Here is a 227,004-nt window from a genome sequence, read left to right on the forward strand (position 1 = left end):
CTGCCTGAGAAACTGAGCCAACCCGACCGCCTCTCTCTTAAAGAGAGTAACCGAGAATCTAGGAAGAAAGAGATGGGGGAGCCGGCCTGGCCGGCGTAATGAGCTTCTGCGCGGACTGCGGGACATTGCCCTGCGCATCCATCATTTCAAACATCAGACAGCATTTCAGCCGCCCGCACACGCCGAGCAGCCGGGGATCTTCCACTTGCAACCCAAGCCCCCTGGCCTGCTTCACGGTCACCGGCTTGACTTCCGTGAGGAAGCTCGCACAGCACAGCACCAGGCCGCAGGTATCGATCCCCCCTAACCGCCGCGCCTCTTCGCGTACGCCGACCTGCCGCATTTCGATCCGCCCGCCGAACCGTCTGGCCAGATCCCGAACGAGCTCGCGGAAATCGATGCGATCGTCGGCCGTATAGACAAATGTGAGTTGCCGTCGCTGCAACGCGCCGAACACTTCCACCAGTTTCAGGCGGAGCTTGAACTCCGCGGCTTTCGTCCGGCAATAGCTGGTCGCTTCGTGGGACAGCCGCTCCAGCCGGGAGATCAGCGCCGCATCTTCCTGATTGGCTTTGCGAAGAATCGGTTTCAAGACACGCATCGGGGGAATGAACGGGGTGCGATAGGGCTCGGCATAGACCACCCCGTACGTCACCTCGCCGTCCACCTCGAGCAGGACCCGGTCGCCGACATGCAGCGGCAGTTCCCCCGCATCGAGCTTCTTCACTTCCCCGCGATCGCGAACCTTGACCTCGGTCAACCTCACCGAGTGGGGATACGTCTTTGAGAGTTCATCCAGAATGGCCTGATCCATGGTGCGGCATAATACACGAAATCCCTCTCAAGGGGAACCAAAAGCCACCCCGGCCCTGCCCTCTCCCCATCACCGGGGAATTCCCCGAAGAGCCCCATAACACGTTGATATGTAAAGAGTGCACAGAAGGACACTCCGCACGATCTTTGTGGTACTGTAGCCGTAGAACAGGAAGGGTGCGCCCCGGACCCTGATTCGGCCAGCAGCAGACCAGACGGGCATCCGCCACCGGATCGGATAGAACAGGTTGTGACGATGCGAATACCGACTCGAGTCGTGCTTCCGTTCGGGTACCGTATTACGGTCCGTCAATTGACGGACGCCGAGATGGACAGGCGGGACAACAATGCCGACGGCATCTGGGACGCCGATAGCAAGACCATTTATATCCGCAAACGTCTCCCCGTCACGCGACGCCGCTACATTCTGGCGCATGAGTTGGGCCATGCCTGGCTGGACTGGCAACACCGGTACTTGGATGAAGGGAAAGCCCGCAGTTAACTCCCGGTTACCGCTGAGCGACACCGGATCTCCGTCATCCCGAGGCCAGCGTGACGATGTGCTGCCACTCGGCCTTCGTCACAGGCTGCACCGATAACCGCGACCCCTTCCGAAGCAGGACCATCCCTTTGAGCAACGGCTCCTCACGGAGTCGGTCCAGTGAAAGCGGCACGGACAATTTCTTCACGAATTGAATATCCACCATGTCCCAGCGGGGTGCGGCAGGCGTGCTGGCGGGATCAAAATGTGCGTGGCCCCGTTCGAACTGCGTCGGATCCGGATAGGCCGTCTTCACCACCCGCGCAATCCCGACGATAGCGGGCGGGTCGGCGTTGCTATGATAAAACAACACCTGATCGCCCGGCTTCATCGCGCGCATAAAATTACGCGCCTGATAGTTCCGCACCCCGTCCCAGCCGGTGGTCCGCTTCGGCGCCAAGGCGAGATCCTCGATAGAAAACACCGACGGCTCAGACTTCATCAACCAATACTGCCGTTCCTGCGACATGCCGCTCATCCTCTCTTGGTCAATCACGTCACGACTGCTATGCTGGAGCTCTCTGCCCGTCGATAAGGAGCTGCCATGGACATGACCCCATTTTTCTTCGGTCTCTACAAGCTCGTCAAGTATGGCGTCTACCCCCTGACGTGGGTCGCCGGTTTTGCCTGCCTCACCCTCATCCTCGCCTGGCTCCCGCCGACTCCGGCGCGCCGACGCCGGCTCCGGCTTGCCTCCACCATGACATGCCTCTTATTGCTCCTGGCCACGGCGCCGGTCATTGCCAAACCCCTGGTGAGCATCCTGGAAGGCTGGCCTCCGGCGCAACCGGCGCGCTCCGAAGCCCCGCTGCAGGCCATCGTGGTGCTCGGCGGCGCGATTTACGACAAAGGTACGCTGCGCCCATCGATTGAGCTGTCTCCGGATTCACGGCTGCGCACCCTCTGCGGGGCCGAGCTTTATCGCCAAGGACTTGCGCCCACCGTCCTGATCACGGGCGGAGATACCAGCCTTTTCGGATCCGGTCCCACTCTTGCCGCCGCGATGAAGGAGTGGGCCATCCGGCTCGGCGTGCCGGAGGCCGCCATCCTCACCGACGATCGCGCCAGAACCACCTACGAGAACGCCCTCGGCGCCAAACGGCTGCTTGGAGATCAGACATCCATCTTGCTCGTGACCTCAGCCGGCCATCTGTGGCGCGCCACCGCCCTGTTTGAAAAACAGGGATTCCGGGTGACCCCTGCCGCCTGTGGATTTCATGCGAAACACCGGGTGGCAGACCTGTGGAACGAGCTCACGCTGTTTGACTTTCTTCCCTCAAGCTGGGCCTTGGAACGAACAACGGAAGTGGCCGGAGAAGCAGTAGGCATGGCCGTATATCGATTGGCTGGGAAACTATAACCCTCTTAGCGCGGCGGGATGAGCCGATGGATCCCGCCGCCGTGATCCAGCACGTAGAGTTCCCCCGCTTCGTCCTGCCCGAACGAGGAAATCCGGAATCCCGTCTTGAGCAAGACAGCAGGACCAGCCACTCCTCCGCCTTCTGCTGATGGTCTGAACACAAACACCTCACCGCTGCAGAAATCGCCGGACACATAGGCGTCCCGAAGCGCAGGGAGCGCGCGGCCGCGATAGACATAGCCGCCGATGATCGAGCAGCGCCCTGCCTCATGGCCATATTCCATGACGGGGAGCACCAACCCCTCCGTCGGGCACGCGACCGCAGGATTATAGCAATGCCCCCCTTCCATCAGGCGCCACCCGTAGTTCCCGCCCTGCGTGACCAGATTCACTTCTTCCCACTTCTTCTGTCCCACATCGGCCACCCACAGGCCCCCGGACTCACGATCGAACGAAAAGCGCCAGGGATTCCGCATCCCCATGGCATAAATCTCAGAACGGCCGCCCCCCTTGGCGAACGGGTTGTCCGCCGGACTCGCATAGGGATCGCCATGATCCACATCGATCCGCAGGATCTTTCCCAGCAGCTCATGGGGGTTTTGCGCGCGATTACCGGGGTCCCCCCAGGCCCCTCCGTCGCCCATTCCAATGTAGAGATACCCGTCCGGTCCGAACGCCACCATCCCGCCATTGTGATTGGACTCGGGCTGCATGACGACGAGAACCACACGTTCCTCGCGAGCGGCCGCATCCGGCGAGCCCCCGCGCCGATACTCCGCCACCACCGTGGCCCCGTCCGGCCGTCGCGTGTAATTCACAAAGAATCGCCCGTTACGGCGGTAGTCGGGATGAAAGGCCAGGCCCAAGAGTCCCCGCTCAGCGTCATCCATCAGCACCCGATCCACCAGGTCCAGAAAGGGAATGGGTGAGAGCGCCCCCTGCTCGACGATCCGGATCCGTCCCGGCTGTTCGAGCACATAGAGCCGGCCCGACCCGTCACCGGCATGGGTCAGAAAGAGGGGTTTCTCCAGGCCTTTCGTCACCAGGGGAGCCAGCGCGACCGGTGCCTCAACGGATGGCGCCGCCATCGAACCGGAAAATGCATGCAATGAACCACACAGCAGCCCGATCAGCGCCAGACCGGCCTTGCTCCTGAGGGGAGATCGATTCATGACTCTGCCTCCCGTTGCGATTGCGCACGGCCCCGTGCCTCAATGAATTCCAGCAAGGCGCGGTAGGTCAGCTCTCTGGTCCTGGCTTTACCGGCCGGATCAGAACCGACATTCGCCTCCACGTACACACGATCCGTCACCTGGGGGCCCGCTTCATTGCAGAGGGTCCACATATCGTGCAGAAATCCCTCCGGCAATCCCACCTGCATGCCTTCCGACTCGATGCGATCATCGAGCAACGCCAAGAGATCCGACAGCGCCTGATCCGGGCGATAGGCGGCGGCCGCAAAACCGAAACGCTCCTGCGCCGCCTGCTCCTGCGCCGCCTGCTCGACCAGATCCCGCATATACTCTTTCAACAATCCGATCACATGCCCCGACAACATAGCGTCCCTTCCTCTGCGGGCATTATCGGGATTCTGGATCCGGGGAGCAAGCCGGGGCCGGCTTGCTCGTTCGTCGTTCGTCTCTCGTCGTTCGCGAGCGACGATTCACGTTTCACGAAGATACGGTCAGCGGTAGCGGACATTTTCCTCATCCTGCTATGATGCCCGATCCAATGAGACCGAGACTCCATGACTGAACGATATGACATCGCCCTGAACACTCCCGCAGGACGACTCACCAGCACCGTCGAGGTCCCGACCGGCCTGGTGCCGGTGTCGGCCATTGTGCCGTTGATGCGACGGCTGGGAGAAGAAGCGCAAGCCCTGGAAGAACAGCAGAGCGTCGAGGCGGGGCGCAGCCTTTCATGCAAGAAAGGCTGCGCCGCCTGCTGCCGCATGCTGGTGCCCGTCTCGGCACCGGAAGCCTTCGCGCTCCGCGACCATGTGCGGACTTTGCCGGAACCGGAGCGCGCACGCCTGACCCAGCGGCTGGCCGTCACACGAACGGCCCTGCTCGCCCACGGACTCTGGAAAAACTTGATCGACATCGGGGAATCGACCAGCCCGCCGGACGACGCCGCGCTGGAGCCGATTAATCGGGCCTATTTTGCACTGCACGTGCCCTGCGCCTTTCTGGAGCAGGAGGTCTGCACGATCTACGAACAGCGGCCGGCCGCCTGCCGCGAACTGCTGGTCACCTCACCGGCCGAGTGGTGCCGGGACCCGGTCACCAACCCGGTCGAAGCCCTGCCGGTTCCGGTGCGGATCGGTCCGGCGCTGAGCCTCCTATGGGCCGAGTTGACCGAGCAACCCCCGAAGCTCATTCCCCTCGCGACGGCGCTCGATTGGGCCGAACGCCACGAGCAAGAAAATCAGCCGCGCTGGCCTGGCACGCAGCTGCTCGACCGCGCCCTCGACAAAGTCTGGCGGTTTCTGAGCCAGGCGTTTCATAGTAAACCTGAAGGGAACGGCTAGGGGCGAGGGGCCGGAGGCAATGGGGGGCTCTTCTTTCCGCCCTCTAGCCTCTCGCCTCGTACCCCTCGCCTCATGGCAACTCACCATACACAGAGAAAGAGGAATAGAAATGCAGAAGCCCGTCATCGCCTGTTTGGACCTGGAAGGAGTGCTCGTGCCGGAAATCTGGATCAACGTCGCGTTGAAGACGGGGATCGAAGAGCTGAAAATCACCACGCGTGAAATGCCGGACTACGACAAGCTGATGAAGCGCCGGCTGGCCATTCTGGACGAGCACAAGTTGACCATTGCCGACATTCAGGACGTCATCGGAAAAATGGGCCCGCTGGAGGGAGCCCCGGAGTTTGTCGCCTGGCTGCGCGAGCGCTGTCAGGTCATCATTCTCTCGGACACGTTCTATCAATTCGCCCTGCCGCTGATGCGGCAGCTGGGCTATCCCACGCTGTTCTGCAATCAGCTTGAAATCAACGGCAGCGGGAAAATTCTCGCCCACCACATGCGGATGCAGAATCAGAAGAAGCATTCCGTCGCCGCCTTCAAGTCGCTGAACTTCTTCACGATGGCGGCGGGAGACGCCTACAACGACACCGCCATGCTCGGCGAAGCCGATGCGGGTTTCTTCTTCAGGCCGCCCGATCACCTGCCGAAAGAGTTTCCGAACTTCCCGGTCACGCAGACCTACAAGGAGCTGGAAGCACGGTTTGCCCAAGCAGGGAATCTGAAGCCCTAGCTGTCAGCTATCAGCCTTCAGCTAAAGAGGAACCGAAAACTGATGCGGGACTTCAGAAAGATCAAAGTCTGGGAAAAGGCACATGAATTAAGCCTGGCTATCTACAGAGCCACGTCGGATGTCCTAAACAGGAACTATTTGGCCTAACGAGTCAGCTGAGACGCGCGGCAGTGTCCATAGCGGCAAATATCGCGGGAGGCTGCGGGAGAAGCGGAGAACCCGAACTGGCTCGGTTTTTAAGAATTGCTCTCGGATCGGCCAGCGAGCTTGAATACCATCTTATTCTTTCAACGGACCTGTGTTAGTTAAACAAATCCACCAGCCAACATCTGACCAAACAGGTAACAGATGTCAAACGTATGCTGACAGCTCTGATTCTGAAGCTGACGGCTGACAGCTAACGGGCTGCACTTCGGCATTCAGCTGTCAGCAATCAGCCAGAAACAACTGGGATTAAGAGCAGTCTCTCCCCAGTCCGGAGCTGAGAGCTGAACGCTGACTGCTGAAAGCTTTCTTATTCCCCCTTCACAATCTCCAGCACCCGGCGGCCGTACCGCTCGACTTTCACCTCGCCGATGCCGGGAATCTCCAGCAGCGCCGCCGTCGTCAGCGGCTTGTGGCTGGCGATGGTGCGCAGGGTCTTATCGTGAAACACCACAAACGGTGCCACACCTTCCTCCTCCGCCAGCGCGGTCCGCAACTGACGCAGCCGTTCATAGAGCCGGGCGTCGCCGGGAGAGGTACGGAGAAGCACCATGGCCTTGGGCCGTTCGCCCGATGGCTTTCTCACGCCCGGCGCAGGCCCTGCTTCTTCCTGCTGCGGTAACGTGATCGTGCCGGTTCCCTTCAGCACCTCCCTGCCGGTACGGGTCAGATCCAATGTCGGATACTCCTGGCCTTCGACCACCAGATGTCCCGAGTCGATCAGGTCTTTGACCAGGCGAGTCACAGCCATTTTGGAGCGATCACGGCAGGTACCGTAGGTCGGGCAGCTCTCTGCGCCGTAGGCTCCCATCGCCTTCGAGCGGCTCCCTCGAAGGATTTCGACGATGCGGCTCACGCCGAACCGCCCCTCGCACCAGGAGACCGTCTCCAGAATCGCCTTCGCGCAGGCCTGGTCATCCGCAAGTGACGCTCGCTCCGGCTGGTGGCCGGTCGCGCACCGGTCACAGAGACCGCAGGGGCCCAGCGCCCGCTCCTCCTCATCGCTGAAGTAATCCAGAATCGCAAGCTGGCGGCAGGTCGATACCGACACATAGGCGAGCATGTCCTGCAGCAGGGTCCTCATGCGATCCGCCCGGTCGGCGCTCGACGGATCTTTCCCCGCCTGCTGAATGAAATACTCCTGCGTGGCCAGGTCCCGTTCGTGAAAGAGCAGGACACAGGCGGCCGGCAGCCCGTCGCGCCCGGCCCGCCCGGCCTCCTGATAATAGGCTTCCACGCTGCCGGGAATATCGAAATGGACCACGAGGCGCACATCCGGTTTGTCGATGCCCATGCCGAAGGCGTTCGTCGCCACCAGAATGCGCAACACGCCGCGGCGAAAGTCGTCATGCACCAGCCGCCGTTCGTCATCGGACAGCCCCGCATGGTAATAGCCGACCGACGGCTGCGACTGCCCCAGCCAGCTCGCCACTTCCTCCACTGTCCGGCGTGTCGCGCAATAGATCAGGATCGTGCCCGTCTCGCAGTCGCGGACCAGGCGCTGCAAGGCCCCCAGCTTGTCGGGCATGGATTGGCAGGAGCGGACCGACAAGGCGAGATTCGTCCGGCGGAATCCCGTCACGAGCTTGAGCGGGTCGCGCAGCGCCAACCGCTCGCACACGTCCGCTTGGACACGCGTCGTGGCGGTGGCGGTCAGCGCCAGGCAGGGAGGCTGATTGAGTTCCCGGCGCAGGCGGCCGATCTTCATATAGTCGGGCCGGAAATCGTGGCCCCATTGGGAGATGCAGTGGGCCTCGTCCACCACCAGCAGCGAAATGAGGCAGGACCGCAAGATACGCAGGAACCCCTCATGCTGCATCCGCTCCGGCGCCACATACAGCAGTTTCAACCGTTGCAGATGTAAAGCTTGCAACACCCGGTCCCGTTCCGACTCGGACAGGCCGGAGTGAAAGGCGGCGGCGGCAATCTGACGCTGCTTCAGACTCTCGACCTGATCCTGCATCAAGGCAATGAGGGGAGACACCACGAGCGTGAGCCCCGGCAGCAGCGTGGCCGGCAGCTGATAGCAGAGCGATTTCCCCTGGCCGGTCGGCATAACCGCCAGCGCATCACGCCGGGCCAGCATCGCCCGAATCACGTCCTGCTGGCCGGGCCGGAACTCCGCAAAGCCAAACTGTTTTTTAAGCTGTCGGGTGAGATCATCCACAGGGAAAGATAGCCAGAAGATGGGAGTTGAGGAACAGGATTAGGAAACAGAGCCCAGACATTCAGTCCGGAGGGGAACCTACTCTTCTTCGACTTTCCGCCAACCTTCCTTCTGCAGACAGCGGTCTATTCGCTGGCGCGTGAGGGATTGATTATCGGCCATCCCCGCAATGCCCGGGTTCGTGGCCATTTTGTTGAGCCAGTCACGCTCACATTTATTATAGTCCGCAGTGAGTTTGTCTTCACTTTTTGTCGGATGCACCCAGCGCGTTGAGGAACAGGATGACCAGACCGCCGCCAACAGGAGAACCAACATCACATGGACCCAACGCATAGAGCCTCCGCCGTTAAAGAAGACGTTCTCTCAGCAAACGAACGATAATGGAGTCTATCCGGCAAGGTCAAGGAATGGAAGCCTCGGACCTGAATAGCTGATCGGCAGGACCGGCCGGACTCAAGATTTCGACCAGGCTTCTTGCAGCTTGGCGACCGCCTGTTCCAACGCCTCGTCGCCGGCAATGCTGCGTAGAATATCCTTGGCATCGGCTTCCGGCGGATAGATCGGCGCGACACGTTGCGACCGGTGAATCACCGGATAGGCGTTCGAGTTGATGGGCACATTCAAACGGTTGAGCCTGGCCCAGGCCCGCCCTTCAGACCGCGCGACCACCTGCCCGCTCGCCGCATCGATCAGCGCCAACTCGGCCAGCGCATAATTAACCGCTTCATAACCGGGCACACCCGGTCGTCCTCCACCCTGTTCGGGATCGCCCGTCACGGGGAGGTACGTCGGCACTTCCGACTCCTCACTGGAAAACAGCGCCACCACCACATGCGTGCAGCCCCGCTCCCGGGCCAGCCCGGCAAGCGCGCCTGGGTCCTGGGGCCGCGATGGCTCGCCCACCGTCAGCACCTGAACCAGACGGATCGGCGTGGCCCTTTCGACTCGTTCACGGACCTGGTGATCGAGAAAGGCCGTGGCCTTCTCGGATAAGGCCGGGGCCGAGCGCTGGGCCGACGTATCGTTGACCAAGAGAAGCCCGGCATTGAACGGACCGCCCTTCCGGTCTGCTTGAAGCGCAACGCCGTCACGCAGTCCTTGACCGGCACTTCCCAAATACCCGTCCATGCGAGAGAGCGGGTGTTGAGCGCACCCGCCCAACACACCTGTGATCAACAACAGCGCAACCGCGAGGAATCTGTGGAACGCCATGGCCAACCTCCAGGAGAAAGACTCAGCAAGAGAATTGTGTGTCATCATCCTCCCTCATCAGCGGGCAGTCAAGATTCCTCACGCGGGAATGGCGCCAGTCGGTGAATTGACGCAACATCCTCGTTGTATCCAGGGGGGCTATCGGGTATCTTAGCGGGATGTTCATGCGCACTGCGTCCTCACCGCTGAAGGCCCTGTTGTTGGGCGCGGTCTTCTGCATGACGGCGGCCTGCAGTCAATTCAATGTCCCGAGACTCTTTACCCCCGCGCCTCCGCAACAGGTCATCCCGGCCTCCGTGACGCTGGTCCTCGATGACTCAGTCAAAACCGCCCTCTTCGAATATACCGCTTGCGCCGACATCGTGATGTGGAAAGGGCATTTGGGAGACAGCCTTGTCCGGGCGTTTCAGGACATGGGGCAAACCCGTTTTACCCACTTCTCGCTTGGTGAGGCCCCCGCTGCGCGACAGACCGCTGAGCCGGGAATATTCCCCGTGAGAGCCACCGTCAAGCTCACCCACAAGTCATTCACGAGCAGAACACGCACCGGTGCGGACGACCGCTACATGGCCCAACTCGACATTCACCTCGTCGCCACATTTTACGATACTCAGGGGCAACCGCTGCCGGACGCGCCTCTCAACTATTCGGAAGCAGTCAGTGTCTTTACCCCGCAATTCGGCGCCAGCAGCCAATGCGCCACCCAGGACCTCGACGAACTCCTGCGAACGGCAGCAGGACAACTGGCGGCGCAATTCCCCTCCTATGTCGAGCAACTGATCGCCAAGCAGCAGAGGCAGACCGAATCAGCCCGGCAAACAGCCACAAACCGCCCGTCTCAGGGTGAGGCCTCCCCGTTGACCGTGAAGGTCACGCTGCTTGACGACAATCAGAACCTCATCCTCGAAAGCAGCGAGAAAGTCAGGGTCCGGATCGACGTCACCAATACCGGCACTGCCCCCACAAACCAGGCGTTCGCCACCTTCTCGGGGACGCCAGCGCTCACCGAGGCCTTTGCCGGCACGCTGACCGCACCGGTCACCATCCCCGCGCTCCAGCCGGGAGAATCCACCAGCGCGATGGTCGTGGGACAGCTTCCGGCACGCTTCGATGGCACCCGGGGTGAGCTGACTGTGACGATCTCCTCCGCTGACACCAAAACCGGCCCCTTGGCCAGCCAAACTCTCGTGGCAACCATGGCCCCGATCGGCGCACCGGCGGCAGCGGCCCCATCGGCCGGGCAGTCGGCACTGTCCTCTGGAGCAATCGGTCAGGGTCAGAACCGCTACGCGGTCGCCGTGGGACTGAGCCTGTATCGCTCTCCCTGGGCCGGCTGGCGGGATGGCCTCTCGTTCGACAGCAAGGGAACCATCTCCCTGATTGCCCAGTCTCTCAACGTGCCGGACAGCCATACCCTGCTGCTGCAGGATGAGCTGGCCTCCCAGGAAGACATCGAAGAAGCGCTGGCTTCCTGGCTCCCCAAGCAGATGGGCAAAGATTCCATCGTCTTCTTCTATTTCAACGGACAGGCCTTGGCGGACCCCAAGACCGGCGAGGTTTATCTCATTCCCTACGACGGTACCCCGGCTTCGTCCCGCTCCCGGCTCATCTCGCTGCGCTGGCTCCAAAGCCGCCTGCAGAAACTGGGCGCCAAGCTGGCTCTCTCCATCATCGAAACGCCACTGGCCACCGGCGCACTGTCGAAAGACGGCAAGCCTAAATCAGTGACACCAAACTGGATTGCCGATCTGGACGGCTCCTCAGGCCAGACCGGTCGACCCTTGATCCAGGTTGCGGGAAATTCAGGCTCGTCACGTCAGCAGAACAGTCTGCTCTCAGGGCTGACCGGCCCGGCCGACCTCGATCACGACGGCATCGTCACCCTCGGCGAATGGCTCCGCTCGCTCAGAGGCAGCGCCGTCACAGTGCCGGCCCTGCCGCCGGCATTGGGCGTGCAGTCGATCCCCCTCAGCCGGGTGAATCAACGATAACCCCCCTCGCCTTTCTTCTGGAGATTTTCTAACCAGGCCGCCACATCGTTCCCCTCCTTCATAAGGAGGGGCGAGGGGAGGTCGAAGATGTCGGCATCCTGATTGGCTCATGCGTGCAAGTGCGGCGATCTGCCGACAGGGACTCTACCCCTCCTTGCCTCCCCTTACAAAGGGGAGGACTGAGAAATACCGGTCGCACTTAACCATCTTTATCACGATCTCCTGGCGTCACAATCGGTTCCCCTCCTTCGTAATGAGAGGTAAGGGGAGATCGAAGCCTTATCTATTTACTTGGCCTGAACTGCCACTTTGCGGTGAAGGACAAAGAAAAACCCCGCCGAGGGGATCGCCCTCGGCGGGGTTTCATGTTCTGACTGAGACGAGAGATCCTCTCGCCCCTAGCCTCATACCTCTTGCCTGCGTCTTAGAAGTTGATTTGCAACTGGGTATAGGCCCAGGTGGAGTTCACTGATGACTGCGGGCCGTTTCCAGATGTGCTGCCGGCCACAGTCTGATCAATTGCCCCACCGCTCCACAGATAGGCGCCGCCGGTCTGCCAGGCCACCTTGTTGCCCTTGAAGAACAGGGTATAGATCAGGTCCAGTTCCTTATAGAGCGAGTTGCTCGTCGCAACACCACTTGCTGCTGGCATAACCGCGCAGCCCTGAGATGCGGTGTACCAACAGTCACCGTTGTTGGCCTTCTGGAACACCCAGTACCGCGCCTCGAGGTGGCTCTGCTGGGTCGGATTCAACTGGAGACTACCGCTGAAGCCCAGCATATTCCGCCAGGCCATCCGGTCGGCATAGCCCATGACGATATGGTTGGTCGGATAGAGGTTCTCGAAGGTGTTGGCGTTGCCGTTGCAGTTACCGCCACGTGCGCAAGCTCCCCCATCGCCATCGCCAGAAGCATAGTTAAACTCCAAGCCGACGCGCGGGTTGGTCGGCACATTCTGCAACGTGATGCCGCCTTCCACCGCCAGGGCCGTGGCATTGATGTGCAACGTGTTCGCCTGGCCAGCAACAGCCATCGATCCGGTCTGCCAATAGCCTTCAAACGTTCCATCAAACATGCCCTGCCGATAGGCGACCCGGCCACCGAGGGTGTGCCGGTTCTGGCCAGGGGCATGAGGAGCCAGCACATTCCCCACACCAGGGGTAACACCGCCTGTTGTTGCGACACCCGTCTTGTTGTTCAGGAACACCCAGAGAGGTTCGATCGCTAACCCAGCGATCGGCTTGAAGGCCAGACGCGTAAAGAGGAGGTCGGCACTATTGCTGCCACCCTGTAAAGGGGTCGTATTATTCGCGGATTGTCCAATTCCTCCCGAGGAGGCTCCAGAAGCAAAACTGTCCTGATCTGACAAGTGCAACCAGCCGCCCCAGACTTCATAGGTGGGCTGGTTATACTGTATGGTGATACCGTCATGCGAGAAAGCCTGATTGTTCCAGTCGAAATGGCCGAACAGACGGTGATTACCCATCACGACGAGCTGACGGCCAGCCTTCAGGCTCAACCCATCAACGCCCAGATTGCGGATCATGATGAAGGCCTGCCGGACGCCGAGGATGCTGCCGTTGACCGCACCCGTCTGGCTCGCGGCGTCGTTCGCGTTAACGGCATTCGAGTTTGCACCACCCCAGGTCTTGGAATACTGCAACTGGGTGAAGAAATCGACGTCCTGCGACGCGGAATAGTTCAAGCCGATCCGCGCCCACTGCTGAACACCCGCATCTGCAGTCTTGTCATTTGCTGACCGCCCCGCAGCACCGCTCGCATTCGCCCCAAAGAACCCGTTATTACGGTACTCCCCTCTGACCCGCATATCGCCGGAAAGCGTGAACTTGCTGATGTCAAACAAGGGGCTCTTGGGCGGATCGAAATTCCAATAGGGAACCAGATCCGGAAAGCTCCGCGGCACCGGCGCACCGTGCCCCGGCTTGTCGATCACCGTCGGGGCTACTGGCGGGTCGGCCAAGGCCTGGCCGATCGGCATCGATCCCATCAGGGCCGCTGCCAGCACCCATTTTGCTGCTTCCTTGCTTCGTCTCATAGCGTTCCTCCTGTGAATTGGATAACAGCCCCTGGTGGCTCCACTCCCTCAGACAGGCTGTCGACTTGCGATCCAACTACCCCCACTATGACGGCACCATTCCGTCGTGCCCGGTGCCCTACCGGAAGGGCCTTCCTGATCCCTCCCGTCCTCTGCTTCCGCCGCCCTGCTGCGATACGTCACTACTACACGACTTCTTTCGTTGTGGCTTGTAAAATCTCGTTTTTCACTCACCCTGGTCCTGTACCGACACTCTCTCTTCATCCGGCTTCACGGCACGAGGCCAGAGGCAGGGGGCTAGAGGTATGAACACCCGCATGGCCGGTAACCGGAGAGTGGGCTCAAGTCGGCTGAGATTGAGTGATCCTCTCACTCAGGCCCCATACCGTCCCATCGCCTCTCGCCACTTACCCCTTGCCTGCCGATCAGGCCTGCCCCGACTCGTTGATCGACTTCTGGCTCTGCTCCGGCTTCTGCCCCGCCGCGTTGATCTCTTCTTCGGCTTCTTTCATGGAGGCCTGGAAGTCCTGCTCGACCATCTTCACTTCCTGCTGAATCATGTTGATCTCAGGCTCAACCGATTTCCGCAGGTCTTCCGCCGTTTCCTTAAATCCTTTGACCGCCTTCCCGACCTGCCGTCCGACCTCCGGCAGTTGCTTCGGCCCGAAGAGCAGAAACGCAATGACGAGAATGATCAGTATTTCGCCGGCTCCGAGTCCAAACATGTATGTCCTGGCAAGAGGCCAGGGGCGAGGGGCCAGGGGCACTGAGCATCCGCACTCTCATGTCCACTAGCCTCTCGCCTCTAGCCCCGTGCCATCCTTCCGTCTTGTTAACCCTGCTTCGTCTGCTCGCTCTGCTGCACCGGTGCGGCCGGAGGCGGCGCGGCCTGCGCCTGGGCCTGTCCGGCAATCTGCGTGGGCGGCGCCTGCGCGGCCGGGGCCTGCTCGCCCGGCGTCACGTCGATGGCGTCGGCCTCATGCACGGTCTTCTTGAATCCCTTGATCGCTTTGCCGAGCCCTTCTCCCAACTGCGGCAATTTACCGGCGCCGAAAATGATCAACACGATGATCAAAATCAGCATGAGCTCCATCCAGCCGAATGAGCCGAACATCTAGTACCTCAATAATAAGCGTGGTGAGTGATCGGTGACGGGCGCTTGGTCCATACGGACCGAGCAACTTTGCGGGAAGAGCAAGACAACTGTCTCTGGCCAAGCCATCAAATCTTGCACGGTACCCTTTCTTGCCCATCCTGCATTGAGATTCAGCGTCCTATACGAAAGATGGGGTAAGTACCTAAATCGCGGGGAAGGCTATAGAAAACTCAATGGCAAGTCAAGGAAAAATATTGGGAATAGCGCGGGACGAGAGGCAAGGGACGCTTGAGCAGCAAGCTGTCGGCGATCCGATACTGAACTGTCCTCCCCTTTGTAAGGGGAGGATAGGTGGGGTAGAGCCTCGCAACCTGCCACGCCGCTCACCAACACGCAAGCCGGTCATGGCCGCCGGAATCCTCGACCTCCCCTGGCCCCTCCTGTGACGAAGGAGGGGGACAGAGTGGCGCGATTGCGCGCTATTTGCAGGTAAAATGGTGGTATTCGATCGGGCTCGGCGGGGCGGTAAGGGCCACATTCACCGTATCGGGATCGTACCCGACCCCTTCCAGATCCGGCGCGGCCGTCGCCAATTCCTCTTCGGTCAGATAGGCCACCGTATCCGGCACGCCGTTCCGCTTCAGCGAGAGGAGCATCCCGTTCAGCGTCTCCCGCTCCTCCTGCGGCATCTTGTCCTGCAAGGGGAAATCGAGCTTTCGGCTGTAGGGGCTTTCATAGGACTCGTTCAGCGCCTTGATGGTCTTCAGCACGAGACGGTCCTGCTCCCAGGACTGCAGCTTCGGCCCCGCCGAAGGATGGGTCGCCAGCAGATCCATGAGGGTGATGACGTTGGTGTTCAACGACCGGCCGACAAACTCCCGCTGGGGTTCGATCGTGATCCTGCCCAGGCCGAGATGTTTCGCGACCGCCTCAACCAGGGCGAAATTGATCATGAAGCTGTACTGCCCGCCGAACTGGCCGTAGCAGGGCTTGTCCGGATCGTTGAGCACTTTCGGATCCGCCGTCCCGGCGTCGAACGCGCTGAACCCCACCGCGTCGGGAGCCAGCAGGCGCTTGGCCTCCTTCAATGTGGCGAAGGCCCCCAGGTTCACGGGGACGAGCACCTGCTCGTCGATGGTCTTGAGAAACTCCGTGATGGTCTTGCGATAGGGCACATCCTTCCACTCGACCTTCCGGAACTCCTTCTCCCAGACCAGGTCGTCGAGAAACGCCGGAAAGGTCTTGAGTCGCTCCACGTCCTTCGCCTCGAACGCCCGGACAAAACCCGACCAATCCTGAATCGTGGCATGCAGCATTTCGCTGAGATTGGGGCGCAGATATTCCTCTTCGATCTCGCCGGCATTCCTGGCCATGAGCTTGGTCGGCAGGTCGTTCCAGAGTTCGCTGCAGATGATCCGATCGACCGAATGGTCCGCCACCCCGGCAATGTGCTCCACGCTCCCCTGCAGCCCCTCGACCCGATCCCGATGCGGGACGAGGTCCGGATGGGCCAAGGCGCCGTCGAGAATCGACTGTTCCCAGTCCACGAGCACATAGCGGACGCGGGGGTAGACCAGGCCGTCTTTATCCAGCGTCTTCAGATGGCTGAGGAAGCAGGCGGCGAGGTTGCCGTTGCCGGGACCGAGTTCGAGCACAATCAGGCGAGGAGCTAGGGATGCGGGGCTAGGGGGCGGAGCATCCTTACTCTCACCTCTCGCCTCACGCCCCTGGCCTCGTGCCTTCTCGCGTTTCGTGACCTGCTCGAAATAATCCGCCGCGAGCGCGTGCGCCAGACGATAGTCGGCGGAGGCGAAGGTCTGATAATAGGTCCTGAGCTTGTCCCCTCTGAGGCGATAGAACAGCGTGTTGATGTGGGCCTGCCACTCATCCAGCGGCTTGTAATCCCCGATCAACTGCGGCAATGCGTCGGCGTCTTGAAGCATGGTTGAACTCGTGTGTGATAGGTGATGCGATTTGCGTGGGCGGAATTGTAGCAGACGCTTGGAAACCGCCGCAATCGGGAGTCTCATCGCTGTCCACCATCTGCGTTCGGCTCTCAGCTCTGCGTCCCCTCCCTTTCGGCACAGTCCCATTTCGTTCCCCTCCTTCGTCAGGAAGGGCCAGGGAAGGTCGAGGAATCAGCCGCTCGACCAGGCCAGGCCGTTCACAAGCCGCACAGCCACCGGTGCTCTCTACCCCTCCGATCCTCCCCTTACCAAGGGGAGGATCGCTCCGTATTGAATCTGAGCCAGCTCATCACGCCCCCTTCAGACTACCCTTGACTCCGCTACGTGAGGGGGTGTACCAACTTTTCATGACCGCCCTGTGCCGCGTCCTCATCGCCGTTTCGCTGGGCACCTCGCCGTGCTGGGCGGATGAACTGCCGCTGACAAAGAATCTCCCCGTTCCCGACTTTCAAAACAAGGCCCAGGATACCAAGCCGTACAACTTCGATGCGCCGCCCGGCGGCATGTTCCGCTCCATTACCATGGCCGAGGGGTTCGAAGAGGAGTTGGGGTTCCGCCGCACGCATGAAATCGTTCCCGTCCAGCCGACGGAACAGTTTCCCACAGGAACGCCGGCGGTCTATATCGTGTTCCACCTGCACCAGCATTACCAGGCCTTCCAGGTCTTCGGCCGCTGTTTCCCCGAGGCTGTGCCCGGCCTTGCGCCCGGCACCATGGTCAGCGAGGACGCCATGTATATGGCGCTTGAGGATGAAACCGGGTACCTGAAGCTCTTCCCTCCCTCGAAGGAATGGACACCCGGCCGCTATAAAGTGGAGATCCATGCGGGGGAGGAAGTCAACGAGATGAGCCTGGTCGGGACGATGCGCTTCACCATCATCAAATAGGCACGAGGCCAGCGGCGATGGGCAAGGGGCCAGTCAGACCGGAACCGGACTCTTAACTCCCATGCCTCTCGCCTCTAGCCCCTCGCCACGTGCCACCCGTCACGAATCTCTACCCTTCGATTGACGCACGGCGCGGCCCGGTATATAAGCAAGCCCGACAGCACCAACGGTGATGGGGTTCACCGGAACCGCCTGCGCCCCGCGTCTCAGGCTGATAACTCCTACGCACCCGTATGGTAGGAGTGTCGTCGATGGCCGCACCGGATCCCGCTTTCCCTCAATACCACATCAAGAACATCGTCGCCGACATCCTCGCCGAATTGGGGCTGCTGATCCGGCTTGAGCGGAAGATGCTCGGCCTGCTCTTCTCCTATGCGGTGGCCATCGGTATGTTTCTGCTCTGTGTTCCGATCGCTGTGCAGGAGCTCGTGAGCACGTTTTCCTTCGCCGTGGAGCCAAGGATGATTTTCACGCTGGCCCTCGTCGTCGGCAGCGCCTTGACCGGGGCCGCCGCCTTCCGGGTCGTGCAGGCCCGCGGAGCCGAGACGCTCCAGCAACGCATCTATGCCAGGATCGCCATCGCCTTCACCGAAACGCTTCCCCGGCTCAAGGAGGATTCGTTTCTGCCCCAGCATGCGCACCGCTTCAAGGAAGCCGACCTGCTGACGCGCGCGCTGGTCGCGATGGTGTCGGACCTGTTCAATGTGGCCGTGGTCGGCACCATCGGCATGTCGATGCTGATTTTTTTCCACCCCTATTTTCTGCTGTACAACGTCAGCCTGGTGGCCGGGTTTGTCGTTCTGCTGACGATCTTCGGCCGCGGGGGGTTCCTCATCACCCTGGAGATGTCGCGCCTCAACTACGAGATCTACCACTGGATGCAGAATATCGCCGCGAATCTGCCCCACCTGCGCGCCGCCGGGCACAGCCCGTTTCTGATGCGGAAGACGGACGCCCTGACACAGGCCTATGTGCGCGTGCGGCAACGGCGCTCCGACCTCCTGACAGGCCGCCAGTACAAGGCCGCGACGCTCTGGCAGGTCGCCGGCCACACCGGCATGATCGCCACCGCCGGCATGCTGGTCGCGCAAGGGCAACTGACCGTCGGCCAGTTCGCCGCCGCCGAACTGCTGGCCGGGCAGCTGCTCCTGAACATGGATACCCTGGCCCGCCGCATGGTCCATATGTTCTTCGCCTTTGTGTCCTTCCGGGAGATGAACGCGTTCTTTGCCCTGCCGCAGGACCAATCCGGCGACAAGATGATCGTCCCGCGCGGGCATTTCGGCCTCGACGGCCTCACTGTCACGGCGCGTAATCTCTCCTTTGCCTACCCGGGATCGGCGCCGCTCTTCGAACACCTCGATCTGGAGGTCGTCTCCGGAGAAAAGATCGCGCTGCTCTGTCGCTCCAACCTGCAGAAAACCGCTCTGGCCAAAGTCCTGGCCGGGCTGCTCCCGCCCTCCGGCGGGGCGGTCCGCTATAACGATATGAACCTGGTCGAAGTCCGCCTCGATTCCATCCATCAGTATCGCGGCCTGATGCTGGATTCCCACCCCACGCTGCTTGAAGGCACGATCGAGGACAATCTGACGCTGGGCCGCGCCGCCATCTCCCATGATGATATCCAGTGGGCGCTCCGGTTCGTGGAACTCGACGACGAGGTCGACCGCCTCCCGGAGGGGCTGGCCACCCACGTCACCGGCCACCAGGACCAGTTCACCTTAAGCCAGACGCTGCGCCTGCTCCTGGCCCGGGCGATTGTCACGCGGCCCCATCTCCTGATCATCGACGGAACCTTGCACAACATGATCCCCACGCTGCGCGACACCATTCTGCGCCGGCTTTGCTCCAAAGACGAACCCTGGTCGGTCATCTTCGCCACCAACGATCCGACGTTCACCTCCCACGTTGAGCGCCGCGTGACGGTCGCCTGATTCTCTTATGGAGGTGCTTGCGTGACCTGGGAAACCGTGGCAATCTGGATCGGCAGACCCCATGAGCCTCGCTCATCTCCGTTCGAATCGGCTTGTCCGTCGCGCTGGTGGACATCTGCGTCGGGATCGCCGGCGGCAACACGCCGGATGTGCGCCCGACGACCTGGATTCTGTCGCCGGCCGGTCCGCCCCGACAGCCCTGGAGTTCACCGCGCTGAGGGAGGTCTGAGCATGTTTCGAAAAATTCTGGTGGGCAATGACGGATCCGCAGGAGCCATGAACGCGCTCAGGACGGCGCTGGCCCTGGCGAAACGCGACGGCGCCGAGTTGCATGAAATCTCCGTGGAGGAACACCTGCCCCGCTACGGCGCGCTGATGGGCGAGCTGGTCGAAGCCAGGCAGGAGGCCCGGAATTTTTTTCACCGGGTTACGCAAGAGGCGGAAGTGATTGCGCAGGCGCAGAACCTGACGCTCATATCCCACGTCGTGCCCGGACACCCCGTGGAAGCCATCACGAAATTCGCCCATGACGGCGGCTTCGATCTCCTGATCGTCGGGTTCACCGGCCACTCCAACATCTTCGGCCGCATTTGGGGAGGCACGTCCCAAAATCTTGTCCGCCTATCCCCCTGCACCGTGCTGGTGGTGAAGTAACGACCTATCGCGCGAGTGGCGGCGAGAAACACTCCTCCTGCAGGCGTTTGACCACCTCCCGTGCATCCGCTAGAATGCCCGCGTGATTGCACGCCGAGCCCATCCGTTCCGGAGCCTTCAGGCACCATGACCTCATCATCCCGTCCATGGGCCTCCGTCGTCATTCCCATCAAGGATGAACGAGACAATCTGACACCGCTGACCGAGCGCGTGATCAAAGTGCTATCGGCCCGCGCGGAATCCCGGCAGGCCCCGTTCGAGCTGGTCTATATCGACGACGGGAGCACCGACGGCAGCGGCGAACTCCTCGACCAGCTGCAACACAATTATCCGATGGTCCGCGTACTGCACTTCGACCGGAACTATGGGCAGTCGTCCGCCTTCGATGCCGGCTTCAAACATTCGACCGGCGACCTGGTCATCACGCTCGACGGAGACCTCCAGAACGATCCGGCCGATATCGACCGCATGCTGCCGCTCATACAACAATTCGACCTCGTCTGCGGCTGGCGCAAAACACGCAACGACAATCTGGTGCGCAAGCTCTCCTCGCGCATCGCGAACAAGGTGCGCAACGCCGTGACCGGGGATCGCGTGCACGACACCGGCTGCTCGTTGAAGATCTTCCGGCGGGCCGTGGTCGAAAAACTGCAACTGTTTACCGGCATGCATCGATTCTTTCCGGCGTTGGCCCTCATGCACGGATTTACCGTGACCGAGATCCCGGTCAGCCACTATCCCCGCGCCCACGGCATCTCGAAATACGGCGTCGGCAACCGCCTCTTCAAGTCGCTCTACGACCTCATCGCCGTGCGCTGGATGCAACAGCGCTGTCTGCGGTATCGACTCCGTGACCAGTGACGGGCCGGCAATAAGAAAGGCGAGGGGCGGGAGGCGAGAGGCGAGGGGTGGGACACAAGGGATTTAAGGATCTGGCTGTCTGGCAGGAAGCAAAGAATCTGGCAGTCTTGATCTATAAGATATCTGATAATGATATGCCGCGCGTGGACTTCGGCCTGCGCGATCAAATCCGGCGCAGTGCGGTGAGCGTGGCGAGCAATCTCGCCGAAGGAGACGAGCGCGATACCGACAAGGAATCGGTCAGATATTTCTTCATCGCCAAAGGGTCCGTCGCTGAACTGCGCACGCAGCTTCAAATCGCACACGAATCGGGCCACCTGAACGGAAGCATCTATGAAACGATCGAGAAAGATTACGCCACGCTGGGGAAAAGAATCGGCAAGCTTATCCAGTCGCGATGCCCGCCCACTCGCCCCTAGCCTCTCGCCCCTGGCCCGTCCATGACCACCACTGAAACCATCTGGATCGCTATCGGATTTCTCGGCCAGGGGCTCTTTTTCGGCCGCTGGATCATTCAATGGCTCGCCTCGGAACGGAGTGCGTCGAGCAAGGTGCCGGTGGCCTTCTGGTACATGAGCCTCATCGGCGGCCTCATCACGCTGGCCTACGCCATCTATCGCAAAGATCCGGTGTTTATCGCCGGACAAAGCATCGGCTCCGTGGTGTATGTCCGCAACTTGATGCTGATCTATCGCCCGAACGAGACCGACAAGGCAAAGGGTGATCGGTGATGAGCGATCTGTCCGAACCGACTCCGGGCTCTTCCCCCATCACTCATCACCCGTCACCTGTCACCTATCCGGTGTCGCTCATCGCCCGTCATGTGCTGCTCTTGCTGGCCCTCTGCGGAGTCCTGTTCTTCTGGAACCTGGGGGCCCTCGGCCTGACCGATCGCGACGAAGGCCGCAATGCCGAGGCCGGCCGGGAGATGCTGGAGACCGGCGACTGGATCAGCCCCACCTTCAACTATCAACCGCGCTACCAAAAACCGGTCCTGGTGTACTGGCTCATGAGCGCCTCCTACAAGCTGTTCGGCGTGAGCGAATTCGCCGCGCGTTTCCCGTCGGCTCTCTTCGGCCTGGGCCTGGTCCTGATGCTCTATCTGTTTCTCGCGCGGCTGCGCGACCCGATCACGGCGCTGCTCGCCGCGCTGATGCTGGCGCTCAACCTGCAGATGATCGCGCTCAACCGCATGGCCCTGACGGACAGCGTGCTGATCTTTTTCACCACGCTCTCCCTCTTCGCGTTCTGGCTGGGATTTCAGACGACGCGGGAACGGCGGCGCTGGCTCTGGATCTGCTACCTCGCGATGGGGCTGGCGACCCTGGCCAAGGGACCGGTGGGATTCCTGGTCCCGCTCATCACCATCACCCTCTACCTGTCCCTGACGAAGCAATGGGGGCGATTCCGGCAGGACGGAAAACCGCTTGCGGGCCTTGCCCTCTGCGCGCTCATCGCCCTGCCCTGGTACGCCATGATGTGGCAGCTTCACGGCAGCGACTATACCGCCGCCGCCCAGGCCAACACAGTCGGCCGGTTTCTCAAGCCGATGGAAGGGCACAGCTTCGGCTTTCTGTTCTATGTGCCGGTACTCCTCCTGGGCTTCTTCCCCTGGAGCGGCTGGCTCCTCTTTGCCTGGTATGACGCCTATAAGAAGTGGCGAGAATTCCGGCGAGAGGCTGGGGGACAAGCAGTTGCTGAGCAGGCCACCCCTGGCCCCTCGCCCCTGGCCCCTCGCCCCCCGGACGCGCCGAGTCTGGAGTGGTTCACCGCCGCCTGGATTGCGGGCACCTTCGTCTTCTTCACCCTGTCATCGACCAGGCTCCCGCATTACATCGGTCCGCTCTTTCCGGCCGCCGCCGTTCTGACGGCTTTGTACTGGTCCCGCTGCGTTGCGGAACCCGCTACCCGGGGCGCCAGAGCCTCCGTCCATGTCGTGATGTGGCTGGGCTTTCTCCTGGCAGGAGCCTTCGCCTGCATCCCCTGGATCTACGACTCAAAGATCGCCGGGAAGCTGGTCAAAGAATTCCCGTTGGCCACGCAAGTCTCCATGGGAAGCGGCCCCTACATCGCCGCGACGATCCTCCTGATCGGCATGGGACTGGTGGGAGCGTTCGGGCTCTCGGAGACACGCCGGCGCGCATCGTTTTGGGCAGCCGGCGGTTCCCTCGCCGGTGTGGTGCTGGTGCTGATGCTCTTCATCCTGCCGGCGGTCAACCGGTACTTTGTTTCACCGCCGCAAGAGCTGGCTTACGCAGCCGGACTGAATCTCGAACCGGGCGAGCAGCTGATCGTCTACGCCTCGACGAGGCCATCCATGGCCTTTTATGCCCGCCGCAAGGTGCTCTTTGTCGGGAAGGGGGAAGAAGAGAAAATGCGCGCGGCGCTGTCGCAGTCCGGCCGCACCATGATCCTCCTGCCTGAGACCTTCGTGGAGAAACTGCCGGGCGACGTGAAAACCTATCAGCCGATCTTGAAGCGCTACGGTTATCTGCTCCTCGCAAGCCAGCCGATGGTGAATATCCCGGAATCGGCCACGCTTCCGCCGCCGCCCTCGACGACGAAAGAGCCGCTCATCTTCGGACATTGAGTATGTGGACAGTGACGGGTGATGCGTGATCAGTGAAGCGGAGACCGGATCCCCCTCTCACGCATCACCGATCACCCATCACAAGGAAAAAGCGCCACGGCCGACTACAAGGACGACCAGGCTCAGCACCACTGCAGCCAGCAGCTCACACTCTCTGACGATGGCGAGGCTCCTCGTGGCTTCGACAGCCTCTTCACTCTGCCCCCCACGGAGCCACAACCCCACACACAGGAAGCCCGCCGCGGCCATCACCAGTGGCGCCGCGGTCATCAGCGAGAGGCCCAGCGCCACAGCCATGAGCCCTGCCTGAGGCGATCGCCGCCAGAGAGATGCCACACCGGGCCACCACGCACGTATACGGCCCCACAAGCCGGTCCCCGCGAGCACTGCGCCGAGCCCCATCAACAGAGAGCTTTCCCATCCCGGCGTCACCGGATGGGTCACCACCCACAGTAGCGCAAAGATCCAGACCGTCCCGATCGCCGCCTGCCGCACTCCCGCTTCAACCGAGGTGCGCCACTCCTTCCAGGGCGCCAGAGCCAGGGCCCCGCTCACGAGGCCGAGGACCGATCCGCCGAACACATCGGTCGTGAAATGCGATCCGCGCAGCACGCGACTCAGCGCCACGAACGCGCCCGCCCCGAAAAACAGCAGACTGCAGCGCGGGAATCGCCGGGCCAGGACCGCCGCCAGGGCAAATGTGGCCGTCGTATGACCGGAGGGAAAGGAGTCAAAGCCGGAAAGCAAGGACGGGGCGATATCCCAGTCGCCCGATGTTGAAAACTTCGGCCGGGGCCGCCCGACAAGGTGTTTGACGGTGTGAACCAAGACCGTCGCAATCCCGTGCGCCCATAACGTTTCAATGCCCGTCTGAATCCCGCGCGACGGGGGATAGGCCCATCCCGCCGCCAACAGAATCGCGCTGACCGTGAGCAACTGCCGCCCGTCGCCGAGCCAGTTCCCGGCATGGCTGACGAACGCCATCCAGGGCACCGTCAGCGTGCCGCCGCCCTCAGGCGTGGTGATCGTGCGAAGATAGCGCGCGACCGGGCCATCGAATTCGAGGAGCCCCCAGAACACGCAGACCAGCGCGGCGCAGATGCAGGCCAGAGACAGAAGGCGCGGGGCTGGAGGCACGGGGCTAGAGGAAAGATGCTGGCGGCTGCTGGCGGCCGTTCTCTGTCCCTCGCCCTTCGCCTCTTGCCCCTCGCCTGACAACGTCACGGCACCCAGTCGGCGAGGAACACGTTGAATTCACCCGGCTGCTTCGCGTTCCGGTCGGAGATCCAGACCAGGCGTTTGCCGTCCGGCGAAAACATCGGGAAGCTGTTGAACTGGCCCTCGAAGGTCAGACGTTCAAGCCCGGCGCCGTCGTCCCCCACAAGATACAAATGAAAGCTGGGACGGCCTCCCTCGCCGCGCGTCTCGACGTTCGAGGAGAAGATGATGCGTTTCCCGTCCGGATGGAAGTAGGGGGAAAAGTTCGAGGCGCCGTTCGACGTGACCTGATGTTTGCCGCTCCCGTCGGCGTTCATGATAAACAGTTCAAGCTGGCCCGGCTCGACGAGCCGCTGTCCCAGCAAGTCCTTATACTTCGCGATCTCCGCGGGATCAGTCGGGTGGGATGCGCGATAGACGATGCGCTTGCTGTCGGGCGAGAAGAACGCCCCCCCGTCATAGCCGACATCGTCGGTGAGCCGCCGATGGCGGGACCCGTCGAGATCCATCGCGTAAATATCCAGATCGCCGTCTCTGACCGACGTCCACACAATGGTTTTCCCGTCCGGCGACACGGTGGCTTCCGCATCATAGCCGGGCGTGTTGGTCAATCGCTGCATTTCCTGACCGTCGATGCGCACGGCGAACAGATCGTAGTTGTCGAGCGCCCACCGGTAGGGCCCGTCCCGCGCCGGCTTGGGGGGACAGTTCGGCCCGCTGAGATGCGTCGAGGAGTACAGCACGCGCCGGTCGCCGGGAAAGAAATAGCCGCAGGTCGTCGCGCCGGACCCGGTGCTGACCAGCCGGACCTGATCGCTCTCCAGATCCATGACATACATCTGGTAGCAACCCAGCCCGATCTCCTCCGGTTTCAGCGTGGCGGCATAGGTGTCTTTCATCCAGTTGTTGGTCGACTGAAAAATCAGCTTGTTGCCGCTGAAGGAAAAATACGCTTCCGCGTTTTGCCGGCCGAACGTCAGCTGCTTGATATTCTTCATATGCCGTTCGGCGCTGACCGGCGCCTTGGCGGCTTCCGCTCCTTTGGCGCGCTCGGCGGCCATCCCGGCCTGCGGCCAGAGCAAGAGCGCCACGACCACTCCTATGACATTGCGATACCGCTTACGGCTGTGCATTGAGTCGAACCTCCTTGATCGTCTGAGGAACCTGCCATACATCGCGCTGCGCCACGACACCGTCGCTAAAGATCACCACGCTGTGCCATCCATAGAAGAACAACAGCCGGGCGACCTTGGCCGCCGCCGCGGGCTGGATCGCGTACAACACCGTCACCACCGAACCGGGGACGCCGGCGCGGTGACAGGACAGCAACACCGCCTTGGCCGGACCGTCATACGTCGCCCCGGCAATCCGAAACCCGGTCGGCTCCAATTTCACCCGGTCCCCGCACGAATCCCCCAGCAGGGATTGGGCCTGAGCCCGGTGCTCCGGTGTCACCACCATGAGGACCGATCCTGACGCAGGCAGCACCGTGGTGTCTACCGGCAGCATGTCGGTCTTGCGTTCCGGGGCAAGCGGCTCTTCCTGCGCCCGGATTCGCGCCACCAGTTCCTGAAACGGCGTGGCGCCGTCGGGAAACAGCGGCAGGAGGGATTTGCGCGGATCGGTCACATACAGGTTCAGCACCGGCGCCAATTGGTCCCGACGAAACCGTTGTAACGTCATCACCTGCGGGTCCAGCGACACCGACAGCGGCATTGAGGGAACCGGAACGTCAACCTCCCCCTGAGACCCGGCCAGCGGCACCAGCAGGGTCTTCACCGAGTCCTGCATCGTCACTTCGACCGGGACCGTCACGCGGAAGGGTTCTCCCTCCTGCCGCACCGCGACATGCAGACGGAAAGCTCCCGGCTGATCCGCCGGCGGCGACGCCGAGGCGTCGACCAGAGACAACTGCGGCGCGCCGGCCCGTTCGACCCATTGCGCAAAGAACCAGCGCAGGTCTTTCCCGCTGACCCGGGCAAACAGGCCTTCGAGATCCTTCCAATCGGCATGCCGGCCGGAATACTCTTGAACCACCTGCTTCACCCCTCGCCAGAACGCGTCATCGCCGATTTCCATGCGCAGCTGATGGAACACCATCGCCGCCTTCTGGTAGCCGATGGCGTTGTCCTTCTCATCGCTCTTCCGCTGAAATTCCGCGACGGGGTAGTCCGATCGGGGCGTCACATACAGGCTGTACCCCTGCGTCATCAAGCGGCGCTGCTCGCGCGCCTGCCGGTCGTCGTGCGCCAGCTCATGCCAGTAATAGTTCGCCAGATAGGTCGTCAGCCCTTCGACCCAGTTGCCGCTCTCGACACGATTCCACACCGAGTTGCCGATCCAGGAATGGACGATCTCATGTCCCAAGGCATAGGGCTGCACATAGTGCCGCTTGATGCTGCCGCTCCCGAGCAGTGTAAAGGACGGCATGCCGAGCCCGCTGGCAAAGAAATTCTCCACCACGGCGAATTGCTCGAACGGATACGGCCCCAGAATCGGCACATAGACATCGAGATATTTCGCTGTCGCTTCCAGATATTCGTCGGCTAGAGCCGCATCTTCAGGAAACAGATAGGTGGCAAGGCTGACCGGCCTCCCCGCCCCGTCTCTCCACTCGCGCTGCTTCACCGCAAACCTGCCGGCCACGAGCGTCAGCGCCTCCGCGATGCCCGACTCCCAGGTCTGCCGCACGACGCAGGCCCCGCCGGAATCTCTCCGCGAACAGTCCTGTCTCGCCCCCCCGCGTCCCTGACTGACTGTGGTCCATCCATCGGGAATCTCGACCGCGAGCGCATAGGACGCCAGCGAACCGGACAGATCGGGATACCACCCGCTTTCACTGCTCAGATAGGTGCCTTCCGGCCCGATATGTCCGGCGGTCTCGCTCGGCGTGACGAATCGGAGGTGGCGCGGCTCGCGCGGCGGATCGTTGATAAGACCCTCATAGCGCCACTCCACCGTCACGTCGCCGGCGGCGGCGGCCGGCAGCGACAACCCGAGCAATTGGAAGCTCGAATCGTCCGGCGCAGGGACCACCCTGAATGGCAGGGGAATAGACCGTTCCCTCTCGACGAGAACGACCTCCATGACCCGTAGCGACTTGGCCAGTGAAAAGACCGGCTGTTGCGCCTGATCGACCTGCAGAACCATCCGATCGGTGGCCGCAAGCCGGTGCCGATCAGGATCGATCGTCACGACAAGATCATGATGGCGGATGCGCGAAGAATTGCCCGCGTCGCCTGCGCGCCCGGCGGAAGCGGGCAGGAGCACAGAGAAGAAACAGAGGATCGTGGTGATGGAACGAACATCCCTTCCGAATGGCATCGGAAGGGTTTTAGCACCCGCGACAGACGAGCACAAGCCGGGTGACGGTGAGGGCCCGGTCAGACCCGACCGGCTTCCCCTCACTATCGGAAAAAGGATTTAACACTCGCGACAGACGAGCACGAGTTGGACGGCGGTCAACAGGCGATCCAGCGCGATGGGCTTCCCCAAAATCTCTTGCGGGCCCAGAGCCCAGGCCTCTTCGAGCATCTCCTCGTTATGGCTCCCGGTCATGATGATGACGCCCCCCGGATATTCCTGTTCCCGGAGCGCCTGCAAGACCTCGAACCCCGACAGACCCGGCAGGATCATATCCAAGATAATCAGATCGGGCGGCGCCTCCTGCACGACGCGCAGCGCCTCGTGGCCATCCTTCACTCCGATCGTCCGATACCCGCGCAAACCCAGAAATTGAATCAGCAAATCCCGCACAAGCGGGTCATCGTCGACGACCAGCACCCATTCGCCCGTATCCGGGTTCGAATGCTGCGCATCGGGAGGAACCGGCGTCGGGTTGGGCCTGACAGGCAACTGCGAAGCCCGATGCACCGCCTCGACCAGAATATCCAGCGAAAGCCCGCGACGGATAAAGTCGGTGACCCGCAGCGAGCGGGCCTGACTCTCCTGCACCTCGGTGGCTCCTCCGCCCAGGATTATCACCGGCGCTGCGGGGTCGATGGCCCGGATTTCCTTGAGCACCGTCAACCCGTCCATCTCGGGCATGCGCAAATCAAGCAGGGTGATACGCGGCGCATGTGTCCGGAACAGATTCAGGCCTTCACGCCCGCTGGTACAGGTCACCACATGATATCCATGCCGCGTCAGCACGGTCTGCAGGAGATCGCAATTCATCTGGTCGTCGTCAACAATCAAAATGGTAATCATGCGGACCCCGCGCCTCCGAATCCAGGGAACAGGCGAAGCTGACGCCTCGCGAACGTATGCCCAACCATAGCACGAGGTCGCCGGGGTGAAAAGAAAATGACCGGTTATGAACGGGGGGCGGGCTGCCCGAATAAGGCGGCGATAAAGGCTTCCTGATTGAAGTCCTGAAGGTCCTCGACCCCTTCGCCGACGCCGATCAGCCGCACCGGAATTTTGAGCTCCTCGGCGATCGCGACGACGATCCCCCCGCGTGCGGTCCCATCGAGCTTGGTGAGGGCCAGGCCCGTCACACCGACCGATTCCTTGAATTGCCGCGCTTGCGCCAGCGCGTTCTGCCCGAGCGTGGCATCCAGGACCAGCAGGGTTTCATGCGGCGCGCCCGGGAGTGCCTGGCCGATCACACGGGTGACTTTCCGCAACTCGTCCATGAGGTTGGATTTGGTGTGCAACCGGCCCGCCGTGTCGATGAGGACCACATCGACCCCGCGCGCCTTTGCGGCCACGATGCCATCGAATGCCACCGCCGCCGGGTCCGCCCCGTGCCGATGCCGGATGACATCCACCCCGACGCGATCCGCCCATACCTGCAGCTGATCGATCGCCGCCGCGCGAAAGGTATCCCCTGCCACCAGCAGGGGACGGCGGCCGCCTTGCACCAATCGTTGCGCCATCTTTGCAATCGTCGTGGTCTTCCCCACTCCGTTCACTCCGACGACCAGCACCACGAACGGCTTCGGCCCCTGCGTAATCAGCTGTTCCAGTGACGGCCCTTGCACCGGAGCCAGCACGCCATAGACCGTCCGGCTCAGCACGTTCTGCAAGGCCTCGGGACTGGCCGCATCCGCCCCCCGCGCCTGCTCGCGCACCTGCGTCATCAGTCGATCCACCACCCGCACGCCCAGATCGGCGCTCAAGAGCGCGGATTCCAGGTCTTCGAGCATCGCGGGATCCGGGGTCCGCCCCAACACCCGGTCGAGCGACTGCCGCACGACGTGACGCGTTTTGCTGAGGCCGTCGCTCAGCCGCTGAAACCATCCCATGATTACCCCGTCTTTCTTCCGCGCCGCCGCGCGGGCCTCGAACCCGGTTCAGGCCTCGTGACCAGCCTGGGAACCGGACCGAGCAACCGCAAAATGTGCCGCTCCCGTCGTTGCATCCTCCGGGCCTCAGGCTCGCTCCGTTCGTGATCGTACCCGCAGAGATGCAACACGCCATGGACCAACAACCAGACAAGCTCCTCATCCAAAGACCGTCCGCCCTCTTTCGCTTGACGGCGGGCCGTCGGAACCGAGATCACCACATCGCCGAGGATGCCCGATGTGAGACGCGGGGCGCCGGGCGCCAGGGCTTCTCGCATGGGAAACGCCAGCACATCGGTGGGACGATCCTTTTTCCGATACTCGCGGTTGAGCCGGCGCATGCGCCGATCCCCGATCAGATCCACGCTGAGCTCCGACGAGGCTTCTCCGACCGCCGCCAGCACCTGCTTGGCCAGGCGCACAAGAGCCGTCCGCCGCACCGCAAGCCGAATCAGGCGCACACGAAGATAGACAGCCATTTAATGGGATTGGCCCGAAGAATCTCGCGGCAGTGAACCGGATGGAGTCCCTTTGCGGGAAGCCGGCACCGGCGACGCACCCTGCGGCCGGGACGATCTGGCGTCGCTGCCGCTCATGGACTGATACCGATCGTAGGCCTTCACAATATCCTGCACCAGGCGATGGCGCACCACGTCCTTCTCGTCGAAGTAGATAAACTCGATGCCGTCGATACCGTGCAAAATTTCTTTCACTTCAATGAGCCCCGACACGCGATCGGCCGGCAAATCCACCTGCGTGATGTCACCGGTGACCACTACCTTCGAGTGGAAGCCCAACCGCGTCAGGAACATCTTCATCTGTTCCGCCGTGGCATTCTGCGCTTCGTCAAGAATCACGAACGAATCGTTGAGGGTCCGCCCCCGCATAAAAGCCAGCGGCGCGATCTCGATGTCGCCACGTTCGATAAGGCGATTGGCCCGCTCCATATCCATCATGTCGAACAACGCATCGTACAGCGGCCGCAGATAGGGATTCACCTTCGCATACATATCGCCCGGCAGAAACCCCAGTTTCTCTCCGGCTTCGACGGCGGGGCGCGCCAGAATGATCCGGCTGACTTCCTTTTTCATCAGGGCGCTGACCGCCATCGCCATCGCCAGGTAGGTCTTGCCCGTTCCGGCCGGTCCGATGGCAATCACGATATCGTGTTGTTCGATGGCTTCAATATAAGCTTTCTGCGCGGGAGACTTCGGCCCGATAAACCGCTTCTTGGTCACAATGGTGGTGGCGCCGGTCAGCACCTCCTTGATGGAGGCATCGGGCGTCTGGCGTAACGCCGTCAGCGCATGGGTCACGTCATCCGGCTGGAGCGCGAGCCCTTCGTTGGTGAGATTTGCGAGTTCGAACAGGATTCGTTCCGCCTGGCGGGTGGCATCCGGCTGACCATCGAGGGTCAGCTCCTCCCCGCGCGCGGAGAGGCGCACGCCGAGCTCATCTTCGATGAGTTTGAGATGGCGGTCGTGGTGACCGAACAATGCGGCAGTATTAGTGCCTTCTCGTAGTTTAAGTTTACGCACGAATGCGGTGTGCTCTCCCTCCTACAGCATCAGTTGAGTTTATTCTATCAGAGGGGAAAAAGGCGAGACAAGCGGCAGTAGGGGCCGGACGGCCCGGGATCAAGCCCCGGCCGGCGCGGCAGGCGCAACCGCCGTGAGATTGAGTTCGAATTCCTGAAAGGCGACCGCCCCCTGGCTGTCCTTTGCCAGGATCCTGACTTTATGCGCCCCCGCCTGGCTCGATGCTGCGGCCCAGGTGACCACTCCCGTTTGTGCATCGATCTGCATTCCAGAAGGCGCCGCCTCCAAGGAAAAGGTAATGGCATCCGACTCGGCATCCGTGGCTTGGACGCGATAATCATAGCGATTGTTGACGATGGCGGTAGCCGGACTCGACACAATCTTCGGGGGAGTGTTCCCGACCGGAATCGCCGCCGATCGAATCGCGACGCCGGTGCTCGCGCCATCGGACGGCACCGCCTCGACAACCAGGGTATCCCCGCGGACAAACCCCGCCGTTTCGAACTCGGGGTCATCGCCTTCGTGAATCAACTTGCCGTTCCTCCACCACCGATACAGGGCATGGATGGTATCGCCGTCGACATCCGACAGGTTGGCCCGAACCTGTACCCGCATCCCCGGGAATACGGACGGGGGATCGATTTCCAGCGCCGCTACGACCGGCGGTGAATTCGCGACAACCACCTGCTCGCTGGTCATCGAAGCCCCTTCGACGATCCCGTCATGCGGCCACGCCTGCACCGTGACCCGATCGCCACGCTTGAGCAGCGCCGCCGGCAACTGCTCACCCTCCTGCCCGGCTACCGCGTCTCCGTTGATGGTCCACTGGTAGCGGAACCGGAGAGGATTCCGGTCAACGTCCTGCGCCTCGGCATGGGCACTCACAGGACCGGTTAAGGTCAGCGGCACCGGCTGGATCGTGACCGTGCGAATGACTGGAGGATGGTTTCCCGGTGAAGCCACAACCGGCATGCTATCGGGGGAACTACGCTGGCACCCGCTCAAGAGGACCACCCCTAACAGGGAAACGCCCGCGGCCCCTGAAAGGCAGTGCACGGCACGAGGCCTCAAGCCTCGTGCCCGCAGGACGCCCTTTGAAACCTGCCCCCCTGTCATATCAATCCCGTTGATTGATCCACGAGACATATTCGCTCTTGGCAGACAAGCCGTTGAAGGCCACATTGGTCACTTTCGAATCGCTCGTCTGAATGAAGCCTGATGCCCCTCCGGCCCCTAAGTGAACGGCCACCTTGGAGGCCACACCTTCACCCAGGGAGACGCTCCGTATCGCGTTCCCTGCCGCGTCCACTCCAAAGAGCGGTTCCAGCGGAGGTCCTCCGGTCTTGTAGTAAAGACCGTACAGATTACTCTCTCCTGCCGCGACACAAATGTCGTTGGTCGGGATAAAGGTCGGAAACAGCACAACCCCTGCAAGTACGCTCGGCGGAACAATCGACCGTTCTTTCGATGTCGGAAGCGTGGTCACCCATCCATCCATCGCCTTTACGAGATCAATCAAGCTCGTATAGGTAGTGGTCCCGGCAACCCCGATCACTTGATCAGACCCTGGCGCGCAGGAGATGCAGATTTGCACGCTTGAGACATCCAGAAGATTACTCTCAAGACAATTCACCGTTGTCGATTGCGTGCACCCGCCGGGCCGCATGACGGAATCTTTGAGCCCGACGAGATACTGGGTATCCGCGTTCGTTTTATCCGCCACGCTCAGGAAGCGCCCCGTGCCGAAAAATACCCAGGTTTCTCCCCTATCATCGACGGTGATCGCCGGACTCGCCGTGACGGGTCCGAGATAGGTCCACCCCGACTGCAAGCTGAACGTGTCCAGCAGTTCCGTGGGGACCCGGTCTGAACCGGAGGCAATACCCCAGGTCGATGGCGAGCAAGGAGCAGTACTGCAAGTCCCCATCGTCAGGCGATACATCTTGCCCGTCCAACTCCCGATGCCGCTTGACGATGGATCGATCGTCCGACCGACATAGACCACGTCGTCGCGATAATCGAGCTCGCGGTCATAGGTGACGGGATCGGCCATAAAGGAAGACCAGGACCCCACCGGCATCCTGGTCACCGTCGGCGCCGTGCCGAGCGGAGCTCCCAACTGGACCACAAAGAGTTTGGCCCCCGTGGCCGCGCGCCCATCATACCCGTGCATCCCGGAACCGGCCACCATGAACCACTTCGCATTCACGTTGCTCGTCTTATCATCCGCGGAAGGATTCATCCGCACCACCGTCGGGAAGCTGGTCGTCAACCCGAGATCCGATGACGAATAGACCCCCACGACCCTCGGCGTCGCATCCGGATCGGTAACATCCAGGATGTAATATCCGCTGTACACGTAGCGATCCTCTCCGGGATCGGTCGTATCGCCATCGTTGTTGAGATCCATCACGAGGTGAAATGCCGGGCCGCCATTATTGCCGCCCGACGCTGCAGCGCACGCGCCGCAACTTCCACCGAACCGCAGCCCGACGATGGCAATCGTTCCCCACCCCCCCGGATGAATGCAGCCGGTCGCGGTGGGAGTGGCTCCGCCGCCGCACGCCGCCTCCTCCGTAAAAATGGGCACGTCCGTAATCCGCGGCTGCAAATCCACATAGGAAATATGGGTGTAATTCGTCTGCGTATACCAGATGAGTTGCGGCAGCAGCGCGTAGGGAACGAAGCCCCACATCTCCTGACCCACCTCCGGACCGGTGGAGTTGTCGTTCGGACCAGTCGTGTACCACCCATGCTCCTCTTCGCCGGTATTCGGATCGTCGCCCTTGTGGTAATAGCCCCCGTTAAACGCATGGAGCATTCCGTCGTTGGCGCCCACATAGACCGTCTGCCGGCGCTTGGCCCATCGCTTGTAGAAGCCGCTATAACTCATGTCGCCGTGCAACGTATCGTATCGCTCGCGTGGGGCCCCGACGACCGTCGGACTGGAGTTCACCACGTCGCCGAGCTTCCACACTTTCAACGAGCCGTCGACCGTGACTTCCCGGTTCCGCATGCCCGCCACCTGGGTGCCATGGATGTAATTGATGATGTTGGTCGCCGTGAACGTGCCGCTGCTGCCCGCCCGCAAATAGGGCTTGAGCGTCGCGGCATTGGCCGTGCTGAACGCCATCTGTTCGTTGACGTCCACCACGCCGTCATTGTCGAGATCGACCCAGGTCACGAGGTTGCGCGGACTGCTGGCGATATCGCGGTTGGCCAGTTTCTTCCCGGCCTCCCAGATCCCCTGCATTTCCCGCAGACCCACCGTCTCATAGGGCGTCGTACTGTCAGCCAGGCCATCCATGGGAGCCACATCGTGATACCGCTCCACCACAACGTTGCCCGACACCGGATCCTTCTTCGTCACCACGATGTTGTCATCGGCATAAACAAGCCTTCCATCCGGGGCCCCACCGGGACTACGATCCTCCCGCAGATTCCCGAACCCATCGACGAAGAGCCCTTGCACAAACCCGGTCCACTTGATTTCATTCACGCCCTCGAATGTCGAGGGATAAAAGAACGCTTGATAGAGCGAACCTTCTCCCGTCGAAGAGGTGGCGAGCACCGAGATGGAGGTACCGGACGCCGCCTTTTTGAGAATGGCCGCAATCGCCGCATTGATCTGGGCCGCAAGATCGCCGCCCTCGGAGGCATCGTAGAAAGTATCCGGCACACAGTCCCTGTCGAAATCCCATTCCGGGTTGCTGGTGCTGGCGCCGCTTCCGAGATTCGAGGCGGCGGGGTAGGTGCAGGCCTGGGAACCGGTCAGATCGACGGCATTGTCGTTATTGCGGTCCTCGAATCCCCCATACTTGGCCGCGGAGGCCAAGAGGGCGGCCCCGGTGGGGCCACCCATGGCATTGACCGCATAGAACATGGCGTTTTGCGTACCGGACAGGTCGCTCCGCAGATCGTGCGTACGCCCGTAATAGGCCACATCATCCAACCGGTCGCCCGCCGCGCCACTGCTCACGACCCCGATATTCGCCCCGGTAAAGAGATTCCCGAACGGTTGCTGTAAATCCGGCGCAGTGCCGTCGTTCACCCCAATGCCCGGACTGATCATCAGGACAAAACATTTGGCGCAATAGACCATCTGGCCCAAGCTGGCAAAATAATAGGGATCGCCGACCGCCCCGATCCCGCCCGAACTATATCCGGTCGACCAGGACCCGCTGTTGCTGTAACAAGGTCCCTGGCTCTTGCGGAACAGACAGAGCCCCTCATAGAGCGCTTCCGCGAGGGGAGAATTGGCCTCTACCTGTTCGTTGCGGATGTTTGTGACATCCGATGAATTAAAGGCCTCATCATACGAGAACTGAAGACTGCCGCCCTTCCCGGTGTCGGCATTCACAAACATGACACCCACATGCATATTGTCGGTCCGCATGGTTTGGAAGAGGCCCAGCGACCGCTCCTTCTTATAGCAAGCCAGGTGGCCCATATAATCCGGATCGCCTGAAATGCAGCTCGTGGCGGCCCCCGACGCTCCCGGCACATTAGGCTCGGTGGTCAAATCCACCTCCAGCGAATAGCGCATGGCCGGGGCATTATCGAACGGGCTGGCCGTCCCGTTGTCATTGACATACAGGAATCCTTCCCCGACCCCGAAAAAAATCCCGGTATTGACCGTGGCGCCTCCGGCCAGAGTCACCGTGGCCACCGGCAACGATGGCGCACGACCGTTCAAGGTGGCATTGGGAACAAATTTTACATAGCGCCAGCAGGAGTTCGAATTGTTGCTGCAACTGGCAGTGCTGCCATTTTCCCCCGTCTTGCGCTCGCCGTTGAGGTTGTTGGCCGTTCCGTCCGCATTGGCCTGGGCCGGAATGGGTTTCCCTCCCACAAGCACCTGGTAGATCATTTCCTTCTTCCTCTGGGTGAGCCAGTTCAGGAAGTTGCCGTCCCAATAGGATCCACTGCACGTCGCCGACACGGACGTCTTTACCGACCCGTAATTGAAACTGTTGCTGTCGGTCGTGTAGCAACGCAGGGGATCGAACATGCCGTAGTACGATTTGGTCGAGATGAAGAGATCGGCCGGCGAGGTGACATTGGAGGTATTGATCGTGCCTCCACTGGTATCGACCGCCACCAGATCGTCACCGGATTGGCTATCGACCGTCACATTGGCCGCGTACTTGGACGCCGTGGCCGTACCGGTCTTGAATGAGATGGGATATTTGTGATTCGTCCCGCTGTAGGCGGCTTCGAGCGTGAAGTTCCCCATGTCCACGAGAAACAAGATATTCGGCGGCACGGCCTGGCTGAGAAACAACGGGAAATTGGTATAGTCTCCCATGCTCTGTGCTGCCACGCCTACCGGAGCACTCGACAACAACAACCCGAGGGCTGCGGCTGCCCAGAGTCCCGTTCCCCGCACCGCCTTATCTGTATGCTTCATAAGTATCCTCCCGGTAATGCTCGAAGGGCCGGCCGCTACGCCGCGCCTTCATGGGAGCAGAACACTGCGACGTCACCTGACGTCCCTAAATGCGCTGACAGCCCTCATTCTCTAAGCAGGCATAGACGGCGGTCAGCCGGCTCCTCATCCCGGTCGTCACGTTCGTCGCCACGCAATCGATGCGATACATCAGATCAATCCCGCCATTCACGCCGCTATACGGCGCATGATAGCCCGAGTGGCGTTCGGCCCCCATCCCGGGGCGCTGCCTCTTGTAGAGATAATCAATATCCCCGACGACTGAATAGGCCCCCACGGTCTGAACAAGATTCGGCACCGCAGCCGTTACCCCGTCGGGAAACGGAGGACCGATCGGCGTATCAACCGAGTTCGCCCCGACACTTCCGATTTCTGCCTCCAGCTGCGTCTTATTACTCAGCGGAATCGGACCCGGAGGGGTTTGATTGTCGAGCAACGCCGTCGGCACGACGTTGTCGTTCTCCTTGACTTGCTGAATCACTTTCACCCCGGTCTGTATGCAGGCTTCCGCCGCGGCCGACGAGGCCTCCATCGAACTGGCAAACCCTGCCACGCGATTGTCCAGCCCTGTCATCGTGAGCGCGCCGATCCCGAGCACCGTCATCATGAGCATCACCATTAGCACGCTCAGGAGCGCGATCCCCTGTTCATTTCTCGCTTCCCCCGGCCCTGAGACTGCTCGAATAGTCGCCATGTCGTTTCCGCTCCCTACTTTCTGAGATTGCGGAGTTCTACGGTTTTCGTGAGGAGGCGCCGGCGCGTCGATGTGTAGGGCGGCGTCAGCGTGGCATAGTCGCCCGCCACATAGACTCCGTCTGAATGCAGGTGATCGCTTACTTGCAGCGCCGCACTTTGATTCGTTCGCCCGTTGGCTTCGCCGAACCCTTGATCCGCGCTCCGCTGCCGGCCCACCACGGTCACTTGCGCCAACCGGATCTTGTCGGGCGTCATGAGTCCCGTCGCCCACGAGTTGTTCGTCACAAAATCCGCCTGATCGAACCCCGCCGCCCCGCCCTGATTATCGATGACCTGATCCGGAATCCCGCTATTGATGCCCGCAACGCAGCCATCGCAGGCATAGGCGAACTGGATGTCTTCGATTTCATCTGCGATCGACGTGCAGCGGCTCCCCGCGGTCGTGCAGTCCAACACACCCGCCGTCATGCCACCGGCCACGCCGCGCACAAGGCACGGCGAGCGGCCATTACACAATCCCGTCGGATCGGGAGGCGGGATCACCTGATACGTGATGCACTGCAGCAGATACACCGGCGTATTCTTCCTCATTGGCCCTTCGATCTGCGGGCCAACCACGCTAATGGTCAGATTGGTCCCGCCGACCGCTGTGACCGTGCCGGTCAGGGTTCCGTCAATCGAGACCGTCGCCGCCGGCGGCCCTGTGAGGGTTCCGCCTGCCTCTATCGCCATGTCATTGACCGACGTGGCCGATGGCATCGCAATGACTGTCGCCGCCCCCGTGGGGCCGGCATTGATCGCCGTATCGACCTGGAATACCCAGGGTGGATTGGTGGCAGTCCCCACAGGGTTCCCGACCGGAACGATCAGGCTGATGCGGTCCGGCCCGCGATCCGGCCCTGTCACCGTGTGATCCGCCGGCACCACCGCGGACGGACAATTCCCGACCGGCCCGCTCGCCGGGCCATAGCCGGCCAGCCGAAGATCCCGGGCAAGATATTCCATGGCGATGCGGACATTCTGCTGAGTGTCGACCGTCTGTTCGCTCGTGCGCATCGCTTTGTCGGACATCGTCAACATCGCCAATCCCGCTGCCACAACCAGCGCCGCCACCACGACGCCGACCATTAACTCGATCAGCGTCATGCCCTGCTGGTTTGTTTCATTTACTCGATGTCTCACCATGTTGCCCGTCCCCACATTCCGTCTCCTCAGGATTCCGGCGCAATGATCGTCGTCAGGGTGATTCGCTTGAGACGGGCCGCTTTCGATTCCCCGGCCGCTCCGGTCCATGAAATGGTGACGGCAACCGGATACTGGTTCAGCAATGTATCCAGCACACCGACTGGTGCCGGAGGCACTGTGATCACCCCCCGGACATTCGTCAGTCCGGACGCCTGGGGATTCGCCAACAATTGCACCCATTGATTGCAATCGCCCCACGCCATGGGCTGGGTCACCGGACTTTGCGGACATGGCGTCGGGTTGTTGGTATCAATAGCGTACTGGCCGGCATTTCTTCGATTGTTGTGGATCCGCTCGATCATGTCGGCGGCCAGATTGGTGGCTCGCGTGAGTTCCGTGGAATCGACATTGCGGGTCAGTGAGATGCCCTGCATTGCCGCCAGGGCCAAGAGACCGGTCGCGAGAATGGCCATCGCAACCATGCTCTCAACCAACGTGAAGCCTGATTGGCCACACGCCACCGACTCCGCCTCTCTCCTAGGCCTCATCATGATGAAGGACTTCATAAGCACACCGGTGCCGGGCACCAATTCGCGACGCCTCGAGGCGTGATTTTGAGGGCATACTGCACCCCCTTCGTATTGACAAGCGCCAGCTCCTGGTTGGCCGCCACCCCGGGACCTCCCGTCCGCACCCCCATAGAATTGAACGAGACGGTCGTCGTTGCCACCGGCGTCCACCCCGGCGATGGCCCGACATTCAGCGTGACGACTTGCGGCGTATTCATGGTCCGGGTGGTCGAAAGAACCACATTCGTCGCGGCATTGGCGGTTGATATCACCATCGACCCGTTGGCCAGACTCAGCGTCACGGTCACAGGGATATTGCGGCTCATCGCCGTCATGCGCGCCAGAGCCAACTGGTGCTGCACCTCACTGATCGCCTCGCGTAACTGAGTACGCGCGATCCAAGCGGTAAAGTTTGGCGCAGCCAGCGTGCTCGCAATCCCAATGATGGCGACGACGATCATCATTTCCACCAGGGTGAAACCACGTTCTGCAGATTGTCGCCCGACGGTATTGCGGCTGAGTATCTTCACGCTGGCCTCTCGTCCTCCTGTCACACCCATTGCGCCGGAATCCAGACTGAGCAAGGGGCATGCCGGTAGGCGTTCCCTGACGGAAGAAGCTAACTCGTTGTTTTTCTGTCCGGTGAGCTCTGCGTACGATGTGGGCTTCGCACAATCCTCGCACTATCGGACGACAATTTTCGTCGCCCGGTCCGGCTCCAGCTCGGCGCCACTCGCGTCTCGCAGCCCGCCGTTCACTGGACGGGTCCTGGAAACGTACGCCGACTCGTGGATGGGTCAGAAAAAGAACGGGGAGGAATGGAGAAGAACGGACCAGCCCGGGTATTTCGATTCGTTCAGACTCCTCTACACTCCGGGCTGAACCCTTCGTTCATGCCCCTGTCGACGGGAGCGGGATACGCCGACAGATAACGCCTCCCGCCGCTGACAAGGCTATTTCATGGCAACCGAGCGGACTTGCCGATAGGTCGTGACCCCCTGCAGAACTTTTTGAATGCCATGCTGTCTCAACGTGGCCATCCCTTCGCGCATAGCTTGGTCGGCGATCTCAATGGTGCGAGCCTTGGCCTGGATGAGACGCTTGATCTCGTCTGAGCCCATCAGAAGTTCATGCAGCGCCACCCGCCCTTTGAATCCGCTCCGGTTACAGGCCCCGCAGCCGCGCCCTCGATAGAGGGTAAGATCCGACGAGTAGTCTATGCCCAGCCGGCCCCAGCCATTCGCCCCGTAGGCTTGGACCAGTTCGTCATACTCCTGTTGTGTCGGGTGATAGCCTTCTTTGCAGTGGAGACAAATGCGCTTGCACAGTCGCTGTGCGAGAACGCCCAATATCGCATCGGCGAAATTGAAGGCGTCGCAGCCCATCTCCAACAGTCGCGTCACCGTTTCGACCGCGCTGTTGGTGTGCAGCGTACTGAGCACCAGGTGACCGGTCAGCGAGGCTTCAATCGCGATGTCCGCCGTTTCCCGATCCCGCATTTCACCAATCATGATGACGTCCGGATCGGCCCGGAGGAACGCGCGCATGGCCGATGCAAAGGTGAACCCGATCTTGGGATGGACCTGCACCTGACGCAGCCCTTCCTGCGTGATTTCAATGGGGTCTTCCGCCGTCCAGATTTTCCGTTCATCGGTGTTGATGTGTTTCAGCACGGCATGCAAGGTCGTCGTTTTCCCCGCGCCGGTCGGCCCGACACACAGAAACATCCCGTAGGGACGTTCGGCGAGATCCTTGATGTGCCCCAGCACCTGCGGCGCGCACTCCATCGCGTCCAGCGCCATGGTTTCCTTCGTCGTGAGGAGCCGCATCACCACATCTTCGTTTGCGCCGGCCGTCGGCAGGGTGGCCACGCGCAGTTCGAGATCCTGATCTTTGGCCAGCTTGTACCGGATTTTCCCGTCTTGCGGTTTGCGCCGCTCGGCAATATCAAGATGGGCCATGATCTTGAGGCGCGACACGATCGCCCGGCGGTACGCAGCAGGAATCCGCATGAAGGTGAAGCAGGTCCCATCGACGCGGAACCGCACGGCGGTGTCTTTCTGATTCGCATAGGGCTCGATGTGCACATCGGACGCCTGCAACCGATGGGCTTCGGCGATGATGTGGTTCGACAGGCGGACAATGGCGGAATCGTTTTCCGTTATGCCGCAGTCCAGCCCCTCTCCCCCGGGATCGTTCACGGCCTCGCGCGCGAGTTCCCCGAGAATGTCCGTGAGCGTTCCGCGATCGGCCTGACCGGTGGCCAGGAGGAGATACTGCTCGATATCCCGGCGCAGCCCGACGGCATATCGCACCGTGCCACCGGGAAACGCCCGTCGAACATCATATCCCTTGTCCGCATCACGCGGATTGTCTATCAGAATGTCCACAACCGATCCCTCCCGCTTGAGGGGCACCCAGGAATTCTTTCGCAGGTAATCGACACTCAAATTCTTCAAGAGTCCGGACTCGATCACAGCCCGTTCATCATAGGCGACATAGGGGCATTGATGGACCTCGCTGAGCGCCGCTCCCAGTTCAGCCTTGGGTACTCGATACCGGTCGAGCAAGACTGCTTCGAAATCACCCTCGCCTGACAGCAAACTTGCCAGCACGGCTTCTCTATCCGATTCCGCCACCGATCCACGTTGGACGAGTACCTCCAGCAACCGGCCCTCCACGGTTGATTGAACGGGCTTGCACCTGCGCCCAAGGCTCACAACCTGCTCACACACAACCTCGTGGTTCACCTGAGCCCTGAGCATCTGCCTCGTCATCCCCTCACCTGCTTTCTTGTACGCACATTAATATCCGCGCTTCCGGATATCGAGTGGGTCAGGCATCCCGTTGATCAGCCTCTTGTAGCTGGTTCCTTTTTCTCGGCCTCCCCTCTTGTCAGGGGAGGGACGGTGGGGTAGAGAACCTCGACGGCAGCGGGGCGCGGGTGGTTGGCCCACTGATCCATGCCGCCGGTCTCAGCATTCGACCTCCCCTTCCCCCTCCTGACGAAGGAGGGGCCTCCCGGGCATACTGGCGTCACTCCAAACGGGCACCCTGCTCACAGACCCACAAGAAATCCTGACGCACCTTAATATCGAACCAGCCATGTTCCCGGCGCGGGCAACACCACCGGCACCCCCCGCACCAGTCCTTGACTCAGCTCGTGGTTGTACCAGACCTCCAGGGTCGCGCCGGGGGCTGCCACCGCAATCGTGCCTTCAGCCGCCACAGCGCCGAAGACCCGTGCTGACTGATTCAACGTGATATCCCCCGCGGCATAGAGGGCCCCGTTGAGGTGAATCCCCGACAGCTGCACGGGAATGCGGCTGACGCTGCCTTCTTGACCAGTTTGAGGAGGGCTGAGGACGGACAGGGACTGTCCGGTGGACGAAGGGCTCAACACCACATGGCCTTGCACCACGAGAGTCGCTTCCGTGTAGGCGGCACTCAACCTGAGCACTCCAAGGTTATCTGGCCTCGGGGCGGTACGATCCAATGTGTCGACAAAAATGAAGCCCCGTGTATCGCCCACGGAACGGGAACGAAGCCACTCATCCGGCGAGACCCCCTGCCCCGGCTCCACCACGCCGCCCGGATAGAGCAGGCCCTCCCGATCAATGGCGGCGTATGTGCCGTACCGTATGGCAAGCTGCTTCATCTGTTCGTAGCCCCAGCGATCCACGCGCACTCCGGGCGTCGGATTCTGTCCCCCATGCACGTTCAGAGGCAGCACCGGAGAGAGGTTCTCCCCCACAGGCGGCTGCGTGACCTGGACGGTTCCCCCGACCCAGACTTGCAACCACCGATCCTCCCGAAGCGCAGTTTCGCTATAACCTTGTCCCGTTACCGGCGCAGTTGCCGTCAATACCGGCATCTCTTCCAGCCTCCGCAAGACGAGATCACCCCCAACTGCCAGATCGCCCCAATGGACCAAGGCCCCTGCCTCTTTTCCGGTCTCGGACAGGCCCAGATTTCTCCCGACCTGCACCCCGGCCCGCAACGCCGGAAGATCGACTGCCGCCAGCTGCATCGACAGCGCGTACCTCGATGAGGGGCTTTGCGCTGGAGACACCGTGGCTTCCACCGTGCACAACAGCCCGGGCCTGGAAGGGGCATAGACCTTCATGCTGCGAACGGTTCCCAAGTCCTGTAGCGATCGGAAGAGCCCGGACGCCGGATCATTGAGGAGCCGGTCATCCTCGCTCTGCGCCGCATTGAGCACCAGATCCGGATGATCGGCCGTGCCGGCAAACTGGGATCGACCGGCTTGATCGAAGAATGAGGGGCTCCCGATCGCTGTCTGTTGGCGCTTTGCCAGCAACAAGGCCAGCTGAGGCGGACTGGCTTGCGGGCTGTGGAACCAGGCTGTCACCATTTCCATGGCGGCATCGGCCAGCTGTTGTGTCACTGCGGCATCCTTCGCACCGCCGGCATTGAGAGCTTCCTGCCCTGCCAGCTGGAGCAGTCCGGTGCTGAGGAGCGCCAGCAACAAGGTCAGGACAATCACCCCGAACAGTGCGATGCCTTGCTCCTGTACGTGTCTTTTTCCCCACGACGACATGGAATCCCTCCTCTTCTCCTGGTCCTCGCCTACGATCGCACAGTTACTTCACGGACGGCCTTGCCGCGTGAGTCCATCGGTTCGATCTCGATCACCACCCGCGCGACACTGCCCGTGACAGCCGTGACTCGCCCGCGGTCGTCCCAATAGGACAACTGCACCGCGTGAAGATCGCCGATTAACACGCCGGCCCCGCCGTCGATCATCCGCATCAGCCGGAGGCGACCCTCGTCGTCCGCGCGGGTGTAATAGGCCACGCGATTCATCACCTCCACCGATGCGCCGGCCGGAAACGGACCGGTCACAGGTTCGCTCAGCACGAGCTGCAGACGCTGTCCGGTCTGCGCCAGCCGATGAGACTCGCACCCGCCGGCCCCGCAGATGCGCACGCTCTTCCCCTGACCCCACCCCCCTCCATCCTGCACGGGAACGACGGTCTGCCCCGGGGCAACGGTGGCCGTCGTCGTCGTTTCAAGGGCATGAATATTGGCCGAGAATTCCAGCCGGTCCGACGCAGCCGTGGTAATGGCAGTCGCCGAAGCCGTGCGCACCTCCTGCTCCAGCACTTCCAGGCCCGCCCGCATCTCCTGTTGACCGGCCATCGAACGCTGCTGTTGAACCGCCTGCGCATGCACAAGATTCAGCGCCTCCAGACTGCCCGCTAACAGGACCGTTCCCACCGCCGCGGCGATGATCAGTTCGGATAAACAGAGTCCGCGCTGGTCGAACAGCGGGTTCTCTCGTTCTACATTCCCATAACCCTGTTTCATCGCACCCCCACAAACGTCGGATTCGCCCTTACGGTTGCCGCCTGCACGGATGTCCTCTCGCCGAACCCCTCATACGTCGCCGTAGCCCGAACGACGGCGAACCCCGCGGCGCTCAGCGGGCCGGGGCGATCCAATGCCACGGTCCACTCCAGACTCACGCCATCCTGTTCCCACGTTCCGGTGTACGTCCCGTCGCCGGCCGCCGCGTCCCTGCCCTCGCCGTCATCATGCATGGTGACATCCACGATGCCGTCGTGGTTGAGATCGTCCTGAAGCAATGCATTCCATCGCACCGCACGTTTCGCTTCCAGCCGCCCCTGGGCCAGCGCCAGCGCCCTGGTCTTCATCATCCCTTGCTGAGCATGCCGGGAAGAGACCTGTATCGCTCCCATCGTCCCTATCAGGGCAATGCCCGCAATCACCATCGCCACCATCACCTCGATCAGACTCAAACCCCTGTCGCACATCTGCGGCTTCATAGAATCGACACCCGACCGGTCAGACTCACCGTGATGGTTGCGGTCTCCCCCCTGGCATGATGAAGCCGAATTGTCGTGGCCGTCGCTGATCGACCGCTGGGGTGAAATACGAGATCGGACCCGGCGCTCGGCTCATCCATTTCCATACCCCTGTCACGGTACTGAAAAACGTGGTGGAGCACGCGATCCCGCCCCACCTGCGCAAGGATGGCGCGTTGCTCACGCTCAAACACGACATACACACGGTCTCGCCGCGTGATGGCCAACTGCCGGGCCTGCCGGAGTTCGGAAGCGAGCTCCTTCGCAAATAAGTCGGTCTGCATGCGCCTGCTCAAAGCCAGCAGATCGGGAAGAGCAAGCGCGACCACTATCCCGATGACCGCAACGACCGTCATGAGTTCGACGAGGGTGAACCCGTCATCGCCGTTCAGAATGATCGCTCTGCTTGCCGTCCGCATGTGCATGGGAGACGGTCTTATCAAGAGTCATGCCTCCCCATCACGCACCTGCAGCGCCGGCCCACAAGAGGTTCTCTCTGTCAGTGGATCAGCTAAAGCCTTGTGATTGCCTGAAGATGTCAATGGAAGTGTTTTCGGCTACATGCCGGAGCGCATGCACAGCCAAGATGGAGGGGATGCACTCGGAGCGTGCCTGCCAGGATACAAACCGGTGAGATTGGATACAGAGAACGGCGAAACGCGAAGACGGGAACCCGGAGGGTTACCCTGCAAGCAGCCCTTGATACCAGTCGATGAGCGCAGATCCGTAAAACAGTGAGAGGATGGCGCCAAATACCAGAAAGGGTCCGAAGGGGATATAGTCTTCCCGCCTGATGATCTTTGCGGCCAGGAGAGACACCCCGATCACCGATCCCACAAAGGATCCGATCATGATCGTCAGCACGGCCGGCTTCCAGCCCAGGAAGGCGCCGATCATCGCGAGCAGCTTGATATCGCCCCCGCCCATCCCCTCTTTTCCGAAGAGATACGGACTGGCCCAAGCCAACACCCACAAGATCCCGCCCCCGACCAGCAGCCCGATCACCCCGTTCAGCAAGCCCAGCGGCAAGACCGTCCCCGCACTCACCAGCCCCAGCACGATCCCGGGGAACGTCACGGCATTCGGGATAATTTTGTGGGTAAGATCGGTCCCTGCCACGACAAGCAACGCCGAGAAGAGCCCCGCATACACTATCGCTTCCCAACCAGGCCCGAAGAACCAGAGCAGGGCCAGATACCCCAGGGCATTGAGGGCTTCCACCACGGGATACTGAATCGGAATAGAGACGGCACAGGTGCGGCATCGCCCGCGCAGCACGAGATAGCCGATGAGGGGGATATTGTCATACCACGCGATGGGATGGCCGCAGGCAGGGCAATGCGATCCGGGCCATGCAATGGACTCCCGCCGGGGCAATCGATAGATGCAGACGTTGAGAAAACTCCCGATCAACGACCCCCAAAGGCCCGCGATCACATAGAGCTGCCACATCCTGCTACATGGCTCCCGCGTGAAACATCAGAGGCTGATCTCGCAATCTCATCTGCATGGTGGTAATAATCTGATTTCCCTACCTAGTAACCCTACTAGGGCCATAGGGCTTCATTTACTTCACCTGCCCGTCTTCCTATACTGACCCCGCCGAACTTCAGTATACCTGAAGCGACGGCCATGCAAAGGAGAACCGACGATTATGGCAAAGGCCGCCACCAAAACGCGGGTCAGGAAATCCCTGGCCAACCTGGAACCGCCTCCCCGCAAGAAGCGCCCGGAGTCGCTCACTTCGCGCGAGCAGGAAATTCTTGAACTCATCTGGGCCGGCTTTAAGAACAAGGAAATCGGTACCCGGCTGAAGATCAGCGTCAAGACCGTCGAAGCTCACCGCGCCAACATGATGAAAAAGATGCGGGTCTCGAACACCGCGCAGTTGCTGAAGAATGCCATCCAAGGCGGGACACTGAAGATTCGCTAAGTCTTTTGACCCGGCGATGCAGGTAGATTCCGCTGCCGCACTGCCTCAAACAGCGTCACCGCAGCGGATGCCGACACGTTGAGCGATTGTACCCGGCCCTTCATCGGAATGCGGATGCGCTCGTCGCAGTGCTGCAACACTCCCGGACGAATGCCTTTTCCCTCTCCCCCGAACACCAAACCGACCGGGCCTGTCAGATCCACTTCGGTAATAAGCTTTGCGGCCGTGGGCTCGACTCCGTAAATCCAGACCCCCGCCTCCTTGAGCGTTTCCAGCAATCGTGAGGTGTTGGTCACTCTCGCCACGGGAATATAGTCGATGGCGCCCGCAGAAGCCTTGGCCACCACCGACGTCAGTCCGGCGGCGCGCCGCTCCGGGATGAAGACGCCATGCGCGCCGGCTCCCTCCGCAGTCCGCAGCACCGCGCCCAGGTTGTGAGGATCTTCCACACCATCAAGAATCACGAGGAGCGGAGGCTCCAGTTTCTGCGCCGCGCGCGCGAGAATGGCCTCTTCCGATTCATAGGCTTTGGCCGCGGCGTAGGCGATCACTCCCTGATGCTTGCCGCCGGGGACCAGCCGGTCGAACGAGGCCAGCGGCTGGACATGGATCGGAATGTGCCGGGCCCGCGCCATTTGCACGAGATCCCCGAACTGCTTGTCCATCCGGATGACGAGCAGACGCTGCAACGGCCGCGCTTCGGCTCTCAGCGCTTCCCGCACCGCATGGAGACCATAGAGGATCTCCTGGCTGTCATCGTTTCCAGCGGCTGGTGCCATCGGGCTTGTCCTCGATCGTAATTCCCATTGCAGCGAGCTCTTTGCGAATCTCGTCCGCTTTTCTAAAGTCTTTCCGAGCACGTGCGGCATTCCTATCCTGGACCTTTTGGTCGATATCGGTGTCTGAGGGCACCGATTGAGCCATCGCAGCTTCTTCCAAACCTGCTCGCAGCAGATCCGATCCTCTAATATCCTTAATGGGATTGAACTGCCAGGAGTCCAACTGGAACAATCCCAACACCTGGCCGAGCGACCGAAATGCCTCTCTGGCGGTGTTTCGCGCGCCTGTCGAGAAGCCGTCCGCGAGCAGTTTATTCAGATCACTGCGCAGTCCTTGCAACGCGGCAATGGCCACCGGTGTATTGAAGTCATCGTCCATCGCCGATCGAAACGCCGCCTGAGTACGCTCAAGGGAAACCGGCAACCCCGGATCGCCACCCGCGCCGGCAGCCGGTTCCGCAAGTCTGGTAAAGAGATCGTAGAACCCGTTCAACGCCTGCTTCGCTTCACGAATTGCGAGATCTGAAAAATCGAGCGGCCCATGGTAATGAGTGGAGAGTAGAAAATAGCGAAGCATTTCGCCGGTAATCTCTTCCGGCCATTCCGATTTTTCGAAGATCTCCCGGATCGTGAAGAAGTTTCCCAACGACTTGGACATCTTCTCTTGATTGATCTGCACGAAGCCGTTGTGAATCCAGTAGCGCGCGAACTCTTTTCCGGTCGCGCCGCAGGATTGTGCGATTTCATTCTCGTGATGCGGGAAGATCAGATCCATCCCGCCGCCGTGAATATCGAAGGTTTCCCCGAGATGGCGGATCGACATGGCGGAACATTCGATGTGCCAGCCGGGCCGCCCCTGGCTCCACGGGCTCGGCCAAGCCGGCTCGCCGGGCTTGGCACTTTTCCAGAGGGCAAAGTCCATCGGATGCCGCTTTCGCTCATCGACATCCACACGTGCGCCGGCCTGAAGATCGTCCAGTTTCCGCTTGGACAATCGGCCATAGTCCCCGTACTTGGCGACTTCAAAGTAGACATCCCCGTCCACTTGATAAGCCAATCCCTTCGCGATCAAGGTTTCGGTCAACCGAACAATGTCGGCCATGTGCTCGGTCGCTTTCGGTTCGATGGAAGCCGGCCGCACGCCCAGCCTGCCCATGTCGTCATAGTAGGCCTGAATGAATTTGGCCGTGACCTCTTCACAGCTCACACCCTGCTCGTTTGCCCGCTTGATAATTTTGTCATCGACGTCGGTGAAGTTCTTGGCAAACTCCACACGATAGCCGGAGTACTCGAGATAGCGGCGAATGACGTCGAACACGAGCGCGCTCCGCGCATGGCCGATATGGCAATAGTCATACACGGTGACGCCGCAGACATACATGCGGACCGTCTTCGGCGTGAGCGGGACGAACTCTTCTTTTTTCCCGGTCAATGTATTGTAGAGCTTGATCATACAGAAGGCCCCGATTCAGAATTGGCTCCGCGTTTCGGCCAGTGCGACCAGAGAAAGAATCCCAGTACCCCGACCAGGATAACCCCGATCACGATATCGAACCGATGGAAGTACTCGCGCAGATCTTCCCACCGCTCGCCCATCTTCAGACCGATATAGGCCAGCAGATAGCACCAGGGCAACGCCCCGATAAACGTAAAGAGGACGAACCGCGGGAAATTCATCCGCGCGACGCCGGCCGGGAGCGAAATGAACGTGCGCACCACCGGCAACATCCGGCTGAAGAACACCGCCGCCTCGCCGTACCTCTGGAACCAGCGGTCGGCCACATCCAGATCACGATGCGAGACCAACACATACCGGCCATACCGTTCGACGAAGGGACGGCCGCCCCACATCCCGGCGTAATAGGCCGCAATAGATCCCGCAACGTTTCCCAACGCCCCGGCCAGCGTCACGCCAAGCATCGTAAACTGCCCGGTCATGACCAGATAGCCTGAAAACGGCATGATGATCTCGCTGGGGAGCGGAATACAGGCGCTCTCGATGCCCATCGTCAGGAAAATACCGACATAGCCGAACCGGGAGATACAGGCGATGACAAACCGGCTCAACTCGCTGATGATGGCTTCGATGAGACCGGCGATCACCCGCTTACCCCTTTCGCCCAGCCGCGGCGCGCACTCGCTTCTTCGGATCCGCCGGCTTTGCCTGGATCATCGGCACCCAGGCGCGAAACCGATCCAGCACGGCATGGTCCGTACTGTCCAGGCGGATCGGCGTAATGGAGACGCGCCCCTCCTCGATCGCTTCATGGTCGGCATCCCGGCTCCGGCTCCACGAGATGCGCGTGCCCGCAATCCAGTAATACTTGCGCCCGTGCGGGTCGAGCTTCTCGATGATCGGGTTGTCGAAACGCCGCCGGCTCAGGCAGGTCACGCGTACGCCCTTGATCGAACGCTGAGGACGATTCGGCACATTCACGTTCAGCAACGTTTCTTCCGGCAAGCCATGCGCAAGGACCAGACGCACAACCCGCGCGGCATACTCCGCCCCGACGGAAAACCGGAACGAGTCCCGCCCCTCCTGCGACACCGCAATCGACGGAATGCCCAGAATCGTTCCCTCCATGGCCGCAGAGACGGTGCCCGAATACAACACATCGTCTCCGAGATTCACTCCTTTGTTGATTCCCGACACCACCACGGCGGGCGGCTTCGGCATCACTTTGAGCAAGGCCAGGTTGACGCAATCGACCGGAGTGCCGTTGACGGAAAAAGTGCGCGGCGCGAGCCGATGCACACGAAGCGGTTTATGCAGCGTGACGGCGTGCGCCACGGCCGTGCGTTCCCGATCCGGCGCGACGACCCACACCTCGCCCAGCGCAGCCAGCGCCTCGGCCAGAGCCGTCAGACCAGGGGAGTGGATCCCATCGTCATTCGTCACCAGAATGCGCATCGTGATCGAGTCACAAAAAAAGCTGCGCGAGGCAGCTTTTCCCATCCGTGCCGGACTGTCTCTTGGACGGCAGCGAGGCTTCGATGGCCCGGCTGCCGTACGTGCTTCGGTTCGGCTTGTGTAACTGAAAATTGGTCGGGGCGGCGGGATTTGAACCCACGACCACTCGCACCCCAAGCGAGTACGCTACCGGGCTGCGCTACGCCCCGACATGTTCTTATGTGCTGACCGGCCCTATTGTCGCTTGGGAAACCATGGAAAGGCAATGGGAAATGACGGGATCGACTATCGATTGTTCGATTCGAGGATTTTCACGATTGCCTGAAGATCTCCCCTGAGTTTCTTGGCCATTTCCTTCGCACTGAGCGGCCGTGAGGCGGCCCGTCCGCGTCTGACCCAATATCGCTTGACCCCTTCCAGCGTATGCCCTTCCTCGTACAGCATCCGCTTGATTTCGAGCACGGTCTCAATATCCCGTTGAATGTACAGACGCTGGTTGCCTCGGCTTTTCTTGGGTTTGAGAAAGCTGAATTCGGATTCCCAGAATCGAAGGACGTACGCAGGAAGCTTGGTCAGCCGACTGACTTCCCCGATTTTGTAGAAGACCTTGCTCCCCAGCCTGGGTTCAGTCCCCATGACCGGCCCTCACGGTGCGGTCCATGTTGGAGATAGGGTGCCCGTTACGAATTGACGTACTTCTTAAAGACTTGGCTAGGCCGGAACGTAACCACACGCCGCGGGGTAATCCCAATTTCTTCTCCAGTGCGAGGGTTCCGCCCTTTGCGCGATCCCTTGCTCCGAACGACGAAGTTGCCGAATCCTGCGATCTTGACCGAGTCCCCCTTTTGCAGCACACCTTTCAGAAGATTCAACACGAGCTCGACGATATCCGCTGCTTCATTTTTTGAAATACCGACCTGCTTGAAAATCTCGTTCGCGATATCAGCCTTCCTCATGCCACCCCCCTACGCAACCACTGCACATTCCCGTTCACAATTTCCCTCGAAACTGTTCTTCATGTACGGAAAGTTTTGCTTAAGTTACGTGAGGTTATGAAGTCTGTCAAGAATAAATATCAAGATCTTCGGAGGACGGATGGCTAATCTTTCGCTAGGAGCTTGTACTCGATGCTATCGGCCAGCGCCTGCCAGGTGGCTTCCATGATGTTCTCCGACACCCCCACCGTTCCCCATTTGTCCTTGTGGTCGCCGGACTCGATGAGGACGCGCACCTTCGATTCCGTTCCCTTATTGGCGGCCAAGACCCGCACTTTATAGTCGAGCAGCTTGACCTCGCGCAGTTGAGGATAGAATTTCTCCAAAGCCTTGCGCAGCGCATGGTCGAGGGCATTCACAGGACCTGCGCCGACCGCAGCGGTATGCTCGATCACCCCCCCGACTTTGACCATGACCGTTGCCTCGGACAAGGGTGCGCCCGTCTCCTGTTTCTTTTCCACGATGACCCGGTATCCCAGCAACTGGAACGACGGCTTGTGGGTTGCCATCGCTTTGCGCATCAAGAGCTCGAAGGATCCCTCGGCCCCCTCGAACTGGTAGCCCTGATTTTCGTGGTCCTTCAGGGTATCCACCAATTCTTGAAGTTTGGCATGATCCTTCGTGAGTTTGATGCCGTAGGCTTCGAGCTTTTCCAAGAGGCCGCTGCGCCCCGCGTAATCCGAGACGAGCACCCGCTGGCGGTTGCCCACCAGGGCCGGGTCGATATGCTCGTAGGTCGCCGCATTTTTCAGCACCGCATGAATATGGACGCCGCCTTTGTGCGCGAAGGCGGAATCGCCCACATACGGCTGGTGCTTGTTGGGCATATGATTGGCAATCTCCGTCACAAAGCCGGAGACCGTCTTCAGATGACTGAGCCCGTCGTTGAGCGCAGGCCGGCGCATCTTCAATTCGAGATTGGGAATGATCGAACAGAGATTGGCGTTGCCGCATCGCTCCCCGATGCCGTTGATCGTCCCCTGCACCTGCACAATGCCGGTTTCAATCGCGATCAGCGAATTCGCCACCGCCATTTCGCAATCATTGTGCGCATGGATGCCGAGCGGCACCGCACATTCGCGCCGCACCACTTCGCAAATCTCCCGGATTTCCCAGGGCATCGTGCCGCCGTTCGTGTCGCAGAGAATCACCCGTTCGGCGCCGGCTTCAACGGCTTCGCGGACGGTGTTGAGCGCATATTCCGGATTCGTCTTGTACCCGTCAAAGAAGTGTTCGGCATCGTAGAAGACCCGCCGCCCTTTACTCTTGAGATAGGCGATGGAATCACCGATCAATTCGAGGTTCTTGGCAAGCGAAATGCCCAGCGCATCGGTCACGTGCAACGACCAGGTTTTCCCGAACAGCGTGATCGTCTTCGTCTCCGCCGCGAGCAGCGCCTTGAGATTCGGGTCTTTGCTGACTGAATTGCTGGCTTTCCGCGTCGAGCCGAAGGCAATGACGGACGCATGTTTGAACGGGATGGCCTTGATCATCCGGAAGAACTCGATGTCTTTCGGATTCGCCCCCGGCCAGCCGCCTTCGATATAGTGCACGCCGAGTTCGTCCAGCTTCTGCGCGACACGCACCTTATCCTCAGCCGAAAAGCTCACATCTTCGGCCTGCGCCCCATCGCGGAGCGTCGTATCGTAAATTTCCAGGGCGGCGGTTCGCTCGGCGGACAGTCGCGGGACGACGAGCGTCTTCCGTTCGTCTGCCTGACGGGCATTCCGGGCCTGTGGGGATTGTTTAGCCATAGCTTAATACCCTAACAAGAGGCACTGCGATCTGTCGAGACGTGTCACAACGCGGGGCCTTTATTTCGCCGGATGGTCTCCCTGGGAAACCTGATCGAGGCCGAACGCCGAATGGAGCGAACGCATCGCCAACTCAAGGTACTTCTCATCAATGACGCAGGAAATCTTGATCTCCGAGGTGCTGATCATCAGGATGTTGATCCCTTCACGGGACAACACCTCGAACATCTTCGCCGCCACACCGGAATGCGAACGCATCCCTACGCCGATCAGCGACACCTTGGCGATCGCTTCCGTGATCGACACGGACTTGGCTTCAATATCCTTGGCCACGCTTTGAATGATCGGCGTCGCCTTGCGCAAATCCGCGCGGGGAACGGTAAACGAGAGATCGGTCAGCGAATCCTGCCCCATGTTCTGGATGATCATGTCGACATTGACATGGGCCTGCGCCACCGGCCCGAAGATCCGCGCAGCGATGCCCGGCTTGTCAGGGACGCCGACTATCGTAATCTTCGCTTGATTCCGGTCGCCCGTGACACCGGCAACCGCGACCGCTTCCATATCCGCATCTTCACGTGTCACGAGAGTCCCCTTTCCTTCTTTGAAACTCGAATTGACCTCGACCGGGACATTGAACTTCGCCGCGAATTCGACCGACCGGGTCTGCAACACCTTGGCGCCGAGACTGGCCATTTCCAGCATTTCTTCATAGGCAATCTTGTCGATGCGCCTGGCCGCCGGCACCACGTTGGGATCGGCGGTGTAGACGCCGTCCACGTCGGTGAAGATAATGCAGCGATCGGCTTTCAATGCCGCGGCCAGCGCCACGGCGGAGAGATCGGATCCTCCCCGGCCCAGCGTGGTCACATCCGACTGCGCGTTGATCCCCTGAAACCCCGCCACGACGGGAATGATGCCTTGGGCCAGCGCCTCACGCAACCGATCCGCCGTGACGCGGGCAATCCGGGCCTTGGTATGGGCGCTATCGGTGATGATGCCGACCTGCCGTCCTGTGAACGATCGCGCATTGATGCCGCGGCCCCGCAAATCCATCGCCAGGAGCGCAATGGTCACGCGCTCGCCGGTGGAGAGCAGCATGTCCATCTCACGCTCATCCGGCATCGGGGTGGCTTCGTGAGCCAGCTTCACCAGTCGATCCGTCTCGCCACTCATCGCGGACAACACCACCACAACCTGATCGCCCGCGCGATGAGCCTGCGCGACGCGATCCGCCACTCTGTGGATCCGCTCGATGGTGCCCACCGACGTCCCGCCATATTTCTGAACGATCAACGCCACCCAATTACCCCTTGGCAAATAGCTTGGTTGCAAACTTCGTGGCGTCCCGGACCGGAGCCTTGGACGCCTGGGCATCGGCTTCCGTAAAACGCCGCCCCGCTGCGGGTGCGCCGCTGCCGGTGCCCTCGCCGAACGCATAGAACGCCTGCCCCCGCCGGCCTTCACCATGATCGCACAACACGACAAAGCGGTACGGCCCCATTTTCCCCAACCCTTCGAGAAGGGGACCGACCAGCTCGCGGTCAAACTCTTCAATGCCCTGAACATTCGCGTTGAGATCGGTCCCATGCACCACGGCGTCAGCGAGTTCGGCGTGCAGATAGACAAAGTCTTTCCTGGACAATTCCGCCAGCGCCACGGCGGCCCTGGCCTTCAGTCCCCCGTGTTGAAGCGTGGATGGATCAGGCGCCTCCAACCCCGCACAAATCCCGACGCCGCGATACACATCGCTCGACGTGACGACGGAACCGGACACCTGGAATCGCTCGGCGAGGCTGGGCCAGAGCGCGGCACGGCCTTCACCCCAGAGCCATACGCAATTCGCCGGCTTTTTGCCGGCCGCCATCCGCTCCTCATTGACCGGATGATCCCGCAAGATCACATAGGAGGCATCCATCAATTTTTTCAGAATGTCGGCCCCGTCCCCCGTCGGCAGAGAATCGGCGATCGTACGGCCATGCACGAGCTGCGGATCGACACACACAGCCCGAGGCTTCCCGTTTACCCACACCATCACATGACGGTGGCCGGCGCCTGGGTAGAACTGAATCGTCTCGGACCCCAATTGTTCGTTGATGGCCTCAATCAATTCCCGCGCCTCGTCCGTCTCGATCAGCCCGGCGGTCGCATCGTCCATGACGACATGCGGCCCCAATTTCTTGATCTCCGCGCCGACCTGGCCGCCCTCGGGTTTCAACGTCACCATGGTGCAGCGGTAGACCACATCGTGCTCGGTGACCGACACCCCGAGACTCGCCGCCTCGAAAGGGCCGGGTCCTTGATAGTACTTTTTAGGATCATAGCCGAGGATCGCGGTCCCGCTGAGTCCGCTTCCATGGCGGCTCCCGTCGGCGGCGGTCGCCAGAAGGCCCAGTTCACCGATTTGCGCCAGCCGATCGAGGTGCGGCGTGGCGGCAGCCTGCAAAGGAGTCCGCCCGCCCAGCTCTTCGCGGGGCTGATCGGCCATTCCACCGGCATGAAGAATCACATATTTCATAAGTCATCCGACAGGCGTCATGCGTTTAACAAACGGGCGACATCTTCGCGCGTCGCCTTGACAGTCAGCGGCGGTTTGGATATCCCGATGGCCGTATCGGCGTCTTTCAACCCGTGACCGGTCAGCGTACAGACCACCGTCTCCCCTTCCCGCAGCTTTCCCGCGCGGCCCAATTTCGTCACCCCGGCCACCGACGCAGCCGAAGCCGGCTCGCAAAAGACCCCTTCGGTCGCCGCGACCAGCGAATAGGCCTGGAGAATTTCCTCGTCCGTCACCATGTCGATGGCCCCCGACGATTCCTCGACCGCCTTGGACGCGGCGGCCCAGCTCGCCGGGTTCCCGATACGGATCGCCGTGGCAATCGTTTGCGGCTGCTCCACGATGCGACCGAGCACCATGGGAGCAGCGCCCGCGGCCTGGAACCCCATCATGCGCGGAAGCTTGGTCGTCTGATTGGCCCCCCGATACTCTTGATAGCCCTTCCAATAGGCCGTGATGTTGCCGGCGTTGCCGACGGGAAGCACGTGCAGGCCCGGCGCATCGCCCAGCTGATCGCAGACTTCGAAGGCCGCGGTTTTCTGACCTTCGATGCGGAACGGATTGATGGAATTGACGAGCTCGATATGATGGGTGAGGGAAAGATCTTTGACGATCGTGAGCGCTTGATCGAAATTGCCTTCGATCTGGATAACAGTCGCCTGATGCATCATGGCCTGAGACAATTTCCCCAGGGCAATTTTCCCCGCCGGGATCAGGACATAGACGGCCAGACCGGCTCTCGCTCCATAGGCCGCGGCCGAGGCCGAGGTATTGCCGGTGGACGCGCACATGACGGCCCGCGCCCCTTTCTCGACGGCCTTGGAAATGGCCATGGTCATGCCCCGGTCTTTAAATGAACCGGTCGGGTTGGCGCCTTCGAATTTCAGATAGAGATCGACGCCGGGGGCGATGGCCTTGGCCAATCGTGAGGCCTGAATCAACGGCGTATGACCCTCTCCCAGACTGATCACCGGAGTCTTCTCCGTCACCGGGAGAAACTTCCGATATTCCTCAATGATGCCGCGCCAACGAGTCATCTGATCACTCATCCTTCCCTTCCACCCGAATCAGCGTCGCCGGTTCCGACACAAAAGCCTTGCGGTTGATCTCACGGAGCGCCGCCTGAACATCCCGCTCCTGCGCCATATGCGTCTTGATGACCACCGGCACGGTCTGGCCCTCTCGCCGGCCCTGTTGCAACATCGAGGAAATGCTGATTCCGCACCGGCCCAGCTCCCCCGCAATCTGCGCCAACACACCGGGGCGATCCACCACCATGAAGCGCAGATAGTAGAGCGAACTGATTTCCTCGATCGGCTTCATCCGGATCGGCCGGCGCTGGTCCCGCTGGAACGAGGCCGGCGGCACGCGCCCGGCAGCCCCTTTCAACAGATTGCGCCCGATGGCGATCACGTCGCTGACGACGGCGCTGCCGGTCGGCATCGATCCCGCCCCACGGCCATACAACATCACATCCCCCACGGCATCGCCGACCAGCTGAATCGCGTTGTAGACCCCGTCCACCTTGGCGATCGGATCGGCCATCGGCACCATGGTCGGATGGACTCGGGCATCCACTTCCCCATCGACGAGCTTGGCAATGCCCAGCAGCTTGATCGTGTAGCCAAACTCTTTGGCATAGGCAATATCGGTCGGCGTGATGTGCGTGATGCCTTCGGTATAGATATCTTTGACGTTCACCGGCGTGCCGTAGGCTAACCCCACCAGAATAGCCAGCTTGTGCGCCGAATCGATCCCGGCCACGTCAAAGGTCGGATCCGCTTCGGCATAGCCGGCTTGCTGCGCATCCTTGAGGATCGCGTCGAAGCTCTGACCCTCGTGCGTCATCCGGGACAGAATGTAGTTTGACGTGCCGTTGATGATGCCGTAGATCGACTCAATGCGATTCGCCGCCAACCCTTCCGTCAGAGCCCGGATGACCGGAATCCCGCCCCCGACACTGGCCTCGAACCCCAGATCGACGCCCTGGCGGGAGGCGGCCTCGAAAATTTCCTCGCCGTGCAGAGCGAGCAACGCCTTGTTCGCGGTCACGACATGCTTGCCGGCGGCAATGGCCTCGAGGATAACGCGCTTCGCGAAGTCATACCCGCCGACCAGCTCGATCACAATATCGATCGCCGGATCGGTCAGTACCTGCCTGGCATCCGTCGTGAGTACGCCGGCCGGCACAGCGACGCCGCGATCGCGCGTGATATCGAGATCGGCGATCCGGAGCAACTCGACCGGCACGCCGACACGGCGGCTGATCAGCGCCGCGTTCTCGAACAACACCTTGGCAACCCCGGTGCCCACCGTTCCAAACCCGATGAGACCGACTCCGATACGAGACTTCATTCTTCCGATCCTTCGAGCTTCAGAGCCTTCTTAATCCCCCGCACGGCCTGACGCGTCCGGTGCTCATTTTCAACCAGGCCGAACCGCACGTATTCATCGCCCCCTTCACCGAACCCGATGCCGGGGGACACGGCCACCTTGGCCTCGCGCAACAGGAGCTTGGAGAACTCCAAGGACCCGAGATGCCGGTAGGCCTCGGGGATCCGCGCCCAGACAAACATGGTCGCGAGCGGCTTGGGCACCTCCCACCCGATGCGGTTCAACCCGCCGACCAAGACATCCCGCCGTTTCTGATAACGGAGCACCGTCTCTTTGACGCAGTCTTGCGGACCATTGAGCGCGATGACGCTCGCAATCTGAATGGGCTGAAAGATGCCATAGTCGAGATAGCTCTTGATCTTGGCCAAGGCCCCGACCACTTCACGATTGCCGACGCAGAATCCCACCCGCCAGCCCGGCATATTGTAGGCCTTGGACAGGGTATAAAACTCCACCCCGACATCCTTCGCCCCGGGAACCTGCAAAAAGCTCGGCGCCTTATAGCCGTCGAACACCAGATCGGCGTAAGCCAGGTCGTGAATGACGATGACATTGTTTTCTTTTGCAAATGCCACAATCTTCTTGAAGAACCCGATATCGACCACCGCCGTCGTCGGATTATGCGGAAAATTGATCACGAGGATCTTGGGACGCGGGATCGTCTGCCGATACACCCGCTGCAGATCTTCGAAGAAGTCGCTGTCCTGCCGCAATTCAATCCCGCGCACTTCGCCGCCGGCAATGATAAAGCTGTACATATGGATCGGGTAGGTCGGCGTGGGAGTCAGCACGACATCGCCTGGGCCGATCATCGCCAACGCAAGATGGGCGAGCCCTTCCTTGGAGCCGATCGTCACGATCGCTTCCGTCTCCGGATCCAACTCCACATTGTAATTCCGCTTGTACCAGCCACAGATCGCGTGGCGCAGCTTGGTAATGCCGCGTGACGCGGAGTAGCGATGATTCTTGCCCTTGCGCGCCGCTTCGATCAGTTTCTCGACGATATGGGGAGGTGTCGGCTGATCGGGATTACCCATCCCGAAGTCGATCACATCTTCCCCGCGCTGACGCGCTTCCAGCTTGAGAGCCTGAACTTGTGCAAAGACGTAAGGAGGGAGCCGCTTTAACCGATAAAACCCATCGCCCAAACCCATGACAATCCTTTACTGTGAACGGAACCCCACTTCCGGCCGCGCCTCACTCGTCTGAGGGCTCGTCGGCCGTCAAGAAGGGCCTATTCTAATGGAGGGCCTCCGTTGAGTCAATTTGTCTTGTGATTCTGTGGGGTTCCGATCCAAATCCAGATTGAGCCCCTTAAGGGGGTCAACCGGGGCCTGCTGCGCCGCTCAATCTTGCTCCGCCTCGCGCCTTCTGCTAATAATGCCTCGGTTTTCCCCATCACGTACAGGGTGTTCCCCGGTATCCGAACGGTCTCAGGGAGAATTCATGGCCAGGCTGGGCGTCAACATCGACCACGTCGCGACACTTCGCCAGGCCCGAGGCGGAACCGACCCGGATCCGCTGGCCGCCGCCATCCTCGTGGAACTGGCGGGGGCCGACGGCCTCGTCGTCCACTTGCGCGAAGACCGGCGGCACATTCAGGACAAGGACCTGCAGCTCTTGCGGGAAATCGTCCGCACGAAGCTCGATTTGGAAATGGCGGCGGACGAGGCCATGGCGAAGATCGCACTGACGGTCAAGCCGGACCTGGTGACGCTTGTCCCGGAAAAACGGCAGGAACTCACGACAGAAGGCGGCCTCGATGCCGTCGGGCACAAAGACAGGGTCCAGACTATTGTGGCCATGCTGCACGACGGAGGGATCCCGGTCAGCCTGTTTGTCGAACCGGACCTCAATCAGATCAAAGCCGCCCACAAGATCTCGGCGGACTTCATCGAACTCCATACAGGCCGCTATGCCAACGCGACCCGGTCAAAGGAAGCGGATGCCGAGTTTGAAGCCATCACCCAGGCCGCGAAGCTCGCGTATAAATTAGGCATGGGCGTGAACGCGGGCCATGGGTTGAATTACCGCAACGTCAAGCGGCTCACGCATATTCCGGAGATTGTCGAATACAACATCGGGCACAGCATCATCGCCCGTGCCGTCCTCGTCGGCCTCGACCAGGCAGTCAAAGAGATGAAAGCCTTGCTGAGCTAGCCAGCCCGTCGGCGTCGCATTACCCGGGCAGCGGAATCAGGCTATGACGCCACACCAACAGGTCACACCACGCGGATCGCTTCCGACGCCCCCCCGGCTGCGCGGCCACCGTGCCGGCGTTGATCCACAATGATGAAGATTGTCACAGCCGCACAGATGCAATCTCTCGATCGTCGGACGATTGAGGAGGCCGGTGTGCCAGGCACAACCCTGATGGAGCGGGCGGGAACTGGCGTGGTGGCCTGCCTCGAACAACAACTGGGCTCGTTGCGCGGCAAGACCGTCGCGATTCTCTGCGGGAAAGGGAACAACGGAGGCGACGGATTCGTTGTCGGCCGCCTGCTTCACAAACAGCGCGCGAAAGTCCGCATCCTCGCGTTGGCTCCGTTGACAGAATTGAGCCGCGATGCCGCCGCCATGTACCGGCAGCTCGTGCGCGCCGCCGGGAAAACGGCCATCAAACCCTTTGCCTCCGCAAACCAGGCCCGGTCCATCCTTCATGACAGCGACGTCATCGTCGATGCCTTGCTGGGCACCGGACTCTCTTCAGAAGTAACCGGCCGTTACGGTGACGCCATCGATAGCATCAATCAGGCCCGCCGCCTGACCGTCGCGGTCGATCTCCCTTCAGGTATTCACGCCGACACCGGGGTAGTATTGGGGCGGGCGGTAAAAGCCGACCTGACCGTGACCTTCGGCCTGCCGAAGCTGGGCCTGTTCCAGAATCACGGCATCGACCACGCCGGCCGCGTGGAGATCGTCGATATCGGCATTCCACCGGCCTATGTCGATGCCATTGACAGCCGGATCAGCGTGATTACCGCCCCGTTTGTCCGGTCCGTCCTCCCCTCGCGCCGACTCTCCAACCACAAAGGGACCTTCGGCCATGCGGGCATCATCGCCGGCTCAGTCGGAAAGACCGGGGCCGCCGCCATGTGCGCAAAAGCCGCGCTACGAGTAGGAGCCGGGCTGGTAACCGTGGCAATCCCGACAAGCATGAACGCTGTCCTGGAAGCGAAGCTCCTCGAAGCCATGACGATGCCGATGCCGGACACCAAAGCCCATACCTTTGCACGCGCCGCGTGTGATCGCCTGAAGGCCTTTATCACCGCACGAACTGCCGTTGCCATCGGACCGGGGCTCTCGACCCATCCGGAAACGGTGGAGCTGACGCAGGCTCTCATCAAGCAACTCGACCGGCCGGCCGTCCTCGATGCCGATGCGCTGAATGCCCTCGCCGGACGGGCCACCCTGTTGACCGAATGCACGATTCCCCCCATTCTCACGCCGCATCCGGGCGAGATGGCCAGGCTGGAGACGGATGCAACCGTCCAATCCGTCAATGCCGACCGCATCGGCACGGCCACACGCTTTGCCAGAGAACGGGGCGTCTACCTCGTGCTGAAAGGGGCCAGAACCGTCATTGCCAGACCAGATGGCCTGGTGGCGATCTGTCCGACCGGCAACCCCGGTATGGCCACCGCCGGAACCGGTGATGTCCTGACCGGCATGATGGCGGGATTACTCGCCCAGGGCCTGACCTCGTGGGACGCAGCTTGCGCCGCAACGTATCTGCATGGACTCGCCGGCGACCTTGCCGCCGAGGTGAATGGACAAGCCGGCATGATTGCCGGAGATGTGATCGAACAGATTCCCCATGCGCTCAACACTCTTGGTTCGACGTAGCCGCATGTCGATCAGCAGAACGAAGAAGGCCCGCAGGCCTCAGTCCGCGCCTCGTGCGCCGGCCTCAGAGTGGACCCTCGCGCTCTCCTCGCGCGCCGCCACGGAGGCCTTCGGCCGGGCCATCGGACGCGCCCTCGCAGGAGGAGAAACCTTGGCCCTCTCCGGTGAATTGGGCGCCGGCAAGACCGCCCTGGTACGCGGCATCGCCGCCGGCCTCGGTGTGCCGCCAAGCGCGGTGAGCAGCCCGACCTTTGTGCTGATCCATGAATATCAGGGCCGTCTCCCCCTGGTGCATGTGGATCTATACCGGCTTCGCTCCGACGCCGACGCCGAGTCCATCGGTTTAGGCGACTACTTTCAAGGTCACACCGTGACGGCCATCGAATGGGCCGACAAGTTTCCGACGCTGCTCCCTGCAGACCGGCTGGAGATTACGCTGCGGCATAAGAGTCCGACGACGAGAGCAGCGCACCTCCTCGCAGGAGGGCCGCAATCCGCTCGCCTCCTGGAGGAACTCCGACATACCCCTCACCGGGCCCCAACCGTGCCGACGACACAGGCAACACGCACGCACAGCGGAACAGGGAGGCGCCGGCAGCCATGATTCGATTGATTCTCGTCGGCATCCTCCTGCTCCTCTCCCTCGCCTTTTTCCTCCAAAATCAGGAGCAGGAAGTCACCCTCCGCTACTTCTTCGGATTGCTGGAAGCCTCCACGCCGATCTACAAGCCGATCCTCACCGCCTTCGCCGTCGGCTTGCTCGTGTCCGGCATCCTGCTGTTTCCGCCGTGGGTCCGGGGACGGATCGAGCTGCGGCGGAAAACGAAAGCGCTTCAGGAGCTCGAGGTCGATCTTGAACGGGCGCGCCAATCAGTCGAAAAACTGACGGGCCGCGCTGCCTCTCCGCCGCCGACCGAACCGACACAGGACCTCGTCGATGAGTGACCACGATGCCAGCCCGCTCATGCGACAATACCGGGAGATCAAGCGCGGGTACCCGCAGGCCATTCTGTTTTTCCGCGTCGGCGACTTCTATGAAATGTTTTATCAGGACGCGCAGGAGGCCTCGCGCCTCCTCTCCATTGCCCTGACCTCGCGGGACAAAAACAGCCCGGAGCCGGTCCCGCTCTGCGGCGTCCCGTACCATGCCGCCACCGGCTATATCGCCAAGCTGCTCAAAGCCGGACGCACCGTCGCGTTGTGCGAGCAGGTCGAAGACCCGAAACTGGCCAAAGGGCTGGTACGGCGGGAAGTGGTCCGTCTCTACACGCCCGGCACGCTCGTGGAGACGGAGTTTCTCTCGCCGGTCGAGTCGAACTTCCTGGCCGCCGTCTCTGTTGGAACCACCGCCAAACACCAGCCGGTGATCGGCCTCGCCATGCTCGAGGTGTCGACAGGGGAGTTTGTGGTGACCGAGTTTCAAGGCGATCAGGCCTCCTCGCAAGTGCTGGACGAATTGGCCGGGCTGGAGCCTCGCGAGATCCTCTTCAGCCCTTTGCCGGATCGAGAGAATCAGTCGTGGCTCGACCAGATCCGCAACGCCCGGCTCTGCGAGCGCTCGGCAGCTTCGTTCGACCAACAGCGGGCTGCGCGGCTGCTCCAGGACCAATTCCACGTCCACTCCCTGGACGCTTTCGGCTGCCAGGGGCTGACGGCGGGCATCGGGGCGGCAGGCGCGGTGCTGGACTATTTTCGTGAGACGCAACCGACGGCCCCGCTCGATCATATCCGCCGGCCGCGCGTGCGCCGCACAACGGACGCGATGCATCTGGACAGCGTGACGATTCGGAACCTTGAACTCCTCAAGCCGATGGGGGCGCTGGAAGAAGGGCCGGGAGCGAAGCCGGCCACTCTCTTATCGGTGCTCGATCGAACCGTGACGGCAATGGGCAGCCGGCTCTTGCGCCAATGGCTCGTGCGACCCTTGATTCACTGTGACGCCATCAGGGCCAGGCTGGACGCAGTCGGAGAACTCAAAGATTGCATGCAGGCGCGCGTCGCCTTGCGGTCGGCGCTGCGGGACGTCCAGGACATCTCCCGCCTCAGCGGACGGATCGTTCTCGGTGTGGCAGGCCCTCGTGAAATTCTGGCCCTGAAGCAATCGCTCGCGACCTTTCCGGAAATCGCCGCGCAATTGCAGTCACTTTCGAGCCCCCTGCTGGTGGAGGCGCGCTCATCCTGGGACGACGGGCGGGACCTCTACGAACTGATCGAACAGGCGATCCAAGCGGATGCGCCCCTTTCGGTGCGGGAAGGCGGCGTCATTCGCGAGGGCTATCATGCGGAAGTGGACGAGCTCCGGAAGGCCGCCAAGGAAGGCAAGCACTGGATCGCCGCGCTGGAGGCAAAAGAGCGAGAGCGCACCGGCATCGAATCGTTGAAGGTCCGCTACAACCAGGTCTTCGGCTACTACATTGAAATCACCAAGGCGAACCTGGCCCGCGTGCCGGCCGACTTTATCCGCAAACAGACGCTGGTCAACGCCGAGCGGTTCATGACTCCTGAGCTGAAAGGGCTCGAAGAGCGGGTCACCGGCGCCGAGGTGAAACTCCTGGCGCTGGAACAGGACCTGTTTGCCCAACTGCGCATACGGCTGGCGGAACAGGCCAACCGGCTCCAGGAGATGGCGGGCAAGCTGTCCCTGATCGACGTGCTGGCGGGCCTCGCCGAAACCGCCGCGCTCAATCAGTATACAAAACCGGTCATCGACGAAAGCGGTGCCATTGACCTTCGCGGGGGCCGCCACCCCGTGGTCGAGCGGCTGAGCGAAGACATGGCCTTCGTTCCCAACGACACGCAGTTGAATCTGGAATCGCACCGGCTGCTGATCCTCACCGGGCCGAACATGGCGGGAAAAAGCACGTATCTCCGCCAGGTCGCCTTGATCGTGCTGCTCGCCCAGATCGGCAGTTTCGTGCCGGCGGCGGAAGCCAGGATCGGCATCGTGGACCGCATCTTCACCAGGGTCGGAGCTTCGGACAACCTGGCCAGCGGCCACAGCACGTTCATGGTCGAAATGGTGGAGACCGCCACCATTCTCCATAGCGCCACGGTGCGCAGCCTCATTCTGCTGGACGAAATCGGTCGGGGCACCAGCACCTATGACGGACTCAGCATCGCCTGGGCGGTCGCGGAGTATATCCACGACCGGCGGCATCTGGGCGCACGGACCCTCTTCGCCACGCATTACCACGAGATGACGCAGTTGGAGCAGCAACGGGAAGGAATTAGAAATTATCGAGTCGATGTCCGAGAAGTGGACGGGGACGTAGTCTTTCTCCGGAAAATTGTGGCCGGCGGGGCCGACCGCAGCTACGGCATCCACGTGGCCAGGCTGGCAGGTCTCCCGGAATCGGTCATCGGCCGCGCCCGGGATGTGCTGGCCCAACTTGAGCAGCCGGAGGCGACGACGATTCAGCAGACCAAGCCGGCCCAGCACACCACACCGCCGCTCCCGCAACCGCACGCCATCGTCGAAGAAGTCCGGCAGATCGATCTCTTCTCCATGACGCCCCTGGACGCCCTCAATCGCCTCGCCGAGCTCCAGCGGAAAGTCTCGCCCACGGCGAAACAGCCCGGGTCCTGATCACGGCCCTTGATGCCCGGTCCCAGTTAGTCAGATAATACCGGCCTGCGAGGCGTTTCATGGCATACAATGCCAATCGACGACTGCGACTGGCGATCATCGGCCTGGGGATCGCGCTCTTTTGCCTCGACCTCTACCTTCCGCTGGGAATCGGAAACGGCGTCCTCTACGGAGGGCTGGTCATTCTCTCCTTCCTGCTGCCGAATCGCACCGGCCCGTTGATCACAGCCTCCATCTGCTCCGTGCTGACGATGGCCGACGTAGTCCTGAGCCCGACGCTCGACGGCGTGCCGCTCTGGATGGGAGTGACTAACCGCCTGTTCAGCCTCACCGCCATCTGGTTGCCGGTACTCTTTTTCCTTCACCGGCGGAGAGCGGAAGAAACGCTCCGGCGGGCGCACGACGATCTTGAAGCACGGGTACGGACTCGCACACAGGAACTCGCGGCAGTCAACCACGCGCTGGTTGAGGAAATCGCCGATCGGATCGAAACGGAGCAATCGCTCCGAGCCAGCGAGGCCGTGTTGCAAGCCAACCAGCGTGAACTGCAGCAGAGCCGCGAGGATCTCCGCGCTCTGGCCGGGAAGCTGCTCACCGCCCAAGAAGAAGACCGGCGGCGGCTCTCCCGTGACCTGCACGACGATATCAACCAACGGCTCGCCATGCTCTCGATGGATCTACGGCAGGCGGAAAAGGATCCTTCCTCAGACCCACAGGAACTCCGTTCGGTGATTCGTCTCGTATCCGAACGGCTCACGTCGATCTCCGACGACGTGCGACAGATGGCGTATCGCTTCCACCCGTCCATCCTGGACGATTTGGGACTGGTAAAGGCGGTCCGGCGGCTCCTCGACGACTACTCCAATCGCAACAGCATCACAAACACATATGTCCATCAAGACCCCACCACGGTCCTGCCCACGGAATTGGCCATCTGCATCTACCGTGTCGTCCAGGAAAGCCTGAGCAACATTGTCCGCCATGCGCAGGCCTCCCACGTGGAGGTGGAATTGATCTGTGACGACGATCTGGTGTGCCTCTCAGTGCGGGACAACGGCGTGGGATTCAACGCCGCCCGCCTCGCCCACACCGGGACCCATCTCGGACTGCTCAGCATGAAAGAACGCGTGCGCCTCGCCAAAGGACGCCTGGATATCGACTCAACCCCTGGCCAAGGGACTCACATCCGGGTCGAGATTCCGCGCAACAGGGAGGACTTCGATGCATAAACCCAGCATTCTCTTGGCCGACGATCACAACCTCATCATCGAGGGGTTTCGACGAATCCTTGAAGGCGACTACACCCTTGTCGGCACGGCAACGGATGGACGCGCCCTCCTGGAGTCGGCCAAAGCTCTGCAGCCGGACATCATCATTCTAGATGTGTCAATGCCGCTGCTGAACGGCATCGATGCTGCCGAGCAACTCAAACAGTGCTGCCCGCAGGCCAAACTCATTTTTGTCACGATGCATGCCGACACCGAGTACGTCCGTGCCGCATTCGAAGCAGGGGCCTCCGCTTATGTGCTCAAACGCTCGGCGGTGGATGAGCTGGAGCAGGCGATTCGCGCGGTCCTCGCAGGACACTCCTACATCACCCCGCTCATCACAAAAGATCTTCTGGACGTCTTCCTGTCCAAGACCCCGCGGAAGCCTGGCGGCGCGGACGGCCTCACCCTGCGACAACGGGAAGTCTTACAGCTCCTTACCGAAGGCCGCACGGCAAAAGACATCGCGAGCATTTTGAACATCTCCTCCCGGACCGTTGAGTTTCACAAGGGACAGATCATGGAACAACTCAAACTGCAAAGCACCGCGGATCTGATCAAGTATGCAATCTCACATCGAATTGTGACCACGACATAATCACCGCAACCTGCCCAACGTGCCCGGGCCTGGTACAAATTCATCGCCCTATTGCGGAATTTACGAGTTCCCTCGTTTCTCCAAACAGCGTATATCAAGCCGTACTATGCCTGCATGGCTGCCAGGTGGTATTGCGGGGAATCTCCGGAACGAGTCTGACGGTGCGAATTCACCCCGCCCCTGGATGGGACGAACCCTCATCCTGGTCTGCGATGGTTGTGCACGCGTACAAGATGGCCTTTCGGACGCGGCCTCCGAAGCCCAATGGATGGATCAGGTCCTGTATATGAGCGTCCACCGTCTCTCCCCCATAGACGTATGGTGGTGCCACACGACCTGTCAGCAGTGTGGCTGGACGAGGTGAAAGCCCAGAGACAAGGGGCGGGCGAGAACACCAGATCAGTCCCAGGGACAAGAGTGAAAGGGATAGTCGCTTCGGGATCGGCCTCCTCAGCCACTGCCCTTCAACTCACATGGACGACTGATCTGGTCTCTCCTTGCACCACTTAACCAGAAGAGAATGACGCCTTTGAACATGGAGCGCTGAACAACTCGCATGACACATTCTTGTAGAATGTATTCCAACCGTTGAGCAAATCATTTATCAGTCAATTGCATCAACACCACGCGACAAGCTCATCCGAAAGCTCGAGGCTCGTTGGTCATGGGATGATAGACAATATCGACACTCAATGCGGAGGTGAAGAATGTTGCAAGGCCGAAGGTCAACCCTCCTTGGAGCACTACTGATCGGCATCGGAGTCCTGACGGGAGGATGGGGCTGTTCGAGCAAGCAGGTGACCTCCGGATCCGGTGATCAATCCACGACAACCAAAAAAGGAAAAGGCGAGGCGCAGACTGTCCTGCAGGAGCCGATCGCCTCGATCCCAACAGCGTCTCCGGGAGCGGGTGTTCCGGAGCCGGATACCCGACCGGGTCTCGTGACGCCCTCAACCCCGGGAGGCGTATCCGTGCCGAACCAGGGTTCGGCGCCCCCTCCCCCCGCTGCCTCGGCTATTACCCCTGCGTCCTCCTCTCCTGATCTCAAGTCTCCGGGAGATATCTTCTTTGACTTCGACCAATATGAGGTTCCTCGTGATGCGATCCCTGTTTTGGAAAGCAATGGCCTCTTGGTTCGGGATAACCCGGAACAATCCTTTTTAATCGAAGGTCATTGTGACGAGCGCGGAACCCTTGCCTACAATCTGGTGCTTGGCGAGAAGCGGGCTAAGGCGGCAAAACGGTACCTCGAAGGTCTCGGAATATCGGCCTCTCGCATTCAGACAACCAGCTATGGAGAGGTCAAACCCTTTTGCAAAGAGCACAAGAAGGATGCTGGAAGTACAACCGCCGGGCCCATTTCGTTATCCAATAAGTTTCGCGGAAATCCTCTCGTTCGAGGCGAGCCATGCGGAGCGTTTGACCAGACTTGTTCGAGAGGAATTTCCAGAGGCTGGCGGAAGGTCTCAAAATTGATGCATACGGGTTTCGAATAAATGAGTGGCCGGGCTCCGCTATTCGGCATTACCCGATCATCGGCCTGGTGTCCTCTTTCTTGTACCCCTATTCTGTGAACGTGCGACACATTATCATCAGCCTATTTATCTTATCGGCGGGGCTCTGGGGCGGCTACTCGCTCAGCCGGGTGGATGAGGAACTTCGCGTGATCTATGCGGAATACACCCTCGCCACCACCGACCTCGGCCACATCAATGCCAAGCTCATCCGCTATCGAACGTCGGTCCTGCGTGCGATCGAGGCTGATTCGCAAAATGAGTTTTTGAACATCGCGTCAGCCTTGCCTGAGCGACGATCACAGATGGATCAGACCCTCGACCGGTTCATCAAAGCCGCTGATAGTGTGACATCCAGGAAAGGCAAGATCACCGACGAGCTGCGTGAACTGCAGGCGGTCAAAGCACGGCTCGGTGACTACATGGCATCCTCCGAACAAACCATCGGCCTCATTAAAAGGCGCTGGCAAACCACCTCACAGGAAGAAGCAAAACGCTTGCGGGACGCCGCTGAGGAAAATGCCGCGGAACATGGCGGTGCGAAATTCATCGACGTGACACTTGAGCTTGATCTGTTGTTGGAAGTTGTGGCCCAGATTGCGGGCGAGGTGCGGGACGAGGCGGATGGGCAGCTTCGCATGATGAGTGCCATTGTCGTCGGGGTCAGCGGGCTCCTCGTAGGGCTCGTCCTCTTCACAAGCACCAGATCCCCTCGCTCAAAGACCTGAGAAAAGAACAGAAGGAAGAGCCCATCCCTGATTGCCCAATCCTCACGAAACTCAGACTGCTGACAGTCGTTCAGCTGGATTAGGACGGCTTCATCATCACCGGAATCCTTCCCCCACACAGCACCACAAGGCCGACAAAACCATAGGCAGAAAAATGAAAAGGCGGCCACCCCGTGAGGAGTGGCCGCCCTTCGTCACACAGAGACTGGATCAGTGTCCGCCAGGGAGGTTGTACTTCGCCTCCCAGGGGATCAAACCACCAAACGTCTGCCCACCTGGGACCATCACGTCATACTGCATTGGGAGCAGGGCACCATCCGGAGTCTTCGGTGAGGTGTTGAGCTGTTGCACCGCTGCTGCACAACCAGCATCGGTATTCTGATTCTTCCCCACACACTCCTTCAAACGAAGGGCGGAGATGCTGAGCGTCTTGCCAGGAGCACCGGCCACTTCCGGAAGCTTCTTCACGGAAGAAATCACCCGGTGATTCTGCTCGGTTTCCGTGACAACAAACTCAATCAGATCCGTTGTGCTGCCAGGAGGCACTTCCTTCGCAGCTGCCGGTCCTGCATGCGGACGGCCCATCTTTTTCAGCTCTTCCCAGGCAGCCTTGTCGGCATAGAACTTCAAATTCTTTCCTGGGTGAATCTTCTGCCAAAACAAGCCGCTCTCGGCAGCTCCACCGAATACGGAAACGTTGATCCACACGGCTTCATCGTAGGGATCAAGAATGATCACACGACCCTGGATGGTGGTGGGCTTGCTCATGTCTCCCCACTCAAACCGCTCTTGGAATGCTTCGATGGCCAGTGCGCTGGAAGCCATGCCGACTACCAGGGCAACAGCTGCCAGAATGGCTCCGCCTTGCTTCTGAAGCTTCATAATCGAATCCTCCTTCAACAACATGAAAGAATGAAAGCGTGATGAAATCGATTACTTGAGAACCTTGAATCCGGTAATGGTCCGGCCATCCAAGGTCACTTCCATGGCCACGAGTTCCTGCGCGGCCTTGATGATCTGGTCCATCAGCGCCTTGTCCTTCACAGCCAAGCGAACGGTCGTGGCGGCATGGTACCAGCCTGCATAGGCATTATTCTTATCGGTTCCGCCGACAAAGCCCCAGCCGCAGCAGGTCACCAAAGGATCAGGCGGCTTCACATCCATCATGGTAGAAGAACGGCCGGCAGGAGTGCCGGAAGCGGGATCACCGGTATTCCAATACATGATGCCGAACAAGAGCTCCCCATCGGGATTATCCGCCCACTGGGACCACACACGACCCTGAAGCGTCTTGGCGGCTTCACCCTTCAGGGGCTTTCCTCCGACAATGTCGGTGGTCACTCCTCCAACTGGAGCATCGGCGGCTACGGCAAATCCGGCCGGTAGCAAGCCAGCCACTGAGAACACTGCAACGGCGGCTAGAACTAAGACCCTCTTCATACCTAGTCCCTCCTTCATAGAGATGAAACTCACAACCTCTGAACCTTCACTTTGATGACGATAAATTCAGCACAACCGAATAAAAGAGATGCTGCTCGTGAGAAAGTGTCCGGCCACCCCCTTTCAGCTTTCTCTTTCGCAGTTGCTGTTCATTCAAATTGGAGTATCACGAAAACGTGCTGATGTTACTGAAACGGCTCATGGGTGTCAAGGAATTGTTTAAGAAAGATTAAAATTTACAATCCACAGAGAAATGCTAAAGAAAACATGACTGTATACTGCTTCACCATTCGTGAATTTATCACTAGACCGAGGTATCCATTAAAAAATTCTCATCTCATAAGCTGAAGCTGCTTCTGAGAAAGTGGGCCAAGTCCGGTAACGGCGAGTGTCTTTTCATCGAATAAGTCGGCCGCCACTCGACTGACCTGCTTCATGGTCACGGCGTCGATATCGCAAATCATTTGATCGAGCGTTGTATGCACTCCCTTGATCAGTTCGTCCTTGGCCAGCTTATTCATGCGGCTGTGCGAACTCTCGAGACTCAGCATGAGACTCCCCTTCATCTGATCCTTCGTTCGGCGCAGCTCGTCACGCGTGATCCCTTTCACTGCCATCCGCCGGACTTCCCGGCGAATCAGTTCAATGACCCGCTCGACTTCCCTTTGCCTGGTGCCGGCGTACACGGTGACGGTCCCGCCGTCGGAATAGCCTGATAGATAGGAATAGATGGAGTAGGCCAAGCCGCGTTTTTCCCTGACTTCCTGGAATAGACGGGAGCTCACGCTGCCGCCCAACACACTGTTCAACACATAGAGGGCATAGCGGTCCTTATGTCCGGCCGAGATCCCCTTGAGCCCGATGCAGAGATGCACCTGTTCCAGTCGTTTCCGCTGCAAGACAACGCCGCCGTGAATCTCCGGGGCTTGGCGCGCCGGCGCGGCAGCCTTCCCCGTCTGTTTACGGTGACCGAATTCCCGGGCGATAATCTGCTCAAGCCGGCGCTGGTCGAAGCTTCCCGCCACGGCAATCACAATATCCTGCGGCCGATAATGCATGGCCATGTAGTCGAGCAGATCCTGCCGCCGCACGGACCCGATGACCGTTTCCTCGCCCAGAATCGGCCGTCCGAGCGGATGCGCCCCCATGACCTGGCTGGTATGAAGATCCTGCACGAGGTCTTCGGGGTCATCCTGCACCATCCGGATCTCTTCGATCACGACCTGCTTTTCTTTTTCAATTTCCTTTGCGCCGAAGCGCGAGCGGTGGAAGAGATCGGAGAGGAGCGTCAGCGCCTGCACGAGATGCTGATCGAGCACTTTGACATAGAAGGTCGTCGTCTCACGTGTGGTGAACGCGTTCATCTCCCCGCCCAAGGCGTCGATCTCTCGGGAGATGTCCGTGGCCGACCGGGTAGTCGTGCCCTTGAAGAACATATGTTCGATGAAATGCGAGTACCCGGCTTGCGCGGGTTGTTCGTCGCGGGATCCGGCATTCACCCAGATGCCGACCGTGACGGACTTGAGGGTCGGGATCCGCTCGCTGACCAAGCGGATCCCGTTGTCCAGAATGAGTTTGCGATACAAGAGGACTACTCGGCCGCTGGTTCTTTCGCCGGACTCCCGGTCGGAGCGGGCATGGTCTCTTTCCGGCTCAGCCGGATCTTCCCCTGCTTGTCGATCTCCATCACCTTCACCATGATTTGGTCGCCTTCGGCGACCTCGTCCGAGACGGCTTTCACGCGATGGTGCGCCAACTGCGAGATGTGTACCAGCCCGTCGGTCCCCGGCAGCACTTCGACAAACGCGCCGAAATCCATGATCTTCCTGACTGTGCCCATATAGATCTTGCCGACTTCCACTTCCTCGGTCAGACGGCCGATGGTATCCTTGGCCTTTTGGAGCGAGGCTTCATCGGACGACGCAATCGTCACAATGCCTGTGTCTTCGATATTGATCTTGACGCCGCACTCGGCCTGAATGGCCCGAATCGTCTTGCCGCCCTGGCCGATGATGTCCCGGATCTTGTCCTGCTTGACCTTCATCGTGAAAATGCGCGGCGCGAACGCGGAAAGGTTCGTGCGCGGACCGGTCAACGCCTGCGCCATGCAGCTCAGAATGTGGAGGCGTCCGGCGCGAGCCTGCTCCAGCGCCTGCTGCATCAATGCGGTCGTGATCCCGCCGATCTTGATGTCCATCTGCAGCGCCGTCACACCGTTCTTGGTGCCGCAGACCTTGAAGTCCATATCGCCCAGGTGGTCTTCCAGCCCGAGAATATCGGACAGAATGATAACCCCGTCGCCTTCCTTGATCAGCCCCATCGCGATACCGGCCACGGGTTCCTTGATCGGCACACCGGCGTCCATCATTGCCAAGGTGCCGCCGCACACCGTTGCCATGGAGGACGATCCGTTCGACTCCAGAATTTCAGACACGATGCGCAGCGTGTAGGGAAACACGTCCTTGCCCGGAATCACCGGCTTCAAGGCCCGCTCTGCCAGCGCTCCGTGCCCGACTTCACGCCGGCCCGGAGACCGGAGCGGCCGCGCCTCGCCGACGCTGAACGGCGGAAAATTGTAATGCAGCATGAAGGTGCGCGTGTATTCGCCCTCCAGCGCGTCGATGCGCTGCTCGTCGTCCGTCGTCCCCAGCGTGACCACCGCGAGGCTCTGCGTTTCTCCGCGCGTGAAGATGGCGGATCCGTGAGCGCGGGGCAATGCGCCGACTTCGCAGGTAATCGGACGGATGTCCGCCGGTCCCCGCCCGTCCGCACGCGACTGTTTTTCCAGAATCATGTTCCGGACTTCGGTGTATTCCAGTCCGTGGAACACGATCTTGATGTGCCGTTCGCTGGTGGGCACTTCGGGGTTCTTCAGCTTTTCGACCGCCTCGGCCATGACCGCGTCCAACTTCTCCTGACGGGCCGACTTGTTGGGGATCATGATCGCGTCGCGAATGGGCTGCGCGACCAACGCTTTCACCTTGGCGGCCAGCGTCGGATCGATCGACTCCACGACAACTTCCCGTTTCGTCTTGCCGACCATTTTCGCCAGCTCGGAAATCTTGGCGACGATCTTCTTGATCTCGGAATGGGCCAACTCCAGCGCCTCAAGCATGATCGCTTCGGACAGCTCGTTGGCGCCCGCTTCCACCATCATCACAGCATCCGCGGTGCCTGCCACGACCAGATGAAGCTCGCTTTTCTCCAGCGTCTCCAGATCGGGGTTCACGATGAACTGGCCGTTCACCCGACCGATCTTCACGCCGGCAACCGGACCGTTGAAGGGAATATTCGACACCGACAAGGCCGCCGACGCCGCAGTGATGCCGATGACATCCGACGATCCCGTCTTGTCGGCTGAGAGCACCGACGCGATAACCTGCGTTTCAAAGTAATAGCCTTCGGGGAAGAGCGGACGGAGCGGACGATCGATCAAGCGGCTGGTGAGCACTTCCTTCTCGGCCGGCCGGCCTTCACGCTTGAAGTAGCCGCCGGGAATCTTTCCGGCGGCATACGCCTTTTCCTGATAGTCGACGGTGAGGGGAAGAAAATCGATGCCCGGCTTGGCGGTCTGCGCCGCCACCGCCGTCGCCAGCACGACCGTGTCACCGTACGAGGCCCAGATCGAGCCGTCGGCCTGCTTGGCCACCCGGCCGGTTTCAAGCCGCAGCGTGCGACCCGCAATTTCAAGTTCAACAACATGTACCATCTATGGTCTCCTCTGGTTTGGTCCCACAGATGCCCACAGAGATACGCTCGCACGCAAGCGTATGTCCGTGTTCACCTGTGCGACATTCATTTCCGCTGTCGCACGGTCGTGCGACAGCGGTTTCCATCCGTCTCTACCCCGACTACTTGCGAATGCCCAGCCGCTCGATGACCGCCCGATAGCGCGCCTCGTCCACACCGCGCAGATAATCCAGCAACCGGCGGCGCCGCCCCACCAACTGCAACAGACCGCGGCGTGAATGGTGGTCCTTCTTGTGCAGCTTGAAATGCTCGGTCAAATAGGTGATCCGGTTGGTCAGCACGGCAATCTGCACTTCCGGGGATCCGGAATCCGTATCGTGCTGACGGTACTGCTTGATCAATTCGGTCTTTGCTTCTTTCAACAACGCCATGGCTACAACTCCTCCTGCTCCTCTTCAATTGAGTGATTCGACGTCTACCAATACTTTCTGAATCTTAATCGGCCCTTTCGCCTGGGGGTCATAGGTGCCGATCGCCAATAACCGCCCCTGTCCGTCCTTGAGTCTGACCGTGGACGGCTCTGTCACGCCGCTCCATCCGGACGGTGCAATCGGAGCTCCATGGAGAACTCGGGACGCTTCCTGCTCGGTCACCGTACAAAGCGGCAACTGTTCGAGTACACGATCCAGCGACCACAACCGGTTGCCCAACGTGCCGATGGCCAGCTGTGTCGCAATCTGCTCAACCGTCAGCGCCTCGTCGATCGACAAAGCTCCGACGCGGCGACGTTCGAGCGACAACAGATGACCGCCGACACCGAGGGTCTCCCCCATGTCGGCACACAATGTCCGGATATAGGTCCCCTTCGAACAGACGACCCGGAGCGTGATATCCCGTCCATCGACAGCCAGGGCCTCAAGTGCATGGATGACGATGTCCCGCTCGGCCCGCTCGACGGTCTGCCCGGCCCTCGCCGATTTATAGAGCGGCCGCCCGGCCACTTTCACCGCCGAATACATCGGCGGCATTTGCTTTTGCGGGCCGACAAATCGAGCCACTGTGTTTCGCAGAACTTCGGGACCGACTCCGCTCGCCTCCACGCGTTGCAGCACCGTTCCCGTCGCGTCCTGCGTGTCCGTGGTTTCCCCCAGACGCAGAACCGCACGGTATTCCTTGTCCCATCCCACCAAATATTCGGCAATTCGAGTTGCGCGGCCGATCAACAGAGGCAAGACGCCCGTGGCAGCAGGATCCAGCGTCCCGGCATGGCCGACCTTGACGCCGCCTAACAGCCCGCGCACCTTGGCTACCACATCGTGCGAGGTCCAGCCGGCTTCCTTGTTGACGATCAACACGCCGTCGGCAACGCCGGTCTGAGCCGTTATGGGGGTCGAGGGGATCATTGATCCGCTCCTGCCGGCGGACCGGGCAATTCCGATGCGCCGGGAGCACCGGCCTGCTCATCCTCAATATGCAATTCGTCCAACAGTTGTAAGACGCGATCGCCACGCGGACCGGTCATATCCTTCTTGAATACGATTTCCGGCAGATAGCGGAGCGTCAAGCGACGACCCAGTTCGGCTCGCACAAACCCGCTGGCCTTGGACAAGCCGGCAAACACATCGCGTTCGGCCGCATCCTGCTCCATCGTGGTCACGAAAACGTAGGCGATCCGCAAATCCGCCGTCAGCTCGACATCGGTGACCGTCACCGTCCGCACACGCGGATCCTTGATCTTGCGCATCAAGATGTCCGCCACTTCCATTCGAATCTGATCGGCCACCCGGTCGGCCCGCTTGTAGGTCGTCTTGGACATGTTCCATCCGCCGGTTCGTCGCAGGCACTCGGTTGTCCGCATCGCATACACGCGCAGGGTTACAAGAGTTCGCGGTGCGCTCGAACCAATTCAACGGCCGGCACGCCCTTGATGACATTGAGGGCCTGCTCAAGCACCTGCTCCACATGCCCCGCGTCATTGGCCACGCAGGCCATCCCGAGGACCGCCTTCTGCCAGAGATCCTGATCCTCGACTTCGGCCACAGAGAGGTTGAACTTTCCCCGCAAGCGGTCCTTCAAACTATGCAGAACCTGTCGCTTATCTTTGAGCGACTGACTCTCCGGAATAAACAGCTCAACCGTACAGACGCCAACGACCATGCTTACCGGCGTTCAACCCGCGCAATGATCGGCCTAGAGTTTCGCCGCGACCTTATCGATGGCATAGGCTTCGATCACGTCACCGGCCTTCACATCGTTGAAATTCTCGACGCTGAGACCGCACTCATATCCCTGCTGTACTTCGCGCACGTCATCTTTGAATCGGCGCAGCGACCCAAGCTTGCCCTGGTAGACGACCACGTTATCCCGAATGACCCGCACGCCGGCGGCAGCCCGCGAAATGGTACCGTCGACCACATAGGATCCCGCCACCACCCCCGCCTTGGGAATAGTAAACACCTGCCGGACTTCCGCACGGCCGAGCACCCGCTCTTTGAGCGTGGGTTCGAGCAACCCTTCCATGGCCGCCTTGATATCATTGATCGCATCGTAAATGATCGTGTACAAGCGGACATCGACGCCTTGCTGCTCAGCCAGAGACGCCGCCTTCGGCTCAGGACGAACATTGAAGCCGATCACGATGGCACGCGACGCCGCCGCAAGCAGAATGTCGGATTCGGTAATGCCGCCCACGCCATTGTGAATGACTCGCAGCCTGACCGCCGGGGTCGGCAACTTTTCGACCGCCCCCGCCAGCGCTTCGGACGAGCCTTGCACATCAGCCTTGATGACGATCGCCAGTTCCTTGACCGATCCCTCTTGAATCTTGGCAAACAAATCGTCGAGCGAGACCTTCGCCGGCCCGGCCAACTCCGCAGCCCGTTGCTTCCGCGCACGCTCATCCGCGATTTCTCGGGCAACCCGTTCGTCAGACACCACTTGAAACACATCGCCGGCCGAGGGCACACCGGGCAAGCCGTTAACCTCGACGGGAATCGATGGACCGGCCTGCTGCACTTTGACACCCCGGTCATTGAGCAGGGCGCGTACACGGCCGCTGAACGATCCGACGACAAACACGTCGCCGACCTTGAGCGTTCCGCTCTGAACCAGAACGGTGGCCACGGGGCCGCGGCCCCGTTCAAGCTTGGCCTCCACCACCGTGCCCTTGGCCTGGCGGCCGGGATCCGCTTTCAACTCCAGAACTTCGGCCTGCAGGAGAATCATTTCGAGCAGGGTGTCGAGTCCGGTCTTCTGCTTGGCCGAAACCTCCACCATGATCGTGTCACCGCCCCAGGCTTCAGAGATCAGCCCGTGCTCGGACAACGCATTCTTGACTCGATCCGAATTGGCACCCGGCTTGTCGATCTTATTGACCGCCACAATCAGCGGCACGCCCGCCGCCTTCGCGTGATGGATGGCTTCGATCGTCTGCGGCATCACACCATCGTCGGCAGCCACCACCAGAATGACGATATCCGTGACCTTCGCGCCGCGCGCCCGCATGGCCGTAAAGGCTTCGTGGCCCGGCGTATCCAGGAACGTCACCTGCTTTCCGTTGACGGAGACGGTATACGCACCGATATGCTGCGTGATCCCGCCCGCTTCGCCCTCCGCCACGTTCGTTTGCCTGATCGCATCCAGCAATGAGGTCTTGCCGTGGTCCACATGGCCCATGATCGTGACGACCGGGGGACGATGCACCAACTGTTCGTCGCTGACGTCAGCCTGAACGACTTGTTCCAACAGCTCGTCACCGGCCTTCTCAACGGAAATATCGACCTTGATACCGACCTCGTCGGCGATCATGGACGCCGCATCCATATTCATCGGCTGGTTGAAAGTGAGCATCTGGCCCATTTCCATCAACTTCCTGACGATGTCGGCAGGACGCTGGCCGATCAACTCGGCGAATTCCTTGACCGTCGTCCCCGGCAAAACCTTGACGCTCTTCCGACGGGGCTTGGTAATTTCTCCCGGCTGACTATGATGCAAATGCTTGGATCGATCGTCCCGGCGCTGCACCGCAGGAATGGCCCGTAAATCCTCCCACCGCGCGGCATCTTCCCGGAACTTTGCGTCCTGTTCGTCTTTCGGCCGGCCCAGCTTCTTCGCCTTTTTCAGTTTCTCCTTGAGTCCTTCAGCCTCGATGGCCTCGAGGGCCGCACTCTTTTTCTTGGCGGCCGCCGCATCCAGCGCTGTCGCAACGCCCGCCACAGCGACGGCGGGTTTTCCTGCAGCTGGTGCAACCGGGGCCACCGGAGGAGTTGGCGGCTCCGCGAGAATCGTCCCGATCTCTGGCAATTCCGGCAACTCGACCGACGGGCTGGGAGGCGGCTCACTCACAACGGGATGCGCGGCGGGCTCGACCGGCGCAGGGAATGCACTAGCGGCGGCGACACTCTCCGCCTCACTCACCAGAGCGGTCGACACCGCCCCCTCGATCGGCTCATCCTCTTTCTTTTTCTTAATGAGGATTCGCCGCTTATCCGGCTTCGCCGCTTCTTCGCCGTGCGCGGCCTTGACACCAGACCCTTTGGGGGCATGGCTCGCATCGTGATCCGCTATGGATGCCTCGTCACTCCCCGCCTTCCCGCCTGACTTGACCATGCCCTTCGCTTTCGCACCGAGCTTTTCCAGCGCCTTTTGGACGGTGTCCTCGTCAAGAGCACTACTATGGGAGGCAACAGGCACACCCATCTTCTTGAGTTCAGGAATGAGGTCTTTATTCTCCATCCCCAGCTTCTTGGCAAGTTCGTAGACGCGCATAGCTGTCACTGGTTGTGCTCGATTCTAGTTTGTCGTCGTTTCGGTTTCTTCTGCCTTGGCAGCCTGCCGCGCTTCTTCCTGGAGTCGCTGCGCTTCGGCCTCTTCAGCCAGGGCCGCTTTGATCTCTTTATCTCTCTCGACCTTTTCCTTCTCGTACTCGGTCGCGCTGATAATATCGATCTTCCAGCCGGTCAATCGCGCCGCCAGGCGGACATTCTGGCCGTTCTTGCCGATCGCCAGCGACAACTGCGAGTCAGCCACGACGACCAGAGCCGACTTCTTTTCATCATCGATACCGACCTTCTCGATCGTTGCCGGATTGAGGGCTTCGGCGATGAAGACGCGCGGGTCCTGCGTCCAGGTAATGATGTCGATTTTCTCCCCGCGGAGTTCGCGCACAACCGCCTGCACCCGTGACCCCTTGATGCCGACGCAGGCCCCGACCGGATCCACAGCCTTTTCCCGTGACGTGACGGCGATCTTGGTCCGGTCTCCCGGCTCCCGCACCACAGACTTGATCTCAACGATCTTCTCCATGACTTCCGGCACTTCAAGCTCGAACAGCTTCGAGACAAATTGCGGGTGGCTGCGCGTCAGAATGACCTGGACATCTTTCGGTGTCCGGCGGACCTCCAGCAGCATAGCCTTGACCCGGTCGCCGCGCCGGTAGGTCTCCCGGGGAATCTGCTCCTGAATGGGAAGGATCGCCTCGGTCTTCCCGAGATCGACGAGATAATTGCGTCGTTCCATGCCGAGAATGATGCCGTTCACCAGATCGCCCTGGCGGGTCGAATACTCTTTCTGGACCGCTTCCCACTCGGCTTCGCGCACCTTTTGAAAAATCACCTGCTTGGCCGTCTGGGCCGCGATGCGGCCCAGTTCGTCCATTTCAATCAAAGACCCGATTTCGTCTCCTACTTCGGCTTCACTGTCGAATTGTCGCGCTTCCTGAAGAGAAATTTCGGCCTTGGGGTTGCTGACCTGATCGACAATCACCTTCTTCGAAACGACGGAGATCTCTCCCGTCTTGGGATCGATCTCGACCTGAATATTCTCCGCCTGGCCGAATCGCTTCTTGGCCGCCGTTTGAAGAGCCGACTCAATCGCGCCGATCACGCGGGATTTGTCGATGCCCTTCTGGCGTCCAATCTCATCGATGACTGCGATCAATTCTCGATTCATACATTACGCTCCTGCTCGATCCATCCAGCGGAACCTTCCGGGCCCCGGCTACACACTATATTTCGATGACGATCCGGGCCTCCGCAATGGCCTGGCGATCCAGCTTCACGACTTCCGGCGACGCCCCTTTTGACGATACCGTCAACACGACCGATTCTTCGTCCGCCTGCATCAACTCCCCGACGACACGCCATTGGCCGTGAAGGGGCTCCTTCAGCTTGACGCTCACTCGCTTCCCGACCGCACGCTGATAGTCTTGGAGCCGTTTGAAGGGGCGATCGAGCCCGGGTGACGACACTTCAAGCGTATAGGCATGGGGAAACGGGTCAGCCACATCTAACGCGGGCCCCACGGCGACATGGGCTCGCTCACAATCCTTCACGGTCACGCCGCCCGGCTTATCGATAAACACGCGGATGATCGTACGAGGCCCCTGCCCGACACACACGACTTCCACCAATTCCAACCCCAGCGTCCAGAGAATCGGAGAAATGATTTCCGAAAGCCGGTCACTGACCGACCGGGCTCCATGCTCCGGGGTAGTCAACGCGTGTCCTCTGAAATTCACCAATGCATGCGCTCAAACAAAAAAGTGGGCCTGAGCCCACTTCCAGCAGCGCAACCTTAGCATGCCCCCCAGTCCAAAGCAAGGGGGACTACCCTGCCAGGGCCGTCATCCGGGCCGCTAGAGCCCTGGTAACCGGACCGGGAGAGCCGGCCCCGATCGTCCGCCCGTCGACCCGAATCACACCTAACACCTCAACGGTCGTCCCCGTGAGAAAGACCTCGTCGGCTGCATAGAGCGACTCCAGCGACATGAATTGCTCGCGCAACGTGAGGCCCTCTTTTCTGGCGAGCTCCAAGACGACGGTTCGCGTCACTCCCGACAAAATCCGCGGACCTTCCGGAGCGGTCACCACCGTGCCTGCCTGAACGGCCATCACATTACTGACCGCCCCTTCGGTGACAAGACCATCTTTGACGAGAATCGCCTCAAACACGCCGGCCCGTTTCGCCTCTTCCCGCGCCAGCACATTCGCCAACAGATTTAGGCTCTTGATATCACACCGCGCCCAACGTAAGTCGTCACAGGTCTTCGCTGTGACTCCCGTCGCTCGTGTCTGAGCCGGAAAGGGCGGCAACTCGCGGATCGTCATCACCACCGTCGGCGATACATCGACGGGAAAAGCATGGTCCCTCGGAGCCGCTCCCCGGGTAATCTGAATGTAGACCTTCGCTTCAGGAAATCCGGCCTCTTCAATCCCCCGCTGAATCCATTCCCGCCACTGCGCCCTTGAATAGGGCCGGGGCAGGCTCAGTTCGTTGGCGCTCCGGTCAAGCCGATTGAGATGAGCCTCCAGTTCGAAGGGCCGGCCATGATACGTCCGAATCACCTCATAGACGCCATCGCCAAACTGGAACCCACGGTCTTCGATCGAGACCGTCGCCTCTCCCCAGGGAAGAAATCGGCCATTAAGAAACGCAATGTCCGGCACGATGGTCAGCCCTTTCCGTTCTCAGTCACATGGATCTGGAATACCCGGCGCTCTTCGGCGGTAAACTTCCATCCCATACGTTTTTCAAACACAATTTCGTGTGTCCCAGGAAGCACGCTCATAAACTCGAACGTCCGGCGACCGTTGTCAACGGCATTGTTGCCGGCAATACGAAGATACTCATCACCCACCAGCCCCAGCCCCTTGCTGTTGTAACTCGGGACCCATTGTTCCCCTCTGGTTCGGTCCTCCCACAGATGAATGGTGAAGGAACGGCCAAGCGCCGATTCGATCACTCGATGGACACCGATCTCCACAGAACTATGCTGGTCCTGCCCGGCACTATTCATGAAAAATTTCTCACTACCTACGAACCGTTCAAAGCGACTAACTCGATACTCCCCGTGCGCGCTAGGCTTTCCGCCTGGGACCGACAAAAATTTCCGCATTGTCCGTGCGCACTTCATAGCTCCCGACGCAGTACCCGCCGCCGTCAGTCCCCTGCCCGTTGCGGATGTCAAATGCCAGATCGTGCCAGGGGCAGGCCACGACAAACCCCTTCAGCCGACCTTCGTTCAAGGGCCCCCCTTCATGCGGACAGAGGTTGTGAACCGCATAGAACGTGCCGTCGATGTTGAAGAGAGCGATGGCGCGATCGTTGACGGTGACAACCTTCGATTGCCCGGGCGGCACCTCACTCACCGTCGCGACTCGTTGAAACCCTTCCATGCAAACGCCCCCATATCATCATCCCAATACCCGTCTCCTCGCGGGGCCGCCAACCGCCCTACATGCGAAGTACGTACTTCAACTCGTCTCCCTTTGCCACGCCCGAGCGCCGGATAAATCCCGCCTCGGTTTGCAGCACATACCGGGCCGGTTCCGGCGGAGGGCCGAAGAGCGGGCAGGGATCCTTCGGGCAAGGGTCGGCATGCTCGACCATATGCACGACATGGTGGCTTTCATCCACCCAAATCATGTCGATCGGAAACCGGTACTCTTTCGTCCGGACCCGATGCAGGCCGTTCTCTTCGAAGATATAAAGCATGCCGGTATTGGGTGGCAACCCGTCGCGAAACGCCAACCCGAAGAGCAGCTTTTCAGGCGTCTCCGCCACTTCCGCCTCCACCGTAATTCCGCTCGGGAATGTAACGACAATGATGTCGGTGTCTTTCTGCGGAACGAGAAACATCGAGACGCTCATCAAGAGCACCGCCAGCAGGATCATCATGATGATCCGCTTTTTCTTTTGCTCCCGATCACTCCCCTGTGTTACGGCCATGATCTATTCCTTCAGACACTATGCGTATGCGCGCTGGGCCCATTGGCCCATATTTTCAGGCACTCTAGGCCTTCTGACCGGAAGCGGTTCTGTTGACTTGGAAAAGAACCACAGAATAGAATGGCCCCCTACATTGCGCACGCACTATGATCAGGGCGGCGTAAGCTTGTCAACATTGTTTATCTGTCTTTTGTAGTGAGAAGGAGGCGTGGGTCATGGCACTGCTGATTACCGATGAATGTATTTCCTGTGGAGCTTGCCTGCCTGAATGTCCGAACGAGGCAATTTTCGAGACTCGAAGCGATGCCGAAGGAAAAGGCAACCATGTCGGCGACGGGCAGGGAGTCGGCGATAACATCTATGTCATCACGCATGATCGCTGCACGGAATGCGTCGGGCACTTTGACGAACCGCAATGCGCGGCGGTCTGCCCCGTCGACAACTGCTGCATTGCCGACCCGGCCTATCCCGAAACCACCGACGTGCTTCTGGAGAAAGCCAAGACCTTGAATCCGGATAAGGCCATCGACCCAGCCAAGGTCTGGAGCGGCGTTCGGAACTAGCGATTCACTCACAATATGTAAAACACCAAGAGGTCTCCTCTCCGGCACGGAGAGGAGGCCTCTTGTTTTTTCCTGACCTGCCTCTCACATCTCTCGCAAGAATGCACGCCGTACTAGATTTGATCCCGCGTGAGCGATAGACTGAGGTTGTCGCATGCCTCTCGGCCGCGATTCCTTCTTCCGGTGCCCTCATAGCAAGTGAGCCTTTCACTCTCGCTTAGGAGGTGCAATTATGCGTTATCGGTGGAGTCTCCTCGCGGCGTTGCTGTGCGCCCTCGCAAGCCCCAATTTACCTCAGGCCAGCACCGGCGAACTCAGCACGATCATTGAGAGCTTTGTCACCCATCATTTTCCTGATTCCACCAGCCATGTGTGGATTATCAACAGCACGGAGTGGGACGGCGACGAAATGGTGGTCGATGTCCGCACCGTTGTCGTAGAGCGGCAACTCCCGACACCGATCGAGAACCGCTACTTGCTGCTTATCAAGGAAGGTAAGCTCGCTGCCGCTCAGCGTATTCCACTGGAGGACGGAACAGACTGCCAACGCGAAGAAACCTAGCAAGAAAACCGCCCACTACGAAAGAGAAAGGCCCCAGTGGAATTTTCCACTGGGGCCTTTCTCATGTCGAGAGATCAGTAATTAAACTACTTGATCATCAACAGCTTGCCGCCGACATGGGCCGGATGCAGATGGCAGCGGTACGTCAAGACGTTGCCCGCCGCGTAGAACAGATCGCTGGTCGGCACACCGATATACTGAGTTTCGCCCGGCTTGAGCACCAACGTGGTGTTCAATGTCCAGGGGCCAGACTGATTCACGGCAGCCGTGAGCTGGAACCCATGCTCCCCGGTCGAATTGTTCGTCACCTTCAGCAGCACCGGGGCGCCGGGACGGTTCTTAAAATCGATCACCGTCGTCGGAGGATACCAGGTCTTCAGGTTGCCGATTTCAATCGCATAGAATGAGGCATCTACTTCGAGTTCCTTAAACGGCTGCCCCACCACGGATCCCGTTTCCAGATCCCCGACTTCGACACCGCCGGCCTGAAGTGCATGTGCAGCCGAGGCTCCGGCGACGATCATCCCGAGGCCAAAAAGGACCGATAACATCGTCTTACCCATGACCTACCTCCTTAAAAAGAAGAAGAGATGTGATTAGGTTGGTAAAAAACTACCGCCAAGCTCTGGTGGCCTTGACTGCTTCGATGACTTCCGACTTTCACGTCAACAACGTTTGCCAACATCTGCTCCATGACGAGGCGAGTCTTATAGCATAGGGGCCAAAATGGAAGCAAGCGGCTTCTGGCCAACCGCTAGAAGAAAGGCGATCTCGTTCGCCTCCCAGAGAAACCCAAAGGAATAAACACCTTTTCAGCCACTTAGCCCATGGCACCGCATGCTACTAATGGTCTCCCGATGTCTCTTTCCCGATCAGGACATCGTATGGAGCAAAGTCGTCGGTCAATTCAAACCCTCTTGGCCAAGGCGCATCTCGATGGGTGTTCAGCAAGGCGATCGCTTCCTGAGGTAACTGCTGATTGAGTGCCATCTCTATGACTTTCGACGCAAATACATCGTGCTGCCCTCCATCGACCGGACTGCCGGCGAAAAAAATCAGATTCTCCGCTTTGGTCTGATTACTTTTCCACGGCCCCTTTACGGCAAACGTTTCGATCGTGGGGAAGGCCCGCTTCATCGTTTGCACCACCGCTGCCGCCCGAACATTGTCAACGTCTTCTCCGGAAGATGCCAGATTCACCGCTACCACGCCGTCTGGTTTCAAGTGCGCCCGCACCGCCGAAAAGAATTCGGTCGTAGTTAAATGGAACGGGATCATGTGCCGGGCAAAGGCATCAATCCAAATCAGATCATAGGTGTGTTCCGTGGTGTTCAGGAATGCCCGTCCGTCCTTCACCCGCACATGGTGGTTGGCGGGCGGATGATAGTCGAAATATTCCTCCGCCATACGCACGACGGTGGGATCGAACTCGACGATGTCCATCTCAAGATCGGGCCAGTAGTGAGCCAGCCACTTGGCGAGCGACCCGCCGCCATGCCCGAGTATCAGCCCTCGTTGCGGACGTTCAACCAAGGCCAGCGACGCCACCATGAGTTGACTATAGGGAAGAAACAGCGGCAGAGGATCGGCCTTCCACATGACTGCGTGGAACGTCCGATCCAGCACCAGGTACCGGAACAATTGGTCATCGCGGACACGCACCTGCTGATAGGGGCTGTCTTCCTGATACACCGGTGGATTCAATTTCTGGATGGGACGACTCGCAAAAGCGGCCAGCACCGCGGGGATGACCAGGATGAGAGCCTGCACCAATCGACCAACCTTCACTCCCTTCCACAGCCAGAGTGCTCCAAGCATCACCTGTATGGTCCCTAACCAGGCCACGAGAGCCTGGCTCCCGATCCAGGAGAGGAGGAAGAACGCGGTTCCCCACGTTCCGATCAAACTGCCGACCGTGGACAGGGCAATCAAGCGGCCGGTATGGCGACCGAGATGTCCTATATCGGACACGGCTAATCTCAGCATCGCCGGCAAGACCCCGCTGAGCCCAAAGGCGGGCGGCGCCAGGAGCACGGTCGCAGCGAGACAGGGCCCCCATCGAGGGTCCTGAATCCAGGCCTCCACCTGGAACAAGATGGGCTGGCTCGCCCAGGCCACCAGAAACGTCCAAGACCCTGAAAACAGCAGCAACCCGGCAAGCACGGCGCCACCGGGGTATCGATCCGACGCCCACCCTCCAAAGGCATAGCCGCTGCTCATCGCCGCGAGAATCACGCCGATCAAGGCGCCCCACACAAAGAGAGAATTCCCAAAGACCGGAGCGAGCAGGCGGCTCCCAAGGATCTCCAATGCCATGACGACCGCCCCGGTAATGAGCGCCGTCGAGAGCAGCACAACTCGTGAGATAGAAGTGGGTCTTACCTGTGTCATGGGGCGGGCACGACAAGCCAGATTGCACATCGATACGGCAAATGAGAGGCGAGATTCACGACTGGCTCCCCCAGTTCTTGAAATAATGCAGTAAATCTCTCACGGACAGTATGCCGACGACCTCTCCGCCCTCCACGACCGCAAGATGCCGGATACCGGCTTCAGCCATGCGATCGCTGGCATCGTGGGCGGATGCGGCACTATCGATGGTCACCAACGGAGTACTCATAACCGCGCGAACCAACGTCTGGGCCGGGGCCAGCGACTCCGCCAGCACCTTTCGCACGAGATCCGATTCGCTCACGATCCCGAGATCATGACCCTGGTCTCGAACCAGCAATGCGCCGACCTTCGCGGAGGCCATCTGTTTTGCCGCCTCAGCCACCGAGGCGTCGGGGCGGATCGTTTGAATGACCGGCCGCATCATCACTGCAATCGGCCGCTGGATTCCGCCCGACCTGGACACAGGCACCCCTCCTGTCAAATTCGAGGGGGATTCTACTCACCCGATTTTCAAAGAGTCAACGAAGCGACCTTCCCAAAGAGGGAAACCCATCCCGATTACTTCACGCATTTCATTGCTCCCCCTTTCCCTCATTGTTATACTCCCCTGTGTTTTGCACCCTCTCACGTAGGAGACTCGGCTCATGCACATCAGCGTCATCGGAACCGGCTATGTTGGACTCGTCACAGGAGCCTGCTTTGCGGAATTTGGCGTCAACGTCACCTGCATGGATACAGACGCAAAACGAATCGCACAGCTGGAAAAAGGCGAAGTGCCGTTCTTCGAGCCCGGGATCACCGAACTCGTCGCCAAGGGGATCAAGGAAAACCGCCTCACATTCACCACGGACATTGCGCGAGCCGTCGACAAAGCGCTGGTGATCTTTATTGCGGTCGGCACGCCGCCCAAATCGGATGGGTCAGCGGATTTGTCCTACGTCGAGGAAGTGGGACGGGGAATCGCCAAGCACATGACCGGCTACAAAGTGATCGTCACGAAGTCGACGGTGCCGGTGGGAACCGGCGAGAAACTCCGAGAAGTCATCACGGCGCACCAATCGGACCGGTTCCGATTCGATGTTGTGTCGAACCCGGAATTCCTCCGTGAGGGGTCGGCGATCGAGGATTTCATGCGTCCCAATCGCGTGGTCATTGGCGCGGACAGCGAGCAAGCCGTCGCCATCATGAAAGACCTGTATCGCCCCCTCTATCTCATCGAAACGCCGTTTGTCACCACCGACGTGCCGACGGCGGAGATGATCAAGTACGCCTCGAACGCCTTCCTCGCCGTTAAGATTTCCTTCATCAACGAGATGGCCACCGTCTGCGAACGGGTGGGGGCCAACGTGCAGATGGTGGCCAAAGGCATGGGACTGGACCACCGGATCGGCAGCAAATTTCTCCATGCAGGCCCGGGATTCGGCGGATCCTGTTTCCCGAAAGACCTCGCCGCGCTGGTACAGACGGGAGATCGAGTGGGCTATCCCTTCCAGATCGCCGGGGCAGCGGCCAAGGTGAACTACGAACAACACCTGCGTATGGTCACAAAAGTTCGCGAGGCCTGTGGCGGCCTACAGGGCAAGACGCTCGGGGTCCTGGGACTCTCCTTTAAGCCCAATACCAACGATATGCGGGAAGCGCCGTCGCTAACGATTCTGAGCGCCTTGATAAAGGAAGGGGCCACAGTGCGAGGATACGATCCCGTGGCGATGGAAGAAGCAACCAAGCTGATCCCGGGCATGATTCCCTGCAAGGACATGTATGATGTGGCCGAACATGCGGATGGGCTCATCATCATGACCGAATGGAACCAGTTCCGGAACCTGGACTTCGTGCGCCTGAAGCAAGCCATGCGGCAGCCGCTCTTACTTGATCTCCGGAACGTCTACGATTCCGAGCGGGTCACCGGACATGGCTTCCGCCACGTCTCGGTCGGCCGACCGACCAGAGAACCGCGCCCCGCATAAGCGGGATCCGCTGCCCGCCTACGTCAAGCGTGGCAACTCGACCGCGGCCTCGGACTTGGCCTTCGGCTTGTAGCCCATCCGGTCCAGCACCTTCATAATCCTGGTCTTCAAGCGATCGTCGGCATCCGTCAAGGCCGTCGCCAGAGGTTCCACAGCCGGCTTGCCGATCTTCCGGATGATCTCGGTGGCTGACTGCCGGATTTCATCTTCTTCCGACACCAGCAACGGCACCAATGACGACACGGAGACCCCACCCAGCTTGATCAACGAATCGTAGGCCCGCTGCCGGACATCGCCGACTTCGTCGGTGAGCGCATTCACCAGCGGCATCACTGCTCGCTGATCCTTGAGCTCACCCAACACTTCCGCCGCATATTTCCGGTTCAGCCAGTGCGGGTCCTTGAGGTCCAGCAACATCGCGTCGGCTTTCGCCGCATTCGGGTCTTTCGCACGGATCCGGAAGCTCTTCGCGACCCGCTTTCCGCCTTCTTCAACCACGCGAATCGTCGCGCCGTCGCCGACCTTCAGCTTCTTGAGATCCTCGAGCGCTTCCTCCGCCACTTCGAGCACGACGGTCTTGCCGTCGTAAGCCAGCAGCTCGACTTCGACCTGCTTCGCTTCCGGATTGACGGCGACAACCCGCTCGGTGACGAGGTTGAATCCGTCTTTTTTCTCGCCGCCCTTCGGACCGATCTGAATTAACTTCACTGGAGCTTCTTCTGCCATAACGTGTGTCCTTCTTCTGAATGTAGTGAGCGGTTATTGACCCGATTTCCAACCGAGACTCGCCAGCACTCCTTCCACGGTTTCCTGCACCATCGTATTTTCATCTTCGAGCAGCGGCAGGAGCGGTTGAATCGCTTCCTTGGCCCCAAGCCTGGCCAGCGACTCCGCCGCATTCCGGCGCACGAGCCAATCTTCATCCTTTAAAGACTCGATCAAGGGACTGACGCTGCGTTGATCTCCGATTTTACCAAGCGCTTCGGCGGCATGTCGCCGCACCATCCAATTGTTTCCCAAGAGGCCGTCGATCAAGGCCTCGACCGCCCGCACATCGCCGATCTTCTTCAACACCCGGGCGACATCTTCCCGCAGCGTACTGTCTGTCAGCGCGTCAATCAAGCCGGGCACCGCGCGGGGATCGCCGATCCGTTCCAGCGCCCACACCGCGGCGGTCCGCACCGCCCCGTCTTTATCCTTGAGCGCGTTCACAAGCGGCTCCACGCCGCGGGGATCTTTCAGCTTCCCGAGTCCGGATGCCGCCTGCTCGCGAATCGCCCACTCATCGTCCTGCAGCGCATCGAGCAAGGCATCGACCACCGTCGGCCCGATCCGCACCACCGCCGTCGTGGCCGCCTCACGAATAACTACATCCTCGTCCGCCATCAGACCGATCAAGCGGGGCACCGCATCGGGCCCCATCTGTCCCAGGCTCGCGATGGCATGGTCGCGCAACGCTTCGTTCTCGTCGCGCAACGCGGAAATGAGAAGATCGATCCGATCCGACTCCGTCTCGTTACTCATCCTCGTCCTGTCCTTCCTCTCCCGTGACCGGCGTCCCGGCCATGGCTTCCAGTTTGTCGGCGATCAAACCGGCGTTATAGGCCACCAGCCCGTCGCGATCCGTCCTCAGCCGATCGAACAGCTCCTTGTGCGGACGCAAGGCCTCCACATCCTTAATCTTCGCCAACGCCTCCATCGCGTACACGCGGAGCGGACGGATCGGAATCGCCTCAAGATAGAGTTGCATCGGGCGGGCATCGCCGATCAATCCCAGCGCCTTGATCGCCAGCTCCTTCACGCCGGTATCCTTGTCGTGCGCCAGCCGCTTCATCAGGGGTTCCACGGCGCGCACATCGGCGATCTTCCCCAGAAGATCGGCCGCCGCCTCGCGCACAAGCCAATCCTCGTCTTCGAGATATTCGATCAGGATTTCGACGCTCGGCCGGCCGATTCCCAAGAGATTGATGACCGTGGACATCCGTGCTTCTTCACGCTCACTGGCCCCTTCCACATCACGAAGCGCATTAAACGTATCGTCGATCCGCTCGCGGATGGCGCTCAGTTTTTTCAACGTGCCAACCGCGATGTCCCGCACCGCCGGCTGCCCCATCGCGTCGATGAAAGCATCGATGGAGCGGGGATCCAACAGCTGATCCAGCATCAACGCGGCCGTGACCTGCGCCTCCTGATCCGGATGCTTGAGCATCTCACACAGTGGGATCACGGCGGTCGGAATCGCCCCGACCAGATGCGTCATCACGTGCCGGACCTCCCCCTCCTGAGTCTTGAGAAGCAGCGCGACTAGCGCCGAGGCGGTATCCGTATCGAGCACCCCGGCCATGTGCTCCAACGCTGAGGCCCCGGCTTTCCGCACCCCCTCATCTGCATCTTCAAGCAGACCGACGAGCGCGACCCCTGCCTGCGGATCTTTCATCCGAGCCAACATCGCCGCCGCTTCTTTCTTTAGATCGGTCGTCCCTGAGCGGAGCGCCTCAACCAGGGCCTGCACGGCCCGTGGTCCTCCGGCCACACATGCAGCCGTCGCGCGCATCCGGCGCCAGTCCTCTTCATGGACCAGTTCAGAGACTAATGTTTCAATCGTTTCCTTTGACATAGGCTCCAGCAACCGGGACGCTACACTCGCCCGGGCCGCCATCCCGCCAGCGCCAGCGCTTCCTTCACGTGATACCGGATATTTTCATCCCTGGGACCGGTGAGCAGCGGGAGGAGAAAGGGAACCGCTTTGGCCCCGAACTTTCCGAGGGCCGCCGCCGCCTCCGCTCTGGTGAACGTCGGCTCCAATGCCGTCACCAGGCAGGGAATCGAGGAGTCATCGCCGATGATGCCGAGGGCCCGGACCGCCGCGCCCTGCGTAATGACCTCTTCATTCCATTGATCCCCGCACCCCGCGACGGCGCGCGGCGCTTCAAGCGGGCGCGTCCCTTCGACCACCTCAATCAATACCGGAACCGCTCGGCGATCGCCGATCCGTCCGAGCGCTTCGACCGCCAAGGTTCGCAATCCCGGCTCTTTCATCGCCGTGAACAAAAACTCGACGGCCTGGGGATCACCGATCTCGCCGAGCGCCCGCACCGCGTCCTCACGAATCGCCGAATCCTGATCGTTGAATAAAACCGACAACAGCGGTTCCACCGCCTTCTGCGACTTCATTTTCCCTAACGATTCGACGGCATGGAGACGGACCAGCCACTCCGCATGCTGCAGGGTGTCCAGCAGCGCCGGAATCGCCGCTTCACCGATGGCAGCCAGGGCCGTCGCCACTTCCTCTCGCACCGCTTTGACTTTATCTTGCAGCAACGGCAGGAGGGGCGCGATGGCCGAGACCTCTTGCACCCGTCCCAGTGCCTTGGCCGCATGCATGCGCACGATCCAATCATGACTCCGCAACGCGTCCTTCAGCGGATCGAGCACCCGCTGATCCGCAATGGACGCGAGAATCGCCGAAGCCGCCTCCTGCACCGTCAACTCAGGGTCGGATAGACAGGCTCCCAACGCCGGGACCGACGGTTCGCCGATCGCCGTCAGCGCGCCGATTGCCGCTTCGCGGACCGAGCGGTCGCGGTCGCGCAACACCGACACCAGCGGGATGACCGCCCTCGGATCTTTCAGGGTACCAAGGAGACAGGCCGCCTCTTCACGAATGGCCCAGTCCTCATCCTTGAGGGCCGCGATCTGCTCCGCCACCGAATCCGCCACCATGGACCTCCTGGATCGAGCCGACAACCCTAACACACGGTTTTTTACAGGGTCAACGGAGCGTGCCTGGGGGGCGGGGGAATGAGTGAGGATCGAGCAAAAGACCAAAACTCTAGCTGGATTTGGCCACGTCGCCGGAAGGACCGAAGCGCCCTGTATCGCCGAGAGGCCGATCGACACGGAGGTTGTCCGCCTGGCTGGAATCGATGGCCACTTCTTCAGCAGGCGGCGACCACCCGAGTTTTTCCAATGTCTCCAAGACGATCAACCGGAGCGCGTCTTTGGCCGTCAGTCGCACGGAGGCGTAGGACAGCACTCGTTCTCCCTCGGCTTCCACTTCAGACGCCTTGGGATCATAGAGGAAGGCAATCAGCGGCTCGATGGCCGTGTCGCCGATGATCGTCAACGCGGCGGCGGCTTTCTCGCGCAACACCCCGTCCTTGAGCAACATGATGAGATCGGGAATCACGCGCGGATCGCGGAACTGCCCGAGGGCGGTCGCCGCGGCTTCCTTGATAAAGGCATCCTCGCTCACGATACAGCCCGGCGTCGGGGATCCTTCCTGCTTGATCCCTTTCCCCTTGAGCGCGTCGAGAACCGCCGGCAGCGCGCGCGGATCGCCGATCATGCCGAGGGAGGCGATCGCATGCCGCTTGACGGCCCCGTCTTTCATCGCTTCCAGCAGGGCGTCGATGGCCCGAGAATCTCCGATCATGCCCAGGGCAATGGTCGCATCCTCGCGAACCGCACGGTCCGGATCCTTCAGGGTGACGATCAGGGCATCCACCACTTTGGCATCGCGCACCCATGTCCGGCCGATCTGATAGTCGGTCGTCATGCCCCCCAGGGCCCTGGCCGCATGGCACCGCACGACAAAATCTTTATCCTTCAGACTCTCGATCAACGGATCGACGGAGGGCTGGCCGATATAGATCAGCGCCGTCCCGGCCGTTTCCCGCACGATCTTGGAGGAGTCCCGGAACAACTTGATCAACGCCGGCACCGCCTTGGGATCGCCGATTTTGCCCAACGCTTCGGCCGCCGCGCTCTTCACCGCTCCATCACGGTCGCGGCAGGCGACCATTAATGCATCGACCGCCTTCTTGTCGCGCAACTCACCGCAGGTCTTCGCGGCATGCTCCCGCACCCGCCACCGTTCATCCTTGAGCGCCGCAATCATGCGGTCCAGCACTGCCGGTCCCATCTTGGCGGCCGCCTCAACCGCCTGGTTGCGCACTTCCATGATGGCGTCGTTGAACAGCCCGATCAGGGCATCCACCGCCTTAGGGCCGCCGATCTTGGCGGCGGCACAGCCGGCATAGGCGCGCACCGACCAGAAATCGTCGCCACAGGCACTGACCAACGCGTCGATGGACTTCGGATCGGCGAGATCAGCCAGCGCCTTCGCGGCTTCTTCCCGCGTCGCGTCGTCTACGTCTTCAAGGGCTTCTAAGAGGTCATCCAGGGTGTGTGTCATAGTTTAGGGGTTCTGTTCGTAGTACTGATCCCGTTGGCCCCCGTGGGGGTACATTCGCTTGCAACGCACAACCAGAGTCTGAGTCCCACGGCCCTCGATACACTGATCGAGCGACTTCGAAAAGTCGATCGTCCCGTCCAGATTGACCATGAAGGGAAAATCGAACGTGAAACTGATGAATTTGTACTTTCCCGGCTTGAGCAGAAGTTCCCGCGGCTCAGACGTTTTATAGGCGTCTGAGGTTTCAGGATCCAAGGTCCAAATCGTCGGTGTGACGCCAGGGACCTGCCACCAGGATTGCGGCACCAGCTTCGTCGCGTCAATGGTAATCGCATGTTCCTTGAGATGGGCCGGGGGAGGTCCCGCCTGTCCTTCGGACGTCCACAAAGAGGCCGTGAGGCCCAATACGATCACACCCGCGAGGGAAACAACCCGTTGGCGAAGAAATCTGGATGTCATGATCACACGCCTATTTCCTGGAGGAAGCGTCGGCCGGCGCCACTGCCGCCGCTTGAAAAATTTCCTCGACGGCCTTGCTGTCCCACTCTGTGTGCGTTTCGAGGCCGAGGATGCGCATCACCGTCGCCCCTGTGTCGATAATGGACACCGGCTGGTGAATGACCTGACCGCGCTTGATCCCGACACCGGAGGCAATCCAGGGCACGATCGGCGTAGCCGTTGTGGTGGGGGCCTCCCCGTTGAGATCCGTGCCGGGACCGCTGAGGGCCGTCACCACGACCGTCGTCCGATTCGATAGGCCATGTTCCTTGAAGACATCCATGACGGATTTCATGGCCGCATCCACTGCCTGCAGGGCCTGGCGGTACTCTTTCGAATTCCATCCATGCGCGGCACCGGCCCGGCCGGCTTCCGGAAGATGAACAACCAGCAGATGCGGCAGCGAGAGAATCGCATGACCGTAGCCATGCCCGCTCGTGGCTTTCTGGAAATATTGGCGTATGTAAGACACGATCTTGTCCGGATGGCACTCGGGGCGCAGCGCGCCGCAGAGTTGATAGTCGGTATAAGGCTCCGGTCTGGCGAGCTGATAGAGGGACTCGTCCATATAGAAAATGGCGCTGTCCCGGCCGCCGCTCAGATCGAGATAATCGAACATGCTGGGCGAGCGCGGATAGCCGCGGCTGAATTCAAATGCGTTCCACGTAATGCCATGCTTCTCAACAGGCATCCCGGTCACGAGCGACGCCATGGTCGGCAAACGCAACGCCGGGTTGACTCCGGTTGCCGACCAGGTCACGGCCCCCTCCTTGATGAGCTTGCTGAGGACCGGCATCGTCCCGCCCTTCAGCGAGTCCTGCCCGAATCCCTCCAGGACGAACAGAATCACATGCTCGGGAGCCCCCGCCAGCGCCTCAATCGCTTTTGATGCGGCGGCTTCAACCGGAGACACCGCCCCGGAAAGCATCTCGAGCCCGATCAGAGATAGGCAGACAAAGAACGCGAAAAAAAGATGAGCTGGATGACGCATGGACAGATCCAACATTCCTTTCACCCGTCAGGGGATGAGTAACTTAGCACGCGAATTTTCTGGAAGGCAAGCCGGCCGGAATCCCGACCACGCGCTGGCGAAACAGGGGTGCTGGTGCTATGCTGATACGCATCGAGGATCAGAAAATTGCTGTCATCCTGCAAGGCTCTGGTGCGTCATGACTCTGTGAGAGGGGCAAGACGATGCCCGGTCCGCCAGTCCCACAGACAGCCGTCGCGCTTCTCGGTCCCCACCCAACCCGTTCCCCGTGCCTCGCGTCGCTCTTGCTTGCCGCGATGATGCTCTGGGCCCAAGCGGGGCACGCCGAAATTCGAATCGTGAGCGCCCAAGGCGAACATCGGATGGGGGACCGGGATACCCGGGAAGATGCTCTCCGACTCGCCACAGAACAGGCGAAACGGAACGCCTTGGAGCAGGTCGCCACGTACCTGGAAAGCGTCACGGTCGTGGACGGGCTGGACATCACCAGGGACGAAATCCGGACGTACACGGCGGGATTGATCCTCGTCCTCGATCAACAGACCAACACGACTCTCGACGGCGACGCGATCGTCGTCAAGACCGATCTGATCGCGCAGATCGATACGGAAGAAGTAAGTCATGCCATCGCCGCCTTGCGGGAAAACGAGGATGCGCGCCATCAGCTCGTCGCGCTCACACAGGAAAATGAACAGCTTCAGCAGGAACTCGACGCAGCCAATCAAGCCCTCGCGGATGCGACGACGCTCGATCAGGCCCAGCGGGCCACCCAGCACCGGCAGGAAATCCTGGACCGCGTGTAATCCAACGCGATGGTCTCCCAGGCCTGGACCGACTGGGTGCTCGTCCCGCCCGTCCTCTCTCCCTATCCATGGATCGGCCTCGTCCCAACCCATGCGCTGCTGAATGTGGCCCTCGGGCTGTACCCGGCAAGTCCCCACGTTGCCCTCGCCCGACACGTCATCACCAGCAAACACCCGCCGGCCCCCGACACCGTTCAACCGGCCATGCCACGCCACCAGGTCGTTCCGCGCCCCGGCTCACCGGGAGTTCCGCGAACCCTGAATGAAATCATCCATACCGCCCCCGCTGCGCCACCGCAGGCCGGCCAGCAGCCCTCCGGCCACACAGAGTCGCCGACACAGCCATTGATGCGACAACGCCGTTCATGGGGCCAGCCCGGCGACTACCGACAACTTACGTCCCCATCAGGCTCTCAACCTCCGGTCGCACGCCGGCTACCTCCGACCATCAATCAGATTCGTCCGCCTCTCCAGCACCAGGTTCCTCGCGTCCCCTATCAAGTGGCACCCCGGGCCTCCGAAGGCGGCAATCGCGGGGGAGGGGGAGAGCACAGCGGATACGGCAGGGGCCGACGAGGACGATAATGACGACATCCTGCGACAGACTTCTGGTCATTACGTCGCTCTGCGGACTCCTGACAGGAAGTTCCCGGCTCCCAGCACATGCCGCAGAGCCTGGAGAGGTGAGACAGCACGCCGATCAATCCTTCGACCGTCTCTGGCAACAGCCCGAGTCGAAGGGCGACAGACAATCATCGGCGAACACCCCCGCAACCGGGGGAGAAGGAATCGGCGGCTATTCCTCTGAAAAGTACTGGATCGGCAAAGGCCAAGGCGATCTCGCCAAGGGGAAAATCGTCTGCCAACGAGTATCGGAACTCTCCGCCCGGACCGACCTCGCCAAACAAATCCGGGTCATGGTCAAGGAACATATGGTGGACCGCGTCCGGGACCGGAGCGGCCGCGAGCCTGAACAGGACATCGAATTGACCCGGGAGGAAATCGTTCAGGAATACCTGCAGGATGTGAGGATCCTCGATCACCGGATCGACGAAGACAATAAGACCTGCCACGCCACCGCCGTCATGCCGAGAACCTCTTTGCAGCCGAAACCCTAACAGATACTGACAAGACTCCCCCATCCCCTCACCCCTGACGCTTCGCACGATTGCACTTCTGCGCTGACTTGCGGTAAGAACCTCGTCGCCATGCCCAACGAAAACAATTTCCAGCACGATGAACTGTCCAGAAAAAGCCCGGGAGACAGGCTGCGCACCGCCGAATTGACCCCGGGCGCGCTCTCCGAATCGCCAGCCTGGTTTGATGCGATGGCGCAATATGGGGCACAGCTTGCCCAGGCCGGTGTCCGGGCGATCGTCCTGCTCCACGGGTCCATCGTCGGCACCGACGTGTTCGGAATGCAGCGGCTGGATGAAGTCGGGGGACTCAAGCGGGGCTATTCGCGCGGCGTGTCAGGCGTCGATGCGCTGCTCGCCGCCATGCGCGAAGGAGGAAACGGGATCCCGCCATTGTCAGGCGGACTGACCATTCCCCTCTCCCACGACGAGGCTACCAAGAAAGTCCTCGACGCTCAGGTCGGTGATGCAGGAAATTTTACCGCTGCCTACACAGCCTTGTTGGAGCAGGCCCTGAATAAAAACCTCACAACGCCCATTCCCTGTGTGCGCCTATTGTGGTCCTCGGCGCATCATCACGTCGGACGCGCCATCGCAGCCGTCCAGCTGTTGAACGACCTCCGTACCCTCTGCGAACAACACCACCTCGCGGCAGGAAATAGAATTCTCCTCCTCGCGCACGGACAGGCGGGCTTAGTCGCCGCCCTGGCCTCGAATCTGCTGTGCCCCAGCCCGATCACAGGACGACCGAAACTGTTTCATCTCCTCACCACTGCGCCACAGACAGGCCATGCCGACGCCGCATCATTGATTCAGCGCATCGAACCGCTCTTAAACGCTGGAACCCTCTTGAACAGTGCGCATTTGGACATCGTCACGCTCGGGACACCCGTCCGCTATGGGTGGGATCCGTCAGGGATCGGCCGGCTGCTGCACGTCGTCAACCATCGGAACTTGCGCACCGACGGGAAAACCTGGCTCTCAAAAATGGAGCTCCCCCAAGTTACGATGGAAATGCCCATTGCCTGGGGCGGCGACTATGTTCAGGAACTCGCGGTGGCCGGCAGCGATGCCGTCCCGGCAAGCGAGGCGGTCAAAGCGGTCAACAAAGCCGTCTGGGAATTGCTCGAACCCTACGATGGATTTGAACGCTGGCTGGAATGCGCCCGCCGTGCCGTGCGTTTTCCAACCGATGGACAGTGCCTCCTGGCGGACTATAAAGACTGCACCGGCTCAACGAACATTCGCGAGCATTACTACGGCCATGCGGCCTATACCCGCCTCAACGCGATGCTGTTCAACACGGCCGAGATCGTCCGCTCTCTCTATAGCACCCAGTAACATCCCGCTCGCTCTCTGGAGAGCGTTGAACGGAAGGCCACGGCTTTGGGGGAAAACGTTCAAGAAACAGAGGCGGGGTGTTAGTGCGCTTTTGACTTCAGTAGATCCTGAATCTGCTCGCTGGCTTCCTTCACCAGAATCCCCATCTTAGAGTGTGACGGCTCGAAATCGACGGGCCAGTCGTAGTGGCGGAGACGCTCGCTGGCGGTCGGGCCGATCGAGGCGACCACCACCCGCTTCAGCGCCGCTCGAAACGGGTCAATCTTGCCATCCTGTTCCAGCACCTGCATGACATGGTCGATCTGCATCGCATTCGTCATCAACATGACCTGAACGTTCCCCGCAATGACCTGATCGAGCACCTGCCGAAGCGGGGTCAGATCTTCCGGCAACCCCCACTTGTAGACCGGCACGGGGAACACCTCAGCCCCCCGCTTGCGCAGGGCATCCAGGAGATCAGGATTGGAGATGCCATATTCCTGCACGGCCACACGCAGGCCTTTGACCGGCCGATATTCATCCAGCGTCGAGACGACATCCACCCAGGTGTTGGGCTCGGGAACTGTCAGCGTGGGGGTGATCCCGAGGGCCTTGAGCGCCGCCACCGGCTTGGGTCCCCGCGCCACGATGGCAGTTTGCTTCACCCCCACCAGGATCGAGGACATCGGATGGCGCGACCGGAGAATCTCAAAGAGCTCCGTCGTTCCGATGCCGGTCATCAGGATCAGAATATCAACCTGGCCTTCAATGAGACGGATGCCAAAGCGCAGGGCGGTCGGATTGTCCCGGATGGGCAGTTCGCGGAGGGCGGGGGTCACCAGCGGGCGCCCCCCGTAGCGTTCGATGAGCCGGGTCATCTCAGAGGCCATCCGGCTCTCGAACGCGGCAACTGTGATCCCCGAGAAGCCCTTGTCACTCATTGGTAGGCTTATTTCGCCGGCGCGTCCGTCGCGCAGCGGAATCCGGTCGATTCGTTCCGGATCGTGGGATCGCTATCCACACGGGTGAAGATGCGGACGGTGGGCGTCTCGTTCTGCCATCCGGCCCCGCGCAGGACTCGCTTCGTCCCGGACTCGGGACCTTTGGGATTCTTCGCCGGGCTCTTCTCGTAATACTTGCCGTCATACCAGTCGTTGACCCATTCCCAGACGTTGCCGGCCATGTCGTATACCCCGAACGGACTCTTGCCGGCCTCGTAACTGCCGACCGGCATCAAGGTCTTTTCGCCGATCCATTGCTGGTTAAAGTTGAGATGTTTGTTGGTCGGCTCGACGTTGCCCCAGGGGAATCGTCGATCGGCCGTGCCCTTGGCCGCTTTTTCCCACTCGGCTTCGGTCGGCAGCCGCTTGCCCGCCCACTTACAGTAAGCCTCTGCGTCGGCCCAATCCACATTGACGACAGGCCGATCAACGAGCGACTCGCCGATCGTGTCTCCCTGCCAGAGATTGCGGGTGGGGTTCTTCGGATTCTGTGGGATACGATGGCCCGTCGCTTTGACAAACTCGAGATACCGGCCGTTGGTCAGCTCGAACTTATCGATATAGAAGCTGCTCACGAACACATCGTGGCGCGGATATTCATCGCGCCCTCCGTCACGGTCGCCGTGCGGGACGCCCATGGGGAACGAGCCTTCAGGAATCAACACCATCGGGGCGCCATCTTTCCCTTTGACTTCTTTCTCAGGCCCATCGGCGAGCGACAGTGCGGGAATTGCCAGCAGGGACGCCACGGCCATCACAATGCGAAAAGGGACATTCATGACAGGCTACTCCTTTGTTCAACGAACGGATTTGCCATGGTACCACAGCCGTCCCTGATTCCGCAGGGGCTGATTTTCCGTTGACGGCTGGTGTGATGCCTCCCTACTATACGCTCGTCGATCGGAACCCTGGCTAAGGACAAGGCGATCTCCATGGCACTTCCGCAACATCGAGGACTCCGCCATCTGGCGCTGCGCGTCACCGACCTTCCGCGGTCGCGCCGATTTTACGAAGATCTGCTCGGTATGCAGGTGGTCTGGGAACCGGATGCCGACAATGTGTATTTCAGTTCAGGAAGCGATAACCTGGCACTCCACCAAATTCCCCCGGACGAACTGGCCGCCTATCAACCTCCGAAGGGCCAGCTCCTCGATCATGTCGGCGTGATTCTCGACGATCCGCAGGCGGTCGACCGGATGTTCGCCGATCTTGCCCCAAAGATCACCGGACTCGGCGGAACAGTGGTCAAACAGCCGAAGCAGCATCGCGACGGCAGCTACTCGTTTTATTTCTCGGACCCCGACGGCAACGTGATTCAAGCCCTCTACGAACCGACCATCAGCACACTTCGCTGGCAAAGTGAACGGACTACATGAGTCGGATCTGGGACAGCCTGCCCCGCCAGCATTACCTCAGTCTCGCTCCCTGGTGTTGGGTGCAATTGGAAAGCGGAGAAGCGCCCGGTCCGTTTCCCTTCGTGGCCGGCATCGCCCCTGAGGTCGTCGCCGGCCTGCACGAAGCCCACAGTCTACTCTCCAGTTCGATCGATACCGCCATCAGCGATGTGTTTTCGAAGCGCGCGCCGCTGGACGACCCCGATCGGCAGCGGCGGCTGGAAGATGCCTACGCCGAACTGGTGAATTCCCGCCCCTACTTAAAACAGCACATCCGTTGCGGACGGAAGCCGGACGGGACCTTTCAATGGGAGTTTCCAACCGATCCTACCAAGTCGGCGACCGTGACCAACGGCGGCCTCCGGATTTTTCACTCGGTCAAACGGCAGGCGATTCCTATCGGGTTTGACCAACGCCCCCTTGGACCGGTCGTGGGGAAAGTGCTTGGCATGTTGGACGGTACCCATCAAACCGATGCAATCAAAACCGTCGTCATGACCGCGCCGCGCGAGGCGCAACCGGTCCTGACCAGGCTGATTGACTCGCTGCATCAATATGAATGCCTGCTGAGTGTAGCAACACCATCGGTCCGCCAGCGCTGGTTCGACGTGGTGCAGGACCGCGACATGGTGCATCTGGGCCATGCGGCACTGCTCTATCGCCAGCAGAACAATGCCTTGCTCTTCGACCCCTGGCTGCTCCCCTGGTTTGCTGAGTCCTCAATCCCCTCCCTCTGGGGTTCGTTGCTGCCTAAACCGGCGGCCGTATTTCTTACCCACGACCACGACGATCACGTGGACCCGCGAACACTCCTGCATCTGCCCAAAGAAACCCCGATCGTCGTGCCCAGCCGCCGCAATCGCAAGAAGCTGCACTACGACTATCTCGGGCTCTTACGTGAGATGGGCTTCGGGCGGGTGATCGAACTGGCGCATGGTGAACGCTGGGATTTTGACGGCGGCGCGGTAATCTCCGTACCGTTTTACGGCGAGGACCCCTGTGACCTGGAGATGCCGAGAAACTGTTACTTGATCCACGACCGCGGACAGAACGTGCTGGTCCACGCAGACAGCGGCCCGACCAATTCAGGCCGCTCCGCGCTCAAGGACCATGTTATTCAACAGCTCGTCGAACAGTACGGACCGATCGCCCTCGTCCTGGCCTCACAGCAACAACTGCTCGAACTCCGCAGCTATGCCGCCCACGCCTCACTCTCCCATCCAGGGAAATGGCTGGATGTCGGCGAAAATGGCTACCTGACCAACGCCTACCTGGCGGAACTCTGCGCCGCAGCCCAGGCTAAGCTGTTTGTCTCCTATGCGACCGGCGGGGCGGACTGGTATCCGGATCACCTCTCCTTTATGTTCAGCCAGCGCAATCCGGCCAGAACCGCCTTGCTCACGGCTCACTGGGAGCCGCCTGAAACGCTACAACCCCTTCTCGCGCCGCATGATTGCGGGTATCATGGCGCTCGAGCGCTTGATATCTACCGGACTACCGCAGCAGGCGGCGTTGACGTCGTCTCCACCGGCGAGTCGCTGACCCCACTGGCGCTCCACCGCCTGGACCACGGCGATCCGCCCTTCATGAAATCAGGCGGCCGGTCCTAGCAGCATCCATGTTTTCTTCTCGAAGGAGTCTCGTCACATGAGCGGAACGCAATCACCGATTCTGGTCACCGGCGTCGCCGGCTTCATCGGCTTTCACGTCGCACAGCGGTTGCTGGAACGCGGAGACCGGGTCATCGGCCTGGACAACGTCAACGACTACTATGACGTCCGATTGAAAGAGGCGCGGCTGGCCAAACTGGCGAACGCCGACGGCTACCGGTTTCTGAAAATGGAGCTGGCCGACCGGGCGGGGATGAAGGCGCTGTTTGCCGACCATGGCATCAAGCGGGTCGTCCACCTGGCCGCCCAAGCCGGAGTGCGCTACTCACTGATCAATCCGCACGCCTATACGGAAAGCAACATCGAAGGATTCATGAACATTCTGGAGGGATGCCGGCATGCGAAGGTGGAGCACCTCGTCTACGCCTCGTCCAGCTCCGTCTACGGCGGCAATACCCATATGCCCTTCTCCATTCACGACAACGTGGATCATCCGGTCTCGCTCTACGCCGCCAGCAAGAAAGCCAACGAGTTGATGGCCCATTGCTATGCCCATCTGTACCGCCTCCCCTGCACCGGCCTGCGGTTCTTTACGGTCTACGGGCCATGGGGAAGGCCCGACATGGCGTTGTTTATCTTTACGAAAGCAATTCTGGAAGGGAAGCCGATCGAGGTCTTCAATCACGGCAAAATGAAACGGGACTTCACCTACGTGGACGACATCGTCGAAGGAATCATCCGCACCCTCGATCGTCCGGCGACGGCGAATCCCTCGTGGTCAGGCGACAAACCGGACCCCGGAACCAGTTCGGCGCCGGCCCGGGTCTATAACATCGGCAACCATCAGCCGGTGGAGCTGCTGCACTTTATCGACGTGCTGGAACAGGCGCTTGGCAAGAAAGCCGAAAAGAAGCTGATGCCGTTGCAGCCGGGGGATGTGCCTGCCACCTATGCCGATATCGACGACCTGGCCCGGGATGTCGGCTTCAAGCCCGCCACGCCGATCGAAGAAGGCATCCCGCGTTTTGTGAAGTGGTATCGAGAATTCTACCAGGTCTGACGGCGCTGTCAGACAGCGGGCCGCCGATCCGAAGGAGGATTCATCATCATGTCACTCTCTCCCGACGATATCCGCGATCGAGCCGATCGCTACTCTGCCGCCTGGCGCGCCCTTGATCCCACTGCCTGGACTGCCTGTTTTGCGGCCGATGCGGTCAGCCACGAACTCTATGGAGCCACGCCTGCGCAAGGGCATGCCGCTCTCAAGGTCCTCTTCCACACAATCGCCGGCGCTCTACAGAAAGTCACCATCCACGCGCAGGAGACGCACGTCGCCCACAACCGCGCAGCGGTCCTGTTTCATGGACAGGGCATTGGAAGGAATGGGAAGCCCGTCGAGGTTAAGGGGATTGATGTGTTCGAGTTCAACGAAGCGGGACACATCCAGACTTTCTGGGCTTATTGGGATCCCGCAGCCGTCCTCGCGAAGCTGCGGGCCTGAAATCTCAGCCGATCCTACTGGCAACCCACCGGCACAAACCCCGCCCCGAAGATCCGATTCAGCGCGAGATAGCGCGCATTGTCGTAGAACGAATAGCTGGGGCCCCGCTGATTCCGCCCGGTCGGATCGCCGCCGTAGGAGGGATCCGAGCCGAAATAGAAGCCGCCCCGCGTTTTTTCATTCAACCGCACCCATTCCCAGAACATCCCGCAAATATCGCCCCGGCTCCCTGTCGTCGAGGCATACCAGTCTTTGGCCCAATCCGGCACATTCTGCGCTCCACTCAGAGATCCGTACTCCAAAGCGGCCGCGGGATAGGAGGGTGGGTTCGTCCCGCCGATCGTGCGAGGAATCAACGGCATATGATCCAGCGAGGGAACAATGGACAGAGGCTTAAGAACCATGGCCCGACAGCCCGGTTTCTCCTTGTTCGTGTAAACAGACGTCCCGTCGGCTTGCGGACACTCCCAGGTTTCAGACGGCTCCGCCGGCGGCGGGGTATCGGCAAACACCGGATGTACCGTAACCAACGCGAGCATGGCGACCACTGAGAGTACACGACTCAGGCCCATAGAGCACCTCCGGGAGAAGAATGTGACCACACACCGGACATCGCTAAGCGGCCAATCTGCGCGTCGCGACGTGACCTCCTCACCCTACGGAACGCACCGCGCGCAAGTCTATGCCGCTTTGGAGGGGGAAAATGAGACCCGGAGCCGGTTTGCCGAGGTTGGCCTGCACAGGATTGCACCGCAAAAGCCGTCACCAGATGCGCACGAGAAGGTCTTCGGGATCCGCCCCTGCCAGCGAGGGCAGGACCAGATCGGCTTCGTGCAAGTGATCCGCGGAATAGGTTGTCGCCAGCCCGAGCACGAACATTCCGGCGGCGCGTGCGGCGCGAATGCCCGCCTTGGAGTCTTCAATAACGAGACATTCATTGGGCTGCAAGAGGGATAGAGGCGATGCGAGGCCGTTCAGCCGCGTGAGCGTCATGCGATAAATTGAGGGATCAGGTTTACCGGTGGAGCAGTCTTCCGCCGACACAGTCAGCTCGAAATCATGCTGAATGGGCGTCTGATCAAGTGCCCGGTCGATTTGCTCACGCCGGCCGCCTGAGGCAATGGCCAGTCGAGCCTGCCGCTTGGCCGCTTTCACAAACTCAACCACGCCGGGAAACAACGCCGGCTGGTGCGCGGCGGTATGGAGCCGGAACAGCTCCGCCTTCCGTTCCTGGACCTGCCGCATCACGCTCTCGTCGCTGTACCCGTCGCGAGCGGCCAGTAGCAATGCCGTGCAGATCCGCTCGTCCATCCCGAGATATCTGCCGTAGTAGTCTTCTTTCGACAAGCTCAGTCCGAATTCGTCGAGCGCCTGACAGAAGCAGTGCACATGCGGGGTCTCATCATCGGCAATGACCCCGTTGAAATCGAAAATGATGACCCGCAGCATTCGGTCTCCGATCCTTGTGTCGCGCCCACTCTACTCAACCGCCCTCCCCGCGACAAGCAGCTTTACCTTGTTCGATCCAGTCGGCTGGGGTATTCTCCGACGCAGGCTTCTCCATGCCCTTTCGTCTATGACCGACTACGGCGTTCTCAGCAATTTGCTCGTCATCTTCGCGGTTTCGATCGCGGTGGTCTTCGTCTTCCATCAGTTCCGGCTGCCCTCCATCGCCGGATTTCTCGTCGCCGGCGCGCTCATCGGCCCCCACGGATTCCACCTCATCTCCGACACCAGCACTGTCCAAGTCCTCGCCGAAATCGGCGTGGTTCTGCTGCTCTTCACCATCGGCATCGAGTTTTCCTTAGTCCAGTTGGCCTCGTTGAGGAAGCTCCTCTTTATTGCGGCTCCCGTTCAAGTCGGGGGCGTCGTGGCAATTGTCTGGCTGGGGTCCCTGGTTGCCGGACTGCCGTGGCAACAGGGCATCTTCTGGGGGTTCCTCCTCTCGCTCAGCAGCACAGCGATCGTCCTGAAAGCATTGGCCGCCAATGGCGAAACCGATTCGCTCCACGGGCGTGCAACGATCGGGATTCTCGTCTTTCAAGACCTCGCCGTCGTCCCCATGATCCTGCTCGCGCCGATTCTCGCCAGTCCCAGCGAAGGCGCGGCCCTATCTATCTTCCTGACGCTCGGTAAATCAGTCGTGGTCGTCGGCCTCGTGGTAGCCGCCGCCTGGTACATCGTGCCCAAATTGCTTGAGCACATCGTCCGCAGCCGCAGCCGTGAACTCTTCCTCCTCACAGTCATTGTCCTGTGCCTAGGAATCGCCTGGCTGACCTCGCTCGGGGGCCTGTCCCTGGCACTGGGCGCCTTCATCGCCGGGCTCGTCATTTCGGAGTCGGAATACAGCCATCAGGCGATGGCGGAAGTCCTGCCCTTCCGCGACAGTTTCAACAGTCTGTTTTTCGTCTCCATCGGGATTCTGATGGATTGGCGGGTGCTGCTTGAATATCCGGCCATTGTGACCGGCCTTCTGGCCGTCATCTTGGCGCTCAAGTTCGTCACCGGCGCCGGTGCGGTCCTGGCCGTCGCGGTCCCGCCACGGTCGGCAGTGATGACCGGCGTGGCCCTCGCGCAGGTCGGCGAGTTCAGCTTCATTCTGGCGCAAGTCGGACAGGAGAACGGGCTACTCTCCGGCGCCCCCTACCAGGTGTTCCTCGCCGTGTCCGTCTGCTCGATGATCATTACCCCGTTCCTGATGCAATGGTCGCCGCATCTCGCCCGCCGCGCCGAAGCCGTGCAGCGGCTCCGCCGCTGGTTTCCCGGCCGGACGACCGCGCACGTCCTCGAAACGGAAGGACGGCATCTGCGGATTAAAGATCACGTGATCATCGTGGGATACGGACTGAACGGCCGAAACCTGGCAAGGGTGCTCGGAGAAACGGAAGTGCCGTACATCGCATTAGACCTGGACGGCGACACGGTCCGGCGGGAAGCCCAGCATGGCGTGCCGTTGTATTACGGGGATGCAACGAACCCCAACGTGCTCCGGCATGTCAAAATCGAAGACGCGCGGGTCATGGTCGTCGCCATTTCCGACCCCTTCATGGTTCGACGGACGGTGCAAGTCGCGAGGGGACTCAACGCCAGACTGCACATCGTCGTCCGTACCCGGTACCTGCGCGAGCTGGAAGAACTGCACCAACTGGGAGCCGATGACGTGGTCCCGGAGGAGTTCGAGACCTCGATTGAGATCTTCGCCCTGGTGCTGCGGACCTATAACCTGCCCCAGGATTATGTGATGAAGAAGGCCGAACAAGTGCGCCGGGAAGGGTATGCCCTGTTGCGGCGGAGCGAGATGCCCGAATTGGCGCACCATCTTCGGGGAGGCACGCTCAGCGATGTCGAGGTAGAGACCTGCCGAATCGATGAGGACTCCCCCGCCATCGGCAAAACGCTGGCGCAGCTCTCGCTGCGGCCACGAACCGGCGCCTCCGTGATTGCCTGGACGAGGAGCGGCGTGACCGAATCGAACCCGCCAGAGAAAACCAAACTCCTGGCCGGCGATATTATCGTGCTGCTCGGCTCGCGGGATCAGATACGGCGGGCCATCGCCCTCGTCATGCCCACCGGCACACACTAGCGATTTCTAGCTGCGCCAGCGAAGCGTGACCGGCCCCTTGAGCGGATGATCGAGCGGTTGCCCTGTCTGGACGGAAATGAGGTAGGCCGCTTTCAACTTGTGGTACCACTTCGCCTGTTGGTCGGCGTCACCGACGAGGCGGAACGGCGGCTTGTACTTAAGCCCGATCGACTGGCGGTCCATCGCCACCTTATCCTGTGCCAGAAAGCCTTTTGCAAAAGCCTTGAAGATGGATGTGCCGAACGGCAGCCAGCGGAAGACGTTCCAGGCAGCACAGAAATCCATACGGGTTTCGTGCTCCGTAATCGGCGTCATCAAGACCCGGATCGAGACCCATAACGACCCGCACTGGATGAACTCATACCGCTGATTCGGCAGGACGAAGTCGATGGTCGTGGTGAGCTCTCCGCCGGAAAACCACTTCAATAATTGATACGGAGGGCTGTTCTTCGACGGCGCATGGCCGACCATCCGGAACCCGTTGGGGATCGGCTCAAACCTCTTCGCCTTGTCATGCTGGCTGGCGGGCTTGCGCCAGAAACTGCTCTGATGCACGTAGGGTCCGTGCGCCGGGTCCATTAATCCCACCACGCCGTCATCGAGCGTGCTCGACAACATCTGCGAATGCTGAAACATCAGATAGGGTTGCGAGGGAAGGGGATGCCGCATTAACGGAGGAATCGGCCGGTCTGGATACCGGCTGTCCGCCATGTAGACCCAGATATAGCCGTCCTGATCCTGGCAGGGATAGGACGTGACGCAGATCTTCTTGGGGTCGATCGGAGAATCGCTGACCAGGGACGGAATCGCCGCACAGCGTCCGTCCGTCTCAAACTGCCAGCCGTGATAGAAACACTCGACTCGGTCCCCATCCAAGCGCCCAAAGGACAAAGGCATCCCTCGATGGGGGCAAAGGTCGAGCATCGCCGACACACGGCCGTCCTTCGTACGACAGAGGAGTATCGGGGTGCTCAACAGCACCACACCCTTCAACGTCCCTGGAGCGAGATCGGAGCTGGCCGCCGCCGCATACCAGAAGCCTAAAAGAGGAGGACTGCGTAACGGCGTTGTATCCTGTTCCACGTTGGCGGTCATACAATAAGACGGTCCTGAGGATCGTGGGTGATGAAATTGGGACTATAGCCAGCCGCACGGGTGCGGTCAAGTTCGTTGCCTTGACAAGAAAAAGATGCGGAGACTATAGTCGAAACACCTTGATAATAGGGGCGTCGCGCGTGGTGACGCCCTAGTGAGGAGCCCGATGCAAACCACTCAGCTAGAACCTTCCGTCGCTTTAGCCCGGCTGCAAGAGTCGAAACCAGACAAGGTGACGATTGTCCTCTTGAGCGGAGACTTGGACCGGGCCATGGCCGCCTTCATCATTGCCACAGGCGCGGCCGCGATGGGCATGCAAGTCACCGTCTTCTTCACCTTTTGGGGATTGAATACGATTCGCCGGAAGGGCGCCGCCAGTTCAGCCAAGGACTGGCTCCGCCGGATGTTCGGCGTCCTCAACAAGGGGGGAGCCGAAACCCTCCCGCTGTCCCGCTTCCATTTTGGCGGACTCGGCACCAGGATGATGCAGAAAGTCATGAAGCAGAACCGGATGCCCGGAGTACCCGAGTTGATGCAGACGGCACTCGATCTGGGTGTGCGGTTTATCGCCTGCACGACAACGATGGGGCTCATGGGTATTACCAAGGACACCCTGATTGACGGAATCGATCAATTCGCAGGGGTGACGACCTATCTCGCCGAAGCCAAGCAGGGCAGCGTGAATTTGTTTATTTGAAAGGCGAGAGGTACGAGGCCAGAAGCGAGGGGGTTGTCGAATTCTTCCTCTCGCCCATTGCCTCTCGCCACTAGCCAGGAGTGTTATCGATGATGCAGGCAGATGTGACGCTCGATACCCTCGGATACTTTTGCCCGATGCCCATTATTCTCACGTCGAAAAAAATCAAGGAACTTGCCATCGGGCAAGTGCTTGAAGTCGTGTCCGACGACGAAGGCATCAAGAAAGACATGCCGGCCTGGTGTGATACTACAGGGCATCAGATGGTCGGCATGGAAGAAGAACGGGCGACCTCTGGCCTGATCTACAAAGCGTTTGTGAAGAAGACCAAGTAAGGGTGCCACTGCCTCGCACGCGAGGAGAAGGAAAGCCGGAGGGGAGCTTGAACACCCCTTCCGGCTTTTTCGTTTTCACCCCAAATACACCGATGCTCAAGATCATTGAATGCATCCCGAATTTCAGCGACGGTCGCAACCCAGCCATCATCCAGGCGCTGATCGCGGCCGGGCGATCGGTGCCGGGGGTCTGGCTGCTGGGTCACACCAGCGATCCCGATCATCATCGATCCGTGCTGACGTTCGCCGGCAGGCCTGACGCGTTGTGCAACGCGGTGTTTCAGGCCATCCGCATTGCCACGGAACGGATCGATCTTCGCCGCCATGAGGGCGTCCACCCCCGCATCGGGGCAACGGATGTCGTACCCTTTGTTCCTCTCCAAGACGCGACCATGGAAGACTGCGTACAGCTGGCCCGCCGTCTCGGCGAACGCGTGGGAAGAGAACTCCAGATCCCCGTTTTTCTGTATGAGCAGGCCACCAACCATCCGGATCGCACGCGACTGGAATCAATCCGCCGGGGGGGATTACCCGGCCTGAGCGCGCGGCTGGCGGCGGACCGGAACTGGCGCCCGGATTTCGGCCCCTCCCGGCTCCACGAGACGGCGGGAGCCATCGTGATCGGAGCACGGCCGCCGCTCATCGCGTTCAATGTGAATCTCAACACCGCCGATCTCACGATCGCCAAAGCCATCGCCAAGACCGTCAGGCAATCGAGCGGCGGATTGCCGCACGTCAAGGCGATCGGCATACCGCTCGCCGGCCGCGGCATCGTGCAGGTCTCGATGAACATAACGGATTATCGCGTCACGTCGATGGCCACAGCCTTTCTTGCAGTAAAGACCGAAGCAACCAGGACCGGCGTGGGCATCGCCGACAGTGAATTGATCGGCCTCGTTCCGCAAGCGGCACTGGACCAGGCGGCGGCGGCATTCCTCCGGTTCAAACGCTTCGATCCCATGTCCGTTCTTGAAACAAAATTGGCTGCCGCCATGTCAGCTCAATCGCACGCGGATGCCAGCCAGATAGAAGCCTTTCTCCAGGCCGTCGCCGCTGCCACACCGGCGCCTGCGGGCGGAAGCGTAGCCGCGTTGGTAGGAGCCCTGGCCGCCTCCCTGGGCGTCATGGGAGCGCGCTTGGGAAAGGAGCCGGCTGCGGAACAACAACTCGCTGACATGAGCCGACGATTGCAGACACTCATGCAGGAAGATTGTGACGCCTACGAGGTATTCGCGCAGGCGCGGAAACTTCCCGCAGATCACGCAGACCGGTCCGCAATATTGACTGCGGCATTGCAACGGATCACAGAAGTGCCGCTGGAGATTGCCGAACTGGCCTGTGAAGCGGGACGGGCCATCGCATCGTTTCGAACCGGCGTCTCCGCCCCCGTTCAGTCGGACCTGACCGTGGGTATCATCATGGCCGTTGCAGCGGCAGAAGCAGGGCTTCACACCGCCAATACAAACTTGAAATATCAACAAATTCAGCATCTTAAATGCTCGCTCGCACAAAGATGCTCAAAGATCAGCAACTGTCTTGAGGAACTCAAGGGGCTATGCTACACTCCGCCCTCTGTTGCGTAGTTTCACAGAGGTAGACAGGCACGGCCTGAGAAAGTGGAAAGTCGGCACGAGATGGAAATCAAAGTCTTCAATAACAATGTCGAGAAGGCCCTCAAGGTTGCCAAGAAGAAGTTGGCAGGCGAAGGGTTGTTTCGTGAACTGAAGCGCCGCCGGTATTACGAAAAGCCGAGCGTGAGAAAGAAAGCCAAGTTGCGCGAGGCTCAACGGCGCCGTCAGAAGTGGTTGTCCAAGCGGAAGCCTGAGTAGCAGACAGTCTCAGGCTATTTCCGCTCGTACACCTCTCCTCGATCAGCGTTCTCCACGGGCCACGCACGTCGCACCAGATGCGTCAGGACGAGATCCACGCCGCGATCAGGATCGTCAAGCGAGAGATCCGCCAGTGGCAGGAACCGGTCGTCGGAGTCGTGGCGCGTGAGTCCGCCCGCGATCCCTTCCGCATCCTCATCTCCTGCCTCTTGAGCCTCCGCACCAAAGACAAAACCACCGCTGAAGCGAGCGCGCGACTCTTTGCGCTGGCCCACGAGCCGGCATCGATGGTGACACTTCCGCTGAAGACCATCGTATCCGCCATCTATCCCGTCGGATTTTACCGGACCAAAGCGAAGTCAATTCACGCCATCTGCCGCCGTCTGCTCGATGTCTACGGCGGAACGGTGCCCGATTCCATCGAGGAGCTGGTCACTCTGTCGGGAGTCGGAAGAAAGACGGCGAACCTGGTGGTGACAGTCGGCTACGGCAAGCCCGGCATCTGCGTGGATATTCACGTGCACCGGATCAGCAATCGCTGGGGCTACATCAAGACCAAGACGCCGGAACAGAGCGAAGAGGCGCTCCGGCGCAAGCTGCCGAAACAATATTGGATTACCTTCAACGACTTGCTCGTGCCCTACGGGCAGAATCTCTGCCAGCCGGTGTCCCCGTGGTGCAGCAAGTGCAAATTGACGGAATATTGCGATCGGGTGGGAGTGAAAACAAGCCGTTGAACGTGAAGCGTATCTCGTGAATCGTTGCGGGAGCTGATCTGCTTGCGAGATACGAATGACGCTTCACGAGCAACGCATTCAGATGAATAATTTCGTCTCCGCCTCGGCCGTGAGACTCAGGATCGCGGGCAGGCCCAGCACTTCATCGACGTTCTTTTCCACCGCCCCGCTCTCCACACCCATATATTCCAGACCGGCACTGCAGGCGATCAGGCGAAACTTCCCGACGTGCCTGGCGTCCTGAAACATCTCCGAAATCTTCGGCACCTTCTTTTCCTTCAAGAGCCGGGCGACTTCTTCGGCTGACGCGGCATACTCCGGCGGAAAATCGATCTGGTCGATCTTCCCGTCGGCCAGCTTCTTGATCGTCCAGAACAGGAGAATGACGATCACATCCTTGCCCATGGCGGCGGCGGTGAGCCCGAGCGTCGCCACCTGGTGCAGCTTATCGTAGGTCGCATTATGGGCGAAGATGACGAATTTGGGCTTCTTTGACATGGAGGTGCTATTTCTTCTTCGCGCGGGCCTTCACGCTATTAATGTAATCGGTAATCGCCGCGTCCACTTCGACGGCGGCCAATGGACGGTCGTGAGTTTCGCTCTCATCGACCAGATACTTGTCGTGATCTTTCTCCTGCCGGACGATGACCGTATTCTCCGGTGTCACTTCCACCATCAGAAACCACTCACGCGCCCCCTGCGTGATGACCACTTCTTTCCCCAGCCCTTTTTTCGTAATCTCGATCTGGAGATCGTCCGTCTCCGCAGCAAGCACCCGCTCGGGAGTCAGGGCGATCACCATGCCGATACCCGACACAAACAGGCAGCACGGCAGAAGAAACCATCGACTGGTTATAAGAGCACGCAAGACCATAAAGGATTCACTCTCTTTCCGGGAATAGTGCCGTCATTATATGACGCCCTCCGCCGCAGGTAAACCATGCGGCACCTTTGCCCTTCCGGTCCGAACAACCCGCATGCTAGGATTCCCCCCGCATGGATGCCATTCTCGCGACCGTGACACAGTACGTTCCTGTTCAGATCCTCGTCTGGTTGACGGTTGGTTCGCTGATCGGATTCATCGGCACATTGATCGCCATCCCGTTCATCATGGTGCGGCTCCCCTCCGACTACTTCGACACCCGCGTCCCGCGCCATTGGATGAAGGACCATCACCCGGTGCTCCGGCTGATCGGGCTCATCGTCAAGAACGCCGTCGGGGCCATCTTTCTACTGGCGGGCTTTGCCATGTTGTTTCTCCCCGGCCAGGGCATTCTGACTATGCTTATCGGCATTTCGCTGCTGGATTTCCCACGCAAACGTGAGATCGAGGCGAAGATCGTCGGCCAGCCCACCGTGCTGCAGGCCCTGAACGCCATGCGGGCGAAGTTCGAGAAGCCGCCGCTGACCCTTTCGCCAGATCCCTGAGCCGTGATGCCTATGCCTGAGCCCAACCGCAAGACGCTGTACCTCATCGACGGGAGCGCCTACATCTATCGTGCGTTCTTCGCCCTCCCGGCCTTGAACAACTCCAAGGGCTTGCAAACGAACGCCGTCTACGGGTTTACGACCACCCTGCTGAAGATCCTGCGCGAGCGGCAGCCGGACGGGATCGTCGTCGCCTTCGACGAGAAGGGACCGACCCTTCGCCATCAGGAATTCAAAGAATACAAAGCCCAGCGGCCTCCGATGCCGGAAGGCATGAGCGCCCAGATTCCCTACATCCATCGCGTCGTGGAAGCCCTCAACATTCCGGCGGTGAAACAGGCCGGATACGAAGCGGACGATCTCATCGGCACGCTGGCACACCAGGCCGAACGCGCCGGCTATGACGTCGTCATCGTGACCGGCGACAAAGACATGCTGCAGCTCGTCACGCCGCACGTGCGCATCTACGATCCGGTGAAAGACAAATGGTCCGGCGAAGCGGAATGTGTCGCCAAGTTCGGGGTCGAGCCGGCCCGCGTCATCGAGATCATGGGGTTGATGGGCGACGCGACGGACAATATTCCCGGGGTAAAGGGCATCGGCGAGAAGACCGCGCTGAAGCTCATCGCCCAGTTCGGCACCATCGACGAATTGCTCCGGCGTACCGACGAAGTCACGCCGCCCCGCATCAAAGCGATGCTGGTCGAGCAGGCCGACAACGCCAGGCTCAGCCGCAAGCTGGCCACCATCGACATCAACAGCCCCATCGCCTTCGATCCGGAGTCCTTTCATGTGAAGCCGCCGCATCAGGATCAGCTCATCGATCTGCTGCGCGAGCTGGAATTCACCACGCTGCTGAAAACGTTTCAAGCCAACGCCCCGCCCGGTGAGACCAAGCCCGACGAGTCGGAATTGATTCAGGACGAACCCTCAGCCAAGCGCTTCGTCGCCGGGCTGCCCAAAGAGGGCCCCCTGGGCCTGTGCTGCCTGCTCTCCAATGGTCCCAGCGTTCGGGCAGACGTCAAAGGGATTGCCCTCTCGGCTGGCGGAAAGACCGCCTACATCCCGATCGATGTCCATGCCTACATGCGGCCGATCACGACGTTGCTGCACGATCACGCCCACACAAAAATTGTGCATGATCTGAAAGCGACCCTGCTGGCTTTCCATCGCATCGGCATCACGCTCGCGGGCCCCTATCTCGACACCATGGTGGCGGATTACCTGCTCAACCCCAATCGCCGAGACCACAGCCTCGACACCATCGCGATGGAAGCAGTGGGCCATCGATTGGGAACCCACCAGGCCGACGCGAAGGCCCCGCAATCCCTGTTCGACGAAGACACCGGTTCACGTGAAGAGGCCACGGAGCAGGCGGCTGTGCTCGCCAAACTGGCACCGGCCATGACCGAGCGACTGACCGAACAAGGCAGCCTCAAGCTCTTTCAGGATGTTGAAATGCCGCTCGTGCCGGTGCTGGCGGAAATCGAACGCAACGGCTTCCTGCTCGATGTCGCGGGATTGCAGGCCCTGAGCAAGGAACTGGAACATGAACTGGACAAGATGATGGAAACCATCGCGGGCCTGGCGGGCGGCGAGTTCAACATCAATTCGCCGAAACAGCTGGCCGTGGTGCTCTTCGAGAAACTCGGCCTCAAACCGGGCCGCAAAACGAAGACCGGCTACTCGACCAACGAAGACACGCTCACGCAGCTTGCCACACAGCACGACCTGCCCGCGCAGATACTGAACTATCGCAGCCTGAGCAAACTCAAATCGACCTACGTCGATGCCTTGCCCGAATTGGTGAATCCGGAGACCAAACGGCTGCACACCTCGCTGAACCAAACCGTCGCCGCCACCGGCCGGCTCTCTTCGACTGAACCGAATCTGCAAAACATCCCCGTGAAGGGCGACTACGGCCTCCGCATCCGCGAAGCCTTTATCGCGCCCCAGGGCCACACCCTCCTCTGCGCCGACTATAGCCAGATTGAGCCGCGCATTCTCGCGCATCTGTCGCAGGACCCGCGCTTGCTCGAAGTGTTCGAGAAAGGCGAAGACATTCACATGGCGACGGCCATGGACATTTTCCACCTCCCCGCCTCGCAGATCACGCGCGAGATGCGGCGGGCGGCCAAGAGTGTAGTCTTCGGCATCGTCTACGGCATCAGCCCCTTCGGCCTCTCGCAAAACATCGGCGTCCCGCAGGCGGAAGCCAAGAAGTACATCGAGACCTATTTTGAAAAGTATGCCGGCGTGCGGGCCCTGATGGATCGGAATATCGAAGAAGGCAAGACCAAGGGCTACACCACCACGATCCTGGGGCGGCGGCGGCCGATTCCAGAATTGCAGAGCGGTGATCCCGTACAGCGCGGCTTCGGCGAGCGTATGGCAGTAAATAGCCCGATCCAGGGCTCAGCCGCGGACCTGATCAAAGTGGCGATGATCAACGTGAACGAGGCACTGCATCACGAGATGCCACACACCAAGATGATCCTCCAGGTCCACGACGAATTGATCTTTGAAGTGCAGGAAAAGGATTTGGACGAAACCAAGCGGCTGGTAAAACATGAAATGGAGCACGTAGGAAAGCAACTGGGGCTCTCCGTCCCGCTCAAAGTCGATCTCGGCACCGGGCATAATTGGCGCGTGGCGCATCCATAACACTAACCGGAGTGAGGTGAGATATGCAGAACGCACGTCTTTCACTAGCGTGGTTGATCGCGGGCATGAGTCTCAGCGCGCTGGGGTTCCTGCTCCTCATAGGACAGCCGTTCACCGCAAAGGCGCAGGAGCAGAAACAGTTTCAGTACAGAATCGTCGAGGTGCTTCCCGACACCCACAATATGCAAACGAAGCTGAACGAGTTCGGAGCGAGCGGGTGGGAACTGGTGGCCGTCTCGATGGGGAACATGACGGAGCCGAGAATGATCTTTAAGAAGTGAGGCCGACTTAAAATCTAGAGTCAGCCGGTTTCATTGACTCCCTGTCGCAACCGTTTGAGAATCCCTTCACGACGGACAACAATGGACCTGTTTGTCAGGCGTGGACATACAAAAAGCCTTAAAAACAGGGCAACCCACGACCATTTAGTCGGGCATCACATCTGCATTGATGTGTGCAGAGACATCCATCAATGCAACGAGGCCCATAGATGGTGGTGCGGCAACATACCCGGCTCCCTGCATTGTTTTCAGGAACACTGATCTATCAGAACTCGTCACATCCCATCACACAATCAGTAGACCTCTCGCGCAAAGGCTGTCGACTTAAAAGCAACGCCCTTGTCGCCGCCGGCATGAAAGTGGATCTCTTGCTGTACGTTCCCGGAGAGGAGATCCCTCTCCTGATTCAACGGGCCACGGTTCGCTGGTCCGGCAGACACGGCATTGGTATCGAATTTCAGCGCCTTGCCTTTCCTCATCAAGAGCGGCTCAACACCTTCCTCCAGCAGCTTACTATTGCGACTTATAACTGATCGCCCCGGCGCCCCACACCTTTGAACTGCAACGGCAGAGCTCGCGTGTAAACTCGCCCGCTTCAATCCGGATGGTTCGCCGGATGCAGGATACCTTGCCGTTCATTTAAATCCTTTCTGTATGCATTCCGCTTCTGTTCGCTTTCACGTGATAATTCAGAATGATCCGCCGCATTCATTGTGTTGATGCATCCGTTTTCCTGCAACTGCCGTGACGTTGCCGAGTCAGCCACGCTGTATTGCCCGCATTTTTCCTGTTTTTCCTGACGGATATTCGGCATTAACTTTGCTCAACACATAGTCACTATGAAAGTCGTCTGTGCCTGGTGTGAACGGGAAGGGAAAGAGATACTCATTGGCGAAGCCGGACTGTACGACCGGCCAGTGACATCCCATGGCATTTGTGATGATCACGAAAAAGTACTGTTGAAGCAGATCGAGGAGCTAAGGATTAAATAGAGTCCAAGACTTCATAGACGGAGAAATTCTCACCCGAAATCGAGATCCTCGAGCCTGTTAAAACGTGATTACCCCTCCCCCTCTTGGATACTCTCAGCAGGCAACTCCTCATCAAAGTTATAGCTGCGAATCGCGCGCAATCTTGTCATGACCTCATCGCCGTATGGCGTTAGCGTCCAATAAGTTCCAGAGTCTTTGAGGCTTCGCGCCTTTTCACTTTTGGCGATTAGTCCGAGAGCCCGAAATTGGATTTTTACGGTCTGGAAGTCTTCCTTATGGAGCGAGAAGTGGCGAATGTCATACCGTGCTAGCTCTTTGTATTCGCGTAGCTTGGGCAAATTATGTTCTTCCATCATCGCGTCGAGCGCGGATTTGATGGCCTGTTCAGAAGCTTCATTAATCATTAACGGGGCTACTACAGAAAACATCTGATTCCATGTCGGAAGGAAAAAACTGTTCCGTGCGGAGAAATTAATTTCACCTGGACCTCTTACCAAGAATGAGAATCTAAGTTTGTGTGCCTCATCGCCTTGTGCGAGCTCTTCGGACCCTTTTGGCGCGGAGGTTCGCGCTTTAGCCAACTCAGCCTGAAGCTCATCGACACGGCGACGTAACTGCAGCAATTCCATTGTAGCGTCTCGATCAGCCAGTTCATTCGCGCGTACCCAGCCAACTGCCGGAGTAGATCTAACCAGCTGTATCAGGCTGCGACTTACGACAGAACCAAGTTCCTGCGGACTATCCCAATGCTTGCACAGCTTTTTCTCGACTGTAGATCGAAATGTGGCGAGCTTTTCTTTGCCTTCATTTGTTGTTTCAGTCTTTTCGGCGATTATTTTCCCCGGGTGACGATGAATGAATGCAATCGTTGGCTTGTTGATTGATAGGGCGTATCGGTACTCCATTTCGGTGTAGCTTAATCCCTCAGGACCGATGGACCCATAGCGACCTGCAAGAATCAAAATGTAATAGTCACAGTCGTCGATAACCTTCTTGATCAGATTCCATTGAGACTCGTTTGCGGCTGGGAAAAGCTCCATGCCGGCGGGCATGCAGTCAAGCTCAAGAAGCGCGTGCATCACTTCTTGCCGCTCAACCTCGAGATCTTGGAATGTGCTACTTACAAAAACTTGGAATCTTTTTTCCACCGCGATTTCTCCATGTGTACTGGCTAACTAATGTGCATACCGCTGGCATGGTAAGCCAAGACTAACCTTTCCCGCAAACAGCGTGAACTGGTATCGGCCGTTTGCTGCCACATTCGTCAGATCAGGATGGTTGCTGATTTAAATTGAAGGGCAGCGGGCCTTCACTCTGATAGACGGGGTCAAATAGAATCTGTAGAAAGTTCACAGCCGACTGATTTGGCGCAGAACGGGGAAAGCGCCAACCTATCAAACCCTTGTAAAACTGTACTCAAAAGGCCTCTTAACAGCGGGCCCGTCTCAAACGGAAGCACGGTGACAAGAACTCCTGATACTTAGCCGGTTAGCCTTGTACCCCCGTCTGTCCTAATACCCAACCAATCTATATCCCCACTGCGTTTGCCCGGTATACAAGAATTGTCCCTCTTGACAGCCTTCGTCACACAATGTAACATTTTGTGGCATGACAGCCAAACGGTTCAGAGAGGTGCGGATTCGGTTGGGGTACACGCAGGCGAAGCTGGCGGAGGCGCTCCAATTGAGCCGCATGACGATCAGCCGCTATGAGGCGGGTACCTGGGAGGTGCCGCTGGCGGTGGAGATGGCGCTGGATCAACTGGGCACGGCGCAACTGCCGATGCTCGGGATGGTGGCGGCCGGCGCGCCGATCGAGCCGATCACGCAGGCCGAATTGGTATCGGTGCTGCCGCCGCTGCTGCGCCAGGGGGAGACCTTCGCGCTGCGGGTGAAAGGCGAGTCGATGAAAGACGACGGCATTCTCCCAGGCGATCTGGTGGTCGTGCGGAAGCAGAGCACGGCGCGGAACGGCCAGACGGTGGTGGCGCTGGTGAACAACGAAGCGACGATCAAGAAGTATTACCGCACGGAGGGACGGATCGAATTGCATCCGGCGAATGAGGCGATGAAGCCGATTCTCGTGTCGCCTACCGACGAGTTTCGTATTCAAGGCATCGTGGCGGGGGTGATCCGCCACTTTGAATTGTGAGGTGATCGATGGCTACCGCGACACAACCATCCCTCAACTTCCCTTCACAGACTCACCAGGGCGCGCCCGTCATCGGCACGTCGTCGCATCTGCTGGCGGCGCTGCGGAAGAGTGCGCTGCCTACTGATCCGCCGAACGGGCTGGTGGTGCTGTCCGGTCACCCGGCGGTGTATCGATTGGGGACCTGCGCGGCGGTCGATCGCGCCCTGGCCGGTGAGCCGGTGCTCTATCTGGCCGGAGCCAATGTTTTCGATCCGTTCCTGGTCGGGCGGTTGGCAAAAGCCGCCCGTGTCGCCCCGGCGCGGGTGCTGCAGCAGATTCACGTGTCGCGCGCGTTCACCTGCCATCAGATGGTCCGCCTCGTGACGGATTGCCTGCCCTCTGCGTTGCGGACCTATGATGCGCGGGTGGTGGTGCTGTCGGGCCCGCTCGAAACGCTCTACGACCAATCGGTGCCGGAGCAGGAAGCGCTGCGGCTCTTCCGCACGATGCTGGCGGCGCTCCAACGGCTGGTACAGGACAACGTGCAACTGGTCTGTGTGAGCCCGCTCCCGGTGATGGCGCCTGCATCGCGCCGCGGGTTTTTGCCGGCGCTGCGCGCGCAGGCCCATCGGGCGATCGACGTGCATGAGGGCGAGGACGGGATCTGGCTGGATGAACGGAGCGGCGCCGGGACGCGGCGCTGGAATATTCCCCGGGCGGTATGGACCAGGTTATGAACGATGGGCCGCACCCTTGCCACGTTTACCCAATTGGTCCAGCAGGAGATCGACTCCTGGAGCCGCTATCGGCGGGCCTTGCGGCGCGAGGATCAGCAGGCGCTGGATGCCTTGTTTGCCGCCGCCCGCCACCACGCTCCGGCCGGCGCCTATCTGGCGCGCGAGACGCCGTTTGAGGTGATGCTGCTCTCGATGTTGATCGAACAACACAAAGACGTGATGACGTTGCAACAGAAAGTGACGATCCTTGAAGCCCGCTTGCTCGACAACCAGACTCCGGGGGTGGCTTCTTGACGTCTACCCGGCGCAGGACGGCATGGTGGTCTGGCTCCTCGGCGAGGACGGACGTCGTCACCGTCTCCTCGACCCCTTCGTGCCGACCTGCTATCTGGCCGCGCCGGCCACGTTGCTCGAACAGGCCATTCGTTGGCTCAGCCGATTATCCTGCCGCGTCACCACAGGCATCGTCGAACGGTACGAACTAGGCGCCAGCCGGCCCTTGCGCCTGTTGGAAGTCGCCGTCCATTCGCCATCACAGTTCATCACTCTCACTCGCGGCCTGATCCAGACCTTCCCTGACGCGCAATTCTTTCACATCGATGTCTCGTTACCGCAACGCTACTTCTACGACCGCCAGCTCTTTCCCCTGGCCTCTTGCGAGGCCGAGGTCACGAAGGACGATCGGATTCTCACGATCCAGCCGCTGGAATCGCCCTGGGACACCGATTATATTCTCCCGCCACTCACGATCATGGAACTCTCGCCGGAGGGTGGCTCGCCGAATCCAAATCACGGCGGACAGGGTTCGCTCATCGTCCACATAGACGGCGACGAACGGGTCCTGGAAGGTGACAACGCCGACGTCGTGCGCCGCCTGCATCAACTCCTCACGCGGCACGATCCGGATGTGCTCCTTACTGATTGGGGTGACTCCTATCTCCTCCCCCGTTTGATCGCGATGGCCGAACAACTGCGGCTGCCCCTCACGCTCAATCGGGACGACGACCGGCCGATCGGATCGAGAAAAGCCCATTCCTACTTTTCCTATGGCCGCATCGTGTCGCACGCGGGCGCCCGCACCCTGTCGGGACGGCTCCATCTGGATCGCCGCAACTCCTTTGCCCTCGCCGAAACGGGACTCGCCGGCCTGATCGAACAAGCGCGCGTGGCGAAAGTCGATCTGCAACAGATGGCCCGCACGACCACAGGAACCGGCATCACCTCGATGCAGTTGGAAACCGCCTGCCGGGACGGTGTGCTGATTCCCTATCGCAAACAGGAACCGGAAGCCTTCAAATCGGCGCTCGAGTTGCTGCACACGGATCAGGGCGGGTTGGTCTTTGCGCCGATCATCGGCTATCACGAGCAGGTGGGCGAACTCGATTTCTCATCGATGTATCCCTCGATCATGGTGCGCTTCAACGTCTCGCCCGAGACGGTGAATTGCCGGTGCTGCCGCGATGTGCCGGCCACGCGGGTGCCGGAGATCGGCCACCACACCTGCCGCCATCGGCAGGGATTGGTCCCGCGGACCCTGGCGCCGTTGCTCGACAAACGCGCACGTTACAAACGCCTGATGGCAGCGACTTCGAATGTTGCGGCGAGAGCGACGCTCGATCAGCGCCAGACGGCGCTCAAGTGGCTGCTCGTCGTGTCGTTCGGCTATCTCGGCTATAAGAACGCCCGCTTTGGCCGCATCGAAGCGCACGAATCGGTCACGGCCTACAGCCGCGATATTCTACTGCAGGCAAAAGAGATCGCGGAGCGTCGGGGCTACCGCATGCTCCACGCGATCGTCGATTCGCTCTGGCTGGTGAAACCAGGCGCGGGGCGACCCGAGTATGAGACCCTCGCGCAGGTCATCACGGAGGAGACGGGGCTGCCCATCAATGTGGAGGGCATCTACCGCTGGATCGGCTTTCTCCCGTCACGGGTGAATCCGAAGATGCCGGTGCCGAACCAGTTCGTCGGCGTCTTCGAGCATGGGGGGATGAAAGTGCGCGGCATCGAACTCCGTCGGAGCGATGCGCCGCTGCTCGTCAAGCGGGCGCAAGCGGAGATGCTGCGCTGCCTGGGTCAAGCCAGGACGCTGATCGAGTTGCGTGAACAGATTCCTCAGGCCCTGGACATCGTCCGCACCTACCGGCACTATCTCCGCGAGGGGCACGCGACGATTGAAGAACTGGCCATCGCGAAATCCCTCTCGAAAGAGCCGCAGGCCTATCGCCACCAGACCCTCTCGATGATTGCCGCGCAGGAGCTGCTCGCGCGCGGCGTCTCGCTCCAGGCCGGCGACACGATCCACTACATCATTACGGATGCAGCGGCCGCCTGTCCTCCGGATCGCGTTCGAGCGGTGGCAGGACTCGACGGCACCTGGAGCTACGATGCGACCGCCTACGACATATTGCTCCGCAAAGCGGCGCTGGCGGTGCTCAGCCCACTAGGCGTGACGGCCAAGGATTTACAGCAAGACGCGAGTCTGCCGACCACGCGTTCGAGTCCAGAACTGCCGATGGATCTTGATGAGTTAAAAGAATCGAAGAGGCCGAGAAGGCCGGCCCGATGAAACAGGACCGGCCTCCGCAGAAAGATTGATACTTACGGGTTCACGTTCGTCTGCGCCGGCTTGACCTCAGGCGCATCGCCGTCCTTCACATCGCGGGCGCAGCGGACGCCCATCCAGTTCATCGAGGTCTTCGGATCAGTCCCGTTCCGTTGCGAGACGCGCACGCTCGGCGTGCTGTCGATCCATCCGCCGCCACGAAAAGCCTTTTGGGTGCCCGTCTCCGGTCCCTTGGGATTCTTGTCCGGCGCCTTCTTGTAATAGTCCTTGTCATACCAGTCGGCGACCCACTCGGCGACATTGCCGGCCATCTGGAACAGGCCGTAGGGACTCACAGAATTGTCATATTTGAACACGGAGATGATCGGAGGATAGAGCAAGAGCCGCTCCGGACGATCGCGCACCGGACCGGACAGGCCGGTGCGGCCGTAGTTCGCCCGTGACAGGCCGGCCATTTCGTTACCCCAGGGATAAATGCGCGCATCGGCATCGCCCCGCGCCGCCTTTTCCCATTCCGCTTCGGTCGGCAGGCGCTTCCCGGCCCACTTGCAATACTCGTCGGCTTCGTACCAGGTCACATGCATGATGGGATGCGCGACCATCGTCTCCTGAAAATTCCCGCCGTCGAACTTCCAATCGACTTGCGGCGAACGGTTCGTCGCCAGGACGAACTTCAAATACTGGACGGTGGTCACTTCGTACTTATCGATCTCGTAGGCGTCGAGATAGACCGAGCGCTGCGGCATCTCCACCAGATACGCATTCTTATCCGTTTTCTTATCGCTGCCCATCGTGAACGGCCCCGCCGGAATGCGGACCATCTCATCATAAGCCGGCAGCTTCACCCGTTCGGCGGCGAGCTTGCGCCCTTCGGAAGTCCACTCCTGCTTGACGTCCCCGACATCCATCGCCCACACCGCTCCCCCGGCCCCCAACAGCCCTGCGACGACAGCACCGGCCAAGATATTTGCCCTTCGCACGACGACTCCTCCTTGGTGATTACATGCCCTGTTCTTTAGGTTCCGGACCAGGCTCCTTGTTGAATTCTTCCAACGGCTGAAAGTTCAGCGGGAGCTGGAAAAGATAATCCGTCACCGACCGCAATTTCACATGCTGGTATTCCACGATCCAGCTTCCGTCCTTCTTCGCCAGCTTCATCGGGAAATGGATATCCGTCGCCAGCCACTGATAATACACCTCGGTCCGCTCCCCGTGCTTCGTCACGACTTCATACAAAATCGTGGGATGGCCTTCGCGGGTTTCCTGGCCGATTTCCTCCCGCGACACCTCCCCATCCAGTTTTTCGGTCACCATCAAGTCCTGCTCCGCGCTGTAGGGGAGCGTCTTGAAACGCTTCATCCGTGACACGAGCATCCACACCACCTGCTTGTCTTTCCGCACGATGCTGACATTCACCGGGCCCATCGTGTGGTGCTCGATACGCCACATATTGTCGCGGTAATAGATGTTGGCCTTACCCGTGCGGCCGTCGATCTTGGTGATGCGATCGGCGGTAAATTCCAGCGCCCAGGCGGAAACGCCGAGCCCGCTCACATAGGCGATTATCAACGCGGTGACGATTCGAAGCATAGCCGCTCACTGTACCCAATCCGCGGGGTCGATTACTAGATGGCCGGGATCAGATGGAGAGCACGGCGGCCCCTTGGAAGGATCCGGCTTTCAGTGCCTGCAGCGCCTGATTGGCCTGAGCTAGCGGAAAGCGGACGGTGTGGGGCTTGATCGGAATCGCGGCAGCCTCGCGCAGCAGATCGAGTCCATCCTGTCTCGTGTTCGCGGTGACGCTGCGCAGGACGCGTTCGCCAAAGACCTCACGGTCATAATCGAGAGAGGGAATCGGCGACATATGGATGCCGGCCAGCGCCAATGTGCCGCCCCGTTCTAACGCACGCAACGCGGGCGGGACGAGTTCACCTGCCGGCGCGAAGATGATGGAGCCATGCAGCTTCTCGGGCGGCATGTCCTGGACACCCCCGACCCACCGGGCCCCGAGCGTTCGCGCGAGGGCCTGATGCTCGGCCTTGAGTGAACTGACATAGACCTGACAGCCCCAGTGGCGGGCGATCTGAATGGCGATGTGGGCGGAGGCGCCGAAGCCGTAGAGGCCGAGCCGCTGTCCCGGCTTGATCCCGCTCAACCGCAGGGCCCGATAGCCGATGATGCCCGCACAGAGCAGCGGCGCGGCTTCTTCATCCGAAAAGACCGGCGGGACGGGATAGGCAAAACGCGCTGGCACGACCGCATAGTCCGCATAGCCGCCATCCACCTGATAGCCGGTGAAGCGGGCCTGCAAACAAAGATTCTCCCGCCCGCTCGTGCAGAAATCACATGTCCCACAGGTCCCCTGCAGCCAGGCGATCCCGACCCGATCTCCCTCTTTGAAATCCATAACCCCGGCTCCAAGCCCCGCCACCACACCCACCACTTGATGGCCGGGCACCAGCGGCTGTTTCACATCGGCCAACTCGCCTTCGATGACATGCAGGTCCGTGCGGCAGACACCGCAGACATGCACCTTCACGAGCACCTCGCCCGGTCCCGGAACCGGCGCCGGCACGTCCCTGAGCTGCAACGGACCGGTCGAGACATCCCCGGCACGGTCGAGGACCATGGCCTTCATACAAACTCCAACGGATCGTGGTGTGAGAGTCGGCCGGCAGCCTCATGAACCGGGACTGCCGGTTTCGACGGTTGAAAATGACGCGGGAGGGGACCGTTACGGCTTCTTCGCCTTGATGCACTCGATGTCGAGCCGGATCTGCACCTCGTCGCCGACCACCAACCCGCCGCTATCGAGCGTCTTGTTCCAGACCATTCCGAAGTCCTTCCGATTGATCGTGCCCTCGCCGGTAAACCCCGCGCGCGTATTGCCCCAGGGATCTTTCGTTACCCCGTTAAACGTGCCGGCCAAGGTAATTTCTTTCGTCACCCCACGCAGCGTCAGATCGCCGAGCGCCTGGTAGCCCTCGTCCGTCTTCTTATAGCTCTTCAGCTTATAGGTCATGGCGGGGTACTTCTCGACATCGAAAAAGTCCACGTTCCGGAGATGGGCATCGCGCTTCTCGTGGTTGGTATTGACCGACGCGGTATTGATTGTGGCTTCGATCGTCTTGAACCGGTGTGCGTCCGCATCCATTTCCACCACTCCGCTATAGTCCATGAACCGGCCCGCCGTCTTCGAGACGACCATGTGGGCCACGCGAAATTCAATGATGGAATGGTCGGGATCCAGGTCCCAACGCGCCATTTCCGCGCGGGCCCCGACCGGCAGACTCACCGCCAATACCCCGATCAACAGACTGACTCCCCATATCGCTCTGCGACGCATGCGCCCTCCTCCCGAACCGTGATTCAACGACAGGCTGCCCGTTTTCGACGACACGCTCATTTCTTTGACCTGGCGGCACCGCCCTCGGATAGGCCCGACGATTGGATCGTCACCGACTGCACATCACGCCCCGAGGTCTTCGCCCCGGTCCGCATCCGCACATGCACATCGACCGCCTCCGATCCTACATCGCCCGGAAATGCGGGAAACGGCTGGGCCTGCACGACGGCAAGAATCCCCGCTTCATCGACTTCCCGCGCTCCCGATCCCTTTTCGATTTGGATCAGCTGCGCCCGACCGCTCGGATAGAGCCGGAACCGGACCCGCACCGTCTCGCTGGTCGGGGCATGGCGGATATGGCGGACCGTGCGGCTCCAACTGCGGCTGACCAGGGTGCTGATCTGCTGCCAGTAGGCCTGGCCCTGACCCGGCGCCGGCAAGGGCAGCAAATCTTCTTCCGCGACCTGCTCCCCGGCAACCGGCACCACATCAGGCTGTTCCTCTTCCGCCATCAGTTCACCGCCGCCGGTCTTCTCGCCGGCTGGCGCGGGCGTGTCCGCCGCGTCCGGCACCTCGACGGCGCCCAGCGTGACGTAGACCACACGGCTGAGCACCCGCTCGAACTTGCCGTCTCTCAGACGGGCAAATGTGACTTGCACCCGGGCGGCTTTGGGAGGGATCGACAATTTTCCCAGAGGAATCGGTTCCAGCGTCGCCGAGCCCTTCATCACCAGGGGCATGTCATCCGGCTCCAGCGTCACCAGCTGTCGCTCAAACAAGACCGATTCGCAGATGGCCACCAGAGGCGCACTCCCCTGCGCCACCCCGCCGATGGCGAAGGACAGTTCAACCGGCTTCCCGACCTGAATCTCCCCCGAAGGATCGGCGGTCTCCAGGGCGATCTTCACCCATCGTTTCACTGATGTCGCTGAAGAAGCAGAGTCGGGTTCCGGAGCGGCTATGCCTGGGCCGGAAAGAACAGCCAGTTGAAGCGCGCACAGACCCAGAGCACCGGCCGCCAGAGACAGAAGACTGGGCGCGGAGTAGCGCATGGATTCATCCTACTCAGCCCCGCCACCGAGTGCAACCCGTTTTTTCGCCGCCCGTGCGTGCCTCTCTCATGCCGTTCAGTTAGAATGGACGCATGCGCGCGCTCGTGAAAACGACTCCCGCTCCGGGACTGACGGCGATGACCTGTCCGGACCCGACGCCGGGGCCGTACGACGCGATCGTCCGGGTGAAGGCCACCTCCCTCTGCGGGACCGACGCCCATATCTACAATTGGGATCCCTGGGCGCACAGCCGGATTCACCCGCCGCGCATCATCGGCCATGAAATGTGCGGCGAGGTCGTGGAGGTCGGCGCCGACGTGACCCTCGTGAAGGTGGGCGACTACGTCGCAGCCGAATCGCACATTACCTGTGGGCAATGTTTTCAATGCCGCACCGGGCAGGCTCACGTCTGCCGGAACTACCGCATCCTGGGGGTCGATCGCGACGGCTCGTTTGCCGAATACGTCGCGCTGCCTGAAAAGGTGCTCTGGCACACGCCGGCGGCGCTGCCGCCTGAATTCGCCTCCGTCCAGGAACCGCTCGGCAATGCGGTGGACGCCGCGCTGGCCGAAGACCTCACCGGCCACACCGTCCTGATTACCGGCTGCGGCCCGACCGGACTGTTTTCGGCCGCCGTGGCCCGCACGGCAGGCGCCGCCACGATCATCGCCTCCGACGTCAGCGACTACCGTCTCGACCTGGCCAAGCAGGTCGGAGCGGATTACGTGCTGAACGCCAGGACCGAGACTCCCGCCCACATCGCCGCCGCCATTCGCGACATCACCGCGGGAGAGGGCGTGGACGCGGCGCTGGAAATGTCCGGCAATCCCGGCGCTCTGCACGTCGCGTTCGGCGCGGTGAAGAACGGCGGGCGCGTCACGCTGTTCGGCATTCCCACCGGCCCGATCTCGTTCGACCTGGCCAACGAAATCATCTTTAAGGGCATCCGCGTTCACGGCATCACGGGCCGGCACCTCTTCAGCACCTGGTATCGCTTGGCCGGCCTGTTCAAAGCAGGCCTCAATATCAAACCGGTCATTACCCATACGTTCCCGATGAGCGACTATGCGAAAGGGTTCGAGTTGATCAATTCAGGCCAGTGCGGCAAAGTGGTGCTGTTTCCATAAGGATGGGCGAGAGGTGCGCGGCGAGAGGCCAGGGGGCGGAGAACGGACCGGACGGCCCACACCCATATTTGTCACTCTAGCCCCTAGCCCCGCGCCTCTTGCCTAAGAAAGACGATGGCCTACGACTCCCTCAAGAAGGTGCTCACCCAACACCTCGCCGAGATTCGCGCAGCCGGCTTGTATAAACACGAGCGGCAACTGCTGAGCCCCCAAGGCACCGACATTCGCGTCGCGCAAGGCCCGGTCCTGAACCTCTGCGCGAATAACTATCTGGGGCTGGCCAACCACCCGGACATCCGGCAGGCTGCAATTCACGGATTGGAGCAGCACGGATACGGCATGGCGTCGGTGCGGTTCATCTGCGGCACCCAGGACCTGCACCAGCGCCTGGAGCAGGCGATCAGCGCCTTCCTCGGAACCGACAGCACCATTCTCTATAGCTCCTGCTTCGATGCGAACGGCGGGCTGTTCGAAGTGCTGCTCGACGAGCAGGATGCGGTCATCAGCGACGCCTTGAACCATGCCAGCGTGATCGACGGGATTCGCCTCTGCAAGGCCCGGCGGTTCCGCTACGCCCATGCCGACATGGCCGACCTGGAAGCCCGGTTGCAGGAAGCCCGGGCCTGCCGGCTGCGCCTCATCGCGACGGACGGCGTATTCTCGATGGATGGCGATCTGGCCAGGCTGGATCACATCGCGGACCTGGCCGACCGCTACGACGCCGTGGTGATGGTGGACGACAGCCATGCGACCGGCGTGCTGGGTCCGGGCGGCCGCGGAACGCCGGCGCACTTCGGCGTTGCGGATCGTGTCGATATCGTCACCAGCACGCTGGGGAAAAGCCTGGGCGGAGCGGCGGGAGGCTTCACCTCGGGACGAGCCGAAATTGTCGAGCTGCTGCGCCAGCGGTCCCGGCCCTATTTGTTTTCCAACGCACTCCCGCCGGTCATTGCGGCGGCCGCCCTGCAGGCCGTGCAGATGGTCGCGCAAGGCGATGCGCTCCGCGCGCAGTTGCAGGACAACGCCGCCTTCTTCCGGGGGCAGTTGAACGCCCTCGGGTTCCGGCTGGTGCCCGGCACCCATCCGATTATCCCTGTCATGCTGGGTGACGCCACGCTCGCCACGAAGATGGCCGATCGCCTGCTGCAGGAAGGCATCTATGTCGTCGGATTCAGTTATCCCGTGGTACCGAAAGGGCAAGCCCGCATTCGCGTCCAGATGTCGGCGGCGCACACCAGATCCCAACTGGAGAGAGCGGTCGCGGCGTTTGCGAAAGTGGGACGGGAGCTCGGCATCATTGCATGATGCAGGCGAGGGGCGAGCGTGCGGGAGCCATATTGCCCGCGCCCTAGCCCGACCCTCTGACCTTCTGTTCTATTCCTGAATGGCGCGGACGCGCTTTTGGAGATAGCCGTTGCGGACAGCGGTGTAGAGGTCCAGCGTCGCTTCTTCAACTCCTTGGAACTTCTCCAGATTCAGCGAGCGATCATTCACCATTTCAAACGCCCGCGCCCCTAACTGGATCACGGTCGACGTCATGCGATCCGAATGGGCGATGACCGAGGGAATTCCTTCGACTTCAATGATCGGGGCCACCAGCCAGTTCATGGGATTGAGCGCAATATCGCCGAGGAAGCCGGTGAAATCACGGAGGTTGAACGGGGGCAGCAGCGGAAGTACCAGATAGGGACCGGGCGGCACACCATAGAAACCCAGCGTCTGGCCTGTGTCTTCCTCCGGGGTCCTGATGTCCATGTCCTTCGCCACATCGTACAAACCTCCGAACCCGAAGGTCGTGTTCAGAAGAAACCGGCCCATTTCAACACCGGCCCCGTGGAATTTCCCCTGAAAAATATTATTGAAGAACCGTTGAGGGAAGCGCACGTTGTAGAACAGGTTGCTGAAGCCGATCTGCACGGCATTCGGCACGACAAAGTTATAGCCCTTCGCGACCGGCTTCAACACCCATCGATCGACCTGCCGGTTGAACTCGAACATTTTTACATTGAAGGGCTCCCAGGGGTCGTATTCCTCGACCGTCTCCTCCCCGCCCTTGGCGAACGGATCGAACAACTCGTCCGACGGCGTATCTTGGACGGGTGCCTTCGACCCGACAGGTGCGGCGCTCGCCACCAGGATGACCGGAGCCTGAGACTCACCCACACCCGTCGCCGGACCGGGCCCCTGACCCGTGACGCCGGGCCCGCCGGCACAGGCAGCGAGCAACATCGTAGCCAGCACAATTCCAACTCCCCGATTCATTTGTTTCCGATCAACACTCACTCCAGCCTCCTTGAGCACACCTCAGAACGATCTGCATTAAAAACACCCGACCCCGAAGAGCCACGCGGCGCACTGTATCAAAAGTCATCTGCTTCGCCAACGCCAATCGTGATCCGTTCCGACCGCTGACCGCGCTGGGTCACGATGTCCTCCATCTCACATCCTGATCGCCCGCTGGACGAATTCGGCCCACTGGCGGAAGTACGGCGCCCCTCCGACCTGATACGTGTTGTTGTGATCGGCGCCCCGGATTACATACCACTCTTTCGGAGGTTGTGCCGCCTCAAAGACCTGGCGTCCGAGTTCGATCGGAATAATGTCGTCCCGATCGCCGTGAATGATGAGCTTGGGAAGGGAGAGCAGCGGAAGCCGGTCGATCAACCGGAATGAGGCTCCCAGCAGCCAGTGTACCGGCATGCCGCCATAGTAATGTTTGGCGACGGCTTCAATGGAGGGAAAAGACGACTCAAGAATGAGTCCGGCGGCCGGCCTCTGCGCGGCCAGTTCACCCGCCACCGCCGCGCCCAGCGACCGGCCGAACAGGATGAGGCGATCGGGACGAATCATTCGCGTGCGCGTCAGATAATCATAGGCTCCGACGGCATCCTGATACAGCCCCTCTTCGGATGGCTTTCCCTGGCTCCGGCCATAGCCACGGTAGTCGAAGAGGAACACCGACAGCCCCAGCCGGAAGAGCTCACGCAGGTTCTCCAGGCGGTTGATGATCGTCCCGGCGTTGCCATGACACCAGAGGACGACCGGGCGGTCCGCCTGCGCCTCGACATACCAGCCGAAGAGTTTCGTCCCGTCACCGGACTGAAACCACACCTCTTCCAGCGGCAACCCGCTGAGCCCGGCCCAATCCCGGTCTTGCCAGGGCTCCGGATGATAGACGAAGAATTGATCGAGGATACTGATAGCAACCTCAGAGAGCCGAAGCCGTGGCCGCAGTTAGAACGACCATCCCACGCCCGCGGAAATAAGATGCGTCTGCAAATCGAGCTTCACCTTGGAATCGCCGGCCCCGTCGGCGTCCCAACCGTACTTGGTCACGAAATATTTGTACTCGCCGAACAGAAACAGTCGCTTCGTCACAAAGGTCTTCAGGCCTCCCAGGAACTGATAGGCGAAGGCCAGACTGCCCGAACTCCCGCTCAAGGCCGTGCCGCCGCCCTGAATCGACGTATCCATAGAGAAACCCCATCGACGAGCCGGCGCCGACCCCGACATAGGGCTGCAGGGTTTCACCGCGGTACCGCAGCATGAAATTATACATCGTGTTCACGGCAATCAAGCTGCCTTGAGCCTGAGTGGTGCCGGCGCCGGACGTGACGCGCGGAGCCCGCACGCTGCCCCCGAGCCCGAAGGCTTCAACTTCGCCGCCGAGAATCTTGTTGGTAAACCAGGGATAGGCCTCGAACTTCATGCCGGCTCCAAACGTGCCGCGAATGTCGGTACCTTGGATACCTACCCCGCCCACGGTCAGATCCTTATCTCGTGGCAGAAAGGCCATCGCATGACCGCTCAAATAGAGATCGACCTTCCTTTCCGGCTTTTTCTGTGGCGGCGGATCGCCCGACTCCTGGGCAAATCCCGACACAACTGCCGCTGTTGCCAGCACGAGAGCCATGCAGGCCCGAAGCACCAGCTTCTGCATGATCGGCCGCGTCATTTTTCCCGGGAGCCTCCCCGCCGACTCCCCTCAACCGGTTCGGAACCCTGACACGGTAGTACCGGAAACGGATGAAAAAAACCAGCCGGGAACGTTCCTATGGCAATGCCCTCCCCTCGACTTCCCATAGCTAGCCATTGTCGAACCGCTTGGGTATACTTCGCCCCCGCTTTACCATTTCTAAGCGAGGGATTGCGTTGGCACACCATTCGTCTCCCGGTCCGCTCCCAACTCCTCTTTCATGTGATGTGCTTGTCGTCGGCGCAGGCCCGGCGGGATCTACGATCTCGGCCTTGCTGGCCGAACGGGGCTGGAACGTCCACGTGCTGGAAAAAGATCCCCATCCGCGATTCCATATCGGCGAATCGCTGCTGCCGCAATCCCTGCCGATCCTCAAACAATTGGGCGTCCTGCCCGAGGTGGAAAAGATCGGGATCGTGAAGTATGGCGCGGAAATGATCTCGCACCGCTACGGCCGAACCCAGATGTTCTATTTCTCCAAAGCGTTCGATGAATCCCAACCCTATGCGTTTGAAGTCAAACGCTCCGAATTCGACGCCATTCTGCTGAAAAATGCGATCGCCAAAGGCGCGCAGGTTCATGAGGGTGTTCGCGCGGGGCGCGTCGAGTTTCGCCCCGGCACGACCTCTCTCGTGCATGCGCAAGACCGGGGTGGGAAGCCACTCGCCTGGGAGGCCCGGTTCGTCGTCGATGCGAGCGGGCGCGATACATTTCTGTCCGGGCAGCTGGGCGGCAAACAACGCAGCCAGACCCATAATAGCGCGGCCGTCTTCGGTCACTTCGAAGGGGTCGGAAGGCTGCCGGGGAAAGACGAAGGCAACATCACGGCCGCCTGGCTGGATCACGGCTGGTGCTGGATGATCCCGTTCAAAGACGGCACCACCAGCGTCGGCGTGGTCTGCTGGCCGGACTACATTAAGTCGCGCACCACGCCGCTCGATCAATTCTTGCTGGACACGCTACGCCAATCTCCCGTGGTAGCCGAACGTATGCGCCACGCAAAGCTCCTCACGCCGGTCTATGCCGCCGCCAACTTTTCGTACCGGCGTGACACCATGGCGGGCGACGGCTACCTCATAGTCGGAGATGCGTTCGCCTTCATCGACCCGGTCTTCTCCAGCGGCGTCCACCTGGCGCTGAACAGCGCCGTGCAGGGAGCCAACGTCGTCGAGGCCCACCTTCGCCATTCAGCCGATTATGCGCAACGGCTCCGGGAATTCGAACGCATGGTGAGGCGGGGCATCAAGACCTTTTCGTGGTTCATTCATCGCTTTACCCAACCGGCCTTTCAATCGCTGTTCGTCTCGACCAGAAAGCCGCCGAAAATCGAGCGGGCCGTGCTGTCGCTCCTGGCCGGCGACGTGTATGCGCAAAAGCGGGCGCGGTTCCCCCTGTTCCTCTTTAAGGTTTGCTATTACACCGTTTTCGTGTTGAATTGGAAAGAGAATTGGGCGGTCTGCCGGCGCAGAAAATCCGGCACCTCGACAACGGTGACCGAGGTACAGGACTACGCCGTCAAGCAACCGTTCTAGCCGGGCACCAACAGGAGCCGCGTGAGACAGAGCCAGATTCAAACGGCCGTCAATCAAAGCCGCTCTTCCGCGGCCTCCCCGGCCCTGCCGCACTGTGTCTACCTTGACCGGCAACACGCAGCCGCCTGGCTGAACGCCCATCAGGCCAACCCGCTTGCGGTCATCTCGTTTGTCGAGCCGCCGTCCGAGTCATTCGGCTGTCCCGTGATCAGCCTCGACCTCCCGGAACTGACGGAACCCTCTTGCCTTGAAGTCTGGAGCACTACAAGCGCGGTTCATACCTACCGCGACAAGGAATTTTCCGCGGCGGCGAGCAGTGACGTCCTGTTCGGTACGGTGACCGTTGACGAACAGCCGGGCCTCGGGCTCGATGTCCTCACCGATCTGGCGTATCGCCGGATGCTTTCGCTGATGCAGGAACTGGCTTATCCCCACCTCTGGCGAGTCTGGAACTATCTCCCCGATATCAACGGCATTGCCGACGGACTCGAACGCTATCGCCGGTTTTGCCTCGGCCGGCACCGGGCGCTGGCGGATGTCCTGCCCGGCTTTCCCCGTTCACTTCCCGCGGGAACCGCGGTCGGCACCAGATCCGGCCCGCTACAGATCTATTTCCTGGCCGGCACGCTTCCGGCCACGCATCTGGGTAATCCACGGCAGACCCATGCATACGAGTACCCTGAAGACTACGGCCCCCGAAGCCCGTCGTTTGCACGAGCCACCCTCTGCCGCTCCGAATCCCACTCGCAGCTCTTCATTTCCGGAACGGCCAGCGTCGTCGGTCACGCAAGCCGCCATGCGGGGCTCCCGGAAGCCCAGACCGGAGAAACCGTTCAGAACCTCAGAGCCTTGCTGGCCCATACGGAAAGCACCGCCCGACGGCATCTCACCGGAGAACAGAGCCGCGCTCAGTATAAAGTATACGTGCGAAACGCCGCCCACCTGGCTGCCGTTCGCGCAACCCTGCGGGCGGCGCCGCTCGCATCGGATCAGATCCTCTTTCTCCAGGGCGATCTCTGCCGCCAGGAACTGCTGGTCGAAATCGAAGGTGTGATCACCGCATCCTAGCGACAACTCATGAACGCCGGCTATTCCGATAGCAACCCTTCTCCGGTCCTGGCCGCGACCACGGAAGCACCGCCGGCCTCCCGGCACCCTGATGCGCTCCAGCGCCGCGCCCGAAGACCCGAGCCACATACGCACGCGGAGGCAGCGCCGGCCCGTCGCTTCTACTTCACGATCGATTGCGACTGGGTCCCCGGCTCCCAGGTCGGGCTTGAGGCCCTCCTCGATTGTTGTGACCGCTATGGAATCAGAGGCACCATCTTCTTCGCCGGACGATTCGCCGAAGCCTATCCGGATCTCGTCCGAACCTGCCTCCGGCAAGGCCACCAGCTCGGCACCCATGGATGGGCACACGGCGGCCTGGAAGAGGATGAAAACTTCCGCACCGCCCCCTACGAGCAACAGCGCCAATGGATCCGGCGGGCAACGGACGCGGTGGAGAAAGCGGCCGGTGTCCGCCCAGTCGTGTTCCGGGCGCCCAATCTCTGGATCAGCGAGACCACCTTGCGGGTGCTCGAGGAAGAGGGCTATCACTACGACTCGTCCGTTCCGGCCAGGCGCTTCGACATGGGGCTTGGACGGGTCCACTACTTGAAATACTTTGGCGCTCCGCGAGACCCCTATCGCCCCTCACGAAGCAATCTGAATCGCGCCGGCGACAGCACGATTGTGGAAATGCCGCCTTCTTCCTGTCTGTTTCCCCTCAATCTCGCGACCCTGCGCACCGTCGGCCTCTCTCCATTTCAACGAATGGTCCGATGGATCGGGCGAAGGTCGCGCCACCTTGTGTTTTACTGCCATCCGGCGGAGTTCGTCCGCGCCGAGGATCAGCAATTCCCCCCTACAATGTCTAAATGGAATCAAAACGGCATGGGCCCCGAAAACCTGTCGTTGATAGAGGACTTGCTCGCCTTTATTCTCACACTCCGATACATCCCGTCGCGCATGACCGATACCGCCACGCGGCATCTTGACTTGACCCCACCGGGCGTACTAAGAGCAGGCAACTTTCAACCGGACCGCACCTATCGAGAGGAGGAACAACGATGAAACAATGGTTACCTGCGATGCTGGTCGTCGGCCTGGCCGTCGTGATGATGACGGGATGCCGGGGCGGTGGACAGGTCTATGAGGTCAAGGATACCCCGGTGCAGACAGCGACCGGCAAGGCCGCCTCAATGGAAGAGGTGCAGAAAGCCATCATCGGAGCCGGCGCAAAGCTCGGCTGGATCATGGCCGTGGCAAAACCGGGAGAGATCGTCGGGACGCTGAACGTCAGAACCCACACAGCCATTGTCACGATCCCCTTTTCCGAGAAGAACTACAGCATCCTCTACAAGGACAGCACCAATCTGAAGTATGATGCGGATAAACAAACTATCCACCAGAACTACTCAGGCTGGATTCAACGGCTGGACAACGAAATTCGCGCACGCCTGTCCACACTCGGGATGTAGGGCATTGTTTTCTGAGGCCTGACCAGACGTCAGGCCTCAGACCGCTACTTGCCCCTCTTCCCGTTCCCACCTATAGGCTGGGTTCAGAATCTCGACAACGCGATCCGCATGCAGTTTGTTGCCGCAGACCATTGAGCGGTCATGAGGTTCTCTACTGAGTGGTCTGATTCAGCGCACATCGGCGTCTGAGGAGGCGGAGAAGCCCCAGCGGATACATGCCCCGACCAAGCAGTTTCCATCCCACCATTTTGGTAATCCGCAGGATATCGATCACCGGGCGGAAATGACTGGGGCGCGGACCGGAGCGGGGCGCCACGGTCACCTGCACAGTCTGGCTGGCGAACCCTCTCCGGGCCGCCTCGATCAGGATTTCGCTTTCAAAGACGAAGCTGCGTGACTGGTCGTGCGGCAACTCCACCGTCCGGAGCAGCGCGGCAGGATAGAGGCGAAACCCCGATTGGCTGTCCTCAATCATCTGCCCCGCGGCCCAGCCGATCCAGAAATCCGCGATGCGATTCGCGCCGTACCGCCAATACGAGACCTGCCGCTGGTCACGACGGCGCGCCCCGACAAGAAAGACGGCAGGATCCGCCGACGCGCGCGCGAGAAAGAGCGGGATCTCCTCCGGCGCATGTTGTCCGTCGGCGTCGAGCGTGATGACGCCCTGGGCTCCTTGCGCCAGGACATATTGAAACCCCCTCCAGAGACTTCCGGCCTTCCCCAGATTGCGCTCGTTCCTCAATACCGTCACATCGAGCCCGGCAAGAGCCCCGACCGTGTCATCAGTCGAGCCGTCATCCACTACGATCACGTGGAAACATTGCTGTCGCGCGCGCATCGCCACGTCACGGACGGTCGCCGCTTCGTTGTAGGCCGGGATCACCACCCAGTAGTAACCCCTCAATTGTCCATTATGCAGCATATCGCGTCCTGTAAGGCTCATGCAGCGACGGCCGATCTTCCACCCCTAACTCCTTACCACTGATCCCTTACCCCTCGCCTATTCTAGGCCATACCCCCGTTGATGCCGATCACTTGTCCGGTGATATAGCCCGCCGGCTCGGACACAAGAAACGATACCAGCGCGGCGACTTCTTCAGGAGTCCCGACGCGTTTCATCGGGACGATGGCCTCGATCTGTTCGGGCTTGAATGATTGTCGGGTGGCGGGGGACTCGATCAGACCGGGCGCGACGACGTTCACGGTAATACCGCGAGAGGCAAGTTCGATCGCCAGCGATTTGCTGGCCCCGTGCAGACCGGCCTTCGCCGCCGCGTAGTTCGTCTGCCCGCGGTTCCCCGTCACACCGGCCAGCGACGAGATCGACACGATCCGCCCCCAGCGGGTCCCGATCATCGGGAGCAGCAGCGGCTGCGTGACGTTGAAGAATCCATTGAGCGAGAGATCGATGACGCGCCTCCACTGCTCGCCGGTCATGCCGGCCATCGGCGCATCGTCATGACCCCCGGCATTGTTCACAACGACCTGGATCGGTCCTCCCGCGAGCAAGGCCTCCAGCCCGCGCCGCGTGGCGATCCCGTCGGTGACGTCGAACGTCACGGCGGATGCGACGCCGCCGTTTCCACGAATTTTCTCGACGACCTGCCCGGCCGCATCCGGATGCCGGTGGGCATGCACGATGACCGCGAAGCCGGCCGCCGCCAGCTGTTCGGCGATGGCCGAACCGATGGCGCCGCTCCCTCCTGTCACCAGTGCGCGTTTCTGTGTCATGACCGCACGTATTTCAAGAAAATCGAGGCCCGGCCCGTCATCACGGCCCGGCCCTCCGATGAAATGGCAAAATGGTACATAAAACTGTCGCCGCCTTCGAACAGGCGTGAGGCCTCGATCGTGAGAGCCCCGGCCCATTCATCAAGCCGGTCAACCGAACACACGACATCCCTCAGGCCGCCCACATAGCCGATCAACCCGTCGGTGGACCGATCCCGGTTGAGCAGCCCCACATGGACGCCCATCGCCTGCGCGGCATATTCCAACCCCGTCACCGCTTCGAGGCTGGTTCCCTGCCGGAGCGGATTAGCCGGATCGTGATGCGACTGCGTCCGGCATCGAATCGTCGTGGCATCCCACGACTCCACCAGGTCGAGCAATCGCATCGTCCCGGCATGAGGCAGAAACGCGCTCAGTTCTTCTTTCGTCAAAGCCGGCATGGTTCCAGATCCAGCACAACCTGCTGACTCTCCAGCAGACTCAGCGCCACCCGCTGCGAACCGCCGGCGGCAATGGCGCACAACAGCGGCAGGGACCGGGCGGCAGGATTGTCCCGGCGCACGCGCTCCAAAACAGGCTCTTGCAGTCTGCTTGCGCCCCCTTCCCCTGCCTCTTCAAGACGCAGGCTCATGTTCGCAAGAGCAGAGGGGATCGACGGAGCCAAGACGAATGCCACGGCAAAACCTGCGCCGATCGGACGCGCTTCATTGAGAGGAAACGGCACAGCGAGATCATACGCCACCAGCAGCACCGGGCACTGTTCCACACAGACGAAGGCGACGGCTTCCAGCAGACCGGCGGCAAAAGAATCATCGTAGCAGGAGAGCGCCGTCGAGGACTGCTGGCAGGCCGTGGCAATGCCCCAATAGCCGGCCGCGGTGTTGTGCACCGATTGATGGAAGAGGGTGGGCGAAATGATCCGCTCCGGCGTCGCCAGCGTCCGGCAGAGGGCATCGAGCACCCCCATTTCGCCGCCCGAGGACGCGAAGACCGTCGGCACATCCCGGGGATTCAGCCCCGATTGCGCCATCGCTTCCTGCGCAACCTGCACCGCCCACCGGACAGAGTCGCTGCTCCGCCGCCGTTCGTTCGGCGGCAATAGTGCCGCTTCCGGATCGGGCACGGCCGCCGGCATGAAAGGCTCGGCCCCGGCCAGCACCCTGCGGCTCGCCTCCCATCCGGAAAGACCCGGCGCCAGGACCCCGATGCTCTGGATCGCCACCTTCATGGCAGTTTCCCCAACACCAGGCTGCAGTTGTTGCCGCCGAAGCCGAAAATGTTGCTGAGCACGACAGCCAGGGGGCCGGTCTGGTTGTTGCGGAGAATCCGGCTCTTCAAGGACGGATCGACACGCGCACAGTTCAGCGTGCCGGGAATCAGCCCGTGCGTCAGGCACAACGTGGAGATGACGGCTTCGGTGATGCCCGCGGCGCCCAGCGTATGGCCGGTCCAGCCTTTCGTCGAACTGCAGGCCGGCCGCGCGCCGAAAATGCTATAGACCGCCTTGTCTTCGACGGCATCGTTGGCTCTGGTCGCCGTGCCATGCAGATTGATGTACTCGACGTCTTCCGGACGAAGCCCGGCCCGAGCCAGCGAGTCCCGAATCGCCCGAATCGCTCCGGCTCCTTCCGGATGCGGATGCGACATGTGGTACCCGTCGGTGCTTTCGCCATAGCCCAGAAGCGCCACCGCCCCGGGCCGGCCCACCCGTTCGCTGGATTCCAGCAAGGCAAATCCGGCCGCCTCACCGAGCGACAACCCCTCACGATCCTCGTCACAGGGGCGGCAGGGCTTCGTCGAGAGCAACTGGAGGGCCGAAAAGCCGTATAAGGTCGTCAAGCAGAGGCTGTCCACTCCCCCGACGATGGCGGCATCGCAAAGCCCCGTCCGCAGCAGGCGATCAACCGTCGCAAAGACCTTCGCGCTCGACGAACAGGCGGTCGAGACGACCATCGCAGGCCCGCGCAACCCCAGACAGGTCCGTACGAAGTGGCCCAGGGAAAACATATTGTGGGTATACCGATACCGCGACGTGTACCAGGCCGGCAGCGACCCGGCTTGATCCCGCATGTGATAGGCATGCTCCGTCTCGAGAATGCCCGACGTGCTGGTGCCCATAACCACGGCGACGCGGTGGGCGCCGTATCGCTGCTTCGCTTCGGCCACCGCGACCATGAACCCGTCCTGTTGCAGCCCGAGCCAGGCCAGCCGGTTATTGCGACAATCAAACCGCTCCAGATCGTTCTCGAGTGAAAAATCCTCCAGCCCCTCGACCCGGCCGATGTAGGTCTTGAGGGTGACATCCTCAAAATCGCAGGGCCTCAATCCCGAGCGACGGTCCCGCAAGGCCTGCAGTACCGGTCCCACCCCGCGACCGTTGGCCGTCACCAGGGTATAGGCGGTCAGCGTCAAGGGCATCATAGGCCGCATATCAGGCGACATGGGCCTCCGGTTCGGCTAAGAAGCCGGCAAAGAGGAGACAGCACAGGGACCCACAGGCTGCCGTCATACCGATCGCATGCAGCACGGGGATCGCGGAGAACGCCAGCGCTCCGAAGACCAGAATGGTCGTGGTGCTGCAGACCAGCAGTCCGAAGACCGTCCTGCGTCGCTCATCGCCCTGGTCCTCCGCACGGTTGAAGAACAACGCGTAGTCGAGCCCCAACCCGATCACCAGGAGCAAGGTCGCAACATGAAACAGCGACATCGATTCGCCTGACACATTGACGATGCCGACCACGACAATCAGCCCGGCGACGATTGGCACGAGGACGCGCCAGAGTTGCAGAAGGGATTTCAGTCCGATGCCCAGGGCCACCGTGATGGCCAACGCTCCCCACCAAAGCAACTGCACGGTTCGGTCGCGATACTCCATCATCAAGCGGTTCGACTCTGCCTTCAGATCGACGTACGTCACCGCTGTCTCACTCCAGCCGGCCACCGTCGCCGTTAAGCCCTGCCGATCAACGACCCCTCGCAACGGGGCGACCGCCAGCCATCGTCCATGATGTTCCATCATCAGCGCTCCAATCTTGAGTCCCAACGGTGTGCCCTGGAACGAGTCGCGATTGACCGGCGGCTGGGTGCGGGCCGTTTCGACTCCGGCCAGGAAAGGCTCGAACAGACCCGGCGCAAACGGCAACCCTCGCGCCGCTTCGCCGAGCCGCCTCTCCAATACGGCGCGGTCCGGCAGCGCCTGCTGCCGTTGCTGTTGCACCAGCCGGCTTGGGACATACCGCGACACCAGCTCATATCCCGCCAACAAGCCTGCGTCTCGAAGCCCATCCAGCTTCGGCATCACTCGTTCGCTCTGTTGCAACAGGTCCTCCTCCGTCGGTGCCTCGATCACCAGGAGATCCCGCATATCCGGAGCGCCCATTGCGCCGCGCAGTTCCTGATCGAGCTGTTTCCGTTCCTCCGACACCGGACTGATCTTCGCCAGGTCCTCTTCCCACAGAGGCGTATCTGACCATATCAGCCCGATTGTCGCAAGAACGACCGCCATTGGCACCACCCCTTTCGCCCTGGCAAGCTGCCCCAGCATCCCCAACAGATCGGCCCGGATCTCCCGTGGCACGAACCCGGCAGGGATACAGACCGGCAGGACCCATCGAGTGACCAGCGCTGCGGTGCCCAGCCCGACCAGGGCAAAGAGTCCGAGTTGCGCCAGTGCGGGAAATCCCGCGAGGAGCAGCGAGGAAAATCCGATCGCGGTCGTGAGGACACCGAGCCGCATCGTCGGCCAGATCGCCCGCATCGTCGCCGGGGCGGACTCCCTCCGGGTCAAGTGACTGAACAAATGAATGGGGTAATCGTCGGCCACGCCCAACAGCGTAATGCCGAATCCCAGCGTAATGCCATGGACGAACCCGAACCAGCTATTCACGGCGACCATCCCGATCAGAATCCCGCTCGAGAGCGGAATCAGACTCAAGAAGACCAGGGTCAGCGATCGATAGCTGGCGTAGAGAAACAGAAAGACCATGGTGGCGGCCATGGTCGAAAGCCACCAGACTTCGCGTTCGATCGTTCGCTGGATCTCGACCGAAAACACACCGGGACCGCTCATGAGCAACCTGGCTGATGACGCCGCCCCATCGAGCAGACGCTGAAATGCCGCCCGAATGTCCTGTTGAATCGCGTCCTGTGCATCGACGTCGAACCCGGCGGCTGTGGTCTCGACCACCAAGAGGGCTCGATGACGATCGGCCGACATCCAGACTCCGCGATACGTGGCCGGCGCCTCCCACCCGGACCACGACTGAAGGATCCGGAGAAATTCCCCGGTGGGATCGGCCGGAATATAGGCTTTGACCATCGGGGCAAGAGGCGAGCGCAGCTCGTCGAGCCGTTGTTCAAGGGCCGCATGCAACGCCTCAGTCGAAAAGGCCTCGGGCGCCACCGTCCGGCTCAGGAGATAGCGGGCGCGAAACAACAGCTGCTGTTCTTCGGACGACAGCATCTGCATGCCATTGCCCACGAAATCGATCTGCGCGTGTCCCCGCAGCTGTCCGCTCAATGCGGTGCTGAGTCGGGCCAATTCGTCCGGATCCGCCCCTTCGATAGCCAGGAGCAGCATCCGGCCAGCCAGCCCCGACCGCACCTGCGTCAGCAGCAACCGCTGCGTGGCCGAGGTGCCTTCCGGAAGCAGGTCGCCAAGTTCGCTATGGACCGAGAGGCGGGTCGTCGTCAGCCAGAGGGCGCCCGCCATCAGAACCAGCCAGGCAAGGATCGGCCATCGGGCGGCGTTCATTTGGCAGGCCCCCGGCTGAGGGTCATCACCGAACGGTCACCGTCCGGCGAGCGGATCGTAATGGTCGCGATCTGCCCTTCCGACCCCGCCAACGTGAGAGACTCAACCATGGAGCGCCCCGCCGAGTCCCGCGGACGGAGGAGCAGCGCCCACTGCCGGCTGCTCCCCTCGACCGTGGTGTCGTACACCTGTTTCAGCCGGGCCACATCACCCGTGAAGCTGGCCCGAAACGCTTCGACAAAACTGCGCAGGGCCGGATAGTCCTCCAGGGAAATGGTTTTTTTGACGCGCTTCCGCTCGTTCTCATAGGTCACCCGGTCGCCTTCGATCACGTAGCGTTCCCGGTCAGGTTCCAGCACCTCTTTTTCCAGTGTCGACGGAGGCGTGAAGCGGAGCACCCCGCGCACGATCAGCGGCTCGGTCAGCAATGACGAGTAGGTCGCCTCCTCAAACGAGACCGAGGGCTCCCGCCCCTCTTTCAGCAAAGCGACGACCTGCTCGACCGTCCAGCCGTTGCCCATCTGCTCGCCGCGAGACTGCGGGCTCTCGGCAGCGAGAGCGAGCGTTCCGGTGAGCAGCAATACTCCGAGGACAAGGATCTTCCTGCTCCGCAGGATGCTCAAAAAGGCCGTCCGGCAAGGCCGCAGCGAGTGAAGGACCGAGGCGTACCCTCCGGGGTACGTTGCGGGTCTGAACGATGCGAGAACACCGCTGGCCGGCTTTTTCAGCATCCTGCTATGACTTGTCGTTCCAAAACTCATAGAAGTTAAACCAATTGTCCGGCGCGCGCCGGCAGAAGACCTCAAGGTGATCGGCGTACCGTTGCACCCACTGTTGCAGATCACCGGCCCGCTGTTCGCGCGACAACCGCACCCGTTCGCTGAAGAGTTCGAGGTGCACCTCGTATCGGCTTCCTCCCCGGTAGAGCCCGAAAAACAGGACCACCGGGGCACGGACCACATGAGCCAATCGCATTGCCCCCGTCGGGAACCGCGCCTGACCGCCCAGGAAACGACAGACGACCGCCTGATCGTCCCGCATCACACGATCGCCCATGATACCAACGACACCACCCCGATCGAGACACTCCTTCACTTGCAACATCGTCTCCGCCCCGCCGACCTGGATGACCGTGTCCGCCACGGCAGGATTCAGTTCCTGAATCAACCCGCGGATCAAGGGGGCATTCTGCTCATCCATGAGCACGCGGATTTCAATCTGCTCGCGGGAGAGCCCCACGGCCCGCACCGCCTCAAAACTTCCGAGGTGGGATCCCACAAGAATACAGCCGCGGCCTTTCGCCAGTTCCCGGTCGAGCACCTCCAACCCATGCACCTGAATGTCGAACCCATCGAACCGGCCGCCCACGAAATAGACCCGGTCGAGAATCGTTGAGGCAAAGGCATGAAAATGGCGAAAAAGATCGCGCCACCCCGCGGGGCGCCCGAGCGCCCGCGATCGAAATCGCCCGATCGCCCGACGGGCCGGCCCGGCGCTCAGGAGAAAATAGAGGCAGATCGGATAGAGCAGCGCCCTGGCGGCAGGACGGCCCGCTGATCGGGCGACCCACGCCATCAATCGGATCCCGATGCGGCTGCCGCGTTCCTGCTGCCGTTGCCACGCGACGCTCACGCCGGCCCCGCCTGTGTTGAGGCGCCGGACCTGAATTCGATGACCCCGGAGGCAATCGGACGGGCCTGCACGGTGCAAAGAAAGGCCGCGCGACCGGCCTCTTCTTCCTCCACACGAATGGTCACCGCCTCGCCGGGCCTGAGCGGAGTGGAAAACTTCACGACCGGGAACCCCGTCACCGACAGCGGAGCGGTCGAGCCCCGGCGCAGCGTCTCGATCACTTCGCTGAGGAGCACGACGCCCGGCACAACCGGATGACCGGGGAAATGCCCCGCCAGGGAGAGATGCTCATGGCCGATCGACAACACACGCTCATGCACCATGGTCTTGCCTTGCCAGCCATTCCCGGGCCAATTCCTGCAGGGATTCCCGGGGCAATTTGCCGGTCGCATTCCGGGGCAGACTGGGCACAGAGATCAACGGGCGCGGTAAAAACACCGGATCGATATGCGCTCGCAACGCGCGCTGAATCTCTTCGCCAGTCTGTCCCGGTGCCACGACAAACGCCATCAAGCGGGTGACCAGCTCCCCGCTCTCCTCCGGCAGAAAGAAGACGCCATCCTGCACCCCGTCGATAGCCAGCAACTTCTGATTCAAATCGCCGAGCGACACCCGATGGCCGGCCACATTGACCTGGTCCGCCTCCCGGCCATGGATGACGAACAGCCCCTCCGCATCGACGGTGATGCGGTCCGGCACCCGAACCGGCGCCGGAAGATACGCGGCCTGCACCGTCCAGGACCTGTCGGCCTGCACAAGACGGACGCCGTCCAACGGCCGCCATCGATCGCCGTCGATCGTCCTCCGCTCGGCCACGCTCCCGGCTTCGGCAAATCCGAAAATTTCATGCACCTCGGTGTGGAAATGCCGCTCGGCTTCCTCCGCCAGGCCGCGAGCCAGCGGGGCGGTCGCGGACAGGATCAGATGAACCGGCGGCACTCTCACCCCTTCTGTGACGCAGGCGCGGAGATGCAAGGGCGTGGTCACCAGGATCCGCTGTCCCGACACCTCGGCCAGGGCGCTCCGAATGTCGGCCGGAAAGAGCGGTCGCCCCGCGTGCATGACCAACCCATGCATAACCGGCAACATCACCGAGGCTTCCAGCCCGAACATATGTTGATGCGGAACGGTCGCCACTACCGCAGCGCGCTCGCCGGCCTTGATCCCGAGCCTGGCTCCGGTCGCGCAAGCCACGGCCGTGAGCGCTCCCCAGGTCTTCTTATTGGGCATCGGTTGTCCCGTGCTGCCCGAGGTGAACGCGATCGCCACGAGCTGACTCAGCGGGACACGGGGAATCTCCACCGGCCGGGGAGCCCTTCCTCCCCGTGACCGGATCGGGAGGGACTCGATCCCCTCAATGGCTTCGTCGGGATCCGTCAGCGCGTAGCTGTCCGGATAGTCGGCGGCGATGCGGCGGAGGGCCTGAGGAGCGCGGCTTTGGGGGAGCAGCGTCACCTGACGCCGCAGCATCGCGGCGGAAAATCCCACGAGAAACTCGTAGCGGCTGGTGGCAAGATTGAGCACGGCAGGCCGATCGGGCAACGACTCCACGAGGGAGGACACGTCGGCAAGAAACTGTCTCGCGGTGCGAGGCCCGCCCGACTCCCGGGCCAATACGTCGTCAGGATTGTAGGAGCCGATCAAGGGGGTGTCGTGCATAGCCCCACCGGCGGTCACTTCGTGCGGTTCTTCTCGATGGCTTTGGCCAACGCCCGCAGGGAGGAAAAGATCGCTTTGATCTCAGGATCGCTCGACTTCAGTTGATAGCCGTAGGTTTGGGAAATGGCCAGAGAGAGCTCCAAAGCATCAATCGAATCCAGCCCGAGCCCCTCACCGAACAACGACGCCTCCGGCTGTACGGCGGCCGGATCGACCTTGAGCTTGAGCGTCTGGACAATCAACCTGGCCACGTCTTGTTCGAGCGATGAAGAAGCGGACGGTTCCATTATGCATTCCTCGCTCTGATGGCGCGATAGTCTCGCACGAGCCCGTTGAACAGTTCGTGTAATGAGCAATCGGTGAGTCCGACCTCCTGCAGCGCGCCGAGGATCGTCTGCGGCGGCACGCAGTACTCGGTCGTGTCCCACCAGTACTCCATCAGCGTCTTCATGTCCCGGTTGCCGGTCGAGGCCGCGAAGACGATGCCCATCACGGTCTTGATGTAGAACCGCGACAGCGACAGCAGCAGCGGGGACCGCGGCCGGCAGATGTCCAGCAGCAACAGGATCCCTCCGGGCTTCAGCACGCGTCGATACTCGGAAAAGGCGGTCTTGAGGTCGGAGACATGGCGCAGCGCATAGCCCATGCTGAGAAAATCAAAACTTTCATCAGAGAAGGGAAGCTGCTCGCCGATTCCTCGCACCAGACTCCGGCAGGGCCCCTTCTGCGCCTCCCGCAACATCCCGATGCTGGGATCCAAACCGATTACCCGGCCGGTGGGCCCGACCAGTTCACGGGCGCATTGCGAGACCAAGCCCGGCCCGCAGGCGACGTCCAGCACCTGCATTCCCGGCTGAATCCCGGCTTCACGCAGCGCCTTTCGCCGGTACCAGAGACCGGACCCGAATCCGGTCGCTTTGTCGATATTGCGATATTGATAGGCCGTTCGATTGAACAGTTCGTTGAGAAAGGCTTGCCGCTCGTCTTCTTCAGCGTAATACCGGCGCAGCGGGGGGTGCGGGGGCACCGGCACCATGGGAACCCGGGCCACTGGATGTTCACCGGGGCGTTCTATCGTGTAGCTCATAATGGGGCCTCCCGCCACCCCGGACGGGCACTCTTGTAGCAGGACTCTTTCAGGCGGGCAAGGGGGCACCCGCTAAAAGAAGGCTTGAACGGAGAAAACAACGTCATCATCATGGTCCCGGTGATTGTACTCAACCCGCAACGCCCAGTTCTGTGACAGGGTGTAGCGCGACCCCGCGAACCACCGGATGTCTTCGGACTGCTCCCCCAACGCATACCGCAGATAGGACCCCGACAACATCAGCTTCCAACGGTCGGTCAGGTCCGCGAGCATTCCCACGGTCCCGCCGCCGCCGATCCGATGATGCTCGTCGTAGGCGTGGCTATAGTTGGCCTCCGCCTCGGCAAACGCGAAATACACTTCGCGCCTGAACAGACTGGATTCCATGGCGGCTCCGATCCCGCCGCTTGCCACGCCATTGCTACACAGCTCGCATCCGTTGTGCCGGATCGTGTTCATGCCGATATTGAACTTCCAGGAGGGTGCTTGCGAAAGCGCATCGATTGGCGCAAGGGATGTAATATTGATCAGTCCGAAGCGTTCGACACGCGCCTGCGACCGGTCGTGATAATGACGAAGCCCGACCGACACGATCTCTATCTGCGCATCAGGTGTATAGCCAGGCTCGGGATCGAGCAGATCATGGTACGCGGCTCGAAGATTCACCTCCTCGAACGCTCTCTGATTTCTCCACCCGGCCCCGATACCAAACCGGCTGGTCCCGTGGCCGAGGTCCGGCTGCTTTACGTATGGCTGAATTGGCAGATCCGGCGGGGTGACTTTTAGTTCGCTTCGTGCCCTGAGAATGCTCCGGTTTTTCTCCCGATACGGAGCCCCCTCCTCCCCTGCCCCCGCGCTGTGCTGCAGCAAATAGTCAGAGGCGGTCTCCAAGACGAAGGCTTGCCGATCGGATGGAAGCGTTTGGAATCCATCCTCTTTCAACCCCGCGGGGTTCCTGATCAAGCGATCGAGCCACATTCGCTCATCGCCGGTCATTGAGGCACGCTTCCGACGTACGAGCGTACTGCGGGAGGGGCGGGAGATCACCTCTCCGACCAGCCCTGATTCACGCAACCGTCGAACCGTGTCGACCGGAATCGTATAGGCCGGAAATGCGTCAAGGAGATGGGCGGACGGCTCAGCAGCCTCTATCAGGGAAAGGATGTGGTAGGCGCAGTTTTCACCGAAAAAATAATAATCGAAATACGCGTTCCCCAATTCCCAGGTGTGCATCAGGAGACGGGTCACCTGCCGCTCAGTCAGATTCAATCGATATTCCCAAATATCCCGATTGTCGATATCCCGATATTCCTGCACTTTTAAGTAATACGGGATCGTAGAGAAATACCCTGGGTACATCCCAAGCACTCCCTTGAAGACATACTCGATGCCGGTATCCGGCGGAAGTTCCGCCGCGTAGTTGATGGTGTAAGCCAGGATTCTCGTCTGCGGAGTCTGGTCCTTGCCGTCCACGCGAAGAAACGTATGCCCGAACATGGAAGAGGGATTGTTCATGAATCCCGTCGGAAAAATCAGACTGATCGCCTCGGCCTTAAACTCATCGAACCATTGCCTGAACCGTTCACATGGCAGCGGGGGCAACCGCGTGTCGTCAAATTGAAGCCGCTCCTTCAGCCAGTGATATCGGGCGACGAATGCACATTGCGCGGGCTGCTTGGAACGACCGACGAGATCGTCTGAAAAGAACCGGGTCAAGGTCGCAGCCAATTCCTCCCGTGGATGGGTCTTCCCTTGAGCGCCCAGGAAAAACCCGGGATCGTCTTGCATGCTCTCCACTCCACCGAGCCACGTCCGTCGGTAATGAAGCAGCACCTGCCACTCACGCTCGTCGGCAAGGCGTAGAGTCGCGGCGCGATCCTGCAATTCGTTCAAATAAGCCTGATCACCGAGCGAACCGCTGAATCCCTGGGACGGAACAAGACACGAGAGAAGAACGAGAAGGAAGCATAGTGGAAGGGTTCTTAAATCACCGTGGGGTCCCAGTAGTTGTAACCAGAACCCCACGGAGACAACAACTACTCGGCTGAAACTTTGGCCAGCATCGGATGCGTCGCCACCGCTTCGTTGAGCGCCTTCACAAGCGCGACAGGAGAGGCCTCTCCGGCCGCCATCAGCGACGCATACTTCTCTTGAGTCATCGCGAAGAAGGCCGGCTGTTGCGTCGCCGGAATTCCCATGAGCGTCGCCAATGATGCGAGGTGCTCGCCGCGACCCTGGGCCATATCCTGCGAGAGATTCTCGAAGTTCAGCGCGGCAAAGGCATCGACCTTGTGCTCCGCCCAGAACTTACCGTCGTTCGTGCAGTTAGATGTGCCGCTGCTGATTCCGAACGTTTGCGTGCCGAATGAGGCGTTTGTGGTTGCTTCCATCAGCTGGATCCCGATGGTCTTCTGGTGCGGATAGTTCTGAAAGGCCAGATGACCGAGACCACAGCCTGGTCCCGAATCCGGATTTCCTGCCAAAGCCAATCCGGTTTGCGTTGCCATGAACATTCCGACAACCGCTAACATAACAGCTTTTTTCATGAGTCCTCCTCCTTTTTGAATAAGTACCTCTCCCGCCAACGGGAGACTTTCAGTAATATAGTCCAACCCGGAACGGATGTCTCAAGAAAAATCTGATCCCGCCAGTCCTCCGTCACAGACGGCAGCTAGGTATGATTGCCTAAGACCGCTCTCCCTTCAGCTGCTCAACGGCCCATCGCGCCTGCTCCGATCCGACAACATCCGCGACGCGACCATCGCGGCCGATAAACCGCAGACTCCCGTCTTCCGGCGTCTCGGCTGTGACCAGCACATGTCCGCCCAGCTCGCGCAGACGCAGCTGATCTCCGTCATGTTCAATCGTCACCTGCTTCACGACCCGGCCCTGCCGCACGTAGGTCACATGCGCCGACTTCCGATCCTCCGCCCACGTCACGCTCGCCGTGATCTTCCCGAGTTGCACCTCGCGAATACGTCCCTCTTCATCCTGAGTCACTTTGACCGGATTCTGTCCGCTCCAGAACTGGATCGAATTGAAAATGAACGCATCCAGCAGCGCGGAAAACATATAGACGGGGACGACGATCATGCCGAAGAAGACCAACTCCTTCATCCACTTGTCGCTCACTTCGCCGCTCCCTTTGACTCCGCTGTTCCAGTGGTACACGTTGCGCGTCAGGTTGAACGGACCGTAACAGGCCGTGCTGACCGTCATGAAACCGGCCAACACTGCGGATGCAACGATTCTTCTCATGGGCGTGTCTTTCGTCATCTCGCAGCTCCTTTCGAACGTGATTTGAGGTCCTTTGTTGTGCCCGATCCGGCCGAATCCTTCAATCGAATCAATTGCGGCATGATCCGCCCCTCGTGAATGGTCAGCAACCCGACCCCGCGCGGGAGAGAAAACCGCCGGGGCCCGGCGGAACCGGGATTGAAGAGGATCGTGCCGCCATGACGATCGATTGCCGGACGGTGACTATGGCCGAAGATGCAGACATGGGGCTGTGCGTCGTCCAACCATTCACGCGCCTCATCCGTGAGATGTCCCTTCTCAAACAGAATGTGCCGTATGGCGATGATCGCGTCGGCGCGCCGGATGACGCGCACGCGCGGGAATCCGCTCCGCTCAAAGTCATCGACGTTACCCGACACCGCGACAACCGGTGCGATCTGTTGGAGCCGCCGGATGACGTCAGGACCCCCGATGTCGCCGGCGTGGAGAATGGTCGTTACGCCGGAAAAATGCTCGACGAGCGCCGGATCGAAGAGCCCATGCGTATCGGCAATCACGCCGAAACGAGCGAGGCCCTTTGGTTTCACGGCGCCGCGACCGGCTGAACTCCGAGCGAGCTCTGCACCGTCGTCCACTCGAAGGTAAAGGGCTCGGGCGACCGTTTCGGGAGAGCCGCCAGCTCCACCTTGAGGCGCTCGGCGCGGGCGCTGCTCATCGGATGGGTGGAGAGCCACTCCAAGCGCCCGTCGTCTTTCTCCGAAAGTTTCTGGAAGAAGGTAATCATGCCGGCCGGATCGATCTTGGCGCGATAGACCAATTGCAGCCCCGTCAGGTCGGCTTCCGTTTCCTGCGCCCGGTCGAACTTCAGCGTCAGCAACTCGACGCCAACTTGCCGCATCAATCCGATGAGCCCCTGCTGATCCCCGACGATGATCGCGACCACCGCCATCACGCCCATGTTCTTCACAATCCGCTCCAGCCCGTGCCGTTGCAGCACGTGGTTCAGCTCATGGCCCAGGACGCCCGCCACTTCCTCTCCGCTCTCGGCCTTCTTCATCAGGCCGGTGAAGACGACGACATAACCGCCGGGCAGGGCGAAGGCGTTCACGACGTCGCTCTTCACAACCGTCACTTGAAACTTGTAAGGGTTGTTCGGAACCTGCTCTGCCAGCCGCTGCGTGATCTCTTCCACTGCTTTGACGGCGGGCCCCTCTTTTATCACCTCTTGATGGCTGAGGAAATCGCGATAGGCCGCTTCGCCGAGTTTCTGCTCCCACTCCACCGGAATCCGGCTGACCGCCATTTCGACCAGCAGATCGGCCCCGAACCAGAGAGCCAGCGCCACGGCCGCAATCGCTCCGCCGACGGTTCCCCACATGACACGATGCCGGTGACGCACCTGACGCACCCGCTCTGCCGCTTGCTCGAACGGCTGGCTCAGATGATCCGGCGCCGCATCGCGAAAGGCCCGGATCAGATGCGGGTTCTTCAGGTACAGGGTACGCGCCCGCTCAGCCTCGCCCCACTTCAGCACGAGATGATCGTGGTCCAGCCCGCCGGCTGACACCGAGAAGGCCGGAAACGGCACCATCTCCTGTGCGCCCTCTCCACCGTCCCGCTCGAACGTGATGGTCAGTCCATGCCCCTCGACCTGCACGAAACAAGGCGCGCCGCTGGCAGGAAGTTCCTCACCGAAACAAAGGGCGTTAGGAGAAAACTTGGTCATCGTGGGATCAATTGACTTATTAGAGGCAGGGTTCTTATGCGGATGCTCAAAGCGGCGGCCAACAAGGCCGCAGGCGAGAGGCAACCGCAGGCGTACCCTCTGGGGTACGTTGAGGATTGGATCGAGACGAGAACGCAGTTCGCCGCCGTTTTCAGCATCCTCTACTCGGAGACCGGAATGAATTGTCTGATCCACGCGCCGAAGCTGCCAGGATTGCGGCTTTGAATATAGACCACACCGGGCCCGCGGAACCGGCAGACGAGGCCTTCACCTGAGGTGAAGCTCGCCACCCAGCCGGAGGCGGCCTTCTCGATGTTGTACGACGTCGTCGCCGACCAGGCGACCAGATGGCTGTTGTCCACGATGTATTCCTGATCCGGCTTTAACTCGATCTTATGAATCGCCCCGAAACTGTTCAACACCAACGTGCCCTTCCCGCCGATCTTCAGGATGAAAAATCCTTCGCCGCCGAGCAGCCCGCGGCTGAGACTCTGCATCTTGCTCTCGATCGTGATGGAGTCGGCCCCGGCCAGGAAGCCATCCTTCTGGACCATATATTCATTGACGCCGTCGAGTTCCAGGATGACGATTTCGCCCGGCACTGTCGGAGCCAGCAACACTTCACCGGCCCCGCGACTGGCCCGCAACGTCTGGAAGAAGAATTTTTCCCCGGTGAGCAACTTGCGGGACAAGGCCCCCAGAAACCCGCCTTCCATCTTGCTCTCGACATCCACAGTCGGCGACGAGCCCACCATCGCGCCGGACTCGGCCTTGATGTGTTCACCGGACGCCAACTCCACCCGCACCATCGGAAACGCGCCCGGATAGAGAATTTCGCTTTTCATGAATTGCTCTCCTGAGATAAACGCATCGCCCGCAGACAGCCTGCGGGGATTTATTGTGTGCGGTGATTCTGTGGAATACATCCGGCGCTGTCAAGCAACCGCGCAAACCGATCTTCGCGGATCAATGGCAGGACGGACGGGACGGTTTTGTAACGAACGGTCGCGCTGGCGAAGCTGGCGCCGAAAAGCCTCCCGCTCTTCGGGCGACATGTTCTTCCATCGTTGACGCATCTCGTGCCGTTCCTCCGGTGGGAGTGAGCGGAACCACTGGCGGGCATTGCGAATGGCCTCGCGCTTTTCAGGGGGCAGTTCCCGGATTCGCTGGAATCCTCCAGGCAGCCGCTGCTTCCCTTAACGTCCTGAGACACAACCGGTTGACCGTTCCGGCGAGGCCGACCGGGGACATACCATCGAGGAGCAGATGGGAGAGCAGTCAGACTGCGGAACGATGCGATCGGTTATTTGGGCTTCATGGAGGCTGAAGAACCTTTGGCGCTTCCGGACGAGGCCGGATTGAGAGGAATGGACACCACGACGTCCTGCTGTGGATCCGCATCCTGGTCTTTTCCATCATGGCCGACGCTGTAGATCACCCCTCGCGTGAGATTCACCAGCATGGGAATCCCCGTGTAGGGGTCATAGAACCGCTGGCCCGCTTTGGCAATGCGCGTCACCAGATCGCCCTCCTGGGACCCGCGGCGGAGCCAGGCCTGCAGGCTCGCGAGACGCAACCGCGCATCGGCATCGATAACCATCCCGTTATACCGGTCCCAGGACGGGAGCGGCTTGAGTCCCACGATGTTTTCAATCGGGTTAGTCAGATAATCCACGACCGTCGCCGGCGGATTCTTGATATAGGCGGCGCGCTTGGGCATGGCACCGTACCGTCCCTCGCCGGCCGCTTTGGACGACGCGTCGTAATATTCCGCATACTCGTTCAATCGCCGCTGTTTGGGGAGGGGCAGCCACCTGGCCACGGCGACATGCCAGGGTTTGTCGTCGCCGTGATCCTCCTTCAGTTGCGCATCGGTGGCCCGAACGGCCGCCGCCAGCTCACTTTGCATTGGCCAGCGCATGGACGACTCGACCTGATCGAGGGGGCGTAACAGATGCGTCAGGGAAGGAAGCGCCTGGCTGTCGAAATCCGGCTGAGCCAGTAATCCGGAGGCCACCGCGAGATCATCCTGAATCGCCTGGACGGCCAACATCTTCACGGGCAGGGTCTTCGCCTGGGCCAAGGCCGTGCGCCAGGCTTCCATATCCTCCTGAAGCCGGTGGATCCCGTTATCCGTCGGCTGTCCTGGCGCGAATCCCTCCGCCACATACAATCGATGGGTAAAGAGGATGGTTGCGCAGGGCGGCGCCACCGCCTGACCGTAGCCCCGATCCTCAAACGGCATCTTGAGCCACTGCCGATAGCGCCCGATCGACGATTGGGCCTGGTCGATCCATCCTTTCAAACCGTCCGCTTTCGTCTTGAACTGCGCTGCCGGATTGGACGACCGGAACCAGCCCTCCGCCACACTGGCCGTGGCATGGAGCGGCTCCTTTCCTGAACGGCCATCCGTCCCGCCCAGACAGGCTGAAGCCGCTTCGTCCTGGCTCAGACCCGGCTTCCGATCATACCCGGCTTGAATCGGATCAGCCCCGGCATCCGCATCAAACCCGAGCAACAGCAAATAGCCGTTGTTCCTGAAATCGATCGACGAACGTTGCGGGGACGCCGTCAAACTTTGGAACGCCGCACTCGGCTTCTCTTCCATCATGACCCAGGCCCCCCCCACCACTCCGATCGCGATCGCCGCCAATGCGCCGGCCAACACCACCAGCCCGACAAGCGACAGAATCAGGGCGTGAGTGGTCGAAAAACAGGAGCCGATGAAGGCGGACAGGCTGAGCCGGACACGAGCCAGCGTCGCACCGATTCGCGGACGCGGTTTGGCGACGGTCGCCCGTTCCGTCGTGCGCGTGTTCGTCTCACGCCCGGATGATTGGAAGAGCGCATCGACGGCTGACGCCACGGTGGACACCGCCGGCTCCCCGGATTCTCCCGAGGCCGCCGAGGCCGGTCTCGCAGGATGTACTTCTTGCAGATCCACAAACCGGATGGACTCGCCCGTTCTGACCCACTCCTCCTTTTCTTGAAAAGGAACGGACTCCGGCACAACCGAGCCCGCCGCCGCGGGCGCATCCTGCGATGGAAGCGCAGGCTCGATAGCCCCGACCTTCTCGCCCCCTGACACCACAGGAGACAGGGCCGGCTGCTCATCGGCAGTGTCCTTGGCATTCTGTCGGGAAGGCTGCTGAGGTTCGCCGGGTTCTTCAAGAGGGATTGGCGCCGATTCCGCGGCAAGACCTGAGCGTTCTGTCGCCGGAGAGATGGCAACTGGTATAGGCGCCGGGGGAATGTCCGCTGCCTCCGGTGTGGGTTGAGTCGGCTGAATGATGTCCGGTTTCGGAGACGCAACAGCGCCCTCTTTTGCCGCGCCCGAATATTGGCTCACCAGCGCCTGTAATGCCGGAAGGATGTCACGAGTCAGCGCCGGCGGGTTGAGGTCGCCGACGCCGACCGCTTTCTCTCCGCTGCTCGGCGCCGGTTCACTCGCAGCGAGCGGCACCGGAGACGAAGATGTCGCCTTGTCCGGCAAGACAACCGGAACATTTTCGGACTGCACTGACGGCTCAACAGCCCTTGAGGCGGGACGCGACGCCTCAGGTATCTCAGGCTCCTCTGCCGGTGCCGGGGCTAGCGCTTCACTCGATGAAAGACTCCGGAATGTTTCCGGCTCCACCGGGCGCTCGAGGCTGACTGCGGCGGTACTGAATTCCTCGTACGATATAGCCTCCTGCTCCGGAGCCGGGGCTATCGTCCCGCTTGAGGAGACAAACCGGAACTCCTCCGGCTGCACCGGCGGCTCGTGACTGACTGCGGCAAGACCGAATCCCTCGTGCGATACAGCCTCCTGCTCTGGAGACGCAGATGTCGCTTCGCTGGATGAGACACTTCGTAATTCTTCCGGCTGCACCGGCAGTTCAGGACTCACCCCGGCGAGACTGAATCCCTCGTGCGATACAGCAGCATCCTCCGGAGCCGGGGATGTCACCTCGCCTGCGGAGGCAAACCTGAACTCCTCCGGCTGAGCCGGTGAATCGTGACTTGGGACATCCCGTGACTGAGCCTCCTGCGCCGGAGACACGAACGGTGGCTCAACCTCGATCGCCGATTCCACAACTGGCGCGGACGCCGCCAATTCCATCGCTGACTCGCCCGACCGCGATCCGAACCCGACTTCTGGAGACGGATCGACCTGAACCGGCTCACTCGCAACCGCAATCGCCGGAGATGGTGTGGCAATGACCTCCGGATGATCAGGCAATGGAACGGACTCCGGAATTACCTTCGCGACAGCCGAATCCGATACGGAAACGATGGTCGTAGCAGGATCGGGCTCAACCGACTCCGGCAATGGAATGGTGACGGGACTCTCTTCTATCTGCGGGCTGAATATGGAGGATGCCACCGGATCCGGCAGGATCGTGGCAGCCGGCCGGGTGTCAGGGACCGGCTCCTCATGAACAGCTGGTGATACCGCTGGATAGACAGGGGCCGGTAACGGCTCTCCGGGTTGGTACCGATCTACCGGTGCAGCATGATGCCGCTTGGTCTTGGATGATGAGGGACCGTATTTCCAGTTGCTGAAGATCGACTCCCAGGAAGAACCGGTACCCTTGGGCTTCTCTGTCCTCTCCGGTTGAGGCGGATTTTCAGGTGGTGACGGAGAATCGGCAACCGTGGTTGAAACAGGTGCAGCGCCTTCCCCGGCGAAAGGCTCCGAAGCAGGACTCGATCGTTCAGGCGACAGCTCCTGCTGGTCCGTAACCGCGAGATGAGCCGCCTGAAGCGCAATCGACGAAGGTGCCGACAACGATGCTTCGCTACTGACCGGCTCCCGGTGAGAATCCGGGAGAGCGATCAGGGATTCCTGCTCAGGCTCCAACGACGTTGAAGCGGAAAGCGGTTCAACCACCGGGGACGGCGATACATCAACCGGTTGGGCCGGAGAAAGTGTGATCGCGTCACCGGTCGAAACAGATTCCCAACCGGCATGCGATGGGGAGAACAATTCCTGCGGCATATCTGCGCTCAACGCGTCAGACGTGGCCGATGTCGCATCAGGGGTTTTCCAGGCCGGCGCACCCCCGCCTTGCGGCTCCACCTGAACCGCGTCCGACAAGGCAAAAAATGGAGACTCTGTGGCGACTGAACTGTCCGACCTGGTCTCGGTGTCGCTGGACACCTCGGCTTGGGGAATGGTCACCGTGGCATCTTGTATCTGCTCCCACGGCATGGGAGCTGACACCGAGTCAGCGGTCTTCTCTATCTCCTGAGAAGATTCCCGACCTGCGACCTCGTACGACCATGGCACCTCGGACAGGGTCGCCACCGGTGGGTCCGGGTCCGTGACATCCTTCGAGGGTGGTTCGACGTCGCAACCGGCTTCCGCTGGCGGGATGATAACCGTGACCTCTTGCACCTGCTCCCACGGCATAGGGGCGGGAACGGATTCGATCGTCGGATCCGGCTGGAAAGCTCGCGGTCCCTCTTCGACGAGAGAGAGTGGCGCATCCGTCACAGCGGACTCGCTCATTCCGTTACAGGCCGGCTCGTCGGGAGCGGGAGAGGTCGGGTCGGAAGACGCGACCGCCTCGCCGGCCGCTGCAACATCCGTGGCATGACCATCCGGCGAATCATCCGCCCGAAGATCCGCTCCCGGCTCAAGCCCCGCTTCTATCTGGCTTTGTGCGGGCTCAGGCAACGGCACGCTCGATCCGGATTCGCCGAGTACCGGAGAAATCCTGTTTGCCCCTTGGGAGGTGCCGATCCCGCTCAGATCACACTCCAACGACGCGGGCACCGTGCCTTCCCTCTCCGCCAGCGCAGACTCAACAAGGTTCGCCGGAGCTTTGCCCGTCCCGTGACTGCCGGTCTCGAAAGGCTGTTCCGCAGGAGGCAACGATGGAGAGGCCTGCAAGTTCGCGTCATCGGAGTGATCACCGAGTAAAGGAGCGGAAGGAGCTTCGTCCACAACCTGATCCCACGGCATTGCCCCGGAAACCGGCGTGGGCGTCGCTAGCGGATCAGGGGGCGCTTCTGGGGCATCCGTTTCAAGCAGCTCCGTTGAGGGCGGAACCGTCTTGCTGAGTTCGGCATGGGCTGCGGCCGGGCGCACGAGCAGTTCTCCGGATCGCGCATCGAAGAACGACGCCAGCCGAAAGGCAGGGGGACTCGCCGGTGCGATGTCGCGGATCTTGGCATACAACTGCGCGGGCCAATGGGGATTCTCCGCATCAGGGTCATCGAGAAGAATGTCGATGGCCTTGCCGAATTCTTCCGCCGCAGCGAGCTCATCGCCTTTTTCCTGATAGACGATCCCCAGCTTCTCAATGAACGGCACACAGCGGGGACCGGCCACCAGATATTCCTGCAACAAGGATTCGGCCAGCCAGTAGTCCTGGCGTTCCAATGCCTCATTGGCCAGCGCCTCAAATGCCTGCCGGGCGGGCAGGAGGCTTCCAAGGCGAAGGTGCATCGTCGCAAAGAGCCGGCGGGCCTCCATGTTCTGAGGATCGAGCGCCAGCAATTCCTTCAGCACTGCTGAAGATCGCCCATACTTGCCGGCGTTCATCTGGGTGATGGCGTCTTCGAGGAGCTCGGTCTTCTTGCTATAGCCTCTCACCCCCGGCTTGCTGCCAGAGCCTGGTTTTTTCTTGTCGGTTTTGAGCGAAGGTTTCTTTCCCGCACGCACAATAATGTCTCTTGCAGATACGAAAGGGTTATGAGTCTTATCGGTAGCCGCGCCGCACGACTTAATCGGGCTCCTACGCCATCCCGGACAGCGAAACGAACCCCTTCACCATGCAAGCGATGCGCCTCTATCCTCACAGGCCATCGCGCGCTCAACTCGTTGAATACGCGGCACCTTCTTCTCGCTGCCTCCTCTACCTGCCAATCAGGCCTTCCATTTTTGAACAGGTGTGCAGGAAACGCCCACTCTCCTCTCACCAAACCGACCGGATGCTGACGCGCCCATGCCATGACTCGCCCGGCCTTGAACCCTGTGGCCCCGGACCGCCCGGCTGCCGTCCATTTTCAAGCCCCTGAGAGATTCAACATTCAGGAATGCGTCGGGACTTCCGATACAGCATCCGAGGCCGGCAGGCGGTACCTGCACACCTGACATCCTTGCTCTCTCACACAGAATGCGTGTCTTCTTCTGCCGGAAGGCGGGAACCTCTCTCGATGAAACACGTCGTCAGCACTGAAGTCTTGCCTGGCATGGTCTTCACCAGGCATTCCACCAACGTAACCGGCCTCCCGATCGTCTCAGCCGGGCCGCCCTGGACGACAGGATGATCGGACGCCTCAGCCATCAGTGACAGCGTCTACGTGACAGATCAGCGGAAGCCCGACGCCCCGGCAACCGGCCGTTCCGCATAGCCTATAGGCGCCGCATAGGCGCGGTTCGAGATGGAACGATGGCGGAAGGGCTGACCAGGCACAGCACAGCCGCAGCAAATCAGACGCCTTCACCGGCAGGGTTCACAGTCATCCCCCTCATCCGCCGTCACTTGTGAGCCCGGCTCATAGACATACCTCGAGGGATCACAGGCCCCTCTTCGCGGCCCTGCTTTGTGAGGACTTTGCCGCAGCGCAGGCCATGCCGGCCCCCTTCCCATGACGCGTCTCCGGCGAGATGCTGAATCGGCCGGCCCAACCCGATGACAGGCTCCGGCATGAGCACCTTCCGAACCTCCGCCAACAGTCGATGCACATGATCTCCGGACTTAAGCTCGGCATCCTCCAATACCGGCACCGGGAGCCCCGGCGCGCGCACGAGATCGCCGTTCGCCTCATCGAGAAGCCGCCGGGCGAACGCCTGGACCTTCCTGTGTAACGGCGGTGAATTCATCTCGATGCTCACTCTCCTGGTGCTCTCGCTTTATCGGCTGGAATCGGAAAAATCATGCGACCGTCAGCCATTCATGCCAGGCCGGACAGAGGCCCTGTTGCCCGGATCACACCCCGCGGAAATCCGCCCGGCGGTTGTCTCTCTCGATCCCCTATGATAGCTTGCCTAGGAAGCTCGATCTCAACAGCCTGCTAGGTCCAATACGTATCGAGGGAATGTGGCCATTGATCGGTTCCTGACAACGCCTCATCGAATCAGCCGGACGGCAAGCCGGCTCGGTGCGGCCTTCGTGCTGCTCGCCGCGCTCCTGCCGGGACCGGTCTACGCAGAAAGCCCGGGAGGCTCCCCCGGTAAGATCGCGCTCGACTTCAACGAGGTAGATATCCCGGTGTTCGTCCGCTTCATCAGCGAATTGACGGGCAAGAACTTCGTGCTCGACGACACGATCAAGAAACAGAACATCAAGATCTCCGTCTTTTCTCCGACGAAGGTGACCCCGGACCAGGCCTACAGCATGTTCGTGGCCGCACTGGAAGTCAGCCGCCTGGCGGTCGTGACCAAAGGCGGCGTCCATCAAATCGTGCAGATGGGCGAACTGCCTCCCGAACGCGGCGTCTACGTGTACAAGCTCAAGCATGCCAACGCCACTGATCTGGCCGCCGTGCTGACCAACCTGGTCGCCCGCTCGCAAACGGTCGCCCAGACGTCGCCGGGCATGAGACCGCCCATGCGTCCTCTGTCCGAGTTCGAAGCGCCGGTGCAGGTCTTTGCCGACAAGGCGACGAACGCCATCGTGGTCAGCTCCTCCAAGGCGGCCTATACCAGACTCCAATCGGTCATTCGCGATTTGGACACCCGGCGGAAACAGGTCTTTGTGGAGGCGGTCATTCTTGAAGTGCAGGTCGACCGGCTCAAGCAGATCGGCGTCGACCCTGTCCAGGTCCTGGGAGCGGGCAAGTCCGGATCGTTCCAAGGGATCGTCGGCGTCAACCGAGCGCCGGAGGACATTTCCTCGATCGCGCAAATCCTCGCGGGAGCCGCCGTGAGCGGCGGCACGCTCCCCATTCTGGACACCATCAATGTCCGCGCCTTCTTGAACTTTCTCCTGAACCTCACCGACACGAACGTTCTCTCGACGCCTCAAGTCCTGGCGGCCGACAACCAGAAAGCCAAGATTGTCGTCGGCGAAAATCGACCGTTCCCGACCGGTCAGGCGCAAGGCATCACCGGCGGCACATTGGTCACGATCGAACGGAAAGACGTCGGTGTCACATTGGAGCTCACCCCGCAGGTGCTGGAGGACGATCTGGTCCGGTTGGAAATCAAGCAGGAGATCACGGCGATTGCGGAGAATGTGGCCCAGACCATCGGCGCCGGCACCGCGAGCGTCCCCGTCGGCCCCACGACGACGAAACGGTCTATGGAAACCACGGCGATCGCGCATGACCAGCAAACGCTGGTGGTGGGAGGGCTCGTCCGGGATAACTTGACGATCAGCGAAAAAAAGATTCCGCTGCTCGGGGACATTCCCTGGCTCGGCTGGCTCTTTAAGTCCCAGACCCGGACAACCGAGAAGCTCAATCTACTCGTGTTCCTCACGCCTCACCTGGTCCGGGACGAGCACGATGTGGCCGAACTGAATGCGCGCAAAGCGAAGGAACTCAACATCCTCCAGCGCGACAACCGGATTGAAGAACCCACCAGGCTGAAGCAGGACGTCCTTGAGCGACTTGAACGGCCTGCGCCGGCGACGACCACTCCCCTGGAGCCGAAGACCCCATAGCCGGACCAGACACACTCACACATCCCCCATCAGGGGGATAGTACAACAATCCCTCCGCCCGCTAGCATGGCGGCCATGGCACAGATTGAATGGCCCCGGGCGCTGACAGAAAGCGTCCGCTCCTCCGAGCGTTTCCCCATGGCCTGCCCCGTCATTTACGGAGGGGCACCCTTCGTCGGTGAAGGATCGTTGTTGAATCTTTCCCTCACCGGCTGCTCCGTCAAGACCGATCGCACCGTCCTGACAGGCAGTTACATCCGCCTCAACGTGGTCATGCCCGACCACACCTCATCGCTCAGCATTGAACTGGGCAAGGTTCGATGGGTCCGGAACCATGCCTTCGGAGTCGAGTTCATCCGCCTGCCCAGGCTCTCCAACCAACGCCTCGACCGCGTCATCTGGGAACGATTGATCCAGTCGCTTCCGCGCCGGCCCGAGCCGCAATAGCCCCGCCACCAGCGACAGAGCATCCGGCAGACGAAGCCGCCGCGGCAAACGCTGCGAGCAAACACCTCCGGCGGTTTGTCTTCTGCCTGTGTCCGGTGAAGGGGAGCGGCTCTGGTGGTTACGGAAGGATGATGGCCTGCTCGGCGCGGCCGAGACCTGAGTGAAAGGTCACCCTGTCAGGACCGGGCGGTAGCAGGCGCGCGCGTAGAAAAGGTGAGTGCGAAGCAGAAGCAGGGATCGGATTCCGGCGTCAGCGCTGCGGTTGCAGCAGCGGTGTTCTTGTACTGCGAGGCCGGTCCATGCCGCCTAATTCTTGAGATCAATGCCCCCCGGAACCGACGGGACATAATTGGGATCAATCGTCTCCCAGACCCCGTCATGATCCGGGCTCGCCCCCCAGCCCCGCATGTACAGCAGCACCAGCACCGGCTCGGTCTTGAATAGCGTCGTCCCGGTCACTCGACCCACCACCGTCGTGCGCGCCCAGTCCCGATACTTGAGGGGGACTTGCTGCTTCGCCACGATCACCCAGTAAGAGCCGGCTTCGGGACCAGCTGAGTCGATGGGACGATGGGGCATATAATCCTGATCCAGCGGACGGTTCTTGACACGCAACAAGAGGTACTGCTCATCCTCTTCCTCTTCGATGATCGTCCCTCCCAACAACACCACCTTCCCGACGTACGATTCCTGACGGGCGGTCAGCGCGGTGAGCGTCACGCCGGGCTCCGCCATCCAGACATAGCGCCGCGGCACAGCGGAGCAGCCCCCAAGCCAGGCAGTCATGCTCATGGCCAAGACAAGACAGGCAGTCCACCGCTGGATCCTGGCGTAAGGAGTCATAGAGTCGTTTCCCCGGTTGCGTTGTGGGCAACGTTCGCTGCCTGCCATGCTGTCGTCCTCTCGTCCGGCCCAGCCGTGAACATCGTCTCAACCGGTACTTCTGCATCCCGCATGGGCGTTGGGGGAGGGATTCCCGCCGCTCTTATCTGGCCTGCATCGGAGCGTTCACGGCCTGCTGCCCGACGTCAGGATGCTGTTGGTGGACGGCAGCGAGCGTCGCGTCGCGGGCATCCTGCACCGTATAAGTGAAGGGAACTCCCATCGTCACCCGTCGAGGCACCTCAAGAAACAGTCGACCGATATACCGGGTGGTATCGGGAGCGACTGAAAAGGTCAGCCCCAGGTCGCCGCCCATGGCCGACAGCCCTTCGTGGCGAAAGGCCTTGAAGAGATAGGTGCCGGCCGGTAAGCGTGCTACAAAGATCCGCTCCTCCCCCGGCTTCGCATCCAATGCATACGCCGCATACGGATGCGCCCCTTCCCGATCATGTGCGTCGATTCTGACGATTTCAAAATCATAGACAAATCCGGCCGCCTTGCGACCGAACAGCCGATTGAACCAGGAGTCGGGCGGTTCCTGCTCCGCCTGCACGAGGACCGAGCCGATCACCACTCCCCCATCCGGTCCGGCAGGCTCGATCCGTCCACCCGACATGTCGAGTGAAGGCGTCGCGCAGCCGGCAAGGGCAAGCAGCGCCACGAGGCAGACCACCCGGCCAAACAGGTCACATCTCCGGCGCATCGCTGTTTCCGTTTTCCATAATGTTCATGACAGAGCCGACAGCACTCCTGTCATCTTGCCCCCCGGTAGTCACAAGAGACCCTCTCTCAGGACGCTACCGCATCATGGCTGGTCTCTCGTCAAGGCGTCAACTGGAGGGTCACCTGGGTGACATCACGGTCCTGATCGGGGCCGTCGTGTCCATGACCGCAAGCGCCGCGTCGCCGGTCGCAGGAACCTCCCTCCCCGCTCATCGATTCTCGCTGGAATTCAAACGGGAACCGTCAGATACATTTCCCTTACTCTTGTTCATGTGAGCATGAGGGGAAAAAATCCAAAGAAAAGTTTCGCTGAGTCCGTGATTTGGCATGAAACCGCTTAGTCCCCATCTTCTGTGGATAATTCTGTGTGTAACTTCAATTTCAGACGCAGAAGCGCAAGCTCTGCGCGGCGGCAGGACCAAAATGCCTAAAATATAGGCATTGATAGTTTGCGTGGAATACCACAAGATATTGTGGGTTAGCACATTTTTCTATTCTTTTATACACATTCCCAAGAGATTAACGCTTGACAGAAATGATTCACCGCTCCTGATGCAGCTGTTCGAACAGGAAGAATGAAAACTATCCACAGGCTCTGTGGTTTTCCGCCCTGAAGAGGCCTAATTGCCCGCTCAGAAAGGGGATTGGGAGCGGGTCGGCTTCAACGACTTCTCTGTCAAGGGCCACAGGAAAAGTCCTCGCATATCCAAATGGCCCTGGCGTCGATCCGAAGCGCTCTGCTTTCTCCGGTAGACGACAAGTCCGGCCGGCTCCCTGCAGGCCGGAATCGTCGCCGCTCCTTCCACTCCCTCTTGTGACTGCCTGACGAGCGGCCTAGAATCACCGCATGTCTCCTGACCCGGCTCTACCCATCAGACATCGAACCTTTCCGGTCCGGATGATCGCCGGCTGCCTGCTGGCCGCGATGCTGCTCTGGAACCAGCCCGCCTTTGCGCAGCAGGCGCACCAGCACGACCGCATGCCCAACGTGATGGAGTATCTCGACCGGCTCGACCGGCCGGAGCGCGACCAGGAACAGAAGCCAACGCTGGTCGTCGAGGCCTTGGGGCTGAAACCTGGCATGCAGGTGGCGGATCTGGGGGCTGGCTCAGGCTATTTCACCCGCCGCTTCGTGGAGGCCGTCACGGAAACCGGGAAAGTCTACGTCATCGACGTGGAACCGGACGCCCTCAAGTACGTCGAAGAAAGTCTCATCCATCTGCACCGGCCCTACAACGCGGAATTCATCCTGGCCAGGCCGGACAGTCCGAAACTGCCGGTCGAATCAGTGGATCTGCTCTTCATCTGCAATACCTATCACCATCTCGACGAACAGGTGACCTACTTTCGCAACCTGAAGTCCGCCTTCAAACCGGGCGGCCGCATCGCCATCGTGGATTACTATCACGACGAGCGCTCCGGCGAACTCGGGTTTCCCAAGCACCATCTCGTCCCGCGCGACCGTGTGGTGCAGGACCTTGCCGCCGCCGGCTACAAGCTGGTCAAAGAACATACCTTCCTGCCGAAGCAGTACTTTCTGGAATTTACCCTGGAGTGACGATGGGCGAGCGAACGCGCCCGGCCCGGCTAGGGGGCGATCTGGCAGGCGATTTTCCATTCCGTCTCGCCGTCGCTGCCGGGGATCACGCGGGACCACTGCCGGGTGCCTTGCGTGGTAAAGAAGGGGCGCCCCTTCCCCATCTGTTCCGTATAGTATTTCGTCCGGAGTAACCGGCCCTTGCCGGACCGGCAGTCGAACTGTTTCTTCACCGCCATCGAATGGTAGGGCCCTGTGGGAATCTGCCTGGTGACCTTGAAGTCCCTCAGCGTCCAGAGCATGACCCTCTGGCCGGTCGGAGCAATCGTCGCCATGTCCACATAGCCGTCATACTTGTGCGTGCCGCCGGCGCGCACCCATTCCGCCGACGCCGAACCGACGGTGCACAATAGCAGTCCGAACAGCACCAGCATGCCAGACAGACAGAACCCCCGGCGCATGCGGCTCACGGCTCCTCCTCTTCGACTGCATCGAGCGCCCGTTTGATTGCTGCAACGAAGGCCTCCGGCTGCCCCAGCGCCGCCTCCGTGAGTTGAAATTCCGACACCAGCACACCAGCCTTATCGACAATGATCAACCGATAGCCTTCACGCACCGTCCTGCTCCTTTCTCGAAGGGGATCAGCAAGAGCCTACCACAGCGAACCGCGACGCGGCCTGGCACGAGCCCGCGCGCCACGACTTGACGCGGCAGGCAGGCTGCGGCATCTTCCTGTACGACCGATTCACCAGGAGACCTGCCATGGCCGCCACCTCCGTCATGCTGCCGCTCGGCACCCCGGCTCCCGCCTTCCACCTGCGCGACGTCGTCAGCGGAGAGACCCATAACCTCGACTCGTTCTCCGGCAAGAGGGCCCTGCTGGTGATGTTCATCTGCCGCCACTGCCCGTACGTCGTCCACATCGAGCGGGAGCTGGCGAGGCTGGGGCAGGACTATCAGGAAAAGAGCATCGGGATCATCGCCATCAGCAGCAACGATCCTGAGAGCTACCCGGACGACGCCCCGCCGAAACTGAAGGAAATGGCCGGGCGACTCGGCTTCACCTTCCCCTTCTGTTGCGACGAGACACAAGAAGTCGCGAAGGCCTATCGCGCCGCCTGCACGCCGGACTTGTATCTCTTCGATCGAGACCGGCGGCTCGTCTACCGCGGACAGCTCGACGACAGCCGACCCGGCAACGGCAAACCCGTGACAGGCCGCGACCTGCGCGCCGCCATCGAGGCCGTCCTCGCCGGCCAGCCGGTCGAGTCCAACCAGAGGCCCAGCATCGGCTGCAGCATCAAATGGAAACGCGGCAACGAACCGGACTATGCGCGGTAGCGCGTATCGGCGCGATCGAGGCGGGACAGGGTTGGGCTTACCGGGACGGGAACCGGTCACTCTGATCCGATCTCGTAGGTCAACGTGACGGTGGCCTCGACCGTCATCTCACCGGAAAAGACCGGCGGCTCGTTGCCGCCATCCATCGCCATCATCGCCCGTGAGACATGGGAGGCCGGGCGGACCACGTGGCTGGCTTCATTGACGCCCGTCAGCCGGACCAGCTTCACGTGTAAGGCCTCGCTCAAGGCCGTCGCCTTTTCGCGCGCCCTGGCCGCGGCCTGCCTCAACGCGCCGAGCTTCGCCTGCTGTTCGTCACGGAGCGCCCAATGCAGGCCCTGGAAGTGATTCGCCCCGGCCGCCAGCGATTCCTCGATCACCGGGGCCACCTTCTCCGTATTCCGCACCTCCACCGTCACGCTGTTGCTCACCACATAACCGATGATCTCGGGTGGAGCCGGCGGCGCGTCGGCGGGACGCTTGGGCGGCGGCTTGTATTGCGGCGAGACTGTGAAAGACGAGGTCTGGATGCGCTCCTTCTCGATCTGCAACTCCCGCAGCCGCGCCGTCACCTTCTGCATCACCTGGTTGTTTAGCCGCTGCGCCTCCGCGAGCGACTTGCCGGCTGTCTCCATGCCGAACGTCACGAACGCCGTATCAGGCTCAACCGCCAGCCGGCCGCTGCCGGTCACCGTCAACGCCGGCGCCTCCGGCTTGGCCTCATCATGGGCTTGTGACGCGACCGGGAACGCCAGCAACCCCATCAGCAGTGCGACAACGACCATGCGCCTCCCTCCCCTCATGATGATACGACGCGTGCACATGCGGGCCAGCCTACTCCCCGTCGGAGATCAGCGCAAGCAGCAGAGCGGGTAGGTCGTTCAAGAAGAAAGCACTGAAATCTTCGGCAAGACAAGACGTCCAGATGGCGTCAGCCGCCGAGCTTGAGCCAGACGTAGGGTGAGAAGTGATAGGCCGCGAGGACAGCAGCAGGCCGAGCACCGCGCCGAACAGGCATGGCCTGAATGGAGAACAGACCCCGCGCCCCGAACCTGTGCAGCGACAACAGACTCGGGCCGCCTTGTCTGTGCCTCAAAGCGGGCGCGGAGCGTCAGCAAGACTCCATCCTCGCCTGCGCGTACGAAGCCTTCCCTGACGCCCCCGAATCAACGCGCCACTAGCCCACCTTGATCTCGATGGCCTTCGGTTTCGCCTTCTCGGATTTCGGGAGATGCACCTGAAGCATGCCCTCCTTGAAATCGGCGGTCACCTTGCTCCCATCCGCATCCTCCGGAAGCGAGAAGCTGCGCACGAAGCTCCCGTAGGCGCGTTCGACCCGGTGATACTTTCTCCCCTTTTCCTCCTTCTCGAACTTCCGTTCACCGGAAATCGCCAGGACATCATTCTCCACCGTGAGCCGTACATCCTCTTTCTTCATGTCCGGCAGCTCGGCTTTGATGAGATATTCCTTCTCATCCTCCGTGATGTCCACCAGCGGCGACCACTGGGCGACCGTCAGGGCTTCCTTTCCCCCGTTCCCTGTCGCCTCCCGTGTGGCGAACATCGTCGCCAACCGGTGTTCCAATTCATCCCGATCCTTAAACGCATTCCATCGAGTTCTGCTCAGCGGGTCCCAACGTAAAAGCGTGTTCATGGCTTCATTCTCCTCTGGCGATCGACCTGGATATCCATTTCGACCGCCGGTATGTGTGGTTACTGACTCGATGCGCCGGCCAGTTGCCGTTCCGCCTGCAACCAGTCCTCCAAAGCCAGGCCGTCCTGTCGTCCCCGTCGTTCGTACAATTCATAGGCGCGCCGCGCAATCCGGTCTTGCGCCTTCGCACCGTTCGGAGTGGCCTTGGGCGTGCCGGCCGACATGGCCGGCGTTGCGGGTTGTAAAACAGCTTCCTTGATCATCATCCACCTCCTCACGCTGCCGTGTTGTTCATGGTTGACTGAGTGCGCCCCTCTGCCGTCCGTCGAGGCCACCGGCCCTATCGACGGACGGGGAGTGTGCACATTGTCGGCGAAAGACCTTAGGCCTTCTCTTTCACCGTCAGATCGTTCTTCACCGACTTCACGCCGGGAACCTGCCAGACCGTCGAAGACGCCTGGGCACTCGTCATCAGGTCCGCCACCTCGCCGCTCAGCGAGACGACGCCCGCATTCGTCTGCGCGCGAATCCCGGCGTTCTTCAGATGGGCGTCTTTGGCAATCCGCTCGTTGACCCGAGTGGTAATCGCCTCATCCTTGTCGTCCGTCGCCTCGCGTTTGGACGGCGCGACCACCTGCAATTCGTTCTTCACCGTCTTGACGCCGTCGATCCCCTTGGCGATCCCTTCCGCCGCCTGCTTCGCCGCATCGGAATCCACCTTGCCGCGGATGATCACCGAGCCCTGTGCGCTCTCGACGTTGATTTCACTGCCCTTCACCCGGGCATCGGCAAACAGCGCAATCTTCGTCTTCGCCGTCAGCCAGGCATCATTGATCGGCGTCTTCTCGTCGGCCTTGCCGACCGCATGCGCCGACCCGGAGAGGATTGTCCCGCCGAGGACCAAAGCCGTGCAGAGTGTCAATACAGTGCGTGTGTTCATCCTGTTCTCCCTCATTGAAATGTAAACGTGCGTCATACGTCGTCGTGTGTGAATGGTATCCATGCCGTGCGGCTACTTCCCCGCGGGTTTCGGCGCCGACTTCTCGTGCCACTGGTCCGCCCACTTCATCAGCTCACTCTTGTTGTCGCCATACCGTTCCTGCACTTTCCCGAGAAACTTCTCGTAGTTCCCGGCGATCTGCTGCAGATCGTCATCGGTAAACTCGCCCCACTTCTGCTTCAGTTCGCCTTTGAACTGCATCCACTTCCCCTTGAGTTGCTCCGCGTTCATCGCATCCTCCTCCTTGTGTAAAGATTGACCTTCTGGCCAGGCCGTCACGGCGGAAACCGTCGGACCACCTGACAGGTCCCGCTCACGCCACCCGGGCGGGGCCTCCCCTGACGGCATGGATCGCGACCAGCACGATCCCGATCAAGAACAACATCCACGAAATCTGAACCGCGACCGTCGAGACCCCGGCGAGATTCAGCGCGCCGGCCATCAAGCCGACGACCAGAAATACCAGTGCGTAGTACAGCATGGCTCACTCCTCTCTATGGAATGGCGAGTCAATCGAACGGTCCTCTGGAGCAAGGCCGGCGTCCTGGCCGCCTCCATTCGCGAACCATGACACACGACATGCGGCTGTTCAGAGAACCCTCTGGCATCGGGGCAGCGGAGACTGAGGAATCGGTCACGCTGGGAAGAAGCAGGAAGCGCAAGAGATAGGACAGTCAGCGGAGCGTCACACGGGACAACATCACCCTGGGCGCAATCCGTACAGGAGTCAAGCGATATAAATGCAGCCCGGCAGAAATCCCTGGAGCCGGCACGCTGGGGCATACGAGGCGATGCTTCATGCGAGACAGGTTTGGCGTTCGCTGTTCCGCGACATGAGAACGGATCTCGCGCCACAGCGGGCAAGAGCCCGCGCCTTCCCCTTAATAGCGCTTGACTCCCACCCCATATGCGTCTAGCGTAAAAGCATGGCGTTTTGAGCTACGCCGACTGTCCTATCCTTCGCGCATCCCGTTTCCTCCTACATCCCAGCGCGACCGATTCCCTGGTCTCCGCCGCTACTACGCCGGAGTGACTCCCATGTTGATTGTTGCGCCTCGTGACGACCGGAAGCGGCGACCCCTTCCTGCAGGGAGAGGTGCCTCTCCACACGGGTCGAATGAGGCAGGTGCGAACGTTCCCGATGCAGTAACAGGAGGAGAGCTTATGATCACCATGACGCCGCTGGCGGCAGAAAAGATACGGGCACTCATGCAGGAGGAGAAGGACACGATCGGTCTGCGCGTGTACGTGAAGGGTGGTGGCTGTCACGGCTACCAATACGGCATGGCGCTGGAATCCACGACGAGCGAGGACGACACGATCATCCAGGAGGGCGAGGTGTCGGTGATTATGGATTCGCAGAGCGCCCCGCTGCTGGTCGGCTGTGAAGTCGACTATGCGGACACCCTGCAAGGGTCCGGCTTTGCGATCAAGAACCCCCAGGCGAAAACCACGTGCGGCTGCGGCAGTTCATTCAGCGCATAGCATCGTTACGACGTGCCTCAGATTTCTGAACGGCACGACACCGGAGGGCAGACACCATGGCAACGACATCCATCATCGGAACAAAAAATAAAAAGGGACAGGTCTTCACCGATCCCCGGGTCATGATGCGGGAGGCTCCCCGCACCCCGTCATTCTATACGGGCAGTGAAGTCATCAAGGAAGCCATCCGCCGGGCAAGCATCGACGTGATGATCGCCTACCCGATCACGCCGCAGAGCGAAGCCGCGGCCCTGATCGGCGAGCTGTTTGCGGAGGGCTATATCGGCGATTACTTCCGCGGCGAGAGCGAGTTTGCCGTCATGTCGCAGTGCGCCGGCGCCGCCTTCGGCGGAGCCCGTGTGTTCACGACCACCGCCGGGCCCGGCACCATGCGGGCCATGGAAAACTTTCCGATGTGGTCCGGGGCCAGATTGCCGATCCAATGTATCGTCACCTGCCGCGGCATCAATTCCCCGCTCTCGATCCAGCCCGACACCCTGGAAATCGCCTACCTCCTGAATACCGGCATGCTCGTCTGGCATGCGGAAACGGCGCAGGACTTCTACGACTGGATTCTCAAAGGCTACATGGTCTCGGAAGAGCCGGATGTGCATCTCCCCCTGGCCCTCTGTTGCGACGGCTTCTTCGTGACCCATACGAAAGACGTCGTCGACCTGACGCCTGCCGACATGTGCCTGCCGCCCTATGACCCGTACCGGTCGCCGGTACCCTGCATGGATATGGAATGTCCGCCGGTCCGGATGATGCGCGATCCCTTCGTGATGAAGAGCAATTACATCAGCTACGCCACACACGCAAGCTGGCAACAGGAAGTGTGGGCGGCCGCAGAACGGTCGCGCAAACACACGATCGCCTGGCTGGACGGCTTGATCGACGTCGAAAACGGCGACGCCGACACCCTCATCGTCGCCTCGGGCACCGCCGTCTCCCAGGGGCGTGAAGCGATCCGCCTGCTGGCCGATGAAGGGATTCACGTGGGACTCGTGAAGGTCAAGACCCTTCGCCCCTGGCCGGAGGAAGAAATCCGCGACGCCACCAGGCACGCCTCCCACATCATCGTGCCCGAGTTCAATGTCGTCGGATGGATGGCGAAAGAAATCAAAGCGACGATCCCGCGCAGCGAGCGGGTCGTGGCCGGACCGCGCGTCTGCGGGGGCATGACCATGCCGCCGGAGATCATCGTGGAGGAAATCAAGAAAGTGCTGGGCCTGCGTTCCAAGGTGCTGGCCGGACGCGGGAGCTGACGGGACCCCAGATGCAACAGAACAACAGCCCCCCAACGGGGAACACCATACACCTCAGCAGAGCTGAGAGGAGCGCATCATGAGCAAAGCACGCATCGCCATCTCGCCCGATCTGTATGACATCATGCCGTCGGACTATCAGGACCTCGTCAACCATGCCACCTACGGCAAGGAAGACCGGGGGTGGAAAGATATCGGCACCTCCAAGGAACTCATCGAGCAACACTCACTCTGCGCCGGCTGTCCCGAGTCCATGGCGTTTCGCTATATCCTCGCCTCGCTGCCCAATCCCGAGGACACCGTCATGGTCGGCTCGACCGGCTGCACGAGCCTCGTGTTTCCGATGGTAGCCGTGCACAACATTCACTCCCTCTTCGGCAATCAGAATGCCGTCGCCTCGGGGCTCAAGCGGGCGCTGAGTGTGCGCTTCCCGAACCGCATCAAGGATGTGGTGGTACTGGCAGGCGATGGCGCCACCGTGGATATCGGACTGGACATGACGCTCCAGGCCTGGTTCCGGCAGGAGAAGTTCACGACCATCTGCTTCGACAACGAGCTGTACGCCAATACCGGCGGGCAGGAAAGCGGCCTCATGCAAAAGGGGTTCGTGGCCAAGATGGCCCCGGTCGGCAAACTCTTCGACAAAGTGCGCCTCCCGGAGATCGCGCGGGAATCCGGCTGTCACTACATCGTCAACTGCACGGTGAGCAAGCCGTCGCTCGTCGAGAAGGTCGTGCGCAACGCCGTCCTGATCGCCAGAGAAATCGGGCCCACCTACCTCCAGCTCTACACCCCCTGCATCCTGGAGATCGGGAAGAACAGCATGGAAGGGCTGCAGGAAATGCGCGATTCGGAAAAACCGAACGAACGCTTCGCCTACAAGGAATACATCAGCGAGCCCGCCAAGCAGCTGCTGGCCGAGCTTGCCGCCAAGGCCAGGGAAAAGAAAGACGCCGTGAAGCAGTTGGCTCCGCAAGAGGCGTAAACATCAGCCGCGCCATCGCGGTTCACCGGGAGAGAGTGAGGTGTCCGATGAGTCTCAATTATGTGACATTCACACCGGGTTTCGAAGCGTTCATGCCGAAAGAATACCGGGATATGGTCGAGCACGGCCCCTTCGGCAAGAAGACCACCGTGTCGCAGATGGGCAGCTTCAAAGAAATCCTCGAGGAACATCCCATGTGCGCCGGCTGCGCCATGACATTGTTCATCCGGCTGGCGATCATCGCCTTCCCGAATCCCGAAGACACCATCACGGTCGGGACCGCGGGCTGCGGCCGGCTGGCGATCTCACAGGCCGCAATCCCCTTCGTGTACGGCAATTACGGGGACCAGAACGGCGTGGCCAGCGGCTTGTCGCGCGGGCTGCGGATTCGCTTCGGGGATCAGCCGAAGGATGTCGTCGTGATGGCCGGCGACGGGGGCACCGCCGATATCGGCTTCCAGCAGGTGCTGCATTCCTGGTTCCGTAAGGAACGGTTCACGACGATCATGCTGGACAACGAGGTGTACGGCAATACCGGCGGTCAGGAAAGCGGGATGACGACCCGGGGCGCAGTGCTCAAGATGGCCCCGCTCGGCAAGAAGTTCGAAAAGATGGATATGGTCGCCATGGCGAAGATCGCCGGCTGCGCCTATATCGCCACGGTCGTGCCGAACAATCCGCGGCGCGTCGAAAGCTGCATCAAGAAGGCCGTGCTGATCGCCCGCGAAGTCGGTCCGACCTATATTCAGGCCTATACCTCCTGTAATATCGAATATGCGATCCCGACCGACAAGGTCATGGAAGACGCCAAGACTGTCGAAGACGACCGGTACAAGTTCACCGAGTACGTGAGCGACGAGGCCAGAGCCTATCTGGCCGAGCGATACGGCTACAAAGAGTTCATCCAGAAGCCGGCCGCGGCCCTCGCCACGGCCTAAGGACATGGGGGGAAGATTCGGGCGAGGGCCCGCACGCACCGCCAGAATCTTCCACCCGTCAGCCAGCCGACACTGTCGGCGAACAGACCTGGGAGGCATCATGGGAAAGAAGACACCGACAGTCACGCGCGCGCCGCAGTATACCCTGAGCTACGGCATGCGGCTGGATAGGGGCACCGGGCCGGAAGAGGCGCATCCCCACGTCCCGATTGTCCTGCCCGATGGATCGACCGGCAACCTTACCCTGCACGTCATCAACGGGACGCCGGAGGAGATCAAAGCCAAGCTGCTGGCAAGCGTTGACGCGTTTTTCGAGATCTATCCCGAAGCCTGAATACCGCGATTCATGCCCGAATCCCGGAACCGCCGGACAGCATGCACGGCCGCAGGGAGACAGGACCACCATGCAGACCCTTGACATCGACCGACCCGAGATGCCCGATCTTCAGTTCGTCCTGTTGGTGACGGCCCTCTGCACGTCCCAACTGACGCGGCTCAACGTGCCGGAGCCCGTACGCACCACCCTCTTCAACCGGTGCTGGACGCTGCTGAACGAGAGCCCTCCCCCCAACAGGCCCGAGGAGAGAGTGCTGGACTTGCGGCCCTGGACCGAGGTGACGTTGGACGCGATAGTCGAAACCATCCGCCGGGTCCTTACCGAAGCGGGCATCCGGACCCTCGCCTGGGATCATGCCGCCGGCGACCCGCAGCAGATCAGCACTGCGGCAGCGCAACCCCTCATCAACCGGCTCGAACGCTTGTATCCACACCCATCCAAAGCCGGTGCCGCGACCAGTCGAGAAGTGATGGCCGATGTGCTGGATCGCTTGGATGATTCGAGACCGGACGTCCGGCAGGTCATCGATGAGCTGGGACTGCTGTTGGCGGCCTTTCCCCCGGCCTTGCAGGGTCGCGCCGCAACGATCTCGGCAGCGGGCCATGCCCCCGAACTCGCCGACAAGCTGCTCAAGGGAGCCGACGTGATGCGCGACAGTGGAAACATGTATTTGGCCTGGGCCCGCCATTACGCCGGGCTGGCTGAAGGCAAGCCCGACGCGTCTGAAGATGTGGATGATACGGAGTTTGGCACGTAGGAACGGGGTCGGATCCGGGTCCTCGTGCAATGATTCGTGGTGCCCTCGATATGGGTGCTCCTGCGTGCTTGCCGATGCCCGCGTCATCATGCGGGTCTCGTGCTAGACCGCCAAGAAGACCCCGTCGCATTGCCGGGCCGGCGAGAAATCTTTTTCCGTCATCCCGCCTTCATCCTTCGTGGTCAGCGTCACCCTATCGAAACGAGTAGCGGGATCAAGAGCCGCAGGAAGAGCAAACAGCGGCGGCAAGACAAGGCCTACGGGACGATTGGCTTTTACATACTGCGAACATGACAACGGCGCGGCCGTCAGCCGCCGAGCTTGAGCCAGACGTAGGGGGTGAAGTAATAGGCCACGATGGACAGCAGCAGGCCGAGCACCGCGCCGAACAGGCCCGTCACATAGAGCCCGGCGAAGGGGGACAGGAACACGATCAGGATCATCAGCAACGCGATGGACCGATGGCCTTCGTAGAACCTCCGGCGGCGGTCGCCGGTGAGGGAATCGGCAAAGGAGAGATCAGACCGAACAGGCATGACCGGAGTATAGAACAAATCCCGCGTTCAGCGCATGCAGGGCGGGAACAGACCCCGGTACCTTTTCCCGGTCCTGCCTCGCCCCCCTCCCCGACCGCTGCCCGCGCTTATTTCTGCTTCGCCACGATCTGATGTTTGATCCTCTCGTACGCGGCCTCGGGAATCACTTTCTTCTCGACCAGCTCGTCCTTTCGTCGGTAGGGACGATGTTTGATGATCCGGGAGGCGAGCGCGTCACCGATCCCCGGTAATTCCTTCAGTTCATCTTCCGTGGCGCTGTTGATGTCCACGAGTTTATCCGCCCGGTCGCCGGCGTAGCCCACAGAGGGAGCCGCCGTGTGCAGGGCAAACACCGCCATTCCACCGAGGACCATGCTCAATACCGCTACACCCAGCGTCCGCCGCATGAAAGGAAATCTCATAACAACCTCCTTGTTACTGTGCCCTGCCGTTCGCCATTCGCTGTCCTCTGACCGGTTCCGTTCCCGTTCCATTCAGATCCCGTTGCGATAAGCCGGAACTGTTCGAACCCCGCTTCCAGAGACGGTAGCATGGCAGAGTCACCGGGAGCGAGCAACTGCATGGACGAACGACGTGAGCCACAGCGGCCGGTGATCAAGAAGAGCCTCCCGCTCCGTTTCTGGCGCTTCCGGATATCGAGTGAATCAGGCATCCCGCTGATCAGCCTCTTCTAGCTGATACCTTTTTCTCGTCCTCCCCTCGTGTCAGGGGAGGGAAGGTGGGGTAAAGGAGGGGCCACCCGGGCATACCGGCGTCAATCTAAACGGGCACCTTGCTCACAGACCCATACGAAATCCTGAAGCACCATTTTCTTTCTTCCAGCTTGGAGGAATCATCTCAGGCCCGCAACAAAGGCTCCCGCCATTGTTCTTCGGATCCCCTATTCCCGATAGAACAGTCTCCGCAGCCTGGCGATATCGCCTTCTTCCCCGCCGAGCCGGTGCAGCATGCGGTGGCAGTTGGCACAGACCGTGACAAGGTCTTTGGCGGACGACACCACGCTGTCCGCAAGCCGGCTCAGCGGCAGCACATGATGCGCTTCCGCAAAGCCCTTGCCGATGTCGCCATACACTTCTTTGAACGTCATTTCACACACCTGGCACCGGTAGTTGTCCCGCCTGTTACATTGTTCAACCAGCGGGCGGCTCCGTTCGCGGGCCAGGTGCTGGCGCACCGCTTGACGGTCTGCCACACAAGCGAAGTCGTCTTCTTTATCGGCCTCGTTTGACGGTGCCTCCGGCTGCCGGCTCTTGATGACGCGCTCAAATAACCCGGTTGCCCGGCCCACGATGCCCGGCACATTCTCCTGCTTGTCGGGAAGGGCGAAATCATACTGCCCGTAGTAGGCAGAGTCGCTCCCCCCGTCCTGATACTCCTCATACATCGGGCGATCATATTCGCGGGGGTCCAACGGTTGCCTGAGCACAAAGTCCGATCGTGAGCCGGTGGCCGGCCGCATGTCCTTTTCGCTCAACCCTCGCACCGGCCGCAGGGACTCCGGCAGTACGGCGACTCTCTTCCGCAGCTTGTCCGCTTGCGCGGCATAGAAGCCGTACCAAATCCGCCGTCGGCCTTCTCCGGCCCATTCGCAATACCAGATTTCCAATCTTGGTTCTCCCAGCCCCAGCGAGCCCAGTTCAACACGCCACCCTTTGGTGCGGGACTCTTTCAGCGGCAACTCGGTGCGCAGCCGGATCAATCTGCCGAGCCGTCGCGAGAGCTCTTTGTGCAATTCTCCGACAACCAATTTGAAATGTTCCCGATCTTCCGCATCGCTCATCACAATTCTCCTTACACGCCCGCTGTAACAGAAACTGACCGCGCCATCCCCTCGCCGTCGGATTCGGCCCACGGTCATTCATGTGCCTGCTGCCTGCCGTTGAAGCGGCCGCTGATTTCCACCCCGGCCTTCTCCACCCGCTCCTGGCGCGTGAGCGGCGGCAGAGCATAGGCGACGTGAGCCGGCACGTCAAAGAGATCGCTGTTCCCGGCATCGATGATCCGTTGCATTTCGGCCATCTGTCCATGCCCGAAGCCTCTCTCCGCGAGCCCTTGCGGGAGTTTGGCTCGCGTGTCGGGAAGGCGATGTTGGCTACTTGACGACCGGGGACGCGGCGGATTCGACGGCGGCGAGGATTTTGGCGCGGGTTTCATCATCAAACTCATGCCCGTAGAAGCGGAGGAAGAGGCCTCTATGAAATGGTCTCGACCGTGGCCTGCGGGTCGTGCTCCCTGAGGGAGGCTTCCACGAGGGCGCGTACGGTGTCGCGCATGGCACATCCCATGATGAGCCGTTCTTCATCGCTCCGCTGCATGAGCATGACCCGGTAGCGCTGATCCATTTCGGAGGATGTGAGGAACGGCATAAAAGTTCGCCGCCATTGAGCCGATTACCAATTACGGGATGCCGGCCCTTTCCAATTCTGCGGTCACTGCTTTGAGGACATCCAGCTCGTCGCTCACGGACAGATTGCACTCCCATTTTGCTGTAGTTGGCCGCGCAGAATACCCCTTTCCCCGCGAGAAATCATCAGCCCCCTCGAAGGGCGGAAGGAAATGCTGAGCTGGACAACCCGCGAGCTGCCGGCTGATGACGGTACGAACAAGCAGGGTCTATGTCAGCGGGACGGGAGGGATTGGGGGGACTCAGTCTATGAGTCGTCACCGGTTGCTTCGACCGTCGGAGAGGAGTAACGTTTTCTCTATCCCCCACCACAAAGGAGGCTCCCATGAAACGCTTCCGACTCCTCACCTTGACCTGTGCGCTGTTTCTCTCCTGCATTTCTCTCGCGTCGGCGGAACTTCTTGCCCTCTTGAACTATGAGAGCAAGCCGGACCAGCCGGTGCGACGGGAAGGGATCGCGATCATGGACATTGATCCCGATTCGTCGGACTTCGGGAAGATCCTGATGGAGATCCCCCTGCCGCCCGACCTCGTCGCGCACCACATCTTCTTCAACCGCGACCGGAGCAAAGCCTATATCACGGCCTTGGGGAAAAGCATTCTGCATGTCGTGGACCTCACCCGCTTCCCCTACCGGCTCCGCGCGATTGCCGTGCCGGACTGCCTGGTCGGCGAGGATCTCGTGGTCTCGGAAGATAACCGGACCTGGTACCTCACCTGCATGGGCTCCAGTAACGTAATCATGGGTGACGCCGTGAAAGATCAGCCGGTCAAAACGGTCAGCGCGGCTGAGCCGGCCATGGCGACGATTCTGTATCCGCACGGGATTGCGATTCACAACGGCATCGATCGCGTTCTCGTGACCAGCACCGTCAAGCCGGATATGTCCGACGCGGGTGAGTCGGTCACGGTCCTGGAAGCCAGTACCGGGAAAGTGCTCTCGACGCACAAAATCGCGACGCAACCGTCTCCCGCCAAATCCGCTCCCGTCGAAATCATGTTCAGCCCCAATGCTGATCCCCCCGTGGTGCACATCACCAATATGTTGGAAGGGACGCTGTGGGCCGGGGTCTGGGATCCGCAGGGCAAGGCCTTTTCGTTCCATCAGATCGATGACTTCGGTCCACGCCAACAAGGGATGCCGCTGGAAATGCTCTACAACGCGAAAGGGGACCGCTTGTTCGTCACCACGGCCAAGCCGGGATTTGTGAATCTGTATGACAACAGCGATCCGCGACAACCGAAGTTTCTCAAAACGATTCCCGCGGCTGCGGGCGCCCACCATAGCGTCTTATCACCCGATGAACGGTACCTCTTCGTCCAGAACAGCCTGCTTAATCTGGAGGGCATGAGCGACGGGTCCATCACGGTGATCGACCTGAAGAACGACAAAGTCCTGGGGAGCATCGATACCCTGAAAGCGCAAGGGTTCAACCCCAACTGCATCATGCTGCTGCCGAATCATTTTCAGCAGGCCGGTCTGCGCGCAAGCCGATGAAGATAAAGAAGCAGTACTGAGAACTGAGTGCTGGGCATACGGGAGGAGCAAGACCGACGGACACAGAACCGGGACGGCCCAGGGCTATGGGCCGGCCCGGTTCTATGCTATCTCTGCATGACCTCGTCAATCGCCGGCGTCATGGCTTGACCACGAGATGGCCTCGCCGGTTCTGCCGATAACAGGCTTCGGAGCGGTCTCGACAAAACGGGCGCTCTTTCCCGTAGGCCACGGTGGTGACGCGCTCGGGCCTGATCCCCAGCTCCATCAAATAATTGCGGACTGACTTGGCCCGCTTCTCCCCCAACACGAGGTTGTAGGCGGAGCTGCCCCGCTCATCGCAGTGCCCTTCCACGTTCAGACGGACGGCCGAATGCGTGCGCAGCCACTCGGCATCCCGGGAGAGCGCCTGCCGCCCCTCCTCGCTGATGGTCCAGCTATCGTAGCCGAAATAGACATCGCTCAGGCCGGCCGCCGCCGTGGCCGCTTGCTCTGCCCGCATTTCGTCCATCTGCCGCCTCACGGCAGCCGGGTCCGCTTTGGCCACAGCGATGCCGGAGCTCAGCCCTTCTGACGAGGGAAAATCGTTCCCGGGAATATCGGTCACGGACAAGCCGGGCGCCGGCTCGGTCGGCGCCGACGCGGTGGTGGTGCTGCCGCCTGACCGGCCGGATTTCTTCGAGCAGCCAGCAGTCCACAACATCGCGCAACTGATGGTCAGGAGCAAAAGTATTCGAATACCACGATTCATGAGTCCCTCCTTGGTGAAAGCGCGATAGGGTTCCGCTCCTGTGTTCGTCGGATTGCCGCTTCGCCTGCCGCGCAGTGTAGCAAGATGCATGGGACAGGGCAATGCGCGAGGTGAGCCGGATCACGCCGGACGAATGCAGGGGAGCAGGGAAGTGCTGAGTCCTGAGTGCTGAGTTCAGGGGAAAAGAGCGGATAGCCGATGGCTACCGGCTGGTGCGTGAGACGGGAACGGTCTCCGGAGGGACGCGTCCTGCGTCGAGGAGAATGGCGACCAGCATGTCGCTCATGACGTTCACGCCGGAGCGGGCGCGGGCGATGATCCAATCCACCGTCATGATGAGGGGGATCGCCGCGAGGATGACCTGATCCGGCAGACCCGCGGCAGACAGGACGAGCGGCAACACGATCAGCCCGGCCTCCGGAATGCCGGCCACGCCGGCCCCCGCGATGATCGAGGCGAGGACGATCAACACCTGACTCGCCATCGGCAGATCGAAGCCCAGCGCCTGGGCGAGAAAGAGCGCGGCCATCGCTTCATAGAGGGTGATGCCGTCGTTGTTGAGGTTCGTGCCGACACAGGCCGCGAGACGCGAGGACTGCGGCGAGACGTTCATGCGCTCCAGGCAACGGAGGGTGACCGGCACGGTGGCGAGGCTGCTGTTGCAGGACAGGGCGGTCATGATGGCGTCGGCCCCCTGCCCCAGGTAGACCTTCGGCGGCTTCTTCCCCGCCAGCCAGGCGACGAGCGGATAGTACAAAAGCGCATGGACGGCGAGCCCCGCGAGCATGGCGGCGAGGAAGATCCAGAGAACGGAGAAGACGCCGACGCCCGACTTGCCGACGACCTGCGCGACGACGCCGAAGACGGCGAGCGGCACCGCGAGGATGATCCACTCGAGCAACCGCACGAGCCACGCATAGATCCGCTCGACGCCCCGCACGACCACCGCGATGATCCCGCCCGCCTGTCCCGATGCGCCGTGCGCATATCGCAGGATGGCGCCGAGGGCCAGTGCGAGAAGGACGACGCCGATGATGTTGTTGCTGGAAAAGGGCTCCAGGATGGTGCGGGGAATATAGGAGGCGAGGTACTCGATCGGGCTCCGCGCCCCGGCCTGCACGTTCGCGAGCGCGGCCGCCGACGGCTTGGCGCCCGGCACAAAGTGGAGCAACTCGTCGACATGCCCGTACCAGGCCAATCCCGGCTGCCAGGTGTTCATGAGGAGAAGGCCGATCGCCATGGCGACGGAGACATTGACCAGGCAGATCAGGAGCAGCTTGCCCCCCTGACGCAGGGGAATGCTGGTGCGGATGAGCGCGTCCAGGATCGCAAAGAAAATGAGCGGGATGGCCAGCGTCTTGAGGAGCGAGACGACGAGCAGGCCGACTGTGCCCAGCTGCTCGTTGCGCAGACCGCCCAGATAGGGCTCCCGGCCGAAGAGGGCGCCGAGCAACGCACCGCCGGCGACGGCGATGAGCACTTGCATGTAGAGCGGCGGCGAAATCCAGCGTGATGTAGCCTGCATGGTGATCTCTCGTGGGCCACGGGAGCATACCGGTTTCCCCGCGGGAAAACATCAGGGAGGGATTGCTGAGTGCTACGGGGAGGCGCTGAGTCCTGGATGCTGAGTCGGAGGAGGAAAAGAGCGGAAGGGATGAGCGTAGGAGAAAAAGCACGGATGGCGGAGGTTGACAACCGACCGGTCAGCGAAGCGGAAAACCAGGAGTTCCCGGACAAAGAAAGAAGCCACTCTGACCGGAGCAACCGGGAAGAAGAGCCGGCCTGAATGTCAGCCGCGATCCTGGCTGCCGCAATTCCGGCGCCGACGCACTATTTCGTCCGTTCCTGACATTGCGCCTGCCAGTCCTGCCCCGCGCCCCTGGCGCCGACGATCGTGACTTCCTGTCCGGCCAGGACCGTACAGGTGATGGCCAGCGGTGACTGGGATGCCCAGATGACTTGAGGCATTTGCTCCGGCCTGGCGCTCATCGGAGTCGTCGGCCCCCCCAGGACCGATCCGGATCCAACCACGTAGCCGTCCAATTTCGGAGCCAGCTGCTTGGCGGTCAGCTCGAGGCGATGCTCACCCGGCAGCAAGGCGAAATCGGCACAACCGTCCTCAATGTCCTTCCCGTCAATCTTCGTCGTCGTGATCCTCAGCCCGCTCCTTGCGACACATCCGCTGTATATGATCCCGACCTGTTCCTTGGGGAGCGGCGGCCCCTCATACATCTGCCGCGGGCCAGGATTCAGGGCACAGCCGAGGAACAGGAGTTCCGGCAACAGGAGGAAAACCCTGCACCATTGCCTTGCTGCCATGCCGAACGCAGCGGACACAGGCCGTGTCATCATCGATTCACCTGTCGGGCAAAGAGTTTCCCGTTTGGACTGCCAGAGACAGTCCCGGTCAGCGAGGTTCCCACGGAACGATTGCTCCCGAATCATACGGCGAATGCGGCAAGAAAGCACGTCCGGAAGGGGGAAAGGGAAGTGCTGAGGCTGAGTCCGGGGAGGAAAAGAGCGGAGAGCTATGGCTGATCGCGAGCGGGGGGGAAAGAGGTGAACGGTGAAAGCTGAAGAGGAAGATGGTTTGTGCGGTTTATCCGCTCTGTTGTATCCGCTAGAGCGGAAAGGCAACCGGAGGAACCAGAAGAACCAGACAGACCAAATCAACAAGCGAGACGCTCAAGACCGCTAGATTTTGGGAATGCGGAGCGTTTTGCTGATCATCAAGGTTCCGGAGAGGACGAACAGCAAAGACAAGGGATGGAAGTCGCAGGGTCCGACGGACCACAGGCCCCCATAGAGGCGCTCGCCCAGCTGGCCCTGCCAGGCGGCGAAGGCCAGAAGGCCGGTCAGCAGCACGGTCGTGGGAATGGGGGTGCCTTCGAAGTAGGCCACTTTATCTTTGCCTTCGGAGAGGCGTTCGGCCGTGACATTGTACCGGGCGAGCCGGCTGACCCCGCAACAGAGGAAATAGGTCAGCGCGATCCAGTCCCACCCGCCGCTCAACCCGGCGGCAAATCCGAGCGCCGCCGGCGCGACCCCGAAGGAGATGATGTCCGCCAGCGAATCCAACTCGCGCCCCAGCACCGACTGCTGATGCCGCCAGCGGGCGACCCGGCCATCGAGCCAGTCGAAGAGCAGGGCCGCCGGAGCAAAGGCCGTGGCGGCGAAAAAATGGGCCGGCGCCTGGCTGCCCATGTAGCGCATGCTGAAAAAGACCGCCGCGAGGCCGCTGGCGGCATTGCCCAGTGTGAGCACGTCGGCCAGGTGAAATTCGCGGATCATCGAGAAATGTTTCGGCGGAGTGGCAGTCACGGCGGGAAAATCTACGCGGGATTCCGGCAAATGTCCAGGACGGGAAGCCGGTCGTCGCTGAGGCCGGGAGGAAAACCTGGTGACCCGGTCGGCCGGAAGCGGGACAAGGTTAAAACGGGATGCGAATCCCCATCCGGAATTCGTTGGGAGCGAGGTTCTGGCCCAATACGCTGCGGAGACCGGGATCAGCCGGGATGGAACGACCGTTATTGATGGAACGGTCCACGTCTGACGTAAAGCCGCCACCGAAGCCTGCACCAAGGTACGGCATGACGGTGGTCCCGCCGATCCTGTACCGCCCGCTGATGCTGGGAACCTCTTGAATAGTTTGGGATGACAGGCCTGCTCCCGGCGGGAGCGTTGGTGCCTGGTCCGCCGCATCCTTCTTCAGGGGAACCGGTGCTGCCTTGCCGATATGCTCCGGCATCGGCGTGCCGACGGCAGGGGGCTCCTCGCTCATGGCGATTCCCGCCTGGGAAAGCAAGGCCATGCCCACCAGGCCTATGACGGATATGAATGACAGGCGGCGCTTCATCGACCAACGTCCTTTCGGCTCTGCTTCAACATACTAAGTGAAATCCATGAATTCAAGACCCGCGCCAGGCATAATTCTTCGCCTCATCAATAACTTGGGGCATACGGGCTGGCAGATGTCTCGCCTTGTCACCAGGACACTGTGGTAAAAATCACTCCATCGCAGGTCTCGCGACACGCCATGGCCAGCGAGACGGAGGTCCCTGAACCAGCCGGCAACATCCCCGTCCAGGCGCCTGTATGACCGCATTCCTGAAAAATCAGGTGAACCGGACAGACCACCAACTCCTCATGGAGGGAAAGACAATTACCCGTTTGTTCGGAGTAGAATCCTGGCGGTGCGGTTCCCCTGGAGGTCTGGTCAATGTTGGTGACAGAGGAGGCTCAGCGTCGCAATCGGCGGCAGGCGCTGGTGGCGGCGTTCTTGACGGCCTGGGCGGCGGCCTTGTTGGGCTTGGTGTCCCCTGCTCTGTGGCTGCTGCTGGGGCTTGCGCCCTTCGCCTACTGGTGGGTCCGGCGGCGCTGCTTCCGGCGGATGGTTGTGATGCGGCAGCCCTTTCCCGACGAACGGGAAAAGATTCTCCGCGAACGGGTCACCTTCTTCACGGCGCTCGACGAGGCGGGGAAGGCCCGGTTCCGGCAGCTCGTGCAGGTGTTTCTCGACGAGGTGCGGATCACAGGCATTCGCACGGAGGTGGACGAGACGATCCGGGTGCTGGTGGCGGCAAGCGCGGTGATCCCGATCTTCGGCTTTCACGACTGGGAATACCACCGGCTGCGCGAGGTGCTCATCTACCCGGACACCTTCGACGATGCCTATCAGCACACGAGCGAGGCGTCGATCGTGGGAATGGCGGGCCTGCACCATTTGAGCGGAGTGATGATTCTCTCGAAACCGGCGCTCCTGGCGGGATTCTCCCCCGAGCCCGGCACCCACAATGTGGGGGTGCATGAGTTTGCGCACCTGGTCGAGAAAGAAGCCGGCGAATACGGGCTCCCTCCCGAAGTCCCCTGGATGGCGGTCCGCCAGTGGGTGCGGTACGTGGCGCGGGAGCTGACCCACCCCTCGTCCCGTCGCACCCGCATCAGCCCCTACGCCTATACGAACGAGCACGAATTCTTCGCGGTGCTGGCGGAATATTTCTTCACGTCGCCCGAGCGGCTGCAGCGCCGCGATCCCGCCCTGTACGCGCTGCTGCGGGACCTGTTTCACCAGGACACGGGCGCCCTGCTTTCCCTGGTCCCGGGACGCCGCCGGGGGATCGGCCGCAACGCGCCCTGCCCCTGCGGCAGCGGCAGGAAATATAAACATTGTTGTCTTGCAGGAGGCCCGAAGGCTGATGCCTAAGCCGTGAGGGGGCTGGGAAGCGCTGAGTGCCCCGTCCAAGACAAATTACCAACAAGGCGAAATGATCATCACTGATTGTGCGACGACTGAGAAGGCGAGACGTCCGGAGATTTTGGCGATATCGTCCGGGAGCGTGTGGCGCTTGTTCGAATTCATCCCAAAGTATTTGACAACTATGACACCCCCTTGGGTGAGATGGACTGCCGCGATTGACCTTTGTGTCATCCCGTCGTAATGTCCCCGACGCATCGTGTCGGGTGTCGCCGAACTGGTGAGTGGGTGATGAAACACAAACTCTCGGCGCAACGTCTCTTCCTCGCCGGTATGATCGCGGCAGCGGTCCTGTTCGACCTGATCGTCCGATCCCTTTTCCCAAATCACATGTGGGTGAACGTCCCGCTCCATTCCACCGTGGAAGCGTTGGGCGGGTTGGCGGCTGTGCTGATGGGCCTGGTGTTACTCGCGCGGAAAGCGGAGTGGGAAGATGAGAGGCTCCAGGGGGTGGCGAGCGGTTTACTGGGGATGGGGATACTCGAAGGGTTTCACGCGGTCTCCTCTCCCGATCAGGGCTTCGTGCTGTTGCGCAGCGCAGCCAGTCTCCTCGGGGGCGTGGCCTTCTCGTTTGTGTGGCATCCGCCGGGCATGATCGGGAAGCGGACCAGAGATCTGATCCCCTACCTCGTCATAGGCGGGACGGTCGCCTTCGGGATTCTTGCCGTCGCGTTTCCCCAGCAACTGCCCCGATTCAGCCTTCATGACGGATTCGCGCCGATGGCCCTCGCGGTGAACGGTCTCGCCGCCGTCTTGTTCCTTGCCGGCGCGGCGGGGTTTTGGCTCGAGTCCGGACGCACCGGCAGGCCGGAACATCAGCTCCTGGCGACATTGGCGATTTTGTTCGGATTGGCCGAAACGATGTTTCTGTTTTCTGCCCCGTGGGAGAGCGAATGGTGGACGTGGCACTTCGTGCGATTCGCCGCATACGTGCTCGCGCTGACGTATGTGAGCCGCGGCTACGTGCGGATGGTCAGGGACATACGAAACGCGCTGGCTGAGACCAAGCGGTCGGGACGGCGTCTGACCGCGGAATATGCCGTGACCAGGGTCTTGGCCGAGTCGGCGACGCTGAAAGACGCCGGTCAGGCCATCCTCCAGGCTCTCGGTGAGAGCCTCGAATGGGAATTGGGCATGTTCTGGAGCATGGAAGAGCAGAAGCAACGCCTCCGCTTCGTCGACCTGTGGCATGCGCCGCACGTGGAGGCCGCCGAGTTCGTCTACGATAGCCGGGGCCGGACATTTCAACGCGGGGAGGGGCTCATCGGTCGTGTCTGGGCCACCGGCAAGCCGATCTGGATTCCGGATGTCGTCACAGACCCGAATTTTCGCCGGGCGCCGATGGCGGCCAGGGTCTGCCTCCACGGGGCGTTTGCCTTTCCAGTGCGCAAAGGCGAAGAGTTGTATGGCGTCATGGAGTTTTTCAGCCATGAGAGCCGTGAACCGGATCAGGACGTGCTCGACATGGTCGCGGACATCGGGATCAAAGTCGGGCTGTTCGTCGATCGCAAGCGGACGGAAGAAGAACTCCGTCGAACCGAGGCCCGGCTGCTGGAAGAGCAGCGGCTCGCCGAGGTGGCGAGGGTGCTGGGAGACATCGGCCACGATCTGAAAAATATGCTGATGCCCATTGTGACCGGGGCAGGACTCCTTGAAGAAGAACTCAGCGAATGCTTCTCAAAGTTGCCGCAGCCCGCCGTGAGCGCCGCGCAATCCAGTCGGGATCTGACGCAAGAACTCATTGAGATGATCAGACAAGGAGCCCGGCGCATCCACGACCGGGTCAAAGAGATCGCCGATTCCGTCAAGGGCCTGACGCGGCCTCCCCGGTTTGCTCCCTGTCGCATGGCCGATATCGTCTCAAGCGTGTATGCGACGCTCCGGATCCTGGCCGATGAACGCAAAGTGGCGCTCCACGTAGAGGGGCTCGAGACCCTGCCCGTGATTCGCGCCGACGAGAGTCGGCTCTTCAACGCCCTCTACAATCTGGTGAACAACGCGATCCCCGAAGTGCCATCGGGAGGATCGGTCACCGTGAAGGGCGACACGGACAACGCGCGAAAGAACATCGTGCTGTCTGTCGTGGACACGGGAAAGGGGATGTCACCGGAAGTCCGGGACAGTCTCTTCACCTACCAGGCGATCAGCCGCAAAGTGGGTGGAACAGGACTCGGGACGAAGATCGTGAAAGACGTGGTGGATGCCCATGGAGGCAGTATTACAGTTGAAAGCGAACAAGGTGTCGGGACTTCGTTCCATATCACGCTGCCCGTGGAAGGTCCCCCTTCCCGCTCTCCAAGCTCTTCGATGTATCCAGCTGACACCGGTCGCATGACTTCGTGAGCCGGTGCGCCTGTGATGCACATTCCTTAGCTCTAGGCGGTTCAAAACAATCTGAATTTCTCCGGGATTTCTCCGGCGACCTGAGCGGTTCACAATTCACTGTGTGGGGACAGGCAGAGTTGCAGTTGAGTTCATCGTGAGCACCATGCGGAACCGCGCCTTGCCATGGCCTCACCCGCACCGCATATCAGGGATAGACAGACGTCATGAGGATAACTCTAAAAGAAGCATACCTCGCCTCAACCCGTTCGGGAGGCACTCATCAGCCAGAGCCACTCAGCCCAAGCAGGACCGGTCAGGACAAGGGGTGATCGGTGGAGGATCGGCTCGGGACTCAGAACCAAGGACTCAGCACTGCCATGACACCCTACAAGCGGTGCTCATGAAGAGACTCGCGGTACCTTTTCTTCGCTCCGGCCGTTTCCACGCGACAGCGGTACCCTCAAAGGTCGGCGTGCCATTTGGGCTGGCCACGCGAAAGAATCCGGTGATTCGGGCGTTCTATCAGCGCTTGTGTCAGGCCGGAAAGGCAAAGAAGCTGGCATTGACCGCGTGCATGCGGAAGCTGCTCACGATTCTCCATGCAATGCTCAAGAGCAAGACCCCGTGGCGGGCCGCGGCCAGTCAGCCCGCTTGATTTTCAAGACGGTGGCTGCCCCCGACACTGGTTGTCGACGCTATCGCACGATGCGTGGTCTGATTGCTCTCTTCCGATGACCCGTCCGGGCCGATCGAGCCCGGTCCTACATCTGGCCTGGACCAGGTTGGCTCGGAGAGGTCACCGCTTCATCTGCTGCCGTTGTCGTTGATAAAACGCGGCGACTTTGGCGCGGTTGCCGCAGCCTTTCATGCTGCACCAGCGACGGCTGTGGTTTTTGGTGTTGTCATAGAAATAGAGCACGCATTCCGTGTTTTCGCATTTTTTCACCAAGGCGAGCCGGCCGAAACACAAGAGATCGGCGGCCGCTTCGGCCACGGGGGCGAGCAACTGGCCGGGCGTGTGAATGTCCAGCCGCAAACATTTCGTGAATCCCTCCTCGGCTGGCAGGACTTCCGCATAGCCACTCGCCTCACGTAACTGGGCATTAATCGCGTGGAGCGCGGATGGCGTGACCCTTTCACCTCGTGCCAGACCCGCAACGAGCGCACGCAACTCGCGCCGAAACTGTAGGACGTGTTTGAATTCCTTGGCATGTGATGCGCGCTGCCAGTTCGCCGCCAAATCCTCCGCGAGCGGCCGTTCCATCAATTTCACCGCCAGGGCCCAGGCTGCGAGGTCTGCTGGGCCGGTCAGCAGATCCTTCGGGACGCCGTCCTCCACGATCTCGGTGTTCACAAAATCCAGGCTCAGATGGTTGCCCACCACCGGAAACTTGTTGCTGTCTAGCCGTGGCAACATGGTCAGGCCCCTCGTTGGGATTGAGATACTAACCTCTTAACGCTGGGTTGACAAGTTATAGCTTTTCACGTAACCTGCTATATATAGTTTAGAAGGTTAGCAATCGGGCACGCACAAAGGAGGTCCATCATGGAGAAAGTCGCCATCGTGGTGTTATCGGATCCGAAGTCCGGAGGAGAGGAGGCGTTGGGCCGGGTATTTAATGCCCTGGCCACCGCCTACGACTGTAAGCAGCGGAACGTAGCGGTGACGCTGTTGTTTCTTGGGACCGGTACCCGCTGGGCTGCCGAATTGGTCAACCGGGAGCATCCGGCCCACCAACTGTTTACCACGGTGAAAGATACCGTGGCGGGCGTCTCGTGCGGGTGCGCGGATGTGTTCGGCGCGCGCGACGGCGCGGCGACGTGCGGGCTTGATCTGCTCTCCGAGAATAAAGTCCCGGGCACGAGCGGGTTGCCGAGTCTGGCTCGTTTGGCTGGCGAAGGCTACACCGTGCTGACATTCTAGGCGTTCACCCCGTCGGGGGCGATGGCCCCTGACGGAACCGTGTGGGAGGTCAAAATGGCCAGGAGTTTTGCAGAGATCGCATTTACGGAGAGCGTGAAGGCCCGGCAGGAACAGTCAGGGTCGCGACAACAGTATGCCCGGATGAACAGGCTGGCGCGTGGCACGACATTGACCCTTGCCGAGATTGAGTTCATCACAAGGCGGGACAGCTTTTACCTGGCCACGGTCGGCGAGAACGGGTATCCGTACGTGCAGTTTCGTGGTGGGCCGCCGGGGTTCTTGCGCGTCATGGATGCACAAACGCTGGGCTACGCGGACTTTCGGGGCAATCGGCAATATATCACCGTCGGCAATCTCTCTCGGAACGACCGCGCGGCGTTGATCGTGATGGACTATGCGAACCGGTCGCGGCTGAAGCTGTACGCGCGTATCGAGATTGTGGAAGCGAAAGACGGGGCGGAACTGATGGCGCGGTTACGCGTCCCAGGGTATGACGTTCAGCTTGAACGGGCCATGCTGTTGCACGTCGAGGCCTTCGATTGGAATTGCCCGCAACACATTACGCCCCGGTTCACCATGGAAGAAATCCAGTCCATGACCGCGCCGCTGCACGAACACGTCGCCAAGTTAGAGAGGGAGCTGGCGCGGCTCCGACGAATGCCATCAACCTGCGGGGAGCGACAGGCCAATACCGCAGACGACCAGGCGGAATAGACGCGCAGCGGGGTCCAGTACAGGGTCTCCAGTACGGGGTCAGCAACAGTCTTGTCCGGTCCGGGGTCAGGGCTGCAATCACACCGTTCTCAATTCCGCCTGCTTCAACCGGCGGCTGACCGTGGCCGGATTAACGCCCACGTGGTCCGCGATCTCGGCCAGCCGATATCCATATTGCCGGTAGGCCCGATGAATCAGCCGCGCCTCTGAGCTCGCGCAGGCCGGGCGAGAGAGTGGGCGGCGGCGTTTCGATCAGGAGATGATAGTGGTTGTCCATTAGGCAAGAGGCATGGCAGAGCCACCCGTACCGATCGACGACGTGGGCCAGGAGGGCGAGCCGCTGGGAGCGGTCGCGGTCGTCTGCCACGACGGCCAGCCGGGCATTGCCCAGACCGGTGACGTGATACACCGCGCCGGGGAATTCGAGGCGGAGCGGACGGGCCATGGGGCGGCAGTCTACCTCTCACAATGTGGGATTGCGAGACCGGACCCCGTCTTGTTCACGGGATTCAGCGGATTGTCGGTTGCACACCGGCTGGCCGGGAGTGTTGTCTGGACGGTGAACAGAGCCAGCTCACTTGACAAGGCGCGTAGATCCAATGTAATTACAAGGCGTTGACCCATTGGATAGATGAAGGAGAGCGGATGAAGGCGCGCGTCGTACGAATCGGGAATTCGCAAGGCATCCGGATTCCGAAATCCGTCATCGAGCAATGCCACCTGCATGGAGCCGTCGATCTGGAAATCCAACAGGGGCAATTGGTCATTCGCTCGGCAGCCAAACCGCGCGCCGGTTGGGACCAGGCCTTCGAGCAGATGCATCGGCACGGAGAAGACCATCTGCCGGATCAGGAATCCTCCGCCTCATCCATATGGGACCGGAATGAGTGGACATGGTAGTATCCCGCTTCGACGTCTTTCTTATCCGCCTCGATCCCACCCAAGGCCGTGAAATCCGCAAGACCCGGCCCTGCCTCATCATCTCCCCAGACGAAATGAATCTCCACATCGACACAGTCATCATCGCCCCTATGACAACGAAGGGCCGTCCCTATCCCACCCGCGTGCCGGTGCGGTTTAAGGGGAAGTCTGGTCAAATCGTGCTGGATCAGATCAGGACTGTGGACAAGAGCCGGTTGGTCAAGCGTGTGGGAAAGATCGCCGAACTGACCCGCGCCCAGGTCCTCACCCTACTCGCTGAACTCTTCGCCCCATAAACACGACACAATTGATAACAACGCCATCCGGAACTGACTCCGGCTGCCGCTCTCTCTTTCATCACTTCCCGTCACTCCTCAGGCCGTGGGAACTGCCAACGCCGAATGGATTAGGAGCAGGACCGGTCGGGGAAAGAGGCGATCGAGGAAAATCGGCTCGGCACGCAGCACTCCTGGATCGTTCTTCCCACAGTCACCGCGAGCGGTTGAGCGGGGCGAAGGGTGTGCCGGGATTATAGTGGAAGATTGAAATTGGTGTCCGCCATCTTCGAGAGTTCAGACGCCAGATATAGACCATGCTATACTAGGCCATGCTCAAACGGACCCTGAACAAAACCAATCCGTACCTCGCCGACCCGGCCAAGCGTCGTGCCATGTTCCAGATGACCGTCTACACCTCCACGGACATTGAAGGTGTCAAACTCACCTCATCCGACTTAAGTACTGGAATCACAACTTCTCGCCGCATCACGTCCCGTGAATCTGCAAAGTCCTCTCGATCACCGCGGTAAATAGTTTCTCCATCGGTTCGTAATTGCGGTCCAATCCAGCTTGCACCGCTGCAAAGTATTCCTGCCGCTTTCGACCGGAGAGTTTATCAAAGTACAGCGCGGGCAATCCTGCTTATAGCCCCATCAGCACGGCTAACAGGCGCGCCACCCGCCTGTTGCCCTCCCGGAAAGGATGAATTAACACGAGTTCCACATGAACTTCTGCCAGCCCCGCAGCCAGATTCTCCCGAGAGCGACAAGGTGTATACCGCTTGAGCGGACCTTCCTCAACTCGGTCATCAATTTAGGGATCTGCGCAGCTGCAGCAAACGAGAAGGAGTCCTTCTTTACATTGACTTGTCGATACTTCCCCGCCCAGGGATAAATGTCTCCTAACCAGAGTCGGTGGATACGACACAGATCGATGGCGGTAAATCGATGCTCGCGGTCATAGAGACTTGCCAGACTTTCGAGTGCACGGACCTGCTCCCGCCCCTCGACCCGATCCATCTCACGCTTGCTGGTAATATGCAGCAGGTTCCTGAGCACCCGATGGCGAGAACCGGGCTCAAATTGATTCTCGTCAAAATCAGCCGTGTCGTAGCGATCAGTTCGTCTCAAACCCCACCTCGCAACTACACGAAATCATCAGCCAAGGGGCACCTGCCGCAGAATACATCGGGGTGGATCGTTTGGGAAGCGGCTCACTCAGGATTCAGCATTCGTGGATTGTTCTTCCTGCTGTCACCGCGAAGGGTTGGGCGGGGCGAAGGGGATGTTGGGATTATAGCGGTCGGCGGAGTTCAGGGGATTGTCGGGATGGTATTGGTTGACGGGATTGAACGGATTGTCGGGCGCGTAGCGATTCGTTGGATTGACCGGATTGCCGGGATCAAAGCGGTTCGCCGGGTTGAAGGGATTATCCGGCGCAAAGGCCTGCGCGGGATTCAGCGGATTGTCCGGCGCATACTGACTGGCCGGATTGAAGATATTGTAGTCGCGCTCGTACTTCTCGGAGAAGCTTTGCTCAGCAAAGGAGGGAGTGACAACGAGGAGCACGGCAACTAGAACCAGAATCCACATCAAGAGCCTCCGGGCTCAACCGCGACCTGTATATCTCCACTCAGCACCCAGCACTCAACTCTCAGCACTGCCCTAACGCCCTACAAGCGGCGCTCAGGAACAGACCCCCGGTACCTGTTCTGTTCCTCGTTCTGCGTTCTAGCCAAATAGCCGTTCGAGTAGCTCAAAATGTGTGGCAACATCGGCGAGGATGGCTGAGAGCGTGCCGATGCGAAGGGGCGTATGCTGGGGAATCGTGAGATGATGCTCGCCATGCTCGTAGGTGGTGAGTCGAAGGTGACTGCCTGCTTGGCGGGTAATCGAGTAGCCGAGCTTGCGAAGGGCCTGAGCGAGATCGCTCCCGGACGAATCGCGGGGAAGCCTCATACGGCGATCACTTCCTCGCGAACGTGGTGAAGGCGGACGACCTTAGGAGCCTGGCCTTCCTCAAAGTGACAACGAACCGCCTCACGGACTTTCCCTGGCAATTCAGCCAGTGTGTCCGCTTCCGTGAAGATGGACTGCCCGAGCGCGCGCGCGATGTACCCGCCCTCAGGAGCCTCTTCTACCACAAAGATCAATTCACTCATGGGCATCTCTCATCAAGGGGTGTCTTTTGCACATGGTAGTCTCGCACACACCCGATGTCCAGCCGGCAAAGGCTTGTCGCAGGCCGAGCGAGAGAGTGGGCTGCGGCGTTTCGATCAGGAGATGATAGTGGTTGTCCATGAGGCAGTAGGCATGGCAGAGCCACCCGTACCGATCAATCACATGGGCGAGCAGGGTCAGGAACTGCGTGCGATAGCGGTCCTCCGCCACGATGGCCTGCCGGGCATTGCCCCGACCGGTGACGTGGTAGACGGCACCGGGGTATTCGAGGCGAAGCGGACGGGTCATGATGCGGGAGTCTAGCCCTCAGCACGTGCGATTGCAGGACCTAATTCCCTTTTCTTTCGATGGTATTCACTTCCAAACAAAGACTCCCCTTTGATTCGACCCTTATCGGAGGCGAAAGCAACCCGCTTTTTCTCCCCTTTAGAATATTCTTGTTCCTACGGCCCTAACCTCTCGAGCAAGATCTTTCTGAGGTCCGCAGGTCAACAGGACAAAGGTCTGTCCGGGATACTGAACAGTTTGCGCCAGGCGACCCAACAGCTCGTTTCCCTTCACAATCATCCCCTTGGGCTCAGCGACCAGGAAATAGAAACGAAGAGTTGGTGCAGATCGCAGCCTTCTTTGGCAAATCCAGGCCGCATTGAGGTCTTGGATTTGTTGTAGCTGGGCGCGCAGTCGATCGATGGCTTCCCTTTCTAAGACCGGAGGGACCAAGTCTTCCTTGAGAGGCAGAGTTTGGCATTCACATTGAATCTGAGCCTGGACATCAACGTGCCGTTCAGCGCGACGCCTCCACAAATCAGCCAGATTGTCGTCTTGCTTGCGCACCGAATAGCTATAGGCAACGTGGCAAGCAAGTGGCCCTGTATCGGGGTCGAGAGCTGGCTTTTCAAGATATGCCAGCCCGCTCGGATCATCGCGCTGAAGCAGCAGTCTCCCGATGGCCAGGAGTGCCATCGGCTCATGGGGGAACATGGTGTCGTACTTGCGATAGAGCGGTAGCGGATCTGTTGCGGGATCGAGCCCCTCAGTCAATGCAGCGAGATTCCATCGTTCCTCTTTCGTTAAGAGTTCCGGGGGTTTCGCCCGCAAGGATGCTAACTTGGTCCGTGCCCCTCCGACCTGGTCATAGAGGTTCTTCCACGGAGCGGCGTTCTCTTTAACCCACACTTGATCAAAGTCCCGAAGGATCGAGTCCAGCTTCTTTCCGAGCCATTCACGGGCTGCGGTATCGGTAAGCACCCCATTGGCCGTCTGAGGATGTCCCTGAATCGCCTTCACCCGGTCACGCAGCGCGGGATGAACATCTCCATACCCTGTCTCCTGGGCCATGGCTTCTTTGAACACTTCTTCCCAGGCCGACTCAGTAGCGCGAAATCGCTCCAGGCCGCTCACGGGATCTGCTGGAGGGGTCGGCTCATGTTCTGCACGAGCCATCAGTGACTTCCAGTAATAGCGGTCAATCAAGATGGGTTGCATGCTGGAATTCACAAGTGCCGTTGCAACAACATCACGCGATGTGAGCTGCGCGGCGATGGCGTCAGCATGATATTCATTCGTGCGCGCAAGCGCGAAACTGTATGCGTTGAAGTACGGAGCGTACCAATCGAAGAATCCGGCAAGACCTCGGGTAGCCCAATGCTGGGCTTGATTGAACGCCGCCATGATCCTCCACCAGGCTACCCGGACTCGGTAAATCCATGCGGCGAACCACCCATGCTGGCCTGACAAATGACCCATTTCGTGTGCGAGGACAGCCCGCGCCTCTTCGCTCGACAGTCCAAGTAATAGCTGAAGCCCGATGACCAATGTATTTCGCGGCCAGCCAAAGACGCCGAGGCGAGGGATTTGGGCGATGCTGGCATTAAAGTCATTCGTGAGGATGACTCGGTGGATTCTTGGTGCCTTGATCTGTTGACGAAGCGCCTCGACCTCCGCAAACAGCTTGGGATGCTGGTTCGAGTAGAGTTCGTAACCTGGCGGGTCCACCATCCGGACCCACAGCGCCCGTAACATGACATAAGGCAGGATCAGAAATGGGAGGAGGAACTTGAACTTGAGAAGGACCCACCCGATATGTGCGGCAAATACCCCCCAAACCAAGAACGTGCCGATGGCCAGCAACAGAGTCACCATCCCAAATAGGACCACATAGCCGAGAAGCGCCAGTGCCAGCAACTTGACTCGATAGAGACGTGGAGCCAAGGCCATGCCCTGTTCAGCTTGATGAATGAGCAACTCAAACCGCTGACGTCGTTCGGTGGTAGTCATCGTGGTAGAACCCGTAACAGCGTCCGTCATCCTAAAAGTTCTGCCGACGCCCCCACAGCGACATAATGGCCATGCCAAAGAGCGTCCACCAACTAGCAGTCATGGACCAATTGGCAGACATGGCCGCTTCCCTCCTCCAGACTCACGGGACAGACTGAGATAAGGTAAGGCAACAGGTGTGCCAAAGGCAGACGCTCGTAACTACTTCGAATACCTAGGAAGATGTGGGGAACTAGTTGTAGTGATGAATCAGATCGTCAACGCAGAGAATCGGAATCGATTCAATACTCTGAGAGGGGCGAACGATTGAGGCGAATTTGGTGATGTGAAACTCGACCGGGCTAGCTCAGCCCCACCCCTTTCTTTTCCTGCCTTGGATCGGCCTTGATCGTCCGCGACGATGGCCTGCCGGGCATTGCCCCGACTGGTGACGTGGTACACCGCGCCGGGAAATTCCAGTCGCAGCGGACGCACCATGGCACGGGAGTCTAGCCCTCAGCATGTGCGATTGCAGACCTTACCCCGTCTTGTTCCAGGACTCAGGACTCCCCCTACCCCCTACAAGCGGCGCGAAAGAACAGATTCCCGGTACCTTTTTCTCTTTTAGGTCCATGGGTGGATCCAATCCAATCCTACGAGTATCCGATTCGATCCCACTTTCGGATTTCTAAATTGCCTAGATCTCAACTGATCAACCTTACTGCAAGCGCCACCAAAGCCTGCATTTACTTATCCTGACACACGTAAGTTCCAATTACAGAAAGGCTGACGGAATATGGCCCGAGGATTGCGAACTAACCAGATATGGTCAAGAGAATGTACAGGATGTCTCGATCAATAAGAGGACTACACCTCTGCACCCTCAATCGCCTAATAGGTACTCATGTTCTTCCACCAGAAGAATGTTCCCAACAAAGCGTTCTGTGCATCGACCACCATCCAGGATTACAGAGGTCGTCCCGCGGGAGTACGTTTTCTCCAATGCTCTCTGCTATGGCGCAGACACCGGTTGGGCCCTGTAGATGTTGAGCGTGCTCGTTATTCCGGTCAAATACTCCAAGGCCCTTCCGAAGCATATGCTGATCATGGATCTGCAGAAGGCATAGTTTGAATCGAGGCTTCTCAGCGAATTGAATCGGAGGTCGCGAACAACAAGCCGCCCGGTGTGTGTGAGGTTTCCAAAGAAGAGATGTGACGGTTGGCATCGACCCGCTCGAGGCGTAACCGTTTCAGTGAGATGGACCGATGTGGGCAACTGAACTTGGTATATGCCGCCTGTTATGCGGCTATGTGGCGGGACGTCATGGGATCAGAATCTCCAAAGACAGCGGGGCCCTATCCGAACTGCTTACATGAATGCACGGGTATGCGTTTGGAATAGTTTTTCGGGACACGAGGGGGACGCCCAACCATGCCTGAACATTTCACGTGAAGGCTTAGAAGGGAGGGCATCATGGACATCGTCACATGGTTATGGAATGCGCTTAAAACTCTTGAGTCCGTACAAATTTATGTCCTGCTTGTATCTGTTGCGTTGCTCGTGACCGGAATATTGGGTGGCGCTCCGCTTAGGTTGAAGGAGTTCTATGTGGGCCCACTCTCAATATGGGATCGATGGCTTTGTGGGTTCACCGCCGCGATAGTCTTCACTCTCTGGTTCCTCATCCCTAGATCCGTTGAGTCCAACAAGGTGATGTCTGTCCAAGGGCTGGTCATGATGGGGGCCTGGTCCGATGTACAGCCATTAAGCCTGCAAGTGAACCTTGAGCCCGCAAGCAGCTTGAAAACGGCGATAACAGAAGCAGATGGAGTGTTTGAATTCCCGGCTACAGCTGGGCTCACTGAAGGCACGTACAATATATCCATTTCCAGAGATGGACATGAAGTGGTGAATGAACATCAGGTTAGCCTGACACAGGGCGACAGTGTAGTCGTGATGACGAAAGACGGTAAGCCACCGACAGTCCAGGTTGGGGATATCACCAATATCCTTATCAATCGGTACAAGTCTAGTCCAGAGTGGATAGATCGCGTCCAAGTCATTGAGCGAATCACCGCAATGAATGTCCATTCGGTCAATCTAAGAGAGAAGATGACAAAGCTCTTGTCGAGCCAAGAACCCATTGAGCAAGAATTGGGTGCCTTTACTCTTGGACGTTTGTGCGAGCAAGCCACTCGTAACCAGCTAGAACAAATCAAGACTAAGCATCCTGACTGGTTTCTCCGTATCCGTGCCTCATGGAATCTCTCGTGCGACTCTTCACGCAGAGCGCAAGAGCATTTGTATTTACTGGGCATCTTAACCAAATCGGACCCTACCCTCACGAAGGGACACCGGTGGGCAGCCGCCTTCTTTCTGGCTAGAAACCTCGTGAAAAATACCTGCGTGGTCTCAGTGTTAGAAGGGGGGTTGGAGGCAGAGAAAGAAGCGATCAGAGAGATATCACTCATCATGTTGAATCGTCTCACCGAGAAACAATTCTCGGATAAGACGGCTTGGAAATCATGGTGGGCAACGGCAGATCATAGCTCTTATGACTCATGTCCTCCCGTCGGTTGATCGTAGGTTACCTCTATTTGCGTTGCTCTGGGTTTGAGCGATACCAACGTAGGCGGATGAATCGCCTCCAGTTCGATCAGTCGCCGATGACCTTGCCCCATTCGTGACACCCCAGCCAACGAAGTTAACTCCTGTGCTGCCTGGGTCCAGTTCTGATGGTTGTGAATGAACTCGTGCTGCCGGGCATTGCCCCGACTAGTGACGTGGTACACCGCGCCGGGACATTCCAGTCGCAGCGGACGGGCCATGGCACGGGAGTGTATCCCTCAGCATGTGCGATTGCAGACCTGACCCCATCTTGTTCACGGTCTCATCCCGGTCCGAATCACAGCCGCGAGTGAGCGGCTGTCACCGCGAGCGGTTGAGCGGGGCGAAGGGCGTGGTGGGATTGTAGCGGTTGGCGGGGTTCAGGGGATTGTCCGGATGGTACTTGTTGGCGGGATTGAAGGGATTGTCGGGCGCGTAGCGATTCGTCGGGTTGACCGGATTGCCGGGATCAAAACGGTTGACCGGGTTGAAGGGATTATCCGGCGCGAAGGCCTGCGCGGGATTGAGCGGATTGTCCGGCGCATACTTACTGGCCGGATTGAAGATATTGTAATCGCGCTCGTACTTCTCAGAGAAGTTTGGCTCAGCAAAGGAAGGAGTGACAGCGGAGAGCAAGGCAATCAGAACCAGAATCCACATCGAGAGCCTCCAGACTCAATTTTACCAATTCTGAAACTCGGCACTCAGGACTCAGCACTTCCGTGCAGGACTCAGGACTATGAACTCAGCACTTCCCAGGAGCACCCACACTTCTTAGGAACAACCTACTCCCCCGCCTGAAATGCGGCACAACCAATGCTCAAGAAAAGACTCCCGGCCTCTTCTCTCATTTTGCTGTGGCATTTTTCCATGAGGCGTGCTCTTTTTGCGACTGCATCCGTGTCATTCAGGGCATACCAGGCCCCCGGACATTGTGTCATACCGTGCTTCAGAGCCCGACTTATCAGCTACTTCAGCCATCCGTCATTCGTGGTACTTCGCTTGCTACGTAGCTCCTGAGAGAATCAGCGTGACCTACAGGAGTTGCATGCGCTTAAAAGATGGAAACCGCAAAAGGACAGGAGACACTATGACGACACTGGCTTGGATGGTTTTCGTCATCTCCCTGTTGGGGTTCTCAGCACCGTCGGTTGCCGCTCCCCCGGTGCAAGACACGTCACGTCACTTGTATGACCGGGTGATGGAAGAATTTCAGCATGGAGACTATGAAGCAGCACTGGCCGGGTTCAGGTTCTTCATTGCATTACATCGTACATCCGCATTAGCGACGAACGCGCAATATTGGATCGGCGAATGCCAATACAGGCTGGGCCGCTACAAAGAGGCCCTCGACTCCTTCTCCAACGTCGGCTCGTATAACGCGGTGAGTCCTAAACTGGCTGCATCGACGTTCAAGATCGGTCAGACCTATTCAAAGCTCGGCGATTTGACGAAAGCACGCCTGATGTTCAACCGGGTGCTCGACCAGTATCCGGACGGGGCCGAGGCTGAGCTCGCCCGCAAGGCGATCGGTGGCATGACCCCGAAGATTGATTCGAAGCCATCGAGCACTCCGAAGAAGTCTATGACTTCATAAACGAGTGGGGACGCTGCGTGGTGGGCATGAGCATGAGTCGGAACGGCAATTGCTCCAACAACACCCCGGTGGAACGCTTCTTTCGTTCACTGAAGAATGAACTCCGAATAAGTAGCCTGTCACCTTTTGTTCTCCCGCGAGCGGTTGAGCGGAGCGAAGGGGGTGTCGGGATTGTAGCGATTGGAAGGATTCAGGGGATTGTCTGGATGGTATTCATTGACGGGATTGAATGGATTGTCGGGCGCGTAGCGATTCGTTGGATTGACCGGATTGCCGGGATCAAAGCGGTTCGCCGGGTTGAAGGGATTATCCGGCGCGAAGGCCTGCGCGGGATTCAGCGGATTGTCCGGCGCATACTGACTGGCCGGATTGAAGATATTGTAGTCGCGCTCGTACTTCTCAGAGAAGCTTTGTTCGGCAAAGGAGGGAGTGACGACAAGGAGCAAGGCAACCAGAACCAGGATCCACATCGAGAGCCTCCGGGCTCAACCGTGCACGGCTTATCTCTACTCAGCACCCAAGACTAAACTAGCAGCTCTAGTTAGTACCAGGCTACTCCTCCGACTGAAGCACGGCACAAACGGCGCTCAAGGAAAGTCTCCCGGTACATTTCCCTCGTTCAACCGGCAATTTATTTCCCGCTATTCTTCTTATCAAGCTTAGCCTTTTGGCTGAATGCATTCGCTCGTTTCATATTTGCAGACTTCACCTGCTTCTTCAGTTTATCCGTCATGCCCTTAGTCGTTGCCATCAAATCCCCCCTCTGATGCGGAACCAAAGCCTGCTACTGATTGTGATGCCGAAGATGCTCTCTTGAGCGCTTTAAGCATGACCTGAGCTTCCTTGTCAGGTATGTACCTGAATAGCCCCGTATTCCAACGAGGGCCTACAGCCTGAGAATGATATTTCCAATAAAGAGGTGCCTGATGAAAGTTAGCGGCCCTGAGCCTAACTGAGCCAGCGTGCAGAACGTTTCCCCACTCTGGGTGTTGCGTCATATGATCAACGGAGAAGGCACCAATGATGCGTCGCTCCGCTTCGGGCTTATCCGGCTCACGTGAGGTGAGAAATGCAAATTTGCCTTGCTTCCAGTGCTTTACTGGAATGGCTTTACCCATGTTGGCGCCCTGATGATAAATCCCTGCGCCGAACTGCCATCTCGAAAAAGCCATGGCGTCATAGCACGGCCACTCATCAAAGTTGTTTTGGTTGTGGTACTGCCAGTAATCCCCAGCGTTGCCATGCTGATGATAAATTTCCGCGCAAGGACAATCCTGCTGACTGCACCACACTCTTGGATTTTCAACAACGTTGATTTCTCGACCTCGAGAAGTGCATGGGGAGCTGAATGGGCCATGGGTTCCATAAACCCAGGTAACTTTAAAAGCGATGTTCCCATCGGGAGAAGAAGCCATAGATGCCCCTTTCTAGCAATGAGCCCCAGACCGTTACGCAGCCGACTATATCTCCATGTTCCAGAGCTGACTAATTGTCTTAGCCCTCTTCAGTTTTTCAAACGTTGTGAATCTTGGGCTCTGAGGCGCTGTACCCTTACGAGCTTTGTCTAGGGGGATAGGTCGGATTTTCATTTTCTTACCAAGGTACACAATGAACTTGCCAGAGTCTTTGTAGGGTTCAATCCGTTTAATTTCAGCTACGTGCTGAATCTCTTTGATTGGACTTTTCTGGTAAATGGCAAGGTACCTAATTTTCTCCCTGGCCTTTTGAGATAACCTAATTGCCCACCAAGCGTTACTCTTGACATACGCTCGCTGAAATCCGTCATCGAACGCGGCGCAAACTACAGTATCAAAATCTTCATTGCTAACCTTCGAACCCTCGATCTGTTCAACTTCTCCACCCATAGGCTCACATTCATAAATAACACTGGTTCCCAAGAGGAACCGCCTTAACACAACTCGGTCAGGAGGGGTCCGAAAAATCGTCAGAGCTTGATTCAGTTCAGCGTCCTCATCATCTACGGCCACCACCACTCTTATTTCTCCCTTTTCTGTGAGGGAGATCATGAGTTCTTCCAGATTGGCAAATGGTGTCTTCTGGAGCTTAGCTTCAATGGCCTTGCGCAAGCGGCTGTCGCCTTTTATGTGCTTTAGGAGCATATCTCTTGTCCGCGGCCCGGAGGATGCCCCTGCACCCATGAATCGTCCTACTTGCTCAACTATGTGGGAATAAATATCGTGGGCCAGGAGTTCATTCTCGACAAAATATAACGTCGGCGACTTTGGATTGGAAAAGTCGATCAGGAAAGCGTCGGGAATTCCTTTGTGGTACGAATCCTTTAATCCGACACGCTTCTTAATATCTATGTAAATGGCTTCAGGACCAAACAGATACTTGCTGTTTTCGACTACAGCACGCTCAAATTCCGTCTCTGACTCGAAACCAAAAAGCGTAAACTTCTTTCCTGCTGACAATAAGAACGGCATTTAATGCATGGCCCCCATTTGCATCCTTTATGAAGACGTTTCTGCTCCAAACTGAGCAACGAGTCGCGACAAAGTCATATTCTCCGCAATCACGTCATGGGGGATAAGCGCATACTTCCAGGACTTGCCGCCATTGCTGAGGGCGTGGGTGGTCGCGCGGGTACACCAGGTGACGGCAGCCTCTTTCTTGGCGAGCACATCCGGCGAGGTCATCTCGTTTTTGGCTTTGGGCTCAAGCATGTAGATGCAGTCTGCTGTCTCAGCCACAAAGTCCGGCTGGTAGTCGTGCTGCGAGACTCCTTGCTTATAGGAAATCTGGAATTGTCCTGATGCCGGCCGGAACCACTTTTGGGAGTCGCGGTCTAGGATAATGGCCAGCCTCCGCTCGGTGTCAGAGTCAAACTTCTGGACGGAATAGAGGCCGCGCTGAAATCCACCAAAGAGCATCTGTGAGATCCGGCTCCGATCCTCGACGGTCTGACGAAAGTCCTGGACTGCTTCACCATTTCTTGCTGTATAAGCACTGGGCTTCAGGTCAGTGAACCCCTTACTCACTACGACATCGTAACCCGTAGCCTTTTCCCAATGATGCTCCTGCATCTGAGCATGAACGAAAGCCGCGAGCTGTTTCTGATGGTAGATGAGGACGTTCCTCGCATCCTCTTCGGAGAGATAGGAGCGAAGGTGTCTGACCAATTGACCGGCAAGGTTATAGAGCAAATCGGAGTGCTCGTCGTAGCTGATGTCATCAAAATCAACGAGTCCCCGGACTAGATAATCTTCAAGCCGTTGCTCTGGCTGCATCCGTCCACCATAAGTCAAAGTCTCCTGCTCATGGGTCCGAAGGTGCTGGATCAGTAGATCCCGTTCAACCGGCTGATAGTGGATATTTGAACAGTCCAAGGTAAAGGCATGAAAGCCGGTAGTCATCTCACCCCGTGGGACAACGAGAATCCTTGGGATATCGATCGATTGCCGCACGACCAGTTGCGCCGTTTTAGCGACAACCTCCGCGATGCTCGGGACCGCGGCCATGCCCGGTAGGGCCTGCTGACTTGGCGTCACGGATTGTTTCACCTCTTCAACAATCTGTGCCTGAATCTCTGGTTTTAAAAGGTCATTCGAAGACGGCAGATTCTCGTATTTCTGGATGACCTTGTACGCCGCCTGCGCGATCCCTCGCTCGACCTCTCCTGAAAAGATAGGAGTGGCTTGCGGTGGCCCACCAGCAGGACCAGTGAGGGAGGCCCCGTGCAACTGTTCCTCAATCTTTGATTGAGCGACCACTGTTCGCATCTTTTGCAGATCTGTCGCCGGGTCGAGAATTACCTGCGCCAGGCGGATCATGGAGCCGGGCTTGTTGGCTTCATCGATGATTTCCTGGAACCGGTCGTGGGCCACGATGTTCAGGCGGTCCACGGTACTGACCCCAGTCCGCTTGCCATAGGGAAGCCGGAGACCGCGTCCGATAGATTGCTCGATAAGGGTTCTCGCGTTAGCGGCTCGCAGCGGGACAATGGTGTAAAGGTTTGTGACGTCCCACCCTTCCTTCAACATGTTTACGTGAATCACGATCTCAGTGGGCTCGTCCGGGCTTTCGACAGCAAGAAGGCGCTGGACCATCTCGTCTTCTTCTGCACCGGTCTTGCTGGAATCTACCTGAATAACTTTGTCCTTATACCGGCCTTCAAAGAACTGAGGGGACTGAATCATCTGCATCAGCTGCCCTGCGTGCGTCGTCTCGCGGGCAATAATAAGCATGAAGGGTTTCACTACGCGTTGTCCTGTCTGCCTCGCGTAGGTTTCTAGTTCAACTTTTGTGTTCTCGTGAAGACGCACGCCATCTTCCAGCTTGATTTGCTCCAGCTGAGCGGCATTGAACTGGCTAGGGTTGAAATTCTTCTGGGTGACGACGGCCGGTTCTTTGACAAATCCATCGGCCATCGCTTTGGCCAGCGAGTAGTCATAGATCACGTTCTTAAATGGCACTGGGCCTTTGGGGGACTCCACAAACGGAGTAGCCGTGAGCTCCAATCCAAGCACTGGCTTGAGTTCGTTAATGGCCCGCACACCGGCCGACGCCCGATAGCGGTGGGATTCGTCCATGAGCAACACGAGATCGTCGAGACCCGCCAAATACTCGAAGTAACTCTGGCCAATGTACTCAGACAGGCGCTTAATCCGTGGCGCTTTGCCGCCTCGGACTTCCGAGTTGATCTTCGAGATATTGAAGATGTTGATGTGGACCTCTTGCCCAAAGCCAGGCAAGGAGGTAAGACGAGCAGCCACACCAGACTCGTAATTGTCTCCCGTGATGATCGTTGGCGGCTCGGTCGCAAACTCGGCGATCCCGGTAAAGACGTACTTCGGAGTGTTCGGAGTGAAGTCGGCTATCAACTTGTTGTAGATGGTCAGGTTCGGCGCCAGGACAAAGAAGTGGTTAATGCCATGCGCGAGGTGTAAGTAGCTGATGAAGGCACCCATGAGCCGGGTCTTGCCAACGCCCGTGGCCAAGGCAAAGCACAGGGAAGGGAACTCCCGTTCAAAGTCAGTGACGGTCTGATACTCACTCTTGATCGCAGCCAACGCAGCCGCAATGTCCGCTCCCTTCTTAGGAGGCACGATCTCCGTGACGCGATCGAGAATTTCCAATGAGTGCCGTTGCGGCGGGCGCAGGCTGAGGCGGCCGGCTATGGCGTTGACCTGTCGATTCATGATTTCGCCTCTTCGTCGAGCAGTTCCATTTGGCCAGGCGGAATCGGGGCTTTGGGCAAATTCTCGATCTTCAGGCTGTAATCGTCATGGCCCCATTCACAGCGGGTGAGCACGGTCTTGGGAATTTTCTTGATCGTGAGATTGGGATACTTATCGGGCTTGCCTCGGAAAGCAGGGCACAGCACTAGGAGCGACCGTTCTTCGCCGACTTCATCGCTCAATGCCTGTAGCTGGTCGTGGCTCAGGTTCTGAGTTGTGACATAGATGAAATCACGCTCAGTGGAATGTCCCTGCTGCCAATAGATGGAATCACTTGGCGCATAGATGAAACCTTCCAGCTTACAGACCGCCTGAGCCAGCATCGCTGGATTGTAGGCTTTATTGACAACCCAGTTGCCCCACTTGTCTTTCTCAAGCAACGATGGCGCGAGATGGTAGTACCGAAATCCACCGCCACCTTTCCAGCCGACAGCCTCCGTGACGCCACCCTTATCCTCACCATCAATGACTTTCTTGAGCCGCGGGATGATGTGCGTGTCGCAATGCTCGCCCAACTCCACCATGATCCAGCGTCGGCCCATCTTGTGGGCAACAGCTCCAGTTGTGCCGGAGCCAGCGAAGGAATCAAGGATTAGGTCAGCAGGGTTAGTTGCGATGGTAAGTATCCGTTGAATGAGTCGTTCAGGTTTGGGGGTACCAAAGATTTCTTTGCTGTTAAATTCTTTTGCTTCCTTCTTTGCCTCGTCGTTACTGCCAACATCTTCTCTTAGCCAAGTAGTGCGCGCGACAACACCCGATTGAACTTCCGAAAGAAACCGCTTTAGCCGTGGTCCCGCGTTGCCTGTTGGGCCGAACCAAAGCCTATTATCCTTCCTCAATCGTTCAATTTCCCCTGGCGGCCTGCTCCAGCTTCTACCGGTCGGGGGGAAGACCTGCCGCCCTGATGGCGTGGTTATGGCGTAGAAGTCTCTTTCTCTAAACTCTGCACGAGTGAGATTGTCGGGCTGCCAAGGTCCACGCGGGTCATTGTCCGCGTTCTTATACAACTGGTCTTGCTTTTCGGTTCGAGGTAGCAAATTCCACTGCCATTGTTCGATATCTGAAGCCCATACAAGGATGTGATCACAATCGGAGGATATTCCCTTTTCATTGTTCCCTGGCGCGTGCTTCTTTTGCCACGTAATGTCTGCGACAAAGTTATTTCGACCAAATATTTCATCGCATATAACTTTAAAGTAATGCGCTTCATTGTCATCAAGGGTCACCCACAACGATCCCTGCTTGCTCAATAACCGATGTAGTAACTCTAAACGGTCCCGCATCATGCCTAGCCAGACGGAATGTTCAATACCATCGTCGTAATGCTCGAAAGCACTGCCTGTGTTGTAAGGTGGATCGATGTAAATACACTTGATCTTGCCGGCGAATTCCTGTTCTAGCGCTTTGAGTGCAAGCAAGTTGTCACCGAAGATGAGACGATTGTCGAATAAGTCCTGGTCGGTGATCCGGTGCGAGGCGTGATAGGACTTCTCACGGTCTTCCAGCAGAATACGCGGCTCCAGCTTCGGCCGATTCTCTTTCCCAATCCAGGTGAGTTCGAGTTTCTGCTTTCGGTTTGTCATGACCCTTGTTCGTTCGACCATTTTACGATTGAAGTAATGACGGACTGAATTTCTTTGGGAATGGCATCTTTTACCTGCATCTCATCGATCTTCTTGAGAGCCTTGCTCGCCTTGTGTTTAACATCCTTACCTACACCCAACAAGCCCTCAAATGATGATTTGAAATGCTGCACAGGAAAATCTCCTGCAGCCTCACGAACTCTTGCGTTCTCAGCCTCCGCTTCACATATACCGTCTAAATCAAACAAGACGAAAGCCGGTATTGCAAAGGCGTGACAGATCGTTGCGTAATGGGGAATCTTCTCTTTTCCATCGCAACTTATGATTGATAGTTGATCGAACTGTTTCCCTAATACTGCGGCCAACTTGGGCAACCCGTATTTCTCAACCGGTCCCTCCACAAGAAGCACCTTCCGGGCAAAGAAAATATCGCTATCGTTCGAGGTGAACGCTGTTTGATGGTACCCATACTTGGGTATATCGTTGAGGTGTTCAGCAATAGTCTTTGATCCGAGCTTTACCGCGAGTTTCTCCTTCTTGGGATACTGATCCTTCCAGGTCATCCGCGAGATACTTTTCCAGTTCCCCAGGTCAATGAACAAGGGAGAATGAGTGGTCATGATCGTTTGTGCAGATGATTGACTCAGGTGATTGGCAAGTTTCAGTTGTAGTTGGGGGTGAAGGTGAAGTTCCGGTTCATCGATCAACAGAATCAAATCATCTCCGGCGCGTTCACTGACTTGCTCAAGGAGCATGAGAGCGACAAGCATGGAAATCCCAGATCCTGCACCCTCCAAATCTACCTGGTTCGACCCTTCCCGGAATGACAAAAAACCTTTAGCAAAAGGCTGTTCAATGTTGAGCAGAGATATTTCCAATGACTCAAAGCCCTCCCCAAGGAACTCGCTTAACTGCTTTCTCAAAGGGCTAAGAATTTTGCTCTTCTTTGGGTCTTCAACGACATTGATTACGCTTTCGTAGTAAGCATCCCATTTCTCTTTTGCTTGCTCTTGAAACCAATCCTTGCGGTAGCGCCAATTGAGATCCTTGGCGATCTTACTGAAAAGAGAATTGAAGCCCACTTTTGTCTCTCGTTCTCGGTGTCGATCAAAATAGAAGACATTGGGGAACCCTACTAGATCGTTGGCGAGTGAAACGCTATCTCGTCGCAGGTTCATCGGAGTTCCAGACTTTCTCCCAACTGAAAACCCTTGGTCTGTCTCAACAACATATAAAGGCAAATCATCCAATGACATACTCTCTGGGAGGGTAAGTTCGTTGATCTCCTGCTTCTTCTGATAGGTAATCGGAGAACAGAGATGGGAAACAACAAAAGGATCAGAAAAGGCCTTACTGGGCGCTGCCTTCTCACGGCGTTTGACATTTAACTCTACCGATTGAGCAAGAAGGGTCTGGTGAGTATAGCCATCTGGAACTTTGACGGCGAAGGGCTTGTCAAACTCGACCCTGATCTTTATGGCGTCTGCATCGGCATTATTGAAATCCTGCTCATCTAATCGAGATGAAAGATAGTAAGTAGATGTGGCGTAATTTATGGCTTCAAGAATGGCCGTCTTGCCCGATCCGTTTTCGCCAACTAAAACGTGATGGTCGGCGAACTCCAATTCAGTGCTCTTATGAGCTCGAAAGTTTTGTATTTGCACACGAGATATCTTCACTTCAGAGTAAGCCGGTTAACCAGTAGATCATGGTTGGTGACACCGTGCGATGCGTGGTAGGACTTCTCGCGGTCCTCCAGCAGAATCCGTGGCTCCAGCTTCGGCCGATTCTCTTTTCCAATCCAAGTGAGTTCGAGTTTTGTACGGTTGCTGGCCATGTCTAGGATGATGCTCCGGCGTTGGTCACAGGTGCTTTCTTACCCCTGTCTTTGACTGCTTTCGCAAGTGCTCTCACGTCTCTAATATCTTGTCCCAGCTGCTTGGCTGTAGGGACAGATTCATTCTTTATAGAAGAAGCGTCGTGAGAATCTATTGCCTCGCAACACGCTTTATAAAGCCTTTCAATTTCTTTAAGCTCAGCTTCTGTAAAGCCCACTACTTGCTTAAGTCGATCAATGCTGATTCTGTCCCGGTAGCGGTGCAAGACTCCATTAAACACAACGTCCTGAATAATGCGCTCAATGGTGGCACGTAAGCGACTGTATTGCCTTCGCATTCTTGAGCGTTCTTCCTCGTTGGGGTAGGCCGGCCAACTTTGTTCTAATTGCTTGTGCTCCTCTTCCAACTTATTTAGCCGGTCCTTATAGTCCATATGCTCCCAAGGGAGACCTTCAATGACATGGCCCGGGTGGTCGTTTGCCCATTCAAGATGGTGCATTTGGTAGTCAATGTTCTGTTGCTCGATTGCATCAAGCAATTCACACAAAAATACAGTCTCGTGTGTCAGCACAATAACCTGACGCTGCTTAGCTTCATCGACAAGGCGACGCGCCACTCGCAGCCGTCGGTGATGATCAAGCGAGGAAACTGGGTCATCAAACACAATCCCACCACCGTGACCAGCCAAGTGCAATTCGGCTAAGAAAGAGCCAATTGCAATCGCCCTCTGTTCTCCTTCGCTCAGGATTTCATCCAATTTGGTGGTAAGGGGAAGTGCTAACACTAACTTGTGTTTCATCTTCCCTTTCTCAACACGCTCGATGAGCTTGGTCTTTATATGCCCGACTCCCAAAACTTCAAATTCCTTATCGAGTGCTGTCTTCAGTGCGGCTGTGACTGCTTGACTCGCAAATTCCTTTGCTTTATCTGAAATCGCTTTCGTTTTCAGATCATCTTTACACTTAAGCAACGTTGCCTTGACCTTCATTCTACGGATGAGATCTTGCACGGCTTCAGATCGGGGGGACAGACTCACTCGAGCACGAAGTTCAGCACGTTCAGCCTCGAAGGACTTCCTGATATTTTGATCACTCGCATTCTCTAGATCCCCAGACTGATCACGCAATGTCTTGGAAATCTCTCTCAGCCTTGGCCGTGGGTCCAAATCCAATGGGTAAGGGCTATCCCAATTATGTGTATTAAGAGAGCCCCGAAGCCATGTTCTTCGTGCCTCAACCTGCTTCTCAAAAGCCTGGACACTCTGAAGCACGGCCAGATCCAATTGCTTGAGTTCTTCGATAAGCGGTTCATCCAATCCGAAAGCAAGAGAGGCTTTGGCAAGTCTCTGGTCAGCTAACATGCGCTGCTGGCGCTTGTCCGTAGCCACCTTGGCGGTCTCTTGCTTCAGGAAGCCGTCAAAACGTTGCATGCGATTCGCCGCATCTTCGTTCAGCGGCTGCTGGCACAACAGACACTTCGCCCCTGAGCACACATGTGGAAAGGCTTCACTCGGGTAGGCGGAGTCCAGGGAGAAACTACGCGCCGCCTCGAAGAGAGTCTTCCACGCCAGATCACCTGTCCCTGGCAGTAAGGGTTCCCCGGCTCGAAGATTCTCCGCAGCAAGAACTTCAGCCTTAATCGCAGCTTCTGTCTCGCTATCGCATGCTTTGAGCTTCTGGGCTGCCGCTTCATCGACGTAGGGAAGGCTTGAGTCAATGCGAGAAACGAGACCATCGATGCGCTGGGCTGAGAGCAGCAATCCTTTTGCCTTGGCCTTCGGATCATTTTCCGCCAAGGTCTTTTCTAGCTCGTTTAGTCGGTTCGTTTCTGATTTTGTGAGAGTTGCCAGTTTCTTAACCAGCTCGCTATTTGTAGTGTCGCTCAGAGATGCGATTACCTTCCCAACCGATGTGTCTCCTATTAGATCAGCAAAAGGAGCAACGTCCGTGTTTGTCGATTCGATTTCGCTGTTCAATCGGCGCAATAGTTCGGGCAGAACCTTTTGTCCGAGATTTTCTAATATGTCGAGACCATAGGGAAGGTAGGCAACATCCTGCTCGTCCAGGTATTCACGAGCACATCGTCCATCAAACACAGCTATCGTTGAAAGCTCCTCAGGAGCTGGGCTATCGCGTTTCCAGTTAAGCGATTTCTGGACTGTGCCCACCGTAACGTCGAAAATTGCTTCCGGGACTTTCCCACTGGACTGCGGATCACTCGCATCGGCATGGATGGTTTCCGAAACGTCACGCGCACGACAAGCTCGCTTTAGCACACGAGAGTACCCAGACTTTCCTGAACCGTTGCCGCCGTAGATTATTGTGATCCCTTTAGGTCCGAAGGTGAGTTTCTCGCCATCTGCAATTCTATTGACGTTCTTTAACTCTCGAAGGGCATTAAGAACCACAACGCCGGGACCGGCAGACTGTACAGGAAGATGTTCTGCTGCGAGTGGACTTGGCTGGCGATTTTGGGGGTCAGGCAATCCTCGGGCAGACTTGAGCGTTGCATACAAGTCATCAATGTCTTGCGAGCTGCATTCTTGATATTGAAATAAGCGTCGAAGGGCATCGCGCTGCCAAGGCAAGAGGTTTGCGCTAGACCAAACAAGAATATCAGTCAGTAGTGACATAATTGCGCGCTATCCCTCATTACCAATTCGATCATCTGCGTCGGTCGGATGAGAGGCAGGTGGATTCAGAGCAGGTAATTCTAGCCCCTCGATTTCCTGTATCGTCTTTCCTGCAATTCCCTGCAGGTCTCCATACATCCCTGCCGTTGCCTGCATCACCCGATCAATTTGTTCTTCACGCTTGGCCCACTGTTTGATGATGGCCTTCTTCTCTTTATCGAGATCCTCCTGCATAGAGGAGAACGCCTCGACAATTGCCTCGACCCGATGACGGAAGCGAGGTCCGGTCAGATATTGATAGACCATTTCTGTTTTCGTCTGCTGCCCCTCGGACGCTTGGCGGGCTGAAGCGACTTCGATGAGCGTGTGGCGAAGCGTGAGGGCAACTGGAAGTACTGTTTTAGTATGTGTGACCCAGACGTTCTCGACCAACCCGAATGTTTCTATTTCTTTGGGGAGCGATTGGCTCACGATCACGGCAATCTCAGCTTTGGCAGATCGCTGATCTTCACGAAGCTTAGCCAGCCAGCCGTCGCTCCAGTTCTTGGTTCGCTTCGATTCCCAGATGATCGTCCCACATCGTTGTCCGCTCGGCCCGACAACATGCTGTAGCGCATCACCGCCATGCTCTCCTTTGGGGACAGGCTCGATCGTATCCCGTGGAAACTTCGCACGCAGCAGAGCCTCTAGTTCTAATTCCTGAACTTCCCCTTGGAGCTGTTGCGAGCCCTGCTCAGCCTTTCGCTTCAACTCCTCGATCTGCTTCTGCATGGAAGAGATCGTTTGCTCTGCTTCCATGACCTTGAGCTTCAGTCCTTCCTCGGCTTCTTTCTTGGCCTGTTCCCGGGTGGTCGCGAGTCCCTCTTGGACCCGCTTTTCAACTGTCAGCTCCAATTCACGCTTGGCGTCGTCGAGCTCGCGTTGTTTGCGAAGAAGATCGGCTTGGGCTTTCTGCGCCTCGGTCAGTTTGACATTCTGCTGATTGATGACTTCTTGGAGATCGGCAAGGGCCTGCGTCTTTTGGTCAATATCTGTTTGAAGAACCAGCTTCGCTTTCTTCGCTTCTTCAACCGCGATCTTGCCACGCTCCAGCTTGAGCTTTTCTGCCACCTGGTCATCGACTGTCTGCTGTGCTTTGGAAAGCGCTTCTTCCCGCTCGCGCAATGCAGCATCGCGTTTCGCGACATCGGCATCTTTCTGAGCCAGTTGCTTTTGGTATTCGCGGCGTGTGGATTCGATCAATGGAGCGGCGAGAGACTCCGTGAGTTTGATCTCGGTCTTACAGTTGGGACAGATGATGGTGGGTTCGTTCATAGCCGTCCTCGTCCTTACCGTACCTGCCAGCGAACTGAAAATAGCTGCTGGGAGCTTACCTTTTGTTGAAGCTTGCCCTCAATTTCTGAGATGAGCTGACCGCGCCGACGGTCGATCTCGTCTTGGGCATCAAACAACGCTCTGCGGCGCTTTCCTCGCTCGGATTCGATCGCCTTGATCTGCTTTTGACCGGCAAGCTTCTCTTCCAGAGTGAGCGCTGCCACGGCTGCTTTCCGGGCTTCTTTGATCTGCCGGTCGAATTCCTTAATCTCTCGCTCTAAACCCACTTTCAAATCATCGGCCCAGGCATCCAGCTTGTCGGCTTCGATCTCAAAGAATTCGGCATTGCGCTCCGAGATGTGTCGTCGAATGGCGTCCTGACGTTCTTCCGTCCGCTTACTGAGCGTTGGAGGCTCAACAAATGAGCTTGCCGGCTGAGTGACTGTGGCAGGCAGAGAGAACAGGCGGCGAACGGCTTCCTCGTCCAACACCTCGCCACTGTCGGTCACCCCCGTTGAAATGAGGTAGTCTTCGGCTTGATCAAGCGCTTCTACGGTGAACAAAGAGAGGGTCAGGACTCCAGACTTGCCGATAAGCGGCTCCACCACACTGACTTTGCCGTCGTGTTTTCCATACTCAAAGGTCAGTTCTGCCGGGTTGAGCCGGCGGGCCTTTGCTTGCTCCAGCACATGCTCTGCAAGTGGATGCGCCAAGCGATAGAGATGTGCTTCTCCAGTTCGACGAGGTAATTCGTAGAGCCCCAGCGGGATCTCTCCTCTGAATGGACAGGTGTTGAGTCGGAACGAGGTGTCTGAAAGGAAGTCTGCATGATCGCGTAGCTCAAAGCGTGTGAGTTGCATCAGGATGCGCTCATATCGATTGAGATACAGCCGTGAGCTTTCGTCGCTCACACGCAGCTTTTCCCGGACCTCATCATCGAAGTGTTCAAACAGGAGCTGGCGCGCACGAGTCATGGCTTCGTCGATCTGGGTGCCAAGCTCTCCTTGGAGCTGTTCAAACGAGGTCTTGATCTCTTGTGGGGTGCGGCAGCGCTGATAGATGTCGTTAATCCGCTTTTCGAAATCCACCCCGGATTCAATCGCGCCCAGCACTTCGTCGCTCGCCCCAAAGACGCCTTCAAACAACAGGAATTTCTCAGAGAGCAGCCGAAAGACGTGCTGATCGGCTTCGTTGTTCTGATTGAGGAAGTTCACCACGACGACGTCGTGCTTTTGCCCATACCGGTGGCAGCGGCCGATGCGCTGCTCGATCCGCTGGGGGTTCCATGGGAGATCATAGTTCACGACGAGCGAGCAGAACTGAAGGTTGATTCCCTCGGACCCCGCCTCCGTGGCGATCATGATCTGGCCCTGTTCCTTGAAGTAATCCACGATCGCCGAGCGCAGGTCGGCTGAACGTGACCCGGTGATTCGATCCGTTCCTTGATGGCGCTGGAGCCATTCTTGGTAGATCTCTTTCGATCGGGGGTCGTTGTTCGAGCCATTAAAGAGAACGATGTGGTCTTTCCAGGGGCTATCGGCCAGAACTCGGAGAAGATATTCCTGGGTGCGGCGTGATTCAGTAAAGATGATGGCCTTTTGTGCCGCGCCTAATTCTTCTGCTTTGCCAAAGGCAGTGCGCAGCGCGGTGAGGAGCGCTTGGCCTTTCGCATTATGAGTGATCGACACCGCCAGCTTGCGGAAACCTTCGAGATCGTCGATTTCCTGTTGGATGGCTCTGCGGTCCGCCTCGGTGAGCACTTTCGAGGCGGCTTCTTCCTCGTCCCACTCCTCCGCCAGCTCATCGAGTGTCTCAAAGTCCTCCTCCAGGGCTTCCTCAAGTGGGTTTGGCCCATCGGCGAGCCTGAGACGTTCACGGAGGCGCGAGCTCATTGAGTCCAGCGCTCCGGCGATTGCAAACGAAGACGAGGCCAACAGCTTGCGGAGGACGAGCGTCATCAGGGAGCGCTGGCTCGATGGGAGCGCTTGCAGGTTGTCCCGACGGAGATAATCGGACACGAGATGATAGAGCCGATCTTCATTTTCAGCCGGCGTAAAGGGCTGCATCATCGGTAAGCGCTTGGTATAGCGCACATAGGGCAACACCTGACGGCGAAGCGTGCGCTTGCAGAGCGGCTGCAGACGGGCCTTCAGGGTTTCGAATGTGGCTTGATTGTGCAGGTTCGCAAACTGCTCTTTGAAGCTCTTGAGGTCGCCGAAGATGCGGTCGTCCACCACACTGACGAGCCCATACAGTTCGAGCAACGAATTCTGCAGCGGCGTAGCAGTAAGAAGCAGCTTCGGTGCGTCCTTGAGGGCGTGCTTGATGGTGTTGGCAATGACGTTCGTCGGCTTATACACGTTCCGTAAGCGATGGGCTTCGTCGATCACCACGAGGTCCCAGCGCATGAGGCTGATCTCTGCAGCCTTGGTACGGGCAAACTGGTAGGAGCAGATGATGATGTCGTCGCACTCGAACGGCCGGACATGGCCTTGACGGACCATATCATTGTAGGACTTCGTCTCTAGAATGCAGCAGGGCAGGAAGAACTTCTCCAGAAGTTCCTGGTGCCACTGCTTGCGGAGGTTGGATGGAGTAATGACCAGGATGCGTCGCTTTCGCTCCGCCCACTTCTGTGACAGCACGAGTCCGGCTTCGATAGTTTTTCCAAGACCAACTTCGTCTGCCAAGAGGGCGCCTTTTGAGAGAGGCGATCGGAAGGCAAACAACGCGGCTTCGATTTGGTGTGGATTGAGGTCTACCTGCGCATCCACTAAAGCGCTTGCGAGCTTTTCAATGCTGTCTGACGGGCAGCGCTTGGTGAGTTCATGAGCGAAGAATTTGGTGTGGTACGGGGTGATCATCTACCGCGGAAGAATACCCGTTTTCTAATGAGAAATCACCCCGACTTTTGGAGAAGAGATCTTTCGCATTCCGTCACATAGAGCCTTTTCCTGGTAGAACTACCAGCTCCATGAACGCTTCCGGCCACGCACCATCACCTCACTTCCCCCCCTTCAATCCTCAACCCCCTCTTATAAGGATTGTTCGGCGAATCGGGTCGGGACGGACTTCCTGCCCCGTAGGGATTGTGCAGCGACTCCGGTGAGAAGGGCGAGCCGTAGCGGCCGAACTGGTTGCTCGTCGAATCCGGATCGAACGGATTGGCGCTGAGGTTGCCCAGGTCTTCAGCCTGGAGCGAGGCGGAGGGCTAGTCTATCTGGATTGACTCGTCTATCTGGTTGGCCGGATCGGGGAATGTCTGTCTGGTCTATCTTGTCTGATTAGTCTATCTGGTTGGCCGAATCGGAACCCCCACCAGAGAAACCAGAAAGACCAGACAAACTCGAGAGACGATCGACGGAAGACAGGACTCGTGATCGTTAGCGACTGCCTGCCTTGATTTCGTATGTCGGGATCGGCGTTCCTGTCACACGGGCATAAAGGACAGCGGGATCGAGGTCGGCTCCGTTCGGCCAAAAGATGGTGCCCAGGTCCGGATGGACGCTCAGCTCTCGAAATCGATTGAGGTCTTTGAGAGGGGCGAACACGCCCTCAAACCGAAGAATGGTTGCGAGATCGAGCTCACCCACCACTCCGTCTTCAAATCGAAGGCGGACATGATAGCCTTCCAGCGCAGTGGCTTCCACGATATCTTTCAGCATGGCCTTACTCCAGCGGCTTGATCTTCTTGAGCGGGGCTCGCTGTTCCGCGAGCGCCCAGTCGTCTCTCAACTCGCCCTGATGTAGTGCCCCCCACTCGGCAACTAACCCCAACACCCGTGGCGGCAAGTGGCCGTCCAAGAGCATCAGCGAGTCAATTGTCATTATAGCCTTGTGCTCACCATAGCGCACATGAAAATGCGGCGGGGCATGATCATCATAGAACATCGTGATGATGATACCGAAGAAACGACACAACTCAGGCATTCTTCACCTCTCCTTGCCGTTCGTTGCCGCCGCAGCTTACCCCGTTCCTCGCGATAAATCATGCCCCCTCCAGAGAGGCCTCCTCGGAAGTGCTGAGTCATGGGTGCTGGGGGCGAGGTCCTGAGTCCTGAGCGAGACGCGGGGCCATGGAAGACGTTCGATGTGAGGCGTGAAAGGTGAAACGTAAGGGGTGGGAGCGGAGATGGTTGGCCTGGTTTGTCTCGTTCATCTGGTCTGTCTGGTTGGTCGGACTGGAAACCTCACCAGAAAGATCAGATACACTACACGGACTAGAACTTATCTCAACATCATGCTTCCGGCATCTCGACGCTCTGTCTGTTCCCCTCCTTCGTAAGGAGGGATAGGGGAGGTCGAAGCGCTGACCGGCCACCATGGCTATGTTCGGCCCACATGAGCAGGAGTTGCCGGCCGGGACTCTACCCCTCCTAGCCTCTCCTTATAAAGGGGAGGAAGATTGTGAGATAGGTTCTAGACAGACAAGTCCGTGCGCGGCATCCGGCCCTACGCAGCCCGGTGAGTGTTCGGACCCGGCTCCATGACAATATCGAGTCGCCCTCCGCAGGCCAGGACGATTCTCTGCAGGGTGCGGAGTTGGTAGCGATCGTACTCCGCGTTTTCGTACCGGCTGATGGCAGAGGCCATAGTCTTCGCCCGCTGCGCCACTTGTGCCTGAGTGAGTCCCGCCTCCTGGCGCAGCCGGGAGAGCTGCTCGCCGATGGCCAACTTCTGCACTTCCTCGTCAAATCCTTTGCGGAACCTTGGACTTGCCAGTTTGCTCTCCAGCCACCCCTTGCGCGCCCGCGCCGCTTTAGTGGTCATGCTTCACTCTCCCTTCAATCCTCCACCCTCTCCCATAGGGATTGTTCGGCGAATCGGGCCTGATCGGACTTCCTGCTCCAAATTGGTTATTCAGCGAGTCTGGCGAGAAGGGCGAGCCATACCGGCCGAACTGGTTGCTCGTCGAATCGGGATCGAACGGATTGGCGCTCAGCTTGCCGCAGAGGCGAAGGATTCGCGAAGCCTGTGGAGGGGGCAAGGACGTGCTGATCGTTGAGGATGGGAGCCGAGGGATTCTCACGCGTGAGGGAGCGACGGATCGCGCTAGGCGGCTGCGTAGGTCCTCACGTCCACTTGTACTCCCGCGCGGACGGCCTCTTCTGCTGTCTTGAGGAGACTCGCCGTGACCAGTTCTTCAATGTACTCTTCGCCGCAATTCGCACACACCCGTGCCGGTACGCCCTTGATGACGACGGTGGCGTTATCGCGCTCAAGAGTGACTGTCGCTGCCCCCGGATGGGTTTCCCCGGTTTTACAAATCATACAATTCATCGAGATCTCCTCTTCTTGAATTCTCCGCCCCACTCTCCGGCATCCGGCTGATAGACGGTCACGATGATCGTTTCCTGGTCCGGCACATTATCGGCCGCCACCACATGTATGGGGCGAGTCCCGTTCCATCCCAAGATGAGGCGACTGGGAAAGGGCTTGTCTGCCGGATAAGTCGCAATGGTCTCGCCTGCTTCGACCACTCGCTTGACCTCTTCCTGACTAATCTTTCGTTGAAACATCCTTTGAATGGCGTGAACCCGGAAGACCAGACGAAATTGGCTCATGCTCTCGCGCCCCCTGCCAGGCAATCCCGTGTATTTTCGTATGTGGAGTCTAGCGCAACCCCGCGTTGAATGTCATCTCACGGACAGTCTCTTTCTCATCCATCGTCTGCGATCGGGACTCCCCGCTCCTGATTGGTTGTTGAGCGAGTCGGGTGAAAAAGGCGAGCCATACCGGCCGAACTGGTTGCTGGTCGAATCGGGATCGAACACCGACTTATCGACGAAGGAGTTGCCATAGGAACCAGGCTTGCGAAGGGCAAGAATCCATGACGCGACGCCTTCGGCTCTCGTCACGCCTCAGGCCGATTTCAACGCCTTGCCTTGGGTGACGGGGACAAACCGGATTTCCACCCGCTGCTTCAAGGCGGATGCGATCCGATTCAGCATGGCAAGGGAATGTCCTTCATACTCGGCATCCTCCAGCCGACAGATGGCTGAGGCCGTCGTGCCCACCAGCTTGGCCAATTGCCGTTGTGTGAGACCCGCTCGAAGGCGTAGCACGGTCAGCTTCCGTGCCACGCTGTCGTTTGCCCGGGCTTCCTCTAGTCCCCTGACACGCTCGGGCCTCCCCTCGTAGTACCGACGGTAGAGTATCTGGACCGCGTCCGAGGTGGCCGTACGTTTTCGTTTTGCCATGTTCATTCCTCTCGATCGGATTTCACGGCTTCGCCAGCTGTTCCTCAGCCCACTCAACGAGCTTGCGCCGCAATTGGTCCTTCGACGGCAGGTACAACCGATATTCCTTGGCATGGATATTCGCGCCCTTCGGCAGGGTAATGGTGACCAGCGCGTCGTGCTTTTTCTTGCACAGAATGATCCCGACCGTCGGATGTTCGTCTGCGGCCTTCACATACCGGTCGAAATAGTTCACGTACATCTGCATCTGCCCGAGGTCTTGATGGGTCACCTTGCCGATCTTCAAGTCGATCAGCACGTAACAACGCAGCAGTCTGTTATAGAAGACCAGATCGACGAAGAAATGGTCCGTCTCGAAGGTAAAGCGCTTCTGGCGAGCTTCGAAAAGAAACCCCCTTGCCGAGTTCCAACAGGAACTGTTCGAGCTTGTCGATGATCGCCGATTCCAGGTCGGTTTCTGAATAGGCGGCCTTTTCATCGAGCCCGAGAAACTCCAGGACGTACGGTTCTTTCAGCAGGTCTTGCGGCCTTCCGACGATCTGGCCGTGCTGCGCCAACTTGCGGATGCCGCTCTTGTCCCGGCTTAGCGCGAGACGTTCGTAGAGACTGGCGTTGAACTGGCGCTTGAGTTCCGGCAAGGTCCAACTGCTTCGTGACGATTCAATCTCGTAGAACGCGCGTTCGTCCGCGTCGTCGATGCCCAGGAGGAAGACGTACTGGGACCAACCCAGCGGAAATGGTTGAGGGAATTGTGCCGGTGGTCCCGGCACGAAAGGGGTACTCGGTGCCGATTTACCAGACGCGGTCTGGCGTTTTTCGCTGAAGCCGGCCTTCCATTTGCCAGATGTCATCTGGCGAATCTGCGAGCTGCGGTCCCGATACACGAGAAAGAAGTTCCGCATATTTTGGAGGTTCGACCGAGAATACCCTCTCCCGAACTCCTCCGTGAGCCGATCCGCCAATTCACCGAGCACACGCTTTCCATATTCGGCCCTCGCGGCACCCTGCTGTTCATGCTCGACGATACGGCGGCCGATCTCGAAGCTGGTCAAGACTTGGAGAGTATCCACGCTGCGGACGATCGCCCGGCGCGCTGAGAGGATCAGGTCGCGGATATCAGCCAGCAGCTTCTCAACCTGTCCGGTCGCGGCCTTTGCGATGGGAGCCCCCCTCTTCTTACCTGCCATTATCACGTCCTTTCAGTCGGCTGCATTCCGAACAATTCTGGCGCAGGCTACCTCTTTCCGCAGAGAAAATCACCCCGCGTTCAGGTCATGAGGAACACCCTCGCCCACACAACTGAACGAGCCCCCATCAGGGTCTCTACCGGCGCTTTCTTGCCATCACCTCACCTCCCCCCTTCAATCCTCCACCCTTCCCGTAGGGATTATCCGGTGAGTCGGGCCTGAACGGATTCCCCGCGCCTGATTGGTTATTCAACGAGTCAGGCGAAAACGGCGAGCCGTAGCGGCCGAATGTCAGAACAAATGAACCTGAACTCTTCTCTCAGCCGCCCGTCGGTCGCATCGGCTTGGTCATCCACCGGCCTGCTGGGCTGGACGATCCGCCAATTTGCAGAACAGATTCAGGAGCATCATTTCGTCAAGAGACCCTGGAATGGCGCAAGCGATCCGGGGATCGGCCACCACCACCGCCAGACATTGTGCCCGTGAGATCGCCACGTTGATGCGGTTCCGGTCCAAAATGAACGCCAAGCCCCGGGAGCCGTATTCGCCATAACTGGAGCAGAGGGACAGGATGCAGACCGGGGCTTCCTGCCCTTGAAACTTGTCCACGCTCCCCACCCGTGCTCCTTGGGGCAATGCAGCTTGCAGTGCGCGGACCTGCGCGTTGTAGGGGGCGATGAAGAGAAAGTCGTCCAGCGCCAGTGGCCTCGTCTTGCCTTCTTTATCCGTATAACGACGACCAGACAGCTCATCGTAGATCGCCTTGACCCGCTCGACCTCCTCCTCGCTCTGCTGGATGTTCCCATCATGCTCGACCGCGCTGAAGAGGATCCCGCTTTCGCTGGTGATGAGTCCGCTCGCACCGGATGGGACCGCGATCTTCTGCCTGGCACAGTCCGGATGGGACACGAGCCGTTTCTCGTAGATGCTCTCGGAGATGAAGCGGCAGACGGAGGGGTGCATCCGGCGGGACTCGCCGAGGAACAGGCCGTAGCCTGCCGGGACGACCGCATGAAACACCGGCGCATCGGGCAGGCTTGCCGTTGTGTCCTTAAGCGCATATTGCAAGGCGGACAATCCTGCATCGCCAGGATGGGAGCCCTGCACCGGTTGTTCGAGCTGCATCTGGTCGCCGAGGAGCACCAGGTTCTTCGCGCATCGAGCCATGGCCACGGCGTTGGCCAGAGCCACCTGGCCTGCTTCATCGATGAACAGGAAATCGAGTGCCCCTTCCCACTCGGGCCTGGTAAAGAGCCAGGCCGTTCCCCCCACGACGCCTGCTGTATAGGCCCCGCGCGCCTCACTTGTATCTTGGACGTACTGCAGACCAGGGTTAGCAGAAAACAGCGGGCCTTCCGCTTCCCCCCCGACTTTGATTCCCTCCAGATTCCTTCCGGCCTCCCTTGCCGTGTCGCCGCAGGCCAGGAGCAGGTTCACGACGGCCTTGTGGCTGTTGGAGGCGATGCCGATCTTCTTTCCGGCGCCGAGGAGGGAGACGATGACCTGGGAGGCGGTAAAGGTCTTGCCGGTGCCGGGAGGCCCCTGGATGACCAGGCACCCGCCGGCCATGGAACCGGCAACCCGGATGGCGGCCAGGGCCGTGGATTCTCCGTCGAATTGCAGCTGTGTGGCGGGCGGCAGACGGTTGAAGAGCGCAGCCACCGGAGCAGGGAGAGCGTCAGACAAATGCCGCGAAGCCACGTCAGCCAGCGCATCCTGAATGGGTTTCGCCGAGACGTATTCGTCCGGGAGCAGTGACCCTCGCGACGGGAACGCGCCTCCCAGCTTCTCGTTCAGCCCCTTCCTGCCTATCTTGAGCGCCAGCGTCCCGGTAGAAATATCCAACGAAGACAGAGTGAGCTTCGCGTCTAAATTATGCGTGAACATCACTCTGGACTTGTCACCGGCTGCCAGCTTGCATTCCTGTGACGGATCGAACCGGTAGGCTTGCACGAGCGACTGCTTGTCGGGCAATGGAGATCCAATGGCTTGCAGGCCCTCGATGCAGGCAGGATCGTCGCGGAGCACGTCGGCCGTGGCGGCCGCCCGGTCGAACATGCGCCACCACATGGGCTTTTCTTCCCGCCGGTGGAAGTCGATCAGGTTGGCGAGGGCCACCGACAACGCGTCCTGCCGCTTACGGAGCTTGGCCGCTGTGTCCAGTCGAGCCACGATCTCCGGCGGCAATTCCGGTGGCGTCGATGGGGCAGGGACAGCCACAGCCTGGGCCGCAGCGATCTTGTGTTCCCCCGCTGCCTTCCTCAGCCATTGCAGCAACTCCGCCGTGGACTTGCAGTCGTCCTCGTTGTAGTCGCGGATGCCCTTCAGGATGGGGCTCTTGTTCCAATCCTTCGGCTGTCCGCTCTCGATCCAGCGGGCGTACTGCACGATCGAGTCGGCGGCCGTGGCGACCTCCGTGGTGCGCTTCGGCCGGTAAAGCCGCTCCACGGACTTGATGGAATAGCTGTCCTCCCCGATGCGCAGCCCGTGGCGGACGACCTGATAGAGGTCCACAAACACGTTCTTCCGGAGCAGCTCATCCACCTCGTCCTGACGGGTGTCGTGGTAGGTGCTCAACCGCCTCACCGCGCTGACCTCGTAGGCGGCGTAGTGGTAGATGTGCAGGCCCGGATGCTCCTTCCAGCGGGTGACCACCCAGTCCACAAACCCTTCGAAGGCGCGCTTTTCCTCCTCGCGGTCGTGGGCCCACCAATCCATGAAGTCCCATGAACCGGGCTGTCCGTTGCTCGTGCAGACCCCGAACAAATATTCCAACCCGCCTGGCGCCAGGGGGTACCCCTCCATGTCGAAGAAGACGTCCGCCGGATGATCCGGCGGTAGAGCAGCAAGGCCCACCGGTTCGCCGGTCACGCCGGCTTGCGGCAGCAGTTCGTAGCGCGGCGGAGCCTCGGGCCTGGCCAGCCGGTCGAGGCGCGTCTGGCGTTGGAGGCGCGCCTGCCCGACAAGCGTCTCCAGCGAGTCCTGGTCGAGTTTGGGAACCCTCCTGCCTGAGGCTGCGGCCAGATCCTCCACCCTGGCGATCCCCGCCCGCTTGAGCTTCTTGATCTGGCCGACCGTAATGCCGGCCACCAGCACGAGGTGGTCCCGCTCGTGGAAGAACTGCTCCGCATGGGAGGTCCAGCGACCGTGATCGGCGCGCGGCAGCGGCTCCGGACGATCTGCCAGGTTGCCGGTGAAGCCCTCCTGCATGGCCAAAAAGCCGGCCTTGAGGCTGCGATAGTAATGAATGAAATCTTCGACGCGGAACTCGACCTTCTCCCTGGTGCCCAGGATGATCCCGAACTTCTCCGGCATCGGCGAACCGGTCATGTCTGCCAACATGTCGGAATAGCAGCAGAGCTGAACGGCATAGTAGGGCTTGGGGGAGCGGGCGAGCTTCGTGTCCCACACCTGATAACGTCCGGCACCATCCAGCATCAGAAAGTCGGCAAACCCGGCGAATGGCCCGCTTCCTAGCGCCGCCTGATAAATGACGGGGACCTTCGCCCTGATGGCGGCCAAGGTCTGCTCCCGGGCGCCGGCGGGATCGTTTTTGGAGATCTCGATTAGGGCGGCGCCTGACGACTTGAGGTCCTCCAGCACCGCCCGTTCGTGTTCTTCGCCGGTTTGGGCGATCAGTGTTTCATCCTCCGTGGCCTCATCCGGCCTCACCGCGCCGGGATTCTCCAAACGGTACCGGTCCATCCAGGACGAAAACGGCGAGGCCAGATAACGCACAAGATCGCTCGGCGAGTACAACAGTTGTCCTGAGCCATTCTTCTTCATTCGAGCCCCTCAGATTTTGCTCGGCCAGGCCCATCCCCATACCGGGTTCTCACCGCCAACGCAATGATTCGGCGGGGGTGTGAGCATGGCCACGGGTGATGATGTCAGCAAGGGTGATGGTCCAGTTTGCGATCCAAGTCCTGTTGCTCCATCTGTTTACGCATCCGTTGAATGTCCAATTGCTGCTGCCGCTGCCGGAAGTAGTCGAATTGTTGCACAGCCCCGCCCGGCGCCTTGATGTTCCCTTTGGAGTCGTAGAAGGTGCCCGCCCCGACGACCGTGCCGGTCACCACGCTCCCAACGAGCAGGCCCAACACGAACTGTTTCATGTTCCCCTCCTGTCTTGCTTGTGCGTTACCGTCCTTCGATTCTCCAGCCCTTGCCATAGGGGTTGTTCGGTGAGTCATACCGGAACGGGCTCCCGGCGCCGAACTGGTTGTTCAGTGACTCCGGTGAAAAGGGCGAGCCGTACCGGCCGAACCGGTTGCTGGTCGAATCCGGGTCGAACGGATTGGCGCTCAGCTTGCCGCGATAGTTCCCCTGCTGGTCGTAGAGCCTGGGCGCCTCCGTGGCGAAGGGATTGGTGGCCGACCTGTTGCTGAACGGGCTGCCGTAGGGGCTGAAGGGATTGTTGATCCCGTTGGGCGCGAAGGGGCTGCCTTTGCCGAAGGGATTGGCCGTTGAATCGGCATCGAACTGGTTCGCGCTGAGGTTGCCCAGGTCTTCGGCCTGGAGTGCAACTGGGGTCCAGAGCAGCACGAGCACCAACACAACGGTGATCTTCATGGTTCCCTCCTTTCTGTCGGGCCTGTCGTCGCGGGCAGGGACTCCTCTCCTTGTTCCGCCTGGCCGAGGACGGGCTGCAAGATGCGACAGACCGGCTGGGGCCAATGGTTCAGCATGCAGGAAAAAGGGATAGTCAGCAGGACCGCCAAGCCGCTCACGACGAGAAGGATCGCGGCACAGGCGGCGAGCTTCCAGGTGAGTGGGATCTCATCATGCTGTGCGCGGGTCTCGATCAGCCTGTCTCGTTCGGAATACGGCATCGCCTTCTCCTTTCTCACCGGTCAGCTCAACCAGTCAGGCGGTTCCTGATTACCGGACGGCGATGCCGGTGAGGGCGGCCTCTCCTGGGGCGTGAAGGCCTCGGCGGCCGACTCCCCTTCGCCGCGCCGGTAGCGCGCGGTGGCCTCGCTCAGTTGATCGAAGGTGTGATCGACCCTGCGGCGGGAGAAGGAGATGCGGCTCTCGCCCGCGATGCCGAGATCGCCGCCGGCGGCCCACACGTCGTGGTCGGCCCCGAGGTAGAGAAACGCCCAGCCCTGTTTCTCGCGGGACTTGATGAGGTCGAACACCTGCTGCCGGCTGTATTCCTGCGAGGCATTCTCCTCCCCGTCGGTCAGGATGACGCAGAGTTTCCTGGCCTCCGCCGGCGCTTCCTGTCTTGCCAGAGACAAGGTGCGCCCGATGGCGTCATAGAGCGGCGTGCCGTCCTGAGGGCGATAGGTTTCCTCGTCCAGGTCCTGCACGGCTGACAGCGGCAC

225 protein-coding genes, 1 tRNA gene, 5 pseudogenes and 1 riboswitch (1 of these 232 running past the window's edge) are annotated in these 227,004 nt (G+C 60.0%); of the genes and pseudogenes, 73 read left to right on the top strand and 158 right to left on the bottom strand.

Translation table 11 applies throughout. The features are described 5' to 3' along the window. Nucleotides 1–58 precede the first annotated feature (58 nt). On the bottom strand, nt 59–814 hold the full coding sequence (locus ACO9S2_RS05845) for a PSP1 domain-containing protein (RefSeq protein WP_423721010.1): 756 nt from the start codon (nt 812–814) through the stop codon (nt 59–61). Between the two features lie 255 nt (nt 815–1,069). Here ACO9S2_RS05845 and ACO9S2_RS05850 point away from each other — a divergent pair, with 255 nt between their 5' ends. Then, a complete protein-coding gene (locus ACO9S2_RS05850) occupies nt 1,070–1,315 on the top strand; it encodes an ImmA/IrrE family metallo-endopeptidase (RefSeq protein ID WP_423721011.1) in 246 nt (81 codons plus the stop codon). A 34-nt stretch (nt 1,316–1,349) separates the two neighbouring features. Here the strand turns inward: ACO9S2_RS05850 and ACO9S2_RS05855 are convergent, their stop codons facing one another. After that, nucleotides 1,350–1,823 carry an EVE domain-containing protein gene (locus ACO9S2_RS05855; protein WP_423721012.1) on the bottom strand — a complete coding sequence of 158 codons (474 nt, stop codon included), beginning with the start codon at nt 1,821–1,823 and terminating at the stop codon, nt 1,350–1,352. 75 nt (nt 1,824–1,898) lie between these two features. On the opposite strand from ACO9S2_RS05855, the gene ACO9S2_RS05860 reads away from it, so the two are divergent. Then, nucleotides 1,899–2,714, top strand: coding sequence for a YdcF family protein (locus ACO9S2_RS05860; RefSeq protein ID WP_423721013.1), 816 nt, complete (start codon nt 1,899–1,901; stop codon nt 2,712–2,714). A 5-nt stretch (nt 2,715–2,719) separates the two neighbouring features. Here the strand turns inward: ACO9S2_RS05860 and ACO9S2_RS05865 are convergent, their stop codons facing one another. After that, nucleotides 2,720–3,886 (bottom strand): PQQ-dependent sugar dehydrogenase, encoded by a 1,167-nt coding sequence (locus ACO9S2_RS05865; RefSeq protein ID WP_423721014.1) that lies wholly within the window; start codon nt 3,884–3,886, stop codon nt 2,720–2,722. Next, nucleotides 3,883–4,272, bottom strand: coding sequence for a hypothetical protein (locus tag ACO9S2_RS05870; RefSeq protein ID WP_423721015.1), 390 nt, complete (start codon nt 4,270–4,272; stop codon nt 3,883–3,885). The genes ACO9S2_RS05865 and ACO9S2_RS05870 overlap by 4 nt, the downstream gene beginning before the upstream one ends. 189 nt (nt 4,273–4,461) lie before the next feature. Here ACO9S2_RS05870 and ACO9S2_RS05875 point away from each other — a divergent pair, with 189 nt between their 5' ends. The 3 genes from ACO9S2_RS05875 to ACO9S2_RS05885 all read left to right on the top strand — a co-directional run bounded on the left by ACO9S2_RS05875 (nt 4,462) and on the right by ACO9S2_RS05885 (nt 6,282). After that, nucleotides 4,462–5,247 carry a YkgJ family cysteine cluster protein gene (locus ACO9S2_RS05875; protein ID WP_423721016.1) on the top strand — a complete coding sequence of 262 codons (786 nt, stop codon included), beginning with the start codon at nt 4,462–4,464 and terminating at the stop codon, nt 5,245–5,247. A gap of 109 nt (nt 5,248–5,356) precedes the next feature. Then, nucleotides 5,357–5,977, top strand: a complete 621-nt coding sequence (gene thrH / locus ACO9S2_RS05880; protein ID WP_423721017.1) for a bifunctional phosphoserine phosphatase/homoserine phosphotransferase ThrH — start codon at nt 5,357–5,359, stop codon at nt 5,975–5,977. A 170-nt stretch (nt 5,978–6,147) separates the two neighbouring features. Further along, a complete protein-coding gene (locus ACO9S2_RS05885) occupies nt 6,148–6,282 on the top strand; it encodes a four helix bundle protein (RefSeq protein ID WP_423721018.1) in 135 nt (44 codons plus the stop codon). A gap of 209 nt (nt 6,283–6,491) precedes the next feature. Here ACO9S2_RS05885 and ACO9S2_RS05890 read toward each other — a convergent pair whose 3' ends face one another. The 3 genes from ACO9S2_RS05890 to ACO9S2_RS05900 form a co-directional block, all read right to left on the bottom strand. Further along, nucleotides 6,492–8,348, bottom strand: coding sequence for a RecQ family ATP-dependent DNA helicase (locus tag ACO9S2_RS05890; RefSeq protein ID WP_423721019.1), 1,857 nt, complete (start codon nt 8,346–8,348; stop codon nt 6,492–6,494). A 78-nt stretch (nt 8,349–8,426) separates the two neighbouring features. After that, on the bottom strand, nt 8,427–8,681 hold the full coding sequence (locus ACO9S2_RS05895) for a hypothetical protein (protein WP_423721020.1): 255 nt from the start codon (nt 8,679–8,681) through the stop codon (nt 8,427–8,429). A gap of 120 nt (nt 8,682–8,801) precedes the next feature. Further along, nucleotides 8,802–9,560, bottom strand: a complete 759-nt coding sequence (locus ACO9S2_RS05900) for a hypothetical protein (protein WP_423721021.1) — start codon at nt 9,558–9,560, stop codon at nt 8,802–8,804. A gap of 164 nt (nt 9,561–9,724) precedes the next feature. On the opposite strand from ACO9S2_RS05900, the gene ACO9S2_RS05905 reads away from it, so the two are divergent. After that, nucleotides 9,725–11,551: a hypothetical protein gene (locus ACO9S2_RS05905; protein ID WP_423721022.1), complete on the top strand. Its 1,827-nt coding sequence runs from the start codon at nt 9,725–9,727 to the stop codon at nt 11,549–11,551. A gap of 424 nt (nt 11,552–11,975) precedes the next feature. On the opposite strand, the gene ACO9S2_RS05910 is transcribed toward ACO9S2_RS05905, so the two are convergent. From ACO9S2_RS05910 to ACO9S2_RS05925, 4 genes are all read right to left on the bottom strand, one after another. Then, nucleotides 11,976–13,607 carry an alginate export family protein gene (locus ACO9S2_RS05910; RefSeq protein WP_423721023.1) on the bottom strand — a complete coding sequence of 544 codons (1,632 nt, stop codon included), beginning with the start codon at nt 13,605–13,607 and terminating at the stop codon, nt 11,976–11,978. A 425-nt stretch (nt 13,608–14,032) separates the two neighbouring features. After that, on the bottom strand, nt 14,033–14,332 hold the full coding sequence (gene tatA / locus ACO9S2_RS05915; RefSeq protein ID WP_423721024.1) for a twin-arginine translocase TatA/TatE family subunit: 300 nt from the start codon (nt 14,330–14,332) through the stop codon (nt 14,033–14,035). Between the two features lie 107 nt (nt 14,333–14,439). Continuing rightward, the gene (tatA, locus tag ACO9S2_RS05920; protein WP_423721025.1) at nt 14,440–14,721 is read right to left on the bottom strand and encodes a twin-arginine translocase TatA/TatE family subunit; all 282 of its coding nucleotides are present in this window, start codon (nt 14,719–14,721) and stop codon (nt 14,440–14,442) included. A 461-nt stretch (nt 14,722–15,182) separates the two neighbouring features. Beyond that, nucleotides 15,183–16,646, bottom strand: a complete 1,464-nt coding sequence (locus ACO9S2_RS05925) for a hypothetical protein (protein WP_423721026.1) — start codon at nt 16,644–16,646, stop codon at nt 15,183–15,185. 371 nt (nt 16,647–17,017) lie between these two features. On the opposite strand from ACO9S2_RS05925, the gene ACO9S2_RS05930 reads away from it, so the two are divergent. The 7 genes from ACO9S2_RS05930 (at nt 17,018) to ACO9S2_RS05960 (ending at nt 23,596) form a co-directional block, all read left to right on the top strand. Then, nucleotides 17,018–17,557, top strand: a complete 540-nt coding sequence (locus tag ACO9S2_RS05930; protein WP_423721027.1) for a hypothetical protein — start codon at nt 17,018–17,020, stop codon at nt 17,555–17,557. A 159-nt stretch (nt 17,558–17,716) separates the two neighbouring features. After that, a riboswitch (Fluoride riboswitch) is annotated at nt 17,717–17,788 on the top strand. Between the two features lie 20 nt (nt 17,789–17,808). Further along, complete coding sequence (locus tag ACO9S2_RS05935; protein WP_423721028.1) at nt 17,809–19,491, top strand: ATP-binding cassette domain-containing protein; 1,683 nt, start codon at nt 17,809–17,811, stop codon at nt 19,489–19,491. Between the two features lie 231 nt (nt 19,492–19,722). Further along, nucleotides 19,723–20,145 carry a universal stress protein gene (locus ACO9S2_RS05940; RefSeq protein WP_423721029.1) on the top strand — a complete coding sequence of 141 codons (423 nt, stop codon included), beginning with the start codon at nt 19,723–19,725 and terminating at the stop codon, nt 20,143–20,145. Nucleotides 20,146–20,271: 126 nt separating this feature from the next. Continuing rightward, the gene (locus ACO9S2_RS05945; RefSeq protein ID WP_423721030.1) at nt 20,272–21,006 is read left to right on the top strand and encodes a glycosyltransferase family 2 protein; all 735 of its coding nucleotides are present in this window, start codon (nt 20,272–20,274) and stop codon (nt 21,004–21,006) included. 47 nt (nt 21,007–21,053) lie between these two features. Further along, nucleotides 21,054–21,425, top strand: a complete 372-nt coding sequence (locus ACO9S2_RS05950; RefSeq protein ID WP_423721031.1) for a four helix bundle protein — start codon at nt 21,054–21,056, stop codon at nt 21,423–21,425. 21 nt (nt 21,426–21,446) lie between these two features. Further along, on the top strand, nt 21,447–21,737 hold the full coding sequence (locus ACO9S2_RS05955; RefSeq protein ID WP_423721032.1) for a lipid-A-disaccharide synthase N-terminal domain-containing protein: 291 nt from the start codon (nt 21,447–21,449) through the stop codon (nt 21,735–21,737). Further along, nucleotides 21,737–23,596, top strand: a complete 1,860-nt coding sequence (locus tag ACO9S2_RS05960; protein ID WP_423721033.1) for an ArnT family glycosyltransferase — start codon at nt 21,737–21,739, stop codon at nt 23,594–23,596. The genes ACO9S2_RS05955 and ACO9S2_RS05960 overlap by 1 nt, the downstream gene beginning before the upstream one ends. A 78-nt stretch (nt 23,597–23,674) precedes the next feature. Here ACO9S2_RS05960 and ACO9S2_RS05965 read toward each other — a convergent pair whose 3' ends face one another. From ACO9S2_RS05965 to ACO9S2_RS06055, 19 genes are all read right to left on the bottom strand, one after another. After that, complete coding sequence (locus ACO9S2_RS05965) at nt 23,675–24,733, bottom strand: phosphatase PAP2 family protein (RefSeq protein ID WP_423721034.1); 1,059 nt, start codon at nt 24,731–24,733, stop codon at nt 23,675–23,677. A gap of 83 nt (nt 24,734–24,816) precedes the next feature. Further along, the gene (locus ACO9S2_RS05970) at nt 24,817–25,947 is read right to left on the bottom strand and encodes a hypothetical protein (RefSeq protein WP_423721035.1); all 1,131 of its coding nucleotides are present in this window, start codon (nt 25,945–25,947) and stop codon (nt 24,817–24,819) included. Beyond that, nucleotides 25,934–28,138, bottom strand: a complete 2,205-nt coding sequence (locus ACO9S2_RS05975; RefSeq protein ID WP_423721036.1) for a M1 family metallopeptidase — start codon at nt 28,136–28,138, stop codon at nt 25,934–25,936. The genes ACO9S2_RS05970 and ACO9S2_RS05975 overlap by 14 nt, the downstream gene beginning before the upstream one ends. 99 nt (nt 28,139–28,237) lie before the next feature. Continuing rightward, nucleotides 28,238–29,023 (bottom strand): response regulator, encoded by a 786-nt coding sequence (locus tag ACO9S2_RS05980; protein WP_423721037.1) that lies wholly within the window; start codon nt 29,021–29,023, stop codon nt 28,238–28,240. A gap of 104 nt (nt 29,024–29,127) precedes the next feature. After that, nucleotides 29,128–30,063 (bottom strand): signal recognition particle-docking protein FtsY, encoded by a 936-nt coding sequence (ftsY, locus tag ACO9S2_RS05985; protein WP_423721038.1) that lies wholly within the window; start codon nt 30,061–30,063, stop codon nt 29,128–29,130. A 2-nt stretch (nt 30,064–30,065) separates the two neighbouring features. Then, a complete protein-coding gene (gene ybeY / locus ACO9S2_RS05990) occupies nt 30,066–30,581 on the bottom strand; it encodes an rRNA maturation RNase YbeY (protein WP_423721039.1) in 516 nt (171 codons plus the stop codon). Beyond that, on the bottom strand, nt 30,582–31,640 hold the full coding sequence (locus ACO9S2_RS05995; protein WP_423721040.1) for a PhoH family protein: 1,059 nt from the start codon (nt 31,638–31,640) through the stop codon (nt 30,582–30,584). A 99-nt stretch (nt 31,641–31,739) separates the two neighbouring features. Further along, nucleotides 31,740–32,603, bottom strand: a complete 864-nt coding sequence (locus tag ACO9S2_RS06000; RefSeq protein ID WP_423721041.1) for an Ig domain-containing protein — start codon at nt 32,601–32,603, stop codon at nt 31,740–31,742. Between the two features lie 154 nt (nt 32,604–32,757). After that, nucleotides 32,758–37,050 carry a pilus assembly protein gene (locus tag ACO9S2_RS06005; protein ID WP_423721042.1) on the bottom strand — a complete coding sequence of 1,431 codons (4,293 nt, stop codon included), beginning with the start codon at nt 37,048–37,050 and terminating at the stop codon, nt 32,758–32,760. An 85-nt stretch (nt 37,051–37,135) separates the two neighbouring features. Further along, nucleotides 37,136–37,783 (bottom strand): hypothetical protein, encoded by a 648-nt coding sequence (locus tag ACO9S2_RS06010; protein ID WP_423721043.1) that lies wholly within the window; start codon nt 37,781–37,783, stop codon nt 37,136–37,138. A gap of 14 nt (nt 37,784–37,797) precedes the next feature. Continuing rightward, nucleotides 37,798–38,970 (bottom strand): PilW family protein, encoded by a 1,173-nt coding sequence (locus tag ACO9S2_RS06015; protein WP_423721044.1) that lies wholly within the window; start codon nt 38,968–38,970, stop codon nt 37,798–37,800. 26 nt (nt 38,971–38,996) lie between these two features. Then, nucleotides 38,997–39,536: a type IV pilus modification protein PilV gene (pilV, locus tag ACO9S2_RS06020; protein ID WP_423721045.1), complete on the bottom strand. Its 540-nt coding sequence runs from the start codon at nt 39,534–39,536 to the stop codon at nt 38,997–38,999. Further along, on the bottom strand, nt 39,533–40,069 hold the full coding sequence (locus ACO9S2_RS06025; RefSeq protein WP_423721046.1) for a pilus assembly FimT family protein: 537 nt from the start codon (nt 40,067–40,069) through the stop codon (nt 39,533–39,535). Before ACO9S2_RS06025 ends, pilV begins: the two co-directional genes overlap by 4 nt. 423 nt (nt 40,070–40,492) lie before the next feature. Then, nucleotides 40,493–42,316: a GspE/PulE family protein gene (locus tag ACO9S2_RS06030; RefSeq protein WP_423721047.1), complete on the bottom strand. Its 1,824-nt coding sequence runs from the start codon at nt 42,314–42,316 to the stop codon at nt 40,493–40,495. A 311-nt stretch (nt 42,317–42,627) separates the two neighbouring features. Further along, the gene (locus tag ACO9S2_RS06035; RefSeq protein ID WP_423721048.1) at nt 42,628–44,100 is read right to left on the bottom strand and encodes a hypothetical protein; all 1,473 of its coding nucleotides are present in this window, start codon (nt 44,098–44,100) and stop codon (nt 42,628–42,630) included. Nucleotides 44,101–44,129: 29 nt separating this feature from the next. Then, complete coding sequence (locus ACO9S2_RS06040; RefSeq protein ID WP_423721049.1) at nt 44,130–44,870, bottom strand: hypothetical protein; 741 nt, start codon at nt 44,868–44,870, stop codon at nt 44,130–44,132. Further along, entirely contained in the window at nt 44,867–45,337 is a 471-nt protein-coding gene (locus ACO9S2_RS06045; protein ID WP_423721050.1) for a type IV pilus modification PilV family protein, read from the bottom strand. Before ACO9S2_RS06045 ends, ACO9S2_RS06040 begins: the two co-directional genes overlap by 4 nt. 8 nt (nt 45,338–45,345) lie before the next feature. Continuing rightward, nucleotides 45,346–45,813 (bottom strand): GspH/FimT family protein, encoded by a 468-nt coding sequence (locus tag ACO9S2_RS06050; RefSeq protein WP_423721051.1) that lies wholly within the window; start codon nt 45,811–45,813, stop codon nt 45,346–45,348. A 256-nt stretch (nt 45,814–46,069) separates the two neighbouring features. Further along, nucleotides 46,070–46,840 carry a prepilin peptidase gene (locus tag ACO9S2_RS06055; RefSeq protein WP_423721052.1) on the bottom strand — a complete coding sequence of 257 codons (771 nt, stop codon included), beginning with the start codon at nt 46,838–46,840 and terminating at the stop codon, nt 46,070–46,072. A 202-nt stretch (nt 46,841–47,042) separates the two neighbouring features. On the opposite strand from ACO9S2_RS06055, the gene ACO9S2_RS06060 reads away from it, so the two are divergent. Next, the gene (locus tag ACO9S2_RS06060; protein WP_423721053.1) at nt 47,043–47,321 is read left to right on the top strand and encodes a response regulator transcription factor; all 279 of its coding nucleotides are present in this window, start codon (nt 47,043–47,045) and stop codon (nt 47,319–47,321) included. On the opposite strand, the gene rlmB is transcribed toward ACO9S2_RS06060, so the two are convergent. From rlmB to alaC, 13 genes are all read right to left on the bottom strand, one after another. Then, nucleotides 47,318–48,100, bottom strand: a complete 783-nt coding sequence (gene rlmB, locus ACO9S2_RS06065; protein WP_423721054.1) for a 23S rRNA (guanosine(2251)-2'-O)-methyltransferase RlmB — start codon at nt 48,098–48,100, stop codon at nt 47,318–47,320. The genes ACO9S2_RS06060 and rlmB overlap by 4 nt on opposite strands. Then, on the bottom strand, nt 48,075–49,553 hold the full coding sequence (cysS, locus tag ACO9S2_RS06070) for a cysteine--tRNA ligase (protein WP_423721055.1): 1,479 nt from the start codon (nt 49,551–49,553) through the stop codon (nt 48,075–48,077). Before cysS ends, rlmB begins: the two co-directional genes overlap by 26 nt. Beyond that, a complete protein-coding gene (locus ACO9S2_RS06075; RefSeq protein WP_423721056.1) occupies nt 49,550–50,203 on the bottom strand; it encodes a DedA family protein in 654 nt (217 codons plus the stop codon). Before ACO9S2_RS06075 ends, cysS begins: the two co-directional genes overlap by 4 nt. A gap of 4 nt (nt 50,204–50,207) precedes the next feature. Further along, entirely contained in the window at nt 50,208–51,011 is an 804-nt protein-coding gene (surE, locus tag ACO9S2_RS06080) for a 5'/3'-nucleotidase SurE (RefSeq protein WP_423721565.1), read from the bottom strand. Between the two features lie 132 nt (nt 51,012–51,143). Then, a tRNA-Pro gene (locus tag ACO9S2_RS06085) sits at nt 51,144–51,220 on the bottom strand. A gap of 76 nt (nt 51,221–51,296) precedes the next feature. Next, complete coding sequence (locus ACO9S2_RS06090; protein WP_423721057.1) at nt 51,297–51,647, bottom strand: MerR family transcriptional regulator; 351 nt, start codon at nt 51,645–51,647, stop codon at nt 51,297–51,299. A 44-nt stretch (nt 51,648–51,691) separates the two neighbouring features. Then, nucleotides 51,692–51,967: an integration host factor subunit alpha gene (locus tag ACO9S2_RS06095; RefSeq protein ID WP_423721058.1), complete on the bottom strand. Its 276-nt coding sequence runs from the start codon at nt 51,965–51,967 to the stop codon at nt 51,692–51,694. 143 nt (nt 51,968–52,110) lie between these two features. After that, a complete protein-coding gene (gene cimA / locus ACO9S2_RS06100) occupies nt 52,111–53,760 on the bottom strand; it encodes a citramalate synthase (protein ID WP_423721059.1) in 1,650 nt (549 codons plus the stop codon). Between the two features lie 60 nt (nt 53,761–53,820). Next, nucleotides 53,821–55,062 carry an aspartate kinase gene (locus tag ACO9S2_RS06105; RefSeq protein ID WP_423721060.1) on the bottom strand — a complete coding sequence of 414 codons (1,242 nt, stop codon included), beginning with the start codon at nt 55,060–55,062 and terminating at the stop codon, nt 53,821–53,823. A gap of 4 nt (nt 55,063–55,066) precedes the next feature. After that, the gene (apgM, locus tag ACO9S2_RS06110) at nt 55,067–56,278 is read right to left on the bottom strand and encodes a 2,3-bisphosphoglycerate-independent phosphoglycerate mutase (protein WP_423721061.1); all 1,212 of its coding nucleotides are present in this window, start codon (nt 56,276–56,278) and stop codon (nt 55,067–55,069) included. A gap of 17 nt (nt 56,279–56,295) precedes the next feature. Beyond that, on the bottom strand, nt 56,296–57,354 hold the full coding sequence (gene thrC, locus ACO9S2_RS06115) for a threonine synthase (protein WP_423721566.1): 1,059 nt from the start codon (nt 57,352–57,354) through the stop codon (nt 56,296–56,298). A gap of 4 nt (nt 57,355–57,358) precedes the next feature. After that, entirely contained in the window at nt 57,359–58,672 is a 1,314-nt protein-coding gene (locus tag ACO9S2_RS06120; RefSeq protein ID WP_423721062.1) for a homoserine dehydrogenase, read from the bottom strand. Continuing rightward, nucleotides 58,669–59,865: an alanine transaminase gene (gene alaC, locus ACO9S2_RS06125; protein ID WP_423721063.1), complete on the bottom strand. Its 1,197-nt coding sequence runs from the start codon at nt 59,863–59,865 to the stop codon at nt 58,669–58,671. Before alaC ends, ACO9S2_RS06120 begins: the two co-directional genes overlap by 4 nt. A 292-nt stretch (nt 59,866–60,157) precedes the next feature. Here alaC and ACO9S2_RS06130 point away from each other — a divergent pair, with 292 nt between their 5' ends. The 9 genes from ACO9S2_RS06130 (at nt 60,158) to ACO9S2_RS06170 (ending at nt 70,251) form a co-directional block, all read left to right on the top strand. Continuing rightward, nucleotides 60,158–60,871 (top strand): pyridoxine 5'-phosphate synthase, encoded by a 714-nt coding sequence (locus ACO9S2_RS06130; protein WP_423721064.1) that lies wholly within the window; start codon nt 60,158–60,160, stop codon nt 60,869–60,871. Between the two features lie 132 nt (nt 60,872–61,003). After that, the gene (locus ACO9S2_RS06135) at nt 61,004–62,557 is read left to right on the top strand and encodes an NAD(P)H-hydrate dehydratase (protein WP_423721567.1); all 1,554 of its coding nucleotides are present in this window, start codon (nt 61,004–61,006) and stop codon (nt 62,555–62,557) included. A gap of 4 nt (nt 62,558–62,561) precedes the next feature. Beyond that, the gene (gene tsaE / locus ACO9S2_RS06140; RefSeq protein ID WP_423721065.1) at nt 62,562–63,161 is read left to right on the top strand and encodes a tRNA (adenosine(37)-N6)-threonylcarbamoyltransferase complex ATPase subunit type 1 TsaE; all 600 of its coding nucleotides are present in this window, start codon (nt 62,562–62,564) and stop codon (nt 63,159–63,161) included. After that, complete coding sequence (locus ACO9S2_RS06145; protein WP_423721066.1) at nt 63,158–63,502, top strand: LapA family protein; 345 nt, start codon at nt 63,158–63,160, stop codon at nt 63,500–63,502. The genes tsaE and ACO9S2_RS06145 overlap by 4 nt, the downstream gene beginning before the upstream one ends. Continuing rightward, nucleotides 63,495–66,143, top strand: coding sequence for a DNA mismatch repair protein MutS (gene mutS, locus ACO9S2_RS06150; protein WP_423721067.1), 2,649 nt, complete (start codon nt 63,495–63,497; stop codon nt 66,141–66,143). The genes ACO9S2_RS06145 and mutS overlap by 8 nt, the downstream gene beginning before the upstream one ends. Before the next feature lie 59 nt (nt 66,144–66,202). Beyond that, the gene (locus ACO9S2_RS06155) at nt 66,203–67,372 is read left to right on the top strand and encodes an ATP-binding protein (RefSeq protein WP_423721068.1); all 1,170 of its coding nucleotides are present in this window, start codon (nt 66,203–66,205) and stop codon (nt 67,370–67,372) included. Beyond that, the gene (locus ACO9S2_RS06160; protein ID WP_423721069.1) at nt 67,365–68,009 is read left to right on the top strand and encodes a response regulator; all 645 of its coding nucleotides are present in this window, start codon (nt 67,365–67,367) and stop codon (nt 68,007–68,009) included. The genes ACO9S2_RS06155 and ACO9S2_RS06160 overlap by 8 nt, the downstream gene beginning before the upstream one ends. A gap of 971 nt (nt 68,010–68,980) precedes the next feature. Further along, complete coding sequence (locus ACO9S2_RS06165; protein WP_423721070.1) at nt 68,981–69,505, top strand: OmpA family protein; 525 nt, start codon at nt 68,981–68,983, stop codon at nt 69,503–69,505. Between the two features lie 47 nt (nt 69,506–69,552). After that, a complete protein-coding gene (locus ACO9S2_RS06170) occupies nt 69,553–70,251 on the top strand; it encodes an MCP four helix bundle domain-containing protein (protein WP_423721071.1) in 699 nt (232 codons plus the stop codon). Nucleotides 70,252–70,461: 210 nt separating this feature from the next. Here the strand turns inward: ACO9S2_RS06170 and ACO9S2_RS06175 are convergent, their stop codons facing one another. From ACO9S2_RS06175 to ACO9S2_RS06245, 15 genes are all read right to left on the bottom strand, one after another. Further along, entirely contained in the window at nt 70,462–71,133 is a 672-nt protein-coding gene (locus ACO9S2_RS06175; RefSeq protein WP_423721072.1) for a hypothetical protein, read from the bottom strand. Nucleotides 71,134–71,184: 51 nt separating this feature from the next. Next, the gene (locus ACO9S2_RS06180) at nt 71,185–71,691 is read right to left on the bottom strand and encodes a hypothetical protein (RefSeq protein WP_423721073.1); all 507 of its coding nucleotides are present in this window, start codon (nt 71,689–71,691) and stop codon (nt 71,185–71,187) included. A 332-nt stretch (nt 71,692–72,023) separates the two neighbouring features. Further along, nucleotides 72,024–73,277: a M16 family metallopeptidase gene (locus tag ACO9S2_RS06185; RefSeq protein ID WP_423721074.1), complete on the bottom strand. Its 1,254-nt coding sequence runs from the start codon at nt 73,275–73,277 to the stop codon at nt 72,024–72,026. A 5-nt stretch (nt 73,278–73,282) separates the two neighbouring features. Continuing rightward, entirely contained in the window at nt 73,283–75,400 is a 2,118-nt protein-coding gene (gene pnp / locus ACO9S2_RS06190; protein WP_423721075.1) for a polyribonucleotide nucleotidyltransferase, read from the bottom strand. 142 nt (nt 75,401–75,542) lie between these two features. Further along, entirely contained in the window at nt 75,543–75,812 is a 270-nt protein-coding gene (gene rpsO / locus ACO9S2_RS06195) for a 30S ribosomal protein S15 (protein ID WP_121989182.1), read from the bottom strand. Between the two features lie 24 nt (nt 75,813–75,836). Further along, the gene (truB, locus tag ACO9S2_RS06200; RefSeq protein WP_423721076.1) at nt 75,837–76,784 is read right to left on the bottom strand and encodes a tRNA pseudouridine(55) synthase TruB; all 948 of its coding nucleotides are present in this window, start codon (nt 76,782–76,784) and stop codon (nt 75,837–75,839) included. After that, on the bottom strand, nt 76,781–77,197 hold the full coding sequence (gene rbfA, locus ACO9S2_RS06205) for a 30S ribosome-binding factor RbfA (RefSeq protein ID WP_423721077.1): 417 nt from the start codon (nt 77,195–77,197) through the stop codon (nt 76,781–76,783). Before rbfA ends, truB begins: the two co-directional genes overlap by 4 nt. A gap of 59 nt (nt 77,198–77,256) precedes the next feature. Further along, the gene (locus tag ACO9S2_RS06210; RefSeq protein WP_423721078.1) at nt 77,257–77,538 is read right to left on the bottom strand and encodes a DUF503 domain-containing protein; all 282 of its coding nucleotides are present in this window, start codon (nt 77,536–77,538) and stop codon (nt 77,257–77,259) included. A gap of 33 nt (nt 77,539–77,571) precedes the next feature. Then, nucleotides 77,572–80,148 (bottom strand): translation initiation factor IF-2, encoded by a 2,577-nt coding sequence (gene infB, locus ACO9S2_RS06215; protein WP_423721079.1) that lies wholly within the window; start codon nt 80,146–80,148, stop codon nt 77,572–77,574. Between the two features lie 24 nt (nt 80,149–80,172). After that, on the bottom strand, nt 80,173–81,330 hold the full coding sequence (gene nusA / locus ACO9S2_RS06220) for a transcription termination factor NusA (RefSeq protein ID WP_423721080.1): 1,158 nt from the start codon (nt 81,328–81,330) through the stop codon (nt 80,173–80,175). 55 nt (nt 81,331–81,385) lie between these two features. Beyond that, entirely contained in the window at nt 81,386–81,898 is a 513-nt protein-coding gene (rimP, locus tag ACO9S2_RS06225) for a ribosome maturation factor RimP (RefSeq protein ID WP_423721081.1), read from the bottom strand. Nucleotides 81,899–81,986: 88 nt separating this feature from the next. Beyond that, the gene (gene dat / locus ACO9S2_RS06230) at nt 81,987–82,826 is read right to left on the bottom strand and encodes a D-amino-acid transaminase (RefSeq protein ID WP_423721082.1); all 840 of its coding nucleotides are present in this window, start codon (nt 82,824–82,826) and stop codon (nt 81,987–81,989) included. Nucleotides 82,827–82,831: 5 nt separating this feature from the next. After that, entirely contained in the window at nt 82,832–83,176 is a 345-nt protein-coding gene (locus ACO9S2_RS06235; RefSeq protein ID WP_423721083.1) for a protease inhibitor I42 family protein, read from the bottom strand. Between the two features lie 61 nt (nt 83,177–83,237). Beyond that, nucleotides 83,238–83,555, bottom strand: a complete 318-nt coding sequence (locus ACO9S2_RS06240; RefSeq protein ID WP_423721084.1) for a Rieske (2Fe-2S) protein — start codon at nt 83,553–83,555, stop codon at nt 83,238–83,240. 58 nt (nt 83,556–83,613) lie between these two features. Beyond that, the gene (locus tag ACO9S2_RS06245) at nt 83,614–84,108 is read right to left on the bottom strand and encodes a DUF192 domain-containing protein (RefSeq protein WP_423721085.1); all 495 of its coding nucleotides are present in this window, start codon (nt 84,106–84,108) and stop codon (nt 83,614–83,616) included. Between the two features lie 215 nt (nt 84,109–84,323). Here ACO9S2_RS06245 and ACO9S2_RS06250 point away from each other — a divergent pair, with 215 nt between their 5' ends. Together ACO9S2_RS06250 and ACO9S2_RS06255 are read left to right on the top strand one after the other, a co-directional pair. Continuing rightward, complete coding sequence (locus ACO9S2_RS06250) at nt 84,324–84,671, top strand: 4Fe-4S dicluster domain-containing protein (protein WP_423721086.1); 348 nt, start codon at nt 84,324–84,326, stop codon at nt 84,669–84,671. A 232-nt stretch (nt 84,672–84,903) separates the two neighbouring features. After that, nucleotides 84,904–85,233 (top strand): hypothetical protein, encoded by a 330-nt coding sequence (locus tag ACO9S2_RS06255; RefSeq protein WP_423721087.1) that lies wholly within the window; start codon nt 84,904–84,906, stop codon nt 85,231–85,233. 86 nt (nt 85,234–85,319) lie between these two features. On the opposite strand, the gene ACO9S2_RS06260 is transcribed toward ACO9S2_RS06255, so the two are convergent. The 3 genes from ACO9S2_RS06260 to ACO9S2_RS06270 all read right to left on the bottom strand — a co-directional run bounded on the left by ACO9S2_RS06260 (nt 85,320) and on the right by ACO9S2_RS06270 (nt 88,090). Further along, nucleotides 85,320–85,796: a hypothetical protein gene (locus ACO9S2_RS06260; RefSeq protein WP_423721088.1), complete on the bottom strand. Its 477-nt coding sequence runs from the start codon at nt 85,794–85,796 to the stop codon at nt 85,320–85,322. Between the two features lie 280 nt (nt 85,797–86,076). Further along, nucleotides 86,077–87,624 carry a fused MFS/spermidine synthase gene (locus ACO9S2_RS06265; protein ID WP_423721089.1) on the bottom strand — a complete coding sequence of 516 codons (1,548 nt, stop codon included), beginning with the start codon at nt 87,622–87,624 and terminating at the stop codon, nt 86,077–86,079. Nucleotides 87,625–87,679: 55 nt separating this feature from the next. Further along, nucleotides 87,680–88,090, bottom strand: coding sequence for a cyclic nucleotide-binding/CBS domain-containing protein (locus tag ACO9S2_RS06270; protein WP_423721090.1), 411 nt, complete (start codon nt 88,088–88,090; stop codon nt 87,680–87,682). Between the two features lie 181 nt (nt 88,091–88,271). Between ACO9S2_RS06270 and ACO9S2_RS06275 the strand changes: the two genes are divergently transcribed. Continuing rightward, nucleotides 88,272–89,594 (top strand): UDP-glucose dehydrogenase family protein, encoded by a 1,323-nt coding sequence (locus ACO9S2_RS06275; RefSeq protein ID WP_423721091.1) that lies wholly within the window; start codon nt 88,272–88,274, stop codon nt 89,592–89,594. Nucleotides 89,595–89,612: 18 nt separating this feature from the next. On the opposite strand, the gene ACO9S2_RS06280 is transcribed toward ACO9S2_RS06275, so the two are convergent. The 7 genes from ACO9S2_RS06280 to ACO9S2_RS06310 form a co-directional block, all read right to left on the bottom strand. Beyond that, nucleotides 89,613–90,320: a HEAT repeat domain-containing protein gene (locus ACO9S2_RS06280; RefSeq protein ID WP_423721092.1), complete on the bottom strand. Its 708-nt coding sequence runs from the start codon at nt 90,318–90,320 to the stop codon at nt 89,613–89,615. Nucleotides 90,321–90,353: 33 nt separating this feature from the next. Next, a complete protein-coding gene (locus ACO9S2_RS06285; RefSeq protein WP_423721093.1) occupies nt 90,354–91,118 on the bottom strand; it encodes a HEAT repeat domain-containing protein in 765 nt (254 codons plus the stop codon). Further along, the gene (locus tag ACO9S2_RS06290) at nt 91,111–92,211 is read right to left on the bottom strand and encodes a HEAT repeat domain-containing protein (RefSeq protein ID WP_423721094.1); all 1,101 of its coding nucleotides are present in this window, start codon (nt 92,209–92,211) and stop codon (nt 91,111–91,113) included. Before ACO9S2_RS06290 ends, ACO9S2_RS06285 begins: the two co-directional genes overlap by 8 nt. A 20-nt stretch (nt 92,212–92,231) precedes the next feature. Continuing rightward, a complete protein-coding gene (locus ACO9S2_RS06295; RefSeq protein ID WP_423721095.1) occupies nt 92,232–93,317 on the bottom strand; it encodes a HEAT repeat domain-containing protein in 1,086 nt (361 codons plus the stop codon). Between the two features lie 109 nt (nt 93,318–93,426). Continuing rightward, nucleotides 93,427–94,791, bottom strand: coding sequence for a HEAT repeat domain-containing protein (locus ACO9S2_RS06300; RefSeq protein WP_423721096.1), 1,365 nt, complete (start codon nt 94,789–94,791; stop codon nt 93,427–93,429). Between the two features lie 3 nt (nt 94,792–94,794). Continuing rightward, nucleotides 94,795–95,250, bottom strand: coding sequence for a hypothetical protein (locus ACO9S2_RS06305; RefSeq protein WP_423721097.1), 456 nt, complete (start codon nt 95,248–95,250; stop codon nt 94,795–94,797). A 10-nt stretch (nt 95,251–95,260) separates the two neighbouring features. After that, nucleotides 95,261–96,280 carry an alkaline phosphatase family protein gene (locus tag ACO9S2_RS06310; RefSeq protein ID WP_423721098.1) on the bottom strand — a complete coding sequence of 340 codons (1,020 nt, stop codon included), beginning with the start codon at nt 96,278–96,280 and terminating at the stop codon, nt 95,261–95,263. 203 nt (nt 96,281–96,483) lie between these two features. On the opposite strand from ACO9S2_RS06310, the gene ACO9S2_RS06315 reads away from it, so the two are divergent. The 3 genes from ACO9S2_RS06315 (at nt 96,484) to ACO9S2_RS06325 (ending at nt 99,560) form a co-directional block, all read left to right on the top strand. Next, entirely contained in the window at nt 96,484–97,083 is a 600-nt protein-coding gene (locus ACO9S2_RS06315; protein ID WP_423721099.1) for a hypothetical protein, read from the top strand. 584 nt (nt 97,084–97,667) lie between these two features. Beyond that, nucleotides 97,668–98,201, top strand: coding sequence for a hypothetical protein (locus tag ACO9S2_RS06320; protein WP_423721100.1), 534 nt, complete (start codon nt 97,668–97,670; stop codon nt 98,199–98,201). 90 nt (nt 98,202–98,291) lie between these two features. After that, nucleotides 98,292–99,560 carry a hypothetical protein gene (locus tag ACO9S2_RS06325; protein ID WP_423721101.1) on the top strand — a complete coding sequence of 423 codons (1,269 nt, stop codon included), beginning with the start codon at nt 98,292–98,294 and terminating at the stop codon, nt 99,558–99,560. 80 nt (nt 99,561–99,640) lie between these two features. Here ACO9S2_RS06325 and ACO9S2_RS06330 read toward each other — a convergent pair whose 3' ends face one another. Together ACO9S2_RS06330 and ACO9S2_RS06335 are read right to left on the bottom strand one after the other, a co-directional pair. Continuing rightward, complete coding sequence (locus tag ACO9S2_RS06330; RefSeq protein WP_423721103.1) at nt 99,641–100,480, bottom strand: uroporphyrinogen-III synthase; 840 nt, start codon at nt 100,478–100,480, stop codon at nt 99,641–99,643. A gap of 8 nt (nt 100,481–100,488) precedes the next feature. After that, on the bottom strand, nt 100,489–101,319 hold the full coding sequence (locus ACO9S2_RS06335) for a formylglycine-generating enzyme family protein (RefSeq protein WP_423721104.1): 831 nt from the start codon (nt 101,317–101,319) through the stop codon (nt 100,489–100,491). A 153-nt stretch (nt 101,320–101,472) separates the two neighbouring features. On the opposite strand from ACO9S2_RS06335, the gene ACO9S2_RS06340 reads away from it, so the two are divergent. From ACO9S2_RS06340 to ACO9S2_RS06355, 4 genes are read left to right on the top strand one after another with little or no spacing between them, the layout of a single operon-like run. Next, on the top strand, nt 101,473–101,916 hold the full coding sequence (locus ACO9S2_RS06340) for a VOC family protein (protein ID WP_423721105.1): 444 nt from the start codon (nt 101,473–101,475) through the stop codon (nt 101,914–101,916). Next, a complete protein-coding gene (locus tag ACO9S2_RS06345; RefSeq protein WP_423721106.1) occupies nt 101,913–103,544 on the top strand; it encodes an MBL fold metallo-hydrolase in 1,632 nt (543 codons plus the stop codon). The genes ACO9S2_RS06340 and ACO9S2_RS06345 overlap by 4 nt, the downstream gene beginning before the upstream one ends. A 37-nt stretch (nt 103,545–103,581) precedes the next feature. Next, complete coding sequence (locus tag ACO9S2_RS06350) at nt 103,582–104,604, top strand: NAD-dependent epimerase (RefSeq protein ID WP_423721107.1); 1,023 nt, start codon at nt 103,582–103,584, stop codon at nt 104,602–104,604. A 48-nt stretch (nt 104,605–104,652) separates the two neighbouring features. Then, nucleotides 104,653–105,045 carry a nuclear transport factor 2 family protein gene (locus ACO9S2_RS06355; protein WP_423721109.1) on the top strand — a complete coding sequence of 131 codons (393 nt, stop codon included), beginning with the start codon at nt 104,653–104,655 and terminating at the stop codon, nt 105,043–105,045. 14 nt (nt 105,046–105,059) lie between these two features. Here the strand turns inward: ACO9S2_RS06355 and ACO9S2_RS06360 are convergent, their stop codons facing one another. Next, nucleotides 105,060–105,617 (bottom strand): hypothetical protein, encoded by a 558-nt coding sequence (locus tag ACO9S2_RS06360; RefSeq protein WP_423721110.1) that lies wholly within the window; start codon nt 105,615–105,617, stop codon nt 105,060–105,062. Nucleotides 105,618–105,807: 190 nt separating this feature from the next. After that, nucleotides 105,808–106,494 (bottom strand): HAD family hydrolase, encoded by a 687-nt coding sequence (locus tag ACO9S2_RS06365; protein ID WP_423721111.1) that lies wholly within the window; start codon nt 106,492–106,494, stop codon nt 105,808–105,810. A 127-nt stretch (nt 106,495–106,621) separates the two neighbouring features. Here ACO9S2_RS06365 and ACO9S2_RS06370 point away from each other — a divergent pair, with 127 nt between their 5' ends. Then, entirely contained in the window at nt 106,622–108,628 is a 2,007-nt protein-coding gene (locus ACO9S2_RS06370; RefSeq protein WP_423721112.1) for a cation:proton antiporter, read from the top strand. Between the two features lie 6 nt (nt 108,629–108,634). Here ACO9S2_RS06370 and ACO9S2_RS06375 read toward each other — a convergent pair whose 3' ends face one another. After that, on the bottom strand, nt 108,635–109,723 hold the full coding sequence (locus ACO9S2_RS06375) for a Rieske 2Fe-2S domain-containing protein (protein ID WP_423721113.1): 1,089 nt from the start codon (nt 109,721–109,723) through the stop codon (nt 108,635–108,637). A 166-nt stretch (nt 109,724–109,889) separates the two neighbouring features. On the opposite strand from ACO9S2_RS06375, the gene ACO9S2_RS06380 reads away from it, so the two are divergent. The 5 genes from ACO9S2_RS06380 (at nt 109,890) to ACO9S2_RS06400 (ending at nt 113,321) form a co-directional block, all read left to right on the top strand. Then, nucleotides 109,890–110,420 (top strand): DsrE/DsrF/DrsH-like family protein, encoded by a 531-nt coding sequence (locus ACO9S2_RS06380; RefSeq protein ID WP_423721114.1) that lies wholly within the window; start codon nt 109,890–109,892, stop codon nt 110,418–110,420. 89 nt (nt 110,421–110,509) lie between these two features. Further along, the gene (locus ACO9S2_RS06385) at nt 110,510–110,755 is read left to right on the top strand and encodes a sulfurtransferase TusA family protein (protein ID WP_423721116.1); all 246 of its coding nucleotides are present in this window, start codon (nt 110,510–110,512) and stop codon (nt 110,753–110,755) included. Between the two features lie 92 nt (nt 110,756–110,847). After that, complete coding sequence (gene ftcD / locus ACO9S2_RS06390) at nt 110,848–112,338, top strand: glutamate formimidoyltransferase (protein ID WP_423721118.1); 1,491 nt, start codon at nt 110,848–110,850, stop codon at nt 112,336–112,338. Between the two features lie 51 nt (nt 112,339–112,389). Continuing rightward, nucleotides 112,390–112,584 carry a 30S ribosomal protein S21 gene (rpsU, locus tag ACO9S2_RS06395; RefSeq protein ID WP_423721119.1) on the top strand — a complete coding sequence of 65 codons (195 nt, stop codon included), beginning with the start codon at nt 112,390–112,392 and terminating at the stop codon, nt 112,582–112,584. A 77-nt stretch (nt 112,585–112,661) separates the two neighbouring features. After that, nucleotides 112,662–113,321, top strand: a complete 660-nt coding sequence (locus ACO9S2_RS06400; protein ID WP_423721120.1) for an endonuclease III domain-containing protein — start codon at nt 112,662–112,664, stop codon at nt 113,319–113,321. A 78-nt stretch (nt 113,322–113,399) separates the two neighbouring features. Here ACO9S2_RS06400 and ACO9S2_RS06405 read toward each other — a convergent pair whose 3' ends face one another. After that, entirely contained in the window at nt 113,400–113,819 is a 420-nt protein-coding gene (locus tag ACO9S2_RS06405; RefSeq protein WP_423721121.1) for a hypothetical protein, read from the bottom strand. A gap of 7 nt (nt 113,820–113,826) precedes the next feature. After that, a complete protein-coding gene (locus ACO9S2_RS06410) occupies nt 113,827–114,195 on the bottom strand; it encodes a hypothetical protein (RefSeq protein WP_423721122.1) in 369 nt (122 codons plus the stop codon). 122 nt (nt 114,196–114,317) lie between these two features. On the opposite strand from ACO9S2_RS06410, the gene ACO9S2_RS06415 reads away from it, so the two are divergent. The 4 genes from ACO9S2_RS06415 (at nt 114,318) to ACO9S2_RS06430 (ending at nt 118,227) form a co-directional block, all read left to right on the top strand. Further along, the gene (locus tag ACO9S2_RS06415; protein ID WP_423721123.1) at nt 114,318–114,749 is read left to right on the top strand and encodes a PGPGW domain-containing protein; all 432 of its coding nucleotides are present in this window, start codon (nt 114,318–114,320) and stop codon (nt 114,747–114,749) included. A gap of 12 nt (nt 114,750–114,761) precedes the next feature. After that, a complete protein-coding gene (polA, locus tag ACO9S2_RS06420; protein ID WP_423721124.1) occupies nt 114,762–117,413 on the top strand; it encodes a DNA polymerase I in 2,652 nt (883 codons plus the stop codon). A gap of 23 nt (nt 117,414–117,436) precedes the next feature. Continuing rightward, nucleotides 117,437–117,694 carry a hypothetical protein gene (locus ACO9S2_RS06425; RefSeq protein WP_423721125.1) on the top strand — a complete coding sequence of 86 codons (258 nt, stop codon included), beginning with the start codon at nt 117,437–117,439 and terminating at the stop codon, nt 117,692–117,694. A gap of 209 nt (nt 117,695–117,903) precedes the next feature. Continuing rightward, entirely contained in the window at nt 117,904–118,227 is a 324-nt protein-coding gene (locus ACO9S2_RS06430) for a PilZ domain-containing protein (RefSeq protein ID WP_423721126.1), read from the top strand. Nucleotides 118,228–118,289: 62 nt separating this feature from the next. On the opposite strand, the gene ACO9S2_RS06435 is transcribed toward ACO9S2_RS06430, so the two are convergent. Continuing rightward, a complete protein-coding gene (locus tag ACO9S2_RS06435) occupies nt 118,290–118,508 on the bottom strand; it encodes a hypothetical protein (RefSeq protein ID WP_423721127.1) in 219 nt (72 codons plus the stop codon). A gap of 246 nt (nt 118,509–118,754) precedes the next feature. After that, on the bottom strand, nt 118,755–119,834 hold the full coding sequence (locus tag ACO9S2_RS06440; protein ID WP_423721128.1) for a DUF4062 domain-containing protein: 1,080 nt from the start codon (nt 119,832–119,834) through the stop codon (nt 118,755–118,757). Between the two features lie 460 nt (nt 119,835–120,294). On the opposite strand from ACO9S2_RS06440, the gene lexA reads away from it, so the two are divergent. The 4 genes from lexA to ACO9S2_RS06460 are packed head-to-tail and all read left to right on the top strand — an operon-like array spanning nt 120,295 to nt 124,125. Next, a complete protein-coding gene (gene lexA, locus ACO9S2_RS06445) occupies nt 120,295–120,837 on the top strand; it encodes a transcriptional repressor LexA (RefSeq protein WP_423721129.1) in 543 nt (180 codons plus the stop codon). Between the two features lie 8 nt (nt 120,838–120,845). Continuing rightward, complete coding sequence (locus ACO9S2_RS06450) at nt 120,846–121,556, top strand: hypothetical protein (RefSeq protein ID WP_423721130.1); 711 nt, start codon at nt 120,846–120,848, stop codon at nt 121,554–121,556. A gap of 3 nt (nt 121,557–121,559) precedes the next feature. After that, complete coding sequence (locus ACO9S2_RS06455) at nt 121,560–121,850, top strand: hypothetical protein (RefSeq protein ID WP_423721131.1); 291 nt, start codon at nt 121,560–121,562, stop codon at nt 121,848–121,850. Between the two features lie 22 nt (nt 121,851–121,872). After that, the gene (locus ACO9S2_RS06460) at nt 121,873–124,125 is read left to right on the top strand and encodes a DNA polymerase domain-containing protein (RefSeq protein WP_423721132.1); all 2,253 of its coding nucleotides are present in this window, start codon (nt 121,873–121,875) and stop codon (nt 124,123–124,125) included. Nucleotides 124,126–124,157: 32 nt separating this feature from the next. Here ACO9S2_RS06460 and ACO9S2_RS06465 read toward each other — a convergent pair whose 3' ends face one another. The 5 genes from ACO9S2_RS06465 to ACO9S2_RS06485 all read right to left on the bottom strand — a co-directional run bounded on the left by ACO9S2_RS06465 (nt 124,158) and on the right by ACO9S2_RS06485 (nt 128,388). Beyond that, nucleotides 124,158–125,102, bottom strand: coding sequence for a formylglycine-generating enzyme family protein (locus ACO9S2_RS06465; protein WP_423721133.1), 945 nt, complete (start codon nt 125,100–125,102; stop codon nt 124,158–124,160). Between the two features lie 19 nt (nt 125,103–125,121). Continuing rightward, on the bottom strand, nt 125,122–125,712 hold the full coding sequence (locus ACO9S2_RS06470) for a hypothetical protein (RefSeq protein ID WP_423721134.1): 591 nt from the start codon (nt 125,710–125,712) through the stop codon (nt 125,122–125,124). A gap of 49 nt (nt 125,713–125,761) precedes the next feature. Then, nucleotides 125,762–126,760: a zinc-dependent alcohol dehydrogenase family protein gene (locus ACO9S2_RS06475; protein WP_423721135.1), complete on the bottom strand. Its 999-nt coding sequence runs from the start codon at nt 126,758–126,760 to the stop codon at nt 125,762–125,764. A gap of 96 nt (nt 126,761–126,856) precedes the next feature. Continuing rightward, nucleotides 126,857–127,468: a YceI family protein gene (locus ACO9S2_RS06480; RefSeq protein ID WP_423721137.1), complete on the bottom strand. Its 612-nt coding sequence runs from the start codon at nt 127,466–127,468 to the stop codon at nt 126,857–126,859. A gap of 56 nt (nt 127,469–127,524) precedes the next feature. After that, nucleotides 127,525–128,388, bottom strand: a complete 864-nt coding sequence (locus tag ACO9S2_RS06485; RefSeq protein ID WP_423721138.1) for an energy transducer TonB family protein — start codon at nt 128,386–128,388, stop codon at nt 127,525–127,527. Between the two features lie 224 nt (nt 128,389–128,612). Here ACO9S2_RS06485 and tdh point away from each other — a divergent pair, with 224 nt between their 5' ends. Next, complete coding sequence (gene tdh / locus ACO9S2_RS06490) at nt 128,613–129,647, top strand: L-threonine 3-dehydrogenase (protein WP_423721139.1); 1,035 nt, start codon at nt 128,613–128,615, stop codon at nt 129,645–129,647. A 114-nt stretch (nt 129,648–129,761) separates the two neighbouring features. Further along, on the top strand, nt 129,762–130,952 hold the full coding sequence (locus ACO9S2_RS06495; protein ID WP_423721140.1) for a glycine C-acetyltransferase: 1,191 nt from the start codon (nt 129,762–129,764) through the stop codon (nt 130,950–130,952). Between the two features lie 69 nt (nt 130,953–131,021). On the opposite strand, the gene ACO9S2_RS06500 is transcribed toward ACO9S2_RS06495, so the two are convergent. The 3 genes from ACO9S2_RS06500 to ACO9S2_RS06510 form a co-directional block, all read right to left on the bottom strand. Continuing rightward, nucleotides 131,022–131,930 carry an MlaA family lipoprotein gene (locus ACO9S2_RS06500; RefSeq protein WP_423721141.1) on the bottom strand — a complete coding sequence of 303 codons (909 nt, stop codon included), beginning with the start codon at nt 131,928–131,930 and terminating at the stop codon, nt 131,022–131,024. Nucleotides 131,931–132,086: 156 nt separating this feature from the next. Beyond that, nucleotides 132,087–132,773: an alpha/beta hydrolase gene (locus tag ACO9S2_RS06505; RefSeq protein ID WP_423721142.1), complete on the bottom strand. Its 687-nt coding sequence runs from the start codon at nt 132,771–132,773 to the stop codon at nt 132,087–132,089. Between the two features lie 82 nt (nt 132,774–132,855). Beyond that, the gene (locus ACO9S2_RS06510; RefSeq protein WP_423721143.1) at nt 132,856–133,602 is read right to left on the bottom strand and encodes a hypothetical protein; all 747 of its coding nucleotides are present in this window, start codon (nt 133,600–133,602) and stop codon (nt 132,856–132,858) included. A gap of 197 nt (nt 133,603–133,799) precedes the next feature. On the opposite strand from ACO9S2_RS06510, the gene ACO9S2_RS06515 reads away from it, so the two are divergent. The 4 genes from ACO9S2_RS06515 to ACO9S2_RS06530 are packed head-to-tail and all read left to right on the top strand — an operon-like array spanning nt 133,800 to nt 137,677. Then, a complete protein-coding gene (locus ACO9S2_RS06515) occupies nt 133,800–135,155 on the top strand; it encodes an NAD(P)/FAD-dependent oxidoreductase (protein WP_423721144.1) in 1,356 nt (451 codons plus the stop codon). A 21-nt stretch (nt 135,156–135,176) separates the two neighbouring features. Beyond that, nucleotides 135,177–136,223, top strand: a complete 1,047-nt coding sequence (locus ACO9S2_RS06520; protein WP_423721145.1) for a hypothetical protein — start codon at nt 135,177–135,179, stop codon at nt 136,221–136,223. 9 nt (nt 136,224–136,232) lie between these two features. Further along, entirely contained in the window at nt 136,233–137,270 is a 1,038-nt protein-coding gene (locus tag ACO9S2_RS06525) for a polysaccharide deacetylase family protein (RefSeq protein ID WP_423721146.1), read from the top strand. Beyond that, nucleotides 137,267–137,677 carry a hypothetical protein gene (locus ACO9S2_RS06530; RefSeq protein ID WP_423721147.1) on the top strand — a complete coding sequence of 137 codons (411 nt, stop codon included), beginning with the start codon at nt 137,267–137,269 and terminating at the stop codon, nt 137,675–137,677. The genes ACO9S2_RS06525 and ACO9S2_RS06530 overlap by 4 nt, the downstream gene beginning before the upstream one ends. A gap of 151 nt (nt 137,678–137,828) precedes the next feature. On the opposite strand, the gene ACO9S2_RS06535 is transcribed toward ACO9S2_RS06530, so the two are convergent. The 21 genes from ACO9S2_RS06535 to ACO9S2_RS06635 all read right to left on the bottom strand — a co-directional run bounded on the left by ACO9S2_RS06535 (nt 137,829) and on the right by ACO9S2_RS06635 (nt 161,318). Continuing rightward, nucleotides 137,829–138,599 (bottom strand): glycosyltransferase family 2 protein, encoded by a 771-nt coding sequence (locus tag ACO9S2_RS06535; protein WP_423721148.1) that lies wholly within the window; start codon nt 138,597–138,599, stop codon nt 137,829–137,831. An 83-nt stretch (nt 138,600–138,682) separates the two neighbouring features. Next, nucleotides 138,683–139,408 carry a 3-oxoacyl-ACP reductase FabG gene (gene fabG, locus ACO9S2_RS06540; RefSeq protein WP_423721149.1) on the bottom strand — a complete coding sequence of 242 codons (726 nt, stop codon included), beginning with the start codon at nt 139,406–139,408 and terminating at the stop codon, nt 138,683–138,685. Continuing rightward, nucleotides 139,405–139,848, bottom strand: coding sequence for a 3-hydroxylacyl-ACP dehydratase (locus ACO9S2_RS06545; RefSeq protein ID WP_423721150.1), 444 nt, complete (start codon nt 139,846–139,848; stop codon nt 139,405–139,407). The genes fabG and ACO9S2_RS06545 overlap by 4 nt, the downstream gene beginning before the upstream one ends. After that, the gene (locus tag ACO9S2_RS06550) at nt 139,836–140,636 is read right to left on the bottom strand and encodes a beta-ketoacyl synthase chain length factor (protein ID WP_423721152.1); all 801 of its coding nucleotides are present in this window, start codon (nt 140,634–140,636) and stop codon (nt 139,836–139,838) included. The genes ACO9S2_RS06545 and ACO9S2_RS06550 overlap by 13 nt, the downstream gene beginning before the upstream one ends. Then, nucleotides 140,633–141,850, bottom strand: coding sequence for a beta-ketoacyl-[acyl-carrier-protein] synthase family protein (locus ACO9S2_RS06555; protein WP_423721153.1), 1,218 nt, complete (start codon nt 141,848–141,850; stop codon nt 140,633–140,635). Before ACO9S2_RS06555 ends, ACO9S2_RS06550 begins: the two co-directional genes overlap by 4 nt. Next, the gene (locus ACO9S2_RS06560; protein ID WP_423721154.1) at nt 141,840–144,161 is read right to left on the bottom strand and encodes an MMPL family transporter; all 2,322 of its coding nucleotides are present in this window, start codon (nt 144,159–144,161) and stop codon (nt 141,840–141,842) included. The genes ACO9S2_RS06555 and ACO9S2_RS06560 overlap by 11 nt, the downstream gene beginning before the upstream one ends. Further along, nucleotides 144,158–144,784: a LolA-related protein gene (locus ACO9S2_RS06565; protein ID WP_423721155.1), complete on the bottom strand. Its 627-nt coding sequence runs from the start codon at nt 144,782–144,784 to the stop codon at nt 144,158–144,160. The genes ACO9S2_RS06560 and ACO9S2_RS06565 overlap by 4 nt, the downstream gene beginning before the upstream one ends. A 112-nt stretch (nt 144,785–144,896) precedes the next feature. Continuing rightward, nucleotides 144,897–145,793 carry a lipid A biosynthesis acyltransferase gene (locus tag ACO9S2_RS06570; protein ID WP_423721156.1) on the bottom strand — a complete coding sequence of 299 codons (897 nt, stop codon included), beginning with the start codon at nt 145,791–145,793 and terminating at the stop codon, nt 144,897–144,899. Further along, on the bottom strand, nt 145,790–146,116 hold the full coding sequence (locus ACO9S2_RS06575) for a hypothetical protein (RefSeq protein WP_423721157.1): 327 nt from the start codon (nt 146,114–146,116) through the stop codon (nt 145,790–145,792). Before ACO9S2_RS06575 ends, ACO9S2_RS06570 begins: the two co-directional genes overlap by 4 nt. Further along, complete coding sequence (locus tag ACO9S2_RS06580; protein WP_423721158.1) at nt 146,106–147,452, bottom strand: AMP-binding protein; 1,347 nt, start codon at nt 147,450–147,452, stop codon at nt 146,106–146,108. The genes ACO9S2_RS06575 and ACO9S2_RS06580 overlap by 11 nt, the downstream gene beginning before the upstream one ends. A gap of 14 nt (nt 147,453–147,466) precedes the next feature. Beyond that, a complete protein-coding gene (locus ACO9S2_RS06585) occupies nt 147,467–147,739 on the bottom strand; it encodes a phosphopantetheine-binding protein (protein WP_423721159.1) in 273 nt (90 codons plus the stop codon). After that, nucleotides 147,739–148,539 carry a class I SAM-dependent methyltransferase gene (locus tag ACO9S2_RS06590; RefSeq protein WP_423721160.1) on the bottom strand — a complete coding sequence of 267 codons (801 nt, stop codon included), beginning with the start codon at nt 148,537–148,539 and terminating at the stop codon, nt 147,739–147,741. Before ACO9S2_RS06590 ends, ACO9S2_RS06585 begins: the two co-directional genes overlap by 1 nt. Before the next feature lie 72 nt (nt 148,540–148,611). Next, a complete protein-coding gene (locus ACO9S2_RS06595; protein ID WP_423721161.1) occupies nt 148,612–150,432 on the bottom strand; it encodes a DUF4105 domain-containing protein in 1,821 nt (606 codons plus the stop codon). 143 nt (nt 150,433–150,575) lie between these two features. Further along, nucleotides 150,576–151,085, bottom strand: coding sequence for a DUF3015 domain-containing protein (locus tag ACO9S2_RS06600; protein WP_423721163.1), 510 nt, complete (start codon nt 151,083–151,085; stop codon nt 150,576–150,578). 139 nt (nt 151,086–151,224) lie between these two features. Then, nucleotides 151,225–151,815, bottom strand: coding sequence for a DUF3332 family protein (locus ACO9S2_RS06605; RefSeq protein WP_423721164.1), 591 nt, complete (start codon nt 151,813–151,815; stop codon nt 151,225–151,227). Beyond that, the gene (locus ACO9S2_RS06610; protein ID WP_423721165.1) at nt 151,812–152,363 is read right to left on the bottom strand and encodes a metallophosphoesterase family protein; all 552 of its coding nucleotides are present in this window, start codon (nt 152,361–152,363) and stop codon (nt 151,812–151,814) included. The genes ACO9S2_RS06605 and ACO9S2_RS06610 overlap by 4 nt, the downstream gene beginning before the upstream one ends. After that, complete coding sequence (locus ACO9S2_RS06615; RefSeq protein WP_423721166.1) at nt 152,360–153,502, bottom strand: M48 family metallopeptidase; 1,143 nt, start codon at nt 153,500–153,502, stop codon at nt 152,360–152,362. Before ACO9S2_RS06615 ends, ACO9S2_RS06610 begins: the two co-directional genes overlap by 4 nt. A gap of 161 nt (nt 153,503–153,663) precedes the next feature. After that, nucleotides 153,664–154,347 carry a TIGR00266 family protein gene (locus tag ACO9S2_RS06620; protein WP_423721167.1) on the bottom strand — a complete coding sequence of 228 codons (684 nt, stop codon included), beginning with the start codon at nt 154,345–154,347 and terminating at the stop codon, nt 153,664–153,666. Between the two features lie 90 nt (nt 154,348–154,437). Continuing rightward, a complete protein-coding gene (locus ACO9S2_RS06625) occupies nt 154,438–154,686 on the bottom strand; it encodes a DUF3106 domain-containing protein (RefSeq protein WP_423721568.1) in 249 nt (82 codons plus the stop codon). A 119-nt stretch (nt 154,687–154,805) separates the two neighbouring features. Then, a complete protein-coding gene (locus tag ACO9S2_RS06630) occupies nt 154,806–160,154 on the bottom strand; it encodes a hypothetical protein (protein ID WP_423721168.1) in 5,349 nt (1,782 codons plus the stop codon). An 819-nt stretch (nt 160,155–160,973) separates the two neighbouring features. Beyond that, entirely contained in the window at nt 160,974–161,318 is a 345-nt protein-coding gene (locus tag ACO9S2_RS06635; protein ID WP_423721169.1) for a hypothetical protein, read from the bottom strand. Nucleotides 161,319–161,535: 217 nt separating this feature from the next. Between ACO9S2_RS06635 and ACO9S2_RS06640 the strand changes: the two genes are divergently transcribed. Both ACO9S2_RS06640 and ACO9S2_RS06645 read left to right on the top strand, forming a co-directional pair. Further along, nucleotides 161,536–163,101, top strand: coding sequence for a type II secretion system protein GspD (locus ACO9S2_RS06640; RefSeq protein WP_423721170.1), 1,566 nt, complete (start codon nt 161,536–161,538; stop codon nt 163,099–163,101). Nucleotides 163,102–163,176: 75 nt separating this feature from the next. Further along, nucleotides 163,177–163,548, top strand: coding sequence for a PilZ domain-containing protein (locus tag ACO9S2_RS06645; protein WP_423721171.1), 372 nt, complete (start codon nt 163,177–163,179; stop codon nt 163,546–163,548). A 306-nt stretch (nt 163,549–163,854) separates the two neighbouring features. Here ACO9S2_RS06645 and ACO9S2_RS06650 read toward each other — a convergent pair whose 3' ends face one another. Both ACO9S2_RS06650 and ACO9S2_RS06655 read right to left on the bottom strand, forming a co-directional pair. Next, nucleotides 163,855–164,334 carry a Slp family lipoprotein gene (locus tag ACO9S2_RS06650; RefSeq protein ID WP_423721172.1) on the bottom strand — a complete coding sequence of 160 codons (480 nt, stop codon included), beginning with the start codon at nt 164,332–164,334 and terminating at the stop codon, nt 163,855–163,857. Nucleotides 164,335–164,533: 199 nt separating this feature from the next. Then, a complete protein-coding gene (locus tag ACO9S2_RS06655) occupies nt 164,534–165,133 on the bottom strand; it encodes a hypothetical protein (RefSeq protein WP_423721173.1) in 600 nt (199 codons plus the stop codon). A gap of 867 nt (nt 165,134–166,000) precedes the next feature. Between ACO9S2_RS06655 and ACO9S2_RS06660 the strand changes: the two genes are divergently transcribed. Next, nucleotides 166,001–166,711, top strand: a complete 711-nt coding sequence (locus tag ACO9S2_RS06660; RefSeq protein WP_423721174.1) for a class I SAM-dependent methyltransferase — start codon at nt 166,001–166,003, stop codon at nt 166,709–166,711. A 29-nt stretch (nt 166,712–166,740) separates the two neighbouring features. Here the strand turns inward: ACO9S2_RS06660 and ACO9S2_RS06665 are convergent, their stop codons facing one another. Both ACO9S2_RS06665 and ACO9S2_RS06670 read right to left on the bottom strand, forming a co-directional pair. Then, a complete protein-coding gene (locus ACO9S2_RS06665; RefSeq protein WP_423721569.1) occupies nt 166,741–167,151 on the bottom strand; it encodes a surface-adhesin E family protein in 411 nt (136 codons plus the stop codon). Nucleotides 167,152–167,156: 5 nt separating this feature from the next. Continuing rightward, nucleotides 167,157–167,306: a hypothetical protein gene (locus ACO9S2_RS06670; protein WP_423721175.1), complete on the bottom strand. Its 150-nt coding sequence runs from the start codon at nt 167,304–167,306 to the stop codon at nt 167,157–167,159. 146 nt (nt 167,307–167,452) lie between these two features. Between ACO9S2_RS06670 and ACO9S2_RS06675 the strand changes: the two genes are divergently transcribed. After that, on the top strand, nt 167,453–168,031 hold the full coding sequence (locus ACO9S2_RS06675; RefSeq protein ID WP_423721176.1) for a thioredoxin family protein: 579 nt from the start codon (nt 167,453–167,455) through the stop codon (nt 168,029–168,031). 56 nt (nt 168,032–168,087) lie between these two features. On the opposite strand, the gene ACO9S2_RS06680 is transcribed toward ACO9S2_RS06675, so the two are convergent. From ACO9S2_RS06680 to ACO9S2_RS06705, 6 genes are all read right to left on the bottom strand, one after another. Further along, the gene (locus tag ACO9S2_RS06680) at nt 168,088–168,816 is read right to left on the bottom strand and encodes an SIMPL domain-containing protein (RefSeq protein WP_423721177.1); all 729 of its coding nucleotides are present in this window, start codon (nt 168,814–168,816) and stop codon (nt 168,088–168,090) included. Between the two features lie 392 nt (nt 168,817–169,208). Beyond that, entirely contained in the window at nt 169,209–169,685 is a 477-nt protein-coding gene (locus ACO9S2_RS06685) for an Hsp20/alpha crystallin family protein (RefSeq protein WP_423721178.1), read from the bottom strand. Nucleotides 169,686–169,744: 59 nt separating this feature from the next. Next, a complete protein-coding gene (locus tag ACO9S2_RS06690) occupies nt 169,745–169,951 on the bottom strand; it encodes a DUF2934 domain-containing protein (RefSeq protein WP_423721179.1) in 207 nt (68 codons plus the stop codon). 116 nt (nt 169,952–170,067) lie between these two features. Next, on the bottom strand, nt 170,068–170,625 hold the full coding sequence (locus ACO9S2_RS06695; protein ID WP_423721180.1) for a BON domain-containing protein: 558 nt from the start codon (nt 170,623–170,625) through the stop codon (nt 170,068–170,070). A gap of 72 nt (nt 170,626–170,697) precedes the next feature. Beyond that, the gene (locus ACO9S2_RS06700) at nt 170,698–170,916 is read right to left on the bottom strand and encodes a CsbD family protein (RefSeq protein ID WP_423721181.1); all 219 of its coding nucleotides are present in this window, start codon (nt 170,914–170,916) and stop codon (nt 170,698–170,700) included. A gap of 82 nt (nt 170,917–170,998) precedes the next feature. After that, on the bottom strand, nt 170,999–171,166 hold the full coding sequence (locus tag ACO9S2_RS06705) for a DUF1328 domain-containing protein (RefSeq protein ID WP_423721182.1): 168 nt from the start codon (nt 171,164–171,166) through the stop codon (nt 170,999–171,001). Nucleotides 171,167–171,849: 683 nt separating this feature from the next. Here ACO9S2_RS06705 and erpA point away from each other — a divergent pair. From erpA to ACO9S2_RS06735, 6 genes are all read left to right on the top strand, one after another. Continuing rightward, nucleotides 171,850–172,170, top strand: coding sequence for an iron-sulfur cluster insertion protein ErpA (gene erpA / locus ACO9S2_RS06710; protein WP_423721183.1), 321 nt, complete (start codon nt 171,850–171,852; stop codon nt 172,168–172,170). Between the two features lie 56 nt (nt 172,171–172,226). Then, on the top strand, nt 172,227–173,435 hold the full coding sequence (locus ACO9S2_RS06715; RefSeq protein WP_423721184.1) for a transketolase C-terminal domain-containing protein: 1,209 nt from the start codon (nt 172,227–172,229) through the stop codon (nt 173,433–173,435). Between the two features lie 79 nt (nt 173,436–173,514). After that, nucleotides 173,515–174,420 carry a thiamine pyrophosphate-dependent enzyme gene (locus ACO9S2_RS06720; protein ID WP_423721185.1) on the top strand — a complete coding sequence of 302 codons (906 nt, stop codon included), beginning with the start codon at nt 173,515–173,517 and terminating at the stop codon, nt 174,418–174,420. 47 nt (nt 174,421–174,467) lie between these two features. Next, on the top strand, nt 174,468–175,358 hold the full coding sequence (locus tag ACO9S2_RS06725) for a thiamine pyrophosphate-dependent enzyme (protein ID WP_423721186.1): 891 nt from the start codon (nt 174,468–174,470) through the stop codon (nt 175,356–175,358). A 100-nt stretch (nt 175,359–175,458) separates the two neighbouring features. After that, on the top strand, nt 175,459–175,692 hold the full coding sequence (locus ACO9S2_RS06730; RefSeq protein ID WP_423721187.1) for an allantoinase: 234 nt from the start codon (nt 175,459–175,461) through the stop codon (nt 175,690–175,692). A 70-nt stretch (nt 175,693–175,762) separates the two neighbouring features. Further along, nucleotides 175,763–176,452 (top strand): hypothetical protein, encoded by a 690-nt coding sequence (locus tag ACO9S2_RS06735; protein ID WP_423721188.1) that lies wholly within the window; start codon nt 175,763–175,765, stop codon nt 176,450–176,452. A 308-nt stretch (nt 176,453–176,760) separates the two neighbouring features. Here the strand turns inward: ACO9S2_RS06735 and ACO9S2_RS06740 are convergent, their stop codons facing one another. The 5 genes and pseudogenes from ACO9S2_RS06740 to ACO9S2_RS06760 form a co-directional block, all read right to left on the bottom strand. After that, nucleotides 176,761–176,988, bottom strand: a complete 228-nt coding sequence (locus tag ACO9S2_RS06740) for a hypothetical protein (protein WP_423721189.1) — start codon at nt 176,986–176,988, stop codon at nt 176,761–176,763. Nucleotides 176,989–177,095: 107 nt separating this feature from the next. Continuing rightward, nucleotides 177,096–177,410 (bottom strand): ComEA family DNA-binding protein, encoded by a 315-nt coding sequence (locus ACO9S2_RS06745; RefSeq protein ID WP_423721190.1) that lies wholly within the window; start codon nt 177,408–177,410, stop codon nt 177,096–177,098. Between the two features lie 479 nt (nt 177,411–177,889). Beyond that, on the bottom strand, nt 177,890–178,789 hold the full coding sequence (locus tag ACO9S2_RS06750; RefSeq protein ID WP_423721191.1) for an HNH endonuclease: 900 nt from the start codon (nt 178,787–178,789) through the stop codon (nt 177,890–177,892). Between the two features lie 86 nt (nt 178,790–178,875). Continuing rightward, nucleotides 178,876–179,088: pseudogene (locus ACO9S2_RS06755) on the bottom strand (type I restriction-modification enzyme R subunit C-terminal domain-containing protein); the annotation flags it as partial. A 113-nt stretch (nt 179,089–179,201) separates the two neighbouring features. Then, nucleotides 179,202–179,375, bottom strand: coding sequence for a hypothetical protein (locus ACO9S2_RS06760; RefSeq protein WP_423721192.1), 174 nt, complete (start codon nt 179,373–179,375; stop codon nt 179,202–179,204). A 363-nt stretch (nt 179,376–179,738) separates the two neighbouring features. Here ACO9S2_RS06760 and ACO9S2_RS06765 point away from each other — a divergent pair, with 363 nt between their 5' ends. Then, the gene (locus ACO9S2_RS06765; protein WP_423721193.1) at nt 179,739–180,911 is read left to right on the top strand and encodes a YncE family protein; all 1,173 of its coding nucleotides are present in this window, start codon (nt 179,739–179,741) and stop codon (nt 180,909–180,911) included. A gap of 139 nt (nt 180,912–181,050) precedes the next feature. Here ACO9S2_RS06765 and ACO9S2_RS06770 read toward each other — a convergent pair whose 3' ends face one another. The 5 genes from ACO9S2_RS06770 to ACO9S2_RS06790 all read right to left on the bottom strand — a co-directional run bounded on the left by ACO9S2_RS06770 (nt 181,051) and on the right by ACO9S2_RS06790 (nt 185,518). Further along, nucleotides 181,051–181,662, bottom strand: a complete 612-nt coding sequence (locus tag ACO9S2_RS06770; RefSeq protein ID WP_423721194.1) for an OmpA family protein — start codon at nt 181,660–181,662, stop codon at nt 181,051–181,053. A 202-nt stretch (nt 181,663–181,864) separates the two neighbouring features. Then, nucleotides 181,865–183,187 (bottom strand): dicarboxylate/amino acid:cation symporter, encoded by a 1,323-nt coding sequence (locus tag ACO9S2_RS06775; RefSeq protein ID WP_423721195.1) that lies wholly within the window; start codon nt 183,185–183,187, stop codon nt 181,865–181,867. A gap of 305 nt (nt 183,188–183,492) precedes the next feature. Further along, complete coding sequence (locus ACO9S2_RS06780; RefSeq protein WP_423721196.1) at nt 183,493–184,014, bottom strand: hypothetical protein; 522 nt, start codon at nt 184,012–184,014, stop codon at nt 183,493–183,495. Nucleotides 184,015–184,356: 342 nt separating this feature from the next. Beyond that, a complete protein-coding gene (locus ACO9S2_RS06785; RefSeq protein ID WP_423721570.1) occupies nt 184,357–184,953 on the bottom strand; it encodes a CDP-alcohol phosphatidyltransferase family protein in 597 nt (198 codons plus the stop codon). A gap of 139 nt (nt 184,954–185,092) precedes the next feature. Beyond that, nucleotides 185,093–185,518: a hypothetical protein gene (locus tag ACO9S2_RS06790; RefSeq protein ID WP_423721197.1), complete on the bottom strand. Its 426-nt coding sequence runs from the start codon at nt 185,516–185,518 to the stop codon at nt 185,093–185,095. Nucleotides 185,519–185,881: 363 nt separating this feature from the next. Here ACO9S2_RS06790 and ACO9S2_RS06795 point away from each other — a divergent pair, with 363 nt between their 5' ends. From ACO9S2_RS06795 to ACO9S2_RS06805, 3 genes and pseudogenes are all read left to right on the top strand, one after another. Further along, a complete protein-coding gene (locus ACO9S2_RS06795) occupies nt 185,882–186,865 on the top strand; it encodes a zinc-dependent peptidase (protein WP_423721199.1) in 984 nt (327 codons plus the stop codon). 282 nt (nt 186,866–187,147) lie between these two features. Next, nucleotides 187,148–189,259: an ATP-binding protein gene (locus tag ACO9S2_RS06800; RefSeq protein WP_423721200.1), complete on the top strand. Its 2,112-nt coding sequence runs from the start codon at nt 187,148–187,150 to the stop codon at nt 189,257–189,259. Between the two features lie 426 nt (nt 189,260–189,685). Next, nucleotides 189,686–189,896, top strand: a pseudogene (locus ACO9S2_RS06805) (IS110 family transposase); the annotation flags it as partial. A gap of 141 nt (nt 189,897–190,037) precedes the next feature. Here the strand turns inward: ACO9S2_RS06805 and ACO9S2_RS06810 are convergent. After that, nucleotides 190,038–190,658: a CGNR zinc finger domain-containing protein gene (locus ACO9S2_RS06810; protein ID WP_423721201.1), complete on the bottom strand. Its 621-nt coding sequence runs from the start codon at nt 190,656–190,658 to the stop codon at nt 190,038–190,040. A gap of 129 nt (nt 190,659–190,787) precedes the next feature. Here ACO9S2_RS06810 and ACO9S2_RS06815 point away from each other — a divergent pair, with 129 nt between their 5' ends. Both ACO9S2_RS06815 and ACO9S2_RS06820 read left to right on the top strand, forming a co-directional pair. Beyond that, a complete protein-coding gene (locus tag ACO9S2_RS06815) occupies nt 190,788–191,165 on the top strand; it encodes a DsrE family protein (RefSeq protein ID WP_423721202.1) in 378 nt (125 codons plus the stop codon). A 54-nt stretch (nt 191,166–191,219) separates the two neighbouring features. After that, on the top strand, nt 191,220–191,879 hold the full coding sequence (locus tag ACO9S2_RS06820) for a pyridoxamine 5'-phosphate oxidase family protein (RefSeq protein WP_423721203.1): 660 nt from the start codon (nt 191,220–191,222) through the stop codon (nt 191,877–191,879). Between the two features lie 202 nt (nt 191,880–192,081). Here ACO9S2_RS06820 and ACO9S2_RS06825 read toward each other — a convergent pair. Further along, a pseudogene (locus ACO9S2_RS06825) lies at nt 192,082–192,324 on the bottom strand (transposase); the annotation flags it as partial. A gap of 200 nt (nt 192,325–192,524) precedes the next feature. Between ACO9S2_RS06825 and ACO9S2_RS06830 the strand changes: the two are divergent. Further along, complete coding sequence (locus tag ACO9S2_RS06830) at nt 192,525–192,779, top strand: AbrB/MazE/SpoVT family DNA-binding domain-containing protein (RefSeq protein ID WP_423721204.1); 255 nt, start codon at nt 192,525–192,527, stop codon at nt 192,777–192,779. Then, nucleotides 192,773–193,096 (top strand): type II toxin-antitoxin system PemK/MazF family toxin, encoded by a 324-nt coding sequence (locus tag ACO9S2_RS06835; protein ID WP_423721205.1) that lies wholly within the window; start codon nt 192,773–192,775, stop codon nt 193,094–193,096. Before ACO9S2_RS06830 ends, ACO9S2_RS06835 begins: the two co-directional genes overlap by 7 nt. A 624-nt stretch (nt 193,097–193,720) precedes the next feature. On the opposite strand, the gene ACO9S2_RS06840 is transcribed toward ACO9S2_RS06835, so the two are convergent. The 8 genes and pseudogenes from ACO9S2_RS06840 to ACO9S2_RS06875 all read right to left on the bottom strand — a co-directional run. Next, nucleotides 193,721–193,801, bottom strand: coding sequence for a Fic family protein (locus tag ACO9S2_RS06840; RefSeq protein ID WP_423721571.1), 81 nt, complete (start codon nt 193,799–193,801; stop codon nt 193,721–193,723). Continuing rightward, nucleotides 193,786–194,208, bottom strand: coding sequence for a Fic family protein (locus tag ACO9S2_RS06845; protein WP_423721206.1), 423 nt, complete (start codon nt 194,206–194,208; stop codon nt 193,786–193,788). The genes ACO9S2_RS06840 and ACO9S2_RS06845 overlap by 16 nt, the downstream gene beginning before the upstream one ends. Before the next feature lie 123 nt (nt 194,209–194,331). After that, the gene (locus ACO9S2_RS06850) at nt 194,332–194,670 is read right to left on the bottom strand and encodes a hypothetical protein (RefSeq protein WP_423721207.1); all 339 of its coding nucleotides are present in this window, start codon (nt 194,668–194,670) and stop codon (nt 194,332–194,334) included. Between the two features lie 138 nt (nt 194,671–194,808). Beyond that, nucleotides 194,809–195,036, bottom strand: a complete 228-nt coding sequence (locus ACO9S2_RS06855; RefSeq protein WP_423721208.1) for a type II toxin-antitoxin system HicA family toxin — start codon at nt 195,034–195,036, stop codon at nt 194,809–194,811. Beyond that, entirely contained in the window at nt 195,033–195,239 is a 207-nt protein-coding gene (locus tag ACO9S2_RS06860) for a 2-oxoisovalerate dehydrogenase (protein WP_423721209.1), read from the bottom strand. Before ACO9S2_RS06860 ends, ACO9S2_RS06855 begins: the two co-directional genes overlap by 4 nt. After that, nucleotides 195,232–195,546 (bottom strand): transposase, encoded by a 315-nt coding sequence (locus ACO9S2_RS06865; protein WP_423721210.1) that lies wholly within the window; start codon nt 195,544–195,546, stop codon nt 195,232–195,234. The genes ACO9S2_RS06860 and ACO9S2_RS06865 overlap by 8 nt, the downstream gene beginning before the upstream one ends. A gap of 138 nt (nt 195,547–195,684) precedes the next feature. Then, the gene (locus tag ACO9S2_RS06870; RefSeq protein WP_423721212.1) at nt 195,685–197,565 is read right to left on the bottom strand and encodes a M48 family metalloprotease; all 1,881 of its coding nucleotides are present in this window, start codon (nt 197,563–197,565) and stop codon (nt 195,685–195,687) included. 348 nt (nt 197,566–197,913) lie between these two features. Further along, nucleotides 197,914–198,012 (bottom strand): annotated as a pseudogene (locus tag ACO9S2_RS06875) (addiction module toxin RelE); the annotation flags it as partial. A gap of 976 nt (nt 198,013–198,988) precedes the next feature. On the opposite strand from ACO9S2_RS06875, the gene ACO9S2_RS06880 reads away from it, so the two are divergent. Then, nucleotides 198,989–200,095 (top strand): HEAT repeat domain-containing protein, encoded by a 1,107-nt coding sequence (locus tag ACO9S2_RS06880; RefSeq protein WP_423721213.1) that lies wholly within the window; start codon nt 198,989–198,991, stop codon nt 200,093–200,095. A 348-nt stretch (nt 200,096–200,443) separates the two neighbouring features. On the opposite strand, the gene ACO9S2_RS06885 is transcribed toward ACO9S2_RS06880, so the two are convergent. Further along, on the bottom strand, nt 200,444–200,782 hold the full coding sequence (locus ACO9S2_RS06885) for a hypothetical protein (protein ID WP_423721214.1): 339 nt from the start codon (nt 200,780–200,782) through the stop codon (nt 200,444–200,446). 430 nt (nt 200,783–201,212) lie between these two features. Here ACO9S2_RS06885 and ACO9S2_RS06890 point away from each other — a divergent pair, with 430 nt between their 5' ends. Then, on the top strand, nt 201,213–201,719 hold the full coding sequence (locus ACO9S2_RS06890) for a tetratricopeptide repeat protein (protein WP_423721215.1): 507 nt from the start codon (nt 201,213–201,215) through the stop codon (nt 201,717–201,719). A 119-nt stretch (nt 201,720–201,838) separates the two neighbouring features. Here ACO9S2_RS06890 and ACO9S2_RS06895 read toward each other — a convergent pair whose 3' ends face one another. The 21 genes and pseudogenes from ACO9S2_RS06895 to ACO9S2_RS06995 all read right to left on the bottom strand — a co-directional run. After that, a complete protein-coding gene (locus ACO9S2_RS06895) occupies nt 201,839–202,189 on the bottom strand; it encodes a hypothetical protein (RefSeq protein ID WP_423721216.1) in 351 nt (116 codons plus the stop codon). A 267-nt stretch (nt 202,190–202,456) separates the two neighbouring features. Beyond that, complete coding sequence (locus ACO9S2_RS06900) at nt 202,457–203,134, bottom strand: hypothetical protein (RefSeq protein ID WP_423721217.1); 678 nt, start codon at nt 203,132–203,134, stop codon at nt 202,457–202,459. A 45-nt stretch (nt 203,135–203,179) separates the two neighbouring features. Next, nucleotides 203,180–204,166 carry a hypothetical protein gene (locus tag ACO9S2_RS06905; RefSeq protein WP_423721218.1) on the bottom strand — a complete coding sequence of 329 codons (987 nt, stop codon included), beginning with the start codon at nt 204,164–204,166 and terminating at the stop codon, nt 203,180–203,182. 27 nt (nt 204,167–204,193) lie between these two features. Beyond that, complete coding sequence (locus ACO9S2_RS06910; protein ID WP_423721219.1) at nt 204,194–206,881, bottom strand: DEAD/DEAH box helicase family protein; 2,688 nt, start codon at nt 206,879–206,881, stop codon at nt 204,194–204,196. After that, on the bottom strand, nt 206,878–208,503 hold the full coding sequence (locus ACO9S2_RS06915; RefSeq protein ID WP_423721220.1) for a site-specific DNA-methyltransferase: 1,626 nt from the start codon (nt 208,501–208,503) through the stop codon (nt 206,878–206,880). The genes ACO9S2_RS06910 and ACO9S2_RS06915 overlap by 4 nt, the downstream gene beginning before the upstream one ends. Beyond that, nucleotides 208,500–210,167, bottom strand: a complete 1,668-nt coding sequence (locus tag ACO9S2_RS06920; protein ID WP_423721221.1) for an ATP-dependent nuclease — start codon at nt 210,165–210,167, stop codon at nt 208,500–208,502. Before ACO9S2_RS06920 ends, ACO9S2_RS06915 begins: the two co-directional genes overlap by 4 nt. Nucleotides 210,168–210,342: 175 nt before the next feature. Further along, complete coding sequence (locus tag ACO9S2_RS06925; RefSeq protein WP_423721223.1) at nt 210,343–212,973, bottom strand: AAA family ATPase; 2,631 nt, start codon at nt 212,971–212,973, stop codon at nt 210,343–210,345. A gap of 9 nt (nt 212,974–212,982) precedes the next feature. Further along, a complete protein-coding gene (locus ACO9S2_RS06930) occupies nt 212,983–214,287 on the bottom strand; it encodes a DUF2130 domain-containing protein (RefSeq protein ID WP_423721224.1) in 1,305 nt (434 codons plus the stop codon). Between the two features lie 14 nt (nt 214,288–214,301). Then, on the bottom strand, nt 214,302–217,151 hold the full coding sequence (locus ACO9S2_RS06935; RefSeq protein WP_423721225.1) for an SNF2-related protein: 2,850 nt from the start codon (nt 217,149–217,151) through the stop codon (nt 214,302–214,304). Nucleotides 217,152–217,670: 519 nt separating this feature from the next. Continuing rightward, nucleotides 217,671–217,952, bottom strand: a complete 282-nt coding sequence (locus ACO9S2_RS06940) for a DUF2442 domain-containing protein (RefSeq protein ID WP_423721226.1) — start codon at nt 217,950–217,952, stop codon at nt 217,671–217,673. A 4-nt stretch (nt 217,953–217,956) separates the two neighbouring features. Further along, nucleotides 217,957–218,217, bottom strand: a complete 261-nt coding sequence (locus ACO9S2_RS06945) for a DUF4160 domain-containing protein (RefSeq protein WP_423721227.1) — start codon at nt 218,215–218,217, stop codon at nt 217,957–217,959. Nucleotides 218,218–218,739: 522 nt separating this feature from the next. Beyond that, nucleotides 218,740–219,057 carry a helix-turn-helix domain-containing protein gene (locus ACO9S2_RS06950; protein ID WP_423721228.1) on the bottom strand — a complete coding sequence of 106 codons (318 nt, stop codon included), beginning with the start codon at nt 219,055–219,057 and terminating at the stop codon, nt 218,740–218,742. A gap of 282 nt (nt 219,058–219,339) precedes the next feature. After that, nucleotides 219,340–219,567, bottom strand: a complete 228-nt coding sequence (locus tag ACO9S2_RS06955) for a type II toxin-antitoxin system MqsA family antitoxin (RefSeq protein WP_423721229.1) — start codon at nt 219,565–219,567, stop codon at nt 219,340–219,342. Continuing rightward, nucleotides 219,564–219,851, bottom strand: a complete 288-nt coding sequence (locus ACO9S2_RS06960) for a DUF4258 domain-containing protein (protein WP_423721230.1) — start codon at nt 219,849–219,851, stop codon at nt 219,564–219,566. The genes ACO9S2_RS06955 and ACO9S2_RS06960 overlap by 4 nt, the downstream gene beginning before the upstream one ends. 297 nt (nt 219,852–220,148) lie before the next feature. Beyond that, nucleotides 220,149–220,487: a helix-turn-helix domain-containing protein gene (locus ACO9S2_RS06965; protein ID WP_423721231.1), complete on the bottom strand. Its 339-nt coding sequence runs from the start codon at nt 220,485–220,487 to the stop codon at nt 220,149–220,151. A 22-nt stretch (nt 220,488–220,509) separates the two neighbouring features. Beyond that, a pseudogene (locus ACO9S2_RS06970) lies at nt 220,510–221,674 on the bottom strand (PDDEXK nuclease domain-containing protein). A 348-nt stretch (nt 221,675–222,022) separates the two neighbouring features. Next, the gene (locus ACO9S2_RS06975; RefSeq protein WP_423721232.1) at nt 222,023–225,460 is read right to left on the bottom strand and encodes a TM0106 family RecB-like putative nuclease; all 3,438 of its coding nucleotides are present in this window, start codon (nt 225,458–225,460) and stop codon (nt 222,023–222,025) included. Nucleotides 225,461–225,564: 104 nt separating this feature from the next. Then, on the bottom strand, nt 225,565–225,789 hold the full coding sequence (locus ACO9S2_RS06980) for a hypothetical protein (RefSeq protein WP_423721233.1): 225 nt from the start codon (nt 225,787–225,789) through the stop codon (nt 225,565–225,567). 25 nt (nt 225,790–225,814) lie between these two features. Continuing rightward, nucleotides 225,815–226,246 carry a hypothetical protein gene (locus ACO9S2_RS06985; RefSeq protein WP_423721234.1) on the bottom strand — a complete coding sequence of 144 codons (432 nt, stop codon included), beginning with the start codon at nt 226,244–226,246 and terminating at the stop codon, nt 225,815–225,817. After that, complete coding sequence (locus ACO9S2_RS06990; protein WP_423721235.1) at nt 226,243–226,506, bottom strand: hypothetical protein; 264 nt, start codon at nt 226,504–226,506, stop codon at nt 226,243–226,245. The genes ACO9S2_RS06985 and ACO9S2_RS06990 overlap by 4 nt, the downstream gene beginning before the upstream one ends. 21 nt (nt 226,507–226,527) lie before the next feature. Continuing rightward, nucleotides 226,528–227,004, bottom strand: partial view of a VWA domain-containing protein gene (locus tag ACO9S2_RS06995; protein ID WP_423721236.1) — the 3' portion only. The gene runs 213 nt beyond the window's last position; the window shows 477 of its 690 coding nt (coding positions 214–690); its start codon lies off the right edge, out of view; it ends in the stop codon at nt 226,528–226,530.

This window comes from Nitrospira sp. NS4, assembly GCF_049546785.1.
Lineage (GTDB): Bacteria > Nitrospirota > Nitrospiria > Nitrospirales > Nitrospiraceae > Nitrospira_D.

Bases quoted from the DNA above. Each gene is read 5' to 3' on its own strand.
- ACO9S2_RS05845 (WP_423721010.1), bottom strand. From the start codon at position 814: ATGGATCAGGCCATTCTGGATGAACTCTCAAAGACGTATCCCCACTCG.
- ACO9S2_RS05850 (WP_423721011.1), top strand. From the start codon at position 1,070: ATGCGAATACCGACTCGAGTCGTGCTTCCGTTCGGGTACCGTATTACG.
- ACO9S2_RS05855 (WP_423721012.1), bottom strand. From the start codon at position 1,823: ATGTCGCAGGAACGGCAGTATTGGTTGATGAAGTCTGAGCCGTCGGTG.
- ACO9S2_RS05860 (WP_423721013.1), top strand. From the start codon at position 1,899: ATGGACATGACCCCATTTTTCTTCGGTCTCTACAAGCTCGTCAAGTAT.
- ACO9S2_RS05865 (WP_423721014.1), bottom strand. From the start codon at position 3,886: ATGAATCGATCTCCCCTCAGGAGCAAGGCCGGTCTGGCGCTGATCGGG.
- ACO9S2_RS05870 (WP_423721015.1), bottom strand. From the start codon at position 4,272: ATGTTGTCGGGGCATGTGATCGGATTGTTGAAAGAGTATATGCGGGAT.
- ACO9S2_RS05875 (WP_423721016.1), top strand. From the start codon at position 4,462: ATGACTGAACGATATGACATCGCCCTGAACACTCCCGCAGGACGACTC.
- thrH (WP_423721017.1), top strand. From the start codon at position 5,357: ATGCAGAAGCCCGTCATCGCCTGTTTGGACCTGGAAGGAGTGCTCGTG.
- ACO9S2_RS05895 (WP_423721020.1), bottom strand. From the start codon at position 8,681: ATGCGTTGGGTCCATGTGATGTTGGTTCTCCTGTTGGCGGCGGTCTGG.
- ACO9S2_RS05900 (WP_423721021.1), bottom strand. From the start codon at position 9,560: ATGGCGTTCCACAGATTCCTCGCGGTTGCGCTGTTGTTGATCACAGGT.
- ACO9S2_RS05905 (WP_423721022.1), top strand. From the start codon at position 9,725: ATGCGCACTGCGTCCTCACCGCTGAAGGCCCTGTTGTTGGGCGCGGTC.
- ACO9S2_RS05910 (WP_423721023.1), bottom strand. From the start codon at position 13,607: ATGAGACGAAGCAAGGAAGCAGCAAAATGGGTGCTGGCAGCGGCCCTG.
- tatA (WP_423721024.1), bottom strand. From the start codon at position 14,332: ATGTTTGGACTCGGAGCCGGCGAAATACTGATCATTCTCGTCATTGCG.
- tatA (WP_423721025.1), bottom strand. From the start codon at position 14,721: ATGTTCGGCTCATTCGGCTGGATGGAGCTCATGCTGATTTTGATCATC.
- ACO9S2_RS05925 (WP_423721026.1), bottom strand. From the start codon at position 16,646: ATGCTTCAAGACGCCGACGCATTGCCGCAGTTGATCGGGGATTACAAG.
- ACO9S2_RS05930 (WP_423721027.1), top strand. From the start codon at position 17,018: ATGACCGCCCTGTGCCGCGTCCTCATCGCCGTTTCGCTGGGCACCTCG.
- ACO9S2_RS05935 (WP_423721028.1), top strand. From the start codon at position 17,809: ATGGCCGCACCGGATCCCGCTTTCCCTCAATACCACATCAAGAACATC.
- ACO9S2_RS05940 (WP_423721029.1), top strand. From the start codon at position 19,723: ATGTTTCGAAAAATTCTGGTGGGCAATGACGGATCCGCAGGAGCCATG.
- ACO9S2_RS05945 (WP_423721030.1), top strand. From the start codon at position 20,272: ATGACCTCATCATCCCGTCCATGGGCCTCCGTCGTCATTCCCATCAAG.
- ACO9S2_RS05955 (WP_423721032.1), top strand. From the start codon at position 21,447: ATGACCACCACTGAAACCATCTGGATCGCTATCGGATTTCTCGGCCAG.
- ACO9S2_RS05960 (WP_423721033.1), top strand. From the start codon at position 21,737: ATGAGCGATCTGTCCGAACCGACTCCGGGCTCTTCCCCCATCACTCAT.
- ACO9S2_RS05970 (WP_423721035.1), bottom strand. From the start codon at position 25,947: ATGCACAGCCGTAAGCGGTATCGCAATGTCATAGGAGTGGTCGTGGCG.
- ACO9S2_RS05975 (WP_423721036.1), bottom strand. From the start codon at position 28,138: ATGCCATTCGGAAGGGATGTTCGTTCCATCACCACGATCCTCTGTTTC.
- ACO9S2_RS05980 (WP_423721037.1), bottom strand. From the start codon at position 29,023: ATGATTACCATTTTGATTGTTGACGACGACCAGATGAATTGCGATCTC.
- ftsY (WP_423721038.1), bottom strand. From the start codon at position 30,063: ATGGGATGGTTTCAGCGGCTGAGCGACGGCCTCAGCAAAACGCGTCAC.
- ybeY (WP_423721039.1), bottom strand. From the start codon at position 30,581: ATGGCTGTCTATCTTCGTGTGCGCCTGATTCGGCTTGCGGTGCGGCGG.
- ACO9S2_RS06005 (WP_423721042.1), bottom strand. From the start codon at position 37,050: ATGAAGCATACAGATAAGGCGGTGCGGGGAACGGGACTCTGGGCAGCC.
- ACO9S2_RS06010 (WP_423721043.1), bottom strand. From the start codon at position 37,783: ATGGCGACTATTCGAGCAGTCTCAGGGCCGGGGGAAGCGAGAAATGAA.
- ACO9S2_RS06015 (WP_423721044.1), bottom strand. From the start codon at position 38,970: ATGGTGAGACATCGAGTAAATGAAACAAACCAGCAGGGCATGACGCTG.
- pilV (WP_423721045.1), bottom strand. From the start codon at position 39,536: ATGAAGTCCTTCATCATGATGAGGCCTAGGAGAGAGGCGGAGTCGGTG.
- ACO9S2_RS06030 (WP_423721047.1), bottom strand. From the start codon at position 42,316: ATGACGAGGCAGATGCTCAGGGCTCAGGTGAACCACGAGGTTGTGTGT.
- ACO9S2_RS06035 (WP_423721048.1), bottom strand. From the start codon at position 44,100: ATGTCGTCGTGGGGAAAAAGACACGTACAGGAGCAAGGCATCGCACTG.
- ACO9S2_RS06040 (WP_423721049.1), bottom strand. From the start codon at position 44,870: ATGAAACAGGGTTATGGGAATGTAGAACGAGAGAACCCGCTGTTCGAC.
- ACO9S2_RS06045 (WP_423721050.1), bottom strand. From the start codon at position 45,337: ATGTGCGACAGGGGTTTGAGTCTGATCGAGGTGATGGTGGCGATGGTG.
- ACO9S2_RS06050 (WP_423721051.1), bottom strand. From the start codon at position 45,813: ATGCACATGCGGACGGCAAGCAGAGCGATCATTCTGAACGGCGATGAC.
- ACO9S2_RS06055 (WP_423721052.1), bottom strand. From the start codon at position 46,840: ATGTGGCAGCTCTATGTGATCGCGGGCCTTTGGGGGTCGTTGATCGGG.
- ACO9S2_RS06060 (WP_423721053.1), top strand. From the start codon at position 47,043: ATGGCAAAGGCCGCCACCAAAACGCGGGTCAGGAAATCCCTGGCCAAC.
- rlmB (WP_423721054.1), bottom strand. From the start codon at position 48,100: ATGGCACCAGCCGCTGGAAACGATGACAGCCAGGAGATCCTCTATGGT.
- cysS (WP_423721055.1), bottom strand. From the start codon at position 49,553: ATGATCAAGCTCTACAATACATTGACCGGGAAAAAAGAAGAGTTCGTC.
- surE (WP_423721565.1), bottom strand. From the start codon at position 51,011: ATGCGCATTCTGGTGACGAATGACGATGGGATCCACTCCCCTGGTCTG.
- ACO9S2_RS06090 (WP_423721057.1), bottom strand. From the start codon at position 51,647: ATGGGGACTGAACCCAGGCTGGGGAGCAAGGTCTTCTACAAAATCGGG.
- ACO9S2_RS06095 (WP_423721058.1), bottom strand. From the start codon at position 51,967: ATGAGGAAGGCTGATATCGCGAACGAGATTTTCAAGCAGGTCGGTATT.
- cimA (WP_423721059.1), bottom strand. From the start codon at position 53,760: ATGGCTAAACAATCCCCACAGGCCCGGAATGCCCGTCAGGCAGACGAA.
- apgM (WP_423721061.1), bottom strand. From the start codon at position 56,278: ATGAAATATGTGATTCTTCATGCCGGTGGAATGGCCGATCAGCCCCGC.
- thrC (WP_423721566.1), bottom strand. From the start codon at position 57,354: ATGACTCGTTGGCGCGGCATCATTGAGGAATATCGGAAGTTTCTCCCG.
- ACO9S2_RS06120 (WP_423721062.1), bottom strand. From the start codon at position 58,672: ATGAAGTCTCGTATCGGAGTCGGTCTCATCGGGTTTGGAACGGTGGGC.
- alaC (WP_423721063.1), bottom strand. From the start codon at position 59,865: ATGGGTTTGGGCGATGGGTTTTATCGGTTAAAGCGGCTCCCTCCTTAC.
- ACO9S2_RS06130 (WP_423721064.1), top strand. From the start codon at position 60,158: ATGGCCAGGCTGGGCGTCAACATCGACCACGTCGCGACACTTCGCCAG.
- ACO9S2_RS06135 (WP_423721567.1), top strand. From the start codon at position 61,004: ATGAAGATTGTCACAGCCGCACAGATGCAATCTCTCGATCGTCGGACG.
- tsaE (WP_423721065.1), top strand. From the start codon at position 62,562: ATGTCGATCAGCAGAACGAAGAAGGCCCGCAGGCCTCAGTCCGCGCCT.
- ACO9S2_RS06145 (WP_423721066.1), top strand. From the start codon at position 63,158: ATGATTCGATTGATTCTCGTCGGCATCCTCCTGCTCCTCTCCCTCGCC.
- mutS (WP_423721067.1), top strand. From the start codon at position 63,495: ATGAGTGACCACGATGCCAGCCCGCTCATGCGACAATACCGGGAGATC.
- ACO9S2_RS06155 (WP_423721068.1), top strand. From the start codon at position 66,203: ATGGCATACAATGCCAATCGACGACTGCGACTGGCGATCATCGGCCTG.
- ACO9S2_RS06160 (WP_423721069.1), top strand. From the start codon at position 67,365: ATGCATAAACCCAGCATTCTCTTGGCCGACGATCACAACCTCATCATC.
- ACO9S2_RS06175 (WP_423721072.1), bottom strand. From the start codon at position 71,133: ATGAAGCTTCAGAAGCAAGGCGGAGCCATTCTGGCAGCTGTTGCCCTG.
- ACO9S2_RS06180 (WP_423721073.1), bottom strand. From the start codon at position 71,691: ATGAAGAGGGTCTTAGTTCTAGCCGCCGTTGCAGTGTTCTCAGTGGCT.
- pnp (WP_423721075.1), bottom strand. From the start codon at position 75,400: ATGGTACATGTTGTTGAACTTGAAATTGCGGGTCGCACGCTGCGGCTT.
- rpsO (WP_121989182.1), bottom strand. From the start codon at position 75,812: ATGGCGTTGTTGAAAGAAGCAAAGACCGAATTGATCAAGCAGTACCGT.
- truB (WP_423721076.1), bottom strand. From the start codon at position 76,784: ATGATCCCCTCGACCCCCATAACGGCTCAGACCGGCGTTGCCGACGGC.
- rbfA (WP_423721077.1), bottom strand. From the start codon at position 77,197: ATGTCCAAGACGACCTACAAGCGGGCCGACCGGGTGGCCGATCAGATT.
- ACO9S2_RS06210 (WP_423721078.1), bottom strand. From the start codon at position 77,538: ATGGTCGTTGGCGTCTGTACGGTTGAGCTGTTTATTCCGGAGAGTCAG.
- infB (WP_423721079.1), bottom strand. From the start codon at position 80,148: ATGCGCGTCTACGAACTTGCCAAGAAGCTGGGGATGGAGAATAAAGAC.
- nusA (WP_423721080.1), bottom strand. From the start codon at position 81,330: ATGAATCGAGAATTGATCGCAGTCATCGATGAGATTGGACGCCAGAAG.
- ACO9S2_RS06235 (WP_423721083.1), bottom strand. From the start codon at position 83,176: ATGAATAGTGCCGGGCAGGACCAGCATAGTTCTGTGGAGATCGGTGTC.
- ACO9S2_RS06240 (WP_423721084.1), bottom strand. From the start codon at position 83,555: ATGGAAGGGTTTCAACGAGTCGCGACGGTGAGTGAGGTGCCGCCCGGG.
- ACO9S2_RS06245 (WP_423721085.1), bottom strand. From the start codon at position 84,108: ATGGCCGTAACACAGGGGAGTGATCGGGAGCAAAAGAAAAAGCGGATC.
- ACO9S2_RS06250 (WP_423721086.1), top strand. From the start codon at position 84,324: ATGGCACTGCTGATTACCGATGAATGTATTTCCTGTGGAGCTTGCCTG.
- ACO9S2_RS06255 (WP_423721087.1), top strand. From the start codon at position 84,904: ATGCGTTATCGGTGGAGTCTCCTCGCGGCGTTGCTGTGCGCCCTCGCA.
- ACO9S2_RS06260 (WP_423721088.1), bottom strand. From the start codon at position 85,796: ATGGGTAAGACGATGTTATCGGTCCTTTTTGGCCTCGGGATGATCGTC.
- ACO9S2_RS06265 (WP_423721089.1), bottom strand. From the start codon at position 87,624: ATGACACAGGTAAGACCCACTTCTATCTCACGAGTTGTGCTGCTCTCG.
- ACO9S2_RS06275 (WP_423721091.1), top strand. From the start codon at position 88,272: ATGCACATCAGCGTCATCGGAACCGGCTATGTTGGACTCGTCACAGGA.
- ACO9S2_RS06280 (WP_423721092.1), bottom strand. From the start codon at position 90,320: ATGGCAGAAGAAGCTCCAGTGAAGTTAATTCAGATCGGTCCGAAGGGC.
- ACO9S2_RS06285 (WP_423721093.1), bottom strand. From the start codon at position 91,118: ATGAGTAACGAGACGGAGTCGGATCGGATCGATCTTCTCATTTCCGCG.
- ACO9S2_RS06290 (WP_423721094.1), bottom strand. From the start codon at position 92,211: ATGTCAAAGGAAACGATTGAAACATTAGTCTCTGAACTGGTCCATGAA.
- ACO9S2_RS06295 (WP_423721095.1), bottom strand. From the start codon at position 93,317: ATGGTGGCGGATTCGGTGGCGGAGCAGATCGCGGCCCTCAAGGATGAG.
- ACO9S2_RS06300 (WP_423721096.1), bottom strand. From the start codon at position 94,791: ATGACACACACCCTGGATGACCTCTTAGAAGCCCTTGAAGACGTAGAC.
- ACO9S2_RS06305 (WP_423721097.1), bottom strand. From the start codon at position 95,250: ATGACATCCAGATTTCTTCGCCAACGGGTTGTTTCCCTCGCGGGTGTG.
- ACO9S2_RS06310 (WP_423721098.1), bottom strand. From the start codon at position 96,280: ATGCGTCATCCAGCTCATCTTTTTTTCGCGTTCTTTGTCTGCCTATCT.
- ACO9S2_RS06315 (WP_423721099.1), top strand. From the start codon at position 96,484: ATGCCCGGTCCGCCAGTCCCACAGACAGCCGTCGCGCTTCTCGGTCCC.
- ACO9S2_RS06320 (WP_423721100.1), top strand. From the start codon at position 97,668: ATGACGACATCCTGCGACAGACTTCTGGTCATTACGTCGCTCTGCGGA.
- ACO9S2_RS06325 (WP_423721101.1), top strand. From the start codon at position 98,292: ATGCCCAACGAAAACAATTTCCAGCACGATGAACTGTCCAGAAAAAGC.
- ACO9S2_RS06330 (WP_423721103.1), bottom strand. From the start codon at position 100,480: ATGAGTGACAAGGGCTTCTCGGGGATCACAGTTGCCGCGTTCGAGAGC.
- ACO9S2_RS06335 (WP_423721104.1), bottom strand. From the start codon at position 101,319: ATGAATGTCCCTTTTCGCATTGTGATGGCCGTGGCGTCCCTGCTGGCA.
- ACO9S2_RS06340 (WP_423721105.1), top strand. From the start codon at position 101,473: ATGGCACTTCCGCAACATCGAGGACTCCGCCATCTGGCGCTGCGCGTC.
- ACO9S2_RS06345 (WP_423721106.1), top strand. From the start codon at position 101,913: ATGAGTCGGATCTGGGACAGCCTGCCCCGCCAGCATTACCTCAGTCTC.
- ACO9S2_RS06350 (WP_423721107.1), top strand. From the start codon at position 103,582: ATGAGCGGAACGCAATCACCGATTCTGGTCACCGGCGTCGCCGGCTTC.
- ACO9S2_RS06355 (WP_423721109.1), top strand. From the start codon at position 104,653: ATGTCACTCTCTCCCGACGATATCCGCGATCGAGCCGATCGCTACTCT.
- ACO9S2_RS06360 (WP_423721110.1), bottom strand. From the start codon at position 105,617: ATGGGCCTGAGTCGTGTACTCTCAGTGGTCGCCATGCTCGCGTTGGTT.
- ACO9S2_RS06365 (WP_423721111.1), bottom strand. From the start codon at position 106,494: ATGCTGCGGGTCATCATTTTCGATTTCAACGGGGTCATTGCCGATGAT.
- ACO9S2_RS06370 (WP_423721112.1), top strand. From the start codon at position 106,622: ATGACCGACTACGGCGTTCTCAGCAATTTGCTCGTCATCTTCGCGGTT.
- ACO9S2_RS06375 (WP_423721113.1), bottom strand. From the start codon at position 109,723: ATGACCGCCAACGTGGAACAGGATACAACGCCGTTACGCAGTCCTCCT.
- ACO9S2_RS06380 (WP_423721114.1), top strand. From the start codon at position 109,890: ATGCAAACCACTCAGCTAGAACCTTCCGTCGCTTTAGCCCGGCTGCAA.
- ACO9S2_RS06385 (WP_423721116.1), top strand. From the start codon at position 110,510: ATGATGCAGGCAGATGTGACGCTCGATACCCTCGGATACTTTTGCCCG.
- ftcD (WP_423721118.1), top strand. From the start codon at position 110,848: ATGCTCAAGATCATTGAATGCATCCCGAATTTCAGCGACGGTCGCAAC.
- rpsU (WP_423721119.1), top strand. From the start codon at position 112,390: ATGGAAATCAAAGTCTTCAATAACAATGTCGAGAAGGCCCTCAAGGTT.
- ACO9S2_RS06400 (WP_423721120.1), top strand. From the start codon at position 112,662: ATGCGTCAGGACGAGATCCACGCCGCGATCAGGATCGTCAAGCGAGAG.
- ACO9S2_RS06405 (WP_423721121.1), bottom strand. From the start codon at position 113,819: ATGTCAAAGAAGCCCAAATTCGTCATCTTCGCCCATAATGCGACCTAC.
- ACO9S2_RS06410 (WP_423721122.1), bottom strand. From the start codon at position 114,195: ATGGTCTTGCGTGCTCTTATAACCAGTCGATGGTTTCTTCTGCCGTGC.
- ACO9S2_RS06415 (WP_423721123.1), top strand. From the start codon at position 114,318: ATGGATGCCATTCTCGCGACCGTGACACAGTACGTTCCTGTTCAGATC.
- polA (WP_423721124.1), top strand. From the start codon at position 114,762: ATGCCTGAGCCCAACCGCAAGACGCTGTACCTCATCGACGGGAGCGCC.
- ACO9S2_RS06425 (WP_423721125.1), top strand. From the start codon at position 117,437: ATGCAGAACGCACGTCTTTCACTAGCGTGGTTGATCGCGGGCATGAGT.
- ACO9S2_RS06430 (WP_423721126.1), top strand. From the start codon at position 117,904: ATGGTGGTGCGGCAACATACCCGGCTCCCTGCATTGTTTTCAGGAACA.
- ACO9S2_RS06435 (WP_423721127.1), bottom strand. From the start codon at position 118,508: ATGCCGAATATCCGTCAGGAAAAACAGGAAAAATGCGGGCAATACAGC.
- lexA (WP_423721129.1), top strand. From the start codon at position 120,295: ATGACAGCCAAACGGTTCAGAGAGGTGCGGATTCGGTTGGGGTACACG.
- ACO9S2_RS06450 (WP_423721130.1), top strand. From the start codon at position 120,846: ATGGCTACCGCGACACAACCATCCCTCAACTTCCCTTCACAGACTCAC.
- ACO9S2_RS06455 (WP_423721131.1), top strand. From the start codon at position 121,560: ATGGGCCGCACCCTTGCCACGTTTACCCAATTGGTCCAGCAGGAGATC.
- ACO9S2_RS06460 (WP_423721132.1), top strand. From the start codon at position 121,873: ATGGTGGTCTGGCTCCTCGGCGAGGACGGACGTCGTCACCGTCTCCTC.
- ACO9S2_RS06470 (WP_423721134.1), bottom strand. From the start codon at position 125,712: ATGCTTCGAATCGTCACCGCGTTGATAATCGCCTATGTGAGCGGGCTC.
- ACO9S2_RS06475 (WP_423721135.1), bottom strand. From the start codon at position 126,760: ATGAAGGCCATGGTCCTCGACCGTGCCGGGGATGTCTCGACCGGTCCG.
- ACO9S2_RS06480 (WP_423721137.1), bottom strand. From the start codon at position 127,468: ATGCGTCGCAGAGCGATATGGGGAGTCAGTCTGTTGATCGGGGTATTG.
- tdh (WP_423721139.1), top strand. From the start codon at position 128,613: ATGCGCGCGCTCGTGAAAACGACTCCCGCTCCGGGACTGACGGCGATG.
- ACO9S2_RS06495 (WP_423721140.1), top strand. From the start codon at position 129,762: ATGGCCTACGACTCCCTCAAGAAGGTGCTCACCCAACACCTCGCCGAG.
- ACO9S2_RS06510 (WP_423721143.1), bottom strand. From the start codon at position 133,602: ATGACGCGGCCGATCATGCAGAAGCTGGTGCTTCGGGCCTGCATGGCT.
- ACO9S2_RS06525 (WP_423721146.1), top strand. From the start codon at position 136,233: ATGAACGCCGGCTATTCCGATAGCAACCCTTCTCCGGTCCTGGCCGCG.
- ACO9S2_RS06530 (WP_423721147.1), top strand. From the start codon at position 137,267: ATGAAACAATGGTTACCTGCGATGCTGGTCGTCGGCCTGGCCGTCGTG.
- ACO9S2_RS06535 (WP_423721148.1), bottom strand. From the start codon at position 138,599: ATGCTGCATAATGGACAATTGAGGGGTTACTACTGGGTGGTGATCCCG.
- fabG (WP_423721149.1), bottom strand. From the start codon at position 139,408: ATGACACAGAAACGCGCACTGGTGACAGGAGGGAGCGGCGCCATCGGT.
- ACO9S2_RS06545 (WP_423721150.1), bottom strand. From the start codon at position 139,848: ATGCCGGCTTTGACGAAAGAAGAACTGAGCGCGTTTCTGCCTCATGCC.
- ACO9S2_RS06550 (WP_423721152.1), bottom strand. From the start codon at position 140,636: ATGAAGGTGGCGATCCAGAGCATCGGGGTCCTGGCGCCGGGTCTTTCC.
- ACO9S2_RS06555 (WP_423721153.1), bottom strand. From the start codon at position 141,850: ATGTCGCCTGATATGCGGCCTATGATGCCCTTGACGCTGACCGCCTAT.
- ACO9S2_RS06560 (WP_423721154.1), bottom strand. From the start codon at position 144,161: ATGAACGCCGCCCGATGGCCGATCCTTGCCTGGCTGGTTCTGATGGCG.
- ACO9S2_RS06575 (WP_423721157.1), bottom strand. From the start codon at position 146,116: ATGGTGCATGAGCGTGTGTTGTCGATCGGCCATGAGCATCTCTCCCTG.
- ACO9S2_RS06580 (WP_423721158.1), bottom strand. From the start codon at position 147,452: ATGCACGACACCCCCTTGATCGGCTCCTACAATCCTGACGACGTATTG.
- ACO9S2_RS06585 (WP_423721159.1), bottom strand. From the start codon at position 147,739: ATGGAACCGTCCGCTTCTTCATCGCTCGAACAAGACGTGGCCAGGTTG.
- ACO9S2_RS06590 (WP_423721160.1), bottom strand. From the start codon at position 148,539: ATGAGCTACACGATAGAACGCCCCGGTGAACATCCAGTGGCCCGGGTT.
- ACO9S2_RS06600 (WP_423721163.1), bottom strand. From the start codon at position 151,085: ATGAAAAAAGCTGTTATGTTAGCGGTTGTCGGAATGTTCATGGCAACG.
- ACO9S2_RS06605 (WP_423721164.1), bottom strand. From the start codon at position 151,815: ATGACGAAAGACACGCCCATGAGAAGAATCGTTGCATCCGCAGTGTTG.
- ACO9S2_RS06615 (WP_423721166.1), bottom strand. From the start codon at position 153,502: ATGACCAAGTTTTCTCCTAACGCCCTTTGTTTCGGTGAGGAACTTCCT.
- ACO9S2_RS06620 (WP_423721167.1), bottom strand. From the start codon at position 154,347: ATGAAAAGCGAAATTCTCTATCCGGGCGCGTTTCCGATGGTGCGGGTG.
- ACO9S2_RS06635 (WP_423721169.1), bottom strand. From the start codon at position 161,318: ATGAATTCACCGCCGTTACACAGGAAGGTCCAGGCGTTCGCCCGGCGG.
- ACO9S2_RS06645 (WP_423721171.1), top strand. From the start codon at position 163,177: ATGGCACAGATTGAATGGCCCCGGGCGCTGACAGAAAGCGTCCGCTCC.
- ACO9S2_RS06650 (WP_423721172.1), bottom strand. From the start codon at position 164,334: ATGACTGCCTGGCTTGGGGGCTGCTCCGCTGTGCCGCGGCGCTATGTC.
- ACO9S2_RS06655 (WP_423721173.1), bottom strand. From the start codon at position 165,133: ATGCGCCGGAGATGTGACCTGTTTGGCCGGGTGGTCTGCCTCGTGGCG.
- ACO9S2_RS06660 (WP_423721174.1), top strand. From the start codon at position 166,001: ATGTCTCCTGACCCGGCTCTACCCATCAGACATCGAACCTTTCCGGTC.
- ACO9S2_RS06665 (WP_423721569.1), bottom strand. From the start codon at position 167,151: ATGCGCCGGGGGTTCTGTCTGTCTGGCATGCTGGTGCTGTTCGGACTG.
- ACO9S2_RS06675 (WP_423721176.1), top strand. From the start codon at position 167,453: ATGGCCGCCACCTCCGTCATGCTGCCGCTCGGCACCCCGGCTCCCGCC.
- ACO9S2_RS06680 (WP_423721177.1), bottom strand. From the start codon at position 168,816: ATGGTCGTTGTCGCACTGCTGATGGGGTTGCTGGCGTTCCCGGTCGCG.
- ACO9S2_RS06685 (WP_423721178.1), bottom strand. From the start codon at position 169,685: ATGAACACGCTTTTACGTTGGGACCCGCTGAGCAGAACTCGATGGAAT.
- ACO9S2_RS06690 (WP_423721179.1), bottom strand. From the start codon at position 169,951: ATGATGATCAAGGAAGCTGTTTTACAACCCGCAACGCCGGCCATGTCG.
- ACO9S2_RS06695 (WP_423721180.1), bottom strand. From the start codon at position 170,625: ATGAACACACGCACTGTATTGACACTCTGCACGGCTTTGGTCCTCGGC.
- ACO9S2_RS06700 (WP_423721181.1), bottom strand. From the start codon at position 170,916: ATGAACGCGGAGCAACTCAAGGGGAAGTGGATGCAGTTCAAAGGCGAA.
- ACO9S2_RS06705 (WP_423721182.1), bottom strand. From the start codon at position 171,166: ATGCTGTACTACGCACTGGTATTTCTGGTCGTCGGCTTGATGGCCGGC.
- erpA (WP_423721183.1), top strand. From the start codon at position 171,850: ATGATCACCATGACGCCGCTGGCGGCAGAAAAGATACGGGCACTCATG.
- ACO9S2_RS06715 (WP_423721184.1), top strand. From the start codon at position 172,227: ATGGCAACGACATCCATCATCGGAACAAAAAATAAAAAGGGACAGGTC.
- ACO9S2_RS06720 (WP_423721185.1), top strand. From the start codon at position 173,515: ATGAGCAAAGCACGCATCGCCATCTCGCCCGATCTGTATGACATCATG.
- ACO9S2_RS06725 (WP_423721186.1), top strand. From the start codon at position 174,468: ATGAGTCTCAATTATGTGACATTCACACCGGGTTTCGAAGCGTTCATG.
- ACO9S2_RS06730 (WP_423721187.1), top strand. From the start codon at position 175,459: ATGGGAAAGAAGACACCGACAGTCACGCGCGCGCCGCAGTATACCCTG.
- ACO9S2_RS06735 (WP_423721188.1), top strand. From the start codon at position 175,763: ATGCAGACCCTTGACATCGACCGACCCGAGATGCCCGATCTTCAGTTC.
- ACO9S2_RS06740 (WP_423721189.1), bottom strand. From the start codon at position 176,988: ATGCCTGTTCGGTCTGATCTCTCCTTTGCCGATTCCCTCACCGGCGAC.
- ACO9S2_RS06745 (WP_423721190.1), bottom strand. From the start codon at position 177,410: ATGAGATTTCCTTTCATGCGGCGGACGCTGGGTGTAGCGGTATTGAGC.
- ACO9S2_RS06750 (WP_423721191.1), bottom strand. From the start codon at position 178,789: ATGAGCGATGCGGAAGATCGGGAACATTTCAAATTGGTTGTCGGAGAA.
- ACO9S2_RS06760 (WP_423721192.1), bottom strand. From the start codon at position 179,375: ATGCCGTTCCTCACATCCTCCGAAATGGATCAGCGCTACCGGGTCATG.
- ACO9S2_RS06765 (WP_423721193.1), top strand. From the start codon at position 179,739: ATGAAACGCTTCCGACTCCTCACCTTGACCTGTGCGCTGTTTCTCTCC.
- ACO9S2_RS06770 (WP_423721194.1), bottom strand. From the start codon at position 181,662: ATGAATCGTGGTATTCGAATACTTTTGCTCCTGACCATCAGTTGCGCG.
- ACO9S2_RS06775 (WP_423721195.1), bottom strand. From the start codon at position 183,187: ATGCAGGCTACATCACGCTGGATTTCGCCGCCGCTCTACATGCAAGTG.
- ACO9S2_RS06780 (WP_423721196.1), bottom strand. From the start codon at position 184,014: ATGATGACACGGCCTGTGTCCGCTGCGTTCGGCATGGCAGCAAGGCAA.
- ACO9S2_RS06785 (WP_423721570.1), bottom strand. From the start codon at position 184,953: ATGATCCGCGAATTTCACCTGGCCGACGTGCTCACACTGGGCAATGCC.
- ACO9S2_RS06790 (WP_423721197.1), bottom strand. From the start codon at position 185,518: ATGAAGCGCCGCCTGTCATTCATATCCGTCATAGGCCTGGTGGGCATG.
- ACO9S2_RS06795 (WP_423721199.1), top strand. From the start codon at position 185,882: ATGTTGGTGACAGAGGAGGCTCAGCGTCGCAATCGGCGGCAGGCGCTG.
- ACO9S2_RS06800 (WP_423721200.1), top strand. From the start codon at position 187,148: ATGAAACACAAACTCTCGGCGCAACGTCTCTTCCTCGCCGGTATGATC.
- ACO9S2_RS06810 (WP_423721201.1), bottom strand. From the start codon at position 190,658: ATGTTGCCACGGCTAGACAGCAACAAGTTTCCGGTGGTGGGCAACCAT.
- ACO9S2_RS06815 (WP_423721202.1), top strand. From the start codon at position 190,788: ATGGAGAAAGTCGCCATCGTGGTGTTATCGGATCCGAAGTCCGGAGGA.
- ACO9S2_RS06820 (WP_423721203.1), top strand. From the start codon at position 191,220: ATGGCCAGGAGTTTTGCAGAGATCGCATTTACGGAGAGCGTGAAGGCC.
- ACO9S2_RS06830 (WP_423721204.1), top strand. From the start codon at position 192,525: ATGAAGGCGCGCGTCGTACGAATCGGGAATTCGCAAGGCATCCGGATT.
- ACO9S2_RS06835 (WP_423721205.1), top strand. From the start codon at position 192,773: ATGGTAGTATCCCGCTTCGACGTCTTTCTTATCCGCCTCGATCCCACC.
- ACO9S2_RS06850 (WP_423721207.1), bottom strand. From the start codon at position 194,670: ATGTGGATTCTGGTTCTAGTTGCCGTGCTCCTCGTTGTCACTCCCTCC.
- ACO9S2_RS06855 (WP_423721208.1), bottom strand. From the start codon at position 195,036: ATGAGGCTTCCCCGCGATTCGTCCGGGAGCGATCTCGCTCAGGCCCTT.
- ACO9S2_RS06860 (WP_423721209.1), bottom strand. From the start codon at position 195,239: ATGAGTGAATTGATCTTTGTGGTAGAAGAGGCTCCTGAGGGCGGGTAC.
- ACO9S2_RS06865 (WP_423721210.1), bottom strand. From the start codon at position 195,546: ATGACCCGTCCGCTTCGCCTCGAATACCCCGGTGCCGTCTACCACGTC.
- ACO9S2_RS06870 (WP_423721212.1), bottom strand. From the start codon at position 197,565: ATGACGGACGCTGTTACGGGTTCTACCACGATGACTACCACCGAACGA.
- ACO9S2_RS06880 (WP_423721213.1), top strand. From the start codon at position 198,989: ATGGACATCGTCACATGGTTATGGAATGCGCTTAAAACTCTTGAGTCC.
- ACO9S2_RS06885 (WP_423721214.1), bottom strand. From the start codon at position 200,782: ATGTGGATTCTGGTTCTGATTGCCTTGCTCTCCGCTGTCACTCCTTCC.
- ACO9S2_RS06890 (WP_423721215.1), top strand. From the start codon at position 201,213: ATGACGACACTGGCTTGGATGGTTTTCGTCATCTCCCTGTTGGGGTTC.
- ACO9S2_RS06895 (WP_423721216.1), bottom strand. From the start codon at position 202,189: ATGTGGATCCTGGTTCTGGTTGCCTTGCTCCTTGTCGTCACTCCCTCC.
- ACO9S2_RS06900 (WP_423721217.1), bottom strand. From the start codon at position 203,134: ATGGCTTCTTCTCCCGATGGGAACATCGCTTTTAAAGTTACCTGGGTT.
- ACO9S2_RS06905 (WP_423721218.1), bottom strand. From the start codon at position 204,166: ATGCCGTTCTTATTGTCAGCAGGAAAGAAGTTTACGCTTTTTGGTTTC.
- ACO9S2_RS06910 (WP_423721219.1), bottom strand. From the start codon at position 206,881: ATGAATCGACAGGTCAACGCCATAGCCGGCCGCCTCAGCCTGCGCCCG.
- ACO9S2_RS06915 (WP_423721220.1), bottom strand. From the start codon at position 208,503: ATGACAAACCGAAAGCAGAAACTCGAACTCACCTGGATTGGGAAAGAG.
- ACO9S2_RS06925 (WP_423721223.1), bottom strand. From the start codon at position 212,973: ATGTCACTACTGACTGATATTCTTGTTTGGTCTAGCGCAAACCTCTTG.
- ACO9S2_RS06930 (WP_423721224.1), bottom strand. From the start codon at position 214,287: ATGAACGAACCCACCATCATCTGTCCCAACTGTAAGACCGAGATCAAA.
- ACO9S2_RS06935 (WP_423721225.1), bottom strand. From the start codon at position 217,151: ATGATCACCCCGTACCACACCAAATTCTTCGCTCATGAACTCACCAAG.
- ACO9S2_RS06940 (WP_423721226.1), bottom strand. From the start codon at position 217,952: ATGCTGAAAGATATCGTGGAAGCCACTGCGCTGGAAGGCTATCATGTC.
- ACO9S2_RS06945 (WP_423721227.1), bottom strand. From the start codon at position 218,217: ATGCCTGAGTTGTGTCGTTTCTTCGGTATCATCATCACGATGTTCTAT.
- ACO9S2_RS06950 (WP_423721228.1), bottom strand. From the start codon at position 219,057: ATGACCACTAAAGCGGCGCGGGCGCGCAAGGGGTGGCTGGAGAGCAAA.
- ACO9S2_RS06955 (WP_423721229.1), bottom strand. From the start codon at position 219,567: ATGAATTGTATGATTTGTAAAACCGGGGAAACCCATCCGGGGGCAGCG.
- ACO9S2_RS06960 (WP_423721230.1), bottom strand. From the start codon at position 219,851: ATGAGCCAATTTCGTCTGGTCTTCCGGGTTCACGCCATTCAAAGGATG.
- ACO9S2_RS06965 (WP_423721231.1), bottom strand. From the start codon at position 220,487: ATGGCAAAACGAAAACGTACGGCCACCTCGGACGCGGTCCAGATACTC.
- ACO9S2_RS06975 (WP_423721232.1), bottom strand. From the start codon at position 225,460: ATGAAGAAGAATGGCTCAGGACAACTGTTGTACTCGCCGAGCGATCTT.
- ACO9S2_RS06980 (WP_423721233.1), bottom strand. From the start codon at position 225,789: ATGAAACAGTTCGTGTTGGGCCTGCTCGTTGGGAGCGTGGTGACCGGC.
- ACO9S2_RS06985 (WP_423721234.1), bottom strand. From the start codon at position 226,246: ATGAAGATCACCGTTGTGTTGGTGCTCGTGCTGCTCTGGACCCCAGTT.
- ACO9S2_RS06990 (WP_423721235.1), bottom strand. From the start codon at position 226,506: ATGCCGTATTCCGAACGAGACAGGCTGATCGAGACCCGCGCACAGCAT.